Origin of the sequence: Nonomuraea sp. GTA35 (assembly GCF_041950525.1) — a bacterium.
Classification (GTDB): domain Bacteria; phylum Actinomycetota; class Actinomycetes; order Streptosporangiales; family Streptosporangiaceae; genus Nonomuraea.
This window is the reverse complement of record NZ_JBGNUV010000007.1, coordinates 1-230,686: the sequence shown is the minus strand read 5'-3', so window position 1 is coordinate 230,686 and position 230,686 is coordinate 1. Positions and strand designations below refer to the sequence as shown.

Sequence of the window (230,686 nt, the reverse complement as noted above, 5' to 3'; positions counted from 1 at the left end):
GGATCGCGTTGATCATGATCGTCTCGTTGAGGATGACCACGAACGTGGCCAGCACCAGCAGCCGGATCACGGCCGGGGTGCGACCTGGGACGGCGGCCGCGGGGTCGGCGGTGGAGTCGAGCTGTGAGCGGGACACGGCACCTCGATGCGGGCTGTCGGACACTGCGCTGTCACGGCCGGCCTCGGGTCCTTCGGTCTCATATGAAGTCGTGGTCATGCCCATACTGACCGGCGCCGCTGACGAAACTCATCGACGACTCCCAGCATCGCGGCAAGTACTGCGATATGTCACCTCCTTTTCACCCACAGTGAAAGACGATCTTCTGGGCGCCCCGGCCGCACGGCGTCGTCGCCCGAGACGTCCTGGTGATACCTCGTCAGATGAGGTCCGAGGAGAGGTAGCCGTTCTGGAGGAATCGGGCCTGCCCTTGGGCCAGCGCGGATTCTTCGGGGGTGAGCCAGCGACGCAGGATGTGGTCGAAAAGGTCGATGTCAATGGAGCTCGGGCGGTATCCGCCGGGGTCGTCCACGCGCCGGTAGCACACCTGGGGAAGCGCTGAACTGACGGTCTGGGTGATCTGGGTGATCAGGCACCGCGCGGGCCGGTCGCCATGCTCTGGACTCGATTCCCATTCCAGTGCGTGCTCGAACCATTTGCCTTTTTCGGGGGGTGTACTTGTCACGCGTTCAGTATCTCCGCAAGGCGCATATGACGGAGGGTAAACGGTCCATTCCTCCACGTCCGCGGGCTCGGTCAGTCGTCCGATGATGCAGATCTGCAAGTCTTCCTGCACATGGGGAACGGTGATGGCGATGCTGTCGGGACATCACCGGCGTCGCGGGCGCGGATCTTGCCGCACGCGCGGCACGCCGGCCGTACGGAAGGCAGCGCAGATGGACTCCACCCGACGGCCCGGCACCGACACCGGCCCCGACGCCGTCGGCGCCCGCGCTGCCCGGCCCGGCGCCGACGCCCTACGCCGGTAGTAAGGCGGCCTTGACAGGGCGTGTCAGGCGCAAGAGACTCGCGCCAAATATTGAGCACTTCACGGTAAGTCCGGAGAATCGGTCGAACGCGCAGGACAGGGTAGAAAGCGCCCGCCGCAAGGGTCTACGGTGACCGGCGAAGGAGGCACCATGGCCACCCCCACCACACCGGCGACGACCGGCACCGCCAAGCGAGCGCGAGACGACACGCGGCTGGCGCTCCTGTTCATCCTTCCCGCGCTGATCGGCTTCCTGGTCTTCCTGCTCTGGCCGACGCTGCGGGGCATCTACCTGAGCTTCACCAGGTTCAACCTGCTCACCCCCGCCCGCTGGAACGGGCTCGACAACTACGTGCGCATGGTCCAGGACCCGGTGTTCTGGAACGCGCTGGGCGTGACCGTGTACTACGTGGTCGTCAACATCGCCGTCCAGACGGCGCTGGCGCTGGTCATCGCGGTGATGATGCAGCGGCTGACGCGCCGGACCTGGCTGCGCGGCATGGTGCTGACGCCGTACCTGGTCTCGAACGTCGTCGCGGCGCTGGTCTTCCTGTGGATCCTCGACTACCAGCTCGGCATCGGCAACAAGGTGCTGGAGCTGATCGGGATGGACCGGATCGGCTTCCTGGCCGACTCCGCCTGGGTCATCCCGACCATCGCGCTGATCAACGTCTGGCGGCACGTCGGCTACACCGCGCTGCTGATCTTCGCCGGCCTGCAGACGATCCCGGAGACCCTGTACGAGGCCGGCCGCATGGACGGCGCGAGCGAGCTGCGCATGCTCCGCAGCATCACGCTGCCGCTGCTGCGGCCCGTGATGGCGGTGGTGCTGATCATCAGCGTGGTGGGCTCGTTCCAGGTGTTCGACACCGTCGCGATCGCGACCAGGGGCGGACCGGTCGACTCCTCCAGGGTGCTCCAGTACTACATCTACGAGGTCGCGTTCAGCCGCTTCCAGTTCGGTTACGCCTCGGCGATGTCCGTGGCGCTGCTGGTCGTCCTGATGGTCATCACGTTCGTGCAGTACCGGCTGACCCGGGCCGGCACCTCCGACCTGGCGGGAGGGTGACATGGCGACCGTGACCGCCCCGGCCGGGAGCCCCGCCCGGAAGCCGCCGCCGAAGCCCCCGTTCGGCATCCGCCGCGCCCTCGCCTGGGTGTTCATGATCCTGGTGATGCTCGCCAGCCTGTTCCCGTTCTACTGGATGTTGCGGACCGCGCTGTCCGACAACAACGCGCTCTACGCGGGCGGCGACAGCCTGCTGCCCGTGCAGTTCTCGTGGGGCGGCTTCGAGCGCGTCTTCGGCATCCAGACCGGGCAGGAGGCGATCGACGCGGGCGGCGCGGGGCAGCCGATCGCGTTCTGGCGCTACCTGCTCAACTCGGTGCTGGTCGCGACGATGGTCACCGCCGGGCAGGTGTTCTTCTCCGCCATGGCCGCCTACGCCTTCGCCCGGCTGCGCTGGCGGCACCGCGAGAAGGTCTTCGCCGTCTTCCTGGCCGGCCTGATGATCCCCGCGATCTTCACGCTGCTGCCGAACTTCGTGCTCATCAAAGAGCTCGGCCTGGTCGACACCGTGCTCGGCATCGCGCTGCCCAGCATGCTGATGACGCCGTTCGCGGTGTTCTTCCTGCGCCAGTTCTTCCTCGGCATCTCGCGCGAGGTCGAGGAGGCCGCGCTGGTCGAGGGCGCCTCGAAGACGCGGATCTTCTTCCGGCTCATCCTGCCGATCTCGGCGGCGCCGATCTCCACGCTGTCGATCCTGACCTACATCACCTCCTGGAACGAGTACTTCTGGCCGCTCATGGTCAGCTACACCGACAATTCGCGCGTGCTCACCGTGGCCCTCGGCGTGTTCAAGTCGCAGAAGCCGCAGGCAGGGCCCGACTGGGCGGGCCTGATGGCGGCCACCCTGGTGGCGGCGCTGCCGATGTTGCTGCTGTTCCTCGTCTTCGCGCGCCGCATCGTCAACTCCATCGGCTTCAGCGGGATCAAGTGATGCTCAGACGACTCCTCCTGACCGCCCTCCTGCTGACCACCGCCTGCGGCGGGGGCGGGAGCGGCGGCGCGTCCGGCACCATCGAGTACTGGCTCTGGGACTCCGCCCAGCAGCCCGGCTACCAGAAGTGCGCGGACGCCTTCCAGCAGCAGAACCCCGGCCTGCGCATCCACATCTCCCAGTACGGCTGGGACGACTACTGGTCCAAGCTGACCGCCAGCTTCATCGCCGACACCGCCCCCGACGTCTTCACCGACCAGCTCGCGAAGTTCCCCCAGTTCGTCGACCTGCAGGTGCTGCGCCCGCTCGACGACCTCGGCCCCACCAGCGACATCAAGGACTCCGACTACCAGGAGGGCCTGGCCGAGCTGTGGAAGGGCAAGGACGGCAAGCGCTACGGCGCCCCCAAGGACTGGGACACCATCGCGATCTTCTACGACGCCAACGCGCTCAGGGCCGCCGGCATCGACCCGGCCACGCTGGACGAGCTGACCTGGAACCCGCGCGACGGCGGCACCTTCGAGAAGACGATCGCGCGCCTGACCATCGACCAGAACGGCGTGCGCGGCGACGAGCCCGGCTTCGACAGGACGAGGGTCAAGACGTACGGGCTGGCGGCGAACGGCAGCGGCGGCGACAACTGGGGGCAGACGCAGTGGTCGGCCTTCACCGGCAGCGCCGGCTGGCAGGCCACGGACCGGAACCCCTGGGGCACCCGCTTCAACCTGGACGACCCGGTCGTGCAGGACACCCTGGGCTGGTACTTCGGCCTGGTGCGGAAGGGCTACATGGCCGGCTTCGCCGCGATCGGCGGCAACAACGCGGTCACCGCCGACACGCAGATCCAGTCCGGCATCGCCGCGATGGGCCTGAGCGGCTCGTGGACGATCTCGTCGTTCACCAAGCTCACCGACGCGAGCGGCAAGAAGCTCGACATCGGCGTGGCGCCGACCCCGATCGGGCCGACGGGGAAGCGCGCCTCCATGTTCAACGGCCTGGCCGACTCCATCACGACGTTCTCCAAGCAGCCGGAGAACGCCGCCAAGTGGGTGAAGTTCCTGTCAGGGGAGCAGTGCCAGAACATCATCGGCCGGACCGGCGTGGTGTTCCCGGCCCGGCCCGCGGGCACCGAGCTGGCCATCCAGTACAACAGGAACGAGCGGAACCTGGACGTGTCGGCCTTCACCGACCACATCAGGAACCGCACCACGTTCCCCCTGCCGGTGACCTCGAACGCGGCCGACATCACCGCCCTGATGCGGCCCGCCCTGGACGCCCTCTTCCTCGGCGAGGCCCCGGCCTCCTCGCTCACGCAGCTCAACCAGCAGCTCAACGCGCTGTTCGAGGTGGCCGGATGAGCCGGTCGGCTAGGGGGAGGCCGGGCCGAGGGTCCATGCGGTGATGTTGCCACCGCGGTCGCCGGCGGCCAGCCAGGTCTCACCGTCGTCCTCGGCGATCGCCACCGAGTAGACGCGCCCGCCCGGAGCCTTCAGCGGGTCGCCGAGCTGCTTGCCGCTGCGCAGGTCCCAGACGCGGATCGTCCCGTCGAACCCGCCGGAGGCGACCACCGCGCGGCCCTTCACCCTGCCCACCGCCAGGCAGGCGACCTCGGCGGTGTGGCCGGAGAACGAGGTGATCTCCCGGCCGTCGCGCAGGTCCCAGACGCGGACCTGGCGGTCGGCGCCGCCGCTGATCCCCACCGGCCCGCCGTCCATCACGGCGGTGGCCACGGCGAAGACGTCGTTGCCGTGCCCGCGGAAGGTGGCGCCCATGGCGCCGGTCTCCAGGTCCCACACCCGCGCGGTGTCGTCGGCCGCCGCGATCACCGCGAACGGATGCCCGTCCATCGTGCCGGTCGCGACACCGAACACCGGGTCGCCACCGGCCGCCTTGGGCTGGGGCCCGGAGTCCTTGCCCGTCTTCGGGTCCCATACACGGATTTTTCCAGCTTCGTCGCCGCTGACCACCACCGTCTTGCCCGCCACCTGCACGGGCGCGAGCGCGTAGACGATCCTCTGGTGGCCCTGGTAGGTGGGGCCGACCGGCTCGTCGCCCTCCGCGCCGGAGACGACGACCCCGCCGTTCTGCAGCCGCCTGAACGTGGCCGCCTTCCCGTCCACCTCGCCCACGTCGATGGCGGCGCCCGTCTCCTCGCCGCCGGAGTTCTGCACCTTGGCGAGCTCGCTGGCGCGCGTGTCGAACCTCCACACCTTGGCCACACCCTTGGTGCTGCCGGCCAGCACGGCGCGCTGCCCGTCGTACGTGCTCACCGCCACCGTGTTGACCTCGCCGCCGAGCGTGGCCCTGCCGAACCTCCTGCCGTACGGCCGGGCGGTGACGCCGGGCGTCGCCGGCGGCGCGGCGGACGTCGTGCTCGCCGTCGCCGAGGGCCTGGACGCCGTCGGAGAGGCGCCCTCTCCCCATCGCAGGGCCACCACGATCACGCTCACGAGCACCGCCACGGAGGCCGCCGCGCCGACCACCACGAGCTTGGACCTCTTGCGGGGGACGCCGGGCGGCGCCTCACCCGCGGGCGGCGTTCCCGGTGGAGGTGTCCCGGTGGGCCCGGTGTAAGGGGGCCCGGCGTAAGGAGGCCCGGCCGGCGTCACGGCGGTGGGACTCCACGCCTGCGCCGCTCCCGTCGGCGGAGCGCCCGCCGGCGGGGCGGCGGCGGCCGGCGGGGCGGCGGCCGGGTGGGGCGCCGACGGTCCGGTGACGGGCCTGGTCACGGTCTGGTCGTGGCCGAGGAGGAGATGCAGGGCCTCCGCCGCCGTCGGACGCTCCTGCGGCGCCTTGGCCAGGCAGCGGGCGAGCAGGGCACGCAGCGGCTCGGGCACGCCGTCCAGATCCGGCGGGGCGTTGAGGATGCGGTACATCACCGCGGGCACCGTGTCCCGGCCGAAGGACGGGCGCCCGGTCGCGGCGAAGCCCACGGTCACCGCCCAGCTGAACACGTCGGACGCGGGCTGCGCCGGCTCCCCGGCGATCACCTCGGGAGCCATGTACGTCGGGGTGCCCACCGAGCCGCCGGTGAGGGTCATGTCGATCGCGCGCGCGATGCCGAAGTCGATCACGCGGGGGCCGTCGGAGCCCAGCAGGACGTTCGACGGCTTGAGGTCGCGGTGGACGACCCCGGCCCGGTGGATGGCCGCCAGCGCGGTGGCCGTGCTGACCGCGATGCGGTCGAGCGCGCCCCCCGACCTGGGCCCGTGCTCGCGGACGGAGTCCTCCAGCGACGGGCCGTTGACGAACTCCGACACGATGTACGGCCTGTCGCCGTCGACCGCCACGTCCAGCACGCGGGCCGTGCAGAACGCCGCCACCCGCATGGCCGCGTCGACCTCGCGTAAGAAACGTTCCCGCGCCTCGCTGTCGCCCGCCAGCCTGGCGTGCAGCACCTTGATCGCCACCTGCTCGCCGGAGGTGCCCTCGCCCAGGTAGACGACGCCCTGCCCGCCCTCGCCGAGACCTGCGATGATGCGGTAGTCACCCAGCCGGTTCGGCTCGCCGGCACGCAGGGGGCGGAACATGGTTCCCGACGATACACGTTCGGCGATTCCACGGCGATCCCGCACGTACCGGGCCCGACGGGCCTCCCCGGCCCGCCCTAAGACAGCCGTGCGAACCAGCGGTCGTGCGCGCTCCAGCAGTCGGCCCCGGCGAACCCGCCCGCCAGCGCGACGCGCCGGATGTCGTCCGCCGAGACGGTCGCCCAGCCGAACCACGGCCCGGCCAGTGGCCCCCGGCGCAGCCGGAGCCGGTCGACCCGGCTCCGGGTGCCGGGCGGCGCCACCTCGGCCAGGACGGCGCCGCCCGGCCGGAGCAGGTGCCTGACCCGGTGCAGCAGGGCCGCGGGGTTGCCGCCGATGCCGATGTTGCCGTCGGCGAGCAGCGCGGTGGCCCAGCGGCCGCTGTGCGGGATGTCGTCGAAGACGTCCCGGAGCAGGGCGAAGCCTCCGGCGCGGCGGGTCAGGGCGACGGCGCGCGGGGTGATGTCGATGCCGAGCGAGCGGATCCCGCGCCGGGTCAGCGCCACCGTGAGCCGTCCTGGGCCGGAGCCGACGTCCAGCGTGGGGCTGGAGCAGCGGCTCAGGAACTCCTCGTCGCCCCCGATCGGCTCGAACCAGCGGGCGGCCTCCAGCGGCGCGCGGGCGCCGTCGACGTACTCGATCTCGACGCTCTCGCCGGCCAGGGCGTCGGCGTAGATCTCGCCGATCACCGGCCCAGCTCCCGCAGCGCGGCGGCGAAGCAGGAGGCGGGCGCCTCGGCGGCCACGGCGGCGGCGTCCGCCGCGGTGTCGACGTCGGTCAGCTCGGGCAGGTGGCGCACGTACAGCCCGGCCCGCCGGAGCCGGTCGAGCTGGTGCTTGCCGGTCTCCGGATGCGACATCGGCACCCCCAGCAGCAGCGCCGGGTCCGGCCGGCGCAGGCCGAGCAGCCAGAAGCCGCCGTCGGCCGCCGGGCCGTACACCGCGTCGTGCCGCTCCAGCGCCCGGCCCGCCTCGCCCAGCAGCGCGGGCGTGACCTGCGGGGTGTCCATGCCGATCAGCACGACGGGGTCCGGGCGCAGCCGGTGGGCGTCGGCGAAGGCCGCCGCCAGGCGCTCGTCCAGGCCCGCCCCGCGCTGCGGGACCACCACGAATCCCGGCGGCAGCCAGCGGCCGGGCAGCCCGTCCAGGGCGAGCACCCGCTGGGTCGCCGGCGCCGCGGCCACGGCGCGCACGCTGTCACGCAGCGCCGCCTCGGCGAGCCCGGCGGCCTCGGCCGGGCTGTACGGCGGGGTCAGCCGGGTCTTGACCTTCCCGGGCAGCGGCTCCTTGGCGATGATCACGACCTGGTGGCTCAGTGTGCTCAGTCCTCACGGGATGCGGGGGCAGGTGGCCGGACGGCCCGGTGGCGCGCCCGGGCGGCCCAGCCGATCAGCACGGCCACGGCGGCGGCCGCGTAGAACAGGGATCCGGGGCCGGCGGTGTAGGCGACCGCGCCCGCCAGGGCCGTGCCCAGCCACTCCCACCGGCCGTCCATGGCGACCAGGGCGACGACCAGCAGCGCGTACCAGGAGTAGCCCGGGGTGAACAGCAGCAGGAGCGAGCCGCTGACCAGCAGCGCGCCCTGCCAGGGCCGGTCGGGGTCGCCGTGGCGCAGGACGAGGAGGGCGACCAGGCCGAGCGACGCGATCGCCGCGTACGGGGCCCACGGGTCCGGCAGGACCAGCCGCAGGACCGCGTACCGGTCGCCGCCGCCGTCGTAGCGCTCCTCCTCCAGATAGCCCGGCAGGTAGCCCACCACGGAGCCGCCCGAGGCCAGGACGTACGGCAGGTAGGACAGCGCCACCACGAGCGCGGCGGGTGCCACCGTGACGGCGGCGCGGCGCCACCCCCCGCGGTTCGCGAGCACCCCGGACAGGGCGCCGGGCAGCGCCGTCGCGGGCAGCAGCTTGGCGGCCACGGCCGCGCCGAGCAGCGCCCCGCGGGCGTGGCCGGCGCGGACGGCGCAGAAGGCCAGCACCACCAGCAGCACGCCCAGCATGTCCACGTGCGCGTTGTTGACGGCCTCGACCGGCACCGCCGGGCACCACGCCCAGTACGCCGCCCGCCGGGCGCCCGCCACCCGGTACAGCGCCACCAGCGCCAGCACGGCCATCACCCAGCCGCCGAGCTGCAGCGCCTTGTGCCGCGCCCCCTCCGGCGACAGCCAGTGGACCAGCAGGAAGTAGCCCTGCGCCACCGGCGGGTAGATGGTCGGCTCCGTGGGGCGGTTGATCCGCGTGCAGCCGCCGTCCGGCAGGGGATGGCGGGCGGCGCAGCCGGCCGGGAAGAGCCAGCCGTCACGCAGCGCCGCGAGCTCGGGGGCGGACGGCGGGTGATCGTAGGGGGAGAGGCCCGCGGCCTGCACCCGGCCGTCCCAGGCGTACCGGAAGGAGTCGGTGCTGGTGCTGGGCGGCGCCGCCAGGCCGGTCGCGGCCAGTACGATGCCCCCGGCCACGACCGGCGCGCCGAGCCGGTGCCCGGGGATCCGCCGCGCCAGCCACACGGCGCACGCGAACAGCGCCCAGGCCGCCAGGTACCAGCCCAGCCCGGAAGGCCCGGCCACCATCCTGATCAGGACGGCTGCCAGGGCCGCGAGAACCCCGCCGATGGCGAGCAGGTGCCGGCTCACAGGCGGCAGCCTCGCACGCCGGAGCCCGGCCGGGACCGCCGCGCCGGCCGCCGTTCGAGGTCCGTAAGAACCCTTACGAACCGCGAACGTCGCTTCAGGCCGCCCGAGGCGCCGGGTTAGCGTCGGCGGCGTGAGAGTGATGGTCACCGGCTCGGCCGGTTTCATCGGCGGGCACGTGACCGAGACCCTGCGTGCCGCGGGCCTCGACGTCGTCGGCCTGGACCTGCGGCACGGCGCCGACGTACGCGACGCGGGCCTGCTGGACACGCTGCTGCCGGGCGTCGGCGCCGTCGTGCACCAGGCCGCCAAGGTGGGGCTCGGCGTGCACGTCGCCGACCTGCCCGACTACGCCTCCGTCAACGTGTACGGCACCGCCGTCCTGCTGGCCGCCATGGCCAGGCACGGGATCGCCCGACTGGTCCTGGCCTCCTCGATGGTCGTCTACGGCGAGGGCCACTACACCTGTGCCACGCACGGCCAGGTCAGGCCCGGGCCCCGGGCCGCGCACGACCTGGAGCGGGGCCGGTTCGACCCCGCCTGCCCGCGGTGCGGCGAGCCCCTGCGCTGCGCGGCGATCGAGGAGGACGAGCCCACCGACCCGCGCAACGCCTACGCCACCAGCAAGCTCGCGCAGGAACACCTGGCCGCCAACTGGGCCAGGGAGACCGGCGGCAGGGTGGCGGCGCTGCGCTACCACAACGTGTACGGCCCGCGCATGCCCCGCGACACCCCCTACGCGGGAGTGGCCGCGATCTTCCGCTCCGAGCTGGAGGCGGGCAGGGCGCCGAAGGTGTTCGAGGACGGCCGCCAGCTCCGCGACTTCGTCCACGTGCGCGACGTGGCCCGGGCGAACCTCGCCGCCGTGTCGGCGCCCGTCCGGCCCGGCGAGTTGCGGGCCTGGAACATCGCCTCCGGCACCCCCCGCACCGTGGGCGAGATGGCCCGCGCGCTGGCCGCGGAACGGGGCGGGCCCGGCCCCCGGATCACCCGCGAGTACCGGCTGGGCGACGTCCGGCACATCGTGGCCTCGCCCGGACGGGCCGCGGCCGAGCTCGGCTTCCGCGCCGAGATCGGCTTCGAGGCGGGCATGAAGGAGTTCGCCCGGTCATGACGATCGACGTGATCCTGCCCTGCCTGAACGAGGAGGCCGCGCTCGGCCGGGTGCTCGGCCGCATGCCCGCCGGCTACCGCCCCGTCGTGGTCGACAACGGCTCCACCGACCGCTCCGCGGCGATCGCCCGCGACCACGGGGCCGAGGTGGTCCACGAGCCCAGGCGCGGCTTCGGCGCCGCCTGCCACGCCGGGCTGCTGGCCTCCTCGGCCGAGCTGGTCTGCTTCATGGACGCCGACGCCTCGCTCGACCCCGCCCAGCTGCCCCGGGTGGCCGCGGCGGTGCTCGACGGGCGCGATGACCTCGTGCTCGGCCGGCGCGTCCCGAAGGCCGCCGGGGCCTGGCCGCCGCACGCCCGGCTGGGCAACGCCGTCCTGGCCGCGATCCTGCGCCGCCGTACGGGTGCGCCGCTGCACGATTTGGGCCCCATGCGGGCGGCCAGGCGCTCCGCGCTGCTGGGGCTGGAGCTGACCGACCGCCGCTTCGGCTACCCGCTGGAGATGGTGCTGCGCGCCGCCGCGGCCGGGTGGCGGATCGCCGAGGTCGACGTGGACTACCTGGCCAGGGCGGGACGCTCCAAGGTGACCGGCACCGTGCGCGGGACGCTGCGCGCCGTCGCCGACATGCGACGCGTCATGGGCTCGTAAGATCCGGACCCGGCGCCCGTGCCTATGCTCCCGGCATGACGAGGATTCGTGCAGTGGCCGCCGTGGTCGCGGCGGGATTGTTGACGGCCGCGTGCGGCGCGGCCGGGGATGCGGGCGGCGGCGGCGCCGCGCCGGCCCCGACCGCCGTGACACCGGCCACCTCCGCCCCGCCCACCTCCGCCCCGCCCACCTCCGCCCCGCCCACCTCCGCCCCGGCCACTTCTGAGCCCGCGACGGCGGCCTCCAGGGGGCAGGCGAACGTTCCGGAGGCCCTGCGGTTCACCGCCACCACCCTGGACGGGCAGCCCTTCGACGGCTCCAGCCTGGCGGGCAAGCCCGTCGTGTTCTGGTTCTGGGCCCCGTGGTGCCCGAAGTGCCAGTCGGAGGCCCCGGCCGTCAAGGCTGCCGCCGCCAAGTACGCCGACGTCGCGTTCGTGGGCGTCGCCGGGCTGGACGGCGCAGCCGCCATGAAGGACTTCGTGCGGCGCACCGGGACCGGCGGCTTCGTGCAGCTCTCGGACGAGAAGGGCGCGGTGTGGACCCGGCTCGGCGTCAGCCAGCAGTCCACGTTCGTGTTCATGAAACCGGACGGATCCACCGGGAAGGCCTCGGGGCCGCTCGGCTCCGACGACCTCGATCGCCATGTCGCCGAACTGCGCGCCGCGTAGCGCACGCCGCCGGGGGCGGGCATGACCGGTGAGCTGCCGCTGGCGCTGGCCCTGACGGCGGGGCTGGTGGCAGCGTTCAACCCGTGCGGGTTCGCGCTGCTGCCGGCGTACCTCACGATGCTGGTCGCCGACGGTCAGCCCGGCGCCGGCGGCGCCTTCGCGCGCGGGCCGGTGGCGCGGGCGCTGCTGCTCGGGGCGGCCATGACCGCCGGGTTCGTCACGGTGTTCGGGCTGTTCGGGCTGGTGGTGACGCCGCTGGCGGTATCCGTCGGCCGGTACCTGCCGTGGGTGACGATCCTGATCGGCGTCGCCCTGTGCGGGCTGGGGGTGTGGCTGCTGGCCGGCCGCGAGCTGCTGGTCCGCACACCCCGGCTGGCCACCGGGAGACCCGTCGCCTCGCTCCCCTCGCTGTACGGGTACGGCCTCAGCTACGCGGTGGCCTCGCTGTCGTGCACCATCGGCCCGTTCCTCGCCGTGACCTCCGCCTCGCTGGCCGCCGGCGGGATCCTGGGCGGGCTGCTGGTCTTCGTCGCGTACGGGCTCGGCATGGGGCTGGTCGTGGCCGTGCTGTCGCTGGTGGTGGCGCTGGCCCGGTCGGCGGCGGTGGCCAGGGCACGGTCGATGTTGCCGTACGTGTCGCGGATCAGCGGCGGGCTGCTGGTGCCGGCGGGCCTGTACGTCGCCTACTACGGCTGGTACGAGCTGCGCGTCTACGCGGGCGGCACGCCCGACGACCTGATCGTGGGCGCGGCGACCGCCGTGCAGGGCGCCATCGCGGGATGGCTGGAATCCGTTGGCCCCGGCCGGGTCGCCCTCGCGTTCGCCGTGCTCGTCGCGATCGTCCTGGCGGCCCGCCTCGTACGGCGCCGCGCGCGCTCCGGTCCCGGGACGCGCGTGGACCCGTGAATCCGCCCGTCAGGAGCCGGTCAGCACACCGCGGAGCTTGCTCCGCGAGTCCACGTCCAGCTTGGCGAACACCTTGCGCAGGTGCCACTCGACGGTGCGCGGGCTGATGAACAGCTCGGCGCCGATCTCGGAGTTCGTCTTCCCGCCGGCGGCCAGCCGGGCGATCTGGGCCTCCTGCGCCGTGAGGACCTGACGTTCCTCGGCCGCGTGCCGGCGTACCGACTCGCCGAGGGCCACGAGCTCGCGGCGGGCGCGGTCGGCGAAGGCCCTGGCGCCGAAACCCTGCAACATCTCGTGGGCGGTGTGCAGGTGCTCGCGCGCGTCGGCGCGCCGGTTCTCGCGGCGCAGCCACTCGCCGTACACCAGGTGGGTGCGCGCGAGGTGCACGGCGACCCGGGTGCGCTGGAGGTGCTCGATGGCCTCGCGGTACAGCTCATCGGCGGTCCGGCCGCCGGACAGCAGCGCCCTCGACCGGGCCAGCAGGCCGAGCGCCCAGTCCGTGCCGCTGGCGACGGCTCGTTCCTCGATCCGGCGCAGCGCGGTCGCGGCCGCCGTGGGGGCGTTGCCGCGGGCTCCGGCCTCGACCAGCTCGATGAGGGAGAACCCGAAGAGCCCCAGGTCGTCGTACTCGTACGCCTGCTCCGCGCTGGCCAGGGCGTCCTGGTAGCGGCCGAAACCGTTGTAGACGAGGGCGTGCAGGTAGGGGCGGGCGCCTATCGCGCGTCCCTCGCCCCAGGTGCGCGCCCAGTCGGCGCCGGCGTCGACCACGCCGACCGGCTCGGTGTTCGCGCCACGCCACGAGAGCAGCAGCACCGAGGCGTAACCGAGGTGCGAGTTGCCGGTGACCTTCAGCAGCGCGTCGGACTCCTCGATCAGGGTGGAGGCCGCGTCGAACTCGCCGGCGTGCACGTGCACGGCGGCGCGGTAGGTCAGGGCCAGGGGCAGGAAGTTGAGCGCGCCGGCCTCGCGGGCCGTACGGACCGCGTGCGTGGTCAGCTCGTGCCACGTCTCGTCGTCGTACATGTCGCCGGCGGCCGGCCAGGCCAGCCAGAGCCAGCGCATGATGTCGTCCCCGTTGCGGCCGGCGTCGTGTCTGAACGCCCGCAGCGCGTGCGTCAACTGCGGCGCGCCCGCGACGTAGCCGTCGGCGAACCGCGTCGCCAGGCCGTCGAGCAGCATGTCCGCGAGCCGGGACGGATCCGGTCCCCGCGGTGCGGTGCGGGCGGCCTCGGCCACCCGCCGCAGCCCGTCGGGCTCGCCGAGGCGGCCGGCGAACACCGCCGATCCGATCGCCTCGAGGTACGCCTCGCGCGCCTGGCCCTCGTCGGCCCGTTCCAGCTGGCCGGCCGCGTCGAGCAGCAACGGCGCGGCCTCACCGCCGCGCCTGCGGGCGAAGAGGATCTGGGCGCGGAGCCGGGCCAGCCGCCCGCGCCTGAGCTCGTCCAGCGGGCTCATCTCCGCGGCGGAGAGCAGCTCGAGCGCCGCGTCCGGAGCCCCGGCCTCGAAGGTGGCCTGCGCCGCGGCCACCGCCCGCGCCCCGCGCCTGGCCGGATCGGGTGTCAGCTCGGTCGCGCGCTTCAGGAACGCGGCCGCCGCCGCCAGGCCGCCGCGCGCCTGGGCCCGGTCGGCGGAGCGCTCCAGCTCGCCGGCCACGGCCTCGTCGGGTTCGACCGCCGCGTGGGCGCGATGCCAGGCACGCCGGTCCGGGTCGGACTCCGGATCGGTCGCCTCGGCCAGCGTGCGATGCACGTCCTGGCGTTCTTCGAGGTCCGCCGCCCGGTAGGCCGCCGAGCGCACCAGCGGATGGCGGAACCGGGCCCGCGTACCGAACTCGATCAGCCCCGCCGCCTCGGCGGCCGCCGTGGCGTCCGCGCTGATGCCGAGCCGCTGGGCCACCCGTCTCAGCAGCGAGACGTCCCCCACCGGCTCGGCGGCCGCCACCAGCAGCAGCCGTTGCGTCGCGGCCGGCAGCTCCTCGATGCGCCGCAGGAAGCTCTGCTCTATCTTGCTCGCCAGCGGCCGGGCGTCGGGACGGCCGAACCCACCGGCCAGCTCGGCCACCGTGAGCCCGTGCGGCAGCTCCAGCAGCGCCAGCGGGTTGCCGCGGGTCTCGGCGACGATCCGGTCCCTGACCCGCTCGTCCAGCCGCCCGGGCACCACCGAGTCGAGCAGCGCGCGCGCGTCGTCGTAGCCCAGGCCCCTGATCGCCAGCTCCGGCAGCCCCCGCAACGGGTCGTCGCCAGGAACGGACGCCGAGGTGCGCACCGCGAACACCAGCGCCACCTGCTCGGCGAGCAGCCGGCGCGCGACGAAGGCCAGCGTCTGCGCGGAGACCTGGTCGAGCCACTGGGCGTCGTCCACGACGCAGACGAGCGGCTGCTTCTCCGCCACCTCGGCCAGCAGGCTGAGCACCGCCAGCCCGACCAGGAAGCGGTCCGGCACGCTGCCCGCGCTGAGGCCGAACGCGACGGCCAGGGCCTCCCGCTGCGGGCCCGGAAGCCGATCGATCTGTCCCATCATCGGCAGGCACAACTGGTGCAGCCCGGCGAACGCCAGCTCCATCTCGGACTCGACGCCGGCCGCCCGCAGGGTCTGGCATCCCGTCGCGTTCGCCACCAGGTGGTCCATCAGCGCGGACTTGCCGACCCCCGCCTCGCCGCGCAGCACCAGCACCTGGCTCCGGCCCGCCTTGGCCTCGGCGAGCAGCCGATCCAGCGCCTCGCACTCGCCGCGTCTGCCACGCAGGCTGAGCCGGGGAGCGCCGCTCGACATTCACCACCCCGCGCAGGTCAAGTGAGCCAGACCTGGGTAATTCGGCTCGACCCAATTATGCACCGGGAGGGTACGGTTCGGATGATTCGGGCCGCCCCGTCTGGAAGGCGCCGTCCTGGCCGGCGTTCCCTCGTGGTGGCTAGCGTTCGTCGGCGGGGTAGTCGGCCGAGCGGCTCACGTCGGCCCATTTCTCGGTTTCCGCGGCGCGGATCTCGGCCGCCTGCTGAGTGCTGGCGACGGCGTCGCTGCCGAGGAGGAGCCGCCGGGGCGGGTCGTCGTCGCGGACGACGTCGATGATGATCCTGGCGGCGCGGGCCGGGTCGCCGGGCTGGGTGCCGTCGGTCTCGCGCCGGTAGCGGTGGATGGCGCCCACGGTCTGCTCGTAGTCGGGGCCGACGGGGTGGATTTCCATGGAGGAGCCCTGCCAGTCGGTGCGGAACGCGCCCGGCTCGACGATGACGACCTTGATCCCGAAGGGCGCGACCTCGTTGGCGAGGACCTCGGAGAAGCCTTCCACGGCGAACTTCGCGCTCTGGTAGGCGCCCATGCCTGGGGTTCCGCCGACGCGGCCCCCGATGGAGGAGAACTGGACGAACACGCCCGATCGCTGGGCGCGCAGGACGGGCAGGGCGGCCCGGGTGACGTTCACGACGCCGAAGAAGTTGGTCTCGATCTGGGCGCGGAAGTCGTCCTCGGCCATCTCCTCGATCGGCGCGCTGTTGCCGTAGCCGGCGTTGTTGACGACCACGTCGAGGCTGCCGAAGGCGCCGGTGGCCTCCTCGACCGCCCGGGAGGCCGCGGCGGCGTCGGTGACGTCGAGCGCGACCGCCCGCACCCGGTCGCCGTGGCGGGTCACCAGGTCGTCGAGCTGCTTGGGGCTGCGTGCGGTGGCGACGACCCGGTCGCCCGCTTCGAGGACGGCTTCGGCGAGGCGACGTCCGAAGCCGCGCGACGCTCCGGTGATGAGCCATGTCCTGGCCATGGGGATTCCTCCGTCATCAGAAGTAACTGCCTCGTCAATGTAGCATTTAGGTGGCAAATCTCTGCGTTACTGTGACGGGAATCTCTCCATGTGCTACAGATGTGCGCCCTGCGCGCGCCCTGCCGCGGTAGCCCGGGTCGGGCTGGACGGCACCGATCACGACCACGTCATGGGTACGGGTGTCTTCGGCGGTCACTGACCCTCCATGGCGTGGCCGCCGGGTCCATGGGAATGCCGCGGTCAGCGGCCGGGCAGCCGTACGGTGATCTCCTGGAGGAACCAGCGGTTGCCGTCCGGGTCGGCGAACGAGGCGAAGGAGCCGTAGCTGGCACGCTCCGGGTGCAGGCCCTCGACGCGGCCCGCCTCGCCGGCCTGGTGGAAGGCGCCGGTGGCGTCGTGGAACGGGCCGGTGACCTCGACCCCGCGGCCCGACAGCTCCTTCTGGGCCTGCTCGATGTCGGACACGATCAGGTGCAGCCCCTGCACCGTGCCGGGCTCGGCGCCGGTGAGACCGTCGCCGAAGATGATCGAGCAGGCCGAACCCGGGGGAGTGACCTGGATGATGCGGTAGCCGTCGTGGATGGGGAAGTCCGCGTCGAGGCGGAAACCCAGCTGCCGGGTGTAGAAGTCCCTGGCGCGGTCGGCGTCGGAGACGGGCAGGACGACGACTTCGAGCTTCATGTCCATGGTGTGATCCTTCTTTCGCGTGGTGCGCATGGGTGCGCGGGTTTCCGTACGCGGGCCCGGCGACCTGGGCCCGGGGCGGCTCGCCGGGGCAGGCTCAGAGGTGGTCCACGTCCACGACGGCCTGGGCGAAGGCCGTGGGCGCCTCCTGCGGCAGGTTGTGGCCGATGCCCTTCAGGAGGCGGTGCTCGTAGGGGCCGGTGAACATCTCCCGGTAGGTCGAGCCGTCGCCCGGCGGCGCCGTGAAGGGGTCACGCTCGGCGTCCAGGGTGATCGTCGGCACCTTGATGCGCGGGCGCGCCTGGAGCCGCCGCTCGACGGCGTCGTAGCGGCGTTCGCCCTCGGCCAGGCTCAGCCGCCAGCGGTAGTTGTGGATCACGACGGCGGCGTAGTCGGGGTTGTCGAAGGCGGCGGCCGTGCGCTCGAACGTGGCGTCGTCGAAGTCCCACGTCGGGGAGACCGTGTCCCAGACGAGCCGGTTCAGGTCGTGCCGCTTGTCCTTGTCCTCCATGGCCTTGCGGCCCCGCTCGGTGGCGAAGTAGTACTGGTACCACCAGGCGTACTCGGCCTTCGGCGGCAGCGGGGAGAGGTTGGCCTCGAGGTTCGTGATGAGGTAGCCGCTCACCGACACCAGGGCCTTGCAGCGCTCGGGCCAGAGGGCCGCGATGATGTCGGCGGTCCTCGATCCCCAGTCGAAGCCGGCGAGCACAGCCTTGTCGATCTTGAGGGCGTCCATCAGCGCGAGGACGTCCAGGGCGATCGCCGACTGCTGGGCGTTGCGGAACGTCTTCGACGACAGGAACCGCGTCGTGCCGTGGCCGCGCAGGTAGGGCACGATCACCCGGTACCCCTGCGCCGCCAGCAAGGGGGCGACGTCCACGAAGCTGTGGATGTCGTACGGCCAGCCGTGCAGGCAGATCACCACCGGCCCTCCGGCCGGGCCCGCCTCGGCGTATCCGACGTCCAGCAGCCCGGCCTTGACCTGCTTCAACGGGGCGAAGGAGGTGTGCGTGCCGGGCGTGAGCGCCGGCAACCTCGGGGCCGTGCCGCGCGTGGTGGCGGAGGCGGCCGGGAGCGCCTGCAAGCCGGCCAGCGAGGCGATGGTCGCGCCGGTGGCCAGGCCGACGACCTTGCCGAAGGTTCGCCTATCGATCATGAGGAGTCCTCCGTGTCGTGTCACAGGTAATGCGGCGCTTCTTACTGTTTCGGGAAGCGGAATCCGGCACATCAGTCAGATGACGGTGAAACGCGGCGGGCGGCGGCCGTGCCGCCCAGGCGAAACCTCCCTGGTGACAGGCCCCACGGCTGGCGGCGTCGGGCCGGCGACGCGACGCGGAAGGGAACGTTGAGTCATTCGACTGCTCCCCGTCCTCGCGCTTCAGCCGCCCGACTGCCCATGCCGCGCAGGCGGTAGCGCCGGCGGCATAAGTGCAGCATCCGAGTAGCGCTTGAAGGGGCAAATTTCGCACCGCCGTGGCAGTAAATTGCTCCATGTGCTACGGAACGGAGTATCTTTGGGCAGGTGAGAGCAGACGCGACGCGCAACCTGGAACGCCTCCTGAGCACGGGCGCCCGCATGCTCGCCGACGACCCCTCGGCGACCATCGCCGCCATCGCCGCTGCGGCAGGAGTCGACCGGCGCACCGTCTACCGCCGCTTCGCCTCCCGTGAAGACCTCATGGCCGCCGTCTACGGGGCACGTTACGACGCGGTCGAGGAGGCCATCGAGGCCGCCCGGCTGCGCGAGGCCCCGGTCGCGGTCGCGCTGCACCGCTACGCCGAAGGCATCATCGCCGTCAACCGCAGGTGGCCCGTGGAGACCAGCCGCATGCTCCGCGAGGAGACGATCCGCGAGCGCCGCCGCCGGCTGGTCGACGAGGTGGACGCCTTCCTGCGCCGCGCCACCGACGAGGGCCTGCTGCGCTCCGACCTGCCGCCCGGCTGGGTGGCCACGGTCCTGCCGCCGCTGCTGGAACATGCGGCCGAGAACCTGTCCGAGCTGAGCGCCGCACAGGCCGCCGACGTCGTGGTGGACACCCTGCTGCGCGGCGTCGGCGCCCAGCAGGTGCGCTGACCCTGCGGCGCGGGCATCCCGCAGGCGTGCCGGAGCGGCCGTACCCCGGCCGCCGGGTCCGTCGCGTGGCCGGGTGTGTCGCGTGGCCGGGTGTGTTGCGCGGCCTCGCCTGTCACGCGGCCGTGGCCGCCACGAAGGCCGTCACGGCCCGGGCGAAGGCGTCCGGCTCTTCGACGTGACCGAGATGGCCGCTGTTCTCCAGCAGGACCAGCTCGGCGCCGGGGATCCCGCCGCCCAGTTCCTTCGCCCAGCGCGGGCCGCAGATGACGTCGTGGCGGCCGGCGATGACGAGGGCGGGCGTCTTGATCGAGCCGAGCAGGTCCCGGTCGTCGACGAGGTCCGGGGCGAGCCGGTCGTCCAGGCCGGAGATGTAGGTGCCGGTGACGGAGAACAGGGGCGCGTACTCCTTCCGGTGATCCCAGTAGTCGGCGAGGTAGGCGGGCAGTATGCCGCGGGCAGCCGGCCGGAGGCGCCCGTGCCGATCGGCTCGACGTACACCATGGTGAGGTGGCTCTCGGCGGCCGGCATCCGCAGGTAGTCCCACGACAGGCCTGGCCCGCCCGGGTGGGCCAGCACGACGGGCCCGGTTCCGGCGACGTGGTAGCGCTGGGCGACGCCCCCGACGTCCACCACGTGCGTGCCGGGCGACAGCGGGGCCGTCCGGGCGGTGGTTTCGGGTGATTCGCTAGATGTCTGGTGGTTCGACATGGCGCACACCCTAGGAGTCGCCCGCATGCGAAACGTTGAGGACGCGTATACGCGGCGGTGCAGGAAGGCGGGCCGCCGCGTGTACGCCGGCGAGGCCCGTCGAGCGCTTCGCCCGCGCCCCGCGTCGATCCCGGCCGCTGCTAGGGTGAAGGACGATCGAGAGGCAGGAGAGGACCAGGCATGGCAGGTGACGACGACATCTCCGGGTGATACCGGAGGTTGACCGGCCCCGGCAGGCGCACGTGACCGCCGCCGACGTGGCCTCGGTCGTCGTTCCACCATCCCCTGCCCCTTCCGGCGGGCGGCTTCGGCGCGCCCGTGCTCCCCTGCGAGGTCTTCTCACATGTCCGAGGCGTTCATCGTCTGTTGCCATCCATCCCTTCCCGGCCGCCCGCTGGAGACGGGAGGGCCCGCCGATGAGTGAGGCGCTGCTCGCCCGCGATCTCGTACGGACGCTGGGCGCGCGGCGCGTGCTCGACGGCGTCTCGCTCACCGCCGCACCCGGTCACCGGATCGGGCTGATCGGCGAGAACGGCGCGGGCAAGTCCACCCTGCTGCGGTTGCTGGCCGGGGTGGACGAGCCGGACTCCGGCTCTGTCATGCGGCCCGCCGACCTGGGCTTCCTGCACCAGGAAGCGCCGTTCCCCGATGACACCACGGTCGGCGGCGTGCTCGACGACGCCCTGCGGGAGGCCCGTACGGACCTGGCCGAGCTCGACCGGCTAACCCGGGCGCTGGCCGAGGCCCCGGACGACGCCGCGCTGCTCGAAGCGTACGGGGCCCGGCTCGACCAGGCGCAACAGCGCGACTCCTGGGACGCCGACCGCCGCGCGGAGATCGGTCTCGACCGGCTCGGCCTGGGCGGCGTGCCGCACGGGCGCGTGCTCGCGTCGTTGTCCGGCGGGCAGCGCGGTCGCCTCGCCCTGGCGGCGCTCCTGATCAGGCAGCCCGCCGCGCTGTTGCTGGACGAGCCCACCAACCACCTGGACGACACCGCCGCGGCGTTCGTGGAGGAGCGGCTGCGCGCGATGACGGGGGTGGTGGTCGTGGCGAGCCACGACCGGGCGTTCCTGGACGCCGTCTGCACGGACCTGGTCGATCTCGACCCGGCGGTGGACGGGCCCGTCCGGTACGGAGGCGGGTACGGCGCCTACCTGGCCGAGAAGCGCGCCGAACGCGAGCGCTGGGAGCGGCGCCACGCCGAGGAGCAGGAGGAGCTCGGCGAGCTGCGCCGCGCCGTCGCGGTGACGTCACGGCAGGTGGCGTTGGACGGGTTGCGGCGCGACAACGAGAAGATGGGGTACGGGCACCGCGCGGGACGGGTGCAGCACCAGATCTCGCGGCGGGTGCGCAACGCGGCCCGCCGGCTCGCCGAGCTGGAACGCGAGCAGGTCCCCGCGCCACCACCCCCGCTCCGCTTCCGGCCCCACCCTCTGGTCACCTCCGCCACCGCCACCCCCGAGGCCGCCGCCCCCGAGGCCGCCATCCCTGAAGTCGCCGCCCCCGAGGCAGCCACCCTCGAAGTCGCCGCCCCCGACGCTGCTACCTCCGATGCCTCCGATGCCTGGGACGACGAGGTCTTGCTGCTGTCACTGCGGGACGTGCGGGTTCCCGGACGGCTCTCGATCGACCGGCTCGACGTGGCGCCGGGGGAGCGGCTGCTGGTCACCGGGCCGAACGGCGCGGGCAAGTCCACGCTCCTGGCGGTGCTGGCCGGACGGCTGGACGCGGAAGGAGCGGTGCGGCGGCGGCCCGGGCTGACCGTCGGGCTGCTGGCTCAGGACTCCGTGTTCGAGCGGCCGGACCGCACGGTGCGGGAGACGTACGAGTGGGCACTCGGCCAGGAGCGCGCCGAGTCCGTGCCGCTGCTCTCGCTCGGCCTGATCAGCCGGCGTGACGTGGACCTGCGGGTGGGGGAGCTGTCGGTCGGCCAGCGCCGCCGGCTGGCGCTGGCGCTGCTGGTGGCCGACCCACCCGGGGTGCTCCTGCTCGACGAACCCGCCAACCACCTGTCCCCCCGGCTCGCGGACGAGCTGGAGGAAGCCCTGGGCGCCGGTGGGCCGGGCGCGATCGTGGTGGCCAGCCACGACCGGTGGCTCCGCTCCCGCTGGCACGGCCGCCGCGTCCACCTGCCATGAGTCTCCTCCGTTCGTCACCTCCTTGACAGGTGACGCTCGCCTTGCCATCATCACCATATGAACCGGTGACGCGATCCGCGTCACCGGCCTTCCCCACCTGCCCAGAACGGAAGATCATGGCTGTCGACCACACCGGCGCGCGGCGTGCCCGCTTCGGCCGGCTGCCCGAGCGGGTCCGGCTGGAGGACACGGTCGAAGAACGCCCGGCCATCGCGCCGGACCCCGCGCAGTGGGCCTACGACGCGGACGAATGGCTCGTCCGGTACTGCTCGTGAAACTGGAGGGACATCATGGTGCGCATCCCCGAACCGATGAGAGTGCTGCTGGTGGCCGCGATGGTGGTGGCCGTCGCGCTGGGGTGCCTGGCTCAGGTGTTCTGAGCCCGCTCCAGGCGTTCAGGCGCAGTCCGCCACGCGGCTCCCGCTGAGGGCCATCTCGGGCCAGAACTCCCGGTAGCGGCCGGAGTGGAAGACGAGCGGCTCCCCTTCGGCCCGCTGGTAGCGCTCCACCGCGCCGACGAAGATGTGGTGGTCGCCGCCGTCGTGGACGCGCTCCGTCCGGCAGACGAAGCCGGCCAGCGTCCCGGCGAGGATCGGCAGGGGAGCGGCGAGCAGCTCCACCCCGGCGAACTTGTCGGCGGACGGCGTGGCGAAGCGCCTGGACAGGTGGTCCTGGCCGGCGGCGAGGACGTTGACGGCGAACCGCCCGGCCCGCAGGAAGACCGGCGCGCTGGGCGCCCGGCTCGACAGGCACCAGAGCACCAGCGGCGGATCGAGCGAGACCGAGGTGAAGGAGTTGACGGTCACGCCGGCCCGCTCCCCGCCGGCGGTCGCCGTCGTGATCACCGCCACCCCGGTCGCGAACTGCCCGAAGGCGTCACGCAGCGATCTCATGCCGCGGCCCTGCTCAGGTAGGCCTCGGCCCGGCCGGCGTCCATGAACCACTCGGCGTAGTCGGCCGGGTCGTCGAAGCCGTTGACGAACCGGGAGGCGATCTCCGGACGTTGCCCGGCGGCGCCCAGGAGGGCCAGGTGGTGGGGCTCGGCCGGCGCCAGCAGGGCGTTGGTCCAGTTCGTGACGTGCTGGGCCTGCGCCCAGAAGAGGTCGAAGGTGCGCCGCATCCAGTCCGCGTCGAACGGCTGCCCGCCCCGTTCCACGATGGCCCGCAGGTACGTGGCCGCGCACTTGGCGGCGTTGTTGCTGCCCTGCCCGGTGATGGGGTCGTTGAGCACCACCACGTCGGCGACGCCGAGCACCGGCGCGCCGGAGGGCAGGACGGCGACGGGGCGGCGGACCGTGGGGGCGAACCGGCCGGTCAGGACCGCGTTGGCGTCGGTCAGCTCGATCCCGGCGCAGCGCTCGGCCTCCCACGGGAAGAAGGTCTCCAGGACCTGCCGGCTGCGCGCCAGATGCTCGGCGGGGCCGCGCACGTCGCCCCAGCAGTCCATGGGGCCGCCCGGCACGCCCTCGAACACCATGATCTCGCAGGGGCCGGTGTGCGTGAGCGCGGGGAAGACGAAGTACTCGCCCACGCCGGGAAGCAGGTTGAAGCAGACCGCCGAGTGGCCGGGGCGGGGGGCCAGGCCGTTGACGTAGGTGACCGCCAGCGCGCGCTGCGGGGCCGCGTACGGGGAACGCGCGGGGTCCCGCTCGAAGAGCGAGGCGATCTGCCCCTTCCCCGCGGCGACCAGGACCAGGTCGTGCCGGGCCGCGTAGCCTTCCAGATCCTCGGGGGTGGCGTCGTGCAGGACGAGCCTGCCGCCGAGCCGTTCGAACTCGCCCAGCCAGGCCGGCATCTTCAGCCGCTGGTCGACCGAGCGGGCCGGGACGTGCAGCCGCGCCGCCCAGTCGAGGGCCTTGCCGCCCTCCGGGCTCGGAACCGTGAGCGCGATGCCGTCGATGGGCGGGCAGACGCCGGCCCACCAGTCCAGGCCGAGCTCCCGCTCGTGGGCCTGCGCGGTGCCGAACATGGCCTGGCCGGACATCACCCGGCCGTCGCGGATGGACTCGGGGGTGCGGTTGGAGACCACGGTGACGTCGTAGCCGTGCTGGAGCAGGCCGATCGCCAGGTGGAGGCCGGCCTGGCCGGCGCCGACGATGAGGATGTCGCGCATGGTGAGAGGGTCCCTTCGCAGTCGTGAGTGGAGGTTCTGATCGGCGCCTGAGAAGAAAGTACGGCCGGCGCGTCCGCCCGGGCCATCCGCTGAGCGCGGATCTCATCCACCTGACGCGGAGCCCCTGCGCAACGTCTCCGACGGCGGCTGCCCGTACCGCTCGCGGTACTGGGCGGCGAAGCGTCCCTGGTGCAGGAAACCCCATCGGGCGGCCACCGTGGTCACCGTGGCCCTGGCGGGATCGGCCGTCCTGAGCTCGTCGTGCACCCGCGCCAGCCGTACCTGCCTGAGGTGGGCCATGGGGGTCAGCCCGAGATGCGCGCGGAAGCCCTCCTGGAGGGAGCGGCTGCTGACCGCGACGGCGCCGGCGATGTCGGTGGTGGTGAGCGGGAGGTGCGCGTGCCCTTCGATGAACTCCATCGCCCGCCGCACGACCTTCGGCAGGGCGGGCGGTCTGGGCGCCGTCAGCCGTTCCCGGTAGTTGGAGGGCTGCATGGTCAGCAGCAGGGTGATCAGGGCGTTCTCCAGGTGCGCGACGGCCAGCGGATGGCCGGCCAGCCCGTCGTCGCGCTCGGCCTCCTTGACGAGCAGGTCGGCCATGTCCCGCCAGGACCGGGTCCAGCCCGTCGTCAGGTCCATGCCGAGGTCGAAGACGACCGGACCGTCGAGCTGCTCGCCGAGCATCTGCTCCAGCGAGCGCTCGATCGAGGTGCGCTCGAACTTGACCAGCAGCTGGGGGCAGCCCGCGGCCCAGCGCATGTCGAGGTGGCGGGTCGGCGAGGGCAGCGAGGCCAGCGACGGGGTGGAGACGATCTCCTCGCGGCCGGCGCGGATCAGGCTGTGGCCGGCGAGCGGGATCATGACCAGGAAGAACGTGTCGAGGTCGCCCGGTTCGATGTGCACGTCGGCCCCGTAGTCGAGGTAACTGACGCGGACCGAGCCGAGCTGGACGGAGTTGAACCGGGCCGACAGCAGGTCCGCGTCCCCGGCCAGGTCCAGCCGGTGCGGGCAGAACACCTTGGCGACCTCGCCGCGGACCTCGTCGAGGTCGGAGCTGGCGAAGACGGCACGATTGCTGAGGAGCACACCAGATGATCCTTGGCCTCGCTCCCGGCCTTCCAGGTAAAAGGACGCACATCCGGAGCGGCCCCCGCCCCCGGCCGGCAGGTTCATGCCCGCGACCCGGACACCCCGCAGTGATCGACGCCGCGTGAAGTGCACGGACAAGGGTTGAAGGCGGACCTGGACCCGCCCGGCTTCGACCCCCGCACTTCCCGGAAAGTACCCCTCGTCCTGCCGCTTGAGCAAGATCTTGACCGGCTGTCGATCATCATGAGATATTGCCGATCATCATTCTGGTGGTGCCCGGCAAGGCGCCCGGCACGCATGCACCCTCCTGCGCACCCTCCTCGTAGCTCAACGCCCCATGTGGACGCTGTTTCGGCGTGCCCGTTTCCCCTCGCGGAAGGCAACACCATGCACGTGCGTGCACCGAACGGACAAAGTCTCGTCGTCGAAGGGAACTCCCAGCCGTTCATCGGCGGCTGGGCCTATCTCATCTGGGCACACGGCCCCACCGAGGGCATCCGTTTCCAGGTCACACCGGCGGGATCCGCCGAGATCGTCTCCAAGCAGATGGGCGACTGGTCGCGCTACGCCGTGCGCGAGGCCCAGTGGAACGGCGGCCGGCTGCTGTCGATGGAGGACCCGGAGAGCGGCACCAACATGGTGTGGGTGGGACCGCATCACGAGGTCTCCACCTTCTTCACCGGCACGGGTGTCCCGTTCGAGACCTTCATGGACATCCTCGCCAGGTTCGACATCCAGGACACCCCGGAAGGCCTGACCATGCTGCCGCGGGCGGGATCGGGCATGACGCTCGGCAACCTGCTGGCGGTCAACACCATCGACCAGGTCTGCAACGTCCAGGTCAAGCCGCTCGCGGACGCCTCGGAGTCGGTCCCGCGCTCCAAGGGCAAGCGCGTGCGCGGCGGCTCGATGTGGCGGGTCGACGAGCGGGACGCGGCGGGCGCCGTACAGACCCGCTCGGCCTTCGTGGTCAACGACACCACCGCGACGACCGTCGTCGCCGCCCGCCCGGACGACGTGCGCTTCATCGACGTCGTGGAGTCCATCTCGTGCAGGCTGAGCTAGCTCGATGAGAGCGTTCCTCGACTCGCTGGCGGTTCTGTCCTTCCTGGGGACGGTGCTGCTGCTCTTCGCCTTCGCCGCGCTGCTGAACATGGTTCGTGAGCTGCAGGGCAAGCTGCTCCAGGCGCAGGCGGCCGTTCCGGCGGCGCCCGCCGTCAGATCGGTGGACAGGTTCGGCTCCGACGACGGCCGGCCGACTTTCGTCCTGGTCGTGTCCGAGCACTGCCCCAACTGCCGGGAGCGGGCCCACCGCCTCGCCGCCGTGGCCGGGCCGGACCTGCCCGGGCACGCCGTGCTGCTGGCCGCCGCCGAGCGTTGCGCCGAGTGGGTGGCTGACAGCCAGGTCCTGTCCCTCATCGACTCCGCCCTGCTGGGCAAGGTCGCCGTCGGCGCGACTCCGACGCTGGTCAAGTACTCCGCCGACGGGACAGAGGAATGGCGCAGGGTCGTCGGCTCCGACGACGACCTCGACGCCTTTCTCGCCGTCAGCCACTCAGAGAGGTCAAACGCATGACAGTCGATGTCGACCGTTACTGGGCCGACGTGCCCTCCGTGGACGACGAGCCCGACCCCGGCGGGCGCCGCCGTCCGAACTGGTCGGCGCCCTCCCGCCGCACCGTCTTCAAGACCATGGGCGCGCTGGGCGGCGCCCTGGCCCTGAACGTGCTGTCGGCCCTGCCGGGCAGGAACAACAGCGCCCATGCGGCGGTGGGCACCGAGTACACCAACTGCGCCAACTACGGCAGCCACTCCGGCTACAACAACAACACCAAGGTCTGCGTCGGCGGCACCTACTCCAGGAGCTACTGCGGCTCCGACGGCTGGTTCCTGCGCTCCTCCGGCACCTGCTACAACAGCTACGCGATCAAGGCGTGCGGTGCGGGCGGCCTGGCCGCCAGGAACGCCTGGCGGTGGACGCACAGCGGCAGGAGTTACCGCTGCGCCGACGGAAACGTCGCCACCTGCGGCGGGACCTACTTCTACATCTGCTCCTGGGCCCTGTAGCCCAGGGTGAGCAACACCTACGCCGCCACCCGGGTCGCGCTCGGCATCGCGCTGAGCACGGCCTTGGTGGCGGCCGCCCACCAGCTCTGGACCCCGTCGTTCACCCCGCTCGCCTGGGCGCTGATGGGAGTGACGGCCGGGTTCTCGCTGTCCGGCTCCGTTTGAAGCCTCAACTCAGCGGATTTGCTGACCTCGTCGGTCTGGCGAGGCAAGTTGCCGGTGTTCAGCACCGGACTCATGCTCGGCGCGCTGCTGGCCGGGCTCATCACCGGGGCGCTCGGCGGGCTGGCCTCGGTCATCCCGGAAACGGCGCGGTTGTGGCTGCTCGCGCCGGTCGTCGCCGTCATCATGCTCTTCGAACTTGCCGGGCGGCCGCTGTCGCTGCCGCAGAACCGCCGGCTCGTGCCGCAGGACGTCATCCCGCGCGCCGACTTCTCCGGGCCGCTGCAGTTCGGCTTCGAGATGGGCACGGGGGTGCGCACCTTCACCCCGACGGCGCTGCCCCAGCTGCTCGTCCTGGTGATCGTGCTGGCCGGAGGCCTGGGGCCGGGCCTGCTGGCCGGGCTGGGCTTCGGCGTGGGCAGGACGCTCATGCCGCTCTCCCGCGCGCTCAGCGGCGACCCGCGCCGGTGGGACACGAAGCTGCTGGCCTCGACGGCATGGGTGGGGCGCCTGTGCGCCACGGGATTCCTGCTGGCACTCGCGCTCCTCTGGACGTAGATGACGATCTCTGACACGTTGCCTGCCTGCTTCGCCCTGGCGGGCGCCGTGCTGCTGGTCGCCGCGGCGGTCCGCCGCCGCGGCGACCTGACCCGGGTGATCAAGGCGCACGGCCTGCTTCCTCCGTTCCTGATGCGGCTCACGCCGCTGATCGGCCCCGCCGAGGGCCTGGCGGGCGCCGCCGTACTGGCCGGGTGGGTGACCGGCGAGGCCCGGCTGCTGCGGCTCGCCGCCGCGGCCGTGGCGCTGTGGTACCTGGCGCTGACCGTCTACCTGGCCGTACTGCTGCGGCGCAGGGGCGGGGTGCCGTGCGGATGCCTGGACGGGACCAGCCCGGTGTCGAAAGCGAAGGTCGGCCGCGCCGCGCTGCTGGCTCTGGCGACAGCGCCGCTCGTGGCAGGATGGCCGCCGGTACCGGCTGAGCTGAGCGCGCGGCTGCTCGCCTGCGGGCTGGCCGCCTTCACGGCCGGGTTCGTGGTCGTCGCAGGCAAGGTCGCCGATCTGCACGGAACCTCCGCGGCCCCCGGGCGGTAATCATGGCGACGAACCCCGGGGAGGACCAGACATGAACCGCACGATCGCGATCGCCATCGCGCTGCTCTGCACGGCCTGCGGCACGGCGGGTACGGCGGGCACGGTGGGCACGGCGGGCACGGTGACGGCGCAGACGGCCGAGCCCGCCCCGCTCCTCCTGGAACCGGGCCGGCTCGAGGACGGCCGCACGTGGACGGTCGCGGGCACCTCGGCGGGGACGTGGCAGGAACTGGACGCTGACCTGGTGCCCTGCGGGAAACCGGGCATCGTGCCGGCGGAGGCGGTGACCCGCTGGCGATCGTTCAAGGCGACGGACGGGGCCACGGTGACGCAGGTCGTGGTGAGCGGGGTGGACGCCATGGACGCGTTCAAGTCCTTCCACGCGGAATGTGGCGCGGTCGGCAGCGTCGAGTCGGTGGCAGGTCCCAAGAACGTCGCGCGCCACGACGGCGAGGTGGAGGTGGCGGCGATGTCGAAGGACAGGTTCATCCTGCTCGGCGGCACCGTGCCCGACACGCAGCTCCAACGGTTCGCGGAGACCGCGCGCACCCATCTGGACACCGTGCCGTCCTAGAGCGTCACCGATGAGCCCGCCCGGAGCTCACTCTCCGGGGCCGCGCGGCCCCGTGGGGCGGGCGGGGCGGACCGTCGGCAGGCCGGCCTCCACCCAGGCGTCGAACCCGCCCACGACGTCGGTGGCGTTGTGCAACCCGAGCTCGCGCAGCGCCGCCGCGGCCAGCGAGGACGAGTACCCCTCGGCGCAGATCACGATCCACTGGATGTGCCGGGAGCTCGCCTCGGGGATGCGGGACTCGCACGTGGGGTCGAGCCGCCACTCCAGGTGGTTGCGTTCGATCACGATGGCTCCGGGGACCTCGCCCGCGGCCCTGCGCTGGTGCTCGGGCCGGGTATCGACGATCTTCGCGCCGCGGCCCGCGGCGGCCCACGCCTCCGCGGGCCGCAGGCGCTGGAACCCCGCGCGAGCCTGCGCCAGCAGCCGGTCCACCTCAGTCGCGCGGGCGGAAGGCTCGCCGGTCGTTGTCGACACGCTTGGTGATTCCACGGGCATCGAGACACTCCAGGAGAGGCAGGGCGACGCGGCGGCTGGTGGCCAGGGCCGTCCGCGCGTCGCTGACGGTGAAGGGAGAGGGAAGCGCCGCGAGCGTGGCCGCGGCCTTGTCCAGCGCGTCGGGCATGAGCACGACGTTCTTGCCGATCGACAGCACCGCGCCCGCGTGGATCGCGGCCGCCAGCGCCTTGCCCGTGAGGCCGAGCTCGTCCAGGCGTTCGGCGGTGGGAGCGGCGAAGGGGTGCTCGGCGAGTTCGGCGGCCAGCTTCGCGACCGCCCGGGCGATCGCGGGAGGCAGCGCCCTGTCGGCGGGCAGGACGCGCCCGCCCTCGACCACCAGCGGCGGTGCGACGAGTGCCTCGGCGAGCCGCCGATCGGGCAGCCCGAGGAGCTGGGCCGCGGCGTCCACGGTGATCCCCGGATCGTGCGCGGGCCGTCGCGAGACGTGCTCGGCGAGACGGCGTGCCAGTGACGACCAGTGCCCCGGGTCGGCGTACCAGTCGCCGGCCACCGGCGTCCCGGTGGGAGGGCAGCCCATCGCCCTGAGCTCGCCGCCCTTCAGCAGGCCGTGCCAGCGCAGCAGCGCCGCCGCGTCGGGCAGCGGCACCTCGTCGAGCGCGGCCGCCCTGGCCGCCGCGGCGCCCCGGCGCCGCAACGCGGGCGGGCGGACGTCCAGCACGAGGACCCCGGCGACGATCTCCCGCCTGCCGGGGTCGCGGAGCAGGCCCCGGTCCCCGGTCCTGAGCGGCAGCGGACGGCCGAGGGCCAGCCTGGCGGTGTCGGAGCCCAGGCGGCGGATCCTGACGGGAACGGCGGCCGATCCGAGGTGGAGAACCGCCTCCTCGGCCCGATGGCCCATCGCGGGAGTCAGCCGCACGTCGATGGCCCGGGCCGGCAGCCACGCCTCCGGTGTCACCAGCGCCATGCCGCGGGTCAGGTCGTCACGGTCGACGCCGCGGAGGTTGACGGCGACGCGGGCGGTCGCGGAGACCTGCTCCGCCTTCTCGCCGAGTGTCTGGAGACCCCGGATCCTGACCCGGGTCCCGCCCGTCTCCAGCTCGTCGCCGACGCGGAGCGTTCCCCTGGTCAGGGTGCCGGTGACGACGGTCCCGGACCCGGTGATGGTGAACACCCGGTCGATCCACAACCGGACGGCGTCCCCGGTGTCCGGCTCGGGAAGCGCGGCGGCGAGCCGTGCCAGGGCGGTCTCCAGCTCGTCGAGCCCCTGCCGGGTCCGCCCGCTGACGACGACGCTGTCGATCCCCGCCAGTCCGGTCTTCCGGAGGTGGTCGTGAACCTGCCTCAGGGCAGGCTCGGGATCCGCGAGATCGGCCCGGGTGACGACCGCGAGGCCGTGCCGTACGCCCAGGGCCTCCAGCGCCGCCAGGTGCTCGGCCGACTGGGCCTGCCAGCCCTGGTCGGCGGCCACGACGAGCATCACCGCGGGGCAGGGCCCCACTCCGGCCAGCATGTTGGTGACGAACCGCTCGTGCCCGGGGACGTCGACGAACGCGATCCGCTCACCCGATCCGAGCGTGGTCCAGGCGAACCCGAGATCGATGGTCATGCCGCGGCGGCGTTCCTCGGCCCAGCGGTCGGGCTCCATGCCGGTCAGCGCCCGGACCAGCGTCGACTTGCCGTGGTCCACGTGCCCGGCCGTCGCGATCACGTGCATGCGCGCTCTTCGGCGTAGGTCCGCGGCGCGGAACCGCGTCGATCCACTCGCAAACCATTCCCCGATTCGCTGATCAGCGGAGGCGGACGGGAATCGAACCCGCCGCGCCGAGATGCTCGGCGCCACTGGTTTTGAAGACCAGGAGGGTCACCAGACTCCTGAACGCCTCCGAAGCTGATCATAGACCCGCGAACGACCTCGAACTCCCGCAATTCACCCCAAGAACCAAGCCCGTTCAGGGACGGACGATGACGGTGTGCCCGGTGTGCTCGATCAGCTCGCCGATCACGGGGGCGCCGGGAATCTCCCCGGCGACGAGCAGTCCCCCCGAGGTCTGGGCGTCGGCGAGGAGCACCAGGGTCTCCTCCGGGACGCCTTCGTGGTCGAGGTGCGGAGCCACCCAGGCGAGGTTGCGCTGCGAACCACCGGGGACGAACCCGTCCCGTACGGCCCGCGCCGCCCCGTCCAGCACGGGCACGGCCGAGGCCCGGATCACGGCGGTGACACCGGAGGCACGGGCGAGCTTGTGGAGGTGGCCCAGCAGGCCGAAGCCGGTGACGTCGGTGGCGCACCGGATCCCGGCGTCCAGGGCCGCGCGGGAGGCGTCGGCGTTGAGCCGGGTCATGGTCTCCACGGCGTGCGGGAACACCTCGCCGGTGTTCTTGTGCCGGTTGTTGAGCACGCCCAGGCCGAGCGGCTTGGTCAGGGACAGCGGCAGGCCGGGGCGGCCGGTGTTGTTGTGGAGCAGCCGGTCGGGGTCGGCGATGCCGGTGACGGCCAGGCCGTACTTGGGCTCGGCGTCGACGACGCTGTGCCCGCCGGCCAGGTGGCAGCCGGCCTGCGCGGCCACCTCCGCGCCGCCCCGCAGCACCTCGGCGGCCAGGTCGTAGGGTAAGCGGTCAGGGGGCCAGCACAGGAGGTTGAGCGCGACCACCGGGCGCCCGCCCATGGCGTAGACGTCGGAGAGCGCGTTGGCCGCGGCGATGCGGCCCCAGTCGTAGGGGTCGTCGACCACCGGGGTGAAGAAGTCGGCCGTGCTGATGATCACGGTGCCGTCCTGGACGCGGACCACGGCGGCGTCGTCGCCGGATTCCAGGCCCACCAGGAGCTCTGCTTCGGGCTGCCGCGGGAACGGCATCTCCGAACTGCTCAGCAGCAGTTCCAGATCCGCCGCGGGGATCTTGCAGGCGCAGCCGCCGCCTTGGGCGTACTGTGTGAGCCTCGTCATGATCGTACTCTAGGGGGATGGCAGACCATCGTCGCTCCATCCCGCGGACGGACGCGCTGCTCGCCGACCCCCGGCTGGTCGAGGCGCGGCGGCGGCTGGGCCACGACCGGGTCAAGGCCGCGATCGTCGCGGCGCAGCGGCGCGCCAGGGAGGGAGAGCTCGCGCCTGGAGAGGTCCTGAGCGCCGTGCTGGCGGCGCTGCCCGCCTCCGCCTCCGGCCTGCGGCCGGTGATCAACGCCACCGGCGTGCTGCTGCACACCAACCTGGGCCGCGCTCCGCTGTCGGCCGCCGCCCGCCAGGCGGTGGAGCTGGCGGCCGGGGTCACCGACGTCGAGCTCGACCTCGGCACGGGCGGCCGTGGCAGGCGGGGACGTACCGCGCTGGCCGCGCTGGCCGCCGCCGTTCCCGCAGCCGAGGCGGTGCACGTGGTGAACAACAACGCCGCCGCGCTCGTGCTGGCGGCCACCGCGCTGGCGGCGGGAGCCGAGATCGTGATCAGCCGGGGGGAGCTGATCGAGATCGGCGACGGTTTCCGCCTGCCCGACCTGCTCGTCTCCACGGGGGCGCGGCTGCGGGAGGTCGGCATGACCAACCGCACCGCGCTCGCGGACTACGCCGACGCGATCGGGCCGCAGACGGGCATGGTGCTGAAGGTGCACCCGTCCAACTACCGGATCGAGGGCTTCACGGCCGACGTGCCGGTGGCGCGGCTGTCGGCGCTGTGCCGTGAGCGTGGCATCCCGCTCGTCGGCGACGCCGGGTCCGGGCTGCTGGCTCCCGAGCCGCTGCTGCCCCGCGAGCCCGACGTCACGAGCTGGCTGAACGAGGGCGCGGACCTCGTCACCACCAGCGGCGACAAACTCCTCGGCGGCCCCCAGTGCGGGCTGCTGTTCGGCCGCGCCGGCCTCGTGGAGCGGTTGCGCCGCCATCCCCTCGCGCGCGCGCTCCGGGTGGACAAGATCACGCTGGCGGCCCTGGAGGCCACGGTCGCCGGCCCGCCCACCCCGACCTGGGAGGGCCTGCACGCCGATCAGGCCACGCTGAGGTCCCGCGCCGGGAGCCTGGCGGCCCTGCTGCGGGACAAGGGGATCGACGCCGAGGCCGTCGACAGCCTGAGCGTGGTCGGCGGCGGCGGGGCGCCCGGGGTGGCCCTGCCGAGCGCCGCCGTCGCGCTGGACGGGCGGGCGGCCGCCGCGTTACGCCAGGTGGAGCCGCCCGTCCTCGCCCGCGTGGAGAACGGCCGATGCCTGCTCGACCTGCGCGCGGTGCCGGCCGAGCACGACGACACGCTGCTGGCCGGGGTCCTCGCCGCGCTGGAAGGGGAGTGACGCGCAGGCCGTCGCGACGGTCCCGGCGGTGCGCGGGCCGGTCAGTTGGTGCGGGTGAAGTGCAGCAACCAGGGGCCCTCGTGCTCGATGTCGGCCACCTGACGGACCTGCCTGCCGTTCAGGTCCACGACGCCGGCGTGGCCCTCGCGGTAGACGAGCAGGTGGTCCTCGTTCCACCAGCCCCATAACACGCTCTTGTCCGGCAGCGCCACGCGAGCCTGCCGCGCGCCGGTGCCGGCGTCCAGGACGCACGCCGCCGCGGCCTTGCCGGGGCACACGGTGATGAGCCGCCGGCCGGAAGGGCTGAACCACTGGTCGCTGCTGTCGTTGGCGATCACGTCACGGTAGCTGCGCAGCACGGTGCCGCCGAGGTCGTACGCACGCACGCCGGTCCTGCCGGAACGCCGGATGACGCCGGAGCCGTCCGGCAGCCAGAGGTAGGCCGCCGTGCCGGTGCCGGGCGCCGCCACGCGGACCAGGCGGCTGCTGCGCGCCGCGAGGTCCACGACGACGAACCCGGCGGCCTCCTCGGACCCGTCCTCGTCGAGCACGGCGGTGAGCAGCAGCCGCCGCCCGTCCGGGGACCACTGCGGCGTCCTCACCACGAGGGGCAGGTCCACGGTCGGGATGGTGTGCCGGGCGCCGGTCCCGCGGTCGGTGACCTCCACGTCGTTGTGGTTCTCGGACGCGAACTTCGGGACGTTGTAGACGGAGGCGATCGTGGTGCCGTCGGGCGACACGATGGGGTCGCGGTACTCGGTCAGCCGGCGGAAGGTGCCGGTCCCGGGCTCCCGGACGTACGCCGGCCTGTTGACCTTCCCCTTCTCCTCCACGTGGAAGGATGTCAGGCGGTACGGGTCGGACGGATGTTCATGGAAGACGGCGTTCAATCCCGGAACGGACACGGCGGCGGCCGGGGCGGCCGGGGCGCCGCTGAGCCGGGGCGGCGCGGGCGTGGTGGCCGCCGGCCGCGGCCCCGCGCCGGGTTCGGCCGGCGCGTACACCCGGACGACCGTGATGGTCACGATCAGCGCGCCGGCCAGCGCGCCGGCGCCTGCGGCCGCCCGCCGCCAGGCACGTGCTCCGAACAGCGCGGACGGCCGCGTCGGGGAACGCTCAGGCGGATGCGTCGCGGCCCGCTGGGGCGCCGAGTCCGCTCCGGCCTTGGCGGCGCCCTCGGCGAGCAGCCGGTCGGAGGGGAGCGGCCCGGCGTCCGCCCCGGAGAGGAGCGGCCTGGCGTCCGCGCCGGGCAGGAGCGGCCCGGGGGCCCGGCCGGGCAGCCGATCGGAAGGGGGTGGTCCGGCGGGCCGGCCGAGCAGCCGCAGCAGCACCTCGCTGGCGCGCGGTCGCCGGGCCGGGTCCTTGTCCAGGCACTCGGTGACGAGGCCGCGCAGGTCGCCGTCCAGCGTGCCCAGGTCGGGGTCCTCGCTGAGGATGCGGCGCACGACGGCGGCGACGGCGTCCGCGCCGAACGGCGGGTGGCCGTTGGCGGCGAAGGCCATGGTGGCGCCCCAGGAGAACAGGTCGGCCGAGGGCCCGGCGGCGCCGTCGTCGAACTGCTCGGGCGCCATGTACGCCGGCGTGCCGACCGGCCCGCCGCCCGTGGCCTCGCCGCCCACGGCGCGGGCGATGCCGAAGTCGATGACGCGGGGGCCGTCCGCGCCGAGCAGGACGTTGCCCGGCTTGAAGTCGCGGTGCACCACCCCCGCGCGGTGGATCGCGGCCAGGGCGGTGATCGTGCCGATGGCGAGCCGGCGCAGCTCGCGCCCGCGCAGCGGCCCCCGCTCGCGCACCGCCTGCTGGAGCGAGGGCCCCTCGATGTACTCGCTGACGATGTACGGGCGCCCGCCCGCCGTCCCGGTGGCCAGCACCTGGGCCGTGCAGAAGGACGCGACCCGGGGCAGCACCTCGGCCTCGCGCCGGAAGCGGGCCGCGTCCACCTCGTCGGGCAGGCCGTGCAGCGTCTTGACCGCGACGAGGTCACCCGCCCCGGTCTCGGCCAGGTACACCACTCCCTGCCCGCCTTCGCCGAGCCTGCCGACGATCCGGTGCCCGCCGATGGACTCGGGGTCGCCGTCGCGCGGCGGCATGGTGGAGGGCGGCATCGCGCGTCACCTCCCGGCGAACGTCAGGTTGACGATGTGCCTGTCGTGGCTCCTCATCTCGGCGAGCAGGCGGACCTCCTTGCCGGCGAAGTCGTGCACGGTGATGCGGAAGGTGTCCTTGCCCGCCCAGGTCGCCCGGATGAGGTGCCGGTCGTCGTACCAGCCGACGGCGTACGCGGTCCGGCCCGCCGGCAGTGTCGCCCGCCGGTCGCCGGTGGCCGTGTCCCAGATGCACGTCGTGTACGACCCGCAGCCGGTCGTCGTGAACAGTTTCCCGGAGGGGGAGAACCACTCCTCCCCGATCGGCCGGCCCACCCAGTGCATGGTGCGCGTCTCCCTGCCGGTCAGGTCGCGGAAACGCGCGCCGAGGGTCCCTTCGGGAGTCGTGTAGCCCGACATGACCCCCGTCCCGTCCGGGAGCCAGTGGTAGACGGGGGCGGACGCGTCGGCGTCCGACGCGTCCAGCGCGTCCGTGGTGGGGACGAACGTGGAGGTCCTGGCGGTGACGTCGAGGATCACGTAGCCGGCGGTGAGGCGCCGCTGCTTGCCGTCCTCGCCGACCAGGTCGTTGAAGATGGTCAGGAGGGCGCGGCGGCTGTCGCGTGACCAGTCGAGGAACTGCCCGACCTGCGGCGCGTCCGCGGTGGGCAGGGAGAACCGCTCGCCGGTGACACGCTCGGTGATCGTCACCTCCTGCCGCTCGGTCACCGCGACCGACAGCTCGTTGACCACGGCGAGCCATCGCCCGTCGGGCGAGACCACGGCGTCGGTGTTGTCACCGGCCACGCGCTGGAAGGTGTCGGTGCCTGGCGTGCGCGCGTAGCCGGCGGTCTGGCCGCCCTCCACGCCCGTACGGTAGGAGACCAGCCGCACCGGGTCGCCGGGGTGCTCGTACAGGGTGCCGCCGCTGGGCAGGGCGATGCGTTTCGTGGGCTGCGGCGGCGACGCCGGCGGGCTCGCGGCGGGGGTCGCCGTCGCCCGCGCGGCCGGTGTCGCGTCCTGCGCGGCCGGTGTCGCGTCCTGCGCGGCCGGTGCCGCGGGCGTCGTGGACGCGGCGGAGGGCTCGCGATCCCCGGTCAGGACGTAGGTGACGCCGCCGGACAGCAGCGCCACGGCCACGGCCACCGCCGTCAGGATCAGGACGCGGGAGCGCCGGCGCGCGGGCGGCGACGGCGGGGGCCCGGCCGCCGGAGGCGGGTCGGTGGGGATGGCGGTGTCCAGGGCGCCGGAGTAGCCGAGCAGGCGTAACAGCGCGTCCTCGGCGGCGGGCCGGTCGCCCGGCTCGGCGGCCAGGCAGTCGGCGGCCAGCGTGCGCAGCTCGCCGTCCAGGGGTCCCAGGTCGGCCGCGCCGTGCAGCAGCCGGTGCACCGTGTCGGTCACCGTGCCCCCGCCGAACGGCGACCGCCCCGTCGCGGCGTAGACCATGGTGGCGGCCCAGGCGAACAGGTCGGAAGCGGGAGCCGGGGGCAGGCCGTCGACCTGCTCAGGGGTGCTCCAGACGAGGGCGCCTGCCTCGACGGTCTCCTCGTCGGGGGCGGGCGCCTCGGGAACGGGGTGGCGCAGCCGCGCACCCTGCGGCCCGAGCAGCACCGTTTTTGGACTGACCGCCCCGTGCACGACGCCGGCGCGGTGCAGGGCCGTCAGGCCGGTCATGGTGGCGATGGCCAGGCGGTGCAGGGCGGCGCCGCCGAACGGGCCGCGCCCCTGCACTTCCTGCTCCAGGGTGGGCCAGTCGGCTTCCTGGCCCACGACGTACCCGAGGCCGGCCGGCTCCTCAGCCATCGCGGTCACCTCTCGGCCAGCGTGAAGGAGAAGTCGTCGAAGTCCTTGCCGGGCAGGGTCAGCACGATCCGGCGCTCCCGGCTGCGCAGGTCCATGGCGACCAGTCTGTCGGGTTCCTGGCTGGGGTTGTAGATCAGCAGGTGGTTCTCGTCGTACCAGCCCCAGAACTCGGCGCCGTCGAAGAAGATCGCGACACTGGCGCGGCGCACGCCCTCGGCGGTGTCCCAGACGCACACCGTGCCGCCGCTGGGGCAGTGGGTGAGGAACAGCTTCCCGGAGGGTGAGAACATCCGGACGCCCCCGGTGTACCCGACCCAGTTCATCGCGCGAGTCTCGCGCCCGGCCAGGTCGAAGATCCGCATGCCGTAGTCGTCGCCGGACCTGTGGGAGAGGGTGACGCCGGTGCCGTCCGGCAGCCAGGCGTAGGAACCGCGCCCCTGGCGGGTCTCGGCGTCGGTGTCCACGGGGGTGACGGCCTTGGTGGCGACGTCGACGATGGCGAACCCGCCGGGCACCGGGGTGCCGTCCTCGTCCTTGCCGGTGCCCTTGGTGGTGGTCAGGAGCAGGCGCTTGCCGTCGCGGGACCAGGTGGGCCGCCGTGCCGGGCCGACCTCGACCTCGAAGCGGCTGCCGCCCGTCCGGCTCACGAAGGTCAGCTTGCCGTCGGTGAACAGGGCCAGCCAGGCGCCGTCAGGGGAGGCGGCGATCTCCTGCGCCCGCTTCTCCTGGCTCCTGGTGAAGCGGGTGGTGCCGGGGGCGCGTACGTACAGGTCGTCGCCCTTCTGGTAGGCGGCGACCCGTAGCCTGTCGGCGGGGTGCTCGTGCAGGGCCAGTCCCAGGCCGGGAACCGTGATCCGCGCGGTGGGCGTGGGCGGCGGCGACGGCGGGGCCTGGGCGGCCAGCGTGCTGATGGCGGTCGCGGAGGGGGACGGGGTGGGCGTCGCGACGGCGGCCGGGGTGCCCTGCCTGGACTGGAGGGTGTGGACCGCGCCGGCGGAGGCGAGCGCGATGAGCAGCCCGCCCGACACGGCGAGCGCCACGAACCGCCCGGTACGCCTCGGCGCGGCGGCGGGCTCCTCCGGGCCGGCTGGCGGCGGCGCGACGGCCGTGAGGTCGCCCGTGCGGGCGGTGAGCAGAGAGTGGCCGACCAGCTTGAGCAGCGCGTCCCCCGCCGTGGGCCGGGCCCGCGGGTCCTTGGCCAGGCAGTCGGCGATGACGCCGCGCAGGTGGTCGTCGAAGGCGGACAAGTCGGGCTCGTGGCGCAGCACGCGGTTCATGGTCGCCGAGGTGGAGCCGCCGTCGAAGGGGGCCTCGCCGGTCGCCGCGAACACCATCGTGGCCGCCCATGCGAACACGTCCGCCGGGGCGCCGGCGGGTTCACCGCCCTCCTCCCGCCGCGGAGCGTCGCCGCCGAAGTGCTCCGGGGCGGTGTAGGCCAGGCCGCCGACGCGCTGGGTCGCGGTCGCGCTGGTCGCCTCCAGGGCGGGCGCGACGCCGACGTTGATCAGGCGGGGCCCGTCGGGGCCGAGCAGCACGTCGCCGGGGCCGAACGAGCCGTGCACCGCGCCCGCCTGGTGCACGGCCACCAGGGCGGCCATCGTGGCGATGGCCAGGCGGTGCAGAGCGGCGCCCTGCAGCGGCCCCCCGTCGGCCACGGCCGCTTCCAGCGGCTCGCCGTCGACGTACTCGGTGACGAGGTAGGGCAGCCCGTCGTCGGTCTCGCCGGAGTCGAGGACCTGAGCGGTGTAGTACGCGTCCTGGGCGCGCACCGCACGCATGGCCTGCAGGAAGCGCGCGGCGTCGGACGCGTAGACCTTGATCACGACCGGGTCGCCCGAGTCGTCGCGTGCCAGGTAGACACCGCTGCCGGCCAGCAACCCCTCGACGGTGTAGCCCCCGAGCCGCCGCGGATCATCCGTGGATAACGGTGAGATGTCGGGCATCGGCGAGACCTCCACTCGGCACCACGATAGATCACCCGGTCCCTCCCCGGGCCCCTTCCCGGAGCCGAACTCCCGCTAACACCTATGCGTTAGCGGCTATTGACTCGTAACACCGATAACGAGACACTGCTATCACAGCTAGCGCCAGCCTTACGAGGAAAGGGGCGAGATGATCCATCACGGCAGCCGGTTCACCTTCAGGCTGGACGCGACCCCGGAGCAGCGGGCGGAGGCTCTCGAAAGCCTGCGCGAGCAGGGCCGGGCCATCCCATCGGTCAGATCCTTCTTCGTCGGCCGCGACCACGGCGGCGACTACGAGTGGGGCGCCGTCTTCGTGATCGAAGACCTGGACGGCTACCGCGAGTTCCTGACGCATCCCGCGCGCCGCCACGCCGACCGGACCGCGTCGCCCCTGCTCGCGGACATCGTCTCGTACGACCTGACCGACGACCCGGATCCGGGGACGGGCGCGCGCATCGCCGAATGGCGGCGACACCCTCCCCTGCCGGACGGACCCGTGCGCACCCGCCGTACGGTGCTCAAGGCCATGGCGGTGACCGCGGCGGGAACGGCCGCGGCCGGAACGGGCATCACCGCCGCCCCCGCGCCCGCCGCCGCACGGACGGCCGCCGCTCAGGCGTACGCCGTCGCCCCCGGGGCGTCGGTGGAGGTCGCCATGACGGTCAACGGGCAACTGCGCAAGGTCGTCCTGGAGCCGAGGGTGACGCTGCTGGACGCGCTGCGCGAGCGGCTCGGCCTGACCGGCACCAAGAAGGGCTGCGACCGGGGTGAGTGCGGGGCGTGCACGGTGCTGGCCGACGGCGAGCGGGTCAAGTCGTGCCTGACGCTGGCGGTGATGCGGCAGGGGGCCGAGATCACCACGGTGGAGGGGCTGGCGCGGGGCGAGGAGCTGCACCCGGTGCAGGAGGCGTTCATCCGGCACGACGCGTTCCAGTGCGGGGCGTGCACTCCCGGCCAGATCATGTCCGCCGTGGCCTGCATCGACGAAGGGCATGCGGGCTCCGAGGCGGAGATCCGCGAGTGGATGAGCGGGAACCTGTGCCGGTGCGCGGCGTACCAGAACATCGTCGCCGCCGTCGCCGACGCCGCCAAGGAGGTGCGGCGGTGAGAGCCTTCGGTTACACGGTCGCCGGCAGCCCGGCGGACGCGGTGCGGATCGCCGCGAGCACCCCCGGGTCGGCCTTCGTGGCGGGCGGCACCGATCTGCTGAACCTGATGCGGGACGGCGCGCAGGCCCACGACCACCTCATCGACGTCAACCACCTCGACCTCGGCGAGGTCACCGTCGGCTCCAGGCGGCTGCGCGTCGGCGCGGCGGCCCGGATGCGGCAGGTCGCCGAGCACCCCGGGGTGCGGCGGGAGTTCCCCGTGTTGTCGGAGGCGCTGCTGGCCTCCGCCTCCCCGCAGGTCCGCAACATGGCCTCGATCGGCGGGAACCTGTTGCAGCGCACCAGATGCGGATACTTCCGCGACCCGGCCTCGCCGTGCAACAAACGATCGCCGGGCAGCGGTTGCCCGGCGGTCAGCGGGCACAACCGGGGACACGCGATCCTCGGCGGCAGCGACCACTGCCTCGCCACGCACCCCTCGGACCTGGCGGTGGCGCTGACGGCCCTGGACGCGACCGTGCACCTGCTCGGCCCCGGCGGCGAGCGCGCCGTCCCCGTCGCCGACTTCTACCTCCTGCCCGGGGCCACCCCGCACCGGGAGACCGCGATGCGCCCGGGCGAGCTGATCACCTGGGTGGACGTGCCGCGCACCGCCCTCGCCGGGCAGTCGCGCTACCTGAAGCTGCGCGACAGGGCCACGTTCGAGTTCGCGGTGGTGTCGGTGGCGGCCGCGCTGCGGACGAGGGGCCGCGTGGTGCAGGACGTGCGGCTGGCGTTCGGCGGCGTGGGCACCCGCCCGTGGCGGGACGCCGGGGTCGAGGCCGCGCTGCGGGGCCGGCCGCTGACCGCGCAGGCGATCGCCGGGGCGGGCCGGCTCCTGGTCCGGGACGCCGAGCCGCGCGAGGGGAACAGGTTCAAGGTCGAGCTCGTCCAGCGGGCGCTGGTGAGCATCCTCAGCGATCTGGGAGGGCTTCGATGAGCGCGCTGGTGGGGCAGGGCGTGGCGCGGGTGGACGGCCGGGCGAAGGTCACCGGCGCGGCCCGCTACGCGGCGGACCACGAGGTGGCCGGCGCGCTGCACGGTTTCCTGGTGATGAGCACGATCGCCCGCGGCGAGGTCGTGGAGATCGACGCCAGGGCGGCGCTGGCGCATCCCGGTGTCGTCGCGGTCTACACCCACGCCGACATGGCGAGGCTGGGGCTGAGGCTGCCGGGATTCCCGTACAACAGGCCGTTCATCCCCATGCAGGACACGCGGGTGCACCACAACGGGCAGCCGGTGGCCTACGTCGTGGCCCAGACCCTGGAGCAGGCGCAGGAGGCCGCCGGTCTGGTGAAGGTCGGCTACCGGGCGGAGGAGCCCGTCGCGCGGCTGGCGGACGCGCTCGACGAGGCGTTCCTGCCGAAGAAGTTCCGCGAAAGGGACAACGAGTTCGCCCGCGGCGACGCCGCCGCCGCGCTCGAACAGGCCGAGGTGCGCGTCGACCAGACCTACGGCAGCCCGATGCAGCACCACAACCCGATCGAGCCGCACACCACCACCGCCGTCTGGGCGGGCGATGAGCTGACCCTGTACGAGAGCACCCAGGGCGTGATGTTCACCCGCAACGTCGTGGCGACGGCGTTCGGCAGGGCGCCGGAGCAGGTCAGGGTCATCTCGCCCTACCTGGGCGGCGGTTTCGGCGCCAAGGGCCCCACCTACCCGCACACGCTGCTCACCGCGGCGGCGGCCCGCCTGGCCGGCCGGCCGGTGAAACTCGTGCTGTCCCGCGCGCAGATGTACACCTCCAACGGCCACCGCGCCGAGTACCGCCACCACCTCCGGCTCGGCGCCACCCGCCAGGGCGTGCTGACCGCGATCGCCGACACCTCGACGGCGCAGGTGACCCGCCTCGACGAGGCCGTCTACAACGGCAGCGACTCCACGGTCCACCTGTACGCCTGCCCGAACGTCCACGTGCGGCAACTGGGCGTGCGGCTGGACCTGCCGACGTCGAGCTACATGCGCTCACCGGAGACGACCGCGCACTTCGGCCTGGAGACCGCCATGGACGAGCTGAGCCACGAGCTCGGCATCGACCCGGTGGAGCTGCGGATCCGCAACCACAACCCGATCGACCCGCGGACCGACGGCCCCTACACGAGCAAGCACCTGCTGGAGTGCTACCGGGCGGCGGCCGAGGCGTTCGGCTGGGCCCGGCGCAACCCCAGGCCGGGGACGACCAGGGACGGCGACGAGTACGTGGGCTGGGGCATGGCCACCGAGACCCACACCTACGGCTGGATCCGGTCCGAAGCCGGCCTCACCATCGGGCCGGACGGGCGGGCGACCCTGCGGGCCGCCACCCAGGAGATCGGCACCGGCACGTACACCGTGCTCAGCCAGGTCGTCGCCGACGGGCTCGGCATGCCGCTCGGCCACGTCACGACGCTGCTCGGCGACACCACCTACCCCACCGCGTCGCTGTCGGCGGGGTCGTCCACGATGCCCAGCGTGGTCGGCCCGGTGTCCGAGGCGGCGCGGAGCGCGCGCAAGGCCGTGATCGCGCTCGCCGTCGCCGACCCGCGCTCCCCGCTGCACGGCGTGCCCGCCGAGGACGTCGTGGCCGAGGCCGGCCGCCTGTCCGTCCGCGGCGACGGCGGGCGCGTGGACAGCTACCGCGACGTCATGGCCCGCCACGGCCGCTCCGTCGAGGTCGTCGGGCGCCAGGACAACGCGCCCGGGTACTCGTTCGGCGCGGTGTTCGTGGAGGTCAGGATCCAGCCGAGGCTGGGCAGGGTGCGCGTGACCCGGGTCGTGACCGCGCACGACCCGGGACGGGTGCTCAACCGCCGGACCGCGCGCGGCCAGGTCATCGGCGGCGTGACCTGGGGGATCGGCTTCGCGCTGATGGAGCACACGATGGTGGACCCGAACACGGCGCGGGTCGTCAACCCGAACCTGTCCACCTACCTGGTCCCGGTCTGCGCGGACACGCCATCGGTGGAGGCGTTGTTCGTGGACCGGCCGGACCCGGGCAGCCTCGCGCTCGGCGCCCGCGGCTTCGGCGAGACCCCGGGGACGGGCGTGCCCGCGGCCATCGGCAACGCGATCCACCACGCCATCGGCCGCCGCCTGCGCGACGTCCCCTTCACGCGGGACAAGCTGCTCTGACGCGAGGCGCGCGCCCGTGCGCCGCGGGCTGCTCCGGCCCCGAGGTGCGCGTCCGTGCGCCGCAGGCTGCTCCGGCCCCGAGGTGCGCGCCCGTGCGCGGCCTCAGCGGGGCGGGGTGTGGTTCGCGGCGCGGTCCAGGAGTTCGTCGAGGAGGGCCCGCTCGCCCGGTGTGTAGAGGCCCGGCGCCTCGTCGAGCACGGCCTTCAGGCCCACGGCCCGCTGGGCCACGCCCGGCGCCCCAGTCATGTCCGGCGCCCCGGTCACGTCCGGGGCGTCGGGCGGGGCCGGCGTGGTGATCGCCGAGAGGATGGCCTCGCGCAGCCGGTCGGGCAGGGCGGCGTCGCGCTCCTCGGGAGGGGTGCCGATGAGGTTGAGCGTGAGGCCGACGCCCGCGGCGTGCACCATGACGACGGCCGCCTCGACGCCGACGCGGAGCCGGCCCGCGACGGCGATGCGTTCGACCAGCATGCGAAGCCGCTCCAGCGCCTGCTCGGTGACGCGCCTGCGGGAGCCGGGAGTGGGCCGGCCGTACATGAGCAGGTAGTGCGCCGGGTTCTCCAGGCCGAAGCCGACATGCGTGTCCCAGCCGCGGCGCAGGTCCTCCACGGGGTCGTCGGAGAGCACCTGGCTGTGCTTCCGCGCGAGGTAGCGCGCGAACCCGTCGGCCGCCACCGCTTCGAGCAGCCCGTCCATGTCGGTGAACAGGCGGTAGAGCGTGGGGGCCTGAACACCGGCCGCCGCGCCGACGGTGCGCGTCGTCACTCCTTCGCGGCCCTTGTCGTGGAGCAGCCTGGTCGCGGCGTCGAGGATGCGCCGGCGGACCTCTTCCCGATCACCCATGAATCAACGATAACAGAATGTTGATAACAAGAGTTGCGTGCTGCCGCGCAGGTCAGCCGGCCCGGGTCAGGAGGCCATGGCCAGGCCGGAGGAGGCGGCGCCGGCGAACTCGTCGTTCACCAGCACGACCTGCCGCCCGGCCCCGGCCAGCAGCGAGGCCGCCGCGGTGGCCCGGTAGCCGCTGCCGCAGTGCACCCAGACGGCACCGGCGGGCACGTCGCCGGCGCGCGCCGCGAGCTCGGGCAGCGGCACGTGCACGGCGCCGTCGATGTGGGAGGTCCGCCATTCGTTGCCGAGCCTGACGTCGAGGATCACGTCGGGGGCGGGCAGCCCGGCCGGCACGTCACCGGCCAGCGCGGCGGCCAGCCCGGCGAACGTCGCCGTGGGCAGCGACCGCACCTGAGCCGGATCGGTGGCGAGCCCGTGGGGCGTACCGGCCGCCGCGGCGGCGACGTGGTCGACGCCGATGCGCACGAGCTCCCGCTGCGCCTGCGCGACCTGCTCGGGCGTCTCGCCGATCAGGGTGAGCGGCGCGCCCCGGTCGATCAGCCAGCCGAGCCAGGTGGCCATCGGCCCGTCCAGGCCCAGGCTGACGGTGCCGGCCAGGTGGGCCTCGGCGTAGGCGGTGCGGTGACGCAGGTCGACCACCCACTCCCCGGACTCCAGCCGCCCGCGCAGCTCGTCCGGGGTGACGGGGGCGGGCGGGCGCAGGTCGACCGGCGCGGGGCCGCGCAGGTTGATCGCGCCCATGTGCGCGTAGTAGGCGGGGTAGGCGTCGAGCCCGGCCAGGGCCTGCGTGACGAACGCGTCCGCGGCCAGCCGCAGCGCCGGGTTGACCTGCCGCTCGCGCTCCATGGTGGAGTCGTCGCCGGAGGCCTGGGCGGCCGAGCAGAAGCTGCCGAAGCCGTGGGTCGGCCAGATCGCGGCGCCGTCGGGCAGCAGGCCGGACAGCCTGCGTACGGAGGCGTGCTGCTCGCGCGCCAGCGTGGCGGCGTGCTCGGCGCCCAGCAGATCGGTACGGCCGGTCGTGCCGAACAGCAGCGAGCCGCCGGTGAAGACGCCCTCGGCCGCTTCGCCGCTCTCCAGCGCGTACGACAGGTGGTGGAAGGTGTGGCCGGGCGTGGCCAGGGCGCGCAGCCGCAGCGCGGGCGAGACCTCGACGACGTCCCCGTCGGACAGTGGCAGGTGCCGGAACGGCGCCTGGTCGGCGGCCGCCAGGCCGTAGCGCGCCCCGGTCAGCCTGGCCAGCTCGAGCCCGCCCGAGACGTAGTCGTTGTGCAGGTGCGTCTCGACGACGTGCGTGATGCGGACGCCGAGGCGCCCGGCCAGCGAGAGCACGCGATCGACGTCCCGCTGGGGGTCGACCACGGCGGCCACCTGCCCGTCGGTGGCCAGATAGCTGCGGTCACCCAGCGACGAGGTCGCGATGACATGGACGTCAGCACTCATGATTTCCCCTACATCCCCCGGGGGTGTACGACGGCGAGACTGCCCCCATCGACTTCCCGCCTGGCGCGGAGTCAGACCAGCGCCAGGAAGATCTCGGAGGCCGGCCGGGCGATCAGCTCGATCACGCTGCCGCCGGCGCGGTCGCCCTCGGCGTTCCAGGGGTCATCCGGCGGGCGCCGGCGGGCCCGGCCGCCCCTCACCCGCGAGCCGGGCGTCCAGCGTTCGCACGCCGTCCTCGTAGGAGATCCCGCGGCACAGCTCGCGGGCCTCTTCCCAGACGGCCCTGGCCGTGCGGTGGCCGCCGGCGGCGTCGTGGGCGTCGCCGAGGGCGAGAAGCGTCCGCGCCAGATAGGGGATCGAGCCCCGGGTACGCCACACCCGGACCGAGCGTTCGAGGGTGGCGATGGCGGCGGGCAGGTCGCCTTCGGCCAGGTCCAGCTGCCCGAGCACGCTGAGCGAGTCGGCGAGGTAGTGGCCGAAGTTGCCGGCCTCGCTGTGGGCCAGCGTCAGCTCGGCGGTCGCCCTGGCGCGTTCGTCCCCGACCACGGCGAACAACTTCGACAGGTAGAGCAGCGAGAACGTCTCCAGATAGCGGTAGTTCAGCCGCCGTGCCATGCCCAGCGACCTCTCCAGCAGTTCCCGGCCGCCCTCGACGTCACCGCAGAACGCCTTCGCCGCACCGAGGAACTGGGTGACCGTCGTGGTGTAGTGGGCGTTGCCGAGCGCCTCGGCGATTTTCGTCGCCTGCTCCAGGACCTCGTGCGCCGCCTGCGGGTCGTCCTCGCCGTGGATGATCGCCATCACGTGGTAGGCCCGCGCCTGGCCGCCGAGGTAGCCCGCGTCGGCGGCCGTCCGCAGAGCCTGCTCGGCCAGGGCGAGCGCCTGCTCGCCGCCGTTCCCGTCGGCCGTCAGGCTCCAGGCCAGGGTGGCCAGGGCGTCGGCGATGCCGACCGGGTCGTTCAGCGTGGTGAACAGGTCGAGGAGCTGCGAGGCGCCGGCCCGCATCCGGGTCATCGCCGGTCCGGGGCCCGGCGGTGAGTTCCAGGTGGTGACCTCCAGGAGGCCGCGCATCAGCACGGCCTCGCCGCGCTTGTCGCCGGTCTCACGGCAGAGCGCGAGCGCCTGCTCGTGCATGCGCTGCCAGCCGTCGTACAGGCCGCGCACGTTCAGGTACGTCTCGGTGGACCCGGCGAGGTCCCAGGCGAGCTGGGTCAGGCGTGCCTCGCACGCCTGGGCGACCCCCGCCATCAGCGCGGCGTGCTCCGCGCCGAACCAGGCCATCGGGTCGGCCAGCAGCGGTCCTGAGACCGCCGCGGGCAGCCGCCAGCGCGGCGCGGGGCTGTGCATGAGCGCGTAGCAGGGGCCGGGGACGCGCTCCGCCGCGACCTCCGCCAGCGCCAGCCAGGCGCCCAGGGCCCGCTGGAGCGCGGCCTGGCGTTCGGGTTCGCCATCCTCGCGCTGCGCCCGCTCCCGCGCGTACAGCCGGATCAGGTCGTGGAAGCGATACCTGAGCAGGCCTGTCTCGTCCGTCCCGGTGAGGTGCAGCAGATGAGCGTCGACCAGGGTTTCGATCTCACGTTCCGCCTGCCGCACCGGCACGTCCAGGAGGGCCGCCACCGCCCAGGACGCGAAATCGGGCGCGTCGAGCAGCCCGGCCAGCCGGAAGGCCCGCTGCGCGCCCGCGGGCAGCATCCGGTAGCTCATCTCGAACCCGGCGCGGACGTCGAGATCGCCCGCCACCAGCTCGTCCAGCCGGTGCCGCTCCTCCCCGAGGACGCCGGCGAGGTGGGCCAGACTCCACTGCCTTCTGCCGAGGAGCCTGGCCGCCGAGATGCGGACCGCCAGCGGGACCCGGCCGCACAGCCGGGTGATCTCCAGAGCCGCGTCCGGGTCGTCCTGGACGCGTTCGTCGCCGACGATCCTTCTCAGCAGGTCCATGGCCTGGCCCGACGGGAGGACGTCGAGTTCCAGCAGGCTCGCGCCCTCCAGCCCGACCAGCCGGACACGTCCGGTCAGGAGCACGGCCGTGCCCGAGGCGCCGGGCAGGAGCGGCCGTACCTGCTTCTCCCCGGCGACGTTGTCGAGCAGGACGAGCATTCTGCGTCCGGCCAGGCAGCTCCGGTAGAGCGCCACGCGCTCCTCCAGGGATTCGGGTATGCCGGTGGGGCTGACGCCCAGCGCGAACAGGAACCGGCTGAGCACGTCCTCCGGGCGGGCGGGGTCCGCGGAGGCGCCGCGCAGGTCCGCATAGAGCTGGCCGTCGGGAAAGCGATCCGCGATCCGATGCGCGACGTGCACGGCGAGCGTCGTCTTGCCCAGGCCCCCCAGCCCCGCGATGCTGGCCATGGCGACGGTGCCCGGCCGCGGATTGGCGAGGACCTCGGCCAGGTGGGCCACCTCGTCGTCCCTGCCCGTGAAATCCGCGATGTCCGGCGGCAACTCGGCGGGGGTGGGAGCCGCCTGAGGCTCCGGCATCGGGGCCGTGACCTGGGCGGGACGGTCGCCGGACAGGGCACGCAGGTGCGCGTGCCGCACCTGCTCGCCCGGCTTGATGCCCAGTTCGTCCGGCAGGCGCGCGGCACGTTCGAGGCCGGCGAGTGAGGACTGCGCGGGGGACCCCGTGATCGTCACCTTGACGCGAGGGACGAGGTCGAGTGAGGGGTCCTGGGTGAGGATCCTCTGATGCATGTCGTGCAGCTCTTCGGCCGGGTCCAGGCCGGTCTCCTCGATCAGGGTCTTGCGGGCACGCGCGTATTCGGCGAGCGCGTCCGCCCGCCGGCCGCAGCGGTACAGCGCCAGCATCAGCTGCGCGCGCAGCCGCTCCCGTAACGGGTACTCGCCGGTGAGCGCGGTCAGCTCGCCCAGCAGCCCGGCGTGGCGTCCCAGCCTCAGGTCCACGGCGATCCGCGACTGCAGGACCGACAGGCGCACCTCGTCCAGCCGCGCGGCCTCCGCGGCCAGCATCGGGACGTCGGTCATGCCGACGAACGCGGGCCCGCGCCAGAGGCTCAGCGCCTCGTGCAGGCGGTGGGTCGCCTCCTCCGGCTCACCGGCGGCCTCCATCGCCTGCCCCGAGGCGGCCAGGCTCTCGAACCTCGCCGCGTCCAGCTCGTCCCCGGCCACCGGAACCAGGTAGCCGGAGCCCTGCCGCACCACGAGAGCCGGGTCGCCCAGGTGCCGCCGGAGCCGGTGGACGTAGGTCTGTACGTTCTTGGTGGCGCTTTTCGGAGGGGTGTTCCCCCAGAGCGCCATGACGAGTTGATCTTCCGAAACAGGGTGACCCGCCTGGCACAGCAGAACCGCCAGGAGCACCTGCGCCTTGGGCGTGCCCAGATCGAGCTGCTCACCCTCCCGCCATACCGTCAGCGGACCCAGTATCCCGAACTCCATCGCGCCCCCTCGGCTGGAGGCACTGTAAACCCGGACGGCCTGTTCCGCTGGCCCAGTGGGTGAAGAAACGATTGCGAATCTTTCTCGCTCAGCCCTCGATCTCCTTACGGCATCGACGCCGAACGCGCCGGCTTTCATTCGGTAAACGTTTTCGGTCGGATCGGCCATCAGTGCCATTCGCCGAATGGCCAGGCATATTCCCCTCGTATTCCACGGTGCTGCCGGCGGGTGCGACGATCAGTGGGCCTCGGCCCGGGGATCGCTCGCGCCGGAGGGCTGACTCCCGTCCGGAGAAGGAGGAACGATGAACCCGCTCAGAACGATCACCGCCGGCGTCGCCGCCGCGGTGGCGAGCGTCATTCTCGCCCAGCCCGCCCTGGCTGCGAGCTTCCAACGGGACGTCGGAGACGGGATCGTCCGCTACGCCGACCCCACCAACGAGGTGTGCGTCCGGGCGGACGACACCACAGGGACGGCCTGGGTGGAGGTGACCCTGACCCGCCCCGGTGTGATCGGAAGGCCCATCGTCATCAGGGACGACAACATCCGGCACCCGGGCGCCACCTGTGAAGTACTCACCGCCTTCGAGAACGCCACTTACCAGGCCGATTACGAAAGCTACTGGAGCGGGCGAGGCACCGTCCTGCGCGGGACGTTCCGCTTCACGACCTGACCCTCGGACAGAACCACCACGCCATTCATCGCGGTTCTCGTTCTGACCCGCCAAAAGGCGATATCCCGCACGGCTCCCGCTCGCGAAGGATTTCATGAACACATGCATGAGGGTCGCCCTCGTGGCAACGGTCGCCGCGCCCACCGCGACGGCTGAGGGTTCGGTTCGGCGTCGCAGGCTGGTCAGGAAGAAGCCGGCCCACCCCGCCAGGACGGGCTTCCCGGTGGACGCATCGCGCTGATGAGGGTGTCGAGCGGCACCCGGGCGAAACCGATGCGGGTGTCGCTCGCCCCATAGGGCAGCCACACGGCGTCGTCGTGAAGCAGGCCGCCGCAGGAGTACACGACATTGGGCACGTAGCCTTCGCGCTCGGTGCCGTCGGCGGTGAGGAGCGTTCCGGGGAGTTCGGCGATGACGCGGTGCGGCTCGTGCAGGTCGAGCAGCAGGGCGCCGATGGAGTAGTCGCGCATGGGGCCGACGCCGTGGGTCAGGACGAGCCAGCCGGAGCCGGTCTCGATGGGGGACCCGCAGTTGCCCACCTGGATGAGCTCCCAGTCCCAGCGGGGGGTGTGCAGCGGCGCCGATGGTTGCCAGCTGTTGTGCCGGTCGAGGGTCGTGAGGCCGATGGTCTCGCCGTCGGAACGGCACAGCGCCAGCGTCCGCCCGCCGACCGGTCGCGGGAAGAGCGCCATGCCCTTGTTGACGGCGGCCGAGCCGCGCATGGGAGTGATCGAGAAGCGGCGCAGGTCGTCGCTGGCGATCAGGTGTGAGCGGATGTGCTTGCCGTTGTAGGCGGTGTAGGTGGCCCGGTACGAAGGTGTGCCGTCCTGGTCGACGATCCGTACGAACCGGGCGTCCTCCATGCCGTTGGACTCGGCCGCGGTCGACGGCCAGAGCACTCGCCGGTGCAGGGGGAGATCGGCGGGGAAGGCGACGGCGTAGTCGGAGTGCGTCGCGCGGCGCATCTCTTCCAGAGTCGGCTGCGTGGAGGCGCGGGTGAGCAGGTCGGCGGGGAGCCGGGCGATCGCGCGCTCGAAGTCGTTGTCGTCGAAGCGTTCCGGCAGGGATCGCAGGACGGCGGCCGTCACCTCGTTGTCCCAGGCGCCGTCGCAGAGCCCGGCGGCGAGCAGGTCGCGCCGATGGCGGGTCCGGAGCCGGCACCCGACGGACAGCGTTCCCGAGCGGTCGGCGATCGCCAGGTCGGAGCCAGGGCCGAGCACCGCCGTGGCGAAGCCGATCGACGACAGGTGCCCCTCGCCTATCTGCCGCAGGCTGATCGCCACGCGGAGCTGTCCGGGGCGCAGGCCGGACTGGTCGGGATGGGGGACCATGGAGGGGTTGCACACCGCCGCGCCCTCCACGGCGTACTCGTGGCTGAAGTAGGCGCCCACGAGGAGGCGGGCCGGCAGGGACAGGTCGACGTCGCGCGGGACGCGATGGCGGACCAGGTCGTGGTGATGGGCGAAGGTCGTTTCGAGGTCGTGGTGGCGGTTGCCGAATCGTCGCAGCGTCTCCTGGAGCATTTCGGTGGTCTGGTCCTCGCCCAGCAGCATGATGCGGTCGATCAGCGCGGCGGCCCTGGTACGGGTGAGCGCGGCGTCCTCGCCGGGCACGAAGAGCTTGATGATCACTCTCCGCGGATCGGGAGTGAGGGCCGGGCCGAGCCGCGTGGCCAGATCCCTGATGGTCATGAGAGCCGCCTGGCGTGCTGCATGGTGGAGATCAGCGCGATGGTCGACTCCGCTCCCTGGTTGAGGTTCGGGCCGTGCTCGGTCAGGCCGTCGTAGCCGCCGCCGGTCGCCGGGTCCCACATCGGAAGGCCGGAGTCGTTGGCTCCCCGGAACCACGCCACCGACCGTCGTACCCGCTCGTGCCACGCGTCGTCGCCGGTCACGTGGGCCGCGGTGGCGCAGGCGTCGGCGAGCGCGGCCACCTCGATCGGCTGCTGGTCGTAGCGGGCCCGGGGCGCGTCCCGTCGCCAGCCGGTGGCGGGCACGACCGTGAGCAGGCCGTCCCTGGTCTGGATGTCCGACAGCCACGCCAGCATGCGCAGGCCGGTGGTGAGCAGCTGCCGGTCATCGCTCAGGTCCCCGGCGGAGATGACCACTTCGGCGAGAGCGGCGTTGGCGTAGGTCAGGTGCGGTTGCGGCCACGGCCAGGAGGGGTCCTCCGAGGGTGTGCCGATCGCCTCCACGGCGTCCATCAGCAGGGAGGCGGCCACGGTGCTGTCCGGGGTGGTGCGCAGGACCTCCGCCGCGCCGAGCCCGGCGAAGGCCATGGCGCGCGGATGCGGGGAGCGCTGTTCGGCGCCGCGAACGAAGGCGTGCAGCGCTTCGTCGCGGATCCAGGGGATGGCGTTGCGGGCCGCCGCGGTGCCCAGGCCCCACATCGCCCGTCCCCACCAGTCGCCGACGCCCGGCGGCTCGCTCCAGCGGCGGTCGAAGGTGAGCCGGTTGCGGAACGCGCCGGAACGATCCTGCGCGTGCGTGAGAAAGGCCAGGTAGCACTCGGTCAGCCGGGTCAGCTGATGGGCGGGGCGCGGTTCGCGGCTGACGACGATGAGGCCGCGGGCGACGTCGTCGGTGCAGTAGCCGTGCTCGCGGCGGACGACGGCGTGCCGGGCATGCTCGAACAGGCCGGTGTCGTCGCTCATCCGGAGCAGGTGCTTGAAACCGGGGTCGGTGGCGCTCATGGCAGCATCGCGGCCGGCCGCGCGGCGACGAGCGACCGGCCGAGGCCGTCGTACCGGGCCGCGACCGCCGGCCACAGCAGGGTCGGGATCAGGGCGCGGGTCCGCCCGGTGAGCTCGTCGGCCAGCCCGGGCTGCGTGAGGACACGGCGGACGGCGGAGGCGAGCGCGGCGGGGTCGCCGTGCGGAACGAGCAGCCCCGGGCCGCTGGTGAGCAGTTCCACGGCGTGCGGGAAGGCGGTGGCGACGACCGGCACGCCGGCGGCCACGGCCTCGATGAGGACACCGGAGGTGACCTGCTCCGCCGAGTCATAGGGCAGGATGACGACGTCTGCCGAGCGGACCAGCCGGCTCAGCGAGTCCTGATCCCGGTAGACGGGGTCGTGTCGTACGGCCGTGGACACGCCCAGCCGGGCGGCGAGATCGTGCAGGCCGTCGCGATACGCCTCACCCTGGAGCTCCAGCACCTTGGGGTGGGTCCTGCCGGCGATCGTGTAGATCGGCGAGGGGTCGAGGCCCGCCAGGAGCGCGAGGGCGCGCACCGCCCATTCGATCCCCTTGCCGGGTCCGAGCAGTCCCCACGTGAGCAGGTGCGGACGGGGGCGGCGCCGAGCCGGGACCCGCATGTGGTCGGCGGCCCCGTGCGGGATGACGGACACCTTGCCGGCGTCCACCCGGTAGCCGGCCCTCAACCGGTCGCGGGCGGTGCCGGTCATGGTCACGATCGCGTCGGCGGCGTCCACGATCTCCTCGAGCAGGGCCTTCTGCGGGGGAGTGGGCCTGGCCAGGACGGTGTGCAGGACCACGATGCTCGGCACGGTGAGGCACCGCAGCAACGGCAGGACGTCCTGGCCGTCCGGGCCGGGGAAGATGCCGTACTCGTGCTGCACGACGGCCACGTCGAAGTCCTCGAGAGCGGAGGCCGCGGCCTGCCAGCCGCCGGGCCCGCCGGGAGTCCACGTGTGCACGACCCCGGGCTGCGGCCGTTCGTCGTCACCTTCCGCGGTGACCCGGACGATCCCGCCGAACATGCCGCCCCGGGCCAGATGGGCGGCCAGGGCGGAGTTGAAGGTCGCCAGCCCGCACTGGGTGGGCGGGTGGGTGCTGAGAAATCCGTATGTGAGGACCAACTGCCTCGCCTTTCGGTCATCAGGCCGCGCCATGGTGCGTTCGGGTGCTGCCCGCTCGGTGAAGACGGCTGTCCGTCCGCCTGTGCGTGTGCGGTGGAACCTGGAGACTTCACCGGGGGCCCGTCCTCAGGCGGGGGCCCGGCCGACGCGACCGATCAGCTGATGGCGTGGTCCGCGTACCGTGACACTAGCAGGGGCTAACTTTGTCCTAACATTTCGCGGTAGATCGTCAGATAGCTGGCCACCATTCGATCCGCGCTGAACCTGCGTTCCGCCTGCGCGCGGCAACTCTCGCGGTCGATCGTCGCGATGCGTGCCACCGCGGTGACCGCCTCGTCGAGGGAGTCCACCAGGAAGCCCGTCACGCCCGGGTCCACGACTTCGGCCATGGACCCGCGCCGGTAGGCGACGACGGGCGTCCCGCAGGCCATCGCCTCGACCACCGACAGGCCGAAGGGCTCGTCGAACGCGATGGGATGCAGCAGCGCGGCGGCGCCGCCGAGGACCTGGCCACGCCGCTCCGGCCCGACCGGGCCGAGGAAGCTGACCTGCTCGCCGTCGATCTCCGGCACGATCTCCTCTTCGAAGTACCGCTCGTCCTGGACGATGCCGCAGATGGTCAGCGGCATCCCCGCCCGCCGGGCGATCTCGATGGCCGTGTGCGTCCCCTTGTCGGGATGGACGCGGCCGAACGCGATCAGCCGCCGGCCGCCCACCGGGTCGAAGGGGAAGGCGTCCAGATCGATGCCGTGGTGCACGGTGGCGACGTAGTCCAGCTCCGGGGCGCGGTCCGCGTCCGAGATGGACACGTAGGCCGACCGGGCACGGGCGTAGGCGGGCAGGATGCCCGTGCCGGAGAATCCATGGATCGTGGTGAGCAAGGGCGCCCGGCAATGGCCGGCGAAGGCCAGCGGCAGCCAGTCGAGATGGCTGTGGACGACGTCGAACTCGCCGGAACGGCTCAACGCGTGCGCGACATGCATCGCCTCCCACACCCGCCCGTCGAGCGCCGGATCGTCGGCGTACCCGCGCGGGCACACGCCGTCCAGCGCTCCGGAGGTGACCGAGTCCAGCGTGGCGAACAGCGTCACCTCGGCCCCGGCGGCGCAGAGCCCTTCGGCGAGCAGGCTCGTCACCTGTTCCCACGGGCCGTAATGGCGTGGAGGCGTGCGCCAGGCGACCGGTCCCAGCAGCGCGATCCTCACGTGAGGCAGGCTTCGCTCCGGCGTACGCCCGGCGTCGGTGCCATGGTTGACCTCCCTGTCCTGTCCAGCCGAGTCAACGCCACGGCGGACCGGCCGGAAACAGCTGATGCCGCAAGCGGTCATCACCACAACTGATGACGAGGCGGCGGCGTGACGGGCTCCTCGACGCCGTGGCGCGAAGTCCCGCGGCCGTCGGAGGCGGCCGGGATGCGCACGGCCAGGAGGGCGATGTCGTCGGCGGTGCCGGGAGGCATGCGGGCGAGGACCTGGTCGCAGAAGTCGTCCAGGGGATGGCAGGCCAGGGCGGCGGCGTGGCGGCGGAGCCGTCCCATGCCGGTGTCCAGATCGGTGCCGGGGACCTCGACCAGGCCGTCGGTGTAGAGCAGAAGGGTGGAGCGAGGAGGCAGGGGGACGGTGGCGTCCGTCCGGCCGACGTCGTTCAGGCCGGTGCCCAGCAGCAGGCCCTGTCCCTGTTCGAGGTATTCGGCGCGTCCGTCGGGGGTGACCAGCAGCGGCGGTGGATGGCCGGCGTTGGTCCATCGCAGTTGCCAGGGACCCTCGTCCGGGCCCTCGATGCGAGCCAGGATGACGGTGGCCAGCGGAACCTTCGTGATGACGGGGACGGCCTGGTCGAGGCGGTCGATGATGGCGCTGGGCGGTTCCGTCCGGTCCCAGGCCAGGGCGCGCAGCATGCCTTCCAGCTGGGCCATGCCCGCGGCGGCGGCCAGGTCGTGGCCGATGACGTCGCCGATGACCAGCGCGGTGGCGCCGTCACGCAGGAGGAACGCGTCGTACCAGTCGCCGCCCACCTGGGAGCCGGCGGGGGCGGGCTGGTAGCGGGCCGCCAGGCGCAGCCGGCCGGGTTGAGGCAGGGCGGCGAGCAGGTTGCGCTGCATGGCCTCGGCGATCTGGCGCTGGCGGCCGAACCGCAGGGTGTTGTCGATGGCCAGGCCGACGCGGCGGCCGATGTCGCCGATCAGGGCCACCTCGGCGGTGTCGAAGGGCCGAGCGGCGCCGGTACGGGCCAGGGTGAGGGCGCCTGTGACCCGCCGGACGGTACCCAACGGCACGATGACCGCGGAGGTGGCGCCCAGCGCCTGGAGGAATCCTGTCTGGACGGCCGCCAGGGGCGAATCGGGCGGGGGAGCGATGTCCCCTGGCCCCATCAGGACGGGTTCGCCGCCGTGCAGCACCCGTACCAGAGAGGAACGTGAGTGCTCGTCCAGCGCGGGGAGGGGGCCCTGCCACGCTTCCTGCTCGGCGTCGCGGCCTTCGGGCCCGATCACCGCCACCCTCTGGACGCCCTCCTCCGTACGCAGGTCGATGGCGACCCAGTCGGCCAGGCGGGGCACCAGCAGGCGGCCGAGCCGGGCGAGGGCCTCCTCGGTGTCCAGGGTCTGGGCCAGCGCTGTGGCGATCTCCGTGGCCAGGGCCAGCCGGTCGGTGAGACCTTCCAGGGCGGTCACGTGCGCCGCGAGGCCGACCGCGGCGTCCCGGTCGGTCGCGTCGCCGGTGAACAGCACGGTCATGCCGACCACCTCGCCGTTTCTGGTCACCGGATCGCTGATCCAGGTGACCGGGACGAGAAACCCGTCGCCGCCCAGGAAGCTGTCCACCTCGCGGGCGCGGACGTGCCGGGTCAGGGCCGTGAGCAGCCGGCACGGCTCATCCGGAAGGGTGGCATCGCCGGCGTGGCGGTGCAGGAGATCGTGGAAGTCCTGTCCGATCATCGCCGCCGCGGTACGGTTCAGCAGCTCCTCGGCAGCCGGGTTGACCGCGATGATCCGCTCGGAGGAGTCCAGCACGGCCACCCCGGCGCCCAGATGGTCGAAGACCTCCTGCCAGAACGCCGGCTGCGTCGCCCACCACCGGCCCTGACCGTCGGACGTGCTCTGGGCCACGCCGCTTCCTCCCACGGTAGACGTACCGCTCCCGGCCGGGGACAGCCGGCGGGCCTCGGTCAACTATCAGGGATGATCCCCGATGTGAAGCCGTTGTGCCCGGCGACGCGCTGGCCCGGGACAGCCCATGATCACGTGCGTGGCGCGATCCGTGCCATACCCTGTGTGGCAAGGCTGAGAATGCCTCTTGTCTCGGAGGCAACGGCCATCAGCAGAGAGCGAGACGCGACATGAGCAGTGCTCGCAAAACCGAGGGGCATGCCGCAGAGGCCCCCGCCCCTCCCGAAGAGGCCGACGAGCAGCCCGACCACGCGGCCAACGCGCAGTGGCTCAAGGACAACCCGGACGCCATGCCGCAGGTGGACGCCGGCCGGTGGGTCGTGTACGACCGTGCCGGCCAGTTGCGCGGCTACCTCGTCGGTGACGGCCCGACCCGCGACACCCGCTTCAAGGCGGTCAGCACCACACAGGAAGGCACGCCTCCTGACCAGGCGCTGGGCCACGGCATCACCCTGCACGACGCCGGGGCCCACCTCCTCGACGCCGGCCAGGACGGCAGGCGGCCCGAGGACGACACGGGCGACTGAGCACCGTAGCGGTGCCCGCACAGCACGCACGGCACCGGCTCGTCGCCGTAGGGGAGCGCGGGCCGGGGCCGGCGCGTGCGGCCGGTTCCGCGCCGACGGTGACCTGCGGCAGTTGCCATCGCCGTAGCTGATGATGCCAGCTGGGATCACCTGTTTCCCCCGGCTCGCTGATCACCTGGACTGGTGGGTGAGCAGACGGCGCAGCTCGCGTCGCTGTCATCGTGAGAGGGTCGTGATGACCCCGGACGCACCAGAATCGAAGGCGACCGACCGCGCCGGCCTGAACGGTCAGGTTCCGCGCTGTGATCACATCGATCAGTTCCCGGCTGTGAGGCACGGGCCACCCGAATGCACGGCGTGCCTGGCCCTCGGCCGCGCCTGGACGCGGTTGCTGGTGTGCCTGACCTGCGGCTGGGTGGCCTGCTCCGACGATTCGGCGGGCGGCCACGCCAAGGCGCACTACCAGGAGACCGACCACCCGGTGGCCGCCGTCCTGGAACCGCCCTCGACCTGGCGCTGGTGCTACGTGCACCGGCGGACTGTGTAGACGAGGCGAAACCGGCAGGACCACGACGGCGCGTCGCCGTCCTCCCCGGGACGAGCATCCCGAGCCCAGCCCTGGCTCATCGGTTCTGGTGATAACCGGCGCCGCCCTTGCTCCGTTCCCCTCGCCAGGCCGGGGCGGACACTGGGGAGTCCGAGCCGCCTGACCGTGGCAGAGCAGTGAAGGAAGATCGCGATGAGTCTGCGTTGGGAAATCAGCAACAAGGTCCAGAGGCTCAAGGGCTGGGCCGGGCGGCGCTTCGGCCGCCTCACCGGCAACCGGCGCCGGCAGATCGCGGGCAAGGCGAAGCCGGCCGGAGGGAAAGCCAGGGACGCCTTCAAACGCTGATCCCCCGCTTCGACGAACCGGCCGCTGGACGCCGGCGTGTCCGATCTGCCGGAGGTCCGTTGCCGGGTCGGTGATCCGGCCCGTCGGACAGGGACGGCAGGATGCGGGCATGACGTTGTCGACGAGGTTCACGGAGATGCTCGGCGTGCGCCACCCGATCGCGCTGGCGCCGATGGGCGGCTCGGCCGGTGGCGCGCTGGCCGCGGCCGTCTCCCGCGGTGGCGGCTTCGGGATTCTGGGCGGCGCGTACGGGGACCCGGAGTGGCTGGCACGTGAGGTGCCGATCGTCGCGGGCACCGATGAGCCGTGGGGTGTCGGATTCCTGACCTGGGGGATCGATCTGGCCGCGGTGGAGCTGGCGCTGAGCTACGGCCCCACCGCGGTGATGCTGTCCTTCGGCGATCCGGGCCCGTACGCCGAGCATGTCCGCCGGGCAGGAGCCCTGCTGATCCTCCAGGTCACCGATCTGGAGGAGGCCAGGCGAGCCGTGGACCTGGGCGCCGATGTGATCGTGGCCCAGGGGACCGAGGCCGGTGGGCACGGAGCCGCGCGCGGCCGGTCGACGTTGCCGTTCGTGCCCGTGGTGGTGGATCTGGTGGCTCCGGTGCCGGTGCTGGCGGCGGGCGGGATCGCGGATGGACGCGGTGTGGCGGCGGCTCTCGTGCTGGGCGCTGCCGGAGCGCTCGTCGGCACCCGCTTCCAGGCCACCACCGAGGCCCTGGTCGATCCCTCGATCACCAAGGCGATCGTCGAGGGGCGGGGCCAGGACACCGAGCGCAGCACCGTCCTGGACATCGCGCGAGGCTCCACGTGGCCGTCGAAGTACCCCGCCCGCACCCTCGGCCACCCCTACCTCGACCGCTGGCGCGGCCGGGAGGCCGAGCTCGCCGCCGATCCCCAAGCCCTTCGGGACTACCAGGACGACGTGGCACGCGGCGCGATCCCCCGGCAGCCGGTGTGGGCGGGCGAGGCCATCGACCTCATCACTGACCTGCCCTCGGCGCAGGACCTGGTCACCACGATGGCCACCCAGGCGGAGGACGCGTTGACCCGAGCGGGACGCCGCTGACCCGCTGCCGGTCCGGCTCTGTCGTCACGTGCCCGGAGTGAGATCACCGAACCGAGAGCGGTCCACCAGGTCGAGGCGGGCACTCCCGAGCAGTACCGGCAACTGGCCGACGGCCGCCTGGACATCGCCATCGCCTGGTGATCGCCCCTGGAGATGGATCCTTTCCGCATGGCCTGTTTCGGTCCGGCACCCGTCGGTGTGCTCTGGAGACGAACACGTTCGGCCGCCGCAGGGGGCGATCACGCGGCGGCCGGCATCCTGCCTCGACCGGTCCGTCGCCTTCGGCGCCATCCCCGACCTCGCTCCGTCCGACGCATTCGAGCCCGAAAGGCGACATGACATGAACCCGCACAACGACGACGAACTCCTCGACGAAACGGCCGACCGGCCGTCGCTCCCGCCCGAGCCCGTGTCCAGACGCGGCAACGACGGCAAGAGCAGGCCGCCGCCGCCGTCCGACAAGCTGGTCTTCGGCCCGGTGATCCGGCCCGGCCTACCGCCGGCACCGCCCGAGCCGCTGCTCAGCCCCGAGCCGCTGCTGAGCGGCGAGCCTGCCGACTGACCCAGCCCGATGGCCGCCGGCTCAGGTCGTACGTCGCCGCCGTCCAAGATCCCTTCATGGCCGTACCACCGCGACGGAGCTGCGCGCGCCGTGCAAGATCCCGAGGGTGACGGATCCGAGCATCACGGTGCCGATCGCCCCTCTGCCCTGAGAGCCCACGACGACCAGATCCGCCTGGGCGGAAGCGCTGACGAGAGCATCGACGGGGTGGGTGCGACGGACGTCCTCGATCACCGGAACCTGCGGATATCGCTGCCGCCATCCCTGGAGGATGACGGCCGCGATCCGGCACTGGGCGGCGTGGATCTCGTCCAGGTCATAGGCGCTGTCGGGGATGTGGGCGTGCGCCGGCGGTTGCCACGCGTAGACCGCGCGCAGCGTGCTCGCGCGCAGCCTCGCCTGCTCGAAGGCGTAGGCGAGGGCGGGCTCGCAGGCGGGATAGTCCTCGAGCCCGACGACGACCTCCCCGTGGGTGGTGTCGGGGTCGGATCGGACGACGACCACCGGGCCGTGCGCGTGCCCGGCCACGTGGGCGCTCACCGAGCCCAGCGCGGCCCCGGGCAACCCGCCGAGGCCGCTGCCGCCGATCACGATCTCGGCGGAGTCGCCGGCCTGGTTGCGCAGTGCCGCGGTGGCGGCGCCCTGGAGCAGCTCGCAGCCGACCTCGATGCCCGGCTGCCGCTTGCGCGCGACCGCCTCGGCGTCGTCCAGCACGCTCTGCGCGCTGACCATGATGGCATCACCCTGGCCCGGGGTGGCGAACATCGCGATCTCGTACGGCGTGCGGCCGACGGCGTGGACGATGCGGAGCCGCGCCCCCGCGCGAGCGGCGTCGTCGGCCGCCCACTCGACGGCCGCGGTCGCGGCATCCGAGCCGTCTACGCCCACGACAATGACATGATTCATGGCCACTCCAGTTGTGCCTGCAGTTCACTGATCGCTCGAAGCGCGAATGTGCCGGGCTGGACCTGCGCATTTCGATGTCGTGGACGGATCGCCCTCATCAGGCTCATGGCGCTTCCCTTCGGCCGGCCCCGGGCGCAACGCGACCTGGTCCCAGGCTGGCCCTCCTGACAAGGACGGGAAACAGGCGATCACCGACCCGATCATCACCGCAACCGATAACGGCGCCGATCTTTCTGATGGCGGCTCTGTGTCACTCCTTGTTCCGCCGAACGCCGTTCCCGCTCTCGAACCGGACCAAGCCCTGGAGGCGCACCCTGCCGATGACCCGCTGAGTGCGATCTGGATCCGGGCTAGTAACGGTGTGGTCCGACGTGCCCCTCGAACAGCAGGCACGGCGCCGGCTCGTCGGCGTAGGGGGAGCGCGGGTCGGGGTCGGGGTCGGCGCGTTCGGCCGGGCACGGCGGCAGCGTGACCAGTTCGCGGGCGCGGATGTCCCAGCGGATCCAGATGAACCGGTCCGGCCCGGGCAGCAACTGGACGTGTGCCGCGTGAGCGCCCGCGTGGCCGGGCTGCAGCTCGCACCCGTAGACGGCCTTGCGTCCGTGCCGGCCTCCCTCGGCCAGCGGAGCCCATTCCGCGTCGGTGAGGACGTTGTAGTGAGGGCAGTCCTGCTCACCGGTGTGCCGCTGCAGCCCGGTGGCGAGCGCGCCCGCCAGCCCCGCCGCGGTGAAAACCTGATGGACGGCGTTGTGGACCCGCTCGACGTCGTCGTCGCTCAGCTCCACCGCCCCGAGCTGGTCGGCCAGCAGCCGTACATGGGTGGCGAAGTGCCGGCAGGCGTCGACGAGCGCGCTCACCGGAGCCACCGCGTCATGCGGCGGGCCGGTCGGCTCGTCTCGATGCGTCACGACATCCACACTACGCCGCCCCTCAGCCAGGCACGGCGGCGGCACGCGCTCACCTCCGCGACCGCCGTGCTGTTCGGCCCCCACACCCCGACTCTCCTGAGCCGTCGGATCTGCCGGCCGTCCTCGGACGGTCCTCAGGGAGGGGTGGCGCCGGGCTCTGGTCGGTCGTCAACCCGCCGTAGGATCGGCGATGGCGCAGATCCGGGTGGACAGGTAAAACAAGCCCTGGATGCCCGAGACGTGGAACACCTGGGTGGGCCGCGAAGCCGCCGAGCAGTGCGCCTGCGACGCCGAGCACGAGACCCGGCCGTTGATCGCCGGCGGCGATAATCCTTGCTCAGATCGGTGATTTCCGCTCCGGCCGGCCTGCTGGATGATCAGAGCACTGCACGCACGACACCGCTCACGCCGGCGCCCTCGCAACGTGTTCACGCCGCCGCCTCGAACCGGCCGCCCTCTTGTCTCCCGCACCCCCCGTAGGAGCCCGGCATGAACACCACGCGCACCGCGAGCGTTTCCGCACTCGTGATCGCCGCCCTGATCGAACGGCTCGTGATCGCACTCCACCCGATCACCGCCACCGACCGCCTCCTGCGCATCACCCCGCTCGCCGATCGCACGGGCCTGCGGATCGAAGGCGAACTCGACCGCTTCACCCTGCCCGCGCTGAGGCGCGCGCTGGCCTCGCTGGCGAGCGGAGACCGCGGCTTCTGCGTGGATCTGAGCGGCCTGGAGTTCATCGACGTCGGCTGCCTGCGCGCCCTCGTCGGCGCCGCCGCCACCATCCACGACGACGGCTGCGGTGGCCATGTTCTGACGTTGTACTCGGTGCCTCCACAGGTGCGACGCCTGCTCGAGCTCACCGGCTGGCACCGGACGCCCGGTCTCCACCTGCAGGCGTCGGTGCGGCCCGGCTGACCCACGCCTGGCCCGGCTCGCTCATGAGTGCACCGGCTCCGGGGCCGGGCGCCCTGCGCGCCTTGCTCCGCTGCACCAGCCTGCTCGTCCTCGACCTGCCCGGGGTGCCGTACTGCGACGCTGCCGGGCTGGGCGTCGTGGTCGACGTCCAACACCAGGCCAGAACCCGGCTGTGGCCCCAGCGACATTCCTATTCTTCGGACTTTCTGGCTCGAAGGCTGAAAGCGCGCCTATTTCCGACCGGTGGGGAAGTTTCCCGTGCATGGATCCCCCTCAGGAGCGTCTGTTGCGGTTGGTGCCTGCGACCTTGGCGAGGATGGCCGCGTGGTGCGCGTGCCTGATCGTCATCGGCATCGTGGCCAACTACGTGTTCGGTTTCGTGGCGACGATGCGCATTGTCGCCCTGCCGGTGGCGGTCGCCCTGCTGCTGACCGCGCTGCTGTTCCCGCTCACCCGGCGCCTGCGCGCGTCGGGCCTGCGGGCGATCTACGCCACCTGGGTCACCATGCTCGTCGCCCTGGCCGTGCTGGGCGGGACGGGCTGGATCATCGGCGTGCGGGCCAACGCGGAGTTCCCCGGCCTGGTGACACAGGTCAGGCAGACGGCCAAGACGGTGGAGGGCTGGCTCTACACCGGCCCTCTGCACGTGGAGCCCATCCAGCTCAGCGGCTGGGTGGACGAGATCGCCCAGTTTGTCACCGAGCGGCAGCAGCAGATCACCTCGACGGTTCTCGCGGGCACCGTGGTGGTGGTCGAGGTGCTGGCCTCGATCGTGCTCCTGCTGTTCGTGACGTTCTTCCTGCTCAAAGACGGTGACCGGATCTGGTCCTGGTTCCTCAAGGGGTTCGGCCGGAGGGCACCGCGGGTCGACCGGGCCGGGCGGACCGCCTGGGCCACGCTGTCCCACTACGTGCAGGGCACAGTGGCCGTGGCCGCGGTGCACGGCGTGCTCATGGGTGTGGTGCTGGCCGTCATGGGCGTCCCGCTGTGGGCGGCACTGGCCGTACTGATCTTCCTGGCCAGCTTCATCCCGATCGTCGGCATACTCTTCGCCGGTGCGGTCGCGACGCTGGTCACGCTCGGCGCGAAGGGCCCGATCTACGCGCTGATCTTCATCGGCATCCTGATCGTCGAGCAGCAACTGGAGAACCACGTGCTCCAGCCGCTGATCGTCGGCCGGGTGCTGCACTTCCACCCGCTCGCGATCATCATGGTGCTGGCCGTCGGCGGCATCCTGGCAGGGATCGCGGGCGCGGTCGTGGCCGTGCCGATCACCGCCATTCTCTACCGGGCCGTGCCAGAGCTGTTCAAGGACGATCCGATTCCCCTCCCGGCAGGACCGGCCCCGCAGCCACCGGCACAGGCCGTACCTCCTGGGAAGGAACCCGAACAGAAGGATTGACGGGATCCCACCCACGGCGCGTTCGAGGCGGACCGGTGGACGCGGATCGTTCTGTGAACGCGCTCGGCGTGCACTGGCCGCGCGAGAGCTCGCTCAGCAGACCCTCGACCTCGCACGCCACGCCGTCCGACGCTGGTACGCGCGCCGCGTCGACGCCACCCCACGCCTCCTGGTACAGGACACGGCCGACGCCGTGCGGCAACACGACATCGAGGAGACGATGCGGCGGCGACGCAGACGCTGGAGCTGCGCGACGGAGGATGGTCAGGGGCCGTCAGAGGCCGGACCGGCAGGTGATGCGCACCCGTCACGGGCCTTCCCGGCCAGCGCCCGGTCGGCTGCGGCGCTGAGCGATCGTGCGGCGGCGGCTACCTCAACGAGCTGCCCTGGCGTCATCGCCTCCAGACACGCGGCGAGCCGCTGCCGGTCGCCGTGGCAGGCCATGCTCATCGCGTTCTGAAGGGCGAGTGTGCGCGAGGCCGTGCTGACCGCCTTCAGGACGCCGGCCAGGGCCTGATCCATGCCACTGTCAGGACCTGGCCACTGCGGATGCCGGGCGTCGGCCATCATTCACCTGCCGTCCTTGGCTCCGAGCGGGAACGTTCAGCCAGGAATCGTGCCTTACAGCCTGCCGGGCCGGCGACCCTCATGGAGGCGTGCGCCGTTGTGGCGGCGGTCCGGAGTGGAGGCGTCGCCCCGGAGCGGAGGCGCTGCCGGGATGCTGCATCGTGGGGCGCAGTGTGTGTTTGCCGGCCACCATGCGGCGGTGTTGGAGGCCGTCGGCGGGGTGCCAGCGCACGTTGGTGGCCCAGTTCAGGCGTTCGAACAAGCGGATCAGTGCCGCTGAGGGGTCGATCTGGCGAGGACCGCGGCCGTGCCGGGCGCAGCCGGGGTGGCTGTGGTGGCCGTGGTGCCAGCTCTCGCCGAAAGACCGCAGGGCCAGTAGCCACAGGTGGGTGAAGCGGTCGTGGCGGCGGGTGGTGTGCGGCCGGCGTCTGATCATGTGGCACAGGGAGTTGATGCTCCAGGTGACGTGCTGCAGCAGGGCGATGCGGACCAGGCCGGCCCAGATGAACGCGGTCAGCCCGCCGTACAGGCTGCCGCTGATCGCCCAGCCTGCCGCGAACGGCAGGAGCAGGGAGGCGGCGCACAAGGCGGGGAAGGCACGCGAGATGCGCAGCATGGCGGGATCGTTGCGGAGCAGGCCGGGGGCATACCGGGCGACCGAGGTGGCCTCGCTGGAAAACAGCCGGCCCAGGTGGGCGTGGGCCAGGCCGCGCAGCCGGCCGCCGAGATGAGCGCCGTAGCGGTAGGGGGAGTGTGGGTCGCAGCAGGTCGGTGAGGGTAACCCCGTTTCCCCACGCCATCCAGACGCCGGCGGCCAGCGCGACGAACGGCGTGACCATGATCGCGGCTGTCAGCGTCACCGGGGCGATGACGGCCCGCACGGGCGCAGCGGGGCGGGGGAACGGCGAGTTGCCGTCATGGCTCGCCTCGGCGGGCCTGCGGGTGGCCGGCAGGCCGGTCACGCCATGATCGGGAAGCGGTGGTCCAGGCCGGCGCCGCGCAGCAGCCGCGCCATGAACGGGGGAACGCCGGTCAGGGCCAGCGTGATGCCCAGGGCCCGGGCACGGCCTTGCACGCCGATCAGCACGCCGATCCCGCCTGGCCCGCAGAAGGTGACCTGGGACAGATCCAGGACGAGCAGGTCGGTGCTGTGGTCGAGGGTGTTGATCAGCCTCTGGCGCAGGCGGGCTGTGGTGAAGATGCCGATGTTCCCCGACAGATGGACGAGGGTCGGTACCGAGGTGGTCGCCCCGCCGAGAGGGGCGGTGTCGATGACGGTCATGCAAGTTTCCTCACTGGAGAAGCTGAAATGGACGGGATCGGCCCGACTTGTTGGCGCAGCTGGGAGGCCGGGCAGTTCGGCGGCCGCATGGCGGGAGCAGGGCCACCCGGCCCCGTACACCACCGCTCGCCGATTCGGCACCGGGTGGAGGCTGAGCCGTAGCTTGGAATCGGCCCGGGGGATCGCCGATGAGGCGGCGCTGAGCGGAGCGGGCTGAGAAAGAAGTGCCGGCGTCATGTCGTCTAACCTGTCCGGGCCTCGAGAGGCCGGTGGTGGTTCGCCGCGGGTGACGCAGACCTGAATGCCAACGCTCGAAAAGTCCTCGGTATTTTTATTCTACCTTAAGAGTTCCGGAATTATGTAATTCCGGAAGTGCGCTGAGCCCATTTCATCCCGTGCGGCCGGATATCGACGTGTTGCCGGGACGTAGGAAACACGGAAGCGACCAGCACGTCACCCCACGCACATGGCGTGCACAGTCCGCCGACGCTGTTCGGGAGCGCCGGAGCGATGGGGTAGCGAAAACGTTCTGATGCGTGGAGCATGCTCGCCGGTCAGCGGTTCGGGCGGCGCGCCCCGGCCCCGTACCCGCAGGCTCGCCATCGCCGGAGCTGATGAGGCTAGCTGGTATTGCGTGTTTCCGCCGAGCCGGCTGAGCACCTTGACTGGCCAGTGACCAGTCGGCGCACCTTGCGTCGCTGTCACCGTGAGGGGGTCGTGATGGCCCTGGACGCACAAGGAACGGACGCGACCGACCGTGCAGGTCTGAACGGTCAGGCTCCGCGCTGTGATCACGTCGATCAGCCCTCGGCCGTGGCGTACGGGCCACCCGAGTGCACGGCGTGCCTGGCTCTGGGCCGGGTCTGGACGCGGTTGCTGGTGTGCCTGAGCTGCGGGTGGGTGGCCTGTTCCGACGATGCGCGAGGTGGCCACGCCCGCGCCCACTACGAGGAGACCGACCACCCGGTCGTGGCCACCCTGGAGCCCGGATCCACCTGGCGCTGGTGTTACGTGCACCGCCGCACGGTATAGGCGCATGAACGAGACGGAAGAGAACCTATGACCACCATTTCCGAGCAGGCGGCGCAACGCCGTCAGGACTACGACGGCACCTCGCCCTTCCCCGGGGCGGAAGAGCACGTTCCCGCCCGGCCCTGCGCTCATCGGTTCCGGTGATAACCGGCGCCGTCATTGCTCGTTTCCCCCTCATCAGGGCGGGGCGGACATTGAGAGTTCAAGCCGCCTGACCGTGGCAGAGCAGCGAAGGGAGATCGCGATGAGTCTGCGTTGGGAGATCAGCAGCAAGGTCCAGATCGTCAAGGGCTGGGCCAGACAGCGCTTCGGCCGTGCCACCGGCAACCGGCGCCGGTAGGACGCGGGCAAGAGCGATCGCGTCGCAGGCAATCTGAAGCAGGCCGGCGGGAAGGCCGGGGACACCTTCGAACGCTGATCCCCGCTTCGGCAGACCGCCCGGCGGGTCCACGTCCCTGAGCTGGGATCCTCAGCCCGGCAAGTACGGCCGGGGCCGCCTCCGGGGGTCACACGCTCATGAGGGACCTAGAGTGGGAGTCGACGGCCCGCATCGGCGCCGCCCGGGCAGGGAGGGGGCGGGCATGGAGTTACGGCAGCTGCGCTATTTCGTGACGCTGGCGGAGGAGTTGCATTTCGGCCGGGCGGCCGCGCGTGAGCACATCGTGCAGTCCGCGCTGAGCCAGCAGATCCAGCGGCTGGAGCGTGAGCTGGGGGTGCGGCTGCTGGATCGCAGCACGCACCACGTCGATCTCACCCCGGCGGGCGCTGCCCTCCTGGTCGAGGCGCGTCAGATTCTCGATCACGTCAGCAGGGCCGGGCAGGCCGCGCGTAACGCTGCCGCATCGGTGCCGACGCTGCGCGTCGGCATCATCGACGCCGGTTACGACACCATGCCGCAGATCCTGCGCGAGCTCCAGCGCAGCCATCGCGGCATCACGATCCACCAGGTCGAGGCGGGCACCCCCGAGCAGTACCGGCAACTGGCCGACGGCCGCCTGGACATCGCCATCGGACATGCCTCCCAGGCCCCGGCCGACGTCGCCGCCAAGCTGATCAGGCTCGATCCGCTGGGCGTGCTGGTGCCTGACGACCACCGCTTCGCCGAACTCGACGGCGTGCCCGTCGCCGCCCTCGCCGGCGAGTTGTTGCTGCTCGGTGAGGAGTCGCAGACCCCGGAGCTCAACCAGTTCGTTCTCGCGCTGTGCCGTTCTGCCGGGTTCACGCCCGCCCTCTACGAGGGCACCGTCGAGAGCTCCCGGGCCGCGGCCGATCTTGTCCTCCAGCACCGCTGCGTGTACTGCGTGCCCTCCTCCTCCCGCTCCTCCAACCGGCCGGGCACCACCTGGCGGCCCCTGATCGAGCCCGCCACGCACTATCCGTGGTCCCTGCTGTGGCACCAGGACAACCCCTCTTCCCACATCGCCACCGTCATCGACAGCGCCCGGCACCTGGCCGGGCGGCTCGATTGGCTCGAACCCACCGCCCCCACTGCCGGGAAGGACGCGCCGAGCGCCGTCGGCCCCAGTGATGCGCCGGCCTGAACCGCCCGGTGACCGCGCCTGGAGACGGACCCTTTCCGCATGGCCTGTTTCGGTCCGGCACCGTCGCCACACACCCTCCCGAACTCATCTGCCCGGCTGGCGGCGGAGGGAGTACGGTCAGCGCCTGAACATTCTCCCGATTTCCCCGCTGTGCTGTCCCGGATCATTTCCGGTCCGGCTCGCCATGCCTTTCGACTTCAGGTGCTGGTTTCCGATGGCGCGGCCGAAGCAGAGCATGAGCCGACCCTGAACGGCCCGCATTCTGGACCTGATCTTCCTTGTCGGGCTCACGGCGCTTCGACTGCTCTCGGACGCAGCGCGGCCCGGTCCAGGCTGCTCTTCCTGGCGAGAGCAGGACACAGGAAATCACCGATCTGATTATCACCGCGACCGATGACAACGCCGATTTGTCTGCTGATTTCCTTGGTGCCGGCACGATGTCTTTGTCTCGCCAAACGAGGTAGAATAGAAAATACCGAGGACATTTCGAGCGTTGGCATTCGGGTTGGCGTCGCCCGCGGCGATAGACCACTTCCGGCCCCGTGATGAGGGGCCCGACAGGCCAGGCAACCATGATGACGACACTTCTTCCCCCGTCCAGCCCGGTTCTCGTGGCCCAGTCCGCGCCCAGGCTCAGCCTGAACGCCGTCCTCGACCGGCGAGGCACGGTCGACGGGGCGTGGTGGCCGCGCACCCGCGATGCCGCCGCCGAACTGCCCGCCCTCATCTCCGCCGTCGACCAGCGGCTTGACAGGGCTGTCCTGCGTGTGGGCGTGCATGTGGACGCCTGGGATCACCTTCCGCGCCGCATCCCGGCCCGGGGTCGCCAGGTCAGAGTGGGCTGGTTCCGCAGCGCCGACCCGCACCTGATCACCCTGAGCATCGCGGGAACCGTGCCCATCACCCTGCTGGTCATCCCGCCCCGCACTGCGGCCGGCCCCGCCATGGCCGCGCTCGCGCTCGCCGCCGCGGGCACGGTCGGCGTCCGTCCCGCCGACATCCTCCACCCTGCGGCCCCGGAGGAGGGCTCACCTGGCCGGGACGGTTCAGCCTCCTGGGAGAACGAGGGCGGCCGCGTCACCGATCCCGTGCCCGTACGGCCCGCCACCGTCTAGCCCCATGCCGAGCCGCCGATCCCGGCGGCCACGGACTTCCGATGTGCACGGTTCGGAGGCTTTCCGCGTGGATGCGTGGGCGCGCGCATCCGCGCGGAGGACGAGCAGGTCTGCTCGCCCGGCCCTCGCAGCCGTAACAACGCCATGCCCAAGAGGTTCAGCACCATCTGGCGCCCAGGCAGAGGCCGCGCCACCTCTTCCTTCCTGCGATCCTCCACAAGAGAGGAACGATCATGAGTTCGACGACCCCGTTCGTCACGCGAGCCCCCACGCCCGCGGTCCGGCCGTACCCGATCCAGGTGCACGCCCGACAGGACCACCCTCTGTCACGCTGGTTATGGCTGATGAAATGGCTGCTGATCGCGCCACACGTGTTGATCCTGATCCCGCTGTGGATCGCCTTCTGCCTGCTCAGCCTTGTAGCGCTGGTCGCGATCGTGATCACCGGCCGGTATCCGCGGTCGATCTTCGACTTCAACGTCGGTGTGCTCCGCTGGAGTTGGCGCGTGGGCTACTACGCCTACAACGCGCTCGGCACCGACCGCTACCCGCCGTTCGCGCTGCGGGAGATCCCCAGCTACCCGGCCGGACTGAACCTCGAGTACCCGGTGCGACTGCACCGCGGCCTCGTCCTGGTGAAGTGGCTCCTGGCCGTCCCGCACCTCGTGATCGTCGGGATCCTGTTCAGCGGGAGCGCCTGGATCGGGTGGCAGGCCAGTGGCGAGGCATGGAGCTGGGGCGGCGGCGGTCTGGTCGCACTGCTCGTCCTGATCGCCGGGCTCACGCTCACCATCACCGGCCGGTATCCCCGGCCTCTGTTCGACCTCGTCCTCGGCCTGAACCGCTGGGGGCTACGGGTCGCCGGCTACGCGGCCCTGATGACCGACCGATATCCGCCCTTCCGTCTCGATCTCGGCGGAGACGACCCCGCAGGCGCCGCCGCCCCGAGCAGCGAGCCTGCCGCACGCTCGCGAGACACGGCATGAGCAGTGCTCGCAACACCGAGGTTCAAGCCGCAGAGAACCCCGCCCAGCCGAATGAGGCCGATGGGCGACCCGATCACGCGGCCAACGCGCAGTGGCTGAAGGACGGCCCCGACGCCGTGCCTCAAGCGGGCGACGGGCGGTGGGCCGTCGACGACCGTGCGGCCGGCTGCGCGGCCACCCCGTCGGCCGACCCGCGACGCCCGATTCAGGGTGACAGGCGCTGGGCCGATCATCCGGTGTAGCGGTGAACGCAGCCGTGGCCTTCGGCGGCGTCGAACCCGCCGCCCCCCAACGGTCAGGTGCTCACGACCGGTGTGGCTCGTGCTCCTGGGAACACGATGCCGGGCCGGTCTCTGCACCGAAGGCGCCGGTTATCAGCTCTGGAGATGACCTGCGTATGAATTGCCCGTTTCCTCCGGCCGTGCACTCCTGTGCGCTGAAGGGGACAGCCCGGAACCCAACCTCCTGGCTGCCGGCCGCCTGATCGATGACTTCACAGGAGAGACCCCATGACCGAGCCCACCCAGACCAAGCCCCCCATCGTCCTCATTCATGGGCTGTGGCTGACCCCGCGCGCCTGGGAGCACTGGATCGAGCGCTACGCCGGGCTCGGTCACCAGGTGTCCGCCCCGGCCTGGCCCGGCATGGAGATCGAGGTCGAAGCCCTGCGCAAGAACCCCGAAGTCATGAACGGCCGGGGCGTCACCGAGGTGGCCGACTTCTACGAGAAGATCGTCCGGGAGCAGGACAGGCCCCCCATCATCGTCGGCCACTCCTTCGGCGGTCTGATCACCCAGATCCTGCTGGACCGCGGCCTCGGCGCCGCCGGCGTCGCGATCCACCCCACCCCGATCAAGGGCGTGCTGAGGCTGCCGCTCAGCAGCCTGCGCTCGGCCTTCCCGGTCCTGTCCAACCCCGGCAACCGCTCCCGCACCGTGGCGCTGAGCGCCAAACAGTTCCACTACGCGTTCACCAACACCCTGACCGCGCAGGAGTCCGAGCGAATCTACCAGCGCTACCACGTCCCCGCCCCTGGCCGGCCGCTGTTCCAGGCCGCCATGGCCAACCTGCAACGGCACCCCGCCACCGGAGTCGACGTGCACAACGACACGCGCGCCCCGCTGCTCCTGATCGCCGGCGGCGCCGATCACGCCGTCCCCGCCACCCTGGTACGGCAGACCTACCAGCGCTATCACAAGTCCCGCGCGGTCACCGACTACCACGAGTTCGCCCGCATGCCGCACTTCGCCCTCGGCGCTCCCCAATGGGAACGCGTCGCCGACCACGTCCTGCACTGGGCCGTGCGGTACATCACGAGACACCCCAGAAGCGACCGCGGCGACACACGGTAGGCGCATCGCCCCGTCGGTCGGCCCGGCCGCCTTGCGCAGCACCGCCGTCGGGACCGCCTGGCGGCGGTGTCACGGACGATCCCTGACGGCCGTCCGCCCGAGGCGTACCCGAGCTCCCGCTCATGGTCCACACCGAAGCAATCGAGACCGTGCGGCCTGTCTCGCCGCCTACCGCGCACCCCACTTCTGATTGTCTGCAACGGAACTATCTGCTACGGTCCTTGCTGACAGATTGCATGTCCAGCGGCGGCGCCCTCTTCACGACGTGCCGCCTGATGGGGGAGAACATGGACGAGAACCAGTCGGGCCCGGCCCCTCGGTCGCTGAGCGAGGAGGAACTGCTGAAGCTGCTCGACGCACAGCAGTTCGGCGTGCTGGCGACGGTCAAACGCAGCGGCCACCCCGCCATGTCCACGGTCCTCTACCGATGGGACCCGGCCGGGCGGATCGTCAGGATCTCCACGACGGCCGGCCGGCTCAAGGCACGCCAAGTGCGCAACAACCCGCACGTCTCCCTGCACGTGCAGGGACCCGACGTCTGGTCGTTCGCCGTGGCCGAGGGCGAGGCCGAGGTGTCCGGCGACGCCGACGAACTCCTGGCCTTCGCGGGCGACCAGCCGGATACCGCCGCCTTCCTGGAGCAGCAGGCCCGCGAACAGCGCGTGGTGATCAAAATCAAGGTCTCCCGCTTGTACGGCACAGCGTTGGACCTCCCCTGAGCGGAGGCGATCACCCCGAAGGCGCGCCTCGGGAGACATAACACGAAACCTCCCCTGGCGCGACGACAGATCGCTAGGCTGCGATGATGGAACACGCTACCGACGTGCCCGAGAGTTCCGGCGGCGTGCAGCGCCCTGCCTGGATCACGCCCGCCACCCAGCCTCTTGATCCGGCGATCCCGGTGAACGACTACGACAGCTTCGCCGAGGAGTACTCGGCGGAGAACGAGAGCAGCCTCCTCAACGCGTACATCGAGCGGCCTGCGATGATAGCCCTCGCCGGCGACGTGACCGGCCGCCGGATCCTGGACGCCGGCTGCGGCTCGGGCCCCCTGACCGCCGCACTGCGCGAGCGCGGCGCCGTCGTCACCGGCATCGACTCCAGCGCCGGAATGCTGGCGGTGGCCAGGCGGCGGCTCGGCGAGGACGCGGATCTGCGGGTGGTCGACGTGCGCGATCCGCTGCCGTTCGCCGATGGTACGTTCGATGACGTAGTCGCGTCACTGGTGCTGCACTACCTGGAGGACTGGGGACCGACCCTGGCCGAGATGCGGCGAGTCCTCAGGCCCGGGGGCCGGCTGATCGCGTCGGTGAACCACCCGTTCGTGGACTGGCTGACCGAGGATCCTCGGCCCAGCTATCGCGCGACCACCAGCTACACCGACCTGTGGACGTTCAACGGGAAGTCCTTCCCGCTGACCTTCTGGCGGCGGCCGTTGCACGCGATGACCGATGCCTTCACCGGCGCGGGCTTCCGCCTTGCTGTCATCAGCGAGCCGAAGACCGCCCCGGACGCCCCGGAGCCGTTCTCCGGAATCAGTTTCATGTGCTTCGTCGCCGAGGTACCGCCGTCGCCGGCCGGCTGGCTAGCTACCCGCGAGCGACGTCCAGCCCGTACCTGAACGGATCACCTTCACACCGGGGCCGCGGAAGGCCCATGACGCTCGGTACCGCGATCACGGGCACGCTCATCAGCTTGGGCAGCGGTACAGCCGAGTCATGCCACCCATCGCTTCCATGGGCTGATGGCCACCTGCGGGCTGCCGCCGGCCCGGCACGCTGGGACAGGCGTGCGCACCCTGCGTTCCGCAGCGATTCGTGTCGCGGAACCCAGCGCGGACGGCGTTCTGAGAAGGACGCTTCGCAAGATCGGAAACTACATCGGTGATGAGTGGTTCCAGGCTCCAGCCGCGGCGGTCGTCTTGACGTAGTCGGTGAAGGGCCGCGGGTCGCGTCCGAGCGCGCATCGTACGCCGTCGCCGATGCGTTCGCCGGCGCCGTCGCGGATCCGGCCCAGAAGCTCGGCCACCAGTTCGGCCGCCTCGGCCGGCACCCCCTGAGCCGCCAGCGCGGCGGTGAACCGGGAGGTCTCCAGCGGCGTGTAGCGGATGCGCCGTCCGGTGGCCTGGGCGATCAGCTCGACGGCGGTGCGGAACGACAGCGGTTCTGGGCCGGACAGCTCATAGATCTCGCCCGCGTGGCCGTCCTGGGTGAGCGCCGCGGTCGCGACGTCGGCGATGTCGTCGGCGTCCACGAACGCCTCCCGGCCCTCGCCGGCCGGCAGCGCCAGTTCCCCCGACAGGATCGGCTCCAGGAACAGGTCCTCGCCGAAGTTCTGCGCGAACCAGGCCGGCCGCAGGATCGTCCACTCCAGGTCCGTCGCGCGCAGGGCAAGCTCGACCGGCTCCTGAAACGGGCACGCCGCACCGGCCACGCCGCGTGCCGACAACAGCACCACCCGGCGGACACCGGACTGCTCCGCAGCCGCGAGGAACTCTCCGACGGTGGCCGCCATGACGGACTCGTTCATCGGGATGAGGTAGATCGCGCCGGCGCCGGCCAGGGCCGGTTCCCAGGTGTCACGGTCGGCGAAGTCGAATCTGGGCCTGCCGGAACGGGAGGCCGCACGGAGGGGGTGGCCGAGCCGGTCGAGCCGGGCGACGACACGGCGGCCGGTCTTGCCCCGGGCGCCGAGCACGAGAATGGGTGAGACGGACATGGAGCCAGCACATCAGGTGGCGCGGGAGACGATCCATGGCCATCCATCTTGTACGCATGTGAGATCGTCTCATCATGGATGTGCTGGAGGACTATCTCGCGGGCGTCCGAGCGCACGGTGCGGTCTTCTGCCAGTCGGTCGCCGCGCCGCCCTGGGCTGTGCGGTTCAGCGATCCCGCCCCGCTGGCGCTGGGCGCGATGCTTCGCGGCGAGTCCTGGATCGTGCGCGCCGGCCTCGAGCCCGTCCCGGTCCGGGAGCGGGGCGTCGTGCTGGTACGCGGCCTGCGGCCGTTCACCGTGGCCGATCGCCCGGACACCGAGCCCCAGGTGGTGATCGACGGCGCGGAGAACTGCTGGACGACGGCCGGCGGCCCGGCGACAGCCGTGGACAATCTCGTGCTGGGACCGCGCACGTACGGATTCAGCCCCGACGGCTCCGACCTGTTCGTCACCGCCGAGTACCCGCTGCGCGGCGACGTGTCCGAGCGTCTGCTCAAGGCGCTGCCGGAGGTGGCCGTCATCCCGTCGGAGCCGGAGTTCGCGCCGCTGCTGGACCTGCTGGCCGCCGAGATCGGCCGCGAGGAGCCGGGCCAGCAGGTCATCCTCGACCGGCTACTGGATCTGCTGCTGGTCCGGGCCCTGCGGTCGTGGTTCGCGCGGCCCGACGTCGAAGCTCCGCCCGGCTACCGGGCCCTGGCCGACCCGAGGATCGGGCAGGCGTTGCGCCTGATGCACGAACACCCGGCCCGCCCGTGGACGGTCGCGGCCCTGGGCGCGGAGGTGGGGATGTCGCGGGCGGTGTTCGCCCGCCGCTTCGCCGCGCTCGTCGGACAGCCGCCCCTGGTCTACCTCACAGAGTGGCGGATGGCCATCGCCGCCGACCTCCTCCGCGCGCCCGGCAGCACCGTCGCCGCCGTGGCCAGAAGAGTCGGGTACGCCGACGGGTTCGCCTTCAGCAACGCCTTCAAGAGGGTGCGCGGCATGCCGCCCAGCGACCTGATCCGTTCCTCACGGTAGCGACCTGGCCGACCGGCAGGGCCACGTCCGCGAACGAGCCGCCTGCCAGACCCGCGCGGCAAGCTACTGCGCAGTGGGGTCGGCGTCGACGGCGCCGAAGCAGCTGCTGCCGTGGTTCCCTGCGCCGGATGGAAGGTCAGCCGCGGTCTGCCAAAAGCATTCAGGACGGATGGTCTGGCCTTCTTGTGGTGTGGCGAGTGACTACATTGGAACGCCGCACCTTTCGTCTCGTCCTTCACTTCTGTCCCTTGTCATCTGCCGAGGAGCGCGCCTAGATGAACTGGCTCTACGTCGTGGGGATCATCCTCTTCCTCCTCGGCCTGATGGTCTCCATCGCGCTGCACGAGCTCGGCCATCTGGTGCCGGCCAAGCTCTTCGGCGTCAGGGTGACCCAGTACATGGTGGGCTTCGGCCCCACGGCGTGGTCGCGGCGCAAGGGCGAGACCGAGTACGGCATCAAGTGGATCCCGTTCGGCGGCTACATCCGCATGATCGGCATGTTGCCGCCGCGCCCCGGAGAGGATCCCGCCAGGGTCAGGAGCACGGCGACAGGACCTTTCCAGGGGCTGATCGAGTCGGCCCGCGACGCCGCGATGGAAGAGGTACGGCCGGGCGACGAGGGCCGCGTCTTCTACCGCAAGAAGTGGTGGCAGAAGGCCATCATCATGTCCGGCGGGCCGCTGATGAACTTCGTGCTGGCGTTCGTCTTCTCCGCCATCCTGCTGGTCGGCATCGGCCTGCCCGCCGATGCCCCGATCGTCTCGGCCGCCACCGACACGTGCCTGATCCCCGTTTCCGAGAAGCGCGCCACCTGCGAGCCCGGCGACCAGCTCACCCCGGCCGCGCAGGCGGGCCTCAAGCCGGGCGACCACATGGTCTCCTTCAACGGCGCCACGATCGGCTCCTGGGACAACGCCATCCGCCTGATCCGCTCCCACGGCCCCGGCCCGGTCAAGCTCGGCATCATGCGCGACGGCAAGCCGATGACGCTCGCCGTCACGCTCATCGCCCAGGACCGGCCCAACCTCGAGGACCCCGAGAAGATCGACAAGAATGTCGGCTTCCTCGGCGTGCGGCCCACCAGGGTGATGGAGCAGCAGAGCATCGACCAGGTGATCGGCTACATGGGCGAGCAGACGTCCAGAGTGGCGGGCTCGATCTTCAACCTGCCGGAGAAGATGGTCGGCGTCTGGCACGCGGCCTTCTCGGGCGAGGAGCGCGATCCCGAGGGCCCGGTGGGCATGGTCGGCGCGGGCCGCTTGGGCGGCGAGATCCTGGCCTCCGACCTGTCCGACGAGGAGAAGATCGCCACCTTCGTCAGCCTGCTGGCCGGTTTCAACCTGGCGATCGGCGTGTTCAACCTGATCCCGTTGCTGCCGCTCGACGGCGGGCACATCGCGGGCAGCCTCTGGGAGGGGCTCAAGCGGGCCTACGCCAAGGTCATGCGGCGGCCGAAGCCCCAGTACGTCGACATCGCCAAGGTGCTGCCGCTGACGTACGCGGCGGCGCTGGTGATGATGATCATGGCGGTCCTGCTCGTCTACGCCGACCTGGTCAACCCGCTCACGCTGACGAACTGACGGGCCGGTTCGTGATGTTCGCCGGCCGCATGCGCGGAACGTACCCGACCGCGATCGCTCCCGGACGGGACGAGAGCGACACGCGCCTGCCGACAATGCCATCGGCACAGGTGAGGGCCTTGCATGTCTTCTCCTGGCGTGCGCGATCTCCGGCCACCAGGAAGGTGCCAGTACGGCAGGACGATTCGCCGTGCTCCTTCGCCTGGCGACGGGACCGCCGCCCGTGGCGGCCGAGCCGATAGGAGCAGCAGGACGCCGACCCCGTCCCGTGCCAGAACCTCACACTCACATGACCCTCCGCCGGGGACGTCGGGCAACGGACGGGTGTCCGTGCCGGCCGATCGATCGTCGCGAGACCCAGGTTCCGGGGCGGGGAAATCGTTCGGTACCCCCTTCACCGCCGCGGACAATGCTTCGCGGTGACCGCGTACAGTACGGACTGCCGGGCCAGGGACCCTGAGTTGCCGGACCCCCCTTAGAGCGGCCGCCAGGGCAACCAGTCTCGTTGCCTCGTCGTGGTTTCACAGGTGTAGAACAGCGTGCCGTTCAGACCCCGCCCGAACACGCAGTGCCTGCCGGAGGGAAGCGCGAAGACAGCCGGCGGTGCGCTGAACTTGCCGAGATCCCTCGGCGGCCCGATCGCATCCCAGCCGCCCACGAAGTGGTCCGTGATCCGCTGTCGTCGCAGGGTGAGATCGGTGAACCGGGCGTACATCACCGCGGCCCCGTCGCGGGGGTCGCCGGCGCCGGTGACGCTTTCGACCCGCAAGTTGCCGAAGGTGCCCTGCCAGGGCTCGAACGTGCCCGGACGCACTTGTCGCGCCATCAGCCCGCCGAGACCGCCGGCGGTCATCACCACCGGCAGCCGCAGATCTCGTACGGTGTGCCAGGTGGCGCCCAGCCGTCCGTCGTGGAACTGCCCCTCGATCCGTCCTGTCCGCCTGAACGGGGGGTAGCCGCTCCCCGTGCCGAAGGTGTTGTAGACGTGCCGGTCCGTTCCCTCGATGAACACGTCCAGGCCGTTGCGGGCACGAGTCACCGTGGGGCTGCCGCGCATCGGCGCCGGACCTCCCACAGGGGTCCAGTCTGCCCAGTCCTCACGGCCGGTACCCGTGGCCACGGTGTGGAACAGCCGGTGGTCCAGCCCGTGGACGAACACCTCCGGTACCCCGCTCGCGTTGAGCGCGACCGCGGGCGAGTCGATCACCTGGGCATCACGCAGCCTTTCCCAGCCGCACCACTCCCAGGGAGCGATGCACGCCCGCCGGTTGTGCAGAAGGAACCCGTCGGTGGAGCGGCCGAACACCTCCAGACTGCCGTCCGCGCGGCGTACCGCGGCGAGGCCGCCGGTGAAACGCGCGGTCCCGAGTGGTTCCCAGGTGCTCCAGTGATGAAAGTCGTCGTCGTCCCAGTTCCAGCTGTGCTGGGCGATCCCGGCCTCGTCGACGACGAAGACCTCCAGGCGCTGCGCCCCACCCTCGTTGTTGTGGTTGAGCGCGATGGCGGGTGGGGCCCCGTTCGTGACGGGTGGGGGAGCGGCATGGGCGGCCCCGGCGGGCAGGGTGAGTGTGAGGAGGGTGGCCAGGGCCGACCCCACCGCCGTGGAACGGATGATTCTCCGCATGAGCTGACCCTTCTCGTGGAGAGGAGTAAAAGCTAACAGCAACCAACCCATCACTCTGGGCAAGTATTCGTACTCACGGTCACAAGAAAGTAACCCTTCGTCATGGCCTGGCCGGAGCCGGGAACCGCAGGCGCCCGGTCGCCGCCTCGCCGAACGCCAGCTCGGCTCTCACCAGAGCAAGATTCGCGCCCGAGGGGACCGGGCCTTCTCGCCGCCCTCCTGACATCACCGCCCCGCGACAGGAACGCCTGGCCGGACGCGTCGGCCGGTTCCACGGCACCGTCTGCCCCGAGCAGATCGGGCGGCGCAACCTCAAGTGGCACAAGAGCGCGGAAGGCGGGCAGGCGTGAGCGGTGCGGCGTAGGGTTTCAGCGTGGACATCACGATCGCAGAGGAACTGCTGCTTCTCTCCCACGACGAGGAGACCGGCAGGCCGAACATCAGTGAGGCCGCGGTGGACGTGACCCTGACCGCCGCCGTCCTCGCCGAGCTGACGCTCGCCGGCCGCTTCCGCTACGTCGAGGGCCGCCTGGAGGTCCTCGACCCGACGCCCACCGGTGACGACGAGCTCGACAAGGTGCTCCGCGACATCGCGGCGTCCAAGCCGCGCGAGACCAGATTCTGGCTCGACCGGCTGACCAACCCCACGCGACGCTGGAACCTGCTGAAGCGGCTGGCCGAGCGCGGCGTGCTCAGCGAGGAGCACGGCAAGGTCCTCGGCCTGTTCCGTACCACGAAATATCCGGAACGCGACCCGGGGGTGGAGCGGGAGATCCGTCGCCGGGTGTGTGACGTCCTCGACGGGGCGGCGCCCGATGAGCGGGTGAGCGTGCTGGTCACGCTGGTGGGAGCGTGCGGGCTCGGCCAGAAGTTGTTCCCCGACGCCCGCCGTGAACGGGTTGTGGAGATCACCGAAGGGCAGTGGACCGGCCCGGCGGTCAGCGAGGCCATCACCCAGATCATGCACGCCATCCACACGGCGGTGCGGGTCAGCACCACCATGGGGATGGGCAACATCATCGCGGCGAGCGACAGCTAGGCCAGGACGCCGGAGGCGAGCAGGGGCCGGCTAGGTCAGGACGTCGGCGTACATCTCCAGCTGGTGTCGCATGATCCGGCGGTTCAGCGTGCCGATGCGGTCCGCGTGCTCCTGCGTGACGCAGGAGATCAGGTGCACCAGCGCGACGTGATCCTCGCGGGGGACGATCGCCAGGTCCGGCCAGAGCTCGCGGCCGCCGATCGGCGCGGCGGCCACCGCCTCGCGCAGCGCCCGGTCCACCTCCTGCGCGTCCGCCCGCCAGCCTCGCGGGATGACCATCAGTCCGCTCTCCACCAGGGCGGCGTACCAGGCCCGCAGGTCGCTCTCCAGGGCCGAGCGCGCGGCGGCCACCCGGCGGGTGTCCTTGAGCGACCGGTACGCGGCCCGCGCCGCCCGCCCGTCGGGGAACCTGGCCACCTCCCACCCGTGCCGGGCGGTCACCCGGCTCTGCCTGGTGGACGGGTCGACCAGTTCGATCACGGTGGGTTGGGCCGCGGTGCGGCACCGTACGCCCGCGTCGGTCAGGCGCAACCACAGGTCCCAGTCCTCCAGCCCGCTCTCGCTCGTACGCCAGCCGCCCACCGACTCGGCCAGCCCCGCGACGTGCGCGACCTGCGAGGGCTGGAAGATCGCGTTCATGACCTGGAGCTCTGGGTGCCAGCAGAGCGTCAGCGGGGGAGTCACGTGCAGCACGTTGCCCGCGGCGTCCACCCGCGTCGCCCCGGTGGCGGCGAACCGCTCGCCCTCCAGCGCCCGCGCCAGGACCGCCAGGTGCTCCGGCGCCCATCGGTCGTCGTGGTCGAGGTAGGCGACGTATTCGCCGCGGGCCTCGGCGAGCCCGATGTTCCTCGGCCCCGAGGGGTGCCCGTGGCGATGGGTCCTGATGAACCTGACCCGCTCGTCCGCGCGGGCGAATCTGGCGACCACCTCGTCGGTGTCGTCGTCGCTCGCATCGGAGACGACCAGCAGCTCCCAGTCCCGCAGCGACTGCGCCATCACCGATTCGACGGTGGCCGCGATGGTCGGCCCGCGGTTGTAGGTGGGGCAGATGACCGAGAACCTCACGACTCCACCCGCGCGGGCTGCGCCTGGGGCTGCGGCGTGAACACCAGGGACCTGAGGTCGACCAGGACGTGCACCACGATCGGCGCGATCAGGCTGCCGGTACGCAGGTAGAGCCCGGTGAACGCGATCCCGGCCAGCAGCGACAGCAGCGCTCCCGACAGGCCCTGGTAGAGGTGCCCGAGCATGAACACCGCCACCGCCACGGCCGCCGCGGCCAGCGGGCTGAGCCCGAGCGCCAGCCCCAGGGCGATGAACAGCCCCCGGTAGATCAGCTCCTCGCAGATGCCCGCGGAGACCGCGACCCCGCCGGCCAGCCACCGCTGCCCAGGCGTGCGCGGCAGCAGGGCGGAGTAGGCGCCGGACCCCGGAACCTTCCCGCCGTTCCGGACCAGCCAGCGCATGAAGAACACCATCGGCACCATCGCGACGGGCAGCGCGACCGCGATGCCGTAGGTGAGGCTGGGGTCGTCGGGCTGCCTGATGCCCACGCCCGCCAGATCCAGGGACGGCGACAGCCCCACCACCAGGAGGGCGACGGCGGCCAGCGCCCACAGCTCCACGATGCTCAGGGCGAGACCGCGCGAGAGCGGGGTGATGCCCTTCTCCAGCCGTTCATAGGAGCGGCGGCCGAGCAGCGGCGCGACGACGGCGAGATAGCTGATCAGGCCGCCCGCGAGCACCCATGACCAGACGACGGGGGATGGCATCGGCATCCTGCTGACCTCCCTGGGGGCCTCGGCCCGGGAAGTACGGCTGGCGCCGGACGATGCAGGAGCCGAGCACCAGCCGTACATCGAACAATGGTAGACGTCCGCTGCTGCCAGCCTCGTCCACGCGGCCGGCGGGCCGTAGTCGCCGTCGTCACCGGTCCCGTGTGACATCTGTCATGTTCCTCGGTCATCTCCGGCTTGAACAGGGGAAACCGGCCCGTGGAAGCGGCCGGGGAAGCCTCGGGGAAGAGGCCGCGGAGTAAGACAAGAGCTCGGTCACGACGTGAAAACGACGGGGAGCGAAAGTGGCCAAGTATTCGGTAATGATCCCATTTGTTCCGCGACGGCCGGAGCAGATCCTTCCTTATGCGGCACTGGTCGAGTGGACCGCCGCGCACGCGTTGTGGCAGGGGCAGGCCACCCTCATCGAGCCGCACCAGGGGTTCGTGTACGCGGCCGGCGCCGGTTTCCGGGTGCCGACCGGGCTCGGGGTGACGTTGATGCCGCTGCGCAACCCGTACGAGGCGGCGCTGCAGGTCCGCTCGCTCGCGATGGCCACCGGCGAGCCCGTGGTCGCCGGCTTCGGCCCGGGACCCCTCTCCTTCCAGGAGAGCCTGCTCGGCGAGCGCTATCCGAGCCAGCTCGGCGCGATCCGCGAGTACGTCACCGCCGTCCGCGGGCTGCTGGACGGCGGCGTGGTGGACGTGCACGGGGAGTACGTCCAGTGCAAGGCCATGCTCCCGCCGGCCGTGTCGCCGCCCATCGAGATCGGCCTCGGCGTGCTCAGGAAGAACATGGCCAGGCTCGCGGGTCAGCTCGCCGACGTCGCCATCACCTGGCTCACCCCGGTCGACTACCTCGCCGAGACCGTCATGCCGGCCCTGCGCGAGGGCGCGGAGGAGGCGGGACGCCCGGCGCCCCGGCTGGCGGCCATGGTGCCCCTGGCGGTGGCCAGGCCCGACCGCACGCCCGCCGAGCAGGCCATGGCCAGCAACGCCCTGCACCTTCAGGCCCCCCACTACGTGGACATGCTGCGCAAGGCCGGGCTGGACGTCACGGGCAAGGACCCGGCCGCCGACGCCAAGGCCGCCGTGGCCGGTGGCGCGTTCCTCAGCGGGGACCTCGACGAGCTCGTCGCCGCGCTGAAGGAGTACGAGCGGGCCGGCGCCGACGAGATCATCCTCAACCTCACGGGGGTGTTCAACCTCCAGGGCCAGAAAGAAACCATGAACGAGCTGAAGGCCCTGCTCGGGGCGCTGGTAGGTGGCACGTTCAACTGAGCAACCGTTCAACAGAAGGGACGGGGGAAGACGTTGGCCGGGACGAAGCGCCTGCTGATGCAGTGGGCGACGGGGCAGGCGGGGACCGCCGCGCTGCCAGAAGAGGTATCCGCGATTGTTCTGGAGAACTCCGACCACCTGACGACGGTCATCGAGTCCGGCCTGGCCGGCCCGGATACCGTGATCTTCGTTCCTGACGGGCCCGGGGACGCCTCGGGGCCGGTCGTGGTGCCGTACGAGGGCTCGCTGAGCGAACCCGGCGCGGAGATGTCGCTGTCGGAGTCGTTCTTCCTGCAGACGCAGGACTACGCGACCAGCGAGTACATGTCCGTGATCGGGCCCACCGCCATCCGGGTCTTCGGCGAGGAGGACTTCGAGCTCTACCTGTCCGACGCCGACCGGGCCCTCGCCGAGGGCCACTTCGCCGAGTTCCTCATCCACCCGACGGTCCGCCTGGCCGACGCCCCCGCCCTCGGCGCCGGTCCCGGCCCGGCCGCGGGCCCTGGGCACGACGGGCCGCGGCTGCGCCTGTACGCCGGCCCCGACGGCGGGCTGTCCACCTCCCCGACCGGCCTGCCCCTCGGGAAGGTCGGCGACGACCTGGCCGTCCTGACCGCCGCGTGGCACCGCGTCAACGCGGGCAGCGACCACCCCTGCGCCGTCTGCCTGGGTGCGGCCGTCCCTGAGGAGCCGCGCGCCGCGGAACTGGCCGCCCGCCCCTGGCTCGGCCGCTACCTCGCGGCCCTGGCCGCCATCCGGGACCTGACCCTGCGTGGTGCCTCGGGCGTGCGGGTCTCCGGCTTCGGCGGCCGGCTGGCCACCGCGCTGGAGCCCGTGGCCGCCCCGGCGGACCTGACCAGGCCGGACCTGCCGCTGTTGTTGTGGACCGACGACGCCGCCTACGTCCATCAGCCGTGGCCCGCCAGGACGTTCGAGGTGGAGCACCGCGCGGGTGAGCTGGCCGAGGCGCTGCTGGCGTGCGGCTCGATCGAGGCCGCCGCCGAGTACGCGGACCCGGCCGGCCTGCGTACCGTCACCGACTACTTCGCCAAGGCGGGGGTGCGGCTGACGTGATGCTCCGGACAGACCTGCCACGTCAGGCCCGGGAACTGGTGACGGAGCTGGGCGAGCGCGCGGTCGTGTGCGACATGTACGACCTGACCGGCTCGGCCGTCTACCACGACGTCGCCGGCACCGACACCCATGAGGTACGCGAGCTCATCACCCTCGTCCGCCGCGTCCCCGGCCCGGTGCTCGACCTCGCGGCCGGCTCGGGCCGGCTGACGCTGCCGCTGCTCGCGCTGGGCAGGCAGGTGACCGCGGTCGACCTGTCGGAAGGCATGCTGGCCCTGCTGGCCGCCCGCCTGGAGGAGTCACCCGCGCGCCTGCGGGAGCGCTGCACGCTGGTCCGGGCCGACATGCGGACCTTCACCTCGCCACGCCGCTTCGCCGTGATCGTGCTCGGCACGTCGTCGATCTCCCTGCTCGACGCCGACGGCCGCGCCGCGTTGTACGGCACGGTCCGCGAGCACCTGGCGCCCGGCGGCCGGTTCGTCCTGTCCACCGTCGAGCTCGACGCCGTGGACGGCCACGAGGTCGAGGTGCCCTTCGTAGGCGTCAGCGGCACGTCGTACCGGTTCTTCGAGCGCTGGGACCCCGGCGCGGGCCGGCGCGTGGTGGCCATCTGCCCGGCCGAGCCGCTGGACGGCCCGGTCACCGTGGCCACCAGCACCGTCGCCGTGGTCCCCGCCGACCGGCTGGAGGCCGAGCTGGCTCAGGCGGGCCTGGCCGTGCTCTCCCGGCACGCCCTCGGCGACGCCGGTGCCAGGCACCGCGACATCCTGCTGGAAGCGGAGGTGAGCCGGTGACCGCGCCGCTGTGGCCCGCGCTGCTGACGACGGACCAGCAGGGGCTCGACGAGCTCTGCGCGGTCTCCGCGAAGGGGGTACGGATCCGCTTCGCCGACGGGCGCGAGCTGCTCTGCGGCACCAGCGGGCTGTGGAACACCAACCTCGGCTACGGCAACCCCGCGATCGCGGCGGCCGTCTCCGAGGCCCTCGCCGAGGCGTCCTACCTCAACGTCTTCCGCTACGAGAACGACTACGCGCGCCGCGCCGCGGCCGCCCTGGTCGAGCTGTGCGGCGCCGACCACTACGCCAGGGCGGTGTTCTCGACCTCCGGCGGCGCCGCCAACGACCTGGCGATGAAGCTCGCCCGGCACTACCACGCGCTGAGCGGCAACGACCGGCGCAAGCTCGTGGTCGGGCTCAACGGCGGCTACCACGGCATGACGTTCGGCGCCTTCGCCCTGACCGGCGAGGACTTCGGGCAGCGGCTCTACGGTGTGGACCAGCGGCTGGTCCGGCACGTCACGCCGAACGACACCGGCGAGCTGACCCGGCTGCTGGAGCGCCAGGGCGCCCAGGTGGCGGCGGTCGTCGTCGAACCGGTGCTGGGCAGCGGGGCCGTCCCGCTGACCGGCGAGTACGTGGCCGAGCTGCTGCGGTTGCGCCGCGAGCACGGGTTCCTGCTGGTGGCCGACGAGGTGGCCACGGGCTTCGGCCGTACCGGCAGCTTCTTCGCCTCCCAGGGCTGGCCTGAGCCGCCGGACCTGCTGCTCGCCTCCAAGGGCCTGACCAACGGGGTCAGCGCCGCCGCCGTGGTGATGGCCTCCCGGCAAGTGGCGGCGGCGTTCACCGAGGCCGGCGCGGTGCTCGCGCACGCGGAGACGCAGGCGGGCACGCCGCTGACCTGCGCGGCGATCCTGGCCACCATCGGCGAGATGCGCCGCCTGGACGCGGTGGCGCTGGGCAGGCGGGTCTCCGACCGGCTCGACGAGGAGCTGGCCGCACTGCGGCACCCGATGGTCGCCGGGACCTCCGGCGTGGGCTGCTTCCGCGCGATCAAGCTGCGTACGCCGGACGGCGCGGAGCTGCCGCAGGCCGAGGTGCCCGCCGTGGTCGCGGCGGTCCGCCGCGCCGGGGCCATCGTGCACCCGGGCGTCAACGGCGTGCAGCTCGTGCCCGCGCTCACCTACACGGACGCCGACCTGAGCGAGTTGTTCGGCTGCCTGCGCGCCGGCCTGTCGGCCTACAGCGGCAGGGAGGTCCCGGCATGACGCAGCAGAGCACGCAGTGCCTGACCCGTACGCTCTTCGGGGCCGACGGCCTGGCCCCGTGGCTGGCCGCGGGCTCCGGGCGGCGGGTGAGCCTGCTCGTCGATCCCGGCGTGCTGGAGAGCGAGATCGTCTCCCGCGTCCGCCGCCAGGTCGTCAAGGCCGGCCGCGAGGCGGAGCTGACCGTCCTGCCCGGCCCCGGCACCCTGGCCGGCGTCCTGGACCTGGCCGGACGTCTGCGGGGGATCGAGCTGGTCGTCGGCGTCGGCGGCGGCTCCCTGCTCGACCAGGCCAAACTGCTCACCCTGCTGTACGAGCGCCCCGCCGCGCGAGCCAGGCTCTCGGTCCCGCAACGCAGCGGCATGACCGTGCTGCCGCAGGGCACCGAGCGTGCCGTACGACTCGTCGCGGTCCCCACGACCCTGGGCACCGGCGCCGAGCTCAGCACGGTGGCCTGCCTGGAATACCCCCAGGGCAAGCGGCTGATCTCCGGCGAGTGCCTGCGGCCCGACATCGCGGTGCTCGACCCGGTCGCCACCGACACCCTGCCGGCCGAGCTGATCTCCGAGGGCGTGCTGGAGGCGCTCTTCCGCCTGGTCAGCCTGTACGCGGGCGACCACGCCGACCTGCCCACCGAGGACGCGCTGGCCGAGGCGGTCGCCGTACGGCTGGTCACGGCCGGGCACCAGGTGCGGCGGGCGCGGAGCAGCGGGCGGCCGGTGGACCGCGCGCTGCGGCTGGAGATCGCCAAGCTGAGCGGGCTCACCCACCAGGAGTGGATCCACCTGGGCCGCACCGCGTTCGCCAACAAGGGCTGGCTGATCGCCAACGAGGTCTCGGGCGTGCTCGGCGTCCGCAAGATGCGCGCCGTCGCCGCCCTGCTGCCGCCGCTGTGGCGGGCCATCGCCGGCGGGGAGCGGCGGCTCGGCTCCGCCAGGCGGCTGGCCAGGCTCTGGTCGGTGCTGCGGGCCGTCGATCCCGCGGGACTGCCGGGCGACCCGGCCGACGGGATGGCCGCGCTCATCGACTCGTGGCTGGTGGAGCGGCGGCTGAGCGCCGGCGAGGACGCGCTCGACGCCATCGCCGCGCGCATCGTGCGCGCCTGGGGCGCCGGGCTGCCCATGCTCGGCGGCCTGACCAAGGACGAGGTACGGCGGTTGCTGGCCGAGGTGATCCGCACACCGGATGCCGTGGCCGCCCTGCCCGCCAAGGACTCCCGCGGACAGGCCGCGGGCTGACAGGAAGGAGAGGAGGTGTGGCGATGGACATGGCGGCGACCTCCAGCCTGACTCCCGCATTGGAGCTAGGCATGCAGGAACTCGAGGCGATGGACGCTCCCGGATTCTGGTCCGGCTTCAAGCAGGGGGTCGTCATCACCCTCGGGACGCTCGTCTTCGCCAGCGCGGTCGCCAGCGCGGCGGCGACCTGACATCGAAGGAGAGGCACATGAACGAACTGGCGATTGCCCCGCTTGAGCTGGGCATGCAGGAGCTCGAGGCGATGGACGCCCCCGGATTCTGGTCCGGCTTCAAGCAGGGGGTCGTCATCACCCTCGGCACCCTCGCCTTCGCCAGCGCGGTCGCCAGCGCGGCCGCGGCGACCTGACATCCGGTTTTCCCGAGAGGAGGAATGCACATGAACGAGTTGGCCAACGCCCCGCTTGAGCTGGGCATGCAGGAGCTCGAAGCCATGGAGGCTCCCGGCTGGGGGACCTTCTGGGGAGTCGTCACCGGCGTCTCCGTGACGAGTGTCGTCGGCACGGCGGTCTCGTACGGCGTGACCGCCGTGATGAGCAGCATCAGCGTCATCACCTGAGCGCGCTGATCACTGGATGCGGCACTCGGTCTCGAGCTTGAGATGCAGGAGCCCGAGGCGGACGTAGCGGCATAGCACACAGCGGTGGCGGCGGTCGTCCGCCGCCACCGCCCGCCCTCGATCCCGCTCGGAGAAGGAATTCCCGCTCGGAGAAGGAAAGGAATGAGCAACGTGTCCACGGTGTGGTTGATCATCGCGGCTGGAATCTGTGTCGTCGCGTTCGCCCTGGTCGCGAACAGCAGCCTGGCGGGGATCACGCAGATCGTCGTGCTGGCCGTGCTCGGTGTCGCGGCTCTGGTCTGTTTCGCGCTCCTGGTCATGAACGCGACCGGGCGGTGACCGTGAAGCTCGGCAGGAGGGAACGGGAGGAGCTGGACCCGGCCATTCCCGCCCGTCCCCGGCTGGCCGACGACGTCCAGGTGCACGCGCCGGAGCACGAGGGCGCCCCGTGGATCATCCAGCGCGGCCCCGGCCGCTACATCCGGGTGGGCGCGGACATGGCGCGGCTGGGCCGCGCGCTCGACGGCGACCGGGATCACGCCGAGCTGATGGCCGACCTGGGGCCGAAGTGGACGCCGCAGGCGCTCGGCTACGCGCTGGGCGAGCTGCAGCGGATGAAACTGCTGGACGACGGCAGCCGCGGCCGTAGCGCCGCCGCCCCCTGGGTGAAGTACGTGCCCCCGCTGACCTTGCAGATCACCCTGCTGCGTCCGGCCCGGTTGCTGGCCTGGTGCCGGCCGCTGCTGGCGGCGCTGGCCAACCGCTTCTGGGCGGTGGTCGCGGTGGTGATCGCGCTGGCCGGGCCGGTGAGCCTGGCGCTGAACGGTGGCGCGCTGGCGCAGGCGCTCGGATCGCCGTTGCCGCTGAGCGTCTACGCGTGGGTGGCGGCCGGCTCGTACCTGGTCATGGTGGTGCACGAGCTGAGCCACGGCGCGGTGCTCAGCCACTACGGCGGGCGGCCGAGCCGGATGGGCGTCATGCTGCTCTACCTGCTGCCCGCGTTCTTCTGCGACGTCTCCGACGGCTGGCGGCTGGGGCACAAGGAGCGGCGTGTGCGGGTGGCGCTGGCCGGGGTGGCCACCCAGTTCGTGGTGGCGGGCGCGGCGGCCGTCGCGGCGCTGCCGACGGGTGAGGCGGCCTTGCTGGTCTTCTCCGTCGTCACCTACACCAGCGGGCTGCTCAACCTGCTGCCGTTCATCAAGCTCGACGGCTACCTGGCGCTGATGAGCCACCTCGACATCTCCGACCTGCGCAAGCGGGCGATGATCGACGCCCGCCGGCTGGTCACGAGGCTGCTGTTCGGCGGCACCTACCCGGTCGAGCTGCCGGGGCTGCGGTGGGCGGTGCCGTACGGGCTGGCCTGCCTGGTCTTTCCCGTCTACCTCGTCGGGGTGCTGGCGTTGTCCCTCTGGGGCGAGCTGCTGCGCGGCCTCGGTCTCCTCGGCACGGTGGCCATCTCGGTCGTCGTGCTGCTGCTGCTCGGCCGGCTGCTCGTCGGGTTCCTGCTGCGCGTGCAGGAGGCCAGGACGTCGGGCGCGTCGGTGTGGCGGATCGGGGGCGTGATCGCGGTGCTGGCCTGCGGGCTCACCGCCGTGCTGATGACGGTGCAGGTGCCGTACGTGATCTCGGGCGGCTACCACTACCGGCAGGGGCAGCTCGAACTCGTGGTGCCGGGCGGCGACGAGGCGATCACGCGGGGGGCGCAGGTCCGGCTGCTGCGCAACGGCGTGGTCCTGCGCGAGCAGGTGGGGTCGGCCGTGGTCGCCTCCGCCACGGCGTCGAGCACGACCGTTCCGATCTCGGCGCTGCTTCCGATCCGCGCGGAAGGCACCCTGCCGATGACCGTGTCCGCCTACCCGCTGACCGTGCGGGAGACACCGGGAGAACGCAGCGGCGCGGCGCGGGTCGACGCCGGGTCCAGGCCACTCGGTGAGTGGCTCGTCGCGACGTACCTGCCGCTCACCTGGTGACGGGGAGAAGAGAAGAGCGATGGAGTTCATCGAGTATCTGCGACACTGCCCGCCGGGAGAGCCCTTCTACGACGTCGTCGAGCCGCCGGCGGCCGCCGAGTTCTCCCACGACGCGGCCACACCCATGCCCGCGGACTGGAGACGCGACGACAACGCCGACTGGATCATCTTCAACGCGCCCGTCGAGCGCGTACAGCGGCAGGGCTGGAAGATCCACGTCTCGGCGACCATGGAGAACGCGGCCCGCATCCTCGCCAAGGTCTGGGACTACTGCGTCGCGCACCGCGTCAGCTTCAAGTACCTCCGCTCGGAGACGGTGCTGCGGCGGCGCAACGGCAAGTACGCCGACCGCGGCAGCGCGGGCAAGTTCGCCACCCTGTACCCGTGTGACGACCAGCAACTGGAGAAGATCCTCAACGAGCTGGGCGACCTGCTGGACGGGGAGCGGGGCCCGCACATCCTCAGCGACCTGCGCTGGCGCTCCGGGCCGCTGTACGTCCGCTACGGCGCCTTCGTCGAGCGCACGATCCAGAACGAGTACGGCGAGACCGTCTACTGCATCGAGGACCCGGAGGGCAAGCTGGTGCCCGACGTCCGTGGCCCGTCCTTCCGCCCGCCCCCGTGGGCCGAGCTGCCCGACTGCCTGACCGAGGCGCTGGCCGCGCGCAACCGGGGTACGCTGCGCGACTTCCCCTTCCGCGCGACCAAGGCCTTCCACTTCTCCAACGGCGGCGGCGTCTACTACGCCACCGACACCCGTTCGGGCGAGGTGGTGGTGCTGAAGGAGGCCAGACCGCTGGCCGGGCTCGACCAGGAGGGACGCGACGCCGTCACCCGCCTGGAGCGCGAGCACTGGGCCATGGACCGGCTCGCCGGCCTGCCCTGGATCCCTCGGGTGATCGACTACCGGATCGGCCACGAGCACTACTTCCTGGCCCGCGAGTACGTCGAGGGCGAGCCGCTGGGCCGGGAGATCGCCCGCCGCAACCCGCTGCTGCGGCCCGACCGCTCCGCCGCGGACTTCGCCACCTACACGGAGTGGGCGCTGAACATCCTGCGGCAGGCCGAGGAGGCCGTGGCCGCGATGCACGAGCGGGGCGTCGTCTTCGGCGACCTGCACCCGGCCAACATCCTGGTCCGCGCCGACGACAGCATCGCCTTCATCGACCTGGAGGGCGCCACCGAGGCCGACAAGAACCTGGTCCAGGTCATGGCCGCGCCCGGTTTCGTGGCACCGCCCAGCTACACCGGCGCCGAGGTGGACCGCTTCGGGCTGGGCTGCATCCGGCTGGCCCTGTTCTGCCCCATGACGGCCCTGCTGCCCTGGGGCGCCGACAAGGGCGGGCAGCTGCTGGACCTCATCACCACGTACTTCCCCGTTCCCGCGGACTTCGCCGAGCAGGTACGCCGCGACCTCGGCCCCGCCCCGCACTGGAACGACCTGGTCGCCCAGCCCGCCGACCGGCCGCCGCTGGACTGGCCGGAGCCTGAGCCCGCGGCCTGGCCGGGGTTGCGGGCCGCGATCGCGGACGGCATCGCGGTCACTGCCACGCCGGAGCGTACGGACCGGCTCTTTCCCGGCGACATCGCGCAGTTCCACCTCCCGGGTGGCGGGGCCGCCTTCGCCCACGGCGCGGCCGGTGTGCTCTGGACGCTCGCCCAGGCCGGCGCGGACGTACCGGCGGAGCAGGTGGACTGGCTGGTGCGCCGCTCGCGCGAGGGGAGCCTGACACGGCCCGGCTTCTACGACGGGCTGAGCGGCGTCGCCTACGCCCTGGACCGGCTCGGCCGCACCGCGGAAGCGCTGGAGACACTCGAACGCGCGGCCGCGATCCCGCTGGACCGGGTGCCGGGCATCGGGCTGTACTCCGGCCTGGCCGGGACCGGGCTGACGCTGCGGCACTTCGGGCGGGACTGCGGCGCGGTCACCGAACTGCTCATCGAGCGCCTGCCGCTGAAGTCGGAAGGGCCGCCGCCAGGCCTGATGCACGGAGCCAGCGGCGCCGCGCTGCTGTTGCTGCGGCTCTACGCCGAGAGCAGGGAACCCGCACTGCTGCGGCACGCCGAGGCGGCGCTGCGCCGCGACCTGGCGGTGATGGGCGTGGGCACGGGCCTCCCCGCGCCGATCGGCGCCCCGTGGCGCGAGCCGGTCCTGGAGCTGGGCGGCGCGGGCGTGGCCATGGTGCTGCGGCTGCTGATCGAGCACTACCCCGACCCGGAACTGCTGGAGGTGCTCGACGACCTCCACCGCGCCCTCGGTGACCACGTCGTCACCGGCGCCGGGCTGTTCGCGGGCAGGGCCGGGGTCATGCTGGCGCTGGCCCGCCTGGGCGAGCGGCCGGACTCGCCCAGGCTCGCCCGCCACCTGAAGCACCTCGCCTGGCACGGCGTGCCGCGGGACGGCCACATCGCCTTCATCGGGGAGCAGGCGCTGCGGCTGTCGACCGACCTGGCCACCGGCTCGGCCGGCGTGCTCCTCGCCCTGCACACCGCCCTGGGCGGCGGCACCGGTCTCCCGTTCCTGGAACCCGCGGCCACCCGCCACGACACCTGCACAACGACACAACAGGAGATCAGATGAAACCGATGTTGAGGGCAGAGGGCCTCACCAAACGGTACGGACCCGCTCTCGCGGTCAGCAACGCCAGCTTCGCCGTGCGCTCCGGCGCGATCACCGGCTTCCTGGGGCCCAACGGCGCCGGCAAGTCGACGACGATGCGGCTCTTCCTCGGCCTGGACCGGGCGAGCAGCGGCTCGGCCCACATCGACGGCAAGCCGATCCACGAGTGGCCGGTGCCCGCCCGCAAGATCGGCGCGGTGCTGGACACGCAGTGCGCGCACCCCAGCCGCCGGGCCATCGACAGCGTGCGCTGGGCGGCCAGGCTCGCCGGGGTGAAGGACAACCAGGCCGAGGTGCTGCTGGATCGGGTGGGCCTGTCCGCGGTGGCCGGCAAGCGGGCCGGGCGCTTCTCGCTGGGCATGCGGCAGCGGCTGGCGCTGGCCATCGCCCTGGTGGGCAACCCCGAGGTGGTCATGCTGGACGAGCCGATGAACGGGCTCGACCCCGAGGGCATCACCTGGATGAAGGGGCTGCTGCGGCAGTTCAGGGACCAGGGCAGGACGGTGTTCGTCTCCAGCCACCTGCTGGCCGAGATGGAGGACCTGGTCGACGACCTGGTCGTCATCGCGCAGAGCAAGATCGTCGGCGCCGGCGCGGCGCAGGCGTTCATCCAGCGCTTCCAGACGCAGACCGTCAGCGTGCAGTGCGACAACCCGCAGGCGCTCAGCGCCGCCATCACCAGCGCGGGCGGCCGACTCGTCAGCATGGCCGACGCGCAGCGCCTGCAGGTCACCGGGCTGGAACCGGACGCGGTGGGCCAGCTCGCCAAGAGCACCGGCGTCGCGATCTACGAGCTGCGCGAGGAGCGGAGCCTGCAGAAGGCGTTCAGCATGGCCACGGCCGAGAAGGCCGAGATCAAGGGAGAGGTGGGCTGAACCATGGGTTTCGCCGATCTGTTGTCCGCTGAGATCATCAAATTCCGTACCCTGCGCAGCTACCTGATCACCGCGGCCGCGGCCATCGTGGTGGCCGGCCTCGGGGGCGCCATCATGGGCGGCTCGATCGACGAGCAGGGCAACATTCCCGGGCTCGGCACCTCGGTCCAGGTCATCACGCTGCCGATGGAGGTGGTGATCTACGCGATGCTGGTGCTGGGCGTGCTGGTCGCGACCGGCGACATGCGCAGCGGCACCTTCCGCATCACCTCGGTCATGGCGCCGTGGCGCAACCGGGTCGTGGCCGCGAAGTTCTCGGCGGCGGCCGCCGTCGCGCTGGTCGTCACGATCATCGCGCTGGCCGCGGCCTGGGTGGGCGGGCTGATCACCGGAGGTGGCCGGTTCGACCCGATGGCCGGTGACGGCCTCATGCTCATCCTCACCCACCTGGTGGCCGTGCCGCTGGCGACCGTGCTCGGCGCGGCGGTCGGCATGCTGCTCAGGAACACCGCCGGAGCCATCTCCGCGCTGCTGATCTGGGCGCTGGCCGCCGAGGCGGTGCTGGTCTACACGATCCCGGCGGAGGTGGTGGCGTTCCTGCCGTTCAAGACGGTCGGCGCCGCCGCGGCCAACCTCAGCCTGGGCGCGCTGCCCGGGCTCGGCATGTTCACTCTGTACGTGGCGATCGCGGCGGGCCTGGCGTTGTACCTCCACCAGCGTCGTGACCTCGGCTGATTGTGACCGGGCCGCGGGACCTCACCCGAGGTCGCGCGGCCCCAGGCCCGCTTCCCCGTGTTGACACTATGTTGACCTTGGTGTTTATATGTGCCCAAAGCTAACTGCTTTTGGGTAATCGCACTGTTACGGGGAATTGCGGCGGCTTGACCGTGTCCTTGACGTCCCGGCTTCCCGTCGCAGAGGAAGTGGGGTTCCGTCGCGCATGGGGGCGATTCTGCAGGCGGAGAACCTCACGAAACGATTCGGCTCACTCGAGGCCGTCAAGAGCGTGAGCTTCTCGGTGCGGGCCGGCGCCATCACCGGTTTTCTCGGGCCCAACGGCGCGGGCAAAACAACGACGCTCCACCTTTTTCTCCAGCTCGTCCGCCCCACCTCCGGCGCCGCGCTCATCGACGGCAGACCCCTGCACGAATGGCCCGTTCCCGCCCGCAAGGTCGGCGCGGTGCTGAACGGCGAGTGCGCCCACCCCTCCAGGGCGGCCGTCGACAGCGTCCGCTGGGCCGCCCGGCTGGCCGGCACGACAGCCGACGCCGAGGAACTGCTGGCCAGGGTCGGCCTCGCCGACGTGGCCGGCCGGCGCTCCGGCTCCCTGTCCCACGGCATGCTGCAACGCCTCGCGCTGGCCATCGCCCTGGCGGGCGATCCGGAGATCGTCATCCTGGACGAGCCCATGAACGGCCTCGACCCCGAGGGCATCACCTGGATCAAGGACGTCCTGCGCGACCTGCGCGGGCAGGGCCGCACCGTCTTCATCGCCAGCCATCTGCTGGCCGAGCTGGAGGACCTGGTCGACGACCTGGTGGTGATCGCGCAGGGCGAGATCGTGGGCAGCGGCTCCGCCGCGGCCTTCGTCGACCGGTTCCAGCCCCACACCCTCAGCGTCCTGTCCGACCAGCCCCAGGAGCTCGCCATCGCGGTGAACGGCGCCGGCGGCCAGATCCTGGAGATCAACGGGCAGCGGGTCCTGATCAGCGGCCTGGTCTCGGCTCAGCTCGACAGGATCGCTCGCGACGCCGGCATCGCGCTGTTCGCCCTCACCGAGGAGGGCGGCCCGCCCATGGTCTCCACCACCGCCACGAACCTCCTGGCCGGGTCGTCCCCCGACACCGAGCAGGAGTGACCCATGCCCGGTCCGTCACCCGGAACGGCCCTGACACCCTGACGGTGCCCGTCCCGGGTGACTACGAGGTGGGGTGGATGCCCAGGCCGCCGCCGTTGATGAAGGCGCGGGCCAGTTTCGCGCGGCGGGCCGTACGCTCCATCCCGGCCACTCTGGCGATCTCCTCGGCGGTCGCCAGGTCGTCGAAGGCGGCCTTGGGGTCGCCCAGCAGGATCCGGGTCGTCCCCAGATCGAGGAGGATGTCGGACTGCACCACCCGGTCGCCGATGTGGATGGCGATCTCCAGCGCCTCGATCAGCTCCGGGCAGGCCTTCTCCGGCGTGCCCGCCTTGGTCGCGTGCATGGCCACCGCCCGCCTGATCCTGGCCTCGCTGCGCAGGCTCCCCGCCTCCCTGCACAGGCTGAGCGCCCGGTCCAGGCAGCTCTGCGAACCGGCCTCGTCACCGGTGCTCTGCAACACCGTCGCCAGCCCCACCAGGGACTCGGCCTCGGCGATCGTGTCCCCGCTGCGGTGCAGCGCCGCGGCCGCCTCCTGGTAGGTCTCCCGCGCGGTGGCCGGCGTACGGTGCATCCGGTCCAGGTCGCCGATCAGGTTGAGGGTCAGCCCGCTGCCCTGCTCGTCGCCCAGCCGCTGGAAGAGCGTGAGCGCCTCCCGCAACTGCCGCGCCGCGCCGATGTGGTCGCCCACCAGTAGCGCGCGATAACCCAGCGAGTACGTCAGCACGGCGTGACCGCGTACGTTCGACCCCTTGGCGACGCTGGCCAGGGCGATCTGGTGCGATTCCAGCCACTTGTCGAGATGGGCGCCGCTCTCGAAGAGCGCCAGCGGCGCCACGGCCAGCTCCCAGCAGGTCTCCGGCCTGGACGCGGCCCGTCGTACCAGGGCGACGTGGGCGTCGATGTGCCTTTCGAACCAGGCCGAGCCCTGCCCCGTCCAGGCGGGCGCGCCGGCGGGGCGGAAGCGGGGCGCGGTGCCGCGCGGGATGGAGCCGTCCTTGCCCCGCATCGATTCGTGGGCGGCGTCGGTCAGGGCCAGCCAGCTGCCGAAGGCCCGCTCGACGGCCGCGTCCAGGTCGCACTGGCCGTCCTCGGCCCTGGCGCGGGCGTGGCCGAAGCCGAGCATCAGCTCGTGGCAGCGGTAACGTTCGCCGCCGGGAAGGGGCTGGACGAAATGGGTTTCGGACAACTCTTCCAGCATGACCTCGGCGGCGTCCAGAGAGACGTCGGCGAGCGCGGCGGCCGTCGTGGTGGTGATCTCCGGGATGCCGTGGTAGCCGATCCTGCGCACCAGCGAGCGCGGCTTCGCGGGCAGCTCGTGGTAGCCGCGCATCAGCGTGGACATGATGCCCTTGCCGCCGTGCCGCAGCTCGCCCATGATCCGCGACGGCTCGGCGAGGCGGTCGGCCAGGCGCTGCAGGCTGAGCTGCGGCCGGGCGGCCAGCTTGGCCGCCAGGATGTTCAGCGCCGCGGGCAGCCCCGCGCACAACTCCACGATCTGGTCGGCCGCCGCGGGCTCGGCCCGCATCCGGCGCGCTCCTGCCCCGGTCGCCAGCAAGGTCCTGGCCGCGCGGGCGTCCAGCGCGGCGACGGTCACCGTGACGGCGTCGCGGGGCAGCGCCAGCGGAGAGCCGCTGGTCACGAGCACGGCCGAGCCGGAGCGTCCGGGCAGGAACGGCAGCACCTGCCCCGCCTCCGTAACGCCGTCGAGCACGATGAGCACCCGGCGCACGGCCAGGACGCTGCGCAGCAGCGCGGCACGCGCCCCCGCGCCCTCCGGGATCTCCTTGGCCGCCACCCCGAGCGCGGCCAGGAAGCCGGCCAGCACCTCCGCGGGGTCGCCGAGGTCGTCGGCGTATAACTGCCCGTCGGGGAAGCCGCCGGACACCCGGTGCGCCGCCTCCAGCGCGAGCGCGGTCTTGCCGACGCCGGCCGAGCCGGTGATCACCACGAGCGGGCTGGTCGGCCGCTCGGTCAGCGCCTCGACGAGCCCCCGTAGCTCGCCCCCGCGGCCGGGCAGCACGCCCGGGCGGGCGGGCAGCTGCCGCGGCACGTCGGCGTCCAGGTCTGCCGAGCCCAGCACCACGTCCTGGCGCAGGATGCGCAGCCGCAGGTCGCTCAGCGCGGGGCTGGGATCGGTGCCGAGCTCGCCGCGCAGCCGCTCCTTCATGTCGGTGAAGACCTGCAGCGCCTCGCTGGCCCGGTGCGAGCGGTAGAGAGCGATCATGAGCTGCGCGTGGAAGCGCTCCTTCAAGGGGTGCTGGTCCGTCAGGTGCTGGAGCTCGGCGATCAGCTCGCGGTGGCGTCCGAGCACGAGGAGGGCGTCGATGCGGGCCTCGACGGCGGCCAGCCGGCGCTCGTTCCAGAGCGCCGCCTCCGTCAGGAACGCCTCGCTGTCCAGGCCGGACAGGGCCGGGCCGCGCCACAGTTCGAGCGCGGCGCCCAGGATCTCGGCGGCCTTGGCGTGCTCGCCCTCGCTCGTCTGCCTGCCCGCCTGGTCGTACATGCGCAGGAACACGAAGGCGTCGATGGTGTCAGGGGTGGCGTCGAGGCGGTAGACGTTGTCCTGCACGTCGATGGTGACGCCGCAGCGCCGCAGCTCGCCGACCCCGCGGTGCACCTGGTTCCGCGCGCTCTTGGCGGGGTTGTCGCCGTAGATCGCGTCCATGAGGTTCTCGGCCGAGGCCGAGTGGCCCGGGCTCAGCAGCAGGTGCGCCAGCACCGCCCGTGACCTGCGGGTGCTCAGCCTGATCTCGTTGCCTTGCCGCCAGATGGCCGGTTGCCCCAGGATTCCGAAGTGCATCAACCGCACCTGCTTCCTTTTGCCGCTTCCCGATCAGTCGTACGGACAGCTCGTCATGGTTGGGTGGGCGTCTGGATCGTGGCCATCGCGAGTGTGCCTGAACCGACTTGCAACACACTTTCGGCTTGCCATAAATTGAGGGACCTTTGCAAGGGGTGTCACGTTATTCATCCCCTAATGTACGAAATATTCCTATTCGTCGTATTAGCGGCATGATAGATGTCACATCGCTTCGATGACACAGGCTCCTATCGGGGCAAATGTCGCGGAGTCAGACTCGTCGTATGCCTACCGCGTCGCCGATCAGCGTCTTACTTGCCGTCGACGAACAGATCCGGCGCGTGCTGGCCACCCTGCTCGCCATGGAGGAGGGCATCGACGTCGTCGCGGAAGCCGGCCACGGAGATGAGATCGCCGAGGCGGTCGGCCGGCACCGGCCGGACGTCGCCGTACTCGATGCCGAACTGACCGGGGTGGACGGCCTGACCGCCGCTCCGCGCATCGGCACCCACTGCGCGATCGTGGTCCTGACCAGCATCGGCCGGCCGGATTACCTGCGCAGGGCGGTGGCCGTGGGCGTGCGGGGCTTCCTCGGCAAGGACGCGCCGGCCGAGGAGCTGGCCGCGGCGATCCGCAAGGTCGCCGCAGGCGGCCGGTACCTGGACACCGAGCTGTCCGTCGCCTCCATGACCACCGGGGACGACCCGCTCACCGATGGCGGGCGCGGCGCCTTACGGCTCCCCGGCGACGGGCGTGCCGCCTCGCCCGACTCCGGCCCCGGGGACGAGCGCGGCTCCCCGCGCCCGCCCGGAGGCGCAGGCCCGGTGCGGACGACCGAGCTTCGTGCGCATGGGGCGGACCGCGCGCTGGTCAGTCGCGAGCGCGTCAGTCAAGTTCAGCGCGTACAGCCCGCGGGAAGCCGCCCCTACCGGGTGGCGGCCTGGCCGGTTGTGACGCAATCCGACGACCGAACGTAGCGATCGCGAACGGGTGGATCATGCACAGCGAGGACGACGAGGTCACGGTGGAAGTGAACGGGGAAGAACTCCGCGTGGATCCGGACGCCACGCGCACCATACGCTTCCCGCCGCCGAAACTGCCCAAGGGGGTGAAACGCCCGCCTCCCGAACCTCCCCAGTGGTGGGAGCCGGACGCGGGCGACGATCGGCAGGCGGGGCAGGTCGCGCCGGGCGACCCGCAGGAACGAGCAGGAGGGAAGGGCAGGCCTGCCGTGGGGCCGCCGCCGGGCCCGATCCAGCCGCCGCCGGGGCCGAACGCCTTCCAGGCGCCGCCGAACCCGCTCGGCCGGCCGGTCTGGGAGCCTTCCGCGCCTGACGTGCCGGTCTTCCCGCCCCCGCCGAGCGGCAGCCCCGGGGTGCCGGTCTTCCCGCCGCCGCAGAGCGGCCCGGAAACGCCGGTCTTCCCGCCGCCGCAGAGCGGCCCGGAAACGCCGGTCTTCCCGCCGCCGCAGAGCGGCCCGGAAACGCCGGTCTTCCCGCCGCCCCAGAGCAGCACAGAAGCTCCCGCCTACCCGCAGCCCGCCTACCCGCAGCCCGCCTACCCGCAGCCCGACTCCCCGCGGTCCGACACCGGGATGCCGGTGGCGGCGACGACCGCGGACAGCCTGCGACCGGACCGGTTGTTGCGCACCAGGCGCCGCCCGCCCACCGGAGGCTGGCGCAAGGCCGTCTACACGATGAGCGGCGGCCTCATCCACCTCGGGGACTCCAAGGCCGAACGCCGCCGCCAGGAACTCATCGAACGCATCAGGCAGCCGGTCACCGCCGGCCACTTCAGGGTCGCGGTGATGAGCCTCAAAGGCGGGGTCGGCAAGACCACGACCACCATCGGCCTGGGCTCGACGCTCGCGCACAACCGGGGCGACCGGGTCATCGCCGTCGACGCCAACCCCGACCGCGGCACCCTGTCGGAGAAGCTCAGGATGGAGTCGCCGGCCACCGTACGGCACCTGCTCAACGACCGGGGCGGCCTGTGGCGCTACGCCGACGTGCGCTCGTACACCTCCCAGGCCCCCTCGCGGCTGGAGGTGCTGGCCTCCGACCGGGACCCGGCCATCTCGGAGGCGTTCAACGCCGACGACTACCGCGCGGTCGCGCAGATCCTGGAGCAGTTCTACTCCATCGCCATCACCGACTGCGGCACCGGCATGCTGCACTCGGCGATGAGCGCGATCCTGGCCATGGCCGACCAGATCGTCCTGGTCAGCCCGGTCACCGTGGACGGCGCCAGGTCGGCCTCGGCCACCCTCGACTGGCTGCAGGCCCATGGGCACGGGAACCTGGCGGTCAGCGCCGTCGTGGTGCTGTCGGCGGTGAAGAACCCGCGCAGGAACGCCGTCAACGTCACCGAGCTCAAGGAGCACTTCGCCCAGCGCTGCCGCGCGGTGATCGGCGTGCCGTTCGACCCGCACCTGGAGCAGGGCTCCGAGGTGGATCTCGACCTGCTGCGCACCTCCACCAGGGACATGTACCTGGAGGTGGCCGCCACCATCGCCGACCGCTTCAACGCGGGGGTGGCGTCATGACGGCCCTGCTCAACGTCACCGACCTGTCTCTGTCGCCGGCGCTGGAGGAGGTCTCCTTCACCGTCGAGCGCGGCGAGGTCGTCTGCGTGGTCGGCCCGCCGGGCGACGGCGCGGGCAAGCTGATGGAGTGCCTGGCCGGCGAGGCCGAGCCGGACGCGGGCCAGATCGAGATGCTCGGCGCGACGGTCGGCCCGGGAGATCGGCGGCCCGCGGGCATGGGGGCCGCCCTGCGCGGGGAACGGCTCCCCGACCGGATGCGGGTGGGCGACGCCGTACGTCTCTTCTCCCGCCTGTACGGCACCCGCGGCCTGTCCGGCCGCCTGACCGACCTGCTGGACCTGGAGCCGCTGCTGACCAAGCGCTTCGGCGTGCTCAGCGACTCCCAGCGCAGGCTGGTCATGATCGGCCTGGCCCTGGTCGGCAATCCCGAGCTGGTGTTGCTCGACGACCCGACCGCCGGGCTCAAGGAGGGCGGCAGGAACCGGGTCGAGCACGTGATCGACGAGCTGCGTTCCGGCTACGGCGGGGTGTGCGTGCTCCTCGACGACCTGGCCCAGGCCGAGAGGCTGGCCGACCGGGTGGTCCTGCTGCGCGATGGCCGCGTACTGGCCGAGGGGAGCCCCTCGCGGCTGATCGGGCTGCTCGGCTCCGTCCACGTGCTGAGCGTGCCGCCGCACCTGCGGGTGGACCGCCTCTCGGAGGTACGCGTGCTGCCCTGCGCCGCGGCGACCTACCTGTACGGCTCCCGCCCCGCGCTGGAGGCGGCCGTCCAGGAGCTGGCGCCCATGAGCGGTGACCGGGTCTGGCTGATCCGCCGGCCCACGCTCAGGGACGCCTACCTCACGTTGTCGGCCGTGCCGGAACCCGCCGCCCTGGAGGTATGAGCATGGCAGCCACCGTCTGGACCCTCGTACGCGCGCAACTGGCCCTGCTGGCACGCACGCCGCTCGCGTTGCTGGCCGTGCTCGCGCTGCCGTTCGCGATGCTGCTCGCGCTGATGCTGTTCATCGGTTTCTCCTTTCCGACCCTGGAGTTCGGCGCCATGCCGGGCGTCAGGGTCATCGACCGGTTGTTGCCCGAGACGGCCGGTACGGTCGCCGCCTCGGCCGGGATCCTGGTGCTGACCCTGCACCTGTCGGAGATGCGGGACACGGGGCTGCTCGGCCGGTTGCGGCGCAGCCCCATGCGGGACGGGGCGTACATCCTGGCGCAGGCGATCGTGGCCGTCGTGCTGGTGGCGGCGTCCACGGCGCTGTTCATGGCCGTCACGTTCGTCTTCTACGGACCGCCGCGCACCTGGCATCCGCTGAGCCTGGTGGCCGCGCTGCTGGCGGTCACCTACTGCTCGGTCAGCGCCGGGCTGCTGCTGGGCGGCCTGCGGATGCCCCGCGCCGGCGCCAGGATCGCCGCGCCGCTCTGCTTCGTGCTGCTCTTCCTCGGCAGCGGGCTGGGCGTGCCGCGCGAGGGCTGGGAGGGCGTGGCGCCGTGGTTCTACCAGGTCACCACGGTCAACCCGCTGGCCCAGCTCAACGACTTCGTCTTCGGCGCGTACGTGGGCCGGCTGTCGGAGACCTGGCCGGCCGCCGCCGGGCTGGTCGCGACCGCCATCGTGGTCAACCTGGTGACCAGGCGCGTCTTCAACTGGGAAGGTACGAAATGAGAGCGGTCATCCTGGCCGTGGTCGCGCTCGCCCTGCTGGCCGGCGGGTGCGCCGCGCGGGACGAGCAGCACCCCATCGCGATCGCCATCGCCGGCACCCCGCCCGCGCAGGCGGGGAAGCAGACCGGGAGTCAGGCCGGGCCGGCCAAGCAGGCGCAGGCCGCCGCCACGGTCGATCCCGACGACGCGTTGCTGAAGCTCGCCCAGTGCCTGCGTGAGCAGGGCATCGACGTGCCCGACCCCGGCTCGCCCGAGGACAAGACGTACCAGTACAAGGGGGACCAGGCGACCCTGCAGCGGGCGATGAAGGCCTGCGAGCAGTACACCTCTCAGATCCCCAACCCCTTCGACGACCCGAAGGCCAGGGACGCGGTCATCAAGTACGCCCGCTGCATGCGTGAGCAGGGCATCGACATGCCCGACCCGCCGGCGGTCAACCAGAACCTCGACCCGAACGATCCCAAGCTGCAGAAGGCGGCGCAGAGCTGCGTCAAGCTGCTGCCCGGCCAGGGAGGCACCGGATGAACGGGCGGCTCAAGGGCGTCGTCGCCGCGCTGGGCACCACGGTCGTCGGCAGCGCGGTCACCGCGGGCGGCGTGTTCGCCTCGGCGGCGTTGTTCGACACCGGCCCGCACGCCAAGCCGGAACCCACGCCGACCGCGCGGCCGGTCTCCGCCGCCACCGAAACGATCACCCGTGGCGACCTGGCGGACCAGGAGAGCGTGGACGGCAAGCTCACCTACGCCGACAGCCGTACGATCAAGTCCGCCGCAGCCGGGACGATCACCAGCCTGCCCGCCGAGGGCAAGGAGATCAAGCGCGGCAAGAGCCTCTACAGCGTCGATCGCCGGGCCCGCATCCTCATGTACGGCAAGATTCCCGCGTACCGGACGCTCAAGGACGGCGTGAAGCGCGGCCCGGACGTCAAGCAGCTCGAACAGAACCTGCGGGCACTCGGCCACGCCCGCGGCGTCACGGTGGACAACCGCTTCACCGACGCGACCGAACGCGCCGTGAAGCGGTGGCAGAAGAAGAACGGGATGGAACGCGACGGCGAGGTGACGCCGGCGGACGTCGTGTTCCTGCCCGAGTCGGTACGTGTCGGCAAGATCGCCGTGGAGGTGGGCGACCAGGTCGGCTCCGTACGGCCCATCCTGGACGTCACCTCCACCGACCGGCTGGTCCGGATCAACCTGGACGCCGACAAGCAGGACATCGCCAAGAAGGGCAAGAAGGTCACCGTCAAGATGGCCAACGGCAAGGACGTCAGCGGCAAGATCATCAGTGTGGCGAAGGTGGCCACGGTGGCCGACCGCTCCGACAACCAGGAGAAGGGCGCCACGGTCGAGGTGGAGATCTCGGTCTCGGCCAAGGCGGCGGGCTCGCTCGACGAGGCGCCGGTGACCGTGGAGCTCACCAGGCAGCGCGCCGAGGACGTGCTCACCGTGCCGGTGGAGGCCCTGCTGGCGGTCCCGGAGGGCGGCTACGGCGTCGAGGTCGTGGACGCGAACGGGTCGGCCAGGCGGGTGCACGTGAAGACGGGGGCGTTCGGCAACGGCCGGGTCGAGGTGGAGGCCGAAGGGCTGGCCGAGGGCATGAAGGTCACGGTGTCGGGCCGATGAACATCCTGGAGATCCGCGGGGTCAGCAAGAGCTACGGCCGGGTGCACGCCCTGCGCAACGTGGACCTGACCATCCGCAAGGGCGAGATGTTGTCCATCGTCGGCCCGTCCGGCTCGGGCAAGTCCACGCTGCTGCAGATCGCCGGCACCCTCGACCGCCCGTCCGCTGGCACCGTACGGGTGGCGGGGCACGACGTCAGCCGGCTGTCCGACAGCCAGCTCTCCGCGTTGCGCGCCCGCTACATCGGCTTCGTGTTCCAGCAGTTCCACCTCTCGCCCGGGCTGACCGCGCTCGACAACGTCGCCGACGGGCTGCTCTACAGCGGCCTGTCCAGGCGGCAGCGCAGGGAACGCGCGGCGGCGGCGCTCGATCTGGTGGGGTTGTCGCACCGTCTGGGGCACCGGCCGCACCAGTTGTCCGGCGGGCAGATGCAGCGGGTGGCGGTCGCCCGCGCGGTGGCGGGCCGGCCGCCGCTGCTGCTGGCCGACGAGCCGACGGGCAATCTCGACTCCGAGGCGGGGGCAGAGGTGTTGTCGCTGTTCAGGACGTTGAACGCACGAGGGATCAGCATCGCGATCATCACGCACGACTCCGAGGTGGCGCTCGCCTGCCCGCGTCGCGTGCGCGTACGCGATGGGCTGGTCAGATCCGAGGTCTCATGACGGCGCTGCGACCTGCCCGGCTGCGGCCGACCGATCTGGCCAGGATCGGCACGGCCGGTCTGCGGGCCAGGCCCGCCAGGGCGATCCTGGCCGCGCTCGGCATCGCGATCGGCATCGCCACCATGGTCACGGTCGTCGGCATCTCCGCCTCCAGCCAGGAGAAGCTCCTGCGCCAGCTCGACGAGCTCGGCACCAACCTGCTCAGGGTCTCGCCCGGCGACAGCCTCTTCGGCGACCCGGTCAAGCTGCCGGAGAACGCCGCCGCCATGGTCAAACGCCTCGACGGCGTCACCAACGCCGGCCAGACCGCCGACACCGGCACGACCGTGCGCCGCAACGACCTGATCCCCAGCGGCATCTCCCTGGGCATCACGGTGCAGGCCGCCGACCTCGACCTGCTGGCCACCCTCGACGGCAAGGTACGCCACGGCACCTGGCTCAACGCCGCCACGGAACGCCAGCCCGTGGTGGTGCTCGGCGCGGTGGCCGCCGAACGGCTGGGCCTGGTCATCCCGCGGGGCCAGGTGTGGATCGACAACCGGTGGTTCACCGTCATCGGCGTGCTGGAGAAGATGCCGCTGGCCGAGGAGATCGAGCGGTCGGCGCTGATGGGGTTCCCCGCCGCCAAGGAGTACCTCGACCACGACGGCCATCCCACCACCGTGTACGAACGCTCGACCGACGCGGCGGTGGAGAGCGTCCGCGCCATGCTGGCCCGCACCGTCAGCCCGGAGAGCCCGAACGAGGCCAAGGTCAGCCGGCCGTCGGACGCGTTGAAGGCCAAGGCCGCCGCGGCGGGCGCGTTCACCGGGCTCATGCTGGGCCTCGGCGCGGTCGCCCTGCTCGTCGGCGGGGTCGGGGTGGCCAACACGATGGTGGTCGCCGTGCTGGAGCGACGCAGGGAGATCGGTCTGCGCAGGTCGTTCGGCGCCACCCGGGGGCAGATCCGCGACCAGTTCCTGGTGGAGGCGCTGCTGCTGTCGTTGTTCGGCGGCGGGGCCGGGGTGCTGCTCGGCTCGCTGGCGACCTTCGGCTACGCGCAGTTCAACGCGCTGCCGACGGTGGTGCCGATGTGGGCGTTCGGCGGTGGCCTCGGCATGACCGTGGTGATCGGCGCGCTGGCCGGAATCTATCCCGCGCTGCGCGCCGCCCGTGTCCCTCCGACCGTGGCGCTGACGGCCCAATGACGAAAATTCCGCCCGAAGTGACCGGGCACCCGTTCGCGCCCGGCTCCGGCTGTTTATATATCGCATTACGCGGCGCAGGAACCCGATTATGTCGCGGGATTCATGGACACTCCGACAAACGCTACCTAGACTGGCCGACAGCTATTCCCGATGCATGGGGCACGGGGGGATCCGCTTGAACTTCACACGACTCCGAGACAGTTTCGAACTGGTCGCCAAATACGGCGACAGCGTGCCGTTGTATTTGTTCTCCGACCTGTTCCTGAACGTCCCCGGCTACCGCGAGCTGTTTCCCGTCAACATGCGGAACCAGCGGGAGCGGCTGATGGAGGCACTGGCGTTCGCGGTCGAACACGCAGGCGCCCTGCACGAGATCACGCCCTACCTTCACCAACTCGCGCGCAGCCACCGCAAAATGGGCGTGCAGGCCGAGCACTACGCGAAGTGGTGCGCCAGCGTCGTCAACACGATGCACCGCTTCTCGGGCAACCTCTGGGACGACGACCTCGAGCGCGAATGGCGCGAGTTCCTCACCGCGCTCACCACGGTGCTGGTGGACGGCGCCAGGCAGGACGCGATGAAGCGGCCCGCGCGGTGGACGGCCGAGGTCATCAGCCACGAGCGCAGGGCCGTCGACACGGCCGTGCTGCGCCTGCTCGTCGACACGCCCTTCCCCTACGTCCCCGGGCAGTCGGCGCCGATCGAAGTGCCGCAGTGGGCGAACCTGTGGCGCTACTACTCGATGGCCAACGTGCCCCGGCAGGACAACACCATCGAGATCCACGTCAAGGCCGACGGCGCGGTCAGCGCGACCCTGGTGCGCGAGATCCAGGAGGGTGACATCGTCCGCCTCGGCGCGCCGATCGGCACGCTGACCCTCAACCCCACCACCGGCCGGAATCTCCTGCTGGTCGCCGGCGGCACCGGTTTCGCACCGATCAAAGCGATCCTCGAACATGTGACCCGGCTGCCGGTGCCGCCGTGGGTCTCGGTGTTCGTCGGAGCCCGGGAACCGGACGGGCTCTACGATTTCGACGTTCTGCGTACCTGGTCCGAGAAATATTCCTGGCTCAGCGTCAGGGCAGCGCTCTCCGACATTCACAAACCGGAACTGGCGGCCTCGGGAACGGTCAGCGAAGTGATCGCCGGATACGGCCGGTGGGATGCGTACGACGCCTATGTCTGCGGCCCGCCCGCCATGGTCGACAGCACGGTCGAGATCCTGCGCGGAAATGGTTTCAGCGACAACCGGATCCGCCTGGAGAAATTCGCCAGCAAGATCACCCCGTCACAGAGGTTCGTTCATGAATGACCCGGTGGAGCAGTTTCACGCCACATATTCACAGGAGCAGGACGGCAACACGGGGTGGTCGGAGCCCGGCGAGACGACCGGCGCTTCGTGGGAGGAGCCGCAGTGGGACGAGCCGCGGGCGGCCTCGTCCAACGGCAACCACTCCGCCGAACGGCTCACCCCCGCCCAACTGCGGGCCGTCGTCTTCCGCCGCGCCCCGCTCGGGCGCCGCGGCCTCGACGAGGACCAGGTCAACAACCTGCTCGACCGGGTCGAGGAGGAGCTGAGCCGGCTGGCCCAGGAGAAGAAGGCGCTTGCGGCCGAGGTCGAACTGCTGCGCGGGTACGTCTCCGACTCCTCGGCGATCCCCGGACCGCAACAGGAGGACCCTGCCGCATCGGCCGCGTCGGTCACGTCTGCCGCGCCCGCGACGCCGACGCGGCGGGAGACCGGGCTCGCGCGGGTGGAGCAGCAGGGCCACGTGGAGTCGCAGACGGTGGCCAGCCGGATGCAGGAGGCGCACGTCTACGCGGCCCAACTGCTCTCGCAGGCCCAGCAGACCGCTGACCAGTACATTCAGGACGCGCAGCGGTACGCGCGCGAGCTGGTCGACGACGCGCGTTACCGCAGGTCGGAGCTGCTCAGCAAGGAGCAGGCCACTCCCGGGCCGGAGAACTGGGAGCGGGAGGCCGCCCGGCTGCGTACCGCGAACCAGGAATACCGCGGCAAGCTGCGCGACTACTTCGAGCTGCTGCTCATGAACCTCGATGAGTGGGAGACGGCCGAGGGCATCAGCATGCCGTCCGCGCCCGGCTCCCCCGATCTCCCCGGCTGAGGGGCGTCACTTCCGCGTGGTGAGCGGGATCCCGCCGGGCCGTCTCGGCGGGATCCGCGCCGCGGGGGTTCGGCGGCGGCGGACTCCACCGCGGCGGCCGGCGTGAAGAACAGGGCTTCTCCTGCCAGCTGGTTCTCGCACGATCTTTCCTCGGCGAGGTGTTAGCGCTAACTTGGGGTTGATAGACGGATTTCTCTCCGGGCGGGCGTCAACGACCACGCGATAAGCGTGCGCAAACCGGCAGTGCCGCCGGCCCATGGTGCATGCCCTCAAGGAGAGAACCATGTCAAGCCCCACGTCTCGTCGCGCCCGCTCGACCGCGCGCGACCACGCCAGGTACCAGGACCATCTCGGCCGGACCGGCCGACGCGACCTTCCGGCCCGCGAGCAGACCACCGCGACGACGCACGAGAAGGGTTCCCCCATGGACACATCCGGAGCCAGGCGGCTGCTCGCCGGGCTGGCAGCCCTGGTGCTCCTGCCGATCATCGCAGTGGGCTTATGGACGACGCCCGCAGCGGCCGCGACCAGTCAGTTCCGCGGCATGAACTGGGCGGTGCTGGGCGACAACTTCAGCACCGGCCCGCTCGTCGTCGACGGGCTGAGCGGCTCCGACAGCTACGCCACCGTCCAGGCCAAGGCCAACGCGCTGTACGACGACATGCAGTCGACACTCGGTGTGAACACGGTCCGGCTGCCGATCAACACCCACACCGTCGGCACCACCTGGTGGAACGCCTACCGCGGCGCCGTCGACGCCGCCACGGCGCGCGGGTGGAAGGTCATCCTCGCGTACTGGGAGGACGGCGCGGCCTCCGGGGGCCGCATCACCAACCTCTCGGCGTGGAACTCGATGTGGTCGACCGTGACCTCCCAGTACGGATCGAACGGCCTCGTGTACTTCGAGCCGATGAACGAGCCGCACGGCTACAGTTCGGCCGAGTGGCGCACCATCGCCGCCGACTGGCTGGGCCACCACTACTCGGCTCCGCCGAACCGGGTGCTCGTCGGTGGCACCGGCTACAGCCAGGACCTCCGTGACCTGTGCAACGACTCGCGTTTCGCCGGCACGCTGTTCTCGTTCCACCACTACGCGTTCTTCTACTCGGCGAACACGTACGACGGCTGGCGGTCCCACGTCCAGACCCGCCTGGGCAACTGCGCCTCGCGGGCGGTCGTCACCGAGTTCGGGGCTCCGATGAACAACGGCCTGAACTACGCCGACGCGAACAGCACGGACAACTTCGTCCGCCACATCCGCGCCGTCACCCAGGTGATGCGGGACAACGCCATGGGCGCCACCTACTGGCCGGCCATCGGCGGCAAGCCCGGCGACATCGGCTACGACTGGTACTCGATGTACGCCAAGAGCGGCAGCGGCACCGACCTCAACCTCGCGATCCGCAACCCGTCCGGCGCGAACCGCCTGCGCTACGGCTGGGGCGACGCCGTCGACGGCGGCGGTGGCACAACGACGACCCAGATTGTCAACCAGAACTCCGGCAAGTGCGTCGACGTCCTGCAGGGCTCGACCGGGAACGCCGCCGAGATCATCCAGTACACCTGCACCGGGGCCGTCAACCAGCAGTGGCAACTGCGCGATCTCGGCAATGGCTACCACAACCTCGTGGCGCAGCACTCCGGCAAGTGCCTCGACGTGAACAACGCCTCCACCGCGAACAACGCGGCCGTCATCCAGTACACGTGCGGCAGCGGCACCAACCAGCAGTGGCAACTCCGCGCCGTGTCCGGCACGAGCCACGTCGAGATCGTCGCCCGGCACTCGGGCAAGTGCCTCGACGTGTCCGGCCAGTCGACGGCAGACAGCGCCCGTCTCCAGCAGTACACCTGCTGGGGCGGCGCCAACCAGCGCTGGGACGCTTGAGGCCGCACCCGGCCGAAGCACGTGAACACGAAGGCGTCGGGCCGCCGGAGGGCGAGCAGTCCACGTGATCCTGGACGGCACCCCGGAGCGTCGTCCAGCCCGTGGTCCAGTTCTTCCTGCCCGGCGGCCGCTCGCCGGCCGCGCGACCGCCCCGCCGGGGAGTAGGCGGCCACCCAGGACGAACAACCGGTCCGGCTGCTCGAATCCCACCAGATCCTGCGGACCAGGGATCATCACCGCGCCCCCGTCACCACGCGCCGACCGTAGAGCATGCCGGACCGGCGGTGAGGATGCTCTTGCCGGAGGCCGGCATGTTGACGCCGCCGGTGCGGCATGTTGTGATCCACACATGCGTATTCCGTACTTATTTAGTAGGAAATGAGGTGGTTATGAGGTTCCTCCGGCGTGCCGCCGCGACTGTCATGCTCCTGGTGAGCGCGGCGGGCATCCAGGCCGCGCAGGGCGGACCGGCGCAGGCGGCTCTGCCCACCGCCGCCGTCGCGCTCGGCGACAGCTTCGTCAGCGGGGAGGGCGCGGGGGACTACCAGCCCGTCGTCGACGCCTCCGGTACGGCACAGGGCTTCCCCGGCTGGTCGGCGCCCAACAGCAACGCCTACTTCTGTCACCGGTCGGCCAACGCCTCGGTGTTCACGGCATCGCTCCCGGGCATCCAGCAACGTTTCAACCTCGCGTGCTCCGGCGCCCAGCCCGCCGACATCGCCACCCCCGCCGGCGCCCGGGCCGAGGGCCGCGCCGTCGCCTCGCAACTCGATCAGCTGCGCGCCCTCGCCCGGACGCACGACATCGACGTCGTCCTCGTCGGCCTCGGCTCCAACAACACCCAGTTCACCTTCGGCGACGTGGCCACGCTGTGCGCCAACCGCTTCATCGCCGACGCCTGGACAGGCTGGTGGGAGTTCTGGGCCTATCTGAAGGGCGAAGTGCCGCAGAAGCCCTGCACCGCCTCGGACCTGGCCACCGACACCGAGGTCGCCGCCGCCACCACCGAGACCACCGCGGCCCTGCGCCAGATCCTCGACACCCTCGCCCAGATCGACGCCGACGGCACCCACCAGGTGATCCTGCAGACCTACACCAACCCGCTGCCGCCCGACATCGCCCCGCAGTACCACGACGAGGACGGCCGCACCGACACCCGCGACAAGTTCCGCGCCCTCGGCGCCGAGCGCTACGCCGCCGGATGCCCGATCCACCGTGCGAGCCTCGCCCCCGGGCACGTGTTCTCCCAGAACCTCGGCTCCCTGGTCAGGAACGCGCACAGCACGCTGGCAGCCGAACGCCCGGCGGCCGACCTGCGCGTACTGGACGTCCAGAGGGCTTTCGACGGGGCCAGGCTCTGCGAGAACCCCGGCAGCCCGGCGGGCGCGCTCGCCACGCCGGTCCGGGTACAGGACGGGCCGTCCGGCACGTTCATCACCAGCCTGTCCGGCTGGGACAAGATCGGTATCCAGCGGGCGGCGAACACCTGCGTCACCTACTTCCAGACCTGCCAGGAGTCGTGGCACCCCAACGCCGCGGGCCACACGGTCCTCGGCCAGTGCCTGACCGGCGCCTTCGCCGCGGCGCCCCGCACGGTCGTCACGTGCGCCCGTAACGCGGACGGCACGCTCGCCATCTCCTGACGTCTCCTCAGCTTCGCGTCCGGCTGCCCGGAGCCGGACGCATCGCGAGACAGACAATCGGTCCGGGCAGCGCGGCGGGGACGGCGCCGCCCGCGCTGCCGTCGGCGCAGGCGCCGTGAAGTCCTCGGCGGGCTGATCAACGAGTACTGGCGAGCCGACTGGCCCCCGGGGTGCATGAGATACGCAGGTCAGGGCTTTTGGCTCAGTTTGACACCCTTCACGCGAAACCCCGCCTTGAGGACGTACTCCCGCCTGGGCGGCCGGCCTGGACAGGCCCTCCAGAAGAACCGGTCGCCTACGGGCCGAGCGACCGTCGCGCAGACCTGAGAGCGGGGCGCGCCGACGGCCGGCGCGGTCTGTTGCAGGCGCGGCTCAAAGGCATGGCGAAGCTGCTGGAGCATGACGGGCAGGCCGACTTGCCCAAGATCGAGGCTCCGCATCTCGCCATGCTGGCGCATTGGAGCGCTGACCTGATCCAGGCCGAGTGGATCCGGTGCGAGGACGACTGCCGCTTGCTGGGCATGCAATTGGCCGTGGCTGAGAACGCCGCGCACGGGTTGCGCCTGCGCTGCGAGATCACCGGGCAGGACCTGGCGACGGCCCGGCGCGCGGGCGCGCCGGATCGGGCTCCCACCACGATCGCCATGGGAACGGCGCCTCCGGCCCACCGGACCGGCGTTCTCCTGCCCGCTGTCGTCCTGGCCAAATGGAGCCTCCCGGCGACCAGTGCGTCGTACTCGCTCGCCTCCGCCATCACCTCGGCCTCCCACGCCTCCCCCCAGGCGTTCTTGTCAGGTCGGAGAGGAGGGCGGGGATGAGGCGTTCCTCCATGACCGCGCGCCCTACTGCAGCCATCCGGCCGGCAAGAGCCGGGTCCCACGGACTGACCGCCGGGCTGCCGGTGAGCGGGGTGGATTCGCCCAGCTCCAGCCCGGCGGAGTAGTCGGCCGCCCCCATCCGCCACGGAACCGCGCCGTGCCGCAGCCGGGCGGAGGCGAGGATGCGCAGCCCGGTCCAGTCGAAGTCGGCGCGCCAGCGCGGCCGGGAGCAACCCGTGAGCAGCTTGTGGCACGCCGCCGAGGGGATCCCCTCGGTGCAGACCAGGGCGGCCGACGCCGTGCCGAGTTCGGCGGCGGCGGCGCGGAGGACCGCGGGGTTCTCGCAGACGTAGATCTCCTCGACATCAGGCACGATCTCGTACTCCACCTGCTGCTGGAGGGTGAGCCGGAACGGGATGCCGTGCGCGGCGGCGTCGTTGAGCCAGCGCGACACGACGGTGCCGCCGCGGGTCCTGAGATTGAGCACGAGCACCTGGCTGGCCAGGTCGTCGAGGATCACCCCGGCCGACTCCCACAGCTCGCGCGGCGCGAGCTCCCCGGGCGTGCGCAGGGCGAGCGCGCGCAGCACCAGCGTGGCCAGCGGGCTGCCGCGGCCGAGTGCCTTGGTGTCGCCCGTGGTGGCCTCGGCCAGCACCGGAAGCGGGACGAAGGATGCGGGAAGCAGGTCGAGCACGGCGCACGCCTGGCGGATCAGGTGGCCGTCGCCGCGCCTGATCAGCCGGGTGAGGGTGCCGTCGGCGCTCATCGCGGCCAGCCAGCCGGAGAACCAGGGGGTTCCCGCATGCCGTGAGGGGGTGGCCAGCAGGTCCTTCCTGGCCGCCTCTTCGGCGGCGCGTTCCGCCGCCCTGTCCCTGATCCGGCCGCCCAGCGCCTGGAGCAACCCGCCGGGGACCGCGGCGTCGAGCTCGGCCAGCGACACGGTGAGCCGTTTGACGCCTTCCGGGCGGTAGATCCCGGTGATGCCGATGATGGCGCGCCGCTCATCGTCGGTGGGCGCGTTCAGCCCGATGGAGCCTTCCAGCACTCCTCCGGTGCGCTCCAGGCGACGGCGGGCGGCCGCCAGGAGGCGGCCGGGGAGGTCAGCCAACGGGCACCCGCCGCACTCCGGGGGAGCCGAGCGCGACGGTCAGCTCGCCGGCGTCGTCGGCCAGCAGCTCGGCGCCGTCCCACACCAGCAGCAGAGCGCTGACCGTATGCTCGACGGGCGAGTGGGCCAGGTCGTAGTGGGCCGCGGCGGGCACTGCCGCGTGCGTGGCCCACAGGTCGTAGCCCGTCATGAACAGGTCGAGATCGAACTGGGCGGCCAGGCCCATCAGCTCGCTGCGCCCGGTGTCGTCGACACCGGCGAACGCCTCGTCCAGCGCGAGCAGCCGCGGAGCGTCGGGTCTGGCCGAGTTGAGCATGGCGTGGGCGGCGGCGAACAGGGGCAGGTGCAGTGAAACCGACTGCTCGCCTCCGGACAGGCGGCTGTGCTTGGCGCGGGTGAGCCGCTCTTCCGCGCCGCCGGGCCGTACGAGCTGGAAGGTGAACTGCCGCCAGCGGCGGTAGTCGAGAACCTTGGTGAGCAGTTCGCGGTAGGGCAGCTCGCGCTCACGCGCCCTGGCGTTCTTGATCTGGGTGGCGAAGTGGGCGCGCATCCGGCTCAGCTCGTCGGGACCGAGCCTGGCCGCGTCGGCGTCGAGCAGCCCGCAGACCGCCCGCTGCTCCTCCTCCAGGTTGTCGGCGAGCTGCCAGCTCACCCCGACCGTGGTGCCGGAGGACATCTTGCGCGAACGCATCTCGGTGTTCATCCGCCTGATCAGGTCCCGGGCATCGACCGTGCGGTCGTGAATCTGCTGAGCCAGACGGGTGAGCAGCGCATCCTCCAGGATGCGCTGCTCGGAGTCGCTGAGCAGCTGCTGCTGGTCGCGGCGGGCCTCGGTCATCTTCGCGGCGAAGGCGCCCACCGGCAGCAGGCCGTCCTCGTCGGCGACCCTGACCACGATCACTCCGTCGGCTCCGTCCCACTCCGGGCGATAGTCCTGCCCGGCGGCGGTGAGCTGCGCCTGCAAGTCGTCCAGAGCCTTGGTCAGGCGGGTGGTCGACTGCTTGAGCGAGATCTCCGTCGGTGTCAGGTCGCGGGTCACGGACAGGATCGCCTCGTGCACGACGCGCACCGCCTCAGGCAGTTGTTCTCCCCCCCAAGGCTGCGCCCCACCACCGTGCTCGCCCAGCCAGTCGGCCTCCTGCGCGGGCCAGGTCAGGCCCGGCGGGCACTTGAGCACGTCGAGCAGCTCGCGCTGGGCGAAGGGTGCGAGCCCTCTGGCCGTCTGGCGCTCTTCACCCACCGCCACCTGCAGGGATTGCTGTGCCGCCGCCAGCCGGGCGCGGGCCGTGGCGGTCTCGGTGAGCGCCGTCCGCTCGGCGTTCCTGGCCGACTCGACCGTTCTGGACGCGGCGACGATGCCGCCTTCCGCCGCCTCGATCTCGGCCAGCACCTGGCGCGCCTCCGCGCCCATGGTCTGCTGGAGGACTTCCAGCTTGGCGGCCTCCTCGGTGTGCCGCAGCCGCGCCGTCGCAGCGCTCCGCTCAGCGGCCGCCTCGTCGTCGGCCGCCGACTCCAGCCGCTCGGTGGCATCCCCGACGGCCTCGCGCTGCCGCGCCTCCTCGCGCCACCGGCCGGACAGCGCGGACGCCGTGCTCTCGAAGCGCCGCAGGGCCTGCGCCACCTCCTCGACCCGCTCGGGGGCGAGCGCGTGCTCGGCGCCGGCCCTGCGCAGGGCACGCTCGGTCACGCCGCACGCCGCCACGGCCGCGTCATAGCCGCTCTGCGCCGCGTCGGCGTTCTCCCTGCTGGCCCGCAGGCGGCCGGCTGCCCCCTGGTGCTCGTGCAGGGCGGCCGCGATCGGTCCGGTCCTGGGCAGCGCGGCGCGCGCCGCGTCGATGGCCTCCAGCGCCGACTCGGCGCCTGCCCGCTGCCGGTCGAAACCCGTGATGGTGTCGCTCAGCTCAGCCAGCTTGGCGTCACACTCCGCGAGACGTACGGCACGGCGGCGCGCCCGGGCTGTGGCTCCGACATATTCGGCATGCTCCTTGTGATGGGCGCCGACCTGGACACCCTGCGCGAACCGCCCGTCGGCGGTGATCGCCGGACTCTGCCCGCCGAGCGAGACGGAACGCAGGATCGCGGTGATCCGCTCGGGGGAGACCGGCGTGCCCTCCTCGGGAACCAGCAACTCGGCAAGGCTGGGCGTGACCGGGCCGCCGGGCTCCAGGTAGCCCTCGGAATCCCCGGCCGTCACGCTCACGGGGGCCGGCGTCACCCACGCGTCGAGCAGGTTGGCCGCCTCCAGCGCCGCCTCGACCGCCGCCGCCTGCTCGGGCGGCACCTGATCGGCGAACCTGACCAGCCGCCACAGCGGTGCACCCGCCCGGGCCTCGCGCGAAGCCGTACGAGCTGCGAAGGGCGGCGGCGCGTCATCGTGCTCCGCCGCGATCCGCGCCCGCTCGGCGCCCACCTGGGCACGCTCGGCCTCGGCAGCGGACCGCTCCGCGCGCAGCCGCGCGAGGGTGTCACGCAGATCCTGGACGGCAGCCGCCGTCAGACCCGCGAAGACCGTGTCAAGGCCGGGCGCATCCGGCTCACCCACCAGATCGAGCGCCGCCTCCAGGGGGGCGACGTCGAAGCCGTGGTGCTCGGCCCAGGAGGCGAGCTGCTCCTTGGCGTGATCTCGTGCCCCGGCCACCGCCTGCGCCGCCTCGGCCTCGGCGGCCTCCGCCCTGGCGAGCGCGGTCATGGCCTGATCGAGCGTCACCTTGGCCAGGTCGCGTGCCTGCTCGGCCTTCTGCGCCGTGGCGAGTGCCTCCCGGACCGCCCGCAGATCGTCGGTCCTGGCGGCGACCCTGCCGCCCACCCGATCGGCGAAGCCGCTGCTCTCGGCGTCGGCCGGACTCCAGGCGATCCCGGCGGCGGCTGCCTCGGCCGCCAGGTCGGCCGAGGTGCGGGAGACCGCCGCCGCCAGCTCGGCCAGCTCGCGCTGGGCCGAGGACAGCTGGACGCGGGCCTTCTGCGTGGTGGCGGCCCGGCGTTCCAGCTCGGTGACGGCGGTGGCGGCCGTCTCCGCGCAGGTCCTGACCAGCCGCTCGAGGTCGGCGAGCTGCTCGACGGCCTGGTAGGCGGCGCTGCTCTTGAGCTGCTCCAGACGGGCGCGCAGGCCGGCCAGCGCCTCATCGGCCGCCACCATGGCCGCCTCGGCCTCCGCCTGCTCCCGCTCGGCCGCGGTCAGCGCGCGTGTGGCGGTCTCGAGCGCTCCCTGGTGAGTCGCGACGTCGTCGCGGCGGCGGGTCAGCGCGTCGGCCGCCCAGCGTGAGTGCGTGCGCAGGTAGGTGGTGTAGCTGGACAGGAACGCCTGCGTCGCCTCGTCGGCGGCGACCAACCCCTCCAGGGTCCGCGCCACGCTCTCCATGTCGTCGAACGAGCGGGACGCCTCGGCGATCAGTTCGTCGTCGATGGGACGCAACCCGTCGGTGAGGGTGTCGGACAGCTTGCCCGGGTCGAGGTTCTTGGCCAGCTGCGGGCGGCGCAGCGTGAGGATCAGCGTGATCAGCTGCTCGTAGCGCTCTCTGCCCAGGCCGAACAGCCGCTGGTCGATCGCGTGCCGGTAGTCGGTCGGTGAGGCGGTGAGCGCGTGCTCGCCCAGCTCCTCGACGAGCTGCTTCCTGGTCATCGGCCGGTCGTCGGGTGTGAGCAGCGAGAAGTCCTCGCCGACGCGGCCCTCGGCGACGAAGTGCCAGCGCACCGGGGCGTCGCGGTGGCGCTGGGCGTGCAGGCCGATGCCCACGGTGACGGCCTGGCCGGTGTCGCGGTGGCGCAGCTCGAGCCAGACGTAGCCGAGCGCGGTGTCCTGCCCGCGGAAGAGCAGGTTGGACTTCATCGTCCGGTCCTCGGAGGCGAACGGGTTGAGCCGTTTGGGGTCGATCCGCCCGTCGAGCACGAACGGGAAGAGCACCTCCAGCGCCTTGGTCTTGCCGGAGCCGTTGGGGCCGCGCAGGATCAGCCAGCCGTTCGCGAAGGCGAACTCCTCATCCCGGTAGTCCCACAGGTTGATGATCCCGGCCCGGGTGGGCACGTAGCGCGTCACGTCTTTTCCTTGGCGGCTCGTGGCTTGATCTCGGCGGTCGTGGCCCGGTAGCGGGCCAGCAGAGGGAGTGCGAGCACGCCGCCCTCGACGCGGGCGACGAGCCCGAGCGCCGACAGCAGCCGTAGAGCCTCACGCAGTAGCCGGTCGGGGTCGCCGCGCCAGGCGACGGCGAAGGCGGAGCCATAGGTGCTCATGAGCTCCTTCATCGCGCCCTTCAGCCACGCGTCGGTGAGGAACGGGTAGAGCGCGCCCTCGGCGGGCTCGGGCTCGGGCTCGGTGCCAGGCTCCTCTACGGTGAGCTCGGCCACCACGCCTCGGAGTGGCAGACCCGCGTCGATCCTCGCGGCACCGGCCTGAGTGCGCTCGGCCGCGGTCGGCGCGGGCATCGTCGGCAGCTTTCCCTCCGCGACCTGCGCGGCGATGCGCGTGGACAGGAGCAGCGCGGCCTGGGAGGGTGTTCCGCCGCTGGGGAAGCGGATGTCGGACAGGCGGCCCGAGGTATCGATCAGGGCCAAGCCCTCCGCGCGGCGCTCCACCGCCTGCCCGGTGAGCCGCTCGAGGTCCTCGGCCAGGCCGGGGTGGCGCAGCTGGCCGCGCAGCGACTCGCTCACGTCGGCGTAGTAGACGACAGGGCGCTCGAGCACCAGCCGCCTGGCCCTGCGCGCGGCGGCCTCGCGGACGCGGTGCACGCCCTGCACGAGGCCGCGATCGGTCTCCAGCAGCCCGGTCACCGAGCCCAGATGCTGCAGCACCCGGCTCGGCCGGTAGATCGCGAAGACGACCTCGCGGTCGATGTCATAGAGCGCCTCGGCCCCGTCAGGACTGCTGGCCCAGTCGGCGGCGGAGCCGTCGGCCAGCGCCAGCGCGCCGCGCTCGGTCAGCCAGGTCACCGCGTCGACGAAGGCGTCTCTGTCGGGTTTGCGCTCGGTGTCGAGTCCCAGGCCGTCGATCCTGGTCGCGTCGGCGGCGACGGCCTCGGCCAGCTCGCTGAGCGCGATCTGGGTGCCTGATCGGCCCAGAGCCGCCAGCGTGAGCACCAGGTAGGCGTATCTGCGCCGGTCGAAAGGCCGGTCGGTCCTGGTCACGGCCGGACGGGTGAGATCGAGATCGTCCTGCACCCGCAGCAGCCGCGCGGTGTTGGCCGTGGTCACCAGGCGGTAGCCGAGCAACTCGTGCAGGTCGGAGCGCAGCTGGGCGGCCCACCGGCGGACCAGCGGCAGCGCCGCCCTGTTCGGATGGACCTCGGTGATCAGCGGATGGGCCAGCAGCAGCCGAACCGCCCGCTGGTAGTCGGCCAGCTCGAGCGGGCTCACGTGCTCAGCGACACTCACCTCGACACCTCCAGCCGCATGCCGTTCAGGTGCAGGCGCCCGCGTACGGTCCGTACGGTGGTGGAGCCGTCGCAGGGGTGCAGCGTCAGTCGTACGCCATGGGCGGAGGAGCCCGCGGTGACCCGGCGGCTGGTCGCCACCCGGGCGCTGAGCGCATGATCGAGCAGGCTCAGCAGGGTGACGGTCTCAGGCTCGTCGAGCACCCGCTCGTAGACGCCGTCTCCGGCCAGTGAGGCGGCCGCGTCGCGCCGCTGCCTGGCCAGCTTGAGCTGCTCGGTGCGCAGCCACTGCCGCTGGGCGTCGTTGCGCTCGATCCTGGCGGTGGCTCCGGACATGCGCGGCTCCCTGCCCGCCTCGACCAGCCCTCTGGCCAGGCGCACAGGCTCCGCGTCCCACCAGGACCGCCGCGCCGGGACCAGTTCGGGATCCTCGTGCGTGACCGACAGGTGCCGCGGGCCGCCCAGATCGAAGATGGCCTGGAACAGGCCGTGCGCCGCGTCGTCGTCGGGGCACGAGGTGAACCACTGCGCCAGGTGCCGCAGCTGGCTCTCCCTGCTCACTCCGCCTCTGCGCGCCTCGGTCACCCGGCGCAGCAGCGCGAGCACGTTGGCGATCGCGGTGACGGTCGCGCTCTGCAGCCGCTCGGCCTCGCTGTGCGGGCCGTCGCCGAACCAGTGGGTCAGGCCGGCCCAGCGCTGCCGCCAGTCATCCTCCCGCTCGCCGGGCGTACGGAACAGCCGGTCGTCGGCTGCGGCCGCGTGCGCGACCAGCCGGTCCACTCCGGTATCCGCCACCTCATGAACGGCTCGCGCCAGGCGGGGCGTGAACCTGGCCAGCTCGGCGGTGAACTCGCGCATATGGGTGAGCAACGAGTCCTTGTGCGACAGGAACACCTCTGGCCTGGTGTCGTTCGTGCGGGCCAGGTCGCCCAGCATCAGATAGAAGCGGGCGGCCCGCTGCGCCATGTCGCCGAGGACCTGGTCCAGGCGGCTGAGCTTGCGGTAGACCTCGTCGCCGTCGCCGCTCCTGTTGGCCTCGGCCAGCGCCTCCAGGTCGGCCAGGATGTCGGGGAAGATCAGCCTGGACAGCTGGGCGTCCCCCAGCCTGGCCCCGAGCACCTCCTCAACCGCGCGATAAGCGCGATAACCCGCCTGCGTGAACTGGTAGATGTAGTGCCTGTTGCGGTATTCGGCCAGGTTGGCCGCCCTGGTGCCGTCGTAACTGCGGTCGAGCAGCTGCCAGTCGTTCAGTGAGTCGAGCAGCGGCTGCACATCGCCCACCTCTGGGGCGCCGAGCTCGTCAAGCAGATCGCGTACGCCGGAGGCGTGCAGCAGCACCTGGTAGTTGGCCCGCCCGCGGTCGAAGGCACGTAGCACCCACAGGTATTCCAGGCGCTTCTCCGCCGCGGCGAAGTGGAACAGCCGCATCCGGTCATCGAGCGTGAACGCGTCGATCCCGAACGCGCCAGGTGCGTCTTCGAGGTTCACAGATCTCATCCGGCTCTCAGAGGTTCTCGAGTCTCAACCAGCATGGCGTACACGACCGACAACTCCGCACATCGCTTCAGGGAGACGCGGCGCTCAGGTCGCACAGCGCGCCCAGAACGTGCAGGGCCGCGCCGCGGCTCAGTCCGTCGTGGTGGCGTTCGTTGCGACGCGTACGCAGGCAGCCGTAGCAGGAGGTCTCGGCGCCGCAGTCGCACGAGGCGACCCGCCGCAGCGCCGCCTCGACGACCACGTCGAGCGCAGCGGCCACGCGCAGCGCAGCGCCGGCCCCGCCGGGCACCGTGTCGAAGAGGACCAGCCCGATGCGCCCGTCGGCGCCGGGGTTGACCGCACCGTCGAGGTCGTTCCTGCTGATCTCCATCCCGTCGGCCGCCCCTTCGAGCAGGGCGTACAGGGAGGAACGCCAGTGAGCGGCGGAGATCAGGTCTGGTCGCGGACTCGGCGGCATTGAGCTCAGCGCGTCGAAGCGCAGCTCGGCCAGGTCGGTCTCGAAGCTGTGAGCCAGGGACCGCCAGCGCAGCGGCCCCTGGCACTCGCCCTGACGCAGCGGGTTGACGTGCGATTTGGCCGTCTTGCCCCGGTTCGGCGTGCCCCAGCCGCACCAGTCGCAGATCAGGAAGCCGCTTCCGGCCGGTCCTTCCGACAGCATGACCAGCCGTCCGCGCGACCCCGACCGGCACCACACCGACGCCCCGCCGGCGGAGGTCCACCGGCCCTCTGTCAGTTCCTCGCCGAGGGAGACGATGTGGGTGGAGCCGTGCCAGGCGCTCCTCGGCGGCGCCGTCCCCGGTTTCGCGGTCCGGTGATCGGCGACGAAGCCGAACTCGGGCACGTAGTACTGGCGCGGCGCGCCCTCGCCAACGCTGCCGCACGCCGGGCAGGCCGTCTCCAGCGTCTCGTCGCCCTCGCGGTAGTGCTGGCAGATACGGCAGACCGCGTAGGTGCGGCTGATCAGCTCCCGCCCCGGCAGCCGGTAGACACCTGCGGAGCGCCAGAGCACGCCGCCCGCCACCACCTCGGAACCCGGGGCGTACTCGTAGATCGCCGTGGACAGGTCCCGGCTCAGCTCCAGCCTGGCGCCCACCTGGCTGTCGCAGTGCGCGGTACGCAGCTCGACGCTGTCGACGGGGAAGCCGTACTTGGGCAGCACGTTCCTGTTGGCGAGGTAACCGATCAGCGATCGGCGGGTCAGCGTGTTGACCGTTCGCTCGTAACGGGCGGCCAGATCGCTGCGGCGCTTGTCGAAGGCCTCCCTCCTGCGTTCCTCGAAGGCCTCGATGTCCGCCGCGAGCTCCAGCCGTACCTGCTCGAGGAGGTCTGCGAGGTCGCGCACCCACGCGCCCGAGCCGACCCCGATCTGCGCCTGCACGGGCGCGGGCAGCACCCGGCGCAGCGAGTGCAGCACCCCGTCGGGCACCGGCGTGAGAAAGGCCTCGACCTGCGCGCTCGCACCGGACAGGAAGAAGTCGCCCGCCGTCTTCCACACCGCCCCCGAGGTCTCCTTGGCGTGCCGGAAGAAGGCGGCCAGCGCCACGGAGTGCGCGTGCCGCCGGTCGATGCGGTCGTTGCCGAGCGGCACGTACGGCGCGCGCACCCGCCCGGCGATCATCGCCTCCGGCTCCTGATAGCGGGACAGATCGTGCGAGCGCCGCTGGGCGTAGGTCAGCACCAGCGCCGCCGAGCCGGTGCGCCGCCCTGCTCGCCCGGCCCGCTGGATGTAGTTGGCGGTGGTCGGCGGCATGTTGCGCAGCATGACCGCCTGCAGCTCGCCCACGTCGACGCCCAGCTCGAAGGTGGTCGAGCAGGACAGGACGTTGACTTCGCCGCGCAGGAACCGCTGCTGGATGTCGGCGGCCTCCAGCCCGGTCCACTGGGCGGTGTGCTCCCGGGCCAGCAGCGGCACCGGCGCCATGGACCGGTACAGCACCCGATGGTGATCGTCGAGATCGGGTTCCGCCGGCGCCAGAGTGCCCGCGCAGCCGAGCGTCGGGCAGACCCCGCGCACGGTGACGGCGCTGATCCTGCGGCACAGGCCACACCGGTGGATCGCCCCGGCCGCCGACAGCTTCAGCCAGGTGTGATCGAGCTGGAAGACCTGGCCGAGCCTGGGCAGAGCCGCCGAGCTCAGCCAGCCGTCGCGCAGCGAGGTGAGCAGCCTCCAGCAGCCGTCGAGGATCTCCCGCGCGTCCGCCTCGGACCCGAGCACGGCCAGCACCCTGCGGAGGTAGTCGAGCCGGCGGTTGACACCCCGCGTCGGCAGCCAGCTGAGCACCTTCAGCCTGGCCTCGGCGCCGTCACCGCGCACGTAGATCGGACCACGGCGGGGATCGAACAGCTCGTCGCGCGGATCGACCTCCTCCGGCATGGTCAGCGCGCCCTGCCGGCGCAGCGAGCGGGCCAGCTCGCCCAGCAGCGACCAGCATTCCTCCGGGCTCAGCCCCAGCTCCAGCAAGGGTGCGGGCAGCCGCCAGCCCGGCTCCCTGTCGAGCTCGACCCGCAGCAACCCGAGCCCCTCCAGCGACTGGCGCTCGTCGATGGCCACCAGTTCGCGCATCACCCACAGCGCCACCGTGCGCCGCCGCTGCTGGCGCGAGGCGCGGCGCTCGAACACGCCCGCGTCCCCGGCCGCCCCGACCACCTCGTCCACCAGGTCGTCGACGGTGGCGTCGTCGTCGCGGCGTACGGCGCGGCCCAGACCGTCGAGGATCAGCTTGCGCTGCTGGATCTGGGCATGACTCGACTCCAGGTAGGGAGCGAAGTAGGCGGCGGCCTGACGACTGTCGCTGAAGGTCAGCAGCTTGCGCCCGCCGCCCGGCCGGTCCTCCTGCTCCGGCATGGGCGGCAGCGCCTGGTAGAGCGTGGTGGCCAGGACCGCGGCCGCGGCCTCGTTACCGCTCTCGAACAGGCGGATCATCCCGGCGCCGCGCGCCCCGCAGGCCAGGCAGCCGCTGGGCGAGCTGGCCTTCGTTTTCAGCCGGCGTACCGGACGCAGCGCGCCATCGGCGCAGCAGGGGCTCTGCGCGGTCGCGTGGAGGGCGCCGCACCTGCCGCACAGGAAGGCGTCCTGCGCCTCGGTCTCCGGCCCCTCCTCCAGGGTCTCGTCGTCCTCGTCGGCCAGCTCGGGCGTGTCGCCGAGCAGCAGCCAGACCCTGGACTCCATCCCGCTCACCCTGGGGGTGAACCGCAGGCCGGCCGGCTCGACCGCGCCCATCAGATGGACCGCGCCACAGCGCTTGCACGCGCCGAACTCGAAGACGGCACTGGAGCAGGCAGGACAGCTCTCATGACGGCCGAGCGCGACGTGCGGGCCGGTCAGGCAGGTGAAGGCGCCCTCGGTGGCCCGGGCGAACAGGTGATAGCGAGCCGACAGCACCGGACTGCCCGCGCCGTCGGTGATCCGCGCGCCCACCGCCACCAGCGCGGCCAGCGCCTCGTCCGGCTCCTCCTGCCCTTCGAAGATCAGCCTCGCCAGTTCGGTGACGGGCTTCGGTCCGGCCGCGAGGCTGGCGCGAAGGGTGGCCATCGCGTGCTCGTGGGCGAGAGCCGAGCCCGCGTGCGACATCCCGGAGCGGCGGACCAGCTCGGCCGCCGGATCCTCGCTCACGGCCAGCTTGCGGTAGTCGACCGCGGTGAGCGGCCCCCAGAACGGCCCGGACGGCATCTCCACCCGGGTGGCGGTCACCAGATCGGCATCGTCGAACGGCGCGTCGAACAGCCGCGCGGCGAAATCCAGAACTGCTGGACCCTCGTCACCGACCGTGGCGCTGGTCGCGATGGCCTGCAGCCTGCGCCCGGGCGCCACCCGGTCACGCAACCGGCGCAGCAGCATCCCGAGCTCCTCGGCCCTGGCGCCGTCGTACACGTGCGCCTCGTCCAGCACCACGAACCGCCACCGCTCGGCGTGCTCGAAGAGCTCCAGGTCGTCGGGGCGGAGCAGCAGGTACTCCAGCATCGCGTAGTTGGTGAGCAGCAGATGCGGGGGAGCAGCCCGCATCTCCTCGCGGCTGAGCAACTCGTTGGGCAGCCGGGGCCGGCCGGGGTTGAGCTCCTCGAACAGCGCGGCACCCTGCTGGGCCCGCTCAGGGGTGTCGCCCGTGTAGCGGCCGAAAGTGATCCGCGGCGCGGCGGCGAGCAGCTCGCGCAGCCGTTTGAGCTGGTCGTTGGCGAGCGCGTTCATCGGGTAGAGCATCAGCGCCCGCACTCCTGGCGGCGGATCGCCCTCGGCGGTCAGCGCGGACAGGATCGGCAGGAGGAAGCTCTCCGTCTTGCCCGAGCCGGTGCCGGTCGCCACCACCAGGTTCCGGCCCGCCGCCGCCTTGCGCAGCGCCTGCTCCTGGTGCAGATAGAGCGGCCGGTCCAGTGGGAGCGTCCTGCTGCCGAGCGCGGCGAAGGCGGGATCGAGCACCCCCTGGCCGATCAGCTCGTGCAAGGTCGCGCCCGTCCGATAAGGCGGGGTGGCTTCGAGCAGGGGCCCCTTGGTCAGCAGCGGGCTGGCCTCGATCTGCTCCGCGAGCGCCTCGGCGATCGCGGGCTCGCGCACGGGCAGCAGAGAGCGCAGGTACCGGCGGTAGGTGCCGGCGATGAGCGCGCTGGTGGCGAGGGGATCCATGGGTCAATCGTTGCAGAGCCAAGGATCTGACGTGACTCCCAGCGGAGAGGACATTGTCGCCAGAGTGATATTTCGTACCCTGAGAGTGATTTCACCGTGCGCCAGCACGGTGTCCCGCAGGCGTACGAGCGGATAATCGCCGCGGGCGTGCGCGGTCAGCTCCTGTACGGCGCGGCCACCCGCGATCACCTCGATGGGCGGGTTCGCCAGGCCTGGCAGGTCCAGTCGCAGCCACCGGTGCTCCGGCGTCAGACGGGGCGGCGCCGTGTGCCACTGCCGGTCCACGCGTACCCGCATGTGCGGTGGCCGCACGGTGAGCGCCAGCGTGCGACCGGACGCCACGCAGGTGAGCGCGCGCGTCGTTTGCGCGGCGGTCAGAGTGAGCGCCTGCGGCGTCGCCGTCAGCCCGGGACCGGTGTGGAAGGACACGTCAGCCGGAGCCAGCCCGTCTCCCTCGAACAGCCGGATCGGCGGGTCGTAACGGACCCGCAGCCCTTCGGCGATGGTGACGGTGTGCCGTCCGGGCCGGCCGTCCGCATCCGAGATCGTCACGGTGAAGGTTCCGAGCAAGGGCCTGGGCAGGAGAGCCCACGGGTCGGCGGGGTCGGCCCGCTGTACCGTCTCGCCGACATGTCCGACCGTGACTCGCCAGTCTCCCCGCGGCAGCCACAGGGCAGGCGGTCCGGCCAGTATCGCGGAGCCGTCCGGTGCGCTGACACCGCCGAGGGCCTCCCCCGGCAGCAGCCGTGGCCCGGCCCTGCCCCGCACCGGCCTCCTGCGGCTGTCGGCCCCGGATGAGGCCGCGGCCAGCCAGCTCCCGCCCTCCAGTGAGATCAGCGCCAGCCGCCAGTGTTCCCAGCCGAAGGGCAGCATGCCCTCGGCGATCGTGCGCAGCGGGCCATCGGAGGTCAGCACGCCATCGCGGCGATGAGCGACCCAGACCGGACCGGGCGGCAGGTCTCCGGTCAACTCGCGGCCGTCCTCGGCGAAGACGAGCAGGTCCTCCCCCTCCGGCCCGGAAATACCCCCGCCGAACGGGTCGAGCAGGCGCCGGGGCGGCTCGGGCACCGGTCGTCCGGCATGCAGCATGATCGACTGAGCGGCGGTGGCCTCACGCGGCAGCCCGAAGACGTCCAGCGCGGCCAGGAACGCCCTGCCCCAGCCGGCCGCGTTGCCGCGGCGTCTGGTGGCCGCCCTCCAGCGGGGCCAGAACGCCTCGCCGGCCGCCGCCATGCGGGTGAGCGAGATCGCCACGCAGGCGGGCCAGCGGACGGCGACCTCCTCGTGGCCGTAGACGTGGCCGAGCGCTTCAGCCGCTGCCGTCGCCATCTCCTCGGGAACGTCGGTCTCCGACACCAGCGACACTTGGCGCAGGTGCGCGGCCCACTGCCGTTCGAGCAGGTCGAGAAGGGAGATGAACGGCATCACAGGCGTGCCGGCACCCAGTGGGTCCGGTAAGCGCGCTCCAAGCCTCGATCTCCGGTCTTGGAGAAGCGCAGCGGGACGGGGGGCATGACCGCCTATCGTAGCCGCGTCGGTGGCGAGGCCCAGCAGTCCGGTCTCAAACGCGCGCGTGCCAGACCCGCATGTCGGCGGAAGACTGGACGACCTCAAGAACGCGGATGGACCGGCGGTTCCCTCCGTCAGGATCGCGTGGGCATGTCGCCTCTGCTGAGGCGTGTGGCTCGGAAGTGGGCATGCGCTTCTCAGGAGGAGCATGGCAGTGCACACGGGCGATCTGGCGGATCTGCCGGAAGGCGGCCGACGTTTCACCGGCGGCATGGAGCGGTTCCACGTGGCGTGCTCGATCCGGTCGGCGCGGACGTCGTTGGCCAGATCGTAGCCGCGTAGGCTTCGCCCCAAACTCTACGGACTTTCATCCGAGGGTCGTTTGATCTGGGCCGTCACGACTTGGGATGTCGAACAGCAGGGTGGCCGCGGTGATGATGGGTCGGACGGCGTTGAGGATGAGGGTGCGTTGGGCTGGGGTGTGGTGCTTGGAGTAGGTGGCGGTTGTTTGGTAGGAGGCGTGGCCGGCGACGAGTTGCATGATGCCGGGGGCGACGCCGCCGTCGCGGAGCATGGTGATCACGGTGTGGCGGAGGGCGTGTGGGGTGATGTGCTTGGCCAGGCCGCGTTCGCGGCCAGGGTGAGTGCTGGTTGGAGGGTGCGGTTGCGCTGGTTGTTTTGTAGTCGATGTAGCTGCCGGTACGGCTCTGGAAGAGTGGCTGGTCGGCGTGGCTTCCCTCTGCGCGCCGGGTAAGTAGGGCTGCGAGGTCTGGACTGATGGGGACGATGCGCTGTTTCTTGCCCTTGGGGTAGGGCTTGATCTGCCATCGGCGGTGGCCGGTGGTCTCGTCGAGCAGGTAGGCGTAGGTCTGGAGGACGTGGAGTTGATGGCCTGCCGGGTCGAGGTGGGTGACGTGGAGGCCGGCGGTTTCGCCCCAGCGGAGGCCGGTGGCCATTTCGGTGATGATGAACAGGGCGGTGTCGGGATCGATGTCGTGCACGGCTGTGAGGTGGAGAGCGACTTCGGGGCCGTAGGGCACGGCTCGGGGGCTGACCGGTGCGGTCGGCAGGCGGAAGCCGGTGCAGGGGGAGGAGGTGAGCAGCGGCGGCTCGCCGTCTTCGCCTTGGTGGAGGGCTGCCTGGAAGACGGGTTTGATCGCTCCCCGGTACACCTTCGCCACTGTGGCGGCCGACAGCGTCCCTGCGTCCGGCGGTGCAGGACAGGGTGAACCTGCTGCTAGCCACTGGCGCAGCACCTCGGGGGAGATGCGGCCGGTCGTCTTCACGGCGATGTCGTTCGCTCGTGCCCATCGTCGTGCGGCTTCTTCGTCGGACAGAGGTGTGCGGCGTTGGTGCTGGTTGCTGGCGGAGGGCTTGGTGAGCATCCATTCGACCCATTCCCGTAGCACGGGGCGGGTGACCTGGTCGAGTGGCAGATGTCCGAAGCGGGGGAAGACGTGGCGCTCGGCATGTCAGGGTCGTGTGTGGGGTAGTAGCTGGGGTCTTCGATGCCGTGGCAGCCTTTGGGGGTATCCGTGGGGGCGGTTCTCGCCGCTGAGTGTGACCAGGGAGGCGAAGTCGTCGGCGGTCTGGCGGTCGTAGCAGGTCTCGAAGTTTCCTTGGTGTTCCTGCCGCCGATGCGCCATTTGACCAGCCAGGATTTCGCGCCGTTCTTGACCGTGCGTTCGATGATTCTCGCCACCCGTGCCCCCGTTGACGTGCTGTTGGCATGGTGACTGACGCAGGGGATGGCGCGTGGCAGTGACGCGCGGGGATGATCAAACGTGGACTGCCGCATGGCGAGATGCGGGAACATCGGGGGGACATGATCTTGTAGAGATCGTTAAGAGCGCGCTGGCATCATCCGAAGCAGGCTCTTGACCTGTGGTGATGTCGGTAGGGCGGGTGGGACTTGAACCCACGACCCACGGATTATGAGAATCCTCGGTTGATGTCGCTCAGTGTCACCGAGTGCTGTTTTGTATCGTCGTGACCAGGATTATCCCCGTCGTCGTGTCGGTCTGTGCCGACGCGTGCCGTGCTGTAACGCGTGCACGCGAGCAACCACCGAGCAACCATGGGTTCTTGACTGTCGTCATTATGTGCCGTTTGCCCCCTTTGGGAAGGCTGTGTGTTATTGGTGTGATCTACGGCGTCGCGTCTGGAAAGCCGTCTTGACCTGCGGTAATGCGGTCGCGTTGAAAGTCTCGGGTCAAGGTTGCGTCAGGCCATGGATGCGGGTCCCGGACCTGCGCCGGGCTCCTGATCGCCACGACAGAACTCGGCCCTGCGGCTGGGTCGTTCAGAGACTCTTTCCAGGGTCGGCGGGGCGGGTGGGAGAGGTGCTGGGCGCGCTGGTGCGGCGCAGGCGGGCCTCGGCGGAACGGCGGGCTGCCAGCTCGCGGATCTCTTGGGGTGGGTCGCGGTCATCGATGATGACCAGCATCTCGTCGTCGGCGAGGTGGGTTCGGGCCTTCCAGCCGAGTCGGCTGCCGGCCGTCCGTGCGGCTCGTCGGACTTCGGCCGCATCCCCCAGCTCGATCACCGCGTCGCGGGTGAGAACGAGCTGGCCGTAGAAGCCGCGGTACCCCGGCTTGAGACGGGCAGGCATCATCGCCTTGATCTGGTCGACGAGCTTGGTGAAACGGCGTTCGGCCAGTTCGTCCTTCCGGCTTGGCATGCTGACCACCTCCCGGTGGACACGGCCCGGAGTGTCCTCTTCCACAGCAGGCCGCACCGGCGAACAGTGACTGGGAGACCGTGCTCCAGCTCGGCGCCGCGCTGCCGCCGGTGGCCTCCGTGGCGCTCCGCTCGTGCGCGACGCGGATCGAGGGCCTAGTGCAGAACTCGGCCCCCATCGTGACCGGCCGGCTGCGCAGGCGCCTGCACGCGGCCCAGAAGCGGAGCAGGCGCCGGCTGCGCGAGCACCGCGACCGCTGGGACGACCTGGCTCACCGCTGCGCGTTGCAGCCTGACATCACCCAGCCGGAGCGGGACGTCCTCGCAGGCCTCCTCGCCGGCCAGGCGGCGGAATCCACATCCACCGCGCTCGCCACCATCGGCGGGCCCTACCCGGTGATCCTGCGGGAATTGCACGGCCACCACCCGGGCGGGCTGGAACGCCGCTTCACCGGCCTGTGCGGGGAGACACCGCAAGACCCGGTGGAGGAAGGGAATAGTTCGACCTCTTCGACGACCCTGGTCGGTTGGGCAGGTGATCACTGGCCCGAGCCGATGGCGCGGATCAGGTGCATCAGGGTGTGCTGTCCCAGCAGAGTGATCTTCTCCGACTTGCCCTTATCGAACGCCTGGTAGACGTCCTCCGGCTTCATCTGGGGATTCTCCCGGTACAGGTCACCGATCAGTTTCCGGACGACCCTGACGATGTCGTTCGGAACCTGGCTCCCTGGATACGACTTGTTGATTTCACGGCCCACCTTCGGGTTGTTGGTCACGATGTTGAAGTAGGGCGCCGGCTCGGGGTGGGGCATGAGACCTCCAATCGCGGGTCATCCCGAAGGTAGGAACGCGCCCGCCGCAGGTCCACGAACAGTCGCGGGCGGGAACATGACGGCGGCGCGCAGGAAGCCGCCGTCTTCCGTAGCCGGACCTGGGCGGCGGGTGATCGCGGTCTCTAGGCTGATGCCCCGGCCTCCGGCGATCGCGGTGGCCGTCGGAGAAGGGTCCGCTGCCACTGGTGGTCGTCCACGTCGCGGTCGTCGATCCCCTGCCCATGTACCGGCAGGGGGTCGCCTCCGTCCTGTCCGCCGCCGGGCACGCCGTGGACACCCCTGCCGACGTCCTGGCATGGGTGCGCCACGGCCCGCACAGGGTGGTGCTGCTGACGCTCGAGTCCGAGCAGGACTGGGACCTGCTCCGCCGGTTACGTGACGCGGACGGGACGCACGCCGTCATCGCGCTGGTCGGGGAGGACTCCGCCGTCCTCGGCGTGCGGGCGGTGCGGACCGGCGCCCGGTCGGTGCTGCCGCGCGGGGTCACGCCGGGAACGCTCCGGCGCACGGTGGAGGCGACGCTCGACGGGCAGGCGGTGCTGCCGGCGGACGTGGCCGCCGCGCTCGCCTCCGGCGCGCACTCCACCGGCGAAGGCGCCGCCGCGCCGGAGCCACAGCAGCTGTCGTGGCTGCGCCAGCTCGCGGACGGGGTGACGGTCGCGCAGCTGGCCAGGCGGGCGGGGTACTCCGAGCGGGCGATGTTTCGGTTGCTGCAGGAGCTCTACCGGGACATGGGCGTGCGCACGCGGATCCAGGCGATCGTCCGGGCGCAGGAGGAGGGCTGGCTGCGAGCCGGGCCGGAGCCGCTCACACGAGAGGTTGCGCGGCCGAGAGGATCTCGATGACCGGCCGCAGCCGGCCCGGGCGGCCGGCGCACCGGTCGAGCCGCTCCAGCAGGCGTCTGAAGTGCGTGTCCAGGTTCGGCGTGGGCAGGGTGGCGCGGGCGCGGGCCTGCTCGAACGCGCCGATGGCGTCCTTGAGCGGAGCGTCGGTGTTCAGGAGGAGGCCGCACAGGGCGAAGCCCTGATAGTCCAGCGCCATGACGTCCTGCGGGTCGTCCCGGAGGCGGCGGGCCGTCTCGTCGCGCAGGTCCTCGAAGATCTGGGACGCGTCCCTGCCACCGTCCGGCTCGCCCAGGGCCAGCGCGACCAGCCCGCGCAGCGCCTGGACGACGAGCGCCCCGTCCGGACGGTAGCGCAGGGCGCGGATCTGCCGCGCGGCCTCGTCGCGGTCGCCCCTGCCCTTGAGGAGATGTGCCGCGCACAGCACCGTCCTGGCCCTCGGCAGGGCGGTCGGGTCGCCGTACCTGAGGGCCAGTTCGAGCGCCTTGTCCGCCTCGATCCGGGCCTGCTCGTAGTCGCCGCGCAGGAGCCAGATCTCGGCCAGGCCGTTGTGGTAGGCGGTCCGCGTCCACTCCTGGCCGGACTCCTCCTGCTTGCGTCCGGCGAGCGCCACGAGCTCGTCGGCCTCCTTCCGCCTGCCCAGCTCGGTGTTCCAGCGGGCCATCCGCATCGCGAGGACGGAGCTTCTGCCCGTGGCGAAGTCCCGCGCCTCGTCCGTGCCGGGGTATCGGGGGTCATCCGGCCGGCGAAGGGCCTTGCCGGCCAGTTCTAGTGCCGGGTCGTACCGGCCCCAGAAGTGCTCGCAATTGGCCAGGCCCTCCAGGGCGCCCATGCAGACCATCGCCAGGCCGTCGTGCTCGCGGGCCAGCTTCTCGCAGTCGTCCAGGACCAGCTCGTAGTAGATGCGGGCGTGCTGCGCGTTGCCGTTCCACCAGTACGCGCCCGCCAGGTTCGCGCGGATCAGGGTGCGATGGTACAGATCGCCCTGCTGCTCGGCGCGGGCGAGCGCGTCGCCGTACGCCCGCGCCGCCTGCTCGAAGTCGCCCCTGGACGCGTACAGGTCGCCGAGGGCGTTCTCGTTGGCTCTCGCGTCGTCCTCGTCGAGCGGCTGCTTCCTCAGTGCTTCGCGCTGGTCGAGCAGCAGGACGGCTGCGTTCCAGCGGTCGCGCAGCGTTTTGTCGAGGGTCTGCAGCGAGTCGTAGGCCCAGGTGAACCTGCCCGCCCGCATGTACGCTCGTAACTCGGCGAAGTCGTAACGCAGGTCGGCGATGGTGGCCGGGGACTTGACGAAATGCGTCTTCAGCTGGGCGGCGGCCTCGCGGAAGAACTTCGAACGTCCTGCGGCGTCCGGCCGCTCCGCCTGCGGCCGGGTGTCGATGCTCCAGTCGTCGCTTCCGGGGGGCAGGTGGTACTGGCCCGCGGCGGTCCGCCACACGATGCCGGCGTCCGCCAGCGCCTTCAGGGCCGCGCCGACCTTGTCCGGCGGCTTCTGCAGCAGTTCGCACACGTCGGCGGCGTCCACCGGTGTGCCGAACGCGTCCAGCGCCTCCAGGACGCGGCGGCCCAGCGGCCCGACGCTCTCCAGAAGCAGCCCGGCGAGGAACTGCGAGACGTTCGCGGTCTCGCGCAGGGCCGCGCCCAGCTTGCGGGCGTCCCACTCCGGCAGGTCCAGCACCTGGTAGGCCAGCTCCGCGAGGCGCAGGTCGCCCCGGAGCCGCCCGCGGTGCCTGCCGACGGCTCGTTTCAGGCCGCGCCGGTCCTTGTCGATCTCGTTCAGGTACTTGCCGAAGTGCCAGGACGAGAGCGGGCCGACCCGCAGCGCGTGCGAGGCCGGCCGGGTGCGCGGGATCGGCGTCCTCGGCACGACCCGCGTCACGAGCAGGACGGTGACCCGATGCGAGGACGCGTCCGTGGCGATGATGTCGAGCGCCTCGGCCAGCTCGGCGTCGTGGAACTCGCCGGCGGGGTCCAGCAGGTGCTCCACCTGCTCGATGACGATCACGACGGGGGTCGTGCCGAGCGCCTCCAGGCCGGCTTTGAGCCGGTCCAGCGAGGTGGCTCTGAGGTCGAGGGCCTCCCGCGCCTCCGCCTGCTCGCCGAGCAGCTTGCCGAGATCGGCGATCAGGCTGTCTAGGAGCGGCAGCGCGTCGGGGCCCGCCCGGTACGTGCTGATCTCCGGCCCGGCCTCGTCGTGAGCCTTCCGCCACTTCTCCGGCAGCGCCTTCAGCACCTCCGCCACCAGCCGGGACTTGCCGACACCCCGATCGCCGTGGACGACGACGACGTCACCGGGCTCCTTGACGAGCTTCTGCATGAGCCGGCCGCGTTCCTTGTCGCGGTTGTGCCATTTGGGCTGAGCCGCCTCGTCACGCCCGGCCGGGACGCCCTCCCCGATCACCCGCCCCGCGCTCACCCTGCGGCGCCGTCCGAGCGGAACCCTGACGGGCGACCGGGCCTTCCTTGCGCCCCGCCATCCGACCACTAGCGCGATGATCCCCACCGGCAGGCCCAGCGTGCCGCTGATCCAGCTGAAGAGCTCCAGCCAGCCGAGCGGCTTGGCATTGGCCCTGTTCTCGTCCTGCCACCAGACCGCCAGGAACGTCAGACCGACGACCGTGACCACGAAACCGGCGAACCATACGCCCCTGACCATCCATCGCTTACCTCTGGGGCTCACCTCTTCATCATCACGTCAGCCCCTACTGTCGAAAAAGTCAGGATGATGCCACCGCATTGGTCGCATTCGCGCCATTCATCTCCGTGGACCGGGGTAGCGGGTCAGGCGTCCCGCATGCGGTTCTCGTGCGGGAACGGCTCGTCCGGGACCGGCAGGTCGAGCGCCGCGCACAACGGCTCCCACCCGTCGGCCGGCTCCCACTCCAGCAGCCGGCCCGCCGGCACGGCGGCGCGAACCTCGGCGAGGTGCCGCTCGTAGGCGGCGATCACCCGGTCGCGGTCGCGCGGGTCGCCGAACGCGCGCCCGAACAGCGCCCGCATCACCTCCTCCAGAGCCCCCTGCTGCCCGTCGGCCTGCAACGGCGGCCGGCCGCCCGCCGGGCTCCCGCCCATCAGGTGCCGGGCGCCCGGCAGCACCGTCCCGTCCATGCTCCGGTACCAGCGCCCGGCGCTACCCCGCCGGGACAGCAGCACCAGCGCGTCCGGGTAGGCCGCCGACAGCTCCCGCCAGAACCACGACACCGGCCAGTCCACCCCCGCCGCGTAACCCGCGCAGGAACCGGTCCCAGTCCGGCAGGTCACCCGCGCAGGCGTCACGCCAGATCGGGGCGTCGCCGGGGCGGGCGAACAGCTCCTCCATGTGGTAGCAGGGCGCGCCGAGCAGTCGGCGCAACGCCTTGCGCAACGACGTCGTGTACCGCGTCAAAATGCAGCCACGACGGCTCTGACCTTTGGTTTGACGAGATTCGTACCTGCGGACAAGATCGCGTCTTGTGCTTTTCCGCCTGCTCTATCTGCTCGCGCTTCGGGTGTTCGGCTGGCTGATGTTGCTGGGCCGCGGCCAGGCGTCGAAGGACGTTGAGATCATGGTGTTGCGTCATGAGGTGGCGGTGCTGCGGCGCCAGGTCGGGCGCCCGAAGCCGGACTGGGCCGATCGGGCCGTTCTCGCGGCGCTGGCCCGATGGTTACCGGCGGTGCTGCGCGCTCATCGTCTGGTCACCCCGGCGACGTTGCTGGCGTGGCATCGTCGCCTCGTGCGACGGGCCTGGACCTACCCGCATCGGCCTGGGCGTCCAGGAACGACTCCGGAGCTTCGGAACTGATCGTGCGCCTGGCGCGGGAGAACCCCGGATGGGGCCATCGACGGGTGCACGGGGAGTTGGTGCGGCTTGGGTTCCAGGTCAGCGAGGCGACCGTGCGGCGCATCCTACGCTCGCACCATTTCGGTCCGGCGCCCCGGCAGCTCGACACGTCCTGGCGCTCCTTCTTACGATCGCAAGCCGAAGGGCTCCTAGCCTGCGATCTCTTCCATGTTGACACGATCTTTCTGAAGCGCTTGTACGTGTTGTTCGTGATGGAGGTCCGCACGCGACAGGTGCACATTCTGGGCGTGACCAGCCACCCGACCCGGGCATGGACCGCTCAGCAGACTCGCAACCTCCTGATCGGCCTTGGCCAGCGAGCGGGGGCGTTTCGTTTCCTTATCCGCGATCGGGACGCCAAGTTCACCGCCGTCTTCGATGAGGTGTTCGCCGCCATGGGTATCACGGTGTTGAAGACACCGCCGCGGACACCACGGGCGAACTGCTACGCCGAGCGCTGGATCCGGACGGTACGCGGCGAATGTACCGACCGAATGCTGATCTACGGCGAACGCCACCTGCGCGTGGTTCTGAACGAGTATCTCGATCACTACAACGCGCATCGGCCGCATCAGGGCCGTGGACAGCGACCACCCGCTCACGATGAGCATGTAGTGGTGCCGATGGAAGGCCGGATCGAACGCCACGCGATACTCGGGGGAGTGATCAACGAGTATCAGCGAGCCGCGTAACTCGCTCGGAGAAACCCCAGCTCAAACCATGCACGAGGGTTTTGACGCCCTACACGTGCGGCGGCCATGCCTCGAACGGGTGCGGTCGGACAGGATGCCGATGACAGGTACGGCCAGCATCGTGCCCACGAGCCCGAGCGCCGACACCAGGGACAGCGCCTCGGCCCGTCCGGCGTCGAACTGACCGAGGAGTCCCAGGAGCCGCTGCTCCTCGGCAGTGGCTGTCGCCCCACCGGCCACTGCGTCCTTCAAATGGCTCAGTTCTGCGAGGTCCACAGCCGCGTCCGGTCCCGTGAACCAGCGGGCGAACTCCAGGGCCTGCACGTGATTGGGCAGCAGGATGCCCACGACCGAGCCGAACGTCAGGACAAGGGAGAAGGAGGCGAAACCGTACCACGTCAAGTAGCGCCGCAGCGGTCGCCCGCCCAGGTAGGTCATGGAGCCGCCGGGGTGGGCCGGCTCGGCGATGTCCGGTTGCCCGGTCGTCCAGCTCAGGCCGGGGTCATCACCGATCGGTGTGTGCGTCATCGAGGAACTCCTGGTGCCGGAAGGGTCTACGCGTGCGGCGCCACCCCCAAGGTGCTGCTCGCGAAACATGAGTAAAACTTAGAGTAGACCGATAACTTCTGTCCTTAAATAGAAATCTGGGACATGCTTAGAGTTGAATTCTCAGTTCTACTCGGTTTAGGAGAGCTCGTAGAGTTGCCTCATGACCACCGCTCCGCCCAAGAGCCGAGGGCCGTACGCCAAGTCGGCCAAGCGGCGTCAGGCCATCGCGCGTGCCGTGCTGGACATCGTCCGCGAAAAGGGCCATGGAAACGTCACCACGGCCGAGGTCGCCGATCGTGCGGGGGCGGCAGAGGCGACGGTGCTGTACCACTATCCGAGCAAGGACCACCTGCTCGTCGCGGCGCTGCAATGCGCTGATGACGAGACGGACGAGCAGTTCCGCCTCGGCGTATGGGTGCTCGACCTCGATGAGCTGAAGGCAGCGGCACGGGACATCCGCCGCGAGGAGAACACCATGCGGCTGTATGTCACCCTGGCAGGACACGCCGCCACGCCGGAGCATCCCGCTCAGGAGTTTTTCGCCGAGCACTACCGCAAGTCGGTGGCGGGCTTGTCTCAGCTCATCGAGCAGCGGCAATCGGCCGGGCTGGCACACCCCGGCCTGGACCCGGCCGAGGCGGCCCGCCAGGCCATCGCTGTTTGGGACGGGCTGCAAACGCAGTGGCTGGCCGACCCAGTGTTCGACCTCGGCGAAGCCATCGTCACCGCCTTCCGCCGCCTGACCGGCCAGAACTGGATGGAAGCCCGGCGCGCCTTCCTCGATCCGAGAGCCGGGCTGTGACGGCTGGGCAGGAGATACGAGAACGTCAGGCTGCCGTACGCGCTTCCGTCCCCTGCGTGGCCAGAGCTCGCGAGGAGAGAGCAGTCGGCGACCAGACTGTGCTGGCTGGCGACACCGGCTCGCTGTCCATCGCCGAACTCGGCGCCGCTCTCCAGCGCCCGGCCTGGTTCCTCAGAAGGCACTTCTTCAACCCTGCCCCCCGGATCTCAGCTGGTCGACGTCGTCACCGCACCCGAGACGGCTGCCGACGTGGTGGAGCGCGTCTGTACTTGGGTTCGCGGCCTGGACCAAGCCGATGTCGTCGTGCGGGACTCACCGGGGCTTCGCCACCAGCCGTCCTGCTCGTATGCTGGCCGAAGGCACCGTGGGCGTCACCCTCGACCGCGGTGGACCTTTCCGAATATCAGCGACCCGGGCCACCAGGCTCAGACTGCAGCAGCGGCGTCCAGGTCCGGGTGAGCCTCGTCGTACACGGACAGGACTTCGAGAACCCCGGGAGTGGGGAAGCCTGCCCAGATGGGTCCGGGCCACTGCTGTGACACCATGCCGAGCTGTTCCCTGAACCATCTGTCGAACGGGTGCTGCGATTCCGCGAATTGTTTGATCGCCGCCTCCAAGTCGTCGCCCTGCATGTAGACCACGCAGTGCGCCTGTGCGGGGGTGTCGAGGAGGAAACACACCTCGCGGCTGACGCCGATACGACGTTGGCAGTCCGCGTAGTCCTCCCGGCGATCACCCTCGCCTGCGCGGAAGACGTTGGCCGTCGACCACAGGTCGATTATGTACTCGTAGGGCTTGCCGGGCTTCAGTAGCGACGACACCTCTCCCTGGGCGGCGTTGCGGAACTGCGCGCGGACGATCCCGTCGGTGATGTTGTACGACCGCCCGTCCGGCTGGACGTCGCACAGCCGGACGACGGAGTCGGTGTCCACGGCGTCGGTCTCGGCCCACAGGTGCACGGTGATGCGCCCGATCACAGTGACATCCTCGGTGAGCGGTTCGCTGGTGTAGGCGAGGACGTCGGGGCGAGCCTCGATCTGCCGCTGGTCGAAGACGCCGGCGGGGTGCGCAGGATCGCTCATGACGGCCCCTCCGAGCGTGGGGACGGGGTCGTCGGGGTCGTAGGTGTAGCCGTCGGCGTCACTGTCCGGGGGCATGCTGCTCGCCAGCCCTCCGTCCGGCTGCAGGAACCAGGCGATCTCTGTGGCCGGAGGCGGCCACTCTGAGAAGGTCCGCCAGCGGCCATGAAGCCGCTGGGCAGCACGCTACGTCTGAGGGAGCTGCCCGCATGATCGACGGTGACCGCCAGAGCGGGGTGGAACACGGCATGGGCGACAGGATGAGCCCGCCGAGGTTGGCCGCCTACCACGCCAGCAGGTCACGGTGCAGCCGCCATGCCTGCCGGATCGTACCGCGCAGATTCGGGGTGGGTGCGAGGCGCTGTGGCAGCATGCTGGTGCCAAGGTCGCGCCGGTCGCACACCCAGCGGCTCCGTCATCGAGGCATTAGCGTGCCAGCAGCAGCGGTAGCTGCCTGCTGCGGGCGTCCGGTCCATGTCTCCCCAGTCGTATATGCGGCTGCGGGAAGCCGAGCGGGCGGTACGGGCCTGCGCTCCCTGCGAATGCGGCCTGCGCTCCACGCCAATGACAGATCCCGGCGCCGTCACCGCGTACGGTGGACTGGATGGCAGGAGCCGGCTCGTGCATCCGCTACCGGGTGGAGCGCTGCGGTGTTCCAGCCCATCGGGACAGGGCGTCGGTCAAGGAGGCGGCATCGGACCCGGTCCAGGCGACGTAGCCGTCCGGGCGCACCAGGACGGCTTCGGCGTGCAGGTCGCGCGCGGTCACTTCGTAGCCGACCCGCCCCGACCACGGGGTGACCGCCGGACGCAGGCGCTCCGTGGCGGCGAGGATCAAGGGCCGGCCGCTGTGCAGATCGAGGCCTGGCAGCTGCGTTCCGAGCAGGGGGTGCGGGTCGCCGGGCAGGGGGTAGCGGATGTCGAGCCCGGAGATCATGCCGGCGATTACTTTGTTGGCCTCCGGGAGGGTGAGTAGTTCCTCGACGATGGTGCGCAGGGCCAGGTGTTCCTCGTCGGGCACCAGCAGGACGGCTTGGGCGCGGGTGTTGGCCAGCACGCGTGCGGCCACGGGGTGCCGTTCGGTGTGGTAGGTGTCGAGCAGGTCGTCCGAGGCGTGGCCGTGGAGGTGGGTGGACAGCTTCCAGCCGAGGTTGAAGGCGTCCTGCACGCCGAGGTTGAGGCCCTGGCCGCCCATCGGGGAGTGGATGTGCGCGGCGTCGCCGGCGAGCAGCACTCGGCCGTGCCGGTAGCGGGCGATCTGCCGGGAGGCGTCGGTGAAGCGGGACGCCCAGCGGATCTCGCCGAGCCGCACCCGCGGCCCGGCCGAGCCGGTCAGAGCTCTGGTCACCTCGGCGGGCGTGATCGGCGCGTCGCTGGGCAGTTCCTGCTGCTCGGGGCCGTAGAACAGGAAGCGGTACACGCCGTCGCCGAGCGGCGCCAGGTAGCCCTTGCCGGTGGCGGACGGGGTCATGTCCGGCAGGCTCCACGAGGTGGGGGCGGGTCCGGTGAGGGTGAGGTCGGCGACGGCCATCCGGAGCCGGCCGTCCAGCCCCGGGAAGCCGATCCCGAGCAGGTCGCGTACCGTGCTGCGGCCGCCGTCGCAGCCGACGAGGTAGCGCCCGCGCAGCCGGAGGGGGCCGGCGGTGGCGGTGACGCCGTCGTCGTCCTGGGTGAGCGCGGTCAGTTCGTGCCCGCGCAGCACCTTGACATTCAGCTCGGCTGCTCGGGCTTCGAGGAGTTCTTCGACGCGGGCCTGCGGGATGCCGATCATGTACGGGTGGGCGGTGTCCCAGGCGGTGAAGTCAAGCCGCAGCCCGGCGAAGTGCCCGCCGGGCACCTTGTGGATCGCCCGGCCGGTGAGCCGGTCCAGCAGGCCCCGCGCCTCGAACACCTCGGCAGTGCGGGGTTGCAGGCCGAGCGCCTTGGACTGGCCGCTGCGCTCGGGCAGCCGCTCCAGCACGACCGCGGACACACCTGCCAGGCCGAGCTCGGCGGCGAGCATGAGGCCGGTGGGTCCGGCCCCGGCAATGATCACATCGACGTCCATGCCGAGACGGTAGGACCCACACCGTCCCTTACCGCAACGGTAGCGGCGTACCTCGGCCGCAGGCAGCGGGTGCATGCCGGCGCAGCTGCGCCCGCCGCCAAGGGATCCTGCGCTTGGTGCTAACGACATGGGGAAACGTCGCGTCGCAAGATGGCCTGCGCGTCACTCGACAACACCAGTCCCGCGAGGGCATCGCTTACTTGGAGATCATGATCATGAGCGTGCGAAAGACGTTGATCGGCACGGCGGCTGTCGCCGTGCTCGCAGCGGCGGCGGTCTTCACCACCAGCACGGCCTCGGCCTCCGGCGTGGCCGCCGAGACGCCTGGCATGGTCTGCGGGCCGGGCTACACGGTAGAGCGTCAGGCCTCGTTCACCGGCGGGGTCGCGTACCTGCTGTACAACGCCGGCAAGCAGAACGCGTGCGCGGTGACGTTCAAGACCAAGGCAGTAGGCACCCGCACCCTGGTCTGGTCCGCGGTGGACGTGAAGGGGGCGGGCGTGGTGAAGAACGAGGAGATCACGCCTCTGCACACCGTGCCCGTCTACCACCACGCCCCGGCCGGCTCCTGGGTGAAGTTCTCAGGTGGCACTAAGGCCGCCGACTCAGGCGGTGGGTACGAGCAGATCAGCTGACGGCCTCATCCCTGCCGATCGGCGCCCGGAAGCGCCGCGAGACAACACTTTCCGGCAGCGATGCGGCCGTGTCCAGCGGCACCGGCGGCCAAATGGCAGAAGCCGCTGATAGTCCGGCTCGCCGTCCGTTCCGGCCGCGGCTAGGTTGCGTCATCGCCGTTCGTGTGTGGACGAACAGCTGTGGCGATCAGGCGTCCATGCCCTGCGCGGCAGGATCCATGTCCGCGCGGCCGCGATGTGCCGGGCAGGCGCGGCCTGTTTTGCCAGGAGCGCCGCGAGCATGCTCACGGCGACGATCCTCCGGGCGTCGGCCGCGCCCGCGTTTGACCATGTCGGTGCCACGCGATGGAGGCGATGGCCTGCGCGGTGATCAGGGCCAGCATGTACTAGAGCGCCACATCCGGCTTCGCGGCGAGCGCTTCGAGCTCCGTGGCGACCTCCTCGACCACGGCCAGCGCGAGGCTGGCGCGGTTGGGGCAGCACCGGTAGAGGCTGCCCTGGCCGACGTCGCGGTGTGGGCGACCAGGCTAAGCGGTGCGTCGTAGACGCTGGCGAACACCTTGCGGGCCGGCGCAATCAGGGCTTCTCTGTTCGGGCCAGGTGCTGGGCGCACCCTGTTCGCCCAACGCTGGTGCCGGTCAGGTACAGGAGCAGCGATATAAACCGGACACGATTGTCCGATCTATTGACATCCATCCGTGCAGTTGCTCGGCGCCTCTGGTGTAACGGTTATGTGTTCAGCCAGACAGTGTTGTCCGGTAGGGCGCCGTGTGTAGCTCCCGGCTGGCCGCTTGCCGCCGTTGCGGCACATCCAGAGAATCGTCGATCGAGGCTCTCTACTGGCTCGATGGCGAGGTCACCGGTAGGGAAACGCGCCCGTGCCGAGGGTCGTAGGCTCAACGCCGCTACAGAGCAGGCGGCAGGCTAGCTCGTACCTCGATCGGCGGCGAATGCATGGCGGCGGTGATCGCGCGGGCTGATGTCGTAGGCAGTTCGGAAGGCGCGGCTGAACTCCGCCGCGGTCTTGAACCCCCAGCGCAGGCCGATCTCGCTGATCGGCCGGTCGCGAAACTGCGGGTCTGCGAGATCGGTTCGGCAGCGTTCGAGCCGGCGCCGCCGGATGGTGGCGCTCACGGTCTCGGGACGGTCCTGGAAGAGCACGTGTAGCGTCCGGACGGAAATGTGGTGGTGTGCCGCGATGTCGGCCGGGCTCAAGTTCGGATTGCCGAGTTGACGTTCGATATAGGCGTCGATCTGCGCGATCAAGATGCGGCGGCGGCTCTCGGGCGTCAGTCGGTCCTCGGAACCGAGACGACTCGCGAGGAACGCGGCGGCCAGATCGAGTCCGATGGTACCCAGGCGGGGGAGCTCTACCGGATCGCAGCCGCCTGCGTGCTCACGCAGGCCGGTGAGGTAGCGGGCCAGCATTGCCCCCGTCCCGGTTCTGGCGGGCAGCTTGTGCGCCAGCAGCCGCTCCATGTGGCCGCGTGGCAGGGGCAGCGCGTCACCGGGCAGGAACATGATCGTCAGCCGGGTGAACCCGCCGACGTCGGCGAAGGTGGTGGAGTAGGGGTGAGAGGTGTCGAACAGCGAGAAGTCCCCGGCCTGCATGCAGGAGTCGTTGCGCCGCTGCTCCAGCCGTACCGGGCTGTCCTGGACCAGGAAGAGCTGGTAGACATCAGGATCGTGCCGCCTGATGTGGGCCGGGGTGCGCCGCCCGGTCACCGGCGACATCGTGAACTCGGCCACCCGCACGCCTGCCAGGTCGATGGAGTGCGCCTGGGCGTGGAAGTTGCCGGCGTGTTCGGTGGACAGCGCCGTCGGCGCTATCTCGTGCGCCGACAGGTGCGCCCACCATGCCAAGCGCTCCTTCTTCGGCACTGCATCGGTGGACACGGAAACCACAGGACTGCGTTGGATCTTGTGGTGAATCCATGAGTTTCCGAACGGGTGATCGCACACCGCGTCTACGCTCTCGGGCACCGTCCAAGGGTGCACAACCGCGCGCCTCGGCCGCAAGACCGGCCTCACGCCTTCCTCACGACTGCCCGGCAGACGGGACGAAGGGTGCTCACCGGCCGAGAAGGAAGCACCCGCGCGGCAGCGTCGGCACCGCGGGGCACCCCGTCCAGCATGAACCCCGCGACCCGTCCCTTGCGTCTGGAGGTGAAGGCGCGGATCACGCGGTCGGCCGGCTCACTCGCAGGCCATCGAGGAGCACGGTGGTGAGCGGGTCGTCCGCGCGTGCGCCAGGCCGGCAGATCGCGACGTTGAGCAGTCCGGCGATCTGCTCGGAGGAGAGGTCGCGGCGCATGCCGTCCTCGTCCTGTGCCCGCTCGATCAGACCGGCCAGCAGAGCGTCGATCTCGCTGGTGAGCCGTGCACGACAAGGGGAGGCCGGTGTGGTGCCGGCGAGTGAGGTGACCAGCGCCAGGGGCTGCCCGGCGCAGTAGCGCACCAGATTCAGGAGGGCTTCCCACGGCGGCTGGGCGAGGGAGGCGCGCAAGTGGTCGCGCAGGGCCGTCAGGGTGGCTTCCGCGATGTCCTCGACCAGTGCGTGCCGGTCGGGGAAATGGCGGTAAAGCGTTCCCACGCCGAGGCCGGCGGCCTGGGCGATCTCCTCCATCGACACACCCGCCCCGCGTTCGGCGAACAGCCCGAGCGCGGCGCCGACGATGCGCTCGCGATTGCGGCGGGCATCGGCTCGCACAGCATCCCCCCTATCCGGAATCTGAGATTCACGTTAGTGTACCGCACATAAGTGGAAGCGGAAGGTCCGCTTCACATTGGGAGGAATCGTGCGAGTCGGCGTCTACCTCAACACCATCGGAACGGGCGTGGACATCCTGTTGCGCAAGGTCGAAGCTGCCGCCCAGGCCGGGTTTGCCAGCATCTTCCTCAACCAGCTCACCTCGCTGGACGCGATCACTGTGGCGGGCCTCGCCGCTCGAGAGACGGCCGGGATCGAGGTCGGCACCGCCGTCGTCCAGAGCTACCCGCGCCACCCGCTGGCGCTGGCCGTCCAGGCACTGACGGCGCAGGCGGTCAGCGGCAACCGCTTCACGCTCGGCGTAGGGCCCAGCCACCGGCAGATCATCGAAGGCTCCTACGGTCTGTCCTACGACCGGCCCGCCCGGCACACCCGCGAGTACCTCACCGCGCTGGTGCCCCTGCTACGCGGCGAGGCGGTCGAGTACCGCGGCGAGACGCTGTCGGCCTCCGGCCAGGTCGAGGTGCCCGATGTTACCCCGCCGGCCGTTCTGCTGGCCGCGCTCGGCCCCGCCATGCTCCGCATCGCCGGCGAACTGGCCGACGGCACCGTCACCACCTGGACCGGCGCGGCAGCTCTGGCTGACCACGTCGTGCCGTGCATCACGAAGGCGGCACGAGAGGCGGGCCGTCCCGAGCCTCGGGTCGTGGCCGCGACCCTCGTGGCCGTCACCTCCGACCCTGACGGCGTGCGCCGCCAGGTCGCTGGCCAACTCGGCTACGCGGCCGGATTCGCGAGCTACCGCTCCCTGCTGGAACTGCAGGGACTTGCGGGCCTGCACGAGACAGTCATCGCCGGGGACGAGGACACCGTCGCCAGGGAACTCACTCGCTTCGCCGACGCTGGCGCGACGGACCTCCTGATCAGCCTCCTCGGCGACGAGCACCAGCAGAGCCGCACCCTTGACCTCGTGCGAGACCGTTTCGTAGAGACTGCCCGGCCGGACGTCGTTGCCTGAGAGGCCGGATCGCGGCACGCAGGCTCATCCAGCCGTCCGGCCCGAAGCGTCTATGGGGCGACGCCCTTCAGACCCGGCATCGAGGTCTGCGTCCGCCACCAACGCATCCTGCGCTCTGCGCTAACGACACGGACATCCGGTGTCGCGAAGATTGCCTCTCGAACGATGCGACTCGAAACAGGGACAGGTGTCTGTGAACGCGGATCCCAGAGCCAGGATGCCCGCGTCGGTCGATGTCCTGCCAGCCGTGGTGATGGCAGGATGCGGCAGCTAGACGCGACTCGACGCGCCGAGAACCTCCGGGCCCCACGGTGCGGAAGTCTCCAGGCACTGTTCCTAGCGGTTGTGCTGGCCATTGCACTCGCCGCTGCTCCGGCGGAGGCGGCCTCCGCGACCCTTGTGACGGAGCGTGAAGACTGCAACCCCGAAGCCGGTGTGGTGAAGCTCCCCGGTGGTGAACCTTGGGCGCAGAAGCGCCTGGACATCAAGACCGCGTGGCGGCTGAGCACCGGAGCTGGCGTGCGCGTGGCGGTCATCGACAGCGGCCTGGACATCGAACACCCGCAACTGCCCTGGTTGTCCATTTTCATCGATCTGACTGGCACCGGGTACACCGACTGTGTCGGTCACGGCACCGCCGTGACGGGCATCATCGCGGGCCGCGTCTACCCAGGCGTCGCCTTCCACGGTGTGGCCCCCCAGGCGAGCATCATCGAGCTCAAACAGAGCAATCAGGCCGAGGGTCACGTCGCCAACCTGGCCGCGGCCATCGACAGGGCGGTCCAGCTGGACGCCGACGTCATCAACATCTCCATCAGGGCGGCCGACCATCCGGCTCTCAAAGCGGCCGTCCAGAACGCCCTGGCCAGGGACATCGTGATCGTCGCCGCCGCAGGCAACATCACCCAGAAGAACGAGGAAAAGCCCGCCTACCCAGGCTCCTACGAAGGGGTGCTGGCCGTCGGCTCCGCCACGCCCGACGGCCGCCGCGCCGACTCCTCCAACACCGCGACACCCGTCGGAGTCCTGGGACCGGGCATGGGCATCATCGCCCCGTGGCCGCGCGGCGCGTACAAGGTGGACCTGGAGGGCTCCAGCTTCGGCGCCGCCTACGTGTCCGGGACCGCCGCACTGGTACGCGCCAGGTTCCCGCATCTGGACCAGGAGCAGGTGCGGCGGCGCATCGTCGCCACCGCCGACGGCTCCGTCGGCAAGGGCACGGGAGCGGGCATGGTCAACCCGGTGCTGGCGGTCAGCGCCGTACTGCCCTTCGAGCCTGCAGGGCGACCGGTGGTGGCCGCCCCACCTGCGCCACCGATCGCGGCGGACGCGATCGCCAAGGTGCAGCCGGAAGACGTCCATGCCAGGAATCTCTCTCTGGCCGTGATGACGGGAGCACTGATCCTCGTGGCCGTTGCTGGCGCGCTCGCCCTGGTCCTGCCTCTCGGCCGAAGCCGGGGCTGGCGGGTGGACCGGCCGCATTGACGCCCGCCGGCTTCGACGGCCCGATGTGACCGGCCCGAAGTGCGTTGTCACGTCATGAGAAGACGGAAGGACCTTTAGATGAACCCGTTACAGCCGGGCGACCCCCAGAAACTGGGCGACTACGTGCTGTCCGAACGCCTGCCGGAAGGGCCGCGTGGACCGGCCTTTCTCGGCCGCGAGTCGGACGACACGCCCCTGCGTGTGATCAAGCTGCTGCCTGGGAATCCGGATCCGGACCCGGAAGGTGTCGCCCGATTCAGCGGGGTCCGGCGCATCTCCAGCTCCTACATCGCCAGGACGGTGGACGCGGGTCTGGATGACGGTCACCTCTACGTCGTCCGGGAACACGTGAGGGGGCGCAGCCTCGCCGAGACCGTGGCAGCAGACGGGCCGCTCGACGCCGACGCGGTGGAACGGGTGGCCGTCGGCCTGCTGACCGCGCTCACAGCTGCCCATCTGGCGGGTGTCACCCATCAAGGGCTGACCCCGGGCAACGTCATCATGGGCGCCGACGGGCTCCGGCTGACCGACCTGAACCTCGGCGAGCCTGCCGGTGAGATCGGGTATCGCTCACCGGAGCAGCTCAAGGCAGAGCCGTACAGCTCCTCCGCAGATCTGTTTGCCTGGGCTGCGACGGTGGTTTTCGCTGCCACCGGAAAGGCGCCGTTCGGCCATGACGCCGATGCCGTGCTGACCGGCGTGCCCGCGCTGGGCGCACTGACCGAGCCGCTGCGCGGCGTACTGCTCGCCGCGCTGTCCAAGGACGCCAGACAGCGACCCACGACGAACGCGGCGCTGTTGCGCCTGCTCGGTGGCCAAGCAGCAGAGCCGGAGACCACGGCGGCACCGCCTCCGATGGGAACGGCGGCTCAGCCACCCATGTACGAGCATCCAGCTCTGCCGCCGGCAGGGGGCAGCGCACCGCTCGAGGGCGTGCCCCTGCGTCCGCAGCCGTCGTGGGGGCCGCCACCGCCGCAGCAGGAGTCCACAAGCAGGCCACCGCAGGTGCTGCAGGTTCCCCAAGCGGGCGGATCGGCACCTCGCCGGAAATTTCCCGTCGGGCTCGCCGCCTCGGTGGCCGCCCTCATGGTGCTGTCGGGGCTGGGCCTCTGGGGCGCAGGTCACTACGTGGACACCCAGGGGATCAGCCCGGTCGGCGTCGCGGCCGACGGCAAGGCCACCAGCGAGGACCCAGGCCCGGACGCCCCGGGCAAGAACACCGAGACGAACCCCGATGACGGTGCGGCTCCGCAGCTCGGCGACCCGGGCACGGACTCGCCCCAACCGGAGGTCACCGTACCGTGGGCGACTTCCTCCGACGCGGACCCGTACGGCGTGGGCCCGCTCGTCCTGCCGACCGAGGCGCCGTCGAGCGTCCCCACCGCGCCTGTGTACAGCACGGTGCCCACCGCCTCACCGACGCTGACCCAGCCGGTTCCCACGTCTCAACCGGCGACGACGCAACCGCAGAGCCCTCAGGCGACGGCCACGATCCCGAAGGCGTCCCCGACGCCCACTGCACCGTCGGCGCCTCCGACAGCGACCAGAACGGTTACGGCGACGCCGACGGACCAGAACTCCAAGACGCCGGAGCATCCGCAGAATCCGACGCCTTCTCCCACTAAGAGCACCGAGGCCCCGTCGCCGCCGGCGCCTTCGAAAGGCGCTCAAGCACCCGCTCCGGCGCCCACGACGGCGGCCCCCAAGCCCGAGGCGGCACTGGCCACGAGCGCCGTCCCGCCGCCCGCCGCGCAGCCGGAGCCCAAGAATCCCTACGCACCGGCCCAGGTGTGCGGATCCGGATTTTACGTTCAGCGCTCGCAGGCATTCAACGGTGGCGAGACCTTCCAGCTCTACAACACCGCCACCAAACAGAACTGTGTGGTGACGATGAAACGCGTGGGCGTCGGCCAGGAAAGCCCTGTTAGCGCCACCCTGGACGTGCAGAATGGAGGCAGCCTGACCGATAGTGGCAACTACAAATTCTATGCCGGGCCGGTCAAGCTGCCTGCTTCAGGAAAGTGCGTGAAATTCTCCGGCAGTGTCGGTGCGGACAGCACCAGCGCGGGCTGGGCGAATTGCGGGTGATTCAGCGCGAACGGCCCCACCCGAGTTCCGGGTGAGGCCGTTGTTCTCTGCGGCGGTCAGTCCCGTCGGCTGCGGCGCATGCGATCGAGCCGCTCGTTCGTTTCGGCCGTATAGGCGTTTTTCAGCTCGGCCAGATCGCGTTGGAAGGCGTCCAGCAGTCCCTCGCCATCCGGAAGAAAGGCGACCAGCGCCTTGGCCTGGCGTTCCTGGTCGAGCTGTGCCGCGGCGACGGCTTCCAGCACCTCACGGCTCAGGTCGGCGGAGCCGAGCTTCATCGCCCTCGGGCTGATGGATAGTTCGACGAGTTTGCCGTCCGCGTCCACGCGCGCAGAGACGACACCCGTACGGTTTTCTCCCGCGCCCGTCAGTTGACGCAGGTCTTGCATCGCCTGTCCAAGCTCGCGCATTGAACGCTCGCTTTCCTGCACGAGCTTGTCCAATTCGGCGAGTTGCGTTTCTTCTGCATCCATGAAGGCTACGCCATCGCTTTTCGGTGAACTGAGAACGAGCATTAGTGGTCCGCGCATAGAATTGATCATTAAGCTGCAATGAGAAGGCCGCAGAAATGCCCATTCGGGCGTTAAATTTGCGTCATGAGTACAGCTGCCGCCGATGGGCGCGCTATTCATGTCACCTCATCGTCGATCGCCAACCTGCGCGGGCGGGTCGAGCAGGAGCTCAAAGCGAACCTGGGTTTCGTGAAAAGCCTCTGCGACAACACGAGCGTGGCCTCACCTGGCTTCGGCCTGCTGGGTGACCTTGTCCTGGGAGGCACCTACGAAAGCGTCCGCGAATGGGCGGAGAAACAACTCGGTGCCGCCGAAGCCGTATGTGACGGCTGGAGCGCGGCGCTGACACAGGCCGAACGCAACTGGCGCACGGCGGAGAACGCCAGCAAGGTGCGATACGTCTGATGGCCTCCATCGGTCAGCGCGCGATCGAGAAGTTGAAGGCGCTGGGGAAGATCTCGAAGTGGATGGCACCGGCAGTGATCATGGCAGGCACCGTCGTCGCCAACGAACCAGGCATGGCCCAGGCGGCGTCCAATTGGAAACACAGCATCGCCGGGCGCCTCGATGACGGAGTGAAGCAACTTCTGCCACAGCTGGTCGCCACCTCCCGGGACGGCTGGATCGCACTGGACCAGCAGGAGTTCGAGCGGGTCGTCGTGCACTTCCATCAGGAAATCGGTGTCCTGCGCGGGGTGCTGGGCGACATCGGCGGCATGATGGACGAAGTCGCCGCCGGATATCGCAGCTACTGGCTCAAGATCCTCAGCTTGGCCACGACCACGATGACGGCGCTGATGTTCGCAAAGAGGCTACAGGGCTCGCCGCACACCGCGATTTGGGGTGGGTTGCTGGAGAAGTTCATTGCCTCGGGAGCCAACGGCGCCGTCGCTGTCTTCACGCTCACACTGGTGTCCGGCATGCGTGGCACGGGAGAGATCATGGCCACGATGGCGAAGAAGGGACACCAGTTCCTCTACGTTGAGCCCTCAGGCCCAGGGAAGATCAACTTCACTCAAGCAGCCATCAATGCCAACAGCTTTCCGTCGTTCCAGGCGCCGGCGAGGCCCGAGGAACTGCCCCCAGGCGCCGACGGTTTCGATTGGAAGGCGCCTGACACGAAAGCCTGATCAATCGCCTACCTCGACTGCGCCCCACCGCACCATCGCGGTGGGGCGAGCCGGCGTTGCCCCTCGGGCCTAGTACGGCCGGTAGCCGCCACCTCGTTCAAGGGACGCGATGCCGGGGTGGCCGCCAAGGTTGCCGTAACGGCTGTAGGTGTACAGGACTCCCGCGATGATGTTGTCCACCGGGTCCAAGATCTTGCCGTGGCCGGGCAGGGAATGCGCGTTGAAGGTCGGCGGGATGGTCTGCATCAGCCCCTGGGAGGGCACGCCGTTCTTGGCGTTGATGTCCCAGTTGTTGATGGCGTTGGGATTGCCGCCGGATTCGTGGTAAATGATCGTCCAGATGCGCTCGACGTCCTTGGGATCGTTCGCGTCCAGGTCGCTGACGTCGATGCCGCGCTCTCGCATGGTGTCCGCCATCTCGGGTGAGCGGATGATGGTGAGCGCCTGCTTGATCCACTCGACGACCTCGGCCTTGGGCGCGGGCGTGCCCGCACCGGGTGAGGTCCCGCCACCTGCGCCCGCGCCGCCACCACTCGCGACTTGCGTCTGGTCGACTGGTGTCCTGGTCCAGATAACCTTCTTGTCGCCTGGATCGAAGTCGGCTCCGCCGGGATCCGGAATGCCGGTGAAGAAGCCGAAACTGGTGCTCTGTCCGGATCCGCCTGCCTTGACATGCTGGCTCAGCGTGTCCCGGGCGGCCACGACCGCATCCTCTGCCGTCTTGACGTGCCCTCTGGCCAGGTCGATGTTGGTGTTCATCAGGCTGGTCATGCTGGCGTTCCCCGCCAGCGCGACCGTCGCGGTGGTCTGGTCGGTGCCGTTCTTCTCCATATAGTCCTTGATGTGCGCGGTCGCGCTGGTGATCGCCCCCTTGCACAGCGCGTCGACGCTGGCATGAGCGCTCTCCATCGTGTTGGCGATGTTGTCGAGCGTCTGCGCGCAGGCACGCACTGCCGCGTTGAACTCTTCGCCCGCCTTGGGATAGAGGCGTATGTGCCGGTCGAAGGCGTCCGCGGAGTCCCCCTCCCACTTTAGGTCCACGTCGTTGACGTACCTGATGAGGGCGGAGGTGATGTCCGCTGCGCGGAACGAGCACGCTCGCCAGGCGGAGGCGATGTCCCTGATGGCCTGGGGGCGACCGGTCACCTTCTGGAGCAGACCCGACAGCTCCCCACCCCGCGGTAAGTCGGAGATGTCCACTGGCGTGAGGATGTTCATGCGCCGGAAGCCGTCGCGGCCGTGCGGAGGTTGGTCTCCACATCGTTGAGCGCCCGCTCCACGCTCTCCAGCTTGATCCGTCCGGCATCGATCTCGGCACGAATGGCGGCCCAGGCCGCGTCCATCTTGCCGGTTAGCTCGGTGACGTTGTTCAGCATGCCGAAGAGCGTGGCGTCCGTCCGCTCGTCAGGGACCTTCGACTTACTGTCAGCAACGATGTCGTCGAGCTTGAACTCGTTGGCCGCCGTGCGGACCCGCACTCTGCACTCGTCGAGTGCCTTGTAGGAGACATCCACGATTCCGGTGCTCATCAAGATCGCACTATCCTTCCCTCGGTTCCAGGAATGCCGTCTGGATCAGCCGGTCTCCGGACTTCCGATCCACGAAGAACCCGCGCCCAGGCGGGAGCTGCTGCGGGCGGACCTTGCCGAACAGCACGCCCTCCTCCCGGTCACCCGACATGATCAGTGCTGGACTCGCCATCTCCTTGAGCCGCTGCACCGCATGGTCGTACATGGCCCGGTTGGCGCCGCCCATCTGGCGGGCCAGGATCAGGTGCAGTCCGATGTCACGCGCCTGGGGCAGCAACTCCGCCAGCGCCTGCAAGGGGCTGTTGGAGGCCGTGGACACCAGGTCGTAGTCGTCCACAACGATATAGAGGTCGGAGCCCGTCCACCAGCTGCGGGCACGAAGTTGTTCAGGGGTGAGGTCGGCGGGCGGAAGGCGCTTGAGCAGGGCGAAACGGACCTCCTCCACCAGTTCGGCGGCTGCCGTGCTCGATGCCGCGTAGCCGATGCGGTGGTCGGTCACTGCGGTGTCCAGCAGTGACCGGCGGTAGTCCAGGACGATCATCCTGGCTTCCTTAGGCGTCTTGCGCGCGACGATCCCCTCCATGATCAGCTTCAGCATGTTCGACTTGCCGCACCCGGTGTCGCCGAAGACGATGAAGTGCGGATCGGTCTCGAAGTCGAGCGCGACCGGAGAGAGCGTCGCCTCGTCGATGCCGATCGAGATGCGGTTCTTGCCGGTCTGCTCGGGGCCCGGCAAGGTGGCGGCGGGCAGCAGCGACGGCAGGAGGCGTACAGGCGGAGCGACCGGGCCCTGCCACGAGCTTCTGACAGCCTCCACGAGCGAGCCGAGCCCGTCGGCGAGATCGTCGGCCTTGCGATGCCCGTCGATGCGGGGCAGGGCCGACAGGAAGTGCTTGCCGTCCCTGGTGAGCCCGCGTCCCGGCGTGCTTTCGGGTACCGCCAGCGACGCGTTGCGACTCACCTCGGACTCGTAGGCGTCGCCGAGCTTGAGCTCGATCCTGGTGCCGAACAGGTCGCGGATGCCCGGCCGGAACTCCGACCACTTGTTCGTGGCCGCCATGACATGGATGCCGTAGCCGAGCCCACGCGCCGCCAGATCGGTGATCACCTGTTCCAGGCTCTCGTGCTCCTGCCGGATGGTCAGCCACCCGTCCACCACCAAGAACACATCGCCCCAGCCGTCGCCCTCGATGCTGCCGTCCGCGACCCGCCGGCGGTAGGTCGCGATCGAGTCCACGCCGCGTCCGGTGAAGTCCCGCTCCCGCTGCTGCAGGATCGTCGAGATCTCGGCGATCGTGCGGCGGACCCTCTCGGCGTTCTGCCGGTTGGCCACCCCGCCCACGTGTGGAAGACCCTCCAGCGCCGACAGCGTGCCGCCACCGAAGTCCAGGCAGTAGAACTGCACCTCCTGGGGAGTGTGCAGGAGCGCCATGCTGGTGATCAGCGTGCGCAGTACGGTGCTCTTCCCGCTCTGGGTGCCGCCCGCGATGCCGACATGGCCGGCCGCGCCGGACAGGTTGACCCAGTACGGATCACGGCGCTGCTCGAAGGGCTTGTCGACGACGCCGATGACGGCATGCAACCGCCCTCTGCCGTCCCAGCCCGGTATCGACAGCCCGAGCTCCGGGGTCGACGTCAACGGCGGCAGCAGGTGCGCCAGGGTAGGAGGCTCTCCCAACGGCGGCAGCCAGATGCGGTGCGCGGCCGGGCCGCGTCCTTCCAACCGGCTGACCATGATGTCGAGCAGGCTGGCCTGCGACCCGCTCTCCTCCGCCTCTGCCGGCGCCTGCGGCTGGGGCTTCTCGGCAACGGGCAACGGTGTGGGGTCCGGCCGGAACACGACGATCTCCCGCGCTGCCGGCTGACCATCGTCCGCCAGCTGCCTGGCGTCCGGCTGATAGGCGCCGGAGACGTACGCCGCCTTGAACCTGATCATGCTCGTGGTCTCGAACTTGAGATAGCCGTTGCCCGGTGTAGAGGGCAGCTCGTAGGCGTCTGCCACGCCCAGCACCGCCCGGCTCTCCATGGCCGAGAACGTACGCAGGCCGATCCGGTACGACAGATGCGTGTCGAGCCCCCGCAGTCTGCTCTCGTCGAGACGCTGGGAGGCAAGCAACAAATGCACACCGAGCGAACGGCCGAGCCGGCCGATCATCACGAACAGGTCGATGAACTCGGGCTTGCTCGATAGCAACTCGCTGAACTCGTCCAGCACGACGAAGAGCGTGGGCAGCGGCAGCAGGTCGGCGCCCTGCTCCCGGGCACGCTCGTAGTCGCGCAACGAGGCGTAGTTGCCCGCCGACCGCAGGAGCTCCTGCCTGCGCACCATCTCGCCGTGCAGCGCGTCGTGCATGCGGTCGACCAGCGGAAGCTCGTCCTCCAGATTGGTGATGACAGCCGAGACATGCGGAAGGGACTCCAGGCCGAGGAAGGTCGCACCGCCCTTGAAGTCGACCAGGACGAAGTTGAGGATCTCCGAGGAGTGCGTGACGGCCAGCCCGAGCACCAGCGTGCGAAGCAACTCTGACTTGCCGGAGCCGGTGGCTCCGATCAGCAGGCCGTGCGGACCCATGCCGCCCTGCGCCGACTCCTTGATGTCGAGCTCGACCATGCGGCCGTCCGCGCCGAGTCCGATGGGCACGCGAAGCCTGTTGCGGCCGGCCCGAGGCCGCCAGGTGACGTTCGGGTCCACCCTGCGGGGGTCGCTGATGCCCAGCAGGTCGGTGAGCGTCGTGTTGATCGCCAACACGTCCTCGCCGTCGCCGCCGCTCGTGGAAGAGGCCCGGAGCGGAGACAACTGCCTCGCCAGCCCTTCCATCCAGACGAATGCGAGCTTGTCCGGCGTGCCGAGCCGAGTCTTGCGCTCCTTGCCGGCGTGGTCGAGCTTGACCATGTAGAGGCTGTCCTCCTGGAGGTCCAGCCGCAGCGTGTTGCTCTCCTCCACCGCGCCGGTGGTGTCGGTCAGATCGATGACGGTCACGCCCTGAATGGCGTCGCTGCCGAGCTGCGAGTCGTGCGGCATGTGCCCGCCGTCCACGATCACCACATGATACGGCAGCGAGTCCGCGGGCGAGCCGGGCTGGAACCTCGGCCGTTCCCTGAGCTCACTGCCGACGAGCTGGTCCAGTTCGCCGAGATTGTCGGCCATCAGGCGGACGTTCCCGGACGCGTCCAAGGCGTCAGGGTGCAGGGCGTGCGGGAGCCACTTGGCCCACTCCCAGTGTGGCATGCGTTCCTCGCTGGCACAGATCATGATCCGCATGTCGTCGGGGGAGTGGAAAGCGGTGAGCTGGGCGATCATGGCACGTACGAGATCGCGGATCGCCGTGAGGTCGCCGGTGAGCCGGATCCGGGCGAAGGAAGCGAGCGCGACCGACACCGGAAGCCGGGAGACGGTCGAGTGGGCGCGCATGAATCTCCGCAGCGCACCGGCCGACAGCGCGTCCAGGTCCTCCACGGGTTTGGAATCCGGAGGAAAAAGCTGGATCGCCAGCTTCTGCACGCCGGTGCCGAGCCGGATCGTGCCGAAGTCCTCGTCGCGAGGACGGCGCTCCCACAAGCGGGGGCCCATCGCGATCCACCACAGCGAATCCGGCTCAGGGCCGCTCCATTCCAGGGCTTCGCGCTGCTGCTTGGCCGCGCGTTGGGCCCTTCTCCGGACCTGACCGAGATAGCGGAAGTAGTCGCGGCGAGCGCCGTTCAGCCGGTATTTGCGCTCGCCGGCCTGGCGGCCCATCTGGCTGATGGTCATGCCGACCATGGAGACGGCGAACAGGCCGCTCGCCACGTACATGATCGGGTTGGAGTTGCCGCCCGTGGTGAACATGAGCGCCATCGCCGCAGCCCCTGCCACCATGGGCAGGTACGTCAGTACTAACATGAAGCCTTGGCCCTGGACCTCGGGAATCTCCGGCGGAGACTCGAGCATCACTTCTCCGCGAGGTGGCGTGGGGCCGGGACGGCGCTCGGGGCGCCGGACAACCACTTTGCTCACGCGACGTTCTTATCAGAAGCGACCCGCTATCTTCCGGGTTGTCCGTGATCTTCATGAGACGGAGTGGACCGTGGAATCGATGGTTCAGCAGCCGCCTCTGCCTCCGGCAGAAGGCCTGAAGAACTCCTCACCGACACACTTAGGGCCGATCCAGCAGGGCGCACTCGCACAGATGCCGCTCCCGCTGCCGGTGCTGTGCAATGTCACGATCGTGGGGCCCAGCCGAAAAGTCGATCTGACGCTGCCGGCCGACATACCGCTGCCGCATGTCCTGCCAGGGTTGCTGCGCATGCTGGGTGAAGTGGGCGGGGATGCCGCTTCATCACCGGGATGGGTGCTGCAGCGGCTTGGCGGTGCTCCGCTCGACCTGGAACAGAGCCTCAGCACCCTCGGCGTGCTCGACGCCGAGGTCCTCTACCTTCGCCCGCGCGAGTCGATCCTGCCGCCCGCGATTTTCGATGACGTGGCCGACGTCGTCGCCACAGGGGTACACACGGGGACGGGCAAGTGGACCCCGGCACACACCAGCACGCTCGCCGCAGCCGGCGCCGCGGGCGTGCTCATCCTCGGCGCCGCCGGGCTTGCCATGGCGGGCCTGCCTCCGCTGATCGGTACGACGGTCTTCGCCGTGCTCGCGTTGCTGCTGGTCATCGCGGGTACCGTGATGGCGCGCGCCCTGGGCGACGCCACCGCCGGCGCGCTGCTCGGCCATGCGGCCCTGCCGTACGGCTTTCTGGCGGGGCTGTTCGTTCCCGCCGGCAACGGGAGCCTCGCCGGGATCGGCGCCCCACATCTGCTCGCCGCGCTCGCCTGCACGGCGCTCGTCGCGGCCGTCGCGGGGATGATGATCGCGTACGGGCTGTCCGGCTTTCTCGGCACGTCCATAGCCGCGTCGTGCGGTGCGATTGGCGCGGCCGTGGTCATGGTGACAGGAGCCGCACCTGCCGGGGTGGCGGCCGCGGCAATCGCCGTGTTGCTGGCCCTCACCCCGCTGGTGCCGGCACTGTCGTTTCGGCTTGCCGGGGTGCCGCTGCCGGCCATGCCCACCACGGCCGAAGAGTTGCGCGCCGACAACCAGCGGCTCGACGCGGTGGCGATCCAGGAGCGCACGGTGATCGCGCAGCGCTACGCCACCGGGCTCATCGCCGCCGTCGCGCTCGCCGCGCTGGCGGCCCAGGCACTTCTGGTGCTGCACGACGGGCTGATCGCTTACATCATGGCCTTCATGCTCTCGCTGACGCTCGTCATGCGCGCCCGCGTCTTCTCCGGCCGTGGCCAGCGGACCTGGCTGGCGGGCTCCGGCATGGCGGGGCTGGCGATGCTGGCGTTCGCCTTCGGCTCCAAGGGAGGGATCGTCGGCGCGCTCGCCGTGGCGATCTGTGTGCTGTGGACGTCCCTGCTCATGGTGGGCATCGGCAGAAGCCTGGCCGCAGGCAAATCATCGCCGTTCTGGGGCAGGGCCGGCGACATCCTGGACGTATTGCTGATCGTCGACTTGTTCCCACTCGCGGCCGGAGTGCTCGAAATCTACACCTGGATGCGCGGGCTTTCGGGTTGATACGTTGCTTGCCCGATTCGGCTGAGGAGTGAGAGCTGTGCAGGAATTCGGAGATTTCGCGAACATCGACATCGACAAGCTGCTCAGGGACGCCGGCGAACAACTCGTACGCATGGAACAGCTGCAGAAGGACCTGGACTCCTACGTCGGCCGGGGACAGGACGAGAACGGGCTGGTGGTCGTCGAGTGCAGCCAGCTGGGAGTCGAGGAGCTGCACCTACACCCCAAGGCCATGCGCATGGCCTCTGTGGAGCTCGCCGGGCTCATCAAGGCAGCCGTGAACGAGGCGGCCCGCGACCTACAGAAACAGATTCAGGAGGGGCTGGGCGCAGCCTTCGGCGACTCCGAGAACAGCCCCATGAAGTACGTCAACGACCCGGATACGGCCCTGAAGCAGATCAAAGCCGCTGAGGCTGCCTACAACCGGACACATGAGGACGTGATGGGCGAGCTCAATCGCATCCGGCAGCAATTGCAGCTCTGAGTCCGTTCGCGAACTGCTCGACATTTGCCGGCGCCCCGCTCCCTTGAAGGGAGCGGAGCGCCGGCGAATGTTCCGAAAGTTGGCGCACAGCGCAGGCTCTGTTGGCGACGGGCGCAGGATATGCCGGGCCCATTCAGAAAAAGTGATCAGCGGGGCATTTGGTGATTAACATGCGACTGATGTTGATTCGCGGGGGAGCCCAACCATTTCACGTCGACCGGTTGACCGCCGCCGCATGAAACAAGCCATGTCCGCTTGGAGGTCCAGTGTCACTGTACGGAGCAAGCCCGACGCAGTTGACCAACGCCGCGGGGTACTGCCAGGACACCGCGCAGTACATCGAAGGCATGCGTCAACGGGTTCAGGCGATCAAAGGCGATCTGACCACCCAGGGCTGGCGGGGCGGCGCGGCCCAGAAGTTCAGCCATGCGCTCGACCAGTGGGACGTCGAGTTCAAAGCGGTGATCAGAATCCTCGAAGACATCCATGACCGCCTCAACATCGGCGCCGGCGTCTACCGGAACGCCGCCGACCAGAACATGGAGCTGTCCGGATCCCTGACCAGAGACGGCTTCTCTGGCCGGATCGACTCAGTGATCAACAGCAACTAGCCGACCCGACGCAACGGAGAACGCAGTGACCGTCCCCGATGATCACACATTCGTCAAGTTCGGCAGCATGGATCATGCGTACGAGGAGCTCAAGAAGATTGTGACCGAGCTCGACAAGGCCACAGACGATCTGTTCGCCGACATCAAGAAGGAGCTCGGGGCCAGCTGGGAGGGGGCGGCGGAGCAGTTCTTCAACGCCAAGAAGGACCAGTGGAACGCCCACGAACAGGCGATGGGCAGACAGCTGTTCCAGGCGGCCACCTCCGTCAACATCGCCCGAGGCAACTACGAGACCGCAGAGCGGCGCAACATCGCCATCTGGACGGACTGACCACAGTCGTCCGCGATTTCTTCCTCGGTCACCGCGGTGACGCGGTGACCGAGATCTCGCTTCCACAGGGGTGAGTGATGGGCAAGCCGGATCGTGATGCGGGCATCGATCCACTCCACATCGATCCGCACACGGCCGAAAAGTTCAAGAGCGACGAGAGGGTTCACGAGCCCTCGACCATGCGATCGGTAGCCAGGGTCATGTTGCAGAAGCTGCAGTCCCTGGAGAAGGCGGGCATCGAGGGGCCCACGATGGCCGACGTCCAGATCGGCTCCTCGCAGTTCGGGGAGTGGACGGACGCCAAGATCTTCGGTGCGACCGCGGGTCAGGACAGCGCAGGACAAAAGCTTGCGCAGGTCCACGCCGAGTTCGTCAAGGCGTACAAGAACGTCATCGCGGCCATCGAAGCCAGTGCCGGCAACCACGCCGAGGCTGATGCGCGAAACGAGAGCACTTGATCATGGCTGACAGCGGGACGAAACGCGAGACGCTGACCATCTGGGGTGACCAGGTGCCGACCGGCCAGACGGAGAACCATCCGAAGGCTGAGATACGCCGGCTGCTGGGGACGTCCCAGCAGGAACTTATCAAGGGGGCGGGATCCGCCTACCTCAGCACGGCTGAGGCGGTCATCGACGCAGTCGTCGGAATCGAGGATCATGCCAGCAAGATCCTCACCATCTGGCAAGGCCCGGACGCCGACAAGGCCCGCGTCGCGCTCGAGCTCATGTACGCGACCGGTCGCGAACTCGGGCAGAAACTCGCGCAGATGGGGCGCAGCCTGGAGACCTATGCGGGTTACATCCCCGTGGCCATCGCCGAGGTCGACGGCATCATGGTGGACAAGAACGACGCGAAGGTCCAAGAGATCGTCAACCGCCATATGCGCCTCTACCGGGTCGATCTGGTCGGCATCGAGTCGATCGCCATCGCAGAGGTGGAGAACGGCAAGGCGCAGGAGGCGCTGAAGAGGCTCAACGAGAAGATCCGCGACCTGCACCTCGTCTCCGTCCCATTCGACATCACCTACGAACTGCCGGCTGTGACGATCCCGGCGGCGGCAGGTGCATCGATGACAGTCGAATACCGGAGTCGAAGCGGCACCGCAGGCCCCTCCTCCGGCACCGGTGATGTCGGCCAGGACGAGACCGGCAGCGCAAGCGTCGGCAGCTCGCCTGGGACGGGCAAGGGCGTCATCGTCGGCGAGCAGGACGATGACCGGCCGGGTCACGAAGGCAACACCACGCCGGTGACTCAAGCGGGAGGCGCACCCAGCCAGGACCGGCCCGTCAATGAGGATGATTCGGGTGAACACGGACCGTCCGTCGGTCAAGACCGTTCCAGCGGCCAGGAACGATCCGGCGATCAAGGACAGCCTGATGATCGAGGGCAGCCTGGTAGTCCGGGGCAGGCGACCAGCGAGCGCGCGGACACCGAGGCCGCGCCACCGGTGATCGGTGCCCAGGCCACGACCAGTCTCGACGACGCCGCACCTCAGACGGACCCGGCCCGGACGGAAGCCTCGGCCTACGAGCCCGTGACGCCCACGGCTCCGGCCACGATCGGCGGCACTCCCGGGCATGCGGTTCCCCCGACCGCGACTCCACTCCCGACGGTGGCACCCCCCGGTGTCCCATCAGTGATCGAGTCTCCGAACGCCTCGCCCGCATCCGGCGCGGGCCCCGTGACGGTTCGTGCAGGGAGCACGGTGGGCGCGTCCAGCATGCCGTTCCTGCCGATGATGGGAGGCGGCGCCGCGGCGGGAGACTCCGGCGGCGATCTGGATCGCAACACGTACCTGGCGGAGGACAGATCGGCCTGGAACAGCGGCCATGAGGTGACGGAGCCGGTCATCGGATGAGCGATCAACAGCCCAGTCAGCAGCCGGGGGCGGCCACCGGCCAGCAGCAGGCCGCGGGCACTGGCCAGCAGCAGGCGATGGCTGCAGGTCAGCAGGTTTTTCCGGTCTACAGCAACATGCCGGTAACCCCCCAGATCTCGCCCCCTTCCTCCGGTCTGTCATTCAAGGAGGGTGGACTCGAGGCGGTCAGTGGTCGGATCGACGGCTCGACCGGGCTCTTTGGCAGCTTGCAAGGCAAGGCCAGTGAGATGGGTGTCCCGTTCCCGAGCTTCGGCGTGATCGGCATGGGAGTCGCCACAGCCCATGACAAGGCGATCGAAGCCCAGTCCTCAGCCCTGGTACGAGGCCGAGAAGCGCTGGAAAGCTGGAAGAGCGCACTGAAGGATGCCGCCGCCAACTACAAGGCGGCCGAGGACCCCCCCACTGACGGTCCGGGCATCACCGGTCCGGGCATCACCGGTCCGGGCATCACCGGTCCGGGCATCACCGGTCCGGGCATCACCGGTCCGGGCATCACCGGTCCGGGCATCACCGGTCCGGGCATCGAAGGTCCAGGCGTTGAAGGTCCAGGCATTGAGGGTCCGGGTACTGGCGGCCCTGCGAGTGTGGACCAGCCCGGTGTGCCGAAGACGACCCTGCCGGAGACCCAGCTGCCCGACACGGATCCGATGGGGACCGATCTGCCGAAGACAGACATGCCGGGCACGGACCCACCTCATGTCGACCTACCGAAGACAGACATGCCCGGAAACAACCTGCCCGGCGTTGCCAACCCCAACATGAAGGTCCCCGACATCGATTCCGTTCTCAACCCGAATCGGAACACCACCGACCTTTCCTCGTTCAACCCCAGTACCCCACAACTCAACGGGGTGCCGAGCCCTGACTCGCCAGACGTGAGTACCCGAACGGGCGTCCCTCTCGGTTCGCCGACGGGCAACGGTGTGGTCTCGACCAGCGGTGTAAGAGCGCCTGGTCCCGCTCATCCTGGCGGCATGGGCAGCGGAATGCCGATGATGCCCATGATGCCCATGAGCGGTGCGGGAAACGGAGCCGACGAGCGCGACCGGGAGCAAGCCGCGTTGTTGTCGGAGGAAGAAGGCGTGTGGGACGACGACGAGGACATCGCCCCCGAAGTCATCGGCAAGGAGTGAGATATGGGCCACGCGGGCGCCGATCCCTTGAGTGCGCATCCAGCGGCAGCGGTCGGCTCAGCGGTTACAGGCGGCTACGACAAGGCCAAGGGAGCCGTCAGTTCTCTGTTCACCTACGAGAACGGCAAATGGCTTTACGGGGCCGCAGCGGCCACCGCAGGTAGCGCCGCGCTCATCATCAAAAGGCCATGGGCTAACTATGTGGTCTTGATGATCGGTGTCATGACCTCTAACCCGGGCGGGATGTCCTCGTCCGGTCACACCTGGCGCACTCTTGATGCCGGCGGATCGACGCACGAACTCCACCAACTTCAAGATGACCTTGCCATGTTGAAGGCTGAGCTCGAGAGGCAGGGCAAGTGGGAAGGTGCGGCCCGCGCGAAATTCGATGAGGCCTACGACACATTCATGGAATCTGTCAAATCGCTCGAATCCACACGAAATGCTACGGGTGAGGCGGTCGATCAGAGTGCGAGACTGTACTACATGGGGGCGAAAGCATTCATGGTCATTGCCGGAGGGATGCTGACGTTCGCGCTGGCCATGCTCGCCATCAACCGCTACTTCCCGCTCGCCTCCGTGGTCGACCATAAAGTCGGGACGACCACGGTCAACGCGGGAAGGCAGATACTGCTCAAACAAGGTGTCACAGTCGCCGCCCTCGGCTACCTCATGCACCTGGCCATCCAAAGGTCCGAGACCACCGGGAAGCTGTTCCCCCGGGTGTCGGCCATCCCGACCGAACTCAGCTCCTTGAAATCTGGCGGCCTGCCGGAATTCACCGGCGCGGGGCTCAAGTACGACCAGCAGGCCGGCTTCATTCCGCTAGCGGATGATGCGGCGCTGAACGGCGGCCTCGACCAGCTCTGAGACGGGCGCTCCGAACCGCGAGATGACGGCAGCGACTGGCCGAGCTTCTGGACGGCAGGCGCGTGTGTCCCCTCGATCATCGATCCACTGCAAGCTTGGAGGAAGTTGTGGCGCAGTTGGACAGTGACTGGCAGCTGGACCCGAACTGGCCGGGGCTCGTAGCCGAGCGAGACGCCGTGACGTACAGCGGTGACACGCTGCGGAAGATTGCCGCGGACCTGGAGGAAGCAATGTCGGAGCTGACAGGCTTCAGCCCGAACGGAACAAGGAGTACCAGCGCCGCGCCACACGGTTCGCTAATCGACCTCCAGATCCATACCGATCTTTCGATGTTCATCAAGGAGCTTGTGCAGGTGGAGAACTGGCCAGGCGGCAGGGCGTTCGCTGAGGCGCTCAAGGCGGGGCACATCGAGATCCTCGATGTTTACGCGCAGGTCAACGGCAAGCTTGAGGTCGCGCTGAAGCTGATCTTAGAAGGCGCGGGCACCTACACGGTCACGAACATGGTGAACGAGAGCTGACACGATGGCTGAGGAGCTGAGCAAGCCGCACATCATCCGCCCCTACGGGCCGGTCGCGTTCTCCGTGGACGACGACGGCAGAAGCGTCGCCGAGGTCAAGGACAGGTTCCTGCTGCGAATCGACCCAGCGAGTGTCAGCAAGGCCGGCGCCGCCTACGTGGACGCCGCCACAAAACTCGAGAAGTTCAACGAAGTGGTGCGGTCCGCCGCTGTAGAGATGGCGAAGGTGTGGGAGGGGCCGGCATCGGTCACTGCGCAGCAGGCGCTTCGCACCTTGCACGCCACCATTCGTGAGCTCGCGCAGAAGGCCCGGGCGTTCGGCACCCCGCTCATACCTCTGGGCGAGCGGTTGCTCGATCATCAGGAGTTCGTCCAGAGCAACTCGTCGGCATGGAGTAATAACTCCTACACTTACAACGACAGCATCCCCGGATGGTACAAGACCATGGACAAGGGGTGGGAGTACGGCTCTCAGGACGAACTGGCGGGTCAGCATCTTCGCCTGCTGAACAACGATCTCGCCAAAGCCTATGAGCAGTTCCCGACCTACGTCTACAAAGCGCTTCCCGATATCAAGGACCCGCAATACACGCCACCCAAGATCGAGCTGGATGATGATCCCCACGAGTACCACGTCGACCCAGCGGTCCTCCGTCCACCGGGTGGCGAACTGAAGGGCCCGGGAATCGACGTCGGCGGCGTGACTCCGACGATCGACGGCGGGCCTGCCGGCCCTCCCGATGGCGGCATCGATGCACCTGGCGCGTTCGACCCTGATGGCGCGTTCCCCGATCGCGGCTCCGAGGACGGCGGCGTGGACGGCGGCGTCGGCGCTGACGGCCGCTATCCTGACGGCACGTACCCCGTTGGTGCCCCCCTGAACAACGATGGAACGAACGGCAGCAAGTCGGTCTCTGCGGGCCCTAATGTCACCAATCCGAATTTAGTTGTTGAAAACCCCCGAATTCCGGATATGGCAGGCCAAGACCCTTCGGACTCGCGCACCAATTTGCAGGACTACCAACGCCCGGTGACCTGGGATCCGAATGCCATCACCTCATTGCCGAACGGCAGCTTGCCCAACTCTCACACGGGTGTCGGTACCGGGCCGGGGACGGGCATGGGCGGCAACCTCATGGCCGGCCCGGCCGGCCTTGGGCGCAACGCCAGGTCTGCCTCTGCCGCCGGCATGCCGTTCCTGCCGATGGCCGGAGCCGGAGCAGGAGCGGGCGCGAACGAGCCGAAGGACAAGGAGAACAGCACCTGGCTCCACGAGGATGACGACGTCTGGGGCGCCGACACGGATGGTACCGTCTCCGACAAGATCGGTTGATCGGAGAAGGGTGCCGCACCGCTGCGGCTGGGCGCGCCTTTGCGGCGCACCGCGGTTGCTCCGTGAGTGCGCCTGCATCAGAGATCTGCTGGGCAGGTCCGGCATCCGCGCTGCGGCGCGCGCAGGTGTGTACTCGGCTCATCCGTCTTCGTCGATGAACTGCTTCTCGTATGCCTCCAGCGCGGATTCCCGCGAATGATAAGAGGCGAAATCGATGGTACGGCCGCTTTCCCGTAGAACCAGCAGCGGGCCGACCCCCATCAGAACGTCTGCCGCGTCACCGGTGCGTAGATATGCGGGGGTGGTGAAGACGAACAGCCATCCGTACGGCTTCTCGATCGTTCCGGCGGTATTAATGACGATCGCCTTCTCGCCGTCGCCGGGCAGCAGTTCGCCGACGAACTCGCGGGCGATTCGTTCGGCTTCGTCTTTGTGGATCATTTCAGCCCTGCCCTGCTACGCCGTCCGATAGACAGTATATTCAGTGCATCCTATGACATGCATATTGGCCGTCTCCAGCTTTCTGGATTGACCGTCCAAATAGAATAGCCGGCCGTCTATGTTGACAATGTTGTAGGCGTGCCCGGCGCCGAAAGCCCGGCTGACCGACACCAATCCCCTCGATCCTGGGTTCCGGCGGATGAGCTCCTCCACCTCATGAAGCGTGGTGGCCGTGAGTGAACCCATCTGCTGGATGGCGCGACTGCTGTACACCCCTGCGGTTCGGATACTCAAGTTTCCTATCAGTCCAGCCACGGCGGGTCGGCCGCTCAGAATGTCGTCGACCGCAAGGGCCACTTCGGCGCAGTTGTCCTTGCGGTCGAGGGGGTTGATGTACGGCAGCAGGCTCCGAACCTCGTCGAGACGGAGCGCCCGCCCACCGGCCTCCTCGAGGATCCGGCTGATCCTACGGTAGGCGTCCTGCATCGACTCTTCTTCGGTCTCCGTCAACTGCCGATGCCATGGAAGCAAACCCAATCCGCGAGGACGCATCTCGGAGAGCAGCAGATGCTTGTTGCTCGCCTCGCCGGCCAGAGCACGAATGGATGGGTGCATGCCTGCCGCCGGCAGCGCGGGAGCGAGCCAGGCCCGGAGTTGCTGCGCGGCGGCGGACGAGGTGTCGGCCGGCGGGAACATCTGCAGGTCTCCGAGTGACGGGCGGGCATTGCTCACGTAGAGATTGCCCAGCGGAGTGGTCTCGAACGGGGCGCCGGCTGCCAGCACGATCCGGTTGGCGTACCGGGCGAGGTCCTGGGCGAAGGTTGTGGTTCCGTCGTGAGGGCCGGTGAGCAGGATCGCGGCGTCGGGCGGCAGTCTGGGGGAGTTCAGCAGCATCGCCGCGATCACCTCTGCCGGGACAGGACGGCCGCCGACCATCATTCCCTGCTCGGAGTAGCGGCCCTCGACCACGAAGGCGCCGCCTGCAGGACGTGGATCGAGGCGTGTGTCGTGGTCCAGGCCGCTGTCGACGTGTACTCCCGCCCGCGTGTCGCTGACCGCGTCGTGCAGAGCGGGCGCCAGGGCGTCCGCCAGGTCGGGGGTGAGCGCGATCGTCGGTGTTACCACGGGTTGCGTGCCGCGATGAGCCGTGTTCTGGGTGAGGAAGTAGTGCGTCTCGCCGTCGTCGGTGTGCAGCATCGCCGTCACGGTGAAGAGGGTGCCTGCTCTGAACGCGGCGTGATGTGACTTGCCCGACAGGTCGCCGACCGGCACGTAGCCGGAGGCCAGGATGGTCACTCTGACGCTGTGGGAAGTCTCGGCCAGCAGGGCGACGTCGTCGACGCCGTCGAGCAGGGTGTCTGCGGCGAACCCTTCACCGGGCCGGATGTCGTGGCGGATCAGCTTACGGGGTACCCGGATGGCGTACACATATCCTCCGGCGCTCGGCAGTTCCGCGAGCTCGGCATCGGCACGGGAGATCACATCCATCAGTTCCTGGGTGTCGTCGGCCCAGTGCAGTGCTCTTGCCTGTACCAGGCGGCTGTGCACCTGCGCCAGGTGGTCGTTCTGCAGCAGGCCACGCAGGACCGGGCCGGACGGCGGCCGCCACGCGGGGACGCGATACTCCGCGGTGGTGGCGAGGGTCTCGGAGAGCGCAAGTGGGATCAGCCGGGTGTCGTCGGTGCCGACGAACCTGCTCAGGGCGTTCAGCATCCGTTCGTAGTGGTCACGGAGGCCCAGCCGGTCGAAGACGCCGCGAAGCGCTTCGAACCGGGCGGTGAGGTCGGCGACGTCACGGGCTGCCAGCACCGGCGCGCCGGCTCGGAAGTCGTGGTCGAAGGCTTCGCCGAACTGGACCAGCAGGGGGTTGGCGTCGAGCAGCCGTCGCAGTGTCGCGTGGTCCAGCGGCCGGTCGTGGCTCAGCAGGGTGTACAGGGCTCGGGTGGCCAGGCGGGCCTGCGCCTCGGCGGCGGGCTCCGGAGCGGCCACGATCTCCTCGAAGAGGACGAACGGAGTGGACCGGTAGGAGCCTGGCGTGCCATCAGCGACCTCTCGGGCCTCTTCCAGCCTGGCTTCGTAATCGTCCGCTGCTTCGCGGCTGAGAAACTCGTGGCGCAGCGCCCGCCGGCCGTCGACGAAGACCACCTCGGTGGCGCGGCCGGACGTGCCGATCACCTGGGCGATGCCGGTGGCCAGGCTCGCCCGCAGGTCGTTGCTGCCGTAAGTGCGCCACACGCCTCCCGTTTCCTCGTCGATGTGGACCGCCGGCCCTTCGAGACCGAGCGCCTGCCTGACGAGTGCGCGGACGAGTACCTGTGCGGTCATGGCGAGGGGGATCTGGAGGGCCTGTGACCCGTCGGCGAAGGTGAGCACCCGGCCCAGTGCCGTGTCCCGCCTCTCCAGAACCCCGTGCCGGATGTTGTTGCGGAGACGGTGGGCAGCGTTGATGATCTCGCCCTGGGGAGCCGGCCAGATATCCAATGCGGATGGCGGGTGTTCGTCCATGACCCTGAGCCGGTCCAGGTGACCGAGGTGCAGGAGTTGACCCGGCGCGGCGGTTACCACGCTCTGCCCGCCGGCCGCGTTCGGGGCGAGCAGACCTCCGGCCAGGGATTCGTGCCGTGCCATGATCCGGTCGAACTCGGGCAGCAGGCCCAGCTCGGCGAACTCCGAGCGCAGGTCCTCCAGCATGGTCCTCAGCGTCTGGACGTCCAGCGGGGACAGTGGGTTGCTCATCCACGTGCGTTCGCCGGAGGCGTCTTCGCGCAAGAACAGCTCCAGGATGGGAGTGCCGCTCGGGAGCAGGTGGAAGGCCGGTTCTGTGACGAACGGCGTGGCGTCGGCCACGGCGACCAGGTATCCGGTCAAGACCGCCTCGCGGGTGCCCAGGAAGCCCGAAGAGTTGCTGGTGGGTGCCCAGTCGATCAAGATGTTCCGGTCACCGGATGCTCTGGCGTTCGTCATCAGCCCGAGGCGGCCGGCCAACTGGGCCATCAGCAGGTGCAAATCTCGTTCTCGGCGGGTCGAGTGTTCCAGGAGCAGGGCGGGGGAGCCGTCGCTCAGGGTCACCTGGGAGAGGTTCGCGCCGATAGGTTCGGGTTCGTCCTGGACCTCGATGGGCGCAGGTTCCGCTGTGTCCATCCCGTTGATGACGTCATCGATGGACGGTGACGGGCGGGTGCGTTCGGCGAGGTCGCGTTCGACTGCGGTGATCTCTTTGGCTAGCTTGTCGGCGAGTTCGGTGTTACCGGCTACCTGCGCGGCTTGGTGCTTGCGTTGCAGGAAGCGGAGTTCGTTGCGGCGGCCGGTGACGCATTCGTCGACGGCGGCATCTCCCCGCTGGTGCTGGTGCGTGTGTGCCTTCGCGAGCCGGTACTGGATGACGTCGCTGATCTCGTGGAGGACGAGTCGTGCGACCTGGTCTTCGTGGACCCGCGGGGCGAGGGTCATCACGTGCGGGTTGTCGGCGTCCCCGGTGACTCCTTCGACGGTGGTCCTGCCGAGATAGCCGCCTTCGACCGGGCCGACCTCAACGGTGAAGTGCAGCTCGCCCAGTGTCGTGTGCTGGACGACCAGCTTGGTGTCCGATACCCAGGTGATGCCGGTGACAGCGTCGCCGAAGTCTCCAGAGATCACCTCCGCTTCGAAGGATCTTCTGGCTTCGGCCTCGGTGAGCTCGCTTGAGGTGGTCCGGCCGTCGGCGACGAACTCGGAGTCGGGGATGGGCGCGCCATGAGTGAATCCGCTCTCGTCCCCGGCATTTCCTGATGGCTCGCCGGTGATGGTTTCTGCCGCGGCTTCGATCACACGTGCCCAGTTCCTGGCGGCTTCGATCCGATGCGTCAGCGACTCCGCCTCGGCCGTGTCGCCACTCTGCTGCGCATCGAGCAGTTCATCCTCCAGCTCCGCAACCTCGATGGCGATGCCTTCAAGTAGCCTCGCGGGCCCTGTCTCGCCGGTTCGGGGAGCCACGTATCCCGCGTACCAGGCGAGCTTCTCGATCGCCTGACGATCGGCAGGTGCGGAGGGATGGCGTCCCAGCAGTGGGTTGAGCTGCTCGCGCAACAGGCCACCGTCCGGCATGACGTCCCCCAGCAGCACGTCAGACAGAACCTTCACATTGCCGATCTCGTAGGTGCCCAAGCGTTCCTCGTGGGAGGCGTTGTAGAGCTCCTGTGTCATCAGGACGAACGTGTCTGTACGCTCCAGATGCTGCTGGGTCAGCTGCGGCACGTCCTGGTACAGCGCGGCCATGCGGTGCAGCCGCCTGACGTGATCCAGTAGCGGGCGGCTTCCGGGGGGGAAGTCCTCGAGCAGGCCGCGTACGGTGTCGGACAGATGCGCGTACGGAATGTGCTCCTGGTCGAAGCTCACTCCGGTGGACTTCAGCACGGCCTCTATCACGTGTGCCAGTTCCGCGGCTGCCTCTATCGCGCGTGTCAGGTCGCTCGCCGCCTCGGCGTCGCCCCGATCCAGCGCTTCGTGCAAGGCGCTGCCCAAGCGGCGAAGCTCCTTGATGGCGGCCGTGTAGAGAGTCGCAGCGGTTGCCTCCCGGCTCTGCGGCTCCACGGACGCGGCGAACGTGACGAGGTCCTGGATGAGGCGGTTCCCGACAGGCGTCGAGGCGGGGCGCCGGAGCAAGGAGTTGATCTCCTGATGCAGCAGGTGAAGATCCGGCACCTCGAACGGCCCGAGCAGGTCGAACAAGTTCTTCAGCTGGACGAGGTCGGAGAGGCCGAAGGAGTACTCCGGGCCCGCGTTGTAGAGCTGCTGCGCCGTCCTGACAAGGGTGTCGGTGTACTCGAGATGCTTTGCAAGCAGTGGTGACACGAGGGGGAAGAGCCCGGCCATGCGTTCGAGGAGTCTGAGGTGAGCCAGCAGTGGACGATCTCCTGGCGGGAACGCGTCGAGCAGGCTGCGCACGTCGCGGGGAAGGAAAGCACTGGGAAGATACTCAGGACGCGTCCACTCGGCGCCGTCCGCCGGGGCGGCCGGGCGGTGCAGCGGCACCTTCGGCTGGACGGCGCTTTCGGGGACGAGGCCGTAGATGTGCTCCACATGGCGATCACGCAGGCTGCTGATCCCGGCAACGGCACGGCCATCCCGGTCGAGTATTGGATCGTGCTCCGACCAGAAGAGGAGGGCCGACCCCAGCAGAGTGGCGTCGGCATGGACGCCGCTGGCGCCCAGCCGGTTCCGATCGTTGTCTGCCCACCTGCTCACGTATTCGTCGGACATGCCGAGCAGATGCATCACCTCGTGTGCGAAGACGATTGGCTCCTGCTGCGTATACCAGCTCAGGTAGTGGATCATGGGGCGCTCGGCATAGTTCCTGAGCTGTTCCAGTGGTGTGCTGATCGCCTCGTCATTGCCGTACCAGCGCTGTCTGTCGGCGAAGTCCACAGCGCGGTCACCGGTTCCCGGCCAGAGAAGGACGAGGTTGTCGGGCGGGGCCGAATCTGGGGCTGGGACGAACTCCACCCGCACGTGTAGCTGGGATCCGTCGGGCAGCTCGTGCTGATAGTTGTAGTAGAGGTCGATGCCGTTGAGCAGGCTGGCATGGGCAGTGGCGATCTCGTCAGGGCCGACACCGGGATCGGCGCGATAGAGCACCTGGAGCGTGAATTCGGTGACGGGGCGCATTGAGCCCTGCCAAGGCACAAGCAACCTGCGTACCTCGAGGTGGGCTGCCCCGCTCGGGGGAGTCACCGGTATGGGCGTGGCTGAGTCTCGCAGGTGCTCCCATTGGGGAGCCCATGGCACCTTGCGCGGATCGTAGCTGTTGGCGAGCTGTTCTCCTGGCCAGGTGGCCGGGTTCATGTTGAGCTGGGGCGTGCGCGTGGCGTGGTCGAGCTCCGCTGGGTGCGTCGCGTCGTCACCCTCGTTTGCGGGCTTTTCGGCCTCCCCTGGCAGCCCGAAATTGATCAGGTCGTCGATGCTGTCCTCTTGCGGCGAGGAGCCGATGCGTTTGGCGAGGTCGCGTTCTACTGCGGTGATCTCTTTGGCGAGCCTGTCGGCGAGTGTGGTGTTGCCTGCTTCCTGGGCGGCATGGTGTTTGCGTTGCAGGAAGCGGAGTTCGTTGCGGCGGGCGGTGACGCATGCGTCGAGGGTGGCTTGTCCTGGTGTGTGGGTGTGTGCTTTTTCGAGCTGGTGCTGGATGACGTCGCTGATCTCGTGGAGGACGAGTCGTGCGACCTGGTCTTCATGGACTCGGGGGGCGAGGGTCATCTCGTAGAAACGGCTGCCGTCTTGGGCGTTGTGTTTGATCCTGGTCTCGCCGAGATAGCCGCCTTTGACAGGGCCGACTTGCACGGTGAAGTGGAGTTCGCCCAGGGTCTGGTGCTGGACGATCAGTTGGGTGTCCGACAGCCAGGTGATGGCGGTGACGGCGCCGCCCAAGTCTTGTGGGATCAGTTCCGGTTCGCTGAGTCTTCTGGCTTCGGCTTCGGTGAGGTCTTCGGGGCTGGTGCGGCCGTCCGGGACGAAATGGGAATCCGGGTCCGGTGAGCCGTGGGTGACACCGCTCTCGTCCATGCCGCCTGGCGCCCCGTCGCCGGGCGTGGTGCTGACCGGCCAGCCCGGCGTTGCCGCGGGTAGTAGGATGGCGCGCCTGTTCAGCTCCCGCCGTAGCTGCTCGGCCAGGCTCGTCTCCGCGTCCGTGCTGGTCCGCTGGTGCAACGCGTGCAGGTCGATGTGGTGTTGCTCGGCCATCGTGATCAGGAGCGTCGGCAGGCCGGCGAAGCGTTGCCCGAAGTCACCGTCGTGCGTTTGCGGATGCAGCCGGCCGTCGGGCGTGGCGATGTAGGTCAGGGGCCGGCCGGATGGAAGGCGGATGGTGACCTGCACGTCCCTGCCGAGTTCGCGGGAGGCCAACTGCGCCTGTCTGAGCTGCCCGTACGGGGCGCCGGGCAGGTCGGCGTCGAGGTTGATCCTGTCCGGCTCGCTGGAGAGGGCCGTGGCCAGTTCGTGATGGTCAGCGGCGAGGAGGCCGGCCAGCGATCGAGGGCGTGCGAGAGTGCTGTGCGCTGGCTGCTCGTGAGGGGAGGCGGCCGCCGGCAAGCTTTCGGCCTGCTTCTCGACCGCCTGCATGACCCCATCGAAGAGGATCACGTCGGCGTTGCCCGTCGCGATGCGCTGCGCCGCGACGGTGCGCTCGGGTGTCTGGTCGGTGTCGGGATCCGACCAGACCTCGAAGCCGACGTGGTAGTCGACCCGGAACCGGACCGAGCTGCCGTCGGCCTTTTCGAAGACACTGGTCTCGTCGCGGTTGCCGCCGCTGACCGTCAAGCCGTCGGTGGTCTGGTCAAGGTAGCCGAACGCCATGCCGAACGGGGAGTTGAGCGGGAACCAGGAGTTGTCCTCGTTGCTCCCGACGGACGCGCTTACCGGGAGCCACCGGGGGCCGTCGGCGCTCGCCCTGGTCGTCCACTGCCGGCGGTCGACCTGGCCGATCTCCGTGTTCTCACGACCGACGGACATGACGACCGGTTCGGACAGCACAGCGCCCAGTCGGATGCGCACCACCTTTCCGTCGCCCTTCGGCACCTGGATCACCATGTGCCCGTCCTTGGCGGTCATCCGTTCGAAGAGGGCGTTGCGGAAGTTACCCGACAGCAGCCGGGCGAGTGCCTGGGAGTCCTCGGGGCCGAGCTCGACATCGAGCGTGTCCTTCAGCCGCTGTTCGACGGCCTTGGCCAGACCTGTCACGCGCGTGGTCTCGACCACGAAGTTCTCGGGTGCGGGGATGGGCCGGGGGTCGGGTACGGCGGGCACGGGGGCGGGGACCGTGCCCGGGCGCGAGACCATGCCGGCTGGAATGATCCGGTCGATGGTGCCGGCCACGTGCCGGATGACGCTCTGCGGCAAGCCGGAACGGGCTGCGGCCTCCTGGTCGGAGACAACCAATGGCAGGCCCGGCGCCACCCAGTAGTCCGTGCTCCTGCTTACCTCGATGGAGAGCCTGATGCCCTGGCGTACCTCCGCCTTGGCGCCGTCCATGGCCGCGACGCGCTGTACCCGGGTGTGCTGCATATTGCTCGCGCCCGCGTGAGTCCCGCCACGGTCGGTTGTCGCGGCGGCCGACTCAGCGGTTTCCGTCGCCTTGAAGTCCGGGGTGACGGTCGTGCTCGCCGACTCGGAGGCGTTCTCTTCGAGCATCGTGTACATCTGGAAGATCTGGCCGTAGTCGTGGACGTCGCCCCGATACGCCACATCGTCGGTGAGCTCGGCCCGTACGGTGATCTGAAGTGTCTCCTCGCTCCCGGGGACCCTGACCGTGTAAGCACTGCCGGGCCAGTCGGGGTCGAGCATATTGTCGATCTTCCCGAGCCACGTCTGCCGGGAGAAGTCGGTGGTCAGCGCACGCAGCAGCTCGGGGTCGAGGTCGAGCACGCCCGGCGCCACATCGTCGACCGCCGCCATGACCTCCTCCAGCAGATCCACCTCAGCGCCAGGGTCGTCGGCCGGGTGGAGGTCGACCTGCTTGACCGTGCTCATGCCGATGGAGTCGCTGTAGGTGGGCGCCAGCTGGGCCGGGACATCTCCGTTCTCCAGCCGCTGGGCGTCGGCTCGCAGGCCGTCCCACACCCGCTGGTAGAAGTCGGGACTGCTCAGCATCCGGTCGCGCGTCTCGGCTACCTCCTCTCCCGGCTGCCCTGGAGGAACGTCCGGGTGCATCAGTTCGGTCAGCCTGGCGTCGGGGAACAGCTCGAGGAGCCGAGCGAGGGCCCGGTGCGTGTCGTGCCCCGAGGTGAGCGGGACACCGGGCACCGTGGGCCAGCCCCCGTTCTCCGCTCTCGCCTGGGCCAGATCGTGGAGGTAACGGTCCATGAACCTGATCGCCACCCGGCGGCCGAGCTGGAGGTTGCCGTTCATCAGCCGTTCGGCGGCGTCGGCCACCTGGTGCAGGGGCAGTTTCACTTCACTGCTCGCGTACAGGTCGAGCGCATCCCGTTCGGCGAGCAAGTAGACGACGGTGCCGTCGTCCTCCACGCTCGTCCTGGCGCCGGCACCGGATCCCACGGTCAGGTTCGGTGTGACGCCCATCGCGAAGGCGTACTGCTTGCCCGTGTCGATGGCCAGCCGCTCGGGCCCGGCGATGACCTTCTGTTCCCGCGTGGTCGTCGTCGACCCGGAGCCCGCCAGGCCCTCTTCGGAGCCCGGCTCTCCCGGCACCGGCAGCGGCACTCCGGTGCCGGCCCCCAACCCCACGGACCTGGATCCCTGAGCCGAGCTGCCGTGAGCACCGAGCGTGAGGTTGATGTCGCCCACCACCAGATTGACGGCCGACAGGAAGTGGGACTCACCCGGCGTCAGGGTGAGGGAGACCGGCTGGTGCCGGGCTGCTCGGAGTGCAGCCGTGGTGTGGATTGCGGCGCGGTGCCCGGAGGAGAACACCTCGGGATGGCTGATGAGGCTGCGTACGTTGAAGAACGCTGACAGGTGCTGGAACTGTGGAGACTCGCGGCCGGGCGGATTGGCGAGCAGATTCGCGGCGGCGGCCGCGATGTCGCCGACGTCGAGGTGGGCGACGGTGGCCAGCCGCATGGCCCGTTCCGAGGTGGGGTGGCGCGGGCTCTCCGGCCGGGGCTGGCCGTCCGCCGCCGGCGCGAGGGGCAGCAGGTCGGCGGGGAGCAGGACCCGCGCGTCACCCAGTTCCTCCTCCACCACCGGCTTCTCGACGTTGGAGCCGGTCAGCAGATCGACCCGGATGGTGTGCGGTACGCGGAAGACAGCGGTCAGCCCACTGCCCTCCACGAGCTTCACCTGGTTGACGGTGCTGCTCGTAGTGTGCGCGTGCTGGTGGCCCCTGCCGTAGCCGCCCTTGGCGTTCAAGGCCGTGACCCCGGAGAGATCCGAGCTTTCGGGGCTGAACGTTCCAGGCGCCTTCCACGACTTACCGCGATTCACGGTTGATGAGTAGGTGTCAGAGCCGATATCCAGGTTCACCACCGGTTCGGCATCGGTCACGCCTTCGTAGGCCACCTGGTCGAAGTGCTGCTCGAGTTTGATCCGCAGGGTGTAGTGCTGGGCCCCGCGGCCAACCTGGTGCTGGACCAGGTTGATGAACAGGCCCTCCTGGGCTGCCTGGTCGTAGCCGGTCTCCAGGCGTTCCGCGGAGAACTGCTCGGCGACCAATTGCTCGTTGGCGATCTGGCTGGCTCTGACCAGCGGGAACTTGGAGTAGGAGGGCACTCCGTTCTTGAGCTCGGGCAGTACCCCCTGGGCGCGGAGGAATGCCTCCACCTGGGCTCGGACGGAGGCCATGCCGGTGACCTGCTGAACCAGTGCCGGGCCCGCGCCCCGGGTCTGTCCCGGATCGCTGCCGAGCCAGACAGGCAACGCGCCGACCCTGCCGGGCGGGTTCCGGCGGACGGGATCGCCCCTGAGCAGAAGCGTTCCGTCCGGGTTGAGCCCGACCTCCGCGGCGGCGTCGACCGGCAGGCCGTAGCGGTAGGCGTCCGGTTCGGGAATGCGGAACAGGCCGGTGCCCGGTTCGGAGGTGAGGGTCACCGTCTTCGACCCCTTGCCCAGCACCTGAATCGTCACCGTGTGCTCCACGGTGAGCTCGTAGCCCTGGGTGTGACCGGCCCATCGCTGCACGCTCGGGTGAATGGCCACCCCGTTCACGCTGGTGGACACGGTGGCCGACCGCCCGGACTCGACTCCCGTGGTGGCCTTCGGCGCCAGGTCCGCGCCGATCTCGGTCCGGGGTCCGCCGCGGGGGTTCAGATTGACGCCTGCCTCCACTCCGGCGTTCTTGTTGTGGCTGCCGGACTGGCTCTGGCCCGGGTTGGAGGCCCCGTTGCGCAGTCGCTCCTGGTGGTGCTTGTTGCTGGGGACACCAACGGGCTCACCTCCGGCCAGCACCCTGGTGCGCACCGTCATCACGGCTCGGACCCGGCCGTTCACGGTGATGGCCCGGCGCAGGCCCGAAGGATCGTTGACGGCCTCACCGAGGTGACTCGGCAGATCCTCGGTGAGAGCGGTGATGATCTGGCCGCGTGCGACAGGGCTGAGCCCGACGTCCTCAAGCTGCTCCGTCACCTGGTCCGCCAGTCTCGCCAGGCCGGTCAGACCAGTGACGACGTGCCCGGGGAAGGGACGGCGCTGCCGTTCCGCCTCAGGAAGCTGGATGAGGCTCTCCGGCGGGCCGGTCAGGTAGGCGTGCGAGATCCACAGGCCCTGGCGCGCGTTCTCGGCCGGGGGCAGCACACGCGTCACCGGATCGCCGGACGTCGTGCGCAGTTCCACCTCCCAGCCCGCCCGGGCGCTGAACATGGTGGCGGTGCCGCGGTTGTCCTCAACGTTGCCCCTCAGCCAGTTGTCCAGCGCCGAAGTAGAGGCGGAGCGGCTGTCGGACCAGGCGGCCTTGAGGTTCAGCACGGCGAACCGCAGCAGTGCCTCGGGGACCGGGATCCCTGAGGCGTGCAGCATCCACCCGAGAACGGGCATTATGTTCTTGTCGAACGAAAAGCTGCGTGAGAACTTGGCGGTCGTGGACGTCTGGCCGCCACCCTGCGGTAGTTGACCGATCATGGTTTCGGAGTGCGTGCTGTTCGGGCGTGCGACTTCTCGGAGATCATCCAGCTTCAGCCGGATACGCAGCCCCGCGCCTGTGGCCGTATTCAGGCGCAGGACCATGCCGTCCGGCGAGACCGCGGTGCGGAACGCCTGGCGGATGGCGTACCGCAACTGCTGTTCGGTGAAGCGTTCGGCCACACCCTGCTGCTGGAGCATGCCGTTGACCATCGCGGTCAACGCTTCGAGGTTGGCGATCGGGCCCGCCACATGGGCCCCTGTCAGCGCCTTCATGGACGGCAGCGTCGCCCGGTCCGCCGCGGCGAACGCCTCCGCCCGGGTTCCCAGCTCGTTCAAGGCGTTCTCGATCTGCGAGGTCATCGGGCTGTCCGGCGTGTTCACCTCGTCCAGAGCGTCCAGCGCCTGTTCGGCGGCTTGTAAGGCGTGCTCGGCGGCCGCGGCGGCGGCTTGGTACAGCTCGGCCAGGTGAGTGTGGCCGGCCGCGATCGACGCCTTCAGTTCGGCCTCGGCCTCCGCCTTGCGGACCCGTTCCGCCGCGCTGTCGTCCTGCACCATGGCGTGCTCGATCGCCCGGTTCCACGCGTCGAGCGCGTCAGCCCGCGCCTCCATGGCATCATGCCGGTGCTGGAGACCGAGGTCGGCCCTGTGCCGCCAAGCGGCCCGCAGGTCCTCCGCCCAGTCGTCGATCTCCTGTCTGAGTAGCGACAGTGCGGTGTCGGACGGTGGTGTGGGGGAGGGAAGTGAATTCGGCGGCGTCGCCGGCGGAAGCCGGGCGATCTCCTCCTGGTACGCGAGCAGGGCCGTGGTGGCCGCGTCCACATGGAAGTTCAGCTGGACAGGATCGACCTGTGCTCCGTCGACCGCCTGCTCCAGCAGGTCGGCGAGCCGCTGGTGTGCGTCGCGGGCGGCGACCGCCAGCCGTTCGGCCGTCTCCTGCTGTGCGCCGATGCGACCGAGATCCGCCGCGAGGGTCCGCCACATCTCGGACCTGTCCAGGTCGCCGTCGGCCATGGCCTCCGCTGCCAGTGCGTACGCCTGGCCCGCCGACTCGTTGTAGGCGCGCACCGCACGACGTTGCGCATCGACAACAGCATCGAACTGCTCGATGGTCGAGCGTAGCGTCGCAACCGCCCCTTGACGTGCGGAAACGTGCCCGAGGAGTGAGGCGTGCAGCTCGTTGATGTCCCGGGCGCCATGGGCGCTCACCATCTGCTTCTGTGCTGTGGCCTGCCGGAAGTGCTGCTCGTAGGTGCCGCCCAGCCGGAGTAACTGCGAGACGAGCACGTTGGGCGGGGCGGGCCCTGCCTGGGTCATCCGATCGAGCAGCAGCTCGTAGACCTCGGCGGCGCGGATGGCCGAGGCCGCCGTCGCGTGCCGGTCCGCGATTGTGCCTGGGGAGGTCTGCGCCGCGCTGGTGAGGTCGGCGGCGGCGCGTAGCGCGGCGATGTGCTGGCGGAGCAGACCCGGTCCGGGCGGCGAGTCCGGCAGCCGGGGGAGTGCCCCCATCAGGCTCGCTTGTTCCTCGTACCGCAGGTGGAGCTGGTGCGCCGTGTGCAGTGCCCGGGCGAACGCGGTGACCGGCGTGGCGGAGCCGGCCGCCGTGTGGAGGAGCTGCTGGGCGGCTTCGTAGGCGGCTCTGGCCTGGGAGACCGCGAGCAGCAACGGCGCCGTGCCGGTACCGGCCGTCGACATGGCTCGCAGTTGGAGGTCCATCTCGATCCGCAGGAGCCGGTCGATTTGCCCAGCCAGAGCCTGGCCGAGATCCTGCACGGCAGAGCCGATCGCCTGCTCGTGCCCGCGCAACCGGGTGAGTAGGTCGGCCACTGACGGCGGGACAGGCGACGGGCTCGCGGGAGGGGCGTCGGCCTGGGCGTACGGCAGACCATGCTTGTCCAGGATCCTGCGTACCGCCTCGCGCTCCGACTTGAGGACGTCCCGTTCGGCAGCGCTCACCTCGGTCATCCTGCGGGTCAGGAACGCCTCCTCGCGCCGGCGGGCCGCCAGGCACTCGTCCTGGGTGCCTGGCAGGATGCTCAGCCTGCGGAGCAGGCTCTGCTGAGGATGGTTCCTGGCGTGGAGCGTGTCGGCGATCTCGTGCAGAACCAGTCTGGCAACCTGGTCGGGGGTCACGCGGGGAGCCAGTCGTACCTCGTTGAGGCCGCCGTCACGCAGCACGGTGCGGCCGAGCCGCCCCCGGCGGACCGGGCCCACCTCGAAGACGAACGTCTGGTCAGGCAGGCCGTCGAGCTCGACCACCAGCGTGCCCGCCCCGGTCCAGCGCAGGCCGGTGACCGTGTCACCGAGGTCGGAGGCGAGCACCTCGACCTCGAACGCCGCTCTGGCCTCTGCCACGGTGAGCGGGGGCACGTCGCGGGCCCGGCCGTTGGCGACGAACCTGGAGTTCCTGATGGGGCGGCCGGCCACGAGGGCATGGACGCCCCTGCTGCTCTGGCGGGCCGTTCGGATGAGTCGCGTGACCAGGCCGGGCGCGGGGTCGCCGCCCAGCCGCTCCTGGCCGGGCGCGGGTGAGGCGGTGGACTGCGGCTCCGCTGGTGCGGTCGTGCCGGTGGTGGTGGTGACCGCCTCGGACGGGACGAGGATGTCGGGAGTGCTCGCGTTCTGATGAGCCTCTTCCCGGTTGACCGGCGCCCCGGTCGGTTGCGGGACGTCGGCGCTTTTCGGCGCTCCGGCCGGCTCCGGAGAAGTCGTTGGCTCTGCGGTGGCGGGCGGTTCGGGAGGAGTGGCTGGCTCTGAGGCGTTGGCCGGGTCGGCGGTCCTGGTCGGCTGTGGGGCGTTCGGCGCCTCTTGCGTGCCGGCAGGCTCCCGGGCGGTGGTCTGTACGGGCGTGTCGGCCGTCTGTTGGGCGGCGGGGCTGGTGTTCGCGGAGTCGCCAGGAGCCCGATCCGCGGTGGTAGCGGACTGCTGGTCGGTGGGCGGGGCTTCCTGCCGGGAAGGCCGGGACGCCTGCCCCGCCTGGTCCGCGGTGTCCTGGTCCTCGGCCTGGTTCTGGGTGTCCGGCTTTCCCTCCTGCTGCGGAGCCGGTCGGCTGGTCTGGTTCGGGTTGGGTGTGGTGAGGTCCGGCGCCGGCGCGGCCTGCGTCCTCTTCTCAGGCTGTGACCCCACGGGATCGGCGATCGCGGCGGTGTTGTCCCGCCTGGCCGTCCCGGCCGACGGACCGCTGAGGTCGAAGGCCGGACGCTGTGGAGACACGTTGGCTGCAGCGGTACCCTCGACCAGCTCGGGTCGAGGGCCGGCCGGTACAGGGGAGCCGCCGTCGGCAAGGCCTGCTCCGGGCGTCCCCGCAGTGCCAGGACCACCCTGTTGTGCCGCCAACGCGTCGTCGAGCACGCCGCTCAGCGAGGTCATGGGGTTGACGATCGCGCCCGCGACGCTGGGGTTGAACGGGCTGATGGTGTTCGTACGGCCGGCGCCGCCGAGGAAGCCGCCGTACATGCCTTCCTCGCCCGGCAGAGAGAACTGGTCGTAGACGACGTAGTTGGCGACGACGCTGCCGACGGGTGAGGCGATCATGTTGTTCAGGCCGGTGTTCAGCGCGCGTCCGGGAAAGCGTAGGAACGCGTTGCGGACGCCACGGTTGTCGCCCGCGATCCTGTTCAGCCTGGAGATGCCGGGCAGGTTGTTGGTGTACCGCGACATCGGCCCGCCGAGTTTGGTGCCGGCGACCGCGCCGGCGCCCGCGCCGATCGCCGCCGCCTTGATCTTCTTCCAGTCCCAGTTGTCGCGGGTGCCCATCTTGATCTGCTGGTACTGGGCGAAGGCGTCGATGAAGACCTCTTCCGAGATCTCCTCGAACAGCTCAGCGGCCAGCGCCGCGTTGAAGAACTTGTTGCCCGCGCCTGCGCCGGTTCCAGCGAGCTTGGTGATCTGGCCGCTCTTGGCCACCGTGCCCGACCTCGACGCCGCCAGCGCCAGGCGCTGCATGATCAGGGCGATCCTGCTTGCCCCGGCCGCTCCCACGCTGCGCAGCAGCAGGCTGGCGAGCGGGACGAAGCCGGCGGCGATCAGCGCGATGAAAGCGGCGATCACCGCGACCCAGAACGCGACGTTGACCGAAAGCTTGGAGTACTGCGTCTCCCGGGCGAAGTTGTCGACCATCTTCGCGTAGGAGAAGGACTCCTGGGCCTTGGCGACCACGCCGACCTTGTCGTCGGACAGCGTGGCGAGTCGCTTGAAGATGGCCGGCTTGGCGGGTGACTGGAGGCTGCCGTTCAGGGTCTGCACCGTGGCGGCGGTCGGGTCGAGAGTCCCGATGAGGAGATTCATCAGCTTGACGTACTCGACGCGCAACTCCCAGAGCTTGCTTTCGCTGCCCTTCGGCCAGCTCTGGCCCGCTGTGAGGAGCGGGATCAGGTGGTGGACCACCCATCCGGGCAACGCCTCGGTCTGCCAGACGGGTTCGACGTCCTCGGTGGCGATCCCGCCGTCGAAGGCGTGGGCGCTTCCTGCGGGTTTGCGCGCGTCGTTGACGTCTGTTCTGCCCGCCATCACGGGCGGCGACGCGGGTTCGTGGTACCGGGCTCGATCACCTGCTCGGTGGTGAGGGCGCCGGACACGGTCGCCCGGATGGATTGCGCCCAAGCCTGGAGCCTTGCCACGTCACCGTCCTCCAACGAACCATCGCCACCTGGCGGGTGAATATAGCCACGACGTCACCTGGCCAGAAGGGACACGAAGACGTGCTGCGCCGGGTGCCAACATTTACCGCTGTTTCAGCGCTGAGTGCCATTAATGTCCGCCGGCGCGGAGGTCAGGTGGAGGGCGTGGACGGCCCCGTTCTCGGTGAGCGCTTGCCGACGGTGGTCGCGTGGGCTCATGGCGTAGGCCGTGCGGAAGGCCCGGCTGAATTCGGCGGTGGTCCTGAAGCCCCGGCGAACGGCGATCTCGCCGATGGGCAGGTCGCTCAGCCTCGGGTCGGCGAGGTCGGCGTGGCAGCGTTCGAGCCGGCGCCGCCGGATGGTGGCGCTCACGGTGTGCGGCTGCTGTTCGAACAGCACATGCAGGGAGCGAACGGAGATGTGGTGGTGCGCGGCGATGGCTGCCGGGCCCAGCTCGGGGTCACCGAGGTGTTGGTCGATGAAGGCGTCGATCTGTGCGGCCAGGAGGCGGCGATGGCTCTCGGCCGGTAGGTGGCTCTTTGTAGCGAGATGGGTGGCGAGGAATGCCGAGACCAGGTCGATTCCGATCGCGCCCAGCCGGGGCAGCTCTGCCGCATGGCATCCGGTGGCATGCTCGCGCAGACCGGTGAGGAAGCGGGCCAGCATGGCTCCCGTGCCGGTCCGGGCGGGGAGCCTGCGCGCCAGCAGCTCTTCGACCTTGCCCCGGGGAAGGGGCAGTGCCTGCCGGGGCAGGTACATGAGTGTCAGCCGGGACAGCTTGCCGACATCGGCGAAGTCGGTGACGAAGGGCTGGGAGGTGTCGATCAGCGCGATGTCGCCGAAATCCAGCACAGAGTCGTTACGCCGCTGCTCCAGCCGGAGCGGGCCGTCGTGGATCAGCACGAGCTGGTAGCCGTCGGGATCGTGGCGCCTGATGTGGGCCGGTGTGCGGCGGCCCTTGAGTGGTGACATCGTGAACTCGGCCACCCGCACCGCCGTCAGATCCATCGAGTACGCCCGTCCGTGAAAATCGTGGGCGTGGCCGGTGGACAGCGACGTGGGGACGATCTCGTGCGCGGACATGTGCGCCCACCACGCGAGACGATCCTTCTTCGCCACCAGGTCGGTGGACACGGAGGCCACAGGTCCGCGTCCCGCCGTCCGGTGGATCCAGGAGATCCCGTACGGGTGATCGCACACCACCTCGACCTCCTCGGACGTGGCCGCGCGACCGGCGGCGCCAGAGCCGCCGACCGGCTTCGGCCGAGGGGTCGGCCGTCCATCCCGTACATCGTCAAGAACCTGTTCTGACAAGGTAGGGGCCTTTCGTTCCTCTGCCTCTGCAAGGGTGGGCAGGCCGTCATCACCGGTGTGCCGTCCGGTGATCGGCCGAGTGGTTGTCAGGCTGGCAGGCGCGGCCGTTGTCCGTAACAGTTCGGTATGAAATCGCTGGTGAAGTGCGGACAATGCGTTGTCCGCGGACAACCGTTCTGCTGCACTGTTCAGCGGTTTCAGAGCGACAAGAGAGGCGACTGTGGTGGCCGGCAGAGTGGGGAGGCCTCAGGGCCGTGCGAGGGGCGGGACCGAGCAGGCGAATGCGCTGGCGGAGTTCCTGCTGGCGCTCACCAGCGGCATGACCGTCCGTGAGCTCGCCGGCCGCTACCCCGTGGGCAAGACGCAGTGGGGTCAGTACCGCTCCGGCCAGAAGATCATCCCGCTCGAGCTGCTCACCCGGCTGGTGGAGGACCACACAGCGGACGAACGTACACGCCAGGCACGGCTGGAGTCCGCCGCACGGCTGCACGCGGCCGCGCTCGGCGCACCTGCGCCGACGGCGACCCCCGCGGCGGCGACCTCACCGGCGCCGGAGAAGCTGAAGGTTTCTGAATCCTCCCGCGCCGCGCGGGCCGCGACGGACGCGCAAGCAGGCGAAGCGTCTCCAGCGGGACGCCAGCGTCCCCGGCCGCTACTGCTCGCCGGTGGTGGAGCCGTCCTCGTCGTCCTCGCGCTGCTCGTACTGCTTGCGGGGCGGGGTCCGGCAGGCGCGCCCCCCTCTCCTGGCACCGCCGCGGCCCCTGCGGGGACCGTGTTCACCGTCGGCCCGGGAGGACGAGGCGTCTTCCGATGGGACGGCAAGGACGCAACCGGGTGGACCAAGGTGGGCGAGGGCGCCACCCGCCTCTGGTCCGGCCCCGCCGGCCTGTTCGCCGCGGGCACGGACAACCGGCTCCGCAGGTACGAGGGCCGTCCCGGCCTCTGGACGGACATCGGCGAGGCAGGACGCGAGGTCGCGGTCAGCGGTTCCGGCGTCTACCGTCTGGACACGGACCGCAGAGCCGTGCGGGTGTGGGACGGGCACGGTACGTCCTGGACACAGATCGGCGGCCCTGCCGCCCGTTTGTACGGAGGTGAGCCCGGCCTGTTCGCGACCGATCCGAACGACGGCCGGATCTTCCGCTACCTGGGCCAGCCCGGCCATTGGGAATTCGTCGGCACGGCCGGATCCTCGTTCGCGCTCACCAGTACCGACCTGTACGGCCTCAACCCCGAACGCACGGTTGTCAACCAGTGGCTGCCCGGCCAGAAACCGGCACCGGTGCTGCCCTGGGTCTACGCGGCGGGCCCGGCCGGCGAGCTGTACGGCGGCGCCGCGGGGCTCTACTCCACCGACCCGTCGGGCGACAGGCTACGGATTCTCTCGAGAGAGTCGGGGGGTGAGGCCACCGTTCAGGGCTGGCGGGACATCGGTGCGGCGGGTGCGGAAGTGGGAGTCGGCCGGCGGGAGGTGTACGTCCTCACCACCGACCGCTCGGAGATCGTCCAGTGGTCCCGTGACACGGCTACCTGGCGGCGGATCGGCGGTCCCGCCCTGACCTTGACGGCAGCCGCACCTCCTGAGGGCTGAGACCGGCTCAGCTCGCCGTCAGGCCTGGCGGGGAAGGTTCGTGAGGCCGAGTTCGATCGCCTGCTCGGTGGTGAGCGTATTGGTCACGGTCGCGCGCAGCAGAGGACCGGAACCGGAGATCTCCTTGATCAGGTCCTCGGTGTCACGCAGGAACCTCTCCGGCCCGCCACCGGCCAGGTAGCGCCTGTCGAAGGAGGCGCCGTCCGCCCCGTCGCCCTGAGGATGAACGGCGTTCAGCGCGCGGATCCGTGCCGCGATGCCGGGCCAGGCGGCGCTCAGGTCGGTCGCCATGGCGTCCCACTGGTTGAGACTGGAGCTGATCGGTCCGCGGATGTGCAGGTCCGCGCGGTCATCGGCGGTCATCGGTGATGCGTTTCTCCTGACATGCCGCTGGAGAGCTGGTCGAGCACTGTCTCCAGGTCACCGTTCAGATGGGCGCGCAGCTGTTCGGGCGGCACCACCGGAGCGAACAGCTCGACCAGTTCCTCCAAAGCCTTGGCCGCGGCGCGCTGGACCGTTCCGGTGATCGCGTCCGCCAGCCCTCTGGCGTCGGGACGGCGGAACACCCGAGGGTCGAGGTCCAGCCTGATCAGCTCCCCGCGGACGCCCACGGTGGCCGAGACGAGGCCGTCGGCGGATTTCTCGGTGATCCGGATGGACTGGGCCCGCGCGTTGAGGTCGGACGCCTCGCGTTGCATACGCATGAAGGTCTCGCGTAGCTCGTCGGCATAGGCCTGGAGCCCTGCCACGTCACCGTCGTCCAACAAGGCTTCCACCTCCTCGCTGGGTGACTGTAACGTGAACGTCGAATGACGTGGCAGGGGTGACGACACATCTGCGTCGCCTGCCAACAACTGCTGCGCCCAGTGGTAAGCATGGTGGGTTCAGGACTGGCTGGACGGGGTTTCGGTGACGGGCTTGCGCGAGGCTGCGGGGTCGAGGAGAGGACCCTCCGGGATGAGACGGAGCAGGTGCGCGGGCAGCGGCGCCACGTGAGCGGCGTCGTAGCCGAGCATGCCGACGACGTCGGCGGACGCCAGCCGGTAACGCCTGCCCTCATCGGTGATGAGCGAGTATTCGTTGATCGCGCCGGCTTGCCCTTCTCCGGGGAGCTGGCCGGCGAGCGCCGCGCCGCCTGGGGGGAGGAGGACCTGGTCGACGCGGTCGGGGCCGCCGCTGCCGGCGGGTCTGGGGATGGACAGCGTCGCGCCGGTCGTCAGTTGTGCCCGGGTCGAGCCCTTGAGCGTGTCGGCGTACTTCGCGCACAGCGGGGTGGAGGCGTCCGGGGTACGGAAGCGCGGCATCGTGAGCGGTAGCCCGCCGCCCAGCAGGCGCTGGGACGAGGCCTTGGTGGCGTTGACCGTGGCTGCGTCGACGGCGATCTGATGGACCCGCCGGGTGCCGTAGGCGATCTTGGTTTCTGGGTCCTGCAACAGGAGCGTCGCCTGCGTCTGGCTGATGGGCGCCAGGCCGTCGGCGAGCAGGACGTACCAGCGGTCCGGTGTTCCTGGGATGGCGGCCAGGGTGAAGACCTGGCCGACTCGCGCGGGCGAGCCGCCGGGACCCTCGACCCGTTTGCCGCGCTGCGGGATGTCGGGCGCGACGAGGTCCGGTCCGGCGGGAATGGCGTTGACCCAGGAGATCGGCACCTTGCGGGGCGTCTGGTCGGTGAGCCGGCCCAGGTTCTCGATGAGCATGCGGTAGTTGTTCCACAGCACCCAGTTCTGCTGCCCGTCGTTGACGACGAGCGCGTCGCCGCCCACCGGAGTGCCGCCGACGTCGATTCCGCCCAGCAGCGTGACGTACGGCCGGCGTACTCCCGCGGCGTCCGTCTGCTCGACCACGCATGCCGTCCACGGCGCTTTGATCATCTTTTCCGGCTTGGGCAGTGAGTCGGGCGCGCCCGCGATGCCGACCTTCTGGCCACGGGCGAGACCGGCCAGCGACTCGGCCGACACGGTGCGTACCTGGATGTCCTGGTTGTCCAGCAGGAGTCTCGCAGAGACGTAATTCGCCACCGGCTGCAGCTTGCCGTCGCTCTGGTTGTAGACGTAGGAGGCGCCGGTCTCCTTCTCGATGAGCAGCTGGCCGGGCTCCTTGAGCTTGGTGGCTCCTCCAGGGCTGAGCATGCCCCAGATCCCGAACCCGGCCATGATCAGCACCATGACCAGGATGCCCGCGAACGTCGCCACGTTGTACCGCCGCATCGGGGACTCGGGTAGATCCGGCTCGCCCTGGAGCAGCGCCAGTCCCAGGCGCTGGGTCATCAGCTTGTGCGCCTGGTAGAGATCCTTTCGGGTCTGCATGGCGGCCTATGTTACGCACGTCCAACACGATCGCCAGCGCGGTTCAGTGGCGATCGAGCCGTACGGCCTTCTCACCCAGGGCCTCCACCTCGCCGCGCTTCACCCAGGCTCGGTACACGCCGCGCTCGATCCGCTCCAGGCCGAGCGCCACGGCCCGGCGCGCGTCCCCGCCGGTGTACTCGAGGAGCAGCTCCGTCTCTCGGGTGGTGATCACCAGGAAGGGAGTGCCACGCCACTCACAGACGGTTGTCACCAGCCAGATCGCCGAGCACTCCGTCGCCGGTACCACGCGCACGAACCGCCCGGGCGCCACCTCCTCGAAGCCGTCCGCGGGCGCTGACCCGTACAGACGCATCCACAGACGGCCGCCGACGAGGTCCGGCGACGCCTCGAAGTCCACACCGGCCCACCGAGCACGATACGGTTGCCGGTTCACCCCGCCTCCACCAGCAGCCAGCGGCCATGGTCGGCGTCATACTTCGCGCGCACCCGCTCCTGCCCGTCATCCGCCAGCTCCACGATCTCGGCGCCGTGCGGAAGTCCGATACCGTCGATCTTGTACTCCCTGATGGCCGGGCCCGCGTTCGGCACAAGGCCCATCCCGACGAACGGCGGCTCCTCGATCACCCAGCCGGCGACCGCCGCCCGGCCCTTCTCGTCGGTGCCGCCGTAGGGCGTTCGATAGAGTCCCAACCCGATCGCCGGCCAGCGCACCAGGTTGACCGCACCCTCCGTGGTGAGCGCATCCTCCTGCAGCAGCGCTTCGGCGAGGATGGCGGGCGTGGCGATGTGCGCGACGTCCAGCGCGTGATGGCAGTAACCCGATACCCGCGGGCGCTCACTGTCCAGCAGTTCCTGGATCTGGGCAACCGTGAGCAGCTTCTGCACGATCGGGAGGCCACTGTCCGGCTCGGCCGCGAGGTCCTGCTCCAGCGTGGGCACCGCAAGCCGAGCGAGCGTGCCCGGTTCAAGCAGGAACGACGGTTCCAGCCCTGGGTTGATCGCCAGCCCCCAGCCCGGATCAGGCCAGCCGGCCGCGAGCTCGACCAGCGAGAGAACCCGGAAATGCCCGATGGCCTCGCCAGTGGCCTCGCGCATTGCCTCCGCGGAGGTGTACACCGCCACCCAGACCCGGTCCGCCCCCGTCACCGTCGGCCAGGCGACCTGCTCCTCGCCCCTGGCCGCGGCCTCACTGACCGGGCATGCGAAGTCCGCGAACCGCAGGAGTGTGAGGCATGCGGTCAGGTCGCCTCGGCCCTGTGCCTGATGAAGCCGCTTCTCGAACGGCGTCGGTGTCCGCATGGCGGCACAGTAGTGGGTTGGTGCGCAACGCCTGTAGGTTGCGCGTGTGACGGATTGGCCGGTTGCCCGCACCCGCGACGAGGCTCTCGTGTACCTCGATCTGAACCCGTGCGAGTGTGGCTCAGTGGAGACCGAATGGGACAGCGGCGTCGTGAGCAGCGGAGGTGCGCTGGTCAAGTGCTACTCCGGGGCCTGCGAAGGTTGCGGTTCTGACCGGGAGTACTTGTTCTCGCTGCCCCGGCGTGAGGTGATGCCGAGTGGCTGGCCGACCTTCGGCGGCCCGGAGCCGTCCCAGCTGCTCGACGCGGGGGAGTGGCTGTGGCTCGCCGACTTCACCGCCGGCAACGTGCCAGAAGACCCGGAGAATGCTCGCCGGGTGCTCTCCATGGCATGCGCGGCTGTGGAGGAAGTCCTCAAGTTCATCCCGGAGGGGCAGGACAATGTGCCGGCCGAAGCCTTCTGGTCGGCACGGGGCCGGGAGGTACGCGAGGCCGAGCCACCCCGCTTCCGCCGAGATCGTCTACTGGTCGTCAGGGATACCTATCGCGAACTCGCCGATCGTTGAGCTCCGGCCGATCAGGCTCGGGGATGACCGCGGGGAGCGCTGGTCGCCCGGGCGCCGCCACCGTGTCTGTCTTCGCGGCCTCAGCCTGAGCCTGACCTGCTATCTGAGATGTGCGCGCCTCGCCAACTGGTCCTGCGTTCTGTGCTGATGACACGGGGAAACCGACGTTTCAGAATTGGCTCGTCATGGCGCCGGTGGTGGCCAGGGAACGGATGAGAGCGAGTCGAGACGAACGGTCTCGGCGCCGAGGCGGCTCGCAGGAACGCGCTGACGGGCCGACCGCAGGGCGCGCAGGTGACAGCGTTGCGGCGATTACGGCCGTCATCGCAATGGCCGTTGCGGCCTGCGGCGTCACCACGGATGGTTACGGCATCACCATGGACGAACGCCTCAGCCACCTGCGAACGGTCGGCCGCCGTGGCGCCGACGCTCACCAGCAGCTCCGCGCCCGTGACATGCGCATCGACGCCGCGCGCTGCGAGCAGGCCTATTACAGCAGCGGAGCCGGCGACGACCTGCCCGCCGACAATCCGGACGGCAGTACCTCCGACATATGGAGGGAGCATGTGAAGGGCAACTTTGTGGAAGCTTGCGTCGCCGGTGCCTTCCCACCCCCGCGATGAAGTGTGGCCTTCCCCTCGTAGCGTGGAGACCGAACCGGGAGAGGTTTGGTCGTGGCAGCAGTCACGCGACGGCGCTTTGATCCGGAGTTCCGGGCGGGCGCGGTGCGTATCGTGAAGGAGACCGGCAAACCCGTCGCGCAGGTGGCGCGGGATCTGGGGATCAGCCCGTACACGCTGCACAATTGGGTGCAGATGGATCGGCTGGACGAGCACTACAACGGCAACGGGAGCGGAACGCTGGAGGAGTCGGAGCAGGAGGAGCTGGCCCGGCTGCGGCGGGAGAAGGCCGCGCTGGTCAAGCAGCACGCCCAGGAGAAGGCGGCCTGGGAGAAAGAACGCGAGCAGCTGGAAGACGAGCGTGACGACGCCCCTATGCTTGTCAAGCCGCAGCGGATGATATTTCCGCAGGTGAGAGCGCTTCGGTGATGATCGGGAAGATCTCCCTGGCGACGTAGCGCTTGAGGCAGCGGATGATCTCTTTTTTGGATTTGCCTTCGCTGGTGCGGCGTTCGGCGTAGGCGCGGGTGCGTGTATCGCGGCCGAGTCGGGTGACGACGATGGTGTAGAGGGCGCTGTTGCTGCGGCGGTCGCCACCGCGGTTGAGTCGGTGCCGGACGGTCTTGCCGGAGGATGCCTCGATCGGGTTGACGCCGCACAGGGCGGCGAAGGCGGCTTCGCTGCCGAGCCGGTCGGGGTTGTCGCCGGCGGTGATGAGCAGCGCGGCGGCGGTGTCCGGCCCGATCCCGTGCCGTTGGAGCAGCTTGGGCGCGCGGTCGGTGATGATGGCGACCAGTGCGCGTTCGTGGGCGCGGCTCTCTTCGGTCAGTGCCAGGATGCGGCGGGCGAGCATGCGCAGCACCGTGCGGGCCGCGTCATCGATGCTGCGGTGATCGGCCTCCGGCAGGTCCGCGCAGGTGCGGATGAGCGTGATCGGTCCGAGGCCGGCGAGGGCGTCGCGTAGTGCCGGGTCGGCTCGTACCAGGACGGCTCGCAGCTGGTTGATGGCCTGGGTGCGAGCCTTGACCGCCGAGTCCCGGGCGACCTTGAGCATGCGGATCATTTCCACGGCGCCGTCACCGGTCTTGGCGATGGCGGTCGCCTCCTGCGACAGCACGGCGCGGGCGGCGTTTTCGGCGTCGACGGTGTCGCTCTTGCCGCGCCGCCGCCGGCGGGCTCGATCGGGCCGGTTGACCTCCAGAACATCGAGGCCCTGGCGGCGCAGGTAGCGGTTGAGGGCGGTGCCGTGGGAACTGGTGCCCTCGACTCCGGCCCGCCGCAGGTGGCCGTGTCCGCGTGCCCATTCCAGCAGCGCGGCATAGCCGTCGGCGGTGGCCGGGAACGCCTGGGTGCCCAGGAGCACGCCCATGACGGTGATGACTGCTGCGACGTGCACGTCGTTGTGGGTGTCCACGCCGAGCACGATCTGCTCTGGCGTATCGGCGTGGGTGGTGTGGTGGTCGGCGGAGCTGGTCACGGATCTCCTCAGCGGCAGGGCAGGTGACGGTCACCGGCCGGGCGAGGAGGTCAGGACTGTGATGATGCACATGGCGAGGCCCCTATGGGGACACATCCGCGCCTGGTCCGGCGGCACCGCCCGGGCCAGGGCGACAGGTCATCACCAAGGCACAACGTGGCCAGTCTCAAGCTGGGTCAGACCCTGGCTGGTCGGGCGGTGCCTCTCCAGTCTCACAGTGCTCAAGCGTTCCGTGGTCTTGTGGGTCAAAGAGGCGATGGGCCGATAAGCGTGGCGGCCTTCATCAGCTCCCAGAAGACCGAGCACGACATCGACCACGTCACCTCCTGCCGGGCGCTGGGTGTCTCGCAGTCCTGGTACTACAAGTGGAAGAACCGCATCGGCCAGGAGACGCCGACCGCCCTGCAGCGCCGGCGAGCGGGCCTGGATGCGGAGATCACCCGCTCGTTCGAAGCATCCGGCGGCACCTACGGCTCGCCGCGCATCACCCGTGACCTGCACGAGGCGGGCTGGCGGGTGTCGGAGAACACGGTCGCCGCCCGGATGGCCGAGCTCGGCCTGGTCGCCCGTGTGCGGCGCAAGCCGCGCTCGCTGACCCGCCAGGGCAAGCGGCCGGCCGCCCCGGACCTGGTCCGGCGCACGTTCACCGCGCCCGCCGCGGACGTGCTGTGGTGCGGCGATGTGACGCAGATCGACACCGACGAGGGCAAGCTGTATCTGGCCACGGTCGAGGACCTGTTCTCCCGCCGGCTGCTCGGCTACGCCATGTCCGAGCACCATGATGCCGCGCTGACCTGCGCCTCGCTGCAGATGGCGGCGGTCACCCGGGGCGGCGACGTGGACGGGGTGATCTTCCACTCGGACCGCGGCTCGGAATACACGGCTGCCCGCTACCAGGAGCTGTGCCGGCGCCTGGGCGTGGTCCAGTCGATGGGTCGCGTGGGCTGCGCGCTCGACAACGCAGCCGCCGAGGCGTTCAACAGCACCCTCAAGGTCGAGTACGTGCACCGCCACCGGTTCCGCACCCGCGCCGAGGCCCGCCTGAAGATCGCGACCTGGATCGCCGACTTCTACAACACCACCCGGCGGCACAGTGCCAACGATGGCCTGCCGCCCATCACATTCGAACGTCACATGATCGAGAAGAGAAACGCCTCATCGGCCCTGTTGAGGACCGCTGTGGCATAGAACCGTCTCCACGCTTTCAGGGGATTGACACCGATTGAGTACCGTAACGGGTCAAAGAGTGCGCCGATCCGGTGATCAACCTGCGGAGCAAAAGCTTCATATGCCACCAGTTAGGCCTAAACGCCCACTAAGACCGTGACTCATTTGGGGATTGATCATTAGTTCGTTCGTGGATGCGTTCCTTCGACGGCTTGTGCCTGATGAGTTGTGGGAGTTGTTCCTGCGGGTGGTCCCGCCGGCGCCGACGCGGCCGCAGGGTGGCGGGCGGTGGCGGGTCGGCGATCGGGTGATTCTGGCGGCGATCGTGTACGTGGCCACCACTGGGTGCGTCTGGCGGCAGTTGCCGCCGGTGTTCGGCGCCTCCTGGCAGACGGTGCACCGCCGCTTCACCGAGTGGAGCACCGCCAGGGTGTGGGCCAAGCTGTACCGGATCCTGCTGGACGAGCTCGGCGCCCGCGGTGAGCTGGACTGGTCGCGGTGCGCGATCGACTCCGTCAGCGTGCGAGCTGTGAAAGGGGGGGAACTGACAGGCCTGAATCCTGTCGATCGCGGCAAGAAAGGATCGAAGATCCATCTCATCACCGAACGGACCGGTCTGCCCCTGGCTGTCGCGATCAGCGCGGCCAACCTCCACGACAGCGTTGCGCTGGAACCGCTGGTGCGCAGCATCCCGCCCATTCGCTCCCGCCGCGGGCCCCGACGCCACCGACCGGGCAAGCTCCACGGGGACAAGGGCTACGACTACCCCACCTGCGGACCTTCCTACGCGGCCGGGGCATCATCCCGCGTATCGCCCGCCGCGGGATCGAATCCAGCCAACGCCTGGGCCGACGTGAAAGCCGCTGGAAGCCATCGCCTGTACACCTCTCTGCGGCGGAGACGCTTCAAGGATCCGCCACAGGGGCGAGGGACGGCCTGAGGGCCGTCCTCTGGAGCAGGAGCCTGGATCACTGAGGTTCTCGCAGGTCAACGGTATGGCCATGCGTTCCGTGGCCGGTGAGCCACTAGCTGCGTCCGGAAGCCTGGCCGCAACAGATCGCATGTCTCCCTGATGGGTGAAGCAACTGGGCGTAGCCGAGACGGGTGGCGATGATGGTGATCGAGACAGGCTGGGGCCAGGCTACGGCAGGGTCTGCGAACCTGGCCCGTGGTCGCATGAGAGCGGCGGTTCCCGTCGGCGGGGCGTCCTAGTGCTGCTCTGAAGTCCAGAATGACCCCGTTCTCTGGCCACGTTGATGCGGTGTGCCACATGCCTGACACCACGCGGGAGAGGCGCGCTTCCGTCAGTGGGGCATCCGGGTGGTTCACCGTGCGTGTCCGGTTGATGGTTATGCGGGCGGTTTACGGAATGTCACGTACCCGATAAGCCTGTTATCCGTTTTGTGATGATCGCACGTCTTGCCCGGTACGTCGGATTTTTTTACGTTGATCGTCGGAACTGATCGACTCCGAGCCGCGCGACCTGACAGGGCCGTGGCGGAGAGCGACGGCTACGCCTTGTTGGTGTCCTTCGTTGTGGTTCGGAGTGTGATGGCGCATGCGCCCAGTTTCGTCATGGCGTCGTTCAGCTGGGATGATCCTCACGCTTGCCGGGTTAGCCCCGGGTCTGCTGGTGCTGCAGGCGGCGCCGGCTGCGGCTGCCCCTACCGCGGGCGCGGTCGCTGATCTTGGTGCCTTACCCGCAGTGCCGCAGCAGATGATGGGGTCGGGAACGAAGCTGCCGCCGTTCGTGCCCGCGAGCGAGGTGCCGGCCGCGGCGGAGCCGTCGGACGGCTGGCGATCGAGCGTGACCCCTCCGAAGGGGGCGGTGCCGCGGGAGGACCTGACGATCGATGCGACGTCCGCGTCCGAGGAGTCCAGCCTGCCGGCGGGCACGTTACGGGCGGAGGCGGCCGATCGAGCGGTCATGGCCGTGCCGGTGCTGACCAGCGTGTATCCGGTGTCGGGGCATCTGGTCGATTCGCTCACCCCGGCCTTGCGGGCCTGGGGGAAGAGCGCCAACTCCAGCACCTCGAAGGTGTCGTACTCGTTCAAGCTGTGCGACAACGAGGCCATGACGACCGCCTGCACCACCTCCGGCACGATCGCGGGCAACGGCAACACCTGGAGCGTTCCGGCGGGGAAGCTGGCCTGGGGCAAGCAGTACTGGTGGACGGTCACCGTCAGGGACTCCTACGACAACTCCACCACCACCTCGCCGAAGCTGACGTTCGTCACCGGGGTACGCCAGCCGACGGTGACCTCGCAGCTGGCCTCCTCCGGTGTGGAGGGGCGGGAGTTCAACCAGCAGACCGGCAACTACACCACGACCTCGACGGATTTGCAGGTGGCGACGGTGGGGCCGCCGCTGTCGGTGGTGCGCACCTACAACAGCCTGGACCCGCGCACCGACGGCATGTTCGGGGCGGGCTGGTCCACCCGCTGGGACATGAAGGTCGTCAAGGAGGTGCGCGGCGCTTCCACCTCGGCTCTGGTCACCTACCCGGACGGGCGGCAGGTGCGGTTCGCCGCCAACGGGGACGGCACGTTCCAGCCGCCGCCCGGCACGCATGCGACGCTGGCCGAGGACAGCGGCGGCACGTGGCGGTTGCGGGACAAGGCCAACGCCATCTACCTGTTCAACGCGTCCGGTCGGCTGACGAAGATGACCGACCAGCGGGGCCGCAGTAGCGAGTTGACCTACGACACCGCGGGGAAGCTGGCGAAGGTGACTGGGGTCGGCGGCCGGTCGGTGACGTTCACCTGGCAGGGCGACCAGGTCGCGACGGTGTCCAGCGACCCGGTCGACGGGCAGGCGCTGACCTGGACCTACGGCTATGACCAGGGCCGGCTCGTGCAGGTGTGCGCGCCGGTGACGGCGCCGAACTGCACCACCTACGACTACGGCAGCGGGTCGCTGTATCGCAGCAGCGTGCTGGACTCGGACCCGTTCGGCTACTGGCGGCTCGGCGAGGCCACCGGCAACGCGATCGACCTGGGCTGGGGCGCCGGCGATGCCGGATACGACGTCGCCGCCAAGCGCGCGCAGCCGGGTGCGCTGGCGGGCACGACGGACGGCGCGGTGGAGCTGACCACCACCACCGGGGTGCGGCCCCCGGAGGGGATCGTGCCGAGGATCGGCAAGCAGGCGACCATGGAGGCCTGGTTCAAGACCAGCTCCGCCGTCGCCGGCACGGTCATCTCGCTGCGCACCAGCAGCAACGTCAAGGAGGAGGTGTTCGGGGTCGGCAGCGACGGCAAGCTGCGCAGTTCCTACCAGCCGACCACCACCCCGATCACCACCGCCGCTGCGGTCAACGACGGCGCCTGGCACCACGCCGTGCTCACCGTCGCCGGCGACCTGCAGACCCTGTATGTGGACGGTGCGGTCGTCGGCACGCTCAACCAGCCGATCACGGGCACCGAGAACCGGTACATCACCACGATCGGCGGGATCGCCGGTCTGGTGGACGAGGTCGCCGTCTACGACCGGCCGCTCACCGCGGGCGAGGTGCAGCGGCACTACGCCGCCCGCACCGCGGCCCCGAACAAGCTGACCAAGGTGACGCTGCCGTCCGGACGGGTGCACGCGGTCAACACCTACGACGACAAGACCGACCGCATCGCCACGCACACTGACGCCGACGGTGGCACCTGGAAGATCGGCACCGTCGGGATCGAGCAGGAGTCCGGCGAAGCCGAGGTGATCGTGCTCGACCCGGACAATGAAGAGCTCAAGTACCTGTATGACTCCCGGCGCGGCTACCGCATCCGCGGCGTAACCGACCAACGCCCTGCCACCACCTGGTACGAGTACGACCAGGCGGGCTTCCTGACCAAGGTGATCGATCGCAACAATATCGCCAACGACATCTACCAGGACGAGCGCGGCAACACGATCGGCCGCAAGTACTGCCGGGCAGCGAACGAGTGCGCGATCGAGTACTGGACGTACTACCACAACGAGAACGACCCGTTCGACCCGCGCAACGACCAGGTGACGGCGTATCGGGACGGCCGGTCGGCCAGCGACACCGACCCCACCCACGCCACCACCACCGAATACAACACCTTCGGTGAGCAGACCAAGGTCACCACCCCGGCCACGGCCGACTTCCCGCAGGGCCGCTCCGAAAGCATCGCCTACACCGACGGCACCGAGCCGGCGGCAGGCGGCGGCACCACCCCGGCCGGGCTGACCAAGAGCAAGACCGACGCCCGCGGTAACACCTGGACCTACCACTACACCGCAGCCGGCGATCTGGCCGAGCAGAGCAATCCGGAAGGGGCGGTCACCAAGCTGGACCACGATGTGCTGGGCCGCATGGTGGCCAGCACCCGCATCTCGGATGCGGTACCGGACGGAGCGAAGACCACCTTCGCCTACGACGGCTGGAACCGCCTCGTCTCCAGCACAGCCCCGGGGGTGAAGAACGAGATCAGCGGTGTCACCCACACGGCGCAGACTCGCACCACCTACGACCCGGACAGCAACCCGCTGACGCAGACGATCGCCGACCTGACCGGCGGCGACCCGGAGCGCACCACCACCTACACCTACGACGCGCACGGCCGCCAGGACTCCGTCACCGGCCCCGAAGGCGGTGTGGCGCGGCAGGACTGGAACCACCGCGGCCAGGTCATCCGCACCACCGACGCCCGCGGCACGGTCATCGAGCAGACCTACACCGTCCGCGGGGAGCTGCACACCAGCACGTTGAAGGGCTGGACCGGAAGCCCGGTCAACCCCCAGGCGGCCAAGGACGTGCTGCTGGAGAGCCGCAGCTACGACGCGGGCGGGCGCCTGACCTCGATCGTGGACGCGATGGGCCGCACCTCTACGAACACCTACTGGACGGACAACCGGCTGAAGGAGCAGATCGCGGTCGGGGCCAAGCTGAACAGTCCCACCGCCACGCCGCGGGATGTGCTGATCAAGGCCGAGGAATATGACCCGGCCGGCAACCTGGAAGTGCAGATCAACGGTCTCCAGGCGAACGGTGTAGAGGTCGTCACGATATTCAAGTACGACCAGGCCAGCCGACTCATGAAGCAGACGCTGGACCCGGACAACCTAGCCCGCGCCACGGAGTTCACCTATGACGAAAACGGCAACGTCGTCAAGACGACCCGCACGGCCGCTGGCGGAGACCGCACCGAGATCACCAGCTACGCCTACAACAAGCTGAACCAGCAGACGAAGCAGACCGTCGAGAACGGCACCGAGGACATCGTCTCGACCACCGAGTACGACGATCGCGGCCTGCCCGTGGCCGCCACGGATCCGCGTGGCAACGCCGACGGCGCGAACGCCGCCGACTACACCGCCACGATGCGTTACGACCTCCTGGACCGGCTGGTGGAGAGCAAGGCGCCGCAGGTGCAGGTGGACAAGAACGGCACCGCCGCCCCGGCCCGCCCGACAGCGCTGGTCGGCTACGACACAGTGGGCAACCAGACCCATCAGCGTGACGCCGAAGGCCGCACCGTCATCTCGGCCTACGACAAGGCCGACCGGCTGACCAGTACCACCGCACCGGCCTACACGCCGCCCGGCGGCACCGCGCTCACCTCGACCGTCGAGCAAGCCTACGACAAGGCCGGGCAGCTGATCAGCAGCACCGACCCGCTCGGCAACGTCACCACCTACGACTACGACCAGCTCGGCCGACAGGTGCGGGTCACCGACCCCGCCCCTGCCGACGGTCAGACTCCCGGCACTCGGGTGATCGAGTACGACATGGCGGGTGAGACGCTGGCCACCGTCGATCCGACCGGCGCCCGCACCCAGGCCACCTACGACGACCTGGGCCGGCAGATCACCGCCACCCAGATCGAGCGCAAGCCCGCCAGCGCCGCCTACACCACGAGAATGGAGTACGACGACGCTGGCCGGCTGATCAAGCAGATCGTCCCCGGTCAGGGCACGACCACCATGACCACCAACTTCAAGGTCAATGCGGCCGGTGAAATCATCGAGGTGGCCGACCCAAGGGGGACCAGCACCAGGGAATACGATCTGGCGGGGCGTCTGAGCACGACCAGCACGATCATTGACGCGATCGGCAACAAGAGCGCCACCACCGCCGAATACGACCTGGCAGGCCGTAAGACCAAGGCCGAGGCCAAGCGCGTGACTGCAAACGGCACCAGTACCGTGCTGCGCACCTCCAGCATGGCGTACGACGCCGCGGGTAACCAGATCAGCGTCACCTCGTCTGAAGGCCATGTCACCCGGCAGACCTTCGATGCGCTGAACCGGCTCACCTCCCTCGTCGAGCCGGTCTCGGACACCGAGTCGATCACGACCAGTTTCGGCTACGACGCCACCGGCGCCCGCACTCGGGTCACCGACGGGCGCGGCAATGCCACCTGGACCGGTTACAACAGCCTCGGCCTGGCCGAGAAGGTGATCGAACCCGCGACCAGTCAGCACCCGGACGAGGCCGACCGTACCTGGACGCACATCTACGACGCGGCCGGCAACCCGACCGCTACCATCCAGCCCGGCGGGGTGCGCACCGACCGCACCTTCGACGATCTGGGCCGGCTCACCAAGGAGAGCGGCGCGGGCGGCGCCGCCGCCACGGCCGAGCGCACCTACGGCTATGACCTCGCCGGTCGCCGCACCGTCGTCGGTGACCTGACGATCGACTACAACGACCGCAGCCTGCCCTTGAAGGTCTCCCGCGGCACCATCCAGCAAACCGCCTACAGCTATGACGGGCTCGGCGTCCCCCTCCAGCGCATCGACGCCGCGGGCACCGCTACCTTCACCTACGACAGCGCCAACCGGCTCAAGACAGCCACCGACCCGGTCACCAGCCGCACCCTCACCTACGGCTACGACCCGGCCAGCCGGTTGAAGAGCATCATCGGCACCAGTGGCACGGCCAGTACCCAGACCCTCGAGTACGACGACATGAATCGGGTCACGAGCCAGACGCTGAAGAACGGTTCCGGCACTCAGCTCGCCAAGATCGCCTACGGGTGGGACAAGGACGACAACCTCACCACCAAAACCACCACAGGCACCGCAGGAGCAGGCGCCAACTCCTACACTTACGACCATGCTGGCCGGCTTACCTCCTGGACCGCCCCGGGCGGCGCGGTGACCGGCTATGGGTGGGACGCCTCCGGCAACCGCACCAAGGCCGGCAACGCGACGTTCACCTACGACGAGCGCAACCGCGTCACCTCAGGTGACGGTACCGATTACACCTACACCGCGCGCGGCACCCTGGCCACCAGCAGCAAGGCTGGCGCCACGACGAACTACACCTTCGACGCCTTCGACCGGCTCATCGCCGACGGCGACGGCCTCTTCAGCTACGACGCCCTCGGCCGGATGACCAGCCGTATCCGCGGTACCGCGAACCAGACCTTCGCCTACAGCGGGCTAGGCAACGACCTGGCCGCCATCACCGACAGCGGCGGAGCCGTCCAGGCCAAGTATGCCCGCGACCTCGGCGGCGGCCTGCTCGGATTGAAGGAGGGCTCTGGCGCGGCTGTGGCGGCGCTCAGCGACCTGCACGGCGATCTGGTGGCTACTTTCACTACCAGTTTGCAGACCTCCACCGCCTACGATCCGTTCGGCACCATTACCGCCCAGAGCGGCACCAAGACCGGCCTCGGCTACCAGGGCGAGTACACCGACCCGGACACCGGCAAGGTCAACATGCACGCCCGCTGGTACCAGCCCGGCACCGGCACCTTCACCAGCCGCGACACCGCCACCCTCAACCCCAGCCCGTCGGTGCAGGCCAACCGCTACACCTACGCCAACGCCTCACCTCTGACCGGCACCGACCCCACCGGACACTCCACCATCAGCATCGGAGGCAGCTCGCTCGCCGGCTCCGGCTACGGCAGCTCCGGATCGAGCGGTGGCGGCTACACCCTCCCCGCAGGCGGCTACGGCAGCTCGGGATCATCGGGAGGCGGTAAGGTCATCGGCCCGGTCGGCGGCGGCTCGGTTGACGATACATGTGTCCGCATGGGTTTCTGTGTCGGCGCGGGCGATGTCGTTGTGGACCCGAGCTGGGCCCGGATGATCGAGCTGGAAAACGAGAAGAAGTTCTGGCTCGGTCAGGACGAAGTCGAGAGGCTGGGCTTGGAGGTCATGCCCAACGGCCGGCCGATCGACCAGCCGAACTTTTGGTTCGCCAGTGAGAAGGTGCAAAACGAATACATGTCCAACTGGTCGCCTACCATGACCGACAAGCAGCTTGCCTTCAGCTGGGTGGCGGCGGGCGGGCTGGAAAGCTTCGCTGCCATGGAGAAGGCGGCGAAGAAGAACGCTAACGATGTAAGGCTCGGCGAGTGGCGAAAGATGCAGCAAGTAGGCAGTAGGCTCGGTTCGGGCATGTATGCTACAAAGCCAAAGGACGGAACTAGCGCCTCTAGATGGGCCTCTTATGAGAGCTATAAGTACATCGTTAGATACTGGAGGGATATCGAGAAGGCGGCCGCGAATCACGGAATCAAAAACGTAAATGCCTTGGCTGCAGTTCTCATGTACGAAAGCCACTGGCAGGCCAATCAGATGTTTAACGATAATGTCAGCTTTTGGGCGGATGGAGAAGGGGCGTCGGTTGGCGTTTCCCAATTGGAAATCTATAAAGTAAGGCACGCGCTTAACGCATACAAGGAGGGGTTTGCCGCCAAAAAATATGACGATGGCCAGATCGCGGATATGATGAAAAACCCTTCGTTTGCAATTCATGCGGCGGCGGCATATATGCGCTACCTGAAAGCGCGCATAGAGGGTCTTAATCGTCTCATGACTGACATGGACGCGGCAATCGCCTACTGCACCTGCTCCGGAGCGGTCACGGACGTGAAAACCGGAAAGGTCAGCGCCAAGCGATACGTGGCTTGGGCAAATAGTGGCTACGTCGGCAGGCCCGAGGCCACCCCGCAGAATCCAGAAAACGGGCGAATCGCAGAGGAGCGCCGTAACGCTCTACTAGCATACGAGAAGGCCGCCCCTGAGCTCTTCGCATGCGGAAAATCTGTGCCCGCATGCTGGACCTACATGTAAGATACGATATCGTCCTCAATTGATGCCGTGAGCGAGAAGATATAAAAAGATGAGGGTTACGCGGAGACGAAAGCTGCCTGCACTTGCTCTTGTGATCTCTCTTCTTGTTGGAGCGTGTGCGCAGCAGCCCGAAGAGGTCGACCCCGGCGTACTGGGAGAAATCAATAAGATCGGCACAGTTATCTGGAAAGAACGCCAAGAAGTCTCAACGGGGTCAGAAATTCTAGTAACCCATGCTTTCTTGGTCGATGTCGGTGGCGATACTGAGGAGAAATCGCTAGGGAAGGCGGTAGCCTATCTCCACAGCCGGAACTGGACCACCAAGGTGGACAGCCGGCCGCTAAATGTGTGGCTGAAATCACCCCGGTGGGAAGGCGCCACCGTTGCTGCTTATGCGTGGAGCGTCTCCGAGGAACACGATCGCCCCGAAGCGATGAAGGCCATCGAAAGGCAGGGTATCAAGCCCACTGCGCTCGTGAGCGTTTACGCGTACGTAGGCTGGTAAGTACAGCAGTCGCATCACCGTCGCCTGGTAGATCAGCCACAGAAGCACAGACTCACCGATGAGGAACTCGAACCTTATGACCGGGTCATGCAGCATCTGCTGGCGGTGTATTCGCGCCGCAACCGCAGCGTCAACGTCGTCGAGTTCGCGATCATGCAGCAGGCCGGGACCTGGAGCATGCCGGGGACATAACGCGTCTCGAAGTGCCCGATGAGGTGGGGCCTCGAGTGTGAGTCGGCCGTAGTCCGCTTCAAGAGGCTCCTGGCGACCCGCATCCGGTCACGGAAGGTGTTCGTCGACATGAAGCCGTCACCCGCCTTTCCTCATGGCTCAGATCATGGAGTTCCTCAAGGTAGGCGCGCACCTCGCGTTGTCATCGTGATGCTCGCCCACTGTGTGCACCAACTTCCGTGACGACATAATCAAATGCGGGACAGACCTCCGCTGAGCGAGAGGGACCGGTGACCGTAGCTGGCAGCCTGCTCCACGTCGCCGCGCTGGGCCGCGATCACCCCGAGCGTCAAGCGCGTCTCAGGCCGTGACTCATTTGGGGATTGATCGTTAGTTCGTTCGTGGATGCGTTCCTTCGACGGCTTGTGCCTGATGAGTTGTGGGAGTTGTTCCAGCGGGTGGTCCCGCCGGCGCCGACGCGGCCGCCGGGATCGCACTGTCACCTTGAATGTCGTTCGGTCACCTGGAGAGATGCTGATTTAAGGACAGTGCACAGGTCGGCCGCACGCCCGCTGTCATGTTCAGCGACGCCAGACACCCCGTCGAAGTGTCATCTGTTGCCTTGGCGGAGGGAGTGCTGGTCGCGCGGGGTGTAGGTGGCGAGCATGGCGGGGGTGAGCAGGTGGGCGGGCTGGGTGCCGTAGATACGGGCCAGCAGGTGCAGGGTGTGGACGGAGGGGCGTCGGCCTGTCTGGGGCCAGGTCTCGTGGTCGTAGAGGCGGGATTCTCGTAGTCCTGCGCCGGTGATGTCGGCGAGCCGGTGGAAGGCGTCGACTGTCTGCGCTGCGGTGAGGCCGGCGGCGTGGCGGTAGAGGCGGAGTGGGCTGGCGGGATGATCGAGGGCGAGGATGATGGCGATCTGGTCGATGGTGAAGCCGTGCTGGCGCAGGTATCGGCTGCGGCGGCGGCAGTCGAGGAGCGTCTGGTAGCCGGTGCTGGTCATGCGGCGAGGTGTCCTTTCTATTCTGACCGCGGCGTTGTGTCGCCTCAGCGGGGGCGGGGTCGAGGAACGGTAGGTGGGCTGGGCCAAGGGGCTCAAGCTTCTGCGTGGGGTGATCGCCGGAGGTACTACGGGCGTTCGGTGGGCGTGTGGATGGCGATGGTGCTGATCGAAGCGGTACCGGGGCGGGGTTGCGGGTTGGGGATGTGATTCGGGCGGCGAGGTGGGTGATGGTGCTGGCCGTTCCCGGATGCGCCGGGGCGCGACCGGAAGGAACAGTCAGCATGAGCCACCGCGAGCAGCACACCTCAGTCGAGCCGAGCCGCCCTGTCGGACTGTGGGCGCCCCGACAGTCGCTGGGGGAGGAGTTTCCGGATCTGGCGCCGGGGCTGGTGATGTCGACGTTCCGGTCCCAGCAGCTGTGGGGTGGGATGGCGTCGCGGCGGGCGTTTCGAGGGCGGGAGGACCAGTCGGCTCCCGCGCGCCGCATGGTGGGCTGGTTGCTGGCCGACACCGGCCGAAGAGGGGATGCGGAGTGGGTGACGGCCGAGCTCGTCAGCAACAGCCTGCGGCATTCGCGTTCGGGGCAAGCGCGGGGGTTCTTCGTGGTGGAGGTGCTGCGCGGCGCGGACGTGGCGCGCATCGTGGTCTATGACCTGGGCGGAGGTTCGGTTCCGGACTTCTCCCGGACACCAGACTCCATACCGGGACTGGCTGAGCACGGTCGCGGGCTGGCCGGAGTGGCAAAGCTGGCGTCCCGGTACGGGGCGTTGGGTGATCCGAGCACTGGGCATGCGGTCTGGGCGGACCTGGCTCTGCCCGAGGAGGCGGCTCAATCCGCCACAGCCGACGATGCGGCCGGTGCTGGCGGGGAACGGCCGGAGCCGGTCGGCTTGCACGAGCGGATGCCGATGCCCTTCAGGAAGGTCACGAAGGAAACGGGACGCGCGATCACTGGTGTCGGCTCCTCGCCGGTGGACTGCGGGGGAACCCCCAGTGATCTGGCGGCTGGCCTGTATCCCTCGCCGCAAGGCAACACGATGTTGAGGTGGGAGGCGGACCGGGGGTCGGCCTTCGGTCAGGAGCCGTGGGCGCAGTTGGCGCTGGCCGGGCTGCGCCGGGACTGGCCCGATTGGGCCTTCCTGGTGGTGCGGTATCGGTGGCTCGCCATGCGCGGCCCCCAGGTGGTGATCGCCGCGGCTGGTCCAACGGAGCTGCGCCAGGCCTTGCCGCCGATCCCGCGAAAACCCATCTCGGCCGACTCTGGATCCGGTGCATCCAGTCTGCATGAACACTGCGCGGTGGCGCCTGACCCGCCGGTGCTGACCTTCTCCGAGCCGCTGGGGACGGAGCCGTACAACGGTCGGGAGCGGGCGGGCACGTCATCACCGCCAGCGCCCACGCCGGGTGCGTGCGCGGATATGGGTGGGGTGCGCGGGGGAGAGGGCGCCGGGGCGGGGTTGAGCGGCACGCTGGCGGCGGTTGCGCCGCCGTCAGGGGTAGTGGCCGCCGAACGGTCGGGGACGGGCACGTGGGCGGTTGTCGGCGCGGGCCCGGCGCGGGTGGCGTGGTGGCCGCGCGGGTGGCCGGTGTGGCGGCGGGGCCGCTCGCGGGCAGGCGCACGAGTGTCTGAAGGGGACCGTCGGGCTGATCCGAGAGGTTGGCCTGGTGGGGGTGGCCCTCGCCATCGCCGGGTTCGGTCGAAGACCGTCGCGGTGGTCGCTGTCGCCGCCCAAGGACAAGCATCTGCGGCGTGATGCGGGGCTTGACACCTGGGGCGCAGATGGGCGTCGATTCTGGTCCCGCCTTCCGGCGCGGAGGGCGCCGGAAGGCGGGCGAGCCCTGAGGCTGAGGTACCTCTGCCGGTGAGGGACGAGCCGAGATCGGGAGGACGTGGAGTGTCGCGTTCGCTGTTGCGGGTTCGTGGACGGGGCGTTGTCCGGTGTTGTCTTCGGTGTCGCGTTTTGTTGTCGCGCTCGGTGTTGCCGCTGAGAGCGCCTCACCCGTCGATGTGCCGTTTGCTCAGGTCAGGTGGGTTTCGGCTGTTGCGATGGCCGCCCCGAGTCGCCTTAAGGCGACTCCTGGAAGATGTGTGCGGGTAAGGTGGCGTGCTGCGTGCTCCTACGCCGGTGTGGTTCCCGTCGTCGGCTGCCTTCCCGTCTCGTCTCGCTGCATTTCGACTGGTGTGTTGCAGGGTGCCGGCTGGCCGGCCCTGGTGAGGCTTGCCGAGAAGGCCCTGGGTGAGCAGGTTCGTCCTGCCGCCCGCCGCCCGCGTGATCGCCGCCCGCGTGATCGCGTGTGATGGGGGCGCTGTGCGCGGGCATGGGTGGGCCCCGGTACCGCTGTTGGGCGGTGTCGGGGCCGTTCCATTGCCGGGGACCGGTTGTTAGGCCGGGGCGTGTGTGTCGTTCATGTCGGCCGGGCGTGTGGCGTCCGTGGTGGCGGTGGTGTTGTCCTGACTGGGGTCGAAGTCGCCGAGGGTGTCGGTCAGGTAGGCGGCGATGGCGTCATAGTCCGGGTGGTGGCTGCTGAGGTTGATCATGTGCTCGTGGGTGCAAATTTCGAGGAGTGCGTCGTCGTCGCGGTCATGGCGGGTGATGACGGGTTGGGTGTGGTCGTCGTGCCACATGAGGGCCCAGTCGGGGCCGTGGGCGGCCAACGCGCGGACGTCGGCCGGTTCCACGGTGATGTAGCGGGGGGTTTCGGGAAAGCCGGTGTCGTGGGCGTGGCGGTAGCCGGTGGTGGTGTGTGGGGGGAGGCCTCCGGCGGCGATCAGGGCGGCGACAGCGGCGGGCGGCGTTTGGCGGGGCACGGTCACCGTGTACGTGGGGACGCTGTGTGCGGGGTGGGGGCCGGTGATGGTGATCGTGATGGGTACGGTTGAGTCGGCGGCGTACGGCATGGTGATCGATGCGGTCGCGCCGGTGCGGGTGATCCGGTAGTCGGTGGTGATGTGGCGGCCGTCGGCGTCGGGGCGGCTGGCCTGGTGGCGATGGATGCCGTAGGGGCGTAGCGCGGTGGTGTAGGGGCCGGTGGCGGCCATCATGTGGGCGGTGTGCGGCCATTGCCGCAGGCGGATACGGGCCTGGCCGGTGATGACGGCGACGACGGTGACAGCGATGGCGGCGGGGCCGTCCGGTTGGCCGTGCCAGGCGTGCTGATCGTGGATGGCGGTGTATCCGGCGTGGTCGATGATCTCGAAAATGTCCCCGTGGTCGGCCAGGTGGGTGGGGGCGGCGAACACGTCGTGTCCGTCCCACATGAGCGCCCATCCGGGGCCGTAGGCGGCCAGGCCGCGTAGGTGGGCGGCGTCCACCGTGATGTCGTCGGCGGCCATCGTGGGTGCCATGCGGTTTTCCTTTCGTTCCCCCGGCGCGTCATCCCGGGTGGTTTTCAGCGGCGATTCACCGCCTAATTCCATGGACGCTCCATCGCGCATTAATGTCAACCCGGACGCGCATTAACATCTGAGATTCCACAACTGGGAATCGGACAATCAGGGGTCGTTCGCCGTCGTCCGGTGAAATGCGTGAAGAGTCGGGCCGGCCGCGGATGTCAAGCCGATATAGCGATCCATCTTCGAGATGTTTCCGCAGATCAATGATTGTTTATGAGGGTAGCCTCTCCAGCCGTTCCGGTGACGGAAAATGTTCCCGGATCGGCTTGCCAGTCGTTATCTATGCGAGGGATGGTCGTCGCACAAACAAAAACATCGGCCCGGAACGGGGCCGGGAAACGCGACCGGAAAGGGACGCACGCCATGGCTATCACTACGCGGGAAAACACCGGGACCGAAAACATTCCCGCTGACACCGACGCCGCTATCAATAACGCGAATACCGCCGTCCCGGCCGCCCACGCCGCGCCCCTGACCGCCCCTGACCGCCCCGGCACCGCCGCCCCGGACACCGACCCCACGGTGGGCACCGATACCCGTGCGGAGGCGGTGTGGGCGGCGCTGAACGCCGAGCCGGGCGCGACCGCAACGGCGATCGGGGCGGCGGCCGGGCTGAGCCGGATGGTGGCGGGCAAGATCCTCAACCAACTCGATTCCGACGGGCGCGCCCGCCGCGAGCCGGGCACGAACGACGGTCAGACGCGGGGCCGCGCCGCTGACCGGTGGTACCCGATCACCACCGACACCACCGCCCCGGACACGTCCGCCTCGGACACCCCGGATGCCGAAACGCCGGGCACCGCACCCGCCGCGCCGGACGCTGATACCCCCGACGCTGACACCCCGCAGGGTGACACCGTAGAAGCAGCGGACGAGGAGACGCTTCCGGCTGCCGACGGGACGGCCGCCCCCGCCCCCGGCCCGGTGGCCGCTCGGCGCGACGAAGGGGAGCCGGTCGAGGAGGCGCATGATCAGCCGGAGGAGCTCGGCGACGAAGCGCCCGATGAGGGTCCGGACCAGGCCCACGTCCCGGTCCCCGGCGCTGACCCGTCCGAGCCTGTGTCCGAGTCGGTGTCTGGGCCGGTGGTGGATGATCCGGCGTGGGCGCGCGTGCGGGCCGAACTGGCGGAACTGATCGACCTGCTCGGCGGGGTCGCCCTGGCCAAAGACGACAGTAACGACGTGATGGCGTTGGGGTGCCTGGAGATGGCGATGGCCAGCATCGCCTCGGTGCACCGTGACGCGCGCGCGGTGCTGACCGGTATCGACGCCGCCCCGGCCCGCGCCGTGCCGGGCGCCCGGCCGGGCGGTGCCAGCGGCGGCATGGGGGGCGGGGTGCGGCCGGGGGCGTTGCGGGATCGGGTGTACGCGCATCTGATCGAGTACCCGGGCAAGGACTTCACCCCGTACGAGATCGGGAAGGTGCTGGATGCCTCGTCCGGTGCGGTGGCCAACGCGTTGGATCGGCTGGTCAACCTCGGCCAGGCGGTGCTGACCTGTGAGCGGCCCCGCCGGTTCGCCCTCACCCCCACCGACGCCCCGACCGACGCCCCGACCGACGCCCCGTCCGAGGCCAGCGCGGCGGACACCTACACCGGCTGAACGAGGGTCAGGGCGGGCCATCCCATGTCGGCCCGCCCCGGACCCTGTAGCCCGGCCGGTCGCCCTACCGACGCCCACCGCAACCCACGGCCCACCCCCAGCTCACACGCTGGGCGGTAACACCGTCCGGCCCACCCGGGCCACCTCCATCGATCCCCGCTCCACCGGCCCTGATGCTGAGGGGCCAGCCCCACACCTGTTCGTCATCGCGTCTGTTTCGCCTGCCCACACATCAGAAAGGCCCTGTCATGGCTCACGAAATCGAGATCTTCGCCAACGGTTCGGCCGGGTTCGCCGCCGCTGGTAAGCCCGGCTGGCACGGGCTCGGCTACACCGCCCCCGGCCCGATGACCGCCGAGGACCTGCTGGCCAACGCCCAGCTCGCCGGATGGAACGTGCGCAAGGTGCCGGTCGGCCAGGTGACCGACCCCGTCACCGGACAGCCGGTCACCACCGACGAGGACTTCCTGGTGGTGCGCACCAACCCGGTCACCGGATCGCCGGAACGGCTCGGCCGCGTCGGCAAGGAGTATGAGGTGCTGCAGAACGAGGACGTGACCGCGTTCCTGCAGACCCTGGTGGACGAGTCCGGGGCGGTGTTCGATACCGGCGGGTCGCTGAGCAACGGGCGGCGCATCTTCGTCACCATGCGCCTGCCCGAGCCGCTCATGGTCGGCGGGTTCGATCAGATCGACCTGTACCTGGCGGCGTTCTCCCGGCATGACGGGTGGGGCGCGTTCGTCACCGTGGCGACCCCGGTCCGGGTCGCCTGTGCGAACACCGAACGGGCGGCGCTGGCCAACCACGCCTCGAAGTTCACCGTCCGGCACACCGGCCGGATGGCCGGGCGCATCGCCGAGGCCCGCGAGGCGCTCAAGCTCACCTGGAAGCACGGGGAAGCCTTCGCCGCCGAAGCCGAGAAACTCCTCGCGACCCCGATGGATTTCGCCGAGTTCCGCCAGTTCACCAACGTCCTGTACCCGATCCCGCCGGGTGCGAAAGACCTGGCGCGCAAGAACCGCGAGCTGACCCTGCGCCAGCTGGAGCACCTGTTCGCCCACGCGCCCACGCAAGAGCCGATCCGCAACACCCGCTGGGCCGCCTACAACGCGGTGACCGAGCGGCTGGACCACCGCAGCCCGGTGTTCGGCAGCCGCGACGTGGCCGCCGTGCGGGCCGAGCGGGCCCTGCTCGACGACCACGATCACGCCAAGATCAAGACCCGCGCGTTCCGGCTCCTGGCCACCGCCTGACCTGTAGCCCCCGGGCATCCGGTACGGCCCCGGCGCGGGGCCGTACCGCCCGGCACGCCGCTACCCGGCGGCGTGCCGGGACGCGACCCGCCCCCCGCGAACGGATCGGCGGCCACACCGGCCGCCCGGCCGGGGACCGGACAACCGCGAGCAGCCGATACCCCGCCCCGCGCCGCGTACGTCATCACCCGATTACCGAAGGAGGTCCCCATGGGACGACTCGAAGATCTGGCCGTTCACTACGCCAACGCCGCCCGCTGGGAACTGAGCGAGGCGCTCAACCGCATCGCCACCCTGGACGAGGAGGGCACGTTGCACGACAAGGACCTGGGCCGGATCGCCTACGCCTACCAGCGGATGTCGTGGTGGCAGCAGGTCACCGACCTCACCCACGGCTGCGAAGAACCGATCGACGGCGCGACCGCACTGCTCACCGTGCGGCAACGGGCCCAGGACCTGCTGATCAACGCCCGCCCAGTGAACAACGGCGGCTTGTTCGTCCTGGCCATGGCCGAGGCCCGCAGGGGCGGCGCCCGCGCCTTTCTCGACGCGACCGAGAAACTCGCCGACGCACTGGCTCTCCTATCCGATCACGACACTCACCCGGCCGGGGAACCCTCTCCAACCCTGCCCACCACCGGGCAGGCCCCGCCCGAGAGGCGTCGCCCGTAATGCCACGCCCGGTGGCCGCCGCCTACAGCCAGCCGGGCGGCCACCCCATGCCCCTACCCCTCACTCATCCCTGTCACTCAACGAAAGGACGACACCCGATGGATGACCCTCGCCAGCCCAGCCCGCTGCCCCCGCCCCGTCAGCCGGGCAGCACCACCGGCCATGACGAGAAGGCGTGGCCCTCGTGCGATCAGCTGACCACCGAGAAAATCACCGCCACCCGCCACGCCTGCTACACGGTGGCCGCCAAGGCGATCTTCGCCTTGCAGAACGGTCAACGGCTGACCGGCGAGCAGCTGTTCGTCACTGCCCACGCCCAGGCAGCACGCGCCTGGTGGGAGCTGGTGCACGAGGAGATCAGCGGCAAGGAGCTGTCCTCCGATCACGCGCTACGCCGGGTGCGCTCCTGGGCCCGCCACTACCTCACCACAGAACCACCGGCTGCCCGGCCCGGCACGTTGTTCGATCACGCCCTCGCCCACGCCGCCCGCATGGCCGCCCGCGACTTCCTCAACGACAGCGGCCATCTACTCACTCAGCACCTCATCCACCAGGCAACCAACTCGGCCACGCCCGCCGACCACCCCAACGGTCCGGCCATGCCATCCACGACGTCTGCAGCGCTATGAGCGAGCAGCCGGAGCGCCCGCGCGCATGGCGGCGCTGGCGACACCTCCAAAGAAAGGACACCAAGGTCATGAGCAACTCTGAGCAGCTTCCCGTTACTGGCGCACCACCCGAAGGAGGGCCGAGTCGATGGGAGGCGATCATCGAGCAGGCTCGTAGCGCCCGCCAGGATCACACCGACGACATTTTCCGGCGTCTGGGCCGGGGCGAGCGGCTGAGCGCCGCACAGCTTTACGACCTCCTGTACGCGCACACGCTGTGCACGTGGTGGCTGCTGGTGGCCCGGCACATCGCCTACGCCGACGGTGGCGGCTTGCGCCCGGCCCAGGCCATCGCCAGGTTCGTCTCCTGGATCGCCCCCTACGCCGACACCCCACCCGAACCCACGACGCACACCCAGAACCCCGGCGCGGACGTCGAGCGCGAGCCGGCACTGGACCACCTCGAGCACAGCCTGGCCCTCATCCGGCACAACGCCGCCCGCACCTTCCTCGCCCAAGCCGAGACACTCGCGCCGGCCTGCTCCCACCAGCAGACCCCCGCTGCTTCGACCGGACAGGAGGCCACGGCATGACCCACCCCCACCACACCGCCACCGGTGACCCCACCGGCCGCGCTGCGGAGCCTCGGTCCAACGGGCCGGAGTCGCGGGCGGACACCTCGCGTCTGGAGATCTTCCAGATGCTCGGCTGGAGCTGGAACATCACCGCCGCCAAGAAGCTCACCCAGGGCCGGGCCCCGGATGGGGTGATCATGACCGAATGGTGGGCAGGCATGCTCAACCTGATCGGCATCGACGCCGAGTACGCGGCCCAAGTTGATCTATCCGAGCCGCTGATCGCCGCCACGGTCCCGACCGGCGGCATCCTGATCATCGACGGCTGGCACCGCCTCTGTAAGGCCGTGACCATCGGCCTTCCGGAGCTGTACGCCGTGGTGCTCACCGCCGAGGAGGAACGCGTCTGCCGGATCTGCGGCGGAGAAGAGCCGGTAGCGGAGGAGGACATGGCCGGTAGCGCCTGAGCCGGTGGCGTAGGTGGCATGCCCCGCCCAGCACAAGACGAGTGTGCTGGCCGGGGCACACCTCCTGCACCACCGGATCAGGCACGGCTGCCCGGCCCCTTGCCCATGACCGGAGGGTGCTTGCCCGCCATGATGAGCGCGACCTTCTTCCTCACCTTCTCGGGCGTGAGGTCGCGCATCAGGTACGGGTTGGGCCCCAGGCCGAGAGGGCTCACGTAGGGGGCAGGCTTGTCCGGCTTGGACTCCGGCTCGATTCTCCTGAAGAGCGGGCCGCCGCCGTCGGGCGCGCCTGCTGGCCGGGGGTAGAGGGTGTGGCCGATGAGCCGGAGCACGGACTCGATGGGCAGCAGGTAGTCGATGAGACTGGTCTCGTCGTCATCCGAGAGCGTGGGGTCGCGGGGCCGGTTCCGGTTGTGCAGATCGACTTGCCCCGCCTTGGTGAGATGGTCGTAGAGGCGCCCTTCCAGCCAGCCGGCCTCGCTGCTATTGAGCGTCTCATCCTCGTTGGACTCATACCGGATGAGCAGCGCCCGGTACCAATGGGCGCGGTCCCTGAGCTGCTGCAGAACGCGATGGCGCAGCCCTGGGGTGGCGGCCTTGCCGACGTAGGCGCCCCAGCGTCCTTCGGCATCGGGCCGGTCGAGCAGGAGGTAGACGCCGGGCACGTTCCAGCCGCGCTCGAGGCGGTTGGCGTGGTCGCGGTCGAGCAGCAGCATGCCGGCGACCTTGTGCTTGGCGCGGATCTTCAGCGGGTTGTTCAGGTCGTAGGAGAGGCTGACGATGAGCTGGGACGGGGCGAACCGCATCGCACACACGCGGGCGTCTCCTTCATCGGTTCCGCGGGAGATCTTCCCGAACAGTATCGGACGCATCGCTTTGCGTAACCATTCGAATGGGGCAAGGCAACGCCCAGCTCACCCACCGGATAGGTGTCCTCCTGGCATCAGATGGCACCATGCCGGATGCGGTATGGCCTCATGTCGCCCATCCGGGTGTGCGGCCTTACCGAGGACGAGTGTCACGGCCTGCTTCGCGGTTGCCGGATGTCGTCTGCCTATTGCATGCACGCGTGACCAAGCAGGAGTCTCATGAGGGGGAAGGGGTGGAAGTTTCATCCAGCAGGTTCTGCTCGCGAATTCGCTGGATCATGGGCGCCCCGATGGTCTTGACCCGTTTGCAGGCGGCGTTGGCCGTCGATGGGGGCTCGTCGCCGACGATGATCTCGACGACGGTACCCTGCCCCGCGAAGAACGCCGCCGCGCACGCTGGCCTGACATCGCTCTTGCCGAAGATGAGCGGCACGCCGCTGAGAACCACGTCCTTCTCGCCCAGCGTGGGGAATGCCTGGGAGAAGTCGACCAGGGTGTCGCTGTCCCATCGGACGAGCAGCATCATCGAGAAGTTCTTGGCGGACCATGAGCAACTGCGGGCCGTGTCGCTCTGCTGAGCATCGGCCTTCGTGAGGGCGTGGGCTTTCTCCAGGTCTTTCGGGAGGAAGGAACAGGGGTCGGCGTCCCGCACGCTTGTGGGGGACGGCTGGGCGCTCGCGGAAGGCCCGTCCGCGCTCCGCGACGGCTGCGCGGTTCCGCCGCAACCGGTCGCGGTTGCGGCCAGTAACGCGACCGCCATCAGGTGAACCGCTCGGGAAGAGGACGTACCAGTCATGCGCACCACCGTACCGACGGGCACAGGGGACCGGTCCCGAGATCGATCCACGAGGTTGAAGAACGGCTGCCGTGGCTGAGCGACCACCAAGCCCGTCCGGTGTTGGGCCGGAAGAACGAGTGCTGCGCCAAGAACCAGCCGACGGCGAGGTCGGTGCGCCGCGTGGCGCCCGATCAGCGCCAGGGCCGAACTGATGCTTTCGTCCCTTTCTCGCGTTCAAGGCCGTCGTCGTTACTGGGGGGATGCGCAGCCCGTCCATGTCCGAGAGGGTGCATGGCGTACGGCAGGCGGTGGAATGTGCCGTCCGGTACCCGCCACGCTGTCACTTCCGCCTACGGTCACCGTGGATCGGGCTGGTTTCCTGAGGGGTGCGCGATCGGTGTAGGAAACCCGCTGGGTTCGTGATCTATAGCCGTTGGCTGGGTGGCCAGGAGCGCAGGGTCATTCCAGCCATGCCTATCTGGTCTTGATTGTTGACAGTTGGTCGGGATTTTCGAAGGCCTCTCGGTGTTTGCTGGGTCTAGTCGGGCTTTGGGAACCGTGAGCTGCCCCGGGTTGGTTGGAGGCTCCCAAGACTGGAAGGCTGGGAGTCGTGCCCGCACCGAGGAAGTACCCCCAAGAGCTGCGTGATCGCGCCGTCAAGATGGTGTTCGACCTGCGTGAGGAGACCGGAGGCAAGGCCGGGGCGATTGCCCGGGTGGCCGACCGGCTCGGCGTGCATCGCGAGGCGCTGCGCTCATGGGTACGGCAGGCGGAAGTAGATGAGGGAAAGCGTCCGGGCACCACGTCGAGCGACGCGCAGCGGATCGCCGAATTGGAGCGGGAGAATCGTGAGCTGCGCCGGGCCAACGAGATTCTGAAGGCGGCGTCCGCGTTTTTCGCCCGGGAACTCGACCCGAGACTGCCGCGCTGATCGAGTTCGTTGACCTGTATCGGGATTGGTTCGGTGTGGAACCGATCTGCGCGGTCCTGGAATTTGCCCCGTCCAGCTATCACGAAGCCAAGCGACGCGAACGTGAACCGTCGGCTCGGGCGTGCCGTGACGAGGAGTTGAAAGTCGAGGTCATGCGTGTGTGGGAAAATCCGGGCAGAAAGGTGTACGGGGCGCGCAAGGTCTGGCGTGAACTGAATCGTCAGGGAATCGTGGTGGCGCGGTGCACGGTCGAGCGGTTGATGCGTGAATTAGGTATCGAGGGTGCGTGCGCGCGCCGTAAGCGGCCCCGCACGACGTTGCCGGCCGGTGTGGAGCCGCCCGCTGACCTGCTGAAGCGGGACTTCGATGCGTTGGCGCCGAACCGTCGCTGGGTCGCCGACCTGACGTACGTGCCGACCGCGTCGGGATGGGTGTATACGGCATTCGTGATGGATTTGTATTCGCGGATGATTGTCGGCTGGGAGGTTGCCGATCATCTGCGGGCCGATCTGGCTTTGTCGGCGCTGGAAATGGCGATATGGTCGCGGCATGAGAGCCTGGACGGCGATCTGGTGCATCATTCTGATCGGGGTGTGCAATATACGTCGATCTGCTATGGTGAGCGTCTGGCGGATATCGGCGCGGTGCGCTCGGTCGGCAGTAAAGGTGATTCTTACGACAACGCTGCCGCCGAGTCTCTGAACAGTCTGTACAAGAAAGAGCTCATCGACTTTCGCGGCGGCTGGCGCGGCGTCACCGACGTGATGCTGGAAACTATGGAATGGGTTTCCTGGTACAACGAGACGAGGCTCCACTCATTCTGTGGTAATGAACCGCGCCGAGTTTCTTGGAGGCCGGGTTATCTGGCTGGGGTGAGAGTAGCTGGGTTGGTCTCTGTTCGGTAGAGGGCTTCGTATTCGGCGGGCGGTAGGTCCTGGCAGGCACTGTGGAGGCGGCGGTTGTTGTACCAGTCGACTACCAGTCGACCCACTCCATGGTGGCGATCTCCACGTCGTCCAGGCCCTTCCACGGACCGCGGCGGTGGATCAGCTCGGTCTTGTACAGGCCGATCGTGGTCTCGGCCAGCGCGTTGTCGTAGCTGTCCCCGCGTGAGCCGACCGAGCTGACCGCGCCGATGTCGGCCAGCCGCTCGGTGTAGCGGATGGACAGGTACTGACAGCCGCGGTCGGAGTGATGCACCAGCCCGTCCAGGTCCTCGACCCGGCCGCGGCGCCAGACGGCCATCTCCAGCGCGTCCAGCGGCAGGTCGGTGCGCAGGTGGTCGGTCAGCCGCCAGCCGACGATCATCCGGGAGTAGACGTCGATGACGAACGCCGCGTACACGAACCCGGACCATGTGGGGATGTAAGTCAGGTCGCTCACCCACAGGCGGTTCGGTGCCGGCGCGGCGAAGTCGCACTCGACCAGATCGGCCGGGCGCGGGCTCAGCGGCTCGATGACGGTGGTGCGCCGCTTGTGGTCCCCGCGGACAGCGCCGGACAGTCCTAAGTGGCGCATCAGCCGGGCGACCGTGCAGCGGGCCACCCGCACGCCCTGCCGGTTGAGCGCCTTCCACATCTTGCGCACGCCATACACCTCGAAGTTGTCGTGCCACAGCCGCAGGATCTCGGCCGTCAGCTGCTCGTCGCGCCGCTGCCGCTCCGACGGGGGCCGGCTCCTGGCGGCATAGTAGGTCGACGGCGCCACCTGCAAGACCTCACAGATCGGCTAGATGCCGAACCGGTCGCGATGGGCGTCGATGAAGGCGACTATCTGGGCGGTCGGGGGTCGAGTTCCCGGGCGAAAAAAGCGGCCGCGGACTTGAGGATCTCGTTGGCCCGGCGCAGCTCACGGACCTCCCGCTCCAGCTCGGCGATCCGCTGCGCATCGGCTGTCGAAGTGCCCGGCCGCTGCCCGCCGTCGACTTCGGCCTGGCGCACCCAGCCGCGCAGCGCCTCACGATGGATGCCCAGTTGCTGGGCCACCCGGGCGATCGCACCGGGCGCGCCCCCGCTCTGCTCACGGACCTCGAACACCATCCGCACCGCGCGCTCACGCAGTTCCTGCGGGTACTTTCTCGGGGCTGGCATCGCGTGTGATTCTCCCTTCCGCCAGCACGATCATGCTGGCTTCAGGGCCTCCAGGAAACCCAGACCGGTTCAGTCGGCTCGCCCTACTCGCGGGTGCACTGAGGCTTTTCATCCTTGGGTGCACTCGTAGTTCTGCTGGGCGACGATGGCATTGCATAGCTTGCCTGCCTTATGCGGCAGCAGCGGACGACCAATCTCACTCACGATGGCGTTGATGGAGCGTGGGGACAGCCGCCCGCCGGGCTAGCGGGCGGTGATGGAGTAGGCCACCTCAGGAGTGGATCACAGGTGGGTGGGCGGTGATGGAGTGGTGGAGTGCGTTCGCCACGGCGTGGACGAGGGGGACTTGGGAGGCGTCCCAGACGAGGTTGAGGCCGCTGTGGCTGCGGAGGATGAGTCTGCCGTACAGGAGGATGGGCAGGCGGGCGTTGTTCTTGAAGCGGCGGTCGGGGCCGCCCTTGACGTTGACGTAGCGCCAGGTGGAGTCGACGACCGTGCCGTCGCGTGGCACCGGGCCTGTTTCGATGAAGCGGGAGTGTTCCACGCCGACGTGGAGGTGCTGGTAGGCGAGGTCGGCGATGTGTCGGCCGTCCTGGATCAGGACGCGGTCGGGGAGGAAGTGCACCGATAGGCTGCCTGTGGTGAGGGTCGGGACGGCGACGTTGGTGACCAGGATCCGTGGTCCTGCCAGCCGAGCCGAGGCGTTCATCCTACGCAGCAGGCTGGAGGCGCCGGCGTTCACCTTGAACTGGTAGGTGCTGGCGATCGCGCCGGATGCGGTGATCAGCCAGAACCCGTGGGCCCGCTGGAGGCCGGTGATCGCGTTGACGAGGTGATCGAAGCGTGAAGCCGCCTCGTCGGTCACGTCGTACATGACGACCACCGCCCGAGCGGCCCGATCGCGCAACGCCACCCAGAGCACGAAAGGCAGCCCGACGGCGATGATGACCAGGCCGAAGCGTCCCGTCGCCAGCCCGGCGACGAGCATGGCGGCCAAGGCGAACGGCCAGTACGGCCGGCGTCCGGCGGCCTTCTGCAACTGCTGGACGATGTCGCTCGGCTGGGCCGGGACCAGGCTGACGACATCGTGCATGACCACGTCACGGCCGGGCGCGACGGTCCGGTAGGAGATCGTTCCGCGTCCCATGCGCACGACGTTGCCGCGGGGGCCCATCCCTACTCGAAGGCCCGGGATGGCGGTCGAGACGTCCATCCCGCCCTGGCTGAGGGTGAAACGGAACGGTCCAGCCCTGAGGCTGGTGCGCACATAAAAGCCCACGATGGAGAATCCTTCTGACCTGGATGCCCGTTACTGCGGCAGATCGAGGTCCTGGAGTCGTGTACCGCTTCAGACCCGGTCGTGACGGCTCTGACCAGTCGAAGGACACGCCGAGGCCAGGGTGTTGCATGAGGTGGCGGTGCTGCGGCGTCAGGTCGTTCGGCCGAAGTCCAGCGGGGGCCTACACATGTGAACTTCGCGCGCTTTGGTCGTTGGTCTATGGTTCTGCATGAACTCCGGTTCTTTGTCGCACCAGATGTGCCACGTGGCTGAGGTACCTACCTAAACGTTTGCTCTTGGCTGGGTCTGTCGTTGCGCGACTCGTACGTTGCTTCTGAGACGGACCTGGAGGCGAGCGATGACAGGCAGCGACGACGGGCATTGCGTGGTCTACAAGCGATGCGGATGCAGCGACAAGATCAGCGGAAGGCGGCTGGGTGGCCGCTGCGGCCGGTTGGCCGAGGCAGAGCATGGGCGCTGGTATTTCGCGGTCCAGGCCGTGGGGGCGTCGGGTCGCCGGGAGCGGGTTCGGCGCGGCGGGTTCGCAAGTGCGGAGGCGGCGTGGAGTGCGGGCGGTGAACTGCTGGTGGCGGAGGAAGAGGGGCCGCTTGCTGCTGGGTGCACGGTGGGGCAGTGGTTGCGGTACTGGTTGTCGGTGGTGGAGTCGCGGTTGCGGCCGACCACGCACCGGGCCTACCGGGATCACGTGCGGCTGCATCTGGTGCCGTATCTGGGCCGGGTCAAGCTGGCGGAGTTGTCGCGGCGGGACGTGACGCGCATGTTCGTGGTGCTGGGGCGGCGGCGGAATCGGTACGGCCAGCCGATCAGCGCATCGACTTTGGAGCGGATCCGGGCGACGTTGCGGGCGGCGCTGAACCACGCGGTGCGTGAGGACCTGATTGCCGTCAATCCGGCGCAGGGCGTCCGGTTGCCGGCGCCGGTGCGGATGCATCCGGTGGTGTGGACGGCTCGTCGGGAGGCGGCCTGGCGGCGCGGGGGAGAGCGTCCGGCGGTGGCGGTGTGGACGGTCGAGCAGCTGGCCGCCTTTCTGCGCTTCGCGCGGGAGGATCCGCTGTTCGTGTTGTGGTGGCTGGTGGCCTTGCGTGGGCTGCGGCGTGGGGAGGTGGCCGGGCTGCGGTGGGTGGACGTCGATCTGGAGCGGCGCGAGCTCACCGTCGCGCATCAGCTGGTGCACACCGAGGAGGGGCTGGTGTTGTGTGAGCCGAAGAGCGCGGCCAGTCGGCGGACGTTGGCACTCGATCCGGAGACCGTGCGGTTGCTGCGCCGGCACGAGCGTGCGCAGCGCCGGGGGCCGGGGGAGCGGTGGTCACCGACCAGCCCGATCTTCACCGCGGGGAGCGGAGCCCCGGTGCAGCCGAGCTATCTCACCCACCGCTTCCACAAGCTGGTCGCCGCGAGTGGGCTGCCGCCGGTGCGGTTGCACGACCTGCGCCATGGAGCTGCGACGTTGGCGTTGGCGTCGGGGACGGAGTTGAAGGTGGTGCAGGGCACGTTGGGGCATGCCAGCATCGTGCTGACCGCCGACACCTACGTTTCGGTGCTGCCGCAGCTGTATCACGACAGCGCCCGCGCGACGGCGCGGCTGGTGCTGAAGGCGGTACGGGACACCAACCACAAGATCGGCAAGGCCCGGGGAGACTACGTGACTCACGTGTGGCTCACCGTGACTCACGATCAGATGACGCGATTACGGATCCGGGTAAAGCCGCAGGTCGGCGTGGTAGGGCGGGTGGGACTTGAACCCACGACCCACGGATTATGAGCAGCAGACGTCGTTGATCATGTGAAGAGGCTTGCGCCCGCGGACCGTGGCTGTTGGGGTCGGGGCGCACTGGGCCAACCCATCGGAGCGGTTCGCCGACGGGAACCTTTTGTCGGTCCTCAGCCGTAGAGTGCTGTCGTTGCCGCTCATGATGGACATCTAGGGGAGGCGCCTAGCTGGGGGCGTGGTGAGCGGGCGACCAGCGACGACGGAGTTCGGAGCACCTTTGAAGAAGATCGATAATAGCGCCCATATCGGCGATAGCGGCATCGCGCTGATCCATCAGCTTGTCAACAGGATGGGCTTCGTCTGGCACGAGCGGAAGCAGGATGCCGGCATCGACGGCGAGATCGAGCTGCGCAACCCGGCCACTGGCGAGGTCCTGAACCGGCTGATCCCCACCAGGAAGTTGAACAGCCCAGAGATGCTCGCCAGCCGACGTTTGATCGTCCGGGCCGACAGCCCGGCCTCCCCGTCCTCCAGGCGGACCACTTTGGCATCGATGCGCGGGGAACGCTGCATCTTGATAAAGGCCAGCACATCCACGGTGGTGACCTCGGCCGGGTCCTTGCGGATCTGGCTGAAGAACACCTTCAGGTCATACGCGGTCGCGATCAACGTGTTGGGCCGGGCCCGGGCCGCCACCAACTCCAGATAGTCATCCAGCGCCGGATGCCCCAGGCGCACCACACCGGGATCGACAGGGTCGGAACGGCCGTTGAGCAGACAGGGATCGAACGACATCGGGGAGACTCCCGTCACTGGGGTAACTCCAGCATCAACCACTGTCAGCCAGCGCCAGCCGTCAACGGCCACTCATCTCTGACCTGCAGGCCAGCACAGGATCACCTGCATATCGTGACCAGGTGGAGAAGATGCCGTTGCTGCATTCCCACGTTTTGTCACTGAGTGAGAAATAGGCCCAGTGGCCGTCCGTGGTCCAGCCCAAGGGATCGCTGGCACCGTTCCAGCAGCTTGCACCTTCATCGGCGTGGGCGGTGCCGCCAAGAGCCGGGACGAAGGCGGCGAGCGCGGCGCCAGCGGCAGGCCGCTACTACAAGTAATCACATTATTCCAGTTGGCCAACGTATGCCCAAGACCTCAGGCAATCGTTACTGCAGGTAGTCAAACTACTACGCCTCTCACGCATCGGCGGGCTCATGCCTACCGAGACCAGAAGCGACCCCATGGCCTCCATCGACGCCCATATCATCACCGGCACGAGCGCGGATGGAGCGGACCGTGGGCGGGCGGGACCAGCCCCGCCGCGGCCACCCTCATCGGCACCGCCAGCACCGCCCGCCAGTTCGCCGCCGAGATCACTGCCCAGTTGTGGCGCCACGTCCCGGATCGTGGCGAAGTTTCTGATCCATTCGCTTGGGGGGTGTTGAACGAAGTCGATCTTTGTTGTGCACGGGGCTGACGGTCAGCGGTTGGTCGGCGTGGAGGTAGCTCGCTCGCTGGTCGCTCCGCGCGTGTCGGTGGGTGTTGGCGCGTGAAGACCCTTCATCAGAGGCCGTCGGTCACGGAAGGGCGGGCGGCGAGCCGGAGGCAGGCCACGCCCGTCCCTCCCACGGCCGCATCCCGTAGCGGCAGAGACGTGAGCCCCTGAGCCACCCGCGATGAGCCTACGGCGTCGGCTTCTGCCCCTCGCCGGGCACCTCGATGGCCGGACAGGACAGCCCCTGGGCGGGCACCTTCAGCTGGATGAGATAGGCGTCGACCGCGGCGTTGACGCACGCGCTCGGGCCGAACGCGATGGTCGACGGGAAGACCGTGTGGCCGAAGCCCTCGTACGTGAGGAGCCTGGCCTGGCTCTGCCGAGCGGCGTTCCTGGTCCACGTGTACGCGGTGGCGTAATCGTTGATGTTGCCGACCATGAGGAGCGGCGCCGCGCCCTTGACCTTCAGGCGCGCCTGCGGGTTGGTGGTCCTGCCGCGATAGCCCACGCAGTCCAGCGCGGCCGCTGTGGCGTTGGGGTTCCAGTTGATGTTGGGGTAACGGTTGGTGAGCCGGGCGATCCCCCTCTTCAACTCGGCGTAGTCGCTGACGCGGAAGTCCCAGTCCTGACAGAACGTCGCCTGGCGCGGATAGTTGGCGACCTCGGGCGCGGGGCGCGGCCCTGGGGCGGGTCGCTCATCCGGTTTGGTTCCCTCGTGGAGGTGCTTCAAGGTGACGGCGAGGTCCTTCCAGTACTCGGGGAGGTTGACGCGTTGGGCCAGCCCTGTCAGCCGGGCGAAGTCCACCTTGTCGCCTGTGCTGGGATGCGTAAGCTCGCCCTTCTTGGCTCGTTCACGCAACTCGCCGTACACCTTCCTGGCGTCGCTGTGGTGGAGGGCGCAGTCGGAGGTCTTGTCACACCAGTCGGCCCACTGGACGAAGTTGTTCTCTATCGCGGCGGTCTGGGCGTCCAGGAAGTCCCAGAACGAGCGGATGCTGTGGTCCATGTTGCCGTCGGTGACCGTCGCGCGCACCCGCTTGGGAAACATTTCGGCGTAGTGCTGGGCGGCCAGGGTTCCGTAGGAGTAGCCGACTTGAGTGATCTTGCTCTCGCCGAGGGCGATCCGGATGGCCTCGATGTCACGGGCGATCTGGCGGCTGTCGACGTGGTCGTAGAGCGGACCGGTGAGCTCGCGGCAGTTCTGGCTGAGCTTGGCGTTCGCCTGCTTGAGTGCCTCGAAACCGGCCGCGCTTCCTGTCGCCGCGGCCTGTGCCGCACTGGCCTGCTCCAGCAGCTTTCCATCACACTTGATCTGGGTGCTGGTGTTGACGCCGCGCGGGTCGACGCCGATCACGTCGAAGCGTTCGCTCACCGCCTCGGTGAACGGGGTCTGCTTGCGCTTGACCTCGGCCACGCCGGAGCCGCCGGGACCTCCCGGGTCCAGGAGAATGGAACCGATGCGGGCGTCGGGCTTGGTGGCCTTGCGGCGGGCCAGGCCGATCTCGATGGTCCTGCCGCCGGGATCGGACCAGTCGAGCGGCACCTTGATGGTCGCGCACTCGACCTTTCCGGTGGGCGCCGGTTCGCCCGGGGCTTGGCTGCAGCGCTGCCAATCGATCGCGTCGGGGGCCGCTTGGGCACTGGCCGGGATCGGCGGTACGGCCAGCACGAGCCCGCCTATGAAAACGGCCGTCGAGCGGACACACGGAACTCTCATCGAGGTCCCTTCAAGAATCTGGGGTGACGCCGGCCTCAGCAGCCGGCGTGATCGACGGTTGACAGGTATACGGTGGTGCCGGTTTCGGGGAGGTTTCATCGGATTCTTCGGCGCACGAGAGGCTCGCCTGCTATCTACGGCTCGCTGCCGCGTCCAGGGACAACGACCCTGCTACGCAGGTCCGGTGAGCTTCGGTATCGCCCTGGACGCGGCGTCGTTCTGCCGCGGCCGATCCTGGTGCGCGACCCGAAGCGGGCGCACGCCAAGAGGCGCCCGCAAGGCGGATGACCGGCGCGGATAGCATCGCCGGCAGGCGCACTGACGGGGATCACCGAGGTGGAGGTGGCCCCCACCGCTCGACCGCGAGGAGTGGGGGCAGGAGGATCCTCAGCCAGTGATCCGGTGGGCTCAGTGGCCGAGCTGTGATGGGGAAGGCGAGCTCCGCAGAGCCCGCGCCCGGCCGTCGAGGACGGTTACTGAGCGGTTTCGATGTCTGGGCAGCGGATGCCCTTGGCGGGCACCTTGAGGTTGATCAGGTAGTCGTCGATCAGGTCGTTGATGCATGTGACCGGCCCGGCTTTCGCGGTGCTCGGGTAGACGGTGTGTCCGTAGCCCTCGTAAGTGACCAAGGTCGCGCCGGTCTGCTTGGCTGCGGCCTGCGAATCCTGGTACACGGCGGCCGGGTCGTGCACGTTACCGAGCATCACGATCGGCGGGGCGCCCTTGATGTTCGGTCGCTTCTGCGGGTTGGTGGTCGTGTCCTGCCAACCGGTGCAGTCGAGGCCCTGGGCGTTGTGGTTGGTGGTCCACTGGACGTTGGGGTACAGCTTGGCCAGCCTTGCGGCAATGCTCTTCCACTGGGTGTAGTTGTTGACCTTGTACCGGAAGTCCTTGCACCAGTACAGGCTCTCCGTGATGGGCTGGATCTCCGCCGGCGGCCCGTCCTGCTGCTCCTGATGTTCCGGCTCGGATCTGGTCTTCTCGCCGTCGTGCAGGGCCTTGAGCACAGCGGCGATCCGGGACTTGGTGGCCCTGGTCCGGCTCAGCCCGATGTGGATTTTCCCGCCGTCCGGCTTGGACCAGTCGGGCGGCACGTTGATGGTGGCGCACTGGACCGCTCCCGTGCTGCCGCGGCAGTCCTTCCAGGCGATCGTGACCTTGCCTGCAGTGTCCGCGTCGGCGCCGACGCGGACAGGATCAGCGCGCCCGCGAGGACGGCCGCCAGTTGAGGGGTGCGAAATCTCATGAAGGCATGCCTTTCGAGGGATTCGTCAGGGGGCCTGCTGGCCGGCTCAGACGGTTCTGAGTGCTTCGGTAGGTTGCATGCGGGCGGCCCGTAGCGCTGGAAGCAGCCCAGCGATGGCGCCGATGGCGACGGCCGCGCCGAGCCCGCCGCCCCAGGCCAGCGGCGGCACCACGGTGGCCCAGCCCTTGACGTGGGCGTAGACCGTGGTGGCCACCACCCCCATCGCCACTCCCGCGGCCCCGCCGAGCGCGGCCAGCAGGACGGCCTCGACCAGGAACTGCATCCTGATATGGCCCTTGGTGGCCCCGAGGGCGCGCCGCAGCCCGATCTCGGACCGGCGCTCCAGTACAGAGATGACCATGGTGTTCGCCACCCCGATGCCGCCCACCAGCAGGGCGACCGCGCCCAGCCCGAGGAACAGGCCATTGAGCGCGGACTGCGCCGCGGCCCGCGCCACCAGGGCCGCGGACGGACGGCTGACGCTGACCTCGCCGGCCTCCTGCGGGTTGGCGGTGGCGGCCAGCACCTGCCGCACGTTCTCCACCTGATCGGTCTGGGCCCGTACGTAGACCATGGAAGGGTGGCCGTCGAAATGCAGGTATCTCTGCGCGGCCGGGTACCCGACCAGCACCGATGAGTCGATCTCGGGGCTGAGCGGGGCCGGGTTGAGTATCCCCGCGATGTAGAACCACTGGCCGCCGACCCAGATGCGCGCGCCGGGATGGATGCGGGCGATGCCGAGCCGGGTGGCGGCGGCCGAGCCGAGGACGGCGACCGGTTGCCGGGCGGTGGCGGCGTTGAGATAGCGGCCCTGGGCGATGGTCGTACGGACGGCCGCGGGCAGGCCGAGGCTGGCGGCGCTGACCGTGAGCGCGTTGGTGTTGATGCTCGGAATGTACGGACTGCGGTAGGCGGAGGCGCCAGTCTTGCCGGTGTGCTCGGCCATGTCGACCGGGCCGATTCTGGCGATCATCGCCGGGGCGTCCTTGGGCAGCTTGGCATCGCTGCCGCCCATGGTCTGACCCGGGGTGACGGTCAGCAGGTTCGTGCCCAGCTTGTCGATCTCGGCCAGCAACCCGGCCTGGGAGGAGGCCGACAGTCCGAGCACCGCCACCATGGCGGCGACGCCGATGGCGATGCCCAGCGCCGACAGCGCGGCCCGCATGGGCCGGGTCCGCAGCCCCACCCCGGCGGTACGGCCCAGGTCGGCGAGGTGCAGGCGGCCGGGAGCCGTGGCCCTCACGTCGACCGCCCTTGCGCGAAGGTGACGTCGGCGACGATGCGGCCGTCCAGGACCTCGATGCGGCGCGGCAGCCGGGCGGCCAGCTCACGGTCATGGGTGATCATAATGATCGTCGCTCCTTCGGCGTTCAGCTCCGTCAGCAGCTCGAAGATCGCCGTCCCCGACGCGCTGTCGAGATTGCCGGTCGGCTCGTCGGCCAGCACGATCGCCGGGTTGCCGACCAGCGCCCTGGCGATGGCGACTCGCTGCCGTTCGCCTCCGGACAGCTCGGGAGGCCGGTGGCTGAGCCGGTGACCCAGCCCGACACGCTCCAGCGCCGCCGCGGCAGCCCGGATGCGTGCCCTGTGCCTCGTGCCCGAATAGAGCATCCCGTCGGCCACGTTCTCCACGGCCGTGGCGTGCTGGGCCAGGAAGAACTGCTGGAAGACGAACCCGATCCGGCTCGCGCGCAGCCCGGCCAGCGCCCGGTCGGACATACCTGCCACGTCTTCGCCGACGATCCGCACCATCCCGGAGGTGGGACGATCGAGAGTGCCCATCACTTGCAGCAACGTCGACTTGCCCGACCCGGATGGTCCCACGATCGCCACCAGCTCGCCGCGGCGCACCGAGAAGGTGGCCCGGTCCAGCGCCACCACCGGTGAGGCCCCCGGGTAGATCTTGCTCACCTGTTCCAGTTGGAGCACAGCGTCACCGGCACGCGCGGCGGCTCGCGGCATGGTTTCCGTGTCGAGACCGGTCATGTGGCCGGAACCACCACGTTCTGGCCAGCCGCCAGGCCGTCGCCGGTGACCTGCACCTTGCCCGCGCTGTCGTCGAACATCCCGGTCTCCACGGGGATCAACCTGTGCCCGCCCCCCGCCTCGACGACCTCGACCGCGTACCCGCCGCCAGCCAGCGCGAGCAGCGCGTTCACCGGCACCGACAGCACGTTCTTCACCGTGCCGGACACGATGGACACCTGCACGGGCGCCTGGTCGAGGCTGCCGGTCGCCTTCGGTTTCAGCGGCCTGATCCGCACGTCGATGGTGGTGCTGGTGTCGCCCTTGGTCGCGACCTTGCCGACCGAGGAGACCACGCCCGGGGTGCTCTGACCGTTCGGCAGCGAGATGGTCGCCTTGTCACCGACTTCGACCTCGGACTGCTGGGCGGCGCTCAGCGAGATGGTGACCTCCCTGGCTGTCGAGGAGGCCTGCAGGACCACCGACCCGGCCGCCGCCATGCCACCGCGCACCGCGACGACCTTGGTGATCCTGATCTTCCTGGCCGGCGCGAACACCGCCTGGCCGAGTTCCAGGCTGCCGGTCTCGTCCAGCCCGGCGGACTCCTGCAGGTCCTTGACCGCGGCATAGGTCTGCGAGCCGTAGTAGCCGGAGTCCGGATCTATCTCGCCCTTGGTGGCGTATCCCAGTGCCACGAGCGCCGCGTTCAGCTGCCGCACATCGGTGCCCTCCGTACCCCAGGAAAGGTCACGGTAGACCGGCACGTCGCCGGACAGCAGCACCACCGGCTTGCCGTCCACCCGGTAGAGCACCTTGCCCTGGGCGACCACCTGGCCCACCGCGGGCAGCGTGGTGACCGTGCCGGCGACCTTGTTGACCAGCTGGTACTCGCCCGCGTAGCCGAGCGTTCCGTTCTGCAGCGAGCGGGAGGACAAGGTGCCCTTGGTCACCTGCGCCAGCCCGGTCGCGGGCGCGGTATGAGCGGGAGCGGCCGCCGGGCCCGCGGCGAACGGTCCGGTCAGAGCGGCCCACGTACCGGCCGCAGCCACCGCCGCAGCCACCGCCACGGCTGCCGCCAGCAGCCCCCAGCGGCGCCCACCACTCACGACTGCCCTCCCTGCATCTGCCCCTTCTTCGGCATGTTCTGCGGCTGGTACTGCTTGCATGCCTGCTCCGCCTGCTTGAACTGCGGCGAGCTGGGGTCCACGCCGCTCTTCTCCTCGAAGAGAAATCCGCCGTTCTCGCTGGGATCGGGGAAGTTGGGCACGCCCTTCTGGCGCATGCAGGCGGAGTACTTCAGCTTGTCCGCGTCGGACCAGCCGTCCTTTATCTCGGGCGGCTGTCCCGTCGGTACGGCGGGCTGGAACTGCTTGCAGTTCTTCGCCGCCGCCTTGAACTGCGGTGAGTTGACCATCTCCGCCGACAGGCCGACACCCTTCTGCCCACTCGGGTCGGGAAAGTCGGGCATGCCGTTCTCGCGCATGCACCTGGCGAAGGCCAGCATGTCCCCTGGCCCCTGGGAGGCCGGTTGCGTGGCCTCGGATTTGACGCCTGCCTGTGGCGCCACGGACGCGACGGTCCTGGCCTGGCCCTCACCGCTCCCGCAGGCCGCGGCGGCGACCGCGACGCAGGCCAGCAGCATGGCCATCGTGCCACTCCGTCGTGCCCGGCTGTTTCGGCAGGCGGCAACGCTTCGCATATCGCTCTCCACTCCGTGATGGAATACGGACATTTGTAGGAACGCAGCGGTTTCGGCACGGTTTCACCGGCGCTGAGCTGCGGACGAAACGCCACAGAAACCGGCCTTGGAGCATGCTGGACGAGGTGTTCAAGTGGAAAGGGGGCGCCGGATGCGCGTGCTCGTGGTGGAGGACGACGAGGTGACGGCGCAGACGGTAGCCGTCGGGCTGCGCAGGGCCCAGATGGCCGTGGACGTGGCGCTCGACGGACCGGGGGCGCTGGACCGCGCATTGTTCAACGACTATGACGTGATCGTGCTCGACAGGGACCTGCCGGGGATGCACGGGGACGACGTGTGCGCCGAACTGGTCGCGGCCGGCTGCCGGAGCAGGGTTCTGATGCTGACCGCGGCGTCGACCACGGAGGACCTGGTCGACGGACTCGGCCTGGGCGCCGACGACTACCTCACCAAGCCGTTCGACTTCCCCGCGCTGGTCGCGCGGATCGGCGCACTGGCGCGGCGGGCCCATCCGGCGGTGCCGCCCGTGCTGCGCCACGGCGACCTCGCCCTCGACACCGCGCGCCGCCGGGCCAGCCGGGGTGACAGGCCGCTGGAGCTGGCCCCCAAGGAGTTCGGCGTCCTGGAGCTGCTGCTGGCGTCCAAAGGCCGCGTCGTCTCCGCCGAAGAACTGCTCGAACGAGTCTGGGACGAAAGCGCCGACCCCTTCACGAACGCCGTGAAGATCACCGTGAGCAGGCTCAGGGCCAAACTCGGCGAGCCCGCGATCATCGAGACCGTGGCCAGGCGGGGATACCGGATCTGATGACGTTCGTCGCCCGGCTCGCGAGCCGCTTGCCCCGCCGCACCGTACGCCTGCGCCTGACCCTCCTGTACGGAGGCCTGTTCCTCCTCTCCGGTGCCGTGCTCCTGGCCATCACGTACGCCCTGGTGCGTTTTTCGGTCATCGGCCAGCCGCTCAAGAGTTTCATCCCTGCGCCCGGCCGCGGATCCGAGCCGCCGCCGAACGATGCGCCGCCGCCTGGCGAGTCGCGCTTGCTGAACCTGGCCTCACCCCAGATGCGGCAAGTCCTGGAGCTCCAGAAGGCCGATGTGCTGGACCAGCTCCTGATCAACTCCGCCGTCGCGCTCACGCTGATGTCAGTGATCTCGATCGTGCTCGGCTGGATCGTCGCCGGACGCATCCTCGGCAGGCTCCGGACGATCACCGCGACCGCCAGGGACATCTCGGCGACGAACCTGCACCAGCGCCTGGCCCTCGACGGCCCCGCCGACGAGCTGAAAGAGCTGGGCGACACCTTCGACGGCCTGCTCGGCCGGCTGGAGGCCGCCTTCCAGGCGCAGCGCCAGTTCGTCGCGAACGCCTCTCACGAGCTCCGCACGCCCCTGACCCGCCAGCGCGCACTCGGCCAGGTCGCCCTGTCCGACCCCGCAGCCACCGTGGAGTCGCTGCGCGAGGCCCACGAACACATCCTCACCGCCGGGGCCCAGCAGGAACGGCTCATCGAAGCGCTGCTCACCCTGACGCGCGGCCACACGGGCATCGAGGTTCGCCAGCCCTTCGACCTCGCCCGGCTCACCCGCGAGATCATCGAGATGCGCCAGGCGGACGCCAAGGCCAGAGGGATCACCATCCAGCACTCGTCCGGCCCCGCCACGGCAGCCGGCCACCGGGCCCTTGCCGAACGCCTGGTCACCAACCTCGTGGACAACGCCCTCCACTACAACACACCAGGAGGCTGGCTAGAGGTCACCACCCGCACCATGGACGCCAGAGCCGTACTCACCGTCACCAACTCAGGCCCGGTGGTGCCCACGGACGCGGTCAGCCGACTCTTCCAGCCGTTCCAACGCCTCGATCCCGCCCGGACCAACCGGACGGGCGGTCTGGGCCTCGGCCTGTCCATCGTCCAGGCCGTCGCCACAGCTCATGACGCCGCCATCGACACCATCGCCAGGCCCGAAGGCGGCCTGACCATCACAATCACCTTCCCACCTCATCCATCGGCGATCACGAGGCCGCCGCGGCGGCCTGCCCACCACAACGACGGTGTCCGTCAAAGCGGAACAAGCTCAGGAGAGGAGGGTGCTCTGCTGACCGTGGGGGACTGTACGACGAACGGCTCTGGCCCGAACAACTGGACACACCCGTCAGTTTTTGATGCCAAGACCCCTCGGATGCCGAAGGGCCCGCGCGGCGCGGGCCCTGGGCCTCTCCTGAGGATGCGACTCGGTGACGTGGTGATCGGTCACGCAGTGGCGGGTGGGAGGAGCTCGATCTCGATGGCCAGCACGCCCAGTGCCTCTTTCTCGGGGCCGTAGATGCGGCGGATGTTGGCCAGTTGCTGCTCGCGGGGGCTGTCGGGGCTGACCTTGGCCGGGCCTTCGGTGTTGAGCATTCCTCAAACGAGGCGTACCGGCTCACTCGTTTGACGCGGGTGAGGGCGTCGTCGCGGCCGCAGACGAACCGGATGTGATCCCCGGCCTTGAGTGGAGGATGCCGATTCTCTTCAGGAAATGGCCCTTCCGTGAAGTAACCTGGCGGCATGATCGCGCAGACGCCCAGCTCGGCCGCCTCCGCCGAGGGGCAGGATCGCCGCAAATTCACTTCACGAAAGGTCGTCGGCCTGTCCGGAGGGCTCGACCCGGCCGATGACGATCTTGGGGTGTAGATCGAGCGCTACCTCGATCTCGCGGTGCGCGGGGTGCGCTCGCCCGAGGTGAGCGCGAAGATCAGCCGGCATCTGGAGCGGCTGCGCGCCTGGATCATCGCCGGGCTCGGGCACCAACGCATCTCGGCGATCACCGCCCGCGAACTCGCCGCCTGGCGCGATCACCTGGCCGCCGCCGGGTGGCAGCGAAAAGACGGCAGCGCGGCCGCCATGGCGCCGGCGACGGTCAACAACCATCTCGCCCATGCCTCGGCGTTGTTCTCCTGGATCAGCGCGCACGCCCCGGCCGCGCTGCTGCCGGGCGGCGATCCGACCAAGCGGGTTGAGCCGCTGCGTCTGCCCGCTCCCGAGGTGCGGGCGTTGAACGCGGCCCAGGTGCGTACGGTCAAGAACGTGCTGGACCGGCTGGAGTCCTTCCATCAGCTGACCGGCCGCCGCCACCGCGGTGACGGCGGCCGCGCCGCAACGGGCGCCACGCATCGCCACGCCCGGCCACTGCGTGATCGCGCCATCGTGCACACCATGCTCGGCACCGGGCTGCGCCGCGCCGAGATCGCCGGCCTGGACCTGGCCCAGCTGCAGCCGCGCGACCCCGAGCAACTGCGCCGGGTGAAGAAGGCCAAACTTGCCGGGGTGCGCGGCAAGGGCCGCACCAGCCGCAGCGTCTTTCTCGGCCTGGACGTCCGCACCGCGCTGGCCGACTACCTTGAGCACGAACGCGACGGCGACGCCGCCGGCTCCAGCGCCGAGTGCGTCGCGCTGTTCCTGGCGGCCTCCTCCATCGCCGCCCGCCGGCCCGACGGGCGGCTGTCGCCGCGCTCGATCAACACCATCGTCGCCGAGATCGGCGCCATCCACGACCTGCAGGTCACAGGCGCCGACCGGCAACTCGGCACAATGCGCCCGCACGATCTGCGCCACACCTTCGCCTATCTGCTGTCCCAAGCCTCCGGCCACAACCGGGCCGAGCTGGAACGGCGCCTGGGCCACGCCAACGAGCGGTATTTGCGGCTGTACACCAACCCGCCCGAGGACATCGCCGCCGCCTACGTCGAGGACCTGTGACAACAAGCTCGCCGCACAACAGCTCAGCGTCAGCTTTCACCACCCTGACAGCGGAGACCGTGGAGCCGTGCGGCTGACACAATGCAGCACGTAATCGGCCAAGACGATCATTCGGCCTGGCCGCCGGCGATACCCGGGCGCTCTTCACCATGCCGCCATCACGCTGGCGAGGTGGGGCGCCCTGGCGTGTTCTGAAGGGACCTCATGCCGGTCAGCTTCCTGTCCGAGGAACAACGCAGCCGCTGGGGAGCCTTCGACGGCGTCCCCGACCCCGCCCAGCTGGGCGCCTTCTTCCACCTGGACACCGCCGCCCGGCGCCAGGCGATGGCCGCCCACGGCGCCCGCAACCAAATCGGCTACGCCCTTCAACTCGGGACGGTGCGGTTTCTCGGCACCTTCCTGACCGACCCGACCAACGCCCCGGCCGTGGTCGTCGACTACGTCGCCGAGCAGCTCGGCCTGGACCCGGCCGACCTGAAGGGATACGGCGAGAAGGAGGCGCGCTGGGATCACCAGAAACTGATCCGCGAAGTGCACGGCTACACCACCTTCGGCTTCGAGCAGTGGTTCGGCCTGGCCCGGTGGGTGTATCGACGGGTGTGGAACGGGAGCGAACGGCCGATCGTGCTGTTCGACCTGGCCACCCACCGCCTGATCGAGGCCAAAATCCTGCTGCCTGGGGTCACCACCCTTGAGCGGATGATCGCCGGGCTGCGCGAACGCGCTGCGCTGCGCCAGTACCGGCTGCTGGCCGCCGCCCCCAGTCCCGGCCAGCGGCGCGCCCTGCAGGACCTGGTCCTGGTGGAAGAGGGCCGCCGGGTCTCCAAGCTGGACCGGCTGCGGCGCAGCCCCACCGACGTCAGCGGCGCCGGCGTGGCCAAGGCCGTCGACCGGCACCTGGACCTGCGCGCCCTGGGCGCCACCACCTGGGACCTGTCGGCCATCCCGCCGGGCCGGATCGCCGCGCTGGCCCGCTTCGCCAACGCCGCCCGCGCCAACGCCGTCGACGCCCTGGCCGGGGACCGCAAGCTGGCCGCCCTGGTGGCCTTCGCCCAGGTGATGGAGCCGACCTCGGTCGATGAGGCGATCGAGGTGTTCGACCTGGTCGTCGGCGACCTGCTGCGCACCTCAGGGTTCAGAGGGCGGTTCGCGAGTTGATGTCCCTTTGATCGCTTGCACTGCATGAGGGGGGCTGGTCACGGGCTTGTTGCCGGGCTACGGACGCGACTGGGCGAACAATCCCGGCTCGGTCTCCACGAGAATG

Annotated in this window: 188 protein-coding genes, 1 tRNA gene, 6 pseudogenes and 1 other annotated feature (1 of these 196 cut by a window edge); of the genes and pseudogenes, 114 read left to right on the top strand and 81 right to left on the bottom strand. The window is 70.2% G+C overall.

Annotation, left to right across the window (positions count from 1 at the left end):
* Positions 1-136: the 5' portion of an MDR family MFS transporter gene (locus ACBJ32_RS30450; RefSeq protein WP_375129610.1), read on the bottom strand. Its footprint begins 1,313 nt before the window's first position; the window shows 136 of its 1,449 coding nt (coding positions 1-136); its start codon is at positions 134-136; its stop codon lies beyond the left edge, outside the window.
* A gap of 241 nt (positions 137-377) precedes the next feature.
* Positions 378-794 carry a hypothetical protein gene (locus ACBJ32_RS30445; protein ID WP_375129609.1) on the bottom strand — a complete coding sequence of 139 codons (417 nt, stop codon included), beginning with the start codon at positions 792-794 and terminating at the stop codon, positions 378-380.
* Positions 795-1,137: 343 nt separating this feature from the next.
* Between ACBJ32_RS30445 and ACBJ32_RS30440 the strand changes: the two genes are divergently transcribed.
* The 3 genes from ACBJ32_RS30440 to ACBJ32_RS30430 are packed head-to-tail and all read left to right on the top strand — an operon-like array spanning position 1,138 to position 4,344.
* Positions 1,138-2,055, top strand: coding sequence for a sugar ABC transporter permease (locus tag ACBJ32_RS30440; RefSeq protein WP_357880281.1), 918 nt, complete (start codon positions 1,138-1,140; stop codon positions 2,053-2,055).
* A gap of 1 nt (position 2,056) precedes the next feature.
* Positions 2,057-2,986: a carbohydrate ABC transporter permease gene (locus ACBJ32_RS30435; RefSeq protein ID WP_375129608.1), complete on the top strand. Its 930-nt coding sequence runs from the start codon at positions 2,057-2,059 to the stop codon at positions 2,984-2,986.
* Positions 2,986-4,344: an ABC transporter substrate-binding protein gene (locus ACBJ32_RS30430; protein ID WP_375129607.1), complete on the top strand. Its 1,359-nt coding sequence runs from the start codon at positions 2,986-2,988 to the stop codon at positions 4,342-4,344. The genes ACBJ32_RS30435 and ACBJ32_RS30430 overlap by 1 nt, the downstream gene beginning before the upstream one ends.
* A gap of 9 nt (positions 4,345-4,353) precedes the next feature.
* On the opposite strand, the gene ACBJ32_RS30425 is transcribed toward ACBJ32_RS30430, so the two are convergent.
* From ACBJ32_RS30425 to ACBJ32_RS30410, 4 genes are all read right to left on the bottom strand, one after another.
* The gene (locus tag ACBJ32_RS30425; RefSeq protein WP_375129606.1) at positions 4,354-6,516 is read right to left on the bottom strand and encodes a serine/threonine-protein kinase; all 2,163 of its coding nucleotides are present in this window, start codon (positions 6,514-6,516) and stop codon (positions 4,354-4,356) included.
* 77 nt (positions 6,517-6,593) lie between these two features.
* The gene (locus ACBJ32_RS30420) at positions 6,594-7,205 is read right to left on the bottom strand and encodes a class I SAM-dependent methyltransferase (protein WP_375129605.1); all 612 of its coding nucleotides are present in this window, start codon (positions 7,203-7,205) and stop codon (positions 6,594-6,596) included.
* Entirely contained in the window at positions 7,202-7,816 is a 615-nt protein-coding gene (locus ACBJ32_RS30415; RefSeq protein ID WP_375129604.1) for a TIGR04282 family arsenosugar biosynthesis glycosyltransferase, read from the bottom strand. Before ACBJ32_RS30415 ends, ACBJ32_RS30420 begins: the two co-directional genes overlap by 4 nt.
* 20 nt (positions 7,817-7,836) lie before the next feature.
* The gene (locus ACBJ32_RS30410; protein WP_375129603.1) at positions 7,837-9,144 is read right to left on the bottom strand and encodes a glycosyltransferase 87 family protein; all 1,308 of its coding nucleotides are present in this window, start codon (positions 9,142-9,144) and stop codon (positions 7,837-7,839) included.
* Between the two features lie 139 nt (positions 9,145-9,283).
* On the opposite strand from ACBJ32_RS30410, the gene ACBJ32_RS30405 reads away from it, so the two are divergent.
* Genes ACBJ32_RS30405 through ACBJ32_RS30390 form a run of 4 tightly spaced genes read left to right on the top strand, consistent with a single transcriptional unit; the run spans position 9,284 to position 12,476 of the window.
* Complete coding sequence (locus ACBJ32_RS30405; RefSeq protein ID WP_375129861.1) at positions 9,284-10,255, top strand: NAD-dependent epimerase/dehydratase family protein; 972 nt, start codon at positions 9,284-9,286, stop codon at positions 10,253-10,255.
* Complete coding sequence (locus tag ACBJ32_RS30400) at positions 10,252-10,902, top strand: glycosyltransferase family 2 protein (protein WP_375129602.1); 651 nt, start codon at positions 10,252-10,254, stop codon at positions 10,900-10,902. Before ACBJ32_RS30405 ends, ACBJ32_RS30400 begins: the two co-directional genes overlap by 4 nt.
* Positions 10,903-10,937: 35 nt before the next feature.
* Complete coding sequence (locus ACBJ32_RS30395) at positions 10,938-11,570, top strand: redoxin domain-containing protein (RefSeq protein WP_375129601.1); 633 nt, start codon at positions 10,938-10,940, stop codon at positions 11,568-11,570.
* A gap of 21 nt (positions 11,571-11,591) precedes the next feature.
* Complete coding sequence (locus ACBJ32_RS30390; protein WP_375129600.1) at positions 11,592-12,476, top strand: cytochrome c biogenesis CcdA family protein; 885 nt, start codon at positions 11,592-11,594, stop codon at positions 12,474-12,476.
* 9 nt (positions 12,477-12,485) lie between these two features.
* On the opposite strand, the gene ACBJ32_RS30385 is transcribed toward ACBJ32_RS30390, so the two are convergent.
* The 4 genes from ACBJ32_RS30385 to ACBJ32_RS30370 all read right to left on the bottom strand — a co-directional run bounded on the left by ACBJ32_RS30385 (position 12,486) and on the right by ACBJ32_RS30370 (position 18,070).
* On the bottom strand, positions 12,486-15,248 hold the full coding sequence (locus ACBJ32_RS30385) for an AAA family ATPase (RefSeq protein ID WP_375129599.1): 2,763 nt from the start codon (positions 15,246-15,248) through the stop codon (positions 12,486-12,488).
* 139 nt (positions 15,249-15,387) lie between these two features.
* Positions 15,388-16,230 (bottom strand): oxidoreductase, encoded by an 843-nt coding sequence (locus tag ACBJ32_RS30380; RefSeq protein WP_375129598.1) that lies wholly within the window; start codon positions 16,228-16,230, stop codon positions 15,388-15,390.
* Between the two features lie 240 nt (positions 16,231-16,470).
* Positions 16,471-16,917, bottom strand: a complete 447-nt coding sequence (locus tag ACBJ32_RS30375) for a VOC family protein (RefSeq protein ID WP_375129597.1) — start codon at positions 16,915-16,917, stop codon at positions 16,471-16,473.
* A 94-nt stretch (positions 16,918-17,011) separates the two neighbouring features.
* Positions 17,012-18,070 (bottom strand): alpha/beta fold hydrolase, encoded by a 1,059-nt coding sequence (locus ACBJ32_RS30370; RefSeq protein ID WP_375129596.1) that lies wholly within the window; start codon positions 18,068-18,070, stop codon positions 17,012-17,014.
* Between the two features lie 366 nt (positions 18,071-18,436).
* Here ACBJ32_RS30370 and ACBJ32_RS30365 point away from each other — a divergent pair, with 366 nt between their 5' ends.
* Positions 18,437-18,988 (top strand): TetR/AcrR family transcriptional regulator, encoded by a 552-nt coding sequence (locus tag ACBJ32_RS30365; RefSeq protein WP_375129595.1) that lies wholly within the window; start codon positions 18,437-18,439, stop codon positions 18,986-18,988.
* A 112-nt stretch (positions 18,989-19,100) separates the two neighbouring features.
* Here ACBJ32_RS30365 and ACBJ32_RS30360 read toward each other — a convergent pair whose 3' ends face one another.
* Positions 19,101-19,532, bottom strand: a complete 432-nt coding sequence (locus ACBJ32_RS30360) for an alpha/beta fold hydrolase (RefSeq protein WP_375129594.1) — start codon at positions 19,530-19,532, stop codon at positions 19,101-19,103.
* A 580-nt stretch (positions 19,533-20,112) separates the two neighbouring features.
* Between ACBJ32_RS30360 and ACBJ32_RS30355 the strand changes: the two genes are divergently transcribed.
* A complete protein-coding gene (locus tag ACBJ32_RS30355; RefSeq protein ID WP_375129593.1) occupies positions 20,113-21,834 on the top strand; it encodes an ABC-F family ATP-binding cassette domain-containing protein in 1,722 nt (573 codons plus the stop codon).
* A gap of 116 nt (positions 21,835-21,950) precedes the next feature.
* The gene (locus ACBJ32_RS30350) at positions 21,951-22,109 is read left to right on the top strand and encodes a hypothetical protein (RefSeq protein WP_375129592.1); all 159 of its coding nucleotides are present in this window, start codon (positions 21,951-21,953) and stop codon (positions 22,107-22,109) included.
* Positions 22,110-22,229: 120 nt separating this feature from the next.
* Here the strand turns inward: ACBJ32_RS30350 and ACBJ32_RS30345 are convergent, their stop codons facing one another.
* The 3 genes from ACBJ32_RS30345 to ACBJ32_RS30335 form a co-directional block, all read right to left on the bottom strand.
* Positions 22,230-22,727 carry a flavin reductase family protein gene (locus ACBJ32_RS30345; RefSeq protein ID WP_375129591.1) on the bottom strand — a complete coding sequence of 166 codons (498 nt, stop codon included), beginning with the start codon at positions 22,725-22,727 and terminating at the stop codon, positions 22,230-22,232.
* Entirely contained in the window at positions 22,724-23,947 is a 1,224-nt protein-coding gene (locus tag ACBJ32_RS30340) for a styrene monooxygenase/indole monooxygenase family protein (RefSeq protein ID WP_375129590.1), read from the bottom strand. The genes ACBJ32_RS30345 and ACBJ32_RS30340 overlap by 4 nt, the downstream gene beginning before the upstream one ends.
* 102 nt (positions 23,948-24,049) lie before the next feature.
* The gene (locus tag ACBJ32_RS30335; RefSeq protein ID WP_375129589.1) at positions 24,050-25,033 is read right to left on the bottom strand and encodes an AraC family transcriptional regulator; all 984 of its coding nucleotides are present in this window, start codon (positions 25,031-25,033) and stop codon (positions 24,050-24,052) included.
* A gap of 396 nt (positions 25,034-25,429) precedes the next feature.
* Between ACBJ32_RS30335 and ACBJ32_RS30330 the strand changes: the two genes are divergently transcribed.
* The 7 genes from ACBJ32_RS30330 to ACBJ32_RS30300 are packed head-to-tail and all read left to right on the top strand — an operon-like array spanning position 25,430 to position 28,931.
* The gene (locus ACBJ32_RS30330; protein ID WP_375129588.1) at positions 25,430-26,101 is read left to right on the top strand and encodes a hypothetical protein; all 672 of its coding nucleotides are present in this window, start codon (positions 25,430-25,432) and stop codon (positions 26,099-26,101) included.
* Between the two features lie 4 nt (positions 26,102-26,105).
* Positions 26,106-26,612, top strand: a complete 507-nt coding sequence (locus ACBJ32_RS30325; RefSeq protein WP_375129587.1) for a hypothetical protein — start codon at positions 26,106-26,108, stop codon at positions 26,610-26,612.
* Positions 26,609-27,103, top strand: coding sequence for a hypothetical protein (locus ACBJ32_RS30320; RefSeq protein ID WP_357880355.1), 495 nt, complete (start codon positions 26,609-26,611; stop codon positions 27,101-27,103). Before ACBJ32_RS30325 ends, ACBJ32_RS30320 begins: the two co-directional genes overlap by 4 nt.
* A gap of 6 nt (positions 27,104-27,109) precedes the next feature.
* Complete coding sequence (locus ACBJ32_RS30315) at positions 27,110-27,268, top strand: hypothetical protein (protein WP_375129586.1); 159 nt, start codon at positions 27,110-27,112, stop codon at positions 27,266-27,268.
* A gap of 54 nt (positions 27,269-27,322) precedes the next feature.
* The gene (locus tag ACBJ32_RS30310; RefSeq protein ID WP_357880361.1) at positions 27,323-27,823 is read left to right on the top strand and encodes a hypothetical protein; all 501 of its coding nucleotides are present in this window, start codon (positions 27,323-27,325) and stop codon (positions 27,821-27,823) included.
* The gene (locus ACBJ32_RS30305; RefSeq protein ID WP_375129585.1) at positions 27,824-28,357 is read left to right on the top strand and encodes a MauE/DoxX family redox-associated membrane protein; all 534 of its coding nucleotides are present in this window, start codon (positions 27,824-27,826) and stop codon (positions 28,355-28,357) included.
* A 31-nt stretch (positions 28,358-28,388) separates the two neighbouring features.
* A complete protein-coding gene (locus ACBJ32_RS30300; RefSeq protein WP_375129584.1) occupies positions 28,389-28,931 on the top strand; it encodes a hypothetical protein in 543 nt (180 codons plus the stop codon).
* Positions 28,932-28,958: 27 nt separating this feature from the next.
* On the opposite strand, the gene ACBJ32_RS30295 is transcribed toward ACBJ32_RS30300, so the two are convergent.
* From ACBJ32_RS30295 to selD, 4 genes are all read right to left on the bottom strand, one after another.
* A complete protein-coding gene (locus tag ACBJ32_RS30295) occupies positions 28,959-29,405 on the bottom strand; it encodes a rhodanese-like domain-containing protein (protein ID WP_375129583.1) in 447 nt (148 codons plus the stop codon).
* Positions 29,365-31,101, bottom strand: a complete 1,737-nt coding sequence (gene selB, locus ACBJ32_RS30290) for a selenocysteine-specific translation elongation factor (protein ID WP_375129582.1) — start codon at positions 31,099-31,101, stop codon at positions 29,365-29,367. The genes ACBJ32_RS30295 and selB overlap by 41 nt, the downstream gene beginning before the upstream one ends.
* 76 nt (positions 31,102-31,177) lie before the next feature.
* Positions 31,178-31,271: transfer RNA gene (locus tag ACBJ32_RS30285), tRNA-Sec, on the bottom strand.
* A 65-nt stretch (positions 31,272-31,336) separates the two neighbouring features.
* The gene (selD, locus tag ACBJ32_RS30280; RefSeq protein WP_375129581.1) at positions 31,337-32,329 is read right to left on the bottom strand and encodes a selenide, water dikinase SelD; all 993 of its coding nucleotides are present in this window, start codon (positions 32,327-32,329) and stop codon (positions 31,337-31,339) included.
* Between the two features lie 17 nt (positions 32,330-32,346).
* Here selD and selA point away from each other — a divergent pair, with 17 nt between their 5' ends.
* Positions 32,347-33,657 (top strand): L-seryl-tRNA(Sec) selenium transferase, encoded by a 1,311-nt coding sequence (selA, locus tag ACBJ32_RS30275; RefSeq protein ID WP_375129580.1) that lies wholly within the window; start codon positions 32,347-32,349, stop codon positions 33,655-33,657.
* A gap of 41 nt (positions 33,658-33,698) precedes the next feature.
* Here selA and ACBJ32_RS30270 read toward each other — a convergent pair whose 3' ends face one another.
* From ACBJ32_RS30270 to ACBJ32_RS30260, 3 genes are read right to left on the bottom strand one after another with little or no spacing between them, the layout of a single operon-like run.
* Positions 33,699-35,762 carry a protein kinase gene (locus ACBJ32_RS30270; protein ID WP_375129579.1) on the bottom strand — a complete coding sequence of 688 codons (2,064 nt, stop codon included), beginning with the start codon at positions 35,760-35,762 and terminating at the stop codon, positions 33,699-33,701.
* A 6-nt stretch (positions 35,763-35,768) separates the two neighbouring features.
* Positions 35,769-37,544, bottom strand: a complete 1,776-nt coding sequence (locus tag ACBJ32_RS30265; RefSeq protein ID WP_375129578.1) for a serine/threonine protein kinase — start codon at positions 37,542-37,544, stop codon at positions 35,769-35,771.
* A gap of 5 nt (positions 37,545-37,549) precedes the next feature.
* Positions 37,550-39,487, bottom strand: a complete 1,938-nt coding sequence (locus ACBJ32_RS30260) for a phosphotransferase (protein WP_375129577.1) — start codon at positions 39,485-39,487, stop codon at positions 37,550-37,552.
* Between the two features lie 169 nt (positions 39,488-39,656).
* On the opposite strand from ACBJ32_RS30260, the pseudogene ACBJ32_RS30255 reads away from it, so the two are divergent.
* From ACBJ32_RS30255 to ACBJ32_RS30240, 4 genes and pseudogenes are all read left to right on the top strand, one after another.
* Positions 39,657-39,920: pseudogene (locus ACBJ32_RS30255) on the top strand (Dabb family protein); the annotation flags it as partial.
* Positions 39,921-40,163: 243 nt separating this feature from the next.
* A complete protein-coding gene (locus ACBJ32_RS30250; RefSeq protein WP_375129860.1) occupies positions 40,164-40,616 on the top strand; it encodes a (2Fe-2S)-binding protein in 453 nt (150 codons plus the stop codon).
* The gene (locus ACBJ32_RS30245) at positions 40,613-41,596 is read left to right on the top strand and encodes an FAD binding domain-containing protein (protein ID WP_375129576.1); all 984 of its coding nucleotides are present in this window, start codon (positions 40,613-40,615) and stop codon (positions 41,594-41,596) included. Before ACBJ32_RS30250 ends, ACBJ32_RS30245 begins: the two co-directional genes overlap by 4 nt.
* A complete protein-coding gene (locus tag ACBJ32_RS30240) occupies positions 41,593-43,770 on the top strand; it encodes a xanthine dehydrogenase family protein molybdopterin-binding subunit (protein WP_375129575.1) in 2,178 nt (725 codons plus the stop codon). The genes ACBJ32_RS30245 and ACBJ32_RS30240 overlap by 4 nt, the downstream gene beginning before the upstream one ends.
* Positions 43,771-43,872: 102 nt before the next feature.
* On the opposite strand, the gene ACBJ32_RS30235 is transcribed toward ACBJ32_RS30240, so the two are convergent.
* The 3 genes from ACBJ32_RS30235 to ACBJ32_RS30225 form a co-directional block, all read right to left on the bottom strand.
* Positions 43,873-44,610, bottom strand: a complete 738-nt coding sequence (locus ACBJ32_RS30235; protein WP_375129574.1) for a TetR/AcrR family transcriptional regulator — start codon at positions 44,608-44,610, stop codon at positions 43,873-43,875.
* A 66-nt stretch (positions 44,611-44,676) separates the two neighbouring features.
* Positions 44,677-46,059: a rhodanese-like domain-containing protein gene (locus ACBJ32_RS30230; protein WP_375129573.1), complete on the bottom strand. Its 1,383-nt coding sequence runs from the start codon at positions 46,057-46,059 to the stop codon at positions 44,677-44,679.
* Between the two features lie 162 nt (positions 46,060-46,221).
* Positions 46,222-49,449: a BTAD domain-containing putative transcriptional regulator gene (locus ACBJ32_RS30225; protein ID WP_375129572.1), complete on the bottom strand. Its 3,228-nt coding sequence runs from the start codon at positions 49,447-49,449 to the stop codon at positions 46,222-46,224.
* 304 nt (positions 49,450-49,753) lie between these two features.
* Between ACBJ32_RS30225 and ACBJ32_RS30220 the strand changes: the two genes are divergently transcribed.
* Complete coding sequence (locus tag ACBJ32_RS30220) at positions 49,754-50,122, top strand: hypothetical protein (RefSeq protein WP_375129571.1); 369 nt, start codon at positions 49,754-49,756, stop codon at positions 50,120-50,122.
* Positions 50,123-50,304: 182 nt separating this feature from the next.
* On the opposite strand, the gene ACBJ32_RS30215 is transcribed toward ACBJ32_RS30220, so the two are convergent.
* From ACBJ32_RS30215 to ACBJ32_RS30195, 5 genes are all read right to left on the bottom strand, one after another.
* On the bottom strand, positions 50,305-51,813 hold the full coding sequence (locus ACBJ32_RS30215; protein WP_375129570.1) for a glycoside hydrolase family 130 protein: 1,509 nt from the start codon (positions 51,811-51,813) through the stop codon (positions 50,305-50,307).
* Positions 51,810-52,814, bottom strand: a complete 1,005-nt coding sequence (locus tag ACBJ32_RS30210) for a glycosyltransferase (protein ID WP_375129569.1) — start codon at positions 52,812-52,814, stop codon at positions 51,810-51,812. Before ACBJ32_RS30210 ends, ACBJ32_RS30215 begins: the two co-directional genes overlap by 4 nt.
* A complete protein-coding gene (locus tag ACBJ32_RS30205) occupies positions 52,811-53,941 on the bottom strand; it encodes a glycosyltransferase (RefSeq protein ID WP_375129568.1) in 1,131 nt (376 codons plus the stop codon). The genes ACBJ32_RS30210 and ACBJ32_RS30205 overlap by 4 nt, the downstream gene beginning before the upstream one ends.
* Positions 53,942-54,138: 197 nt before the next feature.
* Positions 54,139-55,146 (bottom strand): glycosyltransferase family 4 protein, encoded by a 1,008-nt coding sequence (locus ACBJ32_RS30200; protein WP_357880418.1) that lies wholly within the window; start codon positions 55,144-55,146, stop codon positions 54,139-54,141.
* A gap of 122 nt (positions 55,147-55,268) precedes the next feature.
* Positions 55,269-57,047, bottom strand: coding sequence for a SpoIIE family protein phosphatase (locus tag ACBJ32_RS30195; protein ID WP_375129567.1), 1,779 nt, complete (start codon positions 57,045-57,047; stop codon positions 55,269-55,271).
* A gap of 230 nt (positions 57,048-57,277) precedes the next feature.
* On the opposite strand from ACBJ32_RS30195, the gene ACBJ32_RS30190 reads away from it, so the two are divergent.
* The 5 genes from ACBJ32_RS30190 to ACBJ32_RS30170 all read left to right on the top strand — a co-directional run bounded on the left by ACBJ32_RS30190 (position 57,278) and on the right by ACBJ32_RS30170 (position 60,157).
* Complete coding sequence (locus ACBJ32_RS30190) at positions 57,278-57,634, top strand: hypothetical protein (RefSeq protein ID WP_375129566.1); 357 nt, start codon at positions 57,278-57,280, stop codon at positions 57,632-57,634.
* A gap of 328 nt (positions 57,635-57,962) precedes the next feature.
* A complete protein-coding gene (locus ACBJ32_RS30185) occupies positions 57,963-58,181 on the top strand; it encodes a UBP-type zinc finger domain-containing protein (RefSeq protein ID WP_375129565.1) in 219 nt (72 codons plus the stop codon).
* A gap of 192 nt (positions 58,182-58,373) precedes the next feature.
* Positions 58,374-58,526 (top strand): hypothetical protein, encoded by a 153-nt coding sequence (locus tag ACBJ32_RS30180; RefSeq protein ID WP_375129564.1) that lies wholly within the window; start codon positions 58,374-58,376, stop codon positions 58,524-58,526.
* A 109-nt stretch (positions 58,527-58,635) separates the two neighbouring features.
* Complete coding sequence (locus ACBJ32_RS30175) at positions 58,636-59,595, top strand: NAD(P)H-dependent flavin oxidoreductase (protein WP_375129563.1); 960 nt, start codon at positions 58,636-58,638, stop codon at positions 59,593-59,595.
* Between the two features lie 340 nt (positions 59,596-59,935).
* Positions 59,936-60,157, top strand: coding sequence for a hypothetical protein (locus ACBJ32_RS30170; RefSeq protein ID WP_375129561.1), 222 nt, complete (start codon positions 59,936-59,938; stop codon positions 60,155-60,157).
* 54 nt (positions 60,158-60,211) lie between these two features.
* On the opposite strand, the gene ACBJ32_RS30165 is transcribed toward ACBJ32_RS30170, so the two are convergent.
* Together ACBJ32_RS30165 and ACBJ32_RS30160 are read right to left on the bottom strand one after the other, a co-directional pair.
* Positions 60,212-61,063 (bottom strand): universal stress protein, encoded by an 852-nt coding sequence (locus ACBJ32_RS30165; RefSeq protein ID WP_375129560.1) that lies wholly within the window; start codon positions 61,061-61,063, stop codon positions 60,212-60,214.
* Positions 61,064-61,413: 350 nt separating this feature from the next.
* Entirely contained in the window at positions 61,414-61,971 is a 558-nt protein-coding gene (locus ACBJ32_RS30160) for a hypothetical protein (protein ID WP_375129559.1), read from the bottom strand.
* 489 nt (positions 61,972-62,460) lie between these two features.
* Between ACBJ32_RS30160 and ACBJ32_RS30155 the strand changes: the two genes are divergently transcribed.
* Positions 62,461-62,889, top strand: a complete 429-nt coding sequence (locus ACBJ32_RS30155) for an STAS domain-containing protein (RefSeq protein WP_375129558.1) — start codon at positions 62,461-62,463, stop codon at positions 62,887-62,889.
* A 316-nt stretch (positions 62,890-63,205) separates the two neighbouring features.
* Positions 63,206-64,291 carry an AI-2E family transporter gene (locus ACBJ32_RS30150; protein ID WP_375129557.1) on the top strand — a complete coding sequence of 362 codons (1,086 nt, stop codon included), beginning with the start codon at positions 63,206-63,208 and terminating at the stop codon, positions 64,289-64,291.
* A 264-nt stretch (positions 64,292-64,555) separates the two neighbouring features.
* On the opposite strand, the gene ACBJ32_RS30145 is transcribed toward ACBJ32_RS30150, so the two are convergent.
* Together ACBJ32_RS30145 and ACBJ32_RS30140 are read right to left on the bottom strand one after the other, a co-directional pair.
* Positions 64,556-64,861 carry a hypothetical protein gene (locus ACBJ32_RS30145; RefSeq protein ID WP_375129556.1) on the bottom strand — a complete coding sequence of 102 codons (306 nt, stop codon included), beginning with the start codon at positions 64,859-64,861 and terminating at the stop codon, positions 64,556-64,558.
* Between the two features lie 76 nt (positions 64,862-64,937).
* Complete coding sequence (locus tag ACBJ32_RS30140) at positions 64,938-65,474, bottom strand: hypothetical protein (RefSeq protein ID WP_375129555.1); 537 nt, start codon at positions 65,472-65,474, stop codon at positions 64,938-64,940.
* A 155-nt stretch (positions 65,475-65,629) separates the two neighbouring features.
* Between ACBJ32_RS30140 and ACBJ32_RS30135 the strand changes: the two genes are divergently transcribed.
* Positions 65,630-65,827 carry a hypothetical protein gene (locus ACBJ32_RS30135; RefSeq protein ID WP_375129554.1) on the top strand — a complete coding sequence of 66 codons (198 nt, stop codon included), beginning with the start codon at positions 65,630-65,632 and terminating at the stop codon, positions 65,825-65,827.
* Here the strand turns inward: ACBJ32_RS30135 and ACBJ32_RS30130 are convergent.
* Positions 65,817-66,140, bottom strand: a complete 324-nt coding sequence (locus ACBJ32_RS30130) for an STAS domain-containing protein (RefSeq protein WP_375129553.1) — start codon at positions 66,138-66,140, stop codon at positions 65,817-65,819. The genes ACBJ32_RS30135 and ACBJ32_RS30130 overlap by 11 nt on opposite strands.
* An 813-nt stretch (positions 66,141-66,953) precedes the next feature.
* On the opposite strand from ACBJ32_RS30130, the gene ACBJ32_RS30125 reads away from it, so the two are divergent.
* From ACBJ32_RS30125 to ACBJ32_RS30095, 7 genes are all read left to right on the top strand, one after another.
* Positions 66,954-67,172, top strand: a complete 219-nt coding sequence (locus ACBJ32_RS30125; RefSeq protein ID WP_375129552.1) for a UBP-type zinc finger domain-containing protein — start codon at positions 66,954-66,956, stop codon at positions 67,170-67,172.
* 581 nt (positions 67,173-67,753) lie between these two features.
* Positions 67,754-68,713, top strand: a complete 960-nt coding sequence (locus ACBJ32_RS30120; RefSeq protein ID WP_375129551.1) for a LysR family transcriptional regulator — start codon at positions 67,754-67,756, stop codon at positions 68,711-68,713.
* A 572-nt stretch (positions 68,714-69,285) separates the two neighbouring features.
* On the top strand, positions 69,286-69,828 hold the full coding sequence (locus ACBJ32_RS30115; RefSeq protein WP_375129550.1) for a DUF5994 family protein: 543 nt from the start codon (positions 69,286-69,288) through the stop codon (positions 69,826-69,828).
* Positions 69,829-70,061: 233 nt separating this feature from the next.
* Complete coding sequence (locus tag ACBJ32_RS30110) at positions 70,062-70,814, top strand: DUF4389 domain-containing protein (RefSeq protein ID WP_375129549.1); 753 nt, start codon at positions 70,062-70,064, stop codon at positions 70,812-70,814.
* Between the two features lie 509 nt (positions 70,815-71,323).
* Positions 71,324-72,166, top strand: coding sequence for an alpha/beta hydrolase (locus tag ACBJ32_RS30105; protein ID WP_375129548.1), 843 nt, complete (start codon positions 71,324-71,326; stop codon positions 72,164-72,166).
* Between the two features lie 221 nt (positions 72,167-72,387).
* On the top strand, positions 72,388-72,885 hold the full coding sequence (locus ACBJ32_RS30100; RefSeq protein WP_375129547.1) for a pyridoxamine 5'-phosphate oxidase family protein: 498 nt from the start codon (positions 72,388-72,390) through the stop codon (positions 72,883-72,885).
* Between the two features lie 182 nt (positions 72,886-73,067).
* Complete coding sequence (locus ACBJ32_RS30095) at positions 73,068-73,787, top strand: class I SAM-dependent methyltransferase (protein WP_375129546.1); 720 nt, start codon at positions 73,068-73,070, stop codon at positions 73,785-73,787.
* Between the two features lie 254 nt (positions 73,788-74,041).
* On the opposite strand, the gene ACBJ32_RS30090 is transcribed toward ACBJ32_RS30095, so the two are convergent.
* Positions 74,042-74,884 (bottom strand): NAD(P)H-binding protein, encoded by an 843-nt coding sequence (locus ACBJ32_RS30090; RefSeq protein ID WP_375129545.1) that lies wholly within the window; start codon positions 74,882-74,884, stop codon positions 74,042-74,044.
* A gap of 74 nt (positions 74,885-74,958) precedes the next feature.
* Between ACBJ32_RS30090 and ACBJ32_RS30085 the strand changes: the two genes are divergently transcribed.
* Both ACBJ32_RS30085 and ACBJ32_RS30080 read left to right on the top strand, forming a co-directional pair.
* Positions 74,959-75,900, top strand: coding sequence for an AraC family transcriptional regulator (locus tag ACBJ32_RS30085; protein WP_375129544.1), 942 nt, complete (start codon positions 74,959-74,961; stop codon positions 75,898-75,900).
* A gap of 275 nt (positions 75,901-76,175) precedes the next feature.
* Positions 76,176-77,480 (top strand): RIP metalloprotease, encoded by a 1,305-nt coding sequence (locus ACBJ32_RS30080; protein WP_375129543.1) that lies wholly within the window; start codon positions 76,176-76,178, stop codon positions 77,478-77,480.
* Between the two features lie 475 nt (positions 77,481-77,955).
* Here ACBJ32_RS30080 and ACBJ32_RS30075 read toward each other — a convergent pair whose 3' ends face one another.
* Entirely contained in the window at positions 77,956-79,104 is a 1,149-nt protein-coding gene (locus tag ACBJ32_RS30075) for a hypothetical protein (protein ID WP_375129542.1), read from the bottom strand.
* A 373-nt stretch (positions 79,105-79,477) separates the two neighbouring features.
* Between ACBJ32_RS30075 and ACBJ32_RS30070 the strand changes: the two genes are divergently transcribed.
* Complete coding sequence (locus ACBJ32_RS30070; protein WP_375129541.1) at positions 79,478-80,143, top strand: GPP34 family phosphoprotein; 666 nt, start codon at positions 79,478-79,480, stop codon at positions 80,141-80,143.
* Between the two features lie 30 nt (positions 80,144-80,173).
* Here ACBJ32_RS30070 and ACBJ32_RS30065 read toward each other — a convergent pair whose 3' ends face one another.
* Positions 80,174-81,208, bottom strand: coding sequence for a glycosyltransferase family 2 protein (locus tag ACBJ32_RS30065; protein ID WP_375129540.1), 1,035 nt, complete (start codon positions 81,206-81,208; stop codon positions 80,174-80,176).
* Positions 81,205-82,089, bottom strand: coding sequence for a CPBP family intramembrane glutamic endopeptidase (locus ACBJ32_RS30060; protein ID WP_375129539.1), 885 nt, complete (start codon positions 82,087-82,089; stop codon positions 81,205-81,207). The genes ACBJ32_RS30065 and ACBJ32_RS30060 overlap by 4 nt, the downstream gene beginning before the upstream one ends.
* 152 nt (positions 82,090-82,241) lie before the next feature.
* On the opposite strand from ACBJ32_RS30060, the gene ACBJ32_RS30055 reads away from it, so the two are divergent.
* From ACBJ32_RS30055 to ACBJ32_RS29990, 14 genes are all read left to right on the top strand, one after another.
* A complete protein-coding gene (locus tag ACBJ32_RS30055) occupies positions 82,242-83,198 on the top strand; it encodes an LLM class flavin-dependent oxidoreductase (RefSeq protein WP_375129538.1) in 957 nt (318 codons plus the stop codon).
* Between the two features lie 33 nt (positions 83,199-83,231).
* Entirely contained in the window at positions 83,232-84,272 is a 1,041-nt protein-coding gene (gene mpaB, locus ACBJ32_RS30050; RefSeq protein WP_375129537.1) for a daptide biosynthesis RiPP recognition protein, read from the top strand.
* Complete coding sequence (gene mpaM / locus ACBJ32_RS30045) at positions 84,272-85,066, top strand: daptide-type RiPP biosynthesis methyltransferase (RefSeq protein ID WP_375129536.1); 795 nt, start codon at positions 84,272-84,274, stop codon at positions 85,064-85,066. Before mpaB ends, mpaM begins: the two co-directional genes overlap by 1 nt.
* A complete protein-coding gene (mpaD, locus tag ACBJ32_RS30040; protein WP_375129535.1) occupies positions 85,063-86,316 on the top strand; it encodes a daptide-type RiPP biosynthesis aminotransferase in 1,254 nt (417 codons plus the stop codon). The genes mpaM and mpaD overlap by 4 nt, the downstream gene beginning before the upstream one ends.
* Positions 86,313-87,551: a daptide-type RiPP biosynthesis dehydogenase gene (gene mpaC / locus ACBJ32_RS30035; RefSeq protein ID WP_375129534.1), complete on the top strand. Its 1,239-nt coding sequence runs from the start codon at positions 86,313-86,315 to the stop codon at positions 87,549-87,551. Before mpaD ends, mpaC begins: the two co-directional genes overlap by 4 nt.
* A 71-nt stretch (positions 87,552-87,622) precedes the next feature.
* Positions 87,623-87,742, top strand: coding sequence for a daptide-type RiPP (locus ACBJ32_RS30030; protein ID WP_375129533.1), 120 nt, complete (start codon positions 87,623-87,625; stop codon positions 87,740-87,742).
* Positions 87,743-87,759: 17 nt separating this feature from the next.
* Complete coding sequence (locus tag ACBJ32_RS30025; RefSeq protein WP_357893493.1) at positions 87,760-87,918, top strand: daptide-type RiPP; 159 nt, start codon at positions 87,760-87,762, stop codon at positions 87,916-87,918.
* Positions 87,919-87,948: 30 nt separating this feature from the next.
* A complete protein-coding gene (locus ACBJ32_RS30020; protein WP_357893491.1) occupies positions 87,949-88,128 on the top strand; it encodes a daptide-type RiPP in 180 nt (59 codons plus the stop codon).
* 162 nt (positions 88,129-88,290) lie between these two features.
* The gene (locus tag ACBJ32_RS30015; protein WP_357893489.1) at positions 88,291-88,467 is read left to right on the top strand and encodes a hypothetical protein; all 177 of its coding nucleotides are present in this window, start codon (positions 88,291-88,293) and stop codon (positions 88,465-88,467) included.
* Complete coding sequence (gene mpaP, locus ACBJ32_RS30010; protein WP_375129532.1) at positions 88,464-90,098, top strand: daptide biosynthesis intramembrane metalloprotease; 1,635 nt, start codon at positions 88,464-88,466, stop codon at positions 90,096-90,098. Before ACBJ32_RS30015 ends, mpaP begins: the two co-directional genes overlap by 4 nt.
* Before the next feature lie 19 nt (positions 90,099-90,117).
* Positions 90,118-92,679 carry a class III lanthionine synthetase LanKC gene (lanKC, locus tag ACBJ32_RS30005; RefSeq protein WP_375129531.1) on the top strand — a complete coding sequence of 854 codons (2,562 nt, stop codon included), beginning with the start codon at positions 90,118-90,120 and terminating at the stop codon, positions 92,677-92,679.
* Positions 92,676-93,593 (top strand): ABC transporter ATP-binding protein, encoded by a 918-nt coding sequence (locus tag ACBJ32_RS30000; RefSeq protein WP_375129530.1) that lies wholly within the window; start codon positions 92,676-92,678, stop codon positions 93,591-93,593. Before lanKC ends, ACBJ32_RS30000 begins: the two co-directional genes overlap by 4 nt.
* Positions 93,594-93,596: 3 nt before the next feature.
* The gene (locus ACBJ32_RS29995; protein ID WP_357893481.1) at positions 93,597-94,328 is read left to right on the top strand and encodes a hypothetical protein; all 732 of its coding nucleotides are present in this window, start codon (positions 93,597-93,599) and stop codon (positions 94,326-94,328) included.
* 205 nt (positions 94,329-94,533) lie between these two features.
* Positions 94,534-95,451: an ABC transporter ATP-binding protein gene (locus tag ACBJ32_RS29990; protein WP_375129529.1), complete on the top strand. Its 918-nt coding sequence runs from the start codon at positions 94,534-94,536 to the stop codon at positions 95,449-95,451.
* Between the two features lie 61 nt (positions 95,452-95,512).
* Here ACBJ32_RS29990 and ACBJ32_RS29985 read toward each other — a convergent pair whose 3' ends face one another.
* The gene (locus tag ACBJ32_RS29985; RefSeq protein ID WP_375129528.1) at positions 95,513-98,251 is read right to left on the bottom strand and encodes a BTAD domain-containing putative transcriptional regulator; all 2,739 of its coding nucleotides are present in this window, start codon (positions 98,249-98,251) and stop codon (positions 95,513-95,515) included.
* A gap of 284 nt (positions 98,252-98,535) precedes the next feature.
* Here ACBJ32_RS29985 and ACBJ32_RS29980 point away from each other — a divergent pair, with 284 nt between their 5' ends.
* The 13 genes from ACBJ32_RS29980 (at position 98,536) to ACBJ32_RS29920 (ending at position 112,398) form a co-directional block, all read left to right on the top strand.
* Entirely contained in the window at positions 98,536-99,228 is a 693-nt protein-coding gene (locus tag ACBJ32_RS29980) for a response regulator (RefSeq protein WP_375129527.1), read from the top strand.
* 20 nt (positions 99,229-99,248) lie between these two features.
* A complete protein-coding gene (locus ACBJ32_RS29975) occupies positions 99,249-100,796 on the top strand; it encodes an AAA family ATPase (protein WP_375129526.1) in 1,548 nt (515 codons plus the stop codon).
* Positions 100,793-101,680 carry an ATP-binding cassette domain-containing protein gene (locus tag ACBJ32_RS29970; RefSeq protein WP_375129525.1) on the top strand — a complete coding sequence of 296 codons (888 nt, stop codon included), beginning with the start codon at positions 100,793-100,795 and terminating at the stop codon, positions 101,678-101,680. Before ACBJ32_RS29975 ends, ACBJ32_RS29970 begins: the two co-directional genes overlap by 4 nt.
* A gap of 2 nt (positions 101,681-101,682) precedes the next feature.
* On the top strand, positions 101,683-102,456 hold the full coding sequence (locus ACBJ32_RS29965; RefSeq protein WP_375129524.1) for an ABC transporter permease: 774 nt from the start codon (positions 101,683-101,685) through the stop codon (positions 102,454-102,456).
* Positions 102,453-102,980 (top strand): hypothetical protein, encoded by a 528-nt coding sequence (locus ACBJ32_RS29960; RefSeq protein WP_357893467.1) that lies wholly within the window; start codon positions 102,453-102,455, stop codon positions 102,978-102,980. The genes ACBJ32_RS29965 and ACBJ32_RS29960 overlap by 4 nt, the downstream gene beginning before the upstream one ends.
* Positions 102,977-104,077, top strand: coding sequence for an efflux RND transporter periplasmic adaptor subunit (locus ACBJ32_RS29955; protein ID WP_375129523.1), 1,101 nt, complete (start codon positions 102,977-102,979; stop codon positions 104,075-104,077). Before ACBJ32_RS29960 ends, ACBJ32_RS29955 begins: the two co-directional genes overlap by 4 nt.
* Complete coding sequence (locus ACBJ32_RS29950; protein ID WP_357893463.1) at positions 104,074-104,739, top strand: ABC transporter ATP-binding protein; 666 nt, start codon at positions 104,074-104,076, stop codon at positions 104,737-104,739. Before ACBJ32_RS29955 ends, ACBJ32_RS29950 begins: the two co-directional genes overlap by 4 nt.
* Complete coding sequence (locus tag ACBJ32_RS29945) at positions 104,736-105,926, top strand: ABC transporter permease (RefSeq protein ID WP_357893461.1); 1,191 nt, start codon at positions 104,736-104,738, stop codon at positions 105,924-105,926. Before ACBJ32_RS29950 ends, ACBJ32_RS29945 begins: the two co-directional genes overlap by 4 nt.
* 175 nt (positions 105,927-106,101) lie before the next feature.
* Positions 106,102-107,238 (top strand): FAD-binding oxidoreductase, encoded by a 1,137-nt coding sequence (locus ACBJ32_RS29940; protein WP_375129522.1) that lies wholly within the window; start codon positions 106,102-106,104, stop codon positions 107,236-107,238.
* Positions 107,231-108,052, top strand: a complete 822-nt coding sequence (locus ACBJ32_RS29935; protein ID WP_375129521.1) for a DivIVA domain-containing protein — start codon at positions 107,231-107,233, stop codon at positions 108,050-108,052. Before ACBJ32_RS29940 ends, ACBJ32_RS29935 begins: the two co-directional genes overlap by 8 nt.
* A 283-nt stretch (positions 108,053-108,335) precedes the next feature.
* The gene (locus ACBJ32_RS29930; RefSeq protein ID WP_375129520.1) at positions 108,336-109,937 is read left to right on the top strand and encodes an RICIN domain-containing protein; all 1,602 of its coding nucleotides are present in this window, start codon (positions 108,336-108,338) and stop codon (positions 109,935-109,937) included.
* Between the two features lie 389 nt (positions 109,938-110,326).
* On the top strand, positions 110,327-111,580 hold the full coding sequence (locus tag ACBJ32_RS29925; RefSeq protein ID WP_375129519.1) for a hypothetical protein: 1,254 nt from the start codon (positions 110,327-110,329) through the stop codon (positions 111,578-111,580).
* Positions 111,581-111,960: 380 nt separating this feature from the next.
* Positions 111,961-112,398 carry a hypothetical protein gene (locus tag ACBJ32_RS29920; protein ID WP_375129518.1) on the top strand — a complete coding sequence of 146 codons (438 nt, stop codon included), beginning with the start codon at positions 111,961-111,963 and terminating at the stop codon, positions 112,396-112,398.
* Here ACBJ32_RS29920 and ACBJ32_RS29915 read toward each other — a convergent pair.
* From ACBJ32_RS29915 to ACBJ32_RS29885, 7 genes are all read right to left on the bottom strand, one after another.
* Positions 112,334-113,506, bottom strand: a complete 1,173-nt coding sequence (locus ACBJ32_RS29915; RefSeq protein ID WP_375129517.1) for a TIGR02679 family protein — start codon at positions 113,504-113,506, stop codon at positions 112,334-112,336. The two genes, ACBJ32_RS29920 and ACBJ32_RS29915, sit on opposite strands and share 65 nt — an antisense overlap.
* Entirely contained in the window at positions 113,499-117,539 is a 4,041-nt protein-coding gene (locus tag ACBJ32_RS29910) for a TIGR02680 family protein (protein ID WP_375129516.1), read from the bottom strand. Before ACBJ32_RS29910 ends, ACBJ32_RS29915 begins: the two co-directional genes overlap by 8 nt.
* Complete coding sequence (locus ACBJ32_RS29905) at positions 117,536-118,870, bottom strand: TIGR02678 family protein (RefSeq protein ID WP_375129515.1); 1,335 nt, start codon at positions 118,868-118,870, stop codon at positions 117,536-117,538. The genes ACBJ32_RS29910 and ACBJ32_RS29905 overlap by 4 nt, the downstream gene beginning before the upstream one ends.
* Entirely contained in the window at positions 118,867-120,357 is a 1,491-nt protein-coding gene (locus ACBJ32_RS29900) for a TIGR02677 family protein (protein WP_375129514.1), read from the bottom strand. The genes ACBJ32_RS29905 and ACBJ32_RS29900 overlap by 4 nt, the downstream gene beginning before the upstream one ends.
* Positions 120,358-120,433: 76 nt before the next feature.
* Complete coding sequence (locus ACBJ32_RS29895; RefSeq protein WP_375129513.1) at positions 120,434-124,984, bottom strand: DEAD/DEAH box helicase; 4,551 nt, start codon at positions 124,982-124,984, stop codon at positions 120,434-120,436.
* Positions 124,985-124,987: 3 nt separating this feature from the next.
* Positions 124,988-126,409 (bottom strand): hypothetical protein, encoded by a 1,422-nt coding sequence (locus ACBJ32_RS29890; protein ID WP_375129512.1) that lies wholly within the window; start codon positions 126,407-126,409, stop codon positions 124,988-124,990.
* A gap of 451 nt (positions 126,410-126,860) precedes the next feature.
* Positions 126,861-127,382: a tyrosine-type recombinase/integrase gene (locus ACBJ32_RS29885; RefSeq protein ID WP_375129859.1), complete on the bottom strand. Its 522-nt coding sequence runs from the start codon at positions 127,380-127,382 to the stop codon at positions 126,861-126,863.
* A 646-nt stretch (positions 127,383-128,028) separates the two neighbouring features.
* On the opposite strand from ACBJ32_RS29885, the gene ACBJ32_RS29880 reads away from it, so the two are divergent.
* Positions 128,029-128,229, top strand: coding sequence for a hypothetical protein (locus ACBJ32_RS29880; RefSeq protein WP_375129511.1), 201 nt, complete (start codon positions 128,029-128,031; stop codon positions 128,227-128,229).
* A 566-nt stretch (positions 128,230-128,795) separates the two neighbouring features.
* Here ACBJ32_RS29880 and ACBJ32_RS29875 read toward each other — a convergent pair.
* A complete protein-coding gene (locus ACBJ32_RS29875; RefSeq protein WP_375129510.1) occupies positions 128,796-129,218 on the bottom strand; it encodes a hypothetical protein in 423 nt (140 codons plus the stop codon).
* Between the two features lie 493 nt (positions 129,219-129,711).
* A complete protein-coding gene (locus ACBJ32_RS29870) occupies positions 129,712-129,984 on the bottom strand; it encodes a hypothetical protein (RefSeq protein ID WP_375129509.1) in 273 nt (90 codons plus the stop codon).
* A 206-nt stretch (positions 129,985-130,190) separates the two neighbouring features.
* On the opposite strand from ACBJ32_RS29870, the gene ACBJ32_RS29865 reads away from it, so the two are divergent.
* Positions 130,191-130,850, top strand: coding sequence for a response regulator transcription factor (locus ACBJ32_RS29865; RefSeq protein ID WP_080039483.1), 660 nt, complete (start codon positions 130,191-130,193; stop codon positions 130,848-130,850).
* On the opposite strand, the gene ACBJ32_RS29860 is transcribed toward ACBJ32_RS29865, so the two are convergent.
* The 3 genes and pseudogenes from ACBJ32_RS29860 to ACBJ32_RS29850 form a co-directional block, all read right to left on the bottom strand.
* The gene (locus ACBJ32_RS29860) at positions 130,813-133,500 is read right to left on the bottom strand and encodes an AAA family ATPase (protein ID WP_375129508.1); all 2,688 of its coding nucleotides are present in this window, start codon (positions 133,498-133,500) and stop codon (positions 130,813-130,815) included. The genes ACBJ32_RS29865 and ACBJ32_RS29860 overlap by 38 nt on opposite strands.
* 125 nt (positions 133,501-133,625) lie before the next feature.
* Positions 133,626-134,105, bottom strand: a complete 480-nt coding sequence (locus tag ACBJ32_RS29855; protein WP_375129507.1) for a sulfotransferase family protein — start codon at positions 134,103-134,105, stop codon at positions 133,626-133,628.
* A pseudogene (locus ACBJ32_RS29850) lies at positions 134,092-134,208 on the bottom strand (sulfotransferase); the annotation flags it as partial. The pseudogene ACBJ32_RS29850 and the gene ACBJ32_RS29855, both read right to left, overlap by 14 nt.
* An 88-nt stretch (positions 134,209-134,296) precedes the next feature.
* Here ACBJ32_RS29850 and ACBJ32_RS29845 point away from each other — a divergent pair.
* Positions 134,297-134,626: a hypothetical protein gene (locus tag ACBJ32_RS29845; protein ID WP_375129506.1), complete on the top strand. Its 330-nt coding sequence runs from the start codon at positions 134,297-134,299 to the stop codon at positions 134,624-134,626.
* 2 nt (positions 134,627-134,628) lie between these two features.
* Entirely contained in the window at positions 134,629-135,357 is a 729-nt protein-coding gene (locus ACBJ32_RS29840) for an integrase core domain-containing protein (RefSeq protein WP_375129505.1), read from the top strand.
* Positions 135,358-135,378: 21 nt separating this feature from the next.
* Here the strand turns inward: ACBJ32_RS29840 and ACBJ32_RS29835 are convergent, their stop codons facing one another.
* Complete coding sequence (locus ACBJ32_RS29835) at positions 135,379-135,885, bottom strand: hypothetical protein (protein WP_375129504.1); 507 nt, start codon at positions 135,883-135,885, stop codon at positions 135,379-135,381.
* Positions 135,886-136,066: 181 nt separating this feature from the next.
* Between ACBJ32_RS29835 and ACBJ32_RS29830 the strand changes: the two genes are divergently transcribed.
* Together ACBJ32_RS29830 and ACBJ32_RS29825 are read left to right on the top strand one after the other, a co-directional pair.
* Positions 136,067-136,708 carry a TetR/AcrR family transcriptional regulator gene (locus ACBJ32_RS29830; protein WP_375129503.1) on the top strand — a complete coding sequence of 214 codons (642 nt, stop codon included), beginning with the start codon at positions 136,067-136,069 and terminating at the stop codon, positions 136,706-136,708.
* Complete coding sequence (locus ACBJ32_RS29825) at positions 136,705-137,247, top strand: 3-hydroxyacyl-CoA dehydrogenase NAD-binding domain-containing protein (protein WP_375129502.1); 543 nt, start codon at positions 136,705-136,707, stop codon at positions 137,245-137,247. The genes ACBJ32_RS29830 and ACBJ32_RS29825 overlap by 4 nt, the downstream gene beginning before the upstream one ends.
* On the opposite strand, the pseudogene ACBJ32_RS29820 reads toward ACBJ32_RS29825, so the two are convergent.
* Together ACBJ32_RS29820 and ACBJ32_RS29815 are read right to left on the bottom strand one after the other, a co-directional pair.
* Positions 137,134-137,940 (bottom strand): annotated as a pseudogene (locus ACBJ32_RS29820) (CocE/NonD family hydrolase); the annotation flags it as partial. The gene ACBJ32_RS29825 and the pseudogene ACBJ32_RS29820 sit on opposite strands and share 114 nt — an antisense overlap.
* 477 nt (positions 137,941-138,417) lie before the next feature.
* On the bottom strand, positions 138,418-139,833 hold the full coding sequence (locus ACBJ32_RS29815) for an FAD-dependent monooxygenase (protein ID WP_375129501.1): 1,416 nt from the start codon (positions 139,831-139,833) through the stop codon (positions 138,418-138,420).
* Between the two features lie 221 nt (positions 139,834-140,054).
* Between ACBJ32_RS29815 and ACBJ32_RS29810 the strand changes: the two genes are divergently transcribed.
* Positions 140,055-140,468, top strand: a complete 414-nt coding sequence (locus tag ACBJ32_RS29810; RefSeq protein ID WP_357895029.1) for a hypothetical protein — start codon at positions 140,055-140,057, stop codon at positions 140,466-140,468.
* 924 nt (positions 140,469-141,392) lie between these two features.
* Here the strand turns inward: ACBJ32_RS29810 and ACBJ32_RS29805 are convergent.
* Together ACBJ32_RS29805 and ACBJ32_RS29800 are read right to left on the bottom strand one after the other, a co-directional pair.
* A complete protein-coding gene (locus tag ACBJ32_RS29805; protein WP_375129500.1) occupies positions 141,393-142,451 on the bottom strand; it encodes a helix-turn-helix domain-containing protein in 1,059 nt (352 codons plus the stop codon).
* Positions 142,452-142,647: 196 nt separating this feature from the next.
* Positions 142,648-143,178 carry a TetR/AcrR family transcriptional regulator gene (locus ACBJ32_RS29800; RefSeq protein ID WP_375129499.1) on the bottom strand — a complete coding sequence of 177 codons (531 nt, stop codon included), beginning with the start codon at positions 143,176-143,178 and terminating at the stop codon, positions 142,648-142,650.
* 88 nt (positions 143,179-143,266) lie between these two features.
* On the opposite strand from ACBJ32_RS29800, the gene ACBJ32_RS29795 reads away from it, so the two are divergent.
* The 3 genes from ACBJ32_RS29795 to ACBJ32_RS29785 all read left to right on the top strand — a co-directional run bounded on the left by ACBJ32_RS29795 (position 143,267) and on the right by ACBJ32_RS29785 (position 147,769).
* Positions 143,267-144,196 carry a TIGR03564 family F420-dependent LLM class oxidoreductase gene (locus tag ACBJ32_RS29795; protein WP_375129498.1) on the top strand — a complete coding sequence of 310 codons (930 nt, stop codon included), beginning with the start codon at positions 143,267-143,269 and terminating at the stop codon, positions 144,194-144,196.
* A 261-nt stretch (positions 144,197-144,457) separates the two neighbouring features.
* A complete protein-coding gene (locus tag ACBJ32_RS29790) occupies positions 144,458-145,681 on the top strand; it encodes a S8 family serine peptidase (RefSeq protein ID WP_375129497.1) in 1,224 nt (407 codons plus the stop codon).
* Between the two features lie 78 nt (positions 145,682-145,759).
* Entirely contained in the window at positions 145,760-147,769 is a 2,010-nt protein-coding gene (locus ACBJ32_RS29785; protein ID WP_375129496.1) for a hypothetical protein, read from the top strand.
* 56 nt (positions 147,770-147,825) lie between these two features.
* Here ACBJ32_RS29785 and ACBJ32_RS29780 read toward each other — a convergent pair whose 3' ends face one another.
* Entirely contained in the window at positions 147,826-148,239 is a 414-nt protein-coding gene (locus tag ACBJ32_RS29780) for a YbaB/EbfC family nucleoid-associated protein (protein WP_375129495.1), read from the bottom strand.
* 123 nt (positions 148,240-148,362) lie between these two features.
* Between ACBJ32_RS29780 and ACBJ32_RS29775 the strand changes: the two genes are divergently transcribed.
* Both ACBJ32_RS29775 and ACBJ32_RS29770 read left to right on the top strand, forming a co-directional pair.
* Positions 148,363-148,683 (top strand): hypothetical protein, encoded by a 321-nt coding sequence (locus tag ACBJ32_RS29775; RefSeq protein WP_357896119.1) that lies wholly within the window; start codon positions 148,363-148,365, stop codon positions 148,681-148,683.
* Entirely contained in the window at positions 148,683-149,408 is a 726-nt protein-coding gene (locus ACBJ32_RS29770) for a WXG100 family type VII secretion target (protein WP_375129494.1), read from the top strand. The genes ACBJ32_RS29775 and ACBJ32_RS29770 overlap by 1 nt, the downstream gene beginning before the upstream one ends.
* A 69-nt stretch (positions 149,409-149,477) precedes the next feature.
* On the opposite strand, the gene ACBJ32_RS29765 is transcribed toward ACBJ32_RS29770, so the two are convergent.
* The 3 genes from ACBJ32_RS29765 to eccCa are packed head-to-tail and all read right to left on the bottom strand — an operon-like array spanning position 149,478 to position 154,865.
* Positions 149,478-150,626, bottom strand: a complete 1,149-nt coding sequence (locus tag ACBJ32_RS29765) for a transglycosylase SLT domain-containing protein (RefSeq protein WP_375129493.1) — start codon at positions 150,624-150,626, stop codon at positions 149,478-149,480.
* Entirely contained in the window at positions 150,623-150,937 is a 315-nt protein-coding gene (locus tag ACBJ32_RS29760) for a hypothetical protein (protein ID WP_357865147.1), read from the bottom strand. The genes ACBJ32_RS29765 and ACBJ32_RS29760 overlap by 4 nt, the downstream gene beginning before the upstream one ends.
* A gap of 10 nt (positions 150,938-150,947) precedes the next feature.
* Positions 150,948-154,865, bottom strand: a complete 3,918-nt coding sequence (eccCa, locus tag ACBJ32_RS29755; protein ID WP_375129492.1) for a type VII secretion protein EccCa — start codon at positions 154,863-154,865, stop codon at positions 150,948-150,950.
* Between the two features lie 145 nt (positions 154,866-155,010).
* On the opposite strand from eccCa, the gene eccD reads away from it, so the two are divergent.
* The 10 genes from eccD to ACBJ32_RS29705 all read left to right on the top strand — a co-directional run bounded on the left by eccD (position 155,011) and on the right by ACBJ32_RS29705 (position 163,654).
* A complete protein-coding gene (eccD, locus tag ACBJ32_RS29750) occupies positions 155,011-156,489 on the top strand; it encodes a type VII secretion integral membrane protein EccD (protein ID WP_375129858.1) in 1,479 nt (492 codons plus the stop codon).
* 37 nt (positions 156,490-156,526) lie between these two features.
* Entirely contained in the window at positions 156,527-156,973 is a 447-nt protein-coding gene (locus tag ACBJ32_RS29745) for a YbaB/EbfC family nucleoid-associated protein (RefSeq protein ID WP_375129491.1), read from the top strand.
* Positions 156,974-157,239: 266 nt separating this feature from the next.
* Positions 157,240-157,584, top strand: coding sequence for a WXG100 family type VII secretion target (locus tag ACBJ32_RS29740; protein ID WP_375129490.1), 345 nt, complete (start codon positions 157,240-157,242; stop codon positions 157,582-157,584).
* A 25-nt stretch (positions 157,585-157,609) separates the two neighbouring features.
* Positions 157,610-157,915 (top strand): WXG100 family type VII secretion target, encoded by a 306-nt coding sequence (locus ACBJ32_RS29735; protein ID WP_375129489.1) that lies wholly within the window; start codon positions 157,610-157,612, stop codon positions 157,913-157,915.
* A gap of 77 nt (positions 157,916-157,992) precedes the next feature.
* Positions 157,993-158,373, top strand: a complete 381-nt coding sequence (locus tag ACBJ32_RS29730) for a hypothetical protein (protein WP_375129488.1) — start codon at positions 157,993-157,995, stop codon at positions 158,371-158,373.
* Positions 158,370-159,776: a hypothetical protein gene (locus ACBJ32_RS29725; RefSeq protein WP_375129487.1), complete on the top strand. Its 1,407-nt coding sequence runs from the start codon at positions 158,370-158,372 to the stop codon at positions 159,774-159,776. Before ACBJ32_RS29730 ends, ACBJ32_RS29725 begins: the two co-directional genes overlap by 4 nt.
* On the top strand, positions 159,773-160,930 hold the full coding sequence (locus ACBJ32_RS29720) for a hypothetical protein (RefSeq protein ID WP_375129486.1): 1,158 nt from the start codon (positions 159,773-159,775) through the stop codon (positions 160,928-160,930). The genes ACBJ32_RS29725 and ACBJ32_RS29720 overlap by 4 nt, the downstream gene beginning before the upstream one ends.
* A 3-nt stretch (positions 160,931-160,933) precedes the next feature.
* On the top strand, positions 160,934-161,800 hold the full coding sequence (locus ACBJ32_RS29715; protein ID WP_375129485.1) for a WXG100 family type VII secretion target: 867 nt from the start codon (positions 160,934-160,936) through the stop codon (positions 161,798-161,800).
* Between the two features lie 107 nt (positions 161,801-161,907).
* Positions 161,908-162,321, top strand: coding sequence for a hypothetical protein (locus ACBJ32_RS29710; protein WP_375129484.1), 414 nt, complete (start codon positions 161,908-161,910; stop codon positions 162,319-162,321).
* A 4-nt stretch (positions 162,322-162,325) separates the two neighbouring features.
* A complete protein-coding gene (locus ACBJ32_RS29705) occupies positions 162,326-163,654 on the top strand; it encodes a WXG100 family type VII secretion target (protein WP_375129483.1) in 1,329 nt (442 codons plus the stop codon).
* A 138-nt stretch (positions 163,655-163,792) separates the two neighbouring features.
* On the opposite strand, the gene ACBJ32_RS29700 is transcribed toward ACBJ32_RS29705, so the two are convergent.
* The 3 genes from ACBJ32_RS29700 to ACBJ32_RS29690 all read right to left on the bottom strand — a co-directional run bounded on the left by ACBJ32_RS29700 (position 163,793) and on the right by ACBJ32_RS29690 (position 181,737).
* Positions 163,793-164,095, bottom strand: a complete 303-nt coding sequence (locus ACBJ32_RS29700) for a YrhB domain-containing protein (protein ID WP_375129482.1) — start codon at positions 164,093-164,095, stop codon at positions 163,793-163,795.
* Between the two features lie 15 nt (positions 164,096-164,110).
* A complete protein-coding gene (locus tag ACBJ32_RS29695; RefSeq protein ID WP_375129481.1) occupies positions 164,111-180,142 on the bottom strand; it encodes a toxin glutamine deamidase domain-containing protein in 16,032 nt (5,343 codons plus the stop codon).
* 224 nt (positions 180,143-180,366) lie between these two features.
* A complete protein-coding gene (locus ACBJ32_RS29690) occupies positions 180,367-181,737 on the bottom strand; it encodes a helix-turn-helix domain-containing protein (protein WP_375129480.1) in 1,371 nt (456 codons plus the stop codon).
* Positions 181,738-181,801: 64 nt separating this feature from the next.
* On the opposite strand from ACBJ32_RS29690, the gene ACBJ32_RS29685 reads away from it, so the two are divergent.
* The gene (locus tag ACBJ32_RS29685) at positions 181,802-183,157 is read left to right on the top strand and encodes a hypothetical protein (RefSeq protein WP_375129479.1); all 1,356 of its coding nucleotides are present in this window, start codon (positions 181,802-181,804) and stop codon (positions 183,155-183,157) included.
* An 18-nt stretch (positions 183,158-183,175) separates the two neighbouring features.
* Here the strand turns inward: ACBJ32_RS29685 and ACBJ32_RS29680 are convergent, their stop codons facing one another.
* The 5 genes from ACBJ32_RS29680 to ACBJ32_RS29660 form a co-directional block, all read right to left on the bottom strand.
* Positions 183,176-183,520, bottom strand: a complete 345-nt coding sequence (locus ACBJ32_RS29680) for a hypothetical protein (protein ID WP_375129478.1) — start codon at positions 183,518-183,520, stop codon at positions 183,176-183,178.
* Positions 183,517-183,921 (bottom strand): YbaB/EbfC family nucleoid-associated protein, encoded by a 405-nt coding sequence (locus tag ACBJ32_RS29675; protein ID WP_375129477.1) that lies wholly within the window; start codon positions 183,919-183,921, stop codon positions 183,517-183,519. Before ACBJ32_RS29675 ends, ACBJ32_RS29680 begins: the two co-directional genes overlap by 4 nt.
* Before the next feature lie 120 nt (positions 183,922-184,041).
* Complete coding sequence (gene eccB, locus ACBJ32_RS29670; protein WP_375129476.1) at positions 184,042-185,463, bottom strand: type VII secretion protein EccB; 1,422 nt, start codon at positions 185,461-185,463, stop codon at positions 184,042-184,044.
* A 43-nt stretch (positions 185,464-185,506) separates the two neighbouring features.
* Positions 185,507-185,863, bottom strand: a complete 357-nt coding sequence (locus ACBJ32_RS29665) for a hypothetical protein (protein ID WP_375129475.1) — start codon at positions 185,861-185,863, stop codon at positions 185,507-185,509.
* A gap of 32 nt (positions 185,864-185,895) precedes the next feature.
* Entirely contained in the window at positions 185,896-186,765 is an 870-nt protein-coding gene (locus tag ACBJ32_RS29660) for an SseB family protein (protein WP_375129474.1), read from the bottom strand.
* A 46-nt stretch (positions 186,766-186,811) separates the two neighbouring features.
* On the opposite strand from ACBJ32_RS29660, the gene ACBJ32_RS29655 reads away from it, so the two are divergent.
* The 3 genes from ACBJ32_RS29655 to ACBJ32_RS29645 all read left to right on the top strand — a co-directional run bounded on the left by ACBJ32_RS29655 (position 186,812) and on the right by ACBJ32_RS29645 (position 188,379).
* Entirely contained in the window at positions 186,812-187,330 is a 519-nt protein-coding gene (locus tag ACBJ32_RS29655) for a hypothetical protein (protein ID WP_375129473.1), read from the top strand.
* 329 nt (positions 187,331-187,659) lie between these two features.
* A complete protein-coding gene (locus ACBJ32_RS29650; protein ID WP_375129472.1) occupies positions 187,660-187,953 on the top strand; it encodes a hypothetical protein in 294 nt (97 codons plus the stop codon).
* Between the two features lie 51 nt (positions 187,954-188,004).
* Entirely contained in the window at positions 188,005-188,379 is a 375-nt protein-coding gene (locus ACBJ32_RS29645; protein WP_375129471.1) for a transposase, read from the top strand.
* Here ACBJ32_RS29645 and ACBJ32_RS29640 read toward each other — a convergent pair.
* Positions 188,333-189,376 (bottom strand): IS110 family transposase, encoded by a 1,044-nt coding sequence (locus tag ACBJ32_RS29640; protein WP_375129857.1) that lies wholly within the window; start codon positions 189,374-189,376, stop codon positions 188,333-188,335. The genes ACBJ32_RS29645 and ACBJ32_RS29640 overlap by 47 nt on opposite strands.
* A gap of 321 nt (positions 189,377-189,697) precedes the next feature.
* Here ACBJ32_RS29640 and ACBJ32_RS29635 point away from each other — a divergent pair, with 321 nt between their 5' ends.
* The 5 genes and pseudogenes from ACBJ32_RS29635 to ACBJ32_RS29615 all read left to right on the top strand — a co-directional run.
* Positions 189,698-190,615: an IS3 family transposase gene (locus tag ACBJ32_RS29635; protein ID WP_375129470.1), complete on the top strand. Its 918-nt coding sequence runs from the start codon at positions 189,698-189,700 to the stop codon at positions 190,613-190,615.
* A gap of 169 nt (positions 190,616-190,784) precedes the next feature.
* Positions 190,785-191,461: pseudogene (locus ACBJ32_RS29630) on the top strand (IS5 family transposase); the annotation flags it as partial.
* Positions 191,462-192,188: 727 nt separating this feature from the next.
* The gene (locus tag ACBJ32_RS29625) at positions 192,189-199,637 is read left to right on the top strand and encodes an RHS repeat-associated core domain-containing protein (RefSeq protein WP_375129469.1); all 7,449 of its coding nucleotides are present in this window, start codon (positions 192,189-192,191) and stop codon (positions 199,635-199,637) included.
* Between the two features lie 91 nt (positions 199,638-199,728).
* Complete coding sequence (locus ACBJ32_RS29620; protein WP_375129864.1) at positions 199,729-200,142, top strand: hypothetical protein; 414 nt, start codon at positions 199,729-199,731, stop codon at positions 200,140-200,142.
* 572 nt (positions 200,143-200,714) lie between these two features.
* Positions 200,715-200,804, top strand: a pseudogene (locus tag ACBJ32_RS29615) (IS5/IS1182 family transposase); the annotation flags it as partial.
* A 119-nt stretch (positions 200,805-200,923) separates the two neighbouring features.
* Here ACBJ32_RS29615 and ACBJ32_RS29610 read toward each other — a convergent pair.
* The gene (locus ACBJ32_RS29610; RefSeq protein ID WP_375129468.1) at positions 200,924-201,316 is read right to left on the bottom strand and encodes a hypothetical protein; all 393 of its coding nucleotides are present in this window, start codon (positions 201,314-201,316) and stop codon (positions 200,924-200,926) included.
* Positions 201,317-201,597: 281 nt separating this feature from the next.
* Here ACBJ32_RS29610 and ACBJ32_RS29605 point away from each other — a divergent pair, with 281 nt between their 5' ends.
* On the top strand, positions 201,598-203,070 hold the full coding sequence (locus ACBJ32_RS29605) for an ATP-binding protein (protein WP_375129467.1): 1,473 nt from the start codon (positions 201,598-201,600) through the stop codon (positions 203,068-203,070).
* A gap of 629 nt (positions 203,071-203,699) precedes the next feature.
* Here the strand turns inward: ACBJ32_RS29605 and ACBJ32_RS29600 are convergent.
* Entirely contained in the window at positions 203,700-204,662 is a 963-nt protein-coding gene (locus tag ACBJ32_RS29600; protein WP_375129466.1) for a hypothetical protein, read from the bottom strand.
* 411 nt (positions 204,663-205,073) lie between these two features.
* Here ACBJ32_RS29600 and ACBJ32_RS29595 point away from each other — a divergent pair, with 411 nt between their 5' ends.
* From ACBJ32_RS29595 to ACBJ32_RS29570, 6 genes are all read left to right on the top strand, one after another.
* Positions 205,074-206,312 (top strand): hypothetical protein, encoded by a 1,239-nt coding sequence (locus ACBJ32_RS29595; protein ID WP_375129465.1) that lies wholly within the window; start codon positions 205,074-205,076, stop codon positions 206,310-206,312.
* A gap of 248 nt (positions 206,313-206,560) precedes the next feature.
* The gene (locus ACBJ32_RS29590) at positions 206,561-207,565 is read left to right on the top strand and encodes a DUF932 domain-containing protein (RefSeq protein WP_375129464.1); all 1,005 of its coding nucleotides are present in this window, start codon (positions 206,561-206,563) and stop codon (positions 207,563-207,565) included.
* Between the two features lie 210 nt (positions 207,566-207,775).
* Positions 207,776-208,237, top strand: coding sequence for a hypothetical protein (locus tag ACBJ32_RS29585; RefSeq protein WP_375129463.1), 462 nt, complete (start codon positions 207,776-207,778; stop codon positions 208,235-208,237).
* Positions 208,238-208,335: 98 nt separating this feature from the next.
* Positions 208,336-208,866 (top strand): hypothetical protein, encoded by a 531-nt coding sequence (locus ACBJ32_RS29580; RefSeq protein WP_375129462.1) that lies wholly within the window; start codon positions 208,336-208,338, stop codon positions 208,864-208,866.
* A 68-nt stretch (positions 208,867-208,934) separates the two neighbouring features.
* Positions 208,935-209,438 carry a hypothetical protein gene (locus tag ACBJ32_RS29575; RefSeq protein ID WP_375129461.1) on the top strand — a complete coding sequence of 168 codons (504 nt, stop codon included), beginning with the start codon at positions 208,935-208,937 and terminating at the stop codon, positions 209,436-209,438.
* Positions 209,435-209,887 carry a hypothetical protein gene (locus ACBJ32_RS29570; RefSeq protein WP_375129460.1) on the top strand — a complete coding sequence of 151 codons (453 nt, stop codon included), beginning with the start codon at positions 209,435-209,437 and terminating at the stop codon, positions 209,885-209,887. Before ACBJ32_RS29575 ends, ACBJ32_RS29570 begins: the two co-directional genes overlap by 4 nt.
* 77 nt (positions 209,888-209,964) lie before the next feature.
* On the opposite strand, the gene ACBJ32_RS29565 is transcribed toward ACBJ32_RS29570, so the two are convergent.
* Together ACBJ32_RS29565 and ACBJ32_RS29560 are read right to left on the bottom strand one after the other, a co-directional pair.
* Entirely contained in the window at positions 209,965-210,702 is a 738-nt protein-coding gene (locus ACBJ32_RS29565; RefSeq protein WP_375129459.1) for a hypothetical protein, read from the bottom strand.
* 271 nt (positions 210,703-210,973) lie between these two features.
* Positions 210,974-211,552 (bottom strand): DUF3558 family protein, encoded by a 579-nt coding sequence (locus ACBJ32_RS29560; RefSeq protein WP_375129458.1) that lies wholly within the window; start codon positions 211,550-211,552, stop codon positions 210,974-210,976.
* 643 nt (positions 211,553-212,195) lie between these two features.
* On the opposite strand from ACBJ32_RS29560, the gene ACBJ32_RS29555 reads away from it, so the two are divergent.
* Positions 212,196-213,370 (top strand): IS3 family transposase gene (locus ACBJ32_RS29555; RefSeq protein WP_375129856.1). Its coding sequence is split into 2 segments (ribosomal slippage): positions 212,196-212,430 and positions 212,430-213,370, totalling 1,176 coding nucleotides; the frame shifts between segments, so codons are not numbered across the junction.
* On the opposite strand, the pseudogene ACBJ32_RS29550 reads toward ACBJ32_RS29555, so the two are convergent.
* Positions 213,325-214,555 (bottom strand): annotated as a pseudogene (locus tag ACBJ32_RS29550) (IS3 family transposase). The gene ACBJ32_RS29555 and the pseudogene ACBJ32_RS29550 overlap by 46 nt on opposite strands.
* Positions 214,164-214,277 (bottom strand) — a sequence feature (AL1L pseudoknot). It overlaps the preceding pseudogene by 114 nt.
* Positions 214,556-214,826: 271 nt before the next feature.
* Positions 214,827-215,702 (bottom strand): hypothetical protein, encoded by an 876-nt coding sequence (locus tag ACBJ32_RS29545; RefSeq protein WP_375129457.1) that lies wholly within the window; start codon positions 215,700-215,702, stop codon positions 214,827-214,829.
* 490 nt (positions 215,703-216,192) lie between these two features.
* Between ACBJ32_RS29545 and xerC the strand changes: the two genes are divergently transcribed.
* Both xerC and ACBJ32_RS29535 read left to right on the top strand, forming a co-directional pair.
* A complete protein-coding gene (xerC, locus tag ACBJ32_RS29540; RefSeq protein WP_375129456.1) occupies positions 216,193-217,617 on the top strand; it encodes a tyrosine recombinase XerC in 1,425 nt (474 codons plus the stop codon).
* 298 nt (positions 217,618-217,915) lie between these two features.
* The gene (locus ACBJ32_RS29535) at positions 217,916-218,275 is read left to right on the top strand and encodes a hypothetical protein (RefSeq protein ID WP_375129855.1); all 360 of its coding nucleotides are present in this window, start codon (positions 217,916-217,918) and stop codon (positions 218,273-218,275) included.
* 970 nt (positions 218,276-219,245) lie between these two features.
* Here the strand turns inward: ACBJ32_RS29535 and ACBJ32_RS29530 are convergent.
* The 6 genes from ACBJ32_RS29530 to ACBJ32_RS29505 all read right to left on the bottom strand — a co-directional run bounded on the left by ACBJ32_RS29530 (position 219,246) and on the right by ACBJ32_RS29505 (position 225,634).
* A complete protein-coding gene (locus tag ACBJ32_RS29530; RefSeq protein WP_375129455.1) occupies positions 219,246-220,727 on the bottom strand; it encodes an alpha/beta hydrolase in 1,482 nt (493 codons plus the stop codon).
* Positions 220,728-221,248: 521 nt separating this feature from the next.
* Positions 221,249-221,869, bottom strand: coding sequence for an alpha/beta hydrolase (locus ACBJ32_RS29525; RefSeq protein WP_375129454.1), 621 nt, complete (start codon positions 221,867-221,869; stop codon positions 221,249-221,251).
* 198 nt (positions 221,870-222,067) lie between these two features.
* Positions 222,068-223,264 (bottom strand): ABC transporter permease, encoded by a 1,197-nt coding sequence (locus ACBJ32_RS29520; RefSeq protein WP_375129453.1) that lies wholly within the window; start codon positions 223,262-223,264, stop codon positions 222,068-222,070.
* Positions 223,261-223,932, bottom strand: coding sequence for an ABC transporter ATP-binding protein (locus tag ACBJ32_RS29515; RefSeq protein ID WP_375129452.1), 672 nt, complete (start codon positions 223,930-223,932; stop codon positions 223,261-223,263). The genes ACBJ32_RS29520 and ACBJ32_RS29515 overlap by 4 nt, the downstream gene beginning before the upstream one ends.
* A 71-nt stretch (positions 223,933-224,003) precedes the next feature.
* The gene (locus tag ACBJ32_RS29510; RefSeq protein ID WP_375129451.1) at positions 224,004-225,092 is read right to left on the bottom strand and encodes a peptidoglycan-binding protein; all 1,089 of its coding nucleotides are present in this window, start codon (positions 225,090-225,092) and stop codon (positions 224,004-224,006) included.
* Positions 225,089-225,634: a hypothetical protein gene (locus tag ACBJ32_RS29505; RefSeq protein WP_375129450.1), complete on the bottom strand. Its 546-nt coding sequence runs from the start codon at positions 225,632-225,634 to the stop codon at positions 225,089-225,091. The genes ACBJ32_RS29510 and ACBJ32_RS29505 overlap by 4 nt, the downstream gene beginning before the upstream one ends.
* A 202-nt stretch (positions 225,635-225,836) precedes the next feature.
* Between ACBJ32_RS29505 and ACBJ32_RS29500 the strand changes: the two genes are divergently transcribed.
* The 5 genes from ACBJ32_RS29500 to ACBJ32_RS29480 all read left to right on the top strand — a co-directional run bounded on the left by ACBJ32_RS29500 (position 225,837) and on the right by ACBJ32_RS29480 (position 230,580).
* Positions 225,837-226,490: a response regulator transcription factor gene (locus ACBJ32_RS29500; RefSeq protein WP_375129449.1), complete on the top strand. Its 654-nt coding sequence runs from the start codon at positions 225,837-225,839 to the stop codon at positions 226,488-226,490.
* Positions 226,490-228,007 (top strand): sensor histidine kinase, encoded by a 1,518-nt coding sequence (locus ACBJ32_RS29495; RefSeq protein WP_375129448.1) that lies wholly within the window; start codon positions 226,490-226,492, stop codon positions 228,005-228,007. Before ACBJ32_RS29500 ends, ACBJ32_RS29495 begins: the two co-directional genes overlap by 1 nt.
* Positions 228,008-228,231: 224 nt before the next feature.
* Positions 228,232-228,357, top strand: coding sequence for a hypothetical protein (locus ACBJ32_RS29490; RefSeq protein ID WP_375129447.1), 126 nt, complete (start codon positions 228,232-228,234; stop codon positions 228,355-228,357).
* A gap of 33 nt (positions 228,358-228,390) precedes the next feature.
* Positions 228,391-229,422 (top strand): tyrosine-type recombinase/integrase, encoded by a 1,032-nt coding sequence (locus ACBJ32_RS29485; protein ID WP_375129446.1) that lies wholly within the window; start codon positions 228,391-228,393, stop codon positions 229,420-229,422.
* 204 nt (positions 229,423-229,626) lie between these two features.
* Positions 229,627-230,580 carry a DUF4158 domain-containing protein gene (locus ACBJ32_RS29480; protein WP_375129445.1) on the top strand — a complete coding sequence of 318 codons (954 nt, stop codon included), beginning with the start codon at positions 229,627-229,629 and terminating at the stop codon, positions 230,578-230,580.
* Positions 230,581-230,686 lie beyond the last annotated feature (106 nt).

Coding starts and splice junctions, on each gene's coding strand:
- ACBJ32_RS30440 (WP_357880281.1), top strand. CDS start 1,138: ATGGCCACCCCCACCACACCGGCGACGACCGGCACCGCCAAGCGAGCG.
- ACBJ32_RS30435 (WP_375129608.1), top strand. CDS start 2,057: ATGGCGACCGTGACCGCCCCGGCCGGGAGCCCCGCCCGGAAGCCGCCG.
- ACBJ32_RS30430 (WP_375129607.1), top strand. CDS start 2,986: ATGCTCAGACGACTCCTCCTGACCGCCCTCCTGCTGACCACCGCCTGC.
- ACBJ32_RS30425 (WP_375129606.1), bottom strand. CDS start 6,516: ATGTTCCGCCCCCTGCGTGCCGGCGAGCCGAACCGGCTGGGTGACTAC.
- ACBJ32_RS30405 (WP_375129861.1), top strand. CDS start 9,284: ATGGTCACCGGCTCGGCCGGTTTCATCGGCGGGCACGTGACCGAGACC.
- ACBJ32_RS30400 (WP_375129602.1), top strand. CDS start 10,252: ATGACGATCGACGTGATCCTGCCCTGCCTGAACGAGGAGGCCGCGCTC.
- ACBJ32_RS30395 (WP_375129601.1), top strand. CDS start 10,938: ATGACGAGGATTCGTGCAGTGGCCGCCGTGGTCGCGGCGGGATTGTTG.
- ACBJ32_RS30390 (WP_375129600.1), top strand. CDS start 11,592: ATGACCGGTGAGCTGCCGCTGGCGCTGGCCCTGACGGCGGGGCTGGTG.
- ACBJ32_RS30385 (WP_375129599.1), bottom strand. CDS start 15,248: ATGTCGAGCGGCGCTCCCCGGCTCAGCCTGCGTGGCAGACGCGGCGAG.
- ACBJ32_RS30380 (WP_375129598.1), bottom strand. CDS start 16,230: ATGGCCAGGACATGGCTCATCACCGGAGCGTCGCGCGGCTTCGGACGT.
- ACBJ32_RS30375 (WP_375129597.1), bottom strand. CDS start 16,917: ATGGACATGAAGCTCGAAGTCGTCGTCCTGCCCGTCTCCGACGCCGAC.
- ACBJ32_RS30370 (WP_375129596.1), bottom strand. CDS start 18,070: ATGATCGATAGGCGAACCTTCGGCAAGGTCGTCGGCCTGGCCACCGGC.
- ACBJ32_RS30355 (WP_375129593.1), top strand. CDS start 20,113: ATGAGTGAGGCGCTGCTCGCCCGCGATCTCGTACGGACGCTGGGCGCG.
- ACBJ32_RS30350 (WP_375129592.1), top strand. CDS start 21,951: ATGGCTGTCGACCACACCGGCGCGCGGCGTGCCCGCTTCGGCCGGCTG.
- ACBJ32_RS30345 (WP_375129591.1), bottom strand. CDS start 22,727: ATGAGATCGCTGCGTGACGCCTTCGGGCAGTTCGCGACCGGGGTGGCG.
- ACBJ32_RS30340 (WP_375129590.1), bottom strand. CDS start 23,947: ATGCGCGACATCCTCATCGTCGGCGCCGGCCAGGCCGGCCTCCACCTG.
- ACBJ32_RS30325 (WP_375129587.1), top strand. CDS start 26,106: ATGAGAGCGTTCCTCGACTCGCTGGCGGTTCTGTCCTTCCTGGGGACG.
- ACBJ32_RS30320 (WP_357880355.1), top strand. CDS start 26,609: ATGACAGTCGATGTCGACCGTTACTGGGCCGACGTGCCCTCCGTGGAC.
- ACBJ32_RS30305 (WP_375129585.1), top strand. CDS start 27,824: ATGACGATCTCTGACACGTTGCCTGCCTGCTTCGCCCTGGCGGGCGCC.
- ACBJ32_RS30300 (WP_375129584.1), top strand. CDS start 28,389: ATGAACCGCACGATCGCGATCGCCATCGCGCTGCTCTGCACGGCCTGC.
- selB (WP_375129582.1), bottom strand. CDS start 31,101: ATGCACGTGATCGCGACGGCCGGGCACGTGGACCACGGCAAGTCGACG.
- selD (WP_375129581.1), bottom strand. CDS start 32,329: ATGACGAGGCTCACACAGTACGCCCAAGGCGGCGGCTGCGCCTGCAAG.
- selA (WP_375129580.1), top strand. CDS start 32,347: ATGGCAGACCATCGTCGCTCCATCCCGCGGACGGACGCGCTGCTCGCC.
- ACBJ32_RS30270 (WP_375129579.1), bottom strand. CDS start 35,762: ATGCCGCCCTCCACCATGCCGCCGCGCGACGGCGACCCCGAGTCCATC.
- ACBJ32_RS30265 (WP_375129578.1), bottom strand. CDS start 37,544: ATGGCTGAGGAGCCGGCCGGCCTCGGGTACGTCGTGGGCCAGGAAGCC.
- ACBJ32_RS30260 (WP_375129577.1), bottom strand. CDS start 39,487: ATGCCCGACATCTCACCGTTATCCACGGATGATCCGCGGCGGCTCGGG.
- ACBJ32_RS30250 (WP_375129860.1), top strand. CDS start 40,164: ATGACGGTCAACGGGCAACTGCGCAAGGTCGTCCTGGAGCCGAGGGTG.
- ACBJ32_RS30240 (WP_375129575.1), top strand. CDS start 41,593: ATGAGCGCGCTGGTGGGGCAGGGCGTGGCGCGGGTGGACGGCCGGGCG.
- ACBJ32_RS30235 (WP_375129574.1), bottom strand. CDS start 44,610: ATGGGTGATCGGGAAGAGGTCCGCCGGCGCATCCTCGACGCCGCGACC.
- ACBJ32_RS30230 (WP_375129573.1), bottom strand. CDS start 46,059: ATGAGTGCTGACGTCCATGTCATCGCGACCTCGTCGCTGGGTGACCGC.
- ACBJ32_RS30225 (WP_375129572.1), bottom strand. CDS start 49,449: ATGGAGTTCGGGATACTGGGTCCGCTGACGGTATGGCGGGAGGGTGAG.
- ACBJ32_RS30220 (WP_375129571.1), top strand. CDS start 49,754: ATGAACCCGCTCAGAACGATCACCGCCGGCGTCGCCGCCGCGGTGGCG.
- ACBJ32_RS30215 (WP_375129570.1), bottom strand. CDS start 51,813: ATGACCATCAGGGATCTGGCCACGCGGCTCGGCCCGGCCCTCACTCCC.
- ACBJ32_RS30210 (WP_375129569.1), bottom strand. CDS start 52,814: ATGAGCGCCACCGACCCCGGTTTCAAGCACCTGCTCCGGATGAGCGAC.
- ACBJ32_RS30190 (WP_375129566.1), top strand. CDS start 57,278: ATGAGCAGTGCTCGCAAAACCGAGGGGCATGCCGCAGAGGCCCCCGCC.
- ACBJ32_RS30180 (WP_375129564.1), top strand. CDS start 58,374: ATGAGTCTGCGTTGGGAAATCAGCAACAAGGTCCAGAGGCTCAAGGGC.
- ACBJ32_RS30175 (WP_375129563.1), top strand. CDS start 58,636: ATGACGTTGTCGACGAGGTTCACGGAGATGCTCGGCGTGCGCCACCCG.
- ACBJ32_RS30170 (WP_375129561.1), top strand. CDS start 59,936: ATGAACCCGCACAACGACGACGAACTCCTCGACGAAACGGCCGACCGG.
- ACBJ32_RS30165 (WP_375129560.1), bottom strand. CDS start 61,063: ATGAATCATGTCATTGTCGTGGGCGTAGACGGCTCGGATGCCGCGACC.
- ACBJ32_RS30155 (WP_375129558.1), top strand. CDS start 62,461: ATGAACACCACGCGCACCGCGAGCGTTTCCGCACTCGTGATCGCCGCC.
- ACBJ32_RS30150 (WP_375129557.1), top strand. CDS start 63,206: ATGGCCGCGTGGTGCGCGTGCCTGATCGTCATCGGCATCGTGGCCAAC.
- ACBJ32_RS30145 (WP_375129556.1), bottom strand. CDS start 64,861: ATGATGGCCGACGCCCGGCATCCGCAGTGGCCAGGTCCTGACAGTGGC.
- ACBJ32_RS30140 (WP_375129555.1), bottom strand. CDS start 65,474: ATGCTGCGCATCTCGCGTGCCTTCCCCGCCTTGTGCGCCGCCTCCCTG.
- ACBJ32_RS30130 (WP_375129553.1), bottom strand. CDS start 66,140: ATGACCGTCATCGACACCGCCCCTCTCGGCGGGGCGACCACCTCGGTA.
- ACBJ32_RS30120 (WP_375129551.1), top strand. CDS start 67,754: ATGGAGTTACGGCAGCTGCGCTATTTCGTGACGCTGGCGGAGGAGTTG.
- ACBJ32_RS30115 (WP_375129550.1), top strand. CDS start 69,286: ATGATGACGACACTTCTTCCCCCGTCCAGCCCGGTTCTCGTGGCCCAG.
- ACBJ32_RS30110 (WP_375129549.1), top strand. CDS start 70,062: ATGAGTTCGACGACCCCGTTCGTCACGCGAGCCCCCACGCCCGCGGTC.
- ACBJ32_RS30105 (WP_375129548.1), top strand. CDS start 71,324: ATGACCGAGCCCACCCAGACCAAGCCCCCCATCGTCCTCATTCATGGG.
- ACBJ32_RS30090 (WP_375129545.1), bottom strand. CDS start 74,884: ATGTCCGTCTCACCCATTCTCGTGCTCGGCGCCCGGGGCAAGACCGGC.
- ACBJ32_RS30085 (WP_375129544.1), top strand. CDS start 74,959: ATGGATGTGCTGGAGGACTATCTCGCGGGCGTCCGAGCGCACGGTGCG.
- ACBJ32_RS30080 (WP_375129543.1), top strand. CDS start 76,176: ATGAACTGGCTCTACGTCGTGGGGATCATCCTCTTCCTCCTCGGCCTG.
- ACBJ32_RS30075 (WP_375129542.1), bottom strand. CDS start 79,104: ATGCGGAGAATCATCCGTTCCACGGCGGTGGGGTCGGCCCTGGCCACC.
- ACBJ32_RS30060 (WP_375129539.1), bottom strand. CDS start 82,089: ATGTCACACGGGACCGGTGACGACGGCGACTACGGCCCGCCGGCCGCG.
- ACBJ32_RS30055 (WP_375129538.1), top strand. CDS start 82,242: ATGATCCCATTTGTTCCGCGACGGCCGGAGCAGATCCTTCCTTATGCG.
- mpaM (WP_375129536.1), top strand. CDS start 84,272: ATGCTCCGGACAGACCTGCCACGTCAGGCCCGGGAACTGGTGACGGAG.
- mpaC (WP_375129534.1), top strand. CDS start 86,313: ATGACGCAGCAGAGCACGCAGTGCCTGACCCGTACGCTCTTCGGGGCC.
- ACBJ32_RS30030 (WP_375129533.1), top strand. CDS start 87,623: ATGCAGGAACTCGAGGCGATGGACGCTCCCGGATTCTGGTCCGGCTTC.
- ACBJ32_RS30025 (WP_357893493.1), top strand. CDS start 87,760: ATGAACGAACTGGCGATTGCCCCGCTTGAGCTGGGCATGCAGGAGCTC.
- ACBJ32_RS30020 (WP_357893491.1), top strand. CDS start 87,949: ATGAACGAGTTGGCCAACGCCCCGCTTGAGCTGGGCATGCAGGAGCTC.
- ACBJ32_RS30015 (WP_357893489.1), top strand. CDS start 88,291: ATGAGCAACGTGTCCACGGTGTGGTTGATCATCGCGGCTGGAATCTGT.
- lanKC (WP_375129531.1), top strand. CDS start 90,118: ATGGAGTTCATCGAGTATCTGCGACACTGCCCGCCGGGAGAGCCCTTC.
- ACBJ32_RS30000 (WP_375129530.1), top strand. CDS start 92,676: ATGAAACCGATGTTGAGGGCAGAGGGCCTCACCAAACGGTACGGACCC.
- ACBJ32_RS29995 (WP_357893481.1), top strand. CDS start 93,597: ATGGGTTTCGCCGATCTGTTGTCCGCTGAGATCATCAAATTCCGTACC.
- ACBJ32_RS29990 (WP_375129529.1), top strand. CDS start 94,534: ATGGGGGCGATTCTGCAGGCGGAGAACCTCACGAAACGATTCGGCTCA.
- ACBJ32_RS29985 (WP_375129528.1), bottom strand. CDS start 98,251: ATGCACTTCGGAATCCTGGGGCAACCGGCCATCTGGCGGCAAGGCAAC.
- ACBJ32_RS29980 (WP_375129527.1), top strand. CDS start 98,536: ATGCCTACCGCGTCGCCGATCAGCGTCTTACTTGCCGTCGACGAACAG.
- ACBJ32_RS29975 (WP_375129526.1), top strand. CDS start 99,249: ATGCACAGCGAGGACGACGAGGTCACGGTGGAAGTGAACGGGGAAGAA.
- ACBJ32_RS29970 (WP_375129525.1), top strand. CDS start 100,793: ATGACGGCCCTGCTCAACGTCACCGACCTGTCTCTGTCGCCGGCGCTG.
- ACBJ32_RS29965 (WP_375129524.1), top strand. CDS start 101,683: ATGGCAGCCACCGTCTGGACCCTCGTACGCGCGCAACTGGCCCTGCTG.
- ACBJ32_RS29960 (WP_357893467.1), top strand. CDS start 102,453: ATGAGAGCGGTCATCCTGGCCGTGGTCGCGCTCGCCCTGCTGGCCGGC.
- ACBJ32_RS29955 (WP_375129523.1), top strand. CDS start 102,977: ATGAACGGGCGGCTCAAGGGCGTCGTCGCCGCGCTGGGCACCACGGTC.
- ACBJ32_RS29950 (WP_357893463.1), top strand. CDS start 104,074: ATGAACATCCTGGAGATCCGCGGGGTCAGCAAGAGCTACGGCCGGGTG.
- ACBJ32_RS29945 (WP_357893461.1), top strand. CDS start 104,736: ATGACGGCGCTGCGACCTGCCCGGCTGCGGCCGACCGATCTGGCCAGG.
- ACBJ32_RS29935 (WP_375129521.1), top strand. CDS start 107,231: ATGAATGACCCGGTGGAGCAGTTTCACGCCACATATTCACAGGAGCAG.
- ACBJ32_RS29930 (WP_375129520.1), top strand. CDS start 108,336: ATGTCAAGCCCCACGTCTCGTCGCGCCCGCTCGACCGCGCGCGACCAC.
- ACBJ32_RS29925 (WP_375129519.1), top strand. CDS start 110,327: ATGAGGTTCCTCCGGCGTGCCGCCGCGACTGTCATGCTCCTGGTGAGC.
- ACBJ32_RS29920 (WP_375129518.1), top strand. CDS start 111,961: ATGGCGAAGCTGCTGGAGCATGACGGGCAGGCCGACTTGCCCAAGATC.
- ACBJ32_RS29895 (WP_375129513.1), bottom strand. CDS start 124,984: ATGGATCCCCTCGCCACCAGCGCGCTCATCGCCGGCACCTACCGCCGG.
- ACBJ32_RS29890 (WP_375129512.1), bottom strand. CDS start 126,409: ATGCCGTTCATCTCCCTTCTCGACCTGCTCGAACGGCAGTGGGCCGCG.
- ACBJ32_RS29870 (WP_375129509.1), bottom strand. CDS start 129,984: ATGCCCCACCCCGAGCCGGCGCCCTACTTCAACATCGTGACCAACAAC.
- ACBJ32_RS29860 (WP_375129508.1), bottom strand. CDS start 133,500: ATGGTCAGGGGCGTATGGTTCGCCGGTTTCGTGGTCACGGTCGTCGGT.
- ACBJ32_RS29835 (WP_375129504.1), bottom strand. CDS start 135,885: ATGACGCACACACCGATCGGTGATGACCCCGGCCTGAGCTGGACGACC.
- ACBJ32_RS29830 (WP_375129503.1), top strand. CDS start 136,067: ATGACCACCGCTCCGCCCAAGAGCCGAGGGCCGTACGCCAAGTCGGCC.
- ACBJ32_RS29815 (WP_375129501.1), bottom strand. CDS start 139,833: ATGGACGTCGATGTGATCATTGCCGGGGCCGGACCCACCGGCCTCATG.
- ACBJ32_RS29790 (WP_375129497.1), top strand. CDS start 144,458: ATGCGGCAGCTAGACGCGACTCGACGCGCCGAGAACCTCCGGGCCCCA.
- ACBJ32_RS29785 (WP_375129496.1), top strand. CDS start 145,760: ATGAACCCGTTACAGCCGGGCGACCCCCAGAAACTGGGCGACTACGTG.
- ACBJ32_RS29780 (WP_375129495.1), bottom strand. CDS start 148,239: ATGGATGCAGAAGAAACGCAACTCGCCGAATTGGACAAGCTCGTGCAG.
- ACBJ32_RS29775 (WP_357896119.1), top strand. CDS start 148,363: ATGAGTACAGCTGCCGCCGATGGGCGCGCTATTCATGTCACCTCATCG.
- ACBJ32_RS29770 (WP_375129494.1), top strand. CDS start 148,683: ATGGCCTCCATCGGTCAGCGCGCGATCGAGAAGTTGAAGGCGCTGGGG.
- ACBJ32_RS29765 (WP_375129493.1), bottom strand. CDS start 150,626: ATGAACATCCTCACGCCAGTGGACATCTCCGACTTACCGCGGGGTGGG.
- ACBJ32_RS29760 (WP_357865147.1), bottom strand. CDS start 150,937: ATGAGCACCGGAATCGTGGATGTCTCCTACAAGGCACTCGACGAGTGC.
- eccCa (WP_375129492.1), bottom strand. CDS start 154,865: ATGCTCGAGTCTCCGCCGGAGATTCCCGAGGTCCAGGGCCAAGGCTTC.
- eccD (WP_375129858.1), top strand. CDS start 155,011: ATGGTTCAGCAGCCGCCTCTGCCTCCGGCAGAAGGCCTGAAGAACTCC.
- ACBJ32_RS29730 (WP_375129488.1), top strand. CDS start 157,993: ATGGGCAAGCCGGATCGTGATGCGGGCATCGATCCACTCCACATCGAT.
- ACBJ32_RS29720 (WP_375129486.1), top strand. CDS start 159,773: ATGAGCGATCAACAGCCCAGTCAGCAGCCGGGGGCGGCCACCGGCCAG.
- ACBJ32_RS29715 (WP_375129485.1), top strand. CDS start 160,934: ATGGGCCACGCGGGCGCCGATCCCTTGAGTGCGCATCCAGCGGCAGCG.
- ACBJ32_RS29705 (WP_375129483.1), top strand. CDS start 162,326: ATGGCTGAGGAGCTGAGCAAGCCGCACATCATCCGCCCCTACGGGCCG.
- ACBJ32_RS29700 (WP_375129482.1), bottom strand. CDS start 164,095: ATGATCCACAAAGACGAAGCCGAACGAATCGCCCGCGAGTTCGTCGGC.
- ACBJ32_RS29695 (WP_375129481.1), bottom strand. CDS start 180,142: ATGGCGGGCAGAACAGACGTCAACGACGCGCGCAAACCCGCAGGAAGC.
- ACBJ32_RS29680 (WP_375129478.1), bottom strand. CDS start 183,520: ATGACCGCCGATGACCGCGCGGACCTGCACATCCGCGGACCGATCAGC.
- eccB (WP_375129476.1), bottom strand. CDS start 185,463: ATGCAGACCCGAAAGGATCTCTACCAGGCGCACAAGCTGATGACCCAG.
- ACBJ32_RS29660 (WP_375129474.1), bottom strand. CDS start 186,765: ATGCGGACACCGACGCCGTTCGAGAAGCGGCTTCATCAGGCACAGGGC.
- ACBJ32_RS29650 (WP_375129472.1), top strand. CDS start 187,660: ATGGCCGTTGCGGCCTGCGGCGTCACCACGGATGGTTACGGCATCACC.
- ACBJ32_RS29625 (WP_375129469.1), top strand. CDS start 192,189: ATGATCCTCACGCTTGCCGGGTTAGCCCCGGGTCTGCTGGTGCTGCAG.
- ACBJ32_RS29610 (WP_375129468.1), bottom strand. CDS start 201,316: ATGACCAGCACCGGCTACCAGACGCTCCTCGACTGCCGCCGCCGCAGC.
- ACBJ32_RS29605 (WP_375129467.1), top strand. CDS start 201,598: ATGAGCCACCGCGAGCAGCACACCTCAGTCGAGCCGAGCCGCCCTGTC.
- ACBJ32_RS29600 (WP_375129466.1), bottom strand. CDS start 204,662: ATGGCACCCACGATGGCCGCCGACGACATCACGGTGGACGCCGCCCAC.
- ACBJ32_RS29595 (WP_375129465.1), top strand. CDS start 205,074: ATGGCTATCACTACGCGGGAAAACACCGGGACCGAAAACATTCCCGCT.
- ACBJ32_RS29590 (WP_375129464.1), top strand. CDS start 206,561: ATGGCTCACGAAATCGAGATCTTCGCCAACGGTTCGGCCGGGTTCGCC.
- ACBJ32_RS29585 (WP_375129463.1), top strand. CDS start 207,776: ATGGGACGACTCGAAGATCTGGCCGTTCACTACGCCAACGCCGCCCGC.
- ACBJ32_RS29580 (WP_375129462.1), top strand. CDS start 208,336: ATGGATGACCCTCGCCAGCCCAGCCCGCTGCCCCCGCCCCGTCAGCCG.
- ACBJ32_RS29575 (WP_375129461.1), top strand. CDS start 208,935: ATGAGCAACTCTGAGCAGCTTCCCGTTACTGGCGCACCACCCGAAGGA.
- ACBJ32_RS29570 (WP_375129460.1), top strand. CDS start 209,435: ATGACCCACCCCCACCACACCGCCACCGGTGACCCCACCGGCCGCGCT.
- ACBJ32_RS29560 (WP_375129458.1), bottom strand. CDS start 211,552: ATGACTGGTACGTCCTCTTCCCGAGCGGTTCACCTGATGGCGGTCGCG.
- ACBJ32_RS29545 (WP_375129457.1), bottom strand. CDS start 215,702: ATGGGACGCGGAACGATCTCCTACCGGACCGTCGCGCCCGGCCGTGAC.
- xerC (WP_375129456.1), top strand. CDS start 216,193: ATGACAGGCAGCGACGACGGGCATTGCGTGGTCTACAAGCGATGCGGA.
- ACBJ32_RS29535 (WP_375129855.1), top strand. CDS start 217,916: ATGGGCTTCGTCTGGCACGAGCGGAAGCAGGATGCCGGCATCGACGGC.
- ACBJ32_RS29505 (WP_375129450.1), bottom strand. CDS start 225,634: ATGGCCATGCTGCTGGCCTGCGTCGCGGTCGCCGCCGCGGCCTGCGGG.
- ACBJ32_RS29500 (WP_375129449.1), top strand. CDS start 225,837: ATGCGCGTGCTCGTGGTGGAGGACGACGAGGTGACGGCGCAGACGGTA.
- ACBJ32_RS29495 (WP_375129448.1), top strand. CDS start 226,490: ATGACGTTCGTCGCCCGGCTCGCGAGCCGCTTGCCCCGCCGCACCGTA.
- ACBJ32_RS29490 (WP_375129447.1), top strand. CDS start 228,232: ATGATCGCGCAGACGCCCAGCTCGGCCGCCTCCGCCGAGGGGCAGGAT.
- ACBJ32_RS29480 (WP_375129445.1), top strand. CDS start 229,627: ATGCCGGTCAGCTTCCTGTCCGAGGAACAACGCAGCCGCTGGGGAGCC.